We start from the raw sequence: 165,066 nt of genomic DNA on the forward strand, positions 1-165,066 counted from the left end.
GCATGGCCAGAACGCTGTCCAGCCTCCAGCCTCCAGCCTCCAGCCTCCAGCCTCCAGCCTCCAGCCTCCAGCCTCCAGCCTCCGCTATCTAGAACAAATCGATCGGCGCCACATCGTCGGCCGGCAGCGGGCCGCCGGGGATATGGCTGCCCGGGTCCAGTTCGCTCATCGGCGGCGGCGAGTCTTCGCTTTTGAACAGCTCGAAATAGGCGTTGGGCGTTCCCGGCGGCGCGGCGCGGCCGCTCAGCGGGTCGACGCGCAGGGTGAGCAGGCCTTCCGGTTCGGCCGGCAGGTGCGGCGGTTTGTCCTTGAGGACGGTGCCCATGTACTCCATCCAGATCGGCAGGGCCACGGTGCCGCCGAACTCGTGCCGGCCCAGGCTTTCCGGCTGGTCGAAGCCGACCCAGACCGTGGTGATGTAGTCGGCGTTGTAGCCGGTGAACCAACTGTCCTTGGACTCGTTGGTGGTGCCGGTCTTGCCGGCGAGGTCGCTGCGCCCCAGGGCCAGGGCGCGGCGGCCGGTGCCACGCTTGATCACGTCCTGCAGCATGCTGGTCATGATGTAGGAGGTGCGGGCATCGAGGATGCGTTCGGCTTCCACCGGTTGCGGTTGTTCGGGATTGGTGCTGACCAAGGTCTTGAGCGTCTCGGCCACTGGCTCCGATTCGGGCTCCTGCGCTGCCTGGCTGTTCGCGGCGCCCGCATCGGGAACGGTGGGCGGGTTGGCGACGTAGAGCGGCTGGCCGAAGCGGCTGTCGATGCGTTCGATCAGGTAGGGCTGGATCTTGTAGCCGCCGTTGGCGAAGGCGCTCCAGCCGCTGGCGATCTCCAGCGGGGTCAGGTTGGCGGTGCCCAGGGCCAGCGACAGGTTGCGCGGCAGGTCCTGGCGGTTGAGGCCGAACTTGGTGATGTAGTTGAGGGTGTAGTCGATGCCGATGGCTTGCAGCAGGCGGATCGATACCAGGTTGCGCGACTTGTACAGCGCTTCGCGCAGGCGGATCGGGCCGAGGAAGGTGTTGTTGTCGTTCTTCGGGCGCCAGGCTTCTTCCATGCCGGCCTCGTGGAACACGATGGGCGCGTCGTTGACCAGGGTGGCGGCGGTGTAGCCGCGATCCAGCGCCGCGGCATAGATGAAGGGCTTGAAGCTGGAGCCGGGCTGGCGCTTGGCCTGGGTGGCGCGGTTGTAGTTGCTCTGCTCAAAGGAGAAGCCGCCGACCAGGGAAAGGATCGCGCCATTGCGTGGATCGAGCGAGACCAGGGCGCTCTGCGCCGCGGGCACCTGGCTGAATGCCAGGCTGCCGTCGTCCTGGCGCCGGACGCGGACCAGGTCGCCGATCTGCACGACGTCGGCCGGCTGCTGGGGACGCGGGCCCAGGCTGTTGGTGTTGAGGAAGGGGCGTGCCCATTTCATGCTTTCCCAGGCCACCGCTTCTTCCTTGCCGCTGCGGGTCAGCACGAGGATGCCGCTCTTCTCCACCTGGGTGACGATGACCGGCTCCAGCCCGCCGATGCTCTTCTGCTTGGCCAGCTCCTTGCGCCAGGTCTCGTGGGTCATGCCCGGCAGGCGGGTTTCCGGTCCCCGGTAGCCGTGGCGCTGGTCGTAGTTGATCAGCCCCTGCTGCACGGAGCGATTGGCCGCTTCCTGCAACTGGCTGGGCACGGTGGTGGTGACGTGGAAGCCTTCCGTATAGGCATCGCTGCCGTAGCGGCCGACCATTTCCGCGCGCGCCATCTCGGCGACGTAGGGGGCGCTGATCTCGGGGCTGGGGACGTGGTAGCTGGCGTCGATCGGCTCGTTCAGCGCGGCCTGGTAGCGCGCCTCGTCGATCTTGCCCAGCCTGTACATGCGGCCGAGGATCCAGTCACGGCGCTCCTTGCTGCGTTCCGGGTTGACCAGCGGGTTGAAGCGCGAGGGCGCCTTGGGCAGGCCGGCGATCATCGCCATCTGCCCCAGGCTCAAGTCTCGGATGGATTTGCCGTAATAGACTTGAGCGGCGGCTTCGATGCCGTAGGCCCGGTTGCCCAGGTAGATCTTGTTGACGTAGAGCTCGAGGATTTCGTCCTTGCTCAGTTCGCGCTCGATCTGCAGTGCCAGGAGGATTTCGTTGATCTTGCGCGAGAAGCTGCGCTCGCTGGTGAGGAAGTAGTTCTTCGCCACCTGCATGGTGATGGTGCTGCCGCCGGTCTGAATCTGTCCGCTCTTCAATATTTGAGTGGCGGCGCGCATTAGGCTGCTAAGATCGACGCCATAATGATGGGCAAAATTGTCGTCTTCAGCCGACAGTAGCGCGTTGATGAAATCTGGGGGAATATCCGCGAAGCGGATGGGGGAACGCCGCATCTCGCCGAACTCTGCGATCAGCTTGGCATCGTTGCTGTAGACCCGGAGGGGGATCTGCAACTGGATGCTGCGGAGCGAATCGACCGAGGGGAGGTTGGGGGCGAGGTAGAGGTAGGCACCGCTGAAACTGAGTAACAGTCCACAAAAAACGGTGACGCAAAACCACCAGACAAACTTCAGCAGGCGCATCGAGACTCGCGGATTTCCAGATAAAAGAACGGGTTAAACGAAAGGTAAGGCTGAAAGAGAAAAACCGTTCACATTATAAGCGCTTTTTCCCCTGGGGAGCCATTTGCGCTTATGTCAAGACTGTTATTTAATGTGGAAAAACATAAATAGTCCGTAAGTCGCGGATGTCAATAGGAAAAAACGGTCGTGCTAGGGCTCTTCAATAAGAAAGCGAATACGCTTCTGGGGATAGACATCAGTTCGACCTCAGTCAAGCTTCTGGAACTGAGTCGCTCGGGTAGCCGCTACAAGGTAGAGGCATACGCCGTCGAGCCACTTCCCCCAAATGCAGTGGTCGAGAAGAACATCGCCGAACTGGAGGGTGTCGGCCAGGCTTTGTCTCGAGTCCTCACCAAGGCCAAGAGCGGCGTCCGCACGGCGGCCGTCGCGGTGGCCGGGTCGGCGGTGATCACCAAGACCATCGAAATGGAGGCGGGTCTCTCCGACGATGATCTGGAGACCCAACTGAAGATCGAGGCCGACCAGTACATTCCCTATCCGCTCGAAGAAGTGGCGATCGACTTCGAGGTCCAGGGTCCGTCGGCGCGCAACTCCGAGCGGGTCGACGTGCTGCTCGCCGCCTGCCGAAAGGAAAACGTCGAGGTGCGCGAAGCCGCCCTGGCCCTGGCGGGGATCACCGCCAAGGTCGTGGACGTCGAAGCCTATGCGCTGGAGCGTGCCTATGGCCTGCTGGCCGCGCAGCTCGGCAGCGGCCATGACGAGTTGACGGTGGCGGTGGTCGATATCGGTGCGACCATGACCACGCTCAGCGTCCTGCACAACGGACGCACCATCTATACTCGAGAGCAACTCTTCGGTGGCAAGCAGCTCACCGACGAGATCCAGCGTCGCTATGGCCTCTCGGTGGAAGAAGCCGGCCTGGCCAAGAAGCAGGGCGGCTTGCCGGACGATTACGAGAGCGAGGTACTGCAGCCGTTCAAGGAGGCCGTGGTCCAGCAGGTTTCCCGTTCGCTGCAGTTCTTCTTTGCGGCCGGTCAGTTCAATGACGTCGATTACATCCTCCTGGCGGGCGGCACCGCCTCCATTCCCGATCTGGATCGCCTGATCCAGCAGAAGATCGGCACCCAGACATTGGTGGCGAACCCGTTCGCCGATATGGCGCTGAGTAGCAAGGTCAACGCCGGCGCTCTGGCGAGTGATGCGCCGGCCTTGATGATTGCGTGTGGTCTGGCGATGAGGAGTTTCGACTGATGGCACGCATAAACCTTCTGCCATGGCGTGAGCAGCTACGGGAAGAACGCAAGCAGCGGTTCCTGGCGACTCTGGTGGGTGTGCTGGTCGTCGCCGCGGGCATGGTGTTCCTGGGCGACCAGTACCTGAACGGGGCGATCGAGCAGCAGAACGCGCGCAACGATTTCATCCGCAAGGAAATCGCGGTGCTCGATGCGCGGATCAAGGAGATCAGCGAGCTCAGGACCCGCCGGCAGCAACTGCTGGAAAGGATGAAGATCATCCAGGACCTGCAGGGGAACCGCCCCATTATCGGGCGGGTATTCGACCAGTTGGTCCGCACCTTGCCGGACGGGGTGTACTTCACCTCGCTCGGTATGAAAGGGAAGAACATCGCCATCCAGGGGGCGGCCGAGTCGAACAACCGGGTCTCCAGCCTGATGCGCAACCTGGATTCCTCGGAATGGCTGGATGCGCCGAACCTCACCGCCGTCAAGGCGGTCACTGCCGGGGCCCTGGACCAGGCCAACGTATTCCAGTTGACCGTCCAGCAGACCCAGCCGTCGGTTGAAGAGGAAGGAGTCAAGAAATGAGCTTTGCCGACTCGTTGGACAGTCTCCGGAAAATCGATATCAACGACCTGGATTTCAACAATCTGGGATCGTGGCCCGCTCCGGTCAAAGTCATCGTTTGTGCGCTCCTACTCATCGTAGTGCTGGCACTTGGTTATAACTTCCATCTCAAGGATCTTGAGGCGCAACTCGACCAGAAACGCGCCGAGGAAACGACACTCAAGGAGCAGTTCTCCAGCAAGGCATTCCAGGCCGCCAACCTGGAAGCCTACAAGGAGCAGATGAAAGAGATGGAAGTTTCGTTCGGCGCACTGCTCCGGCAGTTGCCGAGCGATACGGAAGTTCCGGGCTTGCTGGAAGATATTACTCGTACGGGTCTGGGTAGCGGTCTGGAGTTCGAGGAAATCAAACTGCTGCCTGAAGTGGCCCAGCAGTTCTATATCGAACTGCCGATTCAAATCTCGGTAGTTGGTGCCTATCACGACCTGGCCACTTTCGTCAGTGGTGTTTCGAGTCTGCCGCGGATCGTTACGCTGCACGATTTCGAGATCAAGCCGGTTTCGGCAGACAGCACCAGCAAACTTCGCATGAGCATTCTGGCGAAAACCTACCGCTATAACGATAAGGGGCTGCAGAAGTGAAAAGCTCCCATGTTGCTCTATATGGCGTGATTCTCCTTGGCCTGGCCGGCTGCGGGGGCGGCGGCGACTTCTCGGACCTCCAGGCCTATATGGATGAAGTCCGGGCGCGGCCAAAAGGTTCCATCGAGCCATTGCCCAAGTTCCAACCGTACGAGGCTTTCACTTATAACGCCTCGGCCTTGCGCAGCCCATTCCAGCCGCCGGTCAAGATAGACCTGACCAGCCGGCCCAAGGGCTCCAAGGAAATCAAGCCGGATGAAACCCGGATCAAGCAATTCCTGGAAGGTTTCAACATCGAGACTTTCGAGATGGTCGGAACTCTTTCCAATACGAACGGAAAATATGCCTTGGTCAATGGTGCAGGGGGAGTGCACCGGGTCAAGGTCGGGGATTACCTGGGGCGCAATAATGGCCGCATCGTGTCGATCGACGAAGCCAGGATAGAGGTCGTCGAAATCGTTCCCGATGGCGAGGGTGGCTGGTTGGAGCGGCCGAGAAGCCTCTCTCTGAAAGAGCGCTCTTGAGGAATAGGGTGGGGAAATGAAAAACAATTACCGGTCTGCACAACGGAATTCGAGAATGAACAACTCTCTTTCGCGCCTTTGCGTTTCCTTAATTGCAGCGTTCTTGTCGCCAGCCTTGTTGGCGGCCGACCTGCAGGCGCTGGATGTGGCTGCTCTTCCGGGGGGGAAGGTGGAGCTGAAGTTGGCGTTCGATGAGCCTGTGGCCACTCCCCGTGGCTATACGATCGATCAGCCGGCGCGCATCGCGCTCGACCTGCCAGGCGTGAAGAACAAGCTCGGTACCAAGAATCGTGAGTTGGGTGTGGGCAACGCGCGCAGCGTGACCGTGGTCGAGGCCAAGGATCGCACCCGGTTGATCATCAACCTGGCGACCCTGGTTCCCTACAGCACGCGCAGCGACGGCAGGAACCTCTACGTCGTGGTTGGCGACGCCGCGGGTGCAGCGCATGCCGCCGTCCCGACCACGGCCACGGTGTCCCCGGCGCCGGTCGCGCCCAAGCCGATCTATGCCGCCCAGCGTGGCATCGGCAATATCGACTTCCAGCGCGGCGAGCAGGGTGAAGGCAACGTGGTGATCGAGCTTTCCGATCCGTCGGTGAGCCCGGATATCAAGGAGCAGGGCGGCAAGATCCGTCTGGACTTCGCCAAGACGCGACTGCCGGAAAACCTGCGGGTTCGCCTGGACGTCAAGGATTTCGCAACGCCCGTACAGTTCGTCAGCGCCACCGGCGGCGCGGACAGCGCCAGCATCGTCATCGAGCCGACGGGCCTCTACGACTACCTGGCCTTCCAGACCGACAACAAGCTGACCGTCAGCATCAAGCCGCTGAGCCAGCAGGATGCCGAGCGTCGCAAGGCGGAGAGTTTCGCCTACAGCGGCGAGAAGCTTTCGCTGAACTTCCAGGACATCGATGTACGCTCGGTACTGCAGTTGATCGCCGACTTCACCGACCTGAACCTGGTCGCCAGCGACACCGTGCAGGGCAATATCACCCTGCGCCTGCAGAACGTACCGTGGGACCAGGCCCTGGATCTGGTGCTGAAGACCAAGGGGCTGGACAAACGCAAGGTCGGCAACGTGTTGCTGGTGGCTCCGGCCGACGAGATCGCCGCTCGCGAGCGCCAGGAACTCGAGTCGCAGAAGCAGATCGCCGAGCTGGCGCCGCTGCGCCGCGAACTGATCCAGGTGAACTATGCCAAGGCCGCCGACATCGCCAAGCTGTTCCAGTCGGTGACCAGTGGCGACGCCGGCAAGGATGAGCGCGGCTCCATCACCGTGGACGACCGCACCAACAGCATCATCGCCTACCAGACCCAGGACAAGCTCGACGAACTGCGCCGCATCGTGTCGCAACTGGATATCCCGGTGCGCCAGGTGATGATCGAGGCGCGTATCGTCGAAGCCAACGTCGATTACGACAAGTCCCTCGGCGTCGAATGGCGTGGGGTCAGCGTCGGCGACAACAACTGGGTCGTCGGCGGCACCAACAGCCTGATCAAAGACACCAACCCCCTGGAAATCCAGGGCGGGACCTTCGTCGATCTGGGCGCCAACGCCGCGACTTCCGGCCTGAACCTGGGCTTCATCACCGACAACACCATCCTTGACCTGGAACTGTCGGCGATGGAGAAGACCGGCAACGGCGAGATCGTATCGCAGCCGAAGGTGGTCACCTCGGACAAGGAAACCGCCAAGATCCTGAAGGGCGCGGAGATTCCCTACCAGGAAGCGAGTTCCAGCGGTGCGACCAGCACCTCCTTCAAGGAAGCTGCCTTGTCGCTGGAGGTGACCCCGCAGATCACCCCGGACAACCGCATCATCATGGAGGTCAAGGTCACCAAGGATGCGCCGGATTTCGCCAATGCCCTGAACGGCGTACCGCCGATCAACAAGAACGAAGTCAATGCCAAGGTGCTGATCAGCGATGGCGAGACCATCGTGATCGGTGGGGTGTTCTCCAATACCCAGACCAAATCCGTCGACAAGGTGCCGTTCCTCGGGGACCTGCCGTTCCTCGGTCGCTTGTTCAAGCGCGATACCATCACTGACAGGAAGTCCGAGCTGCTGGTTTTCCTCACTCCGCGTATCATGAACAGCCAGGCGATTGCAGTGAGCCGTTGATCTTCGTGCGAAATTTGATTCTGGTTGGCCCGATGGGGGCTGGAAAGAGCACCATCGGGCGTTTGTTGGCGAAAGAGCTGAAGTTGCCGTTCAAGGATTCCGACAAGGAAATCGAGCATCGGACCGGGGCGGATATCCCCTGGATCTTCGATGTGGAGGGCGAGCAGGGATTTCGTGACCGTGAGCATGCAGTGATTGCCGAGCTCTGCGGCCTGGACGGCGTGGTGCTTGCCACGGGCGGCGGAGCGGTGTTGCGGCAGGACAACCGCCAGGCACTGCGTGCCGGTGGCCGGGTCGTGTACCTGCATACCTCGGTCGAGCAGCAGATCGATCGTACCGCGCGGGATCGTAATCGGCCGCTGCTGCGAACGGCCGATCCCGGCAAGGTGCTTCGCGACCTGATGGCGATCCGCGATCCGCTCTACCGGGAGATCGCCGATCTGGTCATCGAGACCGATACGCGTCCTCCACGCATGGTGGTTCAGGAGATTCTCGAGCGTCTCCAGACGCTGCAGCCGCGTTAATGCCTGGTGGAATTGCGCTATCCTAAGGCCCTTTTCATTGTGGGGGCCGCATGCACACTCTCCATGTAAATCTGGGCGATCGTAGTTATCCCATCTATATCGGTGCCGGCCTGCTGGATCAGCCCGAGCTGTTCGCGCGGCACATCGGCGGCCGACAGGTCGCCATCGTGACCAACGAAACGGTCGCTCCGCTCTACCTCTCCAGATTGACCGAGGCGCTGCAAGGTTTCGAGCTGGCGACCGTGGTGTTGCCTGACGGCGAGGCCTTCAAGAACTGGGAAACGCTCCAGTTGATCTTCGACGGCCTGCTGGGTGCCCGACATGAGCGTGGCACCACGGTGGTGGCGCTTGGCGGAGGCGTGGTGGGCGACATGGCCGGTTTCGCGGCGGCCTGCTACCAGCGGGGCGTGGACTTCATCCAGGTGCCGACCACGCTGCTGTCCCAGGTCGACTCGTCCGTGGGCGGCAAGACCGGCATCAACCATCCCCTGGGCAAGAACATGGTGGGCGCGTTCTACCAGCCGAAGGCGGTGGTGATCGACACCGCCAGCCTGGCGACGCTGCCGCCGCGAGAGCTGTCGGCCGGCCTGGCGGAGGTCATCAAGTACGGCCTGATCTGCGACGAACCTTTCCTCGCCTGGCTGGAAGAGCACATGGATGCCCTGCGCGGGCTCGACCAGCAGGCCCTGAGCGAGGCGATAGAGCGTTCCTGTGCGGCCAAGGCCCGGGTCGTCGGTGTCGACGAGCGGGAGTCGGGGCTGCGGGCAATCCTCAACCTGGGGCATACCTTCGGTCACGCCATCGAGGCGCACCAGGGTTATGGCGTCTGGTTGCACGGCGAAGCGGTGGCGGCGGGAACCGTGATGGCATTGGAGATGTCTAGGCGGTTAGGCTGGATCAGTGCGGAGGAGCGCGACCGTGGGGTACGCCTGCTGCGACGCGCGGGACTGCCGGTAGTGCCGCCGCAAGACATGACGGCCGAGGATTTCCTCGGACACATGGCGGTCGACAAGAAAGTCCAGGGTGGGCGCCTGCGCCTGGTCCTGCTGCGGCGGATGGGTGACGCCGTGGTGACCGCCGACTTTCCGCGCGAGATTCTGGATGCCACCCTGGCGGCGGACTACCAGGGGTTGGCCGAGCAGCTTTAAGACCTATCGAGAGCACCATGACCAGTTTGCATGCCGACGAGGCGTTTCTCAGTCACTACGAGTTCAGTCACGACCCGTTCGCGCCCCGGGTGCCCGGGTTCAAGTTCTTCCCGGCCCAGCGCAAGCCGGTGCTCGGTCAACTGCATCACCTGGCGCGTTACAGCCAATTACTGCTGTTGGTCACCGGGCCGAAGGGCAGCGGCAAGACCCTGTTGCGCCAGGCGCTGGTGGCCAGCACCAACAAGCAGACGGTGCAGAGCGTGGTGGTCTCGGCGCGCGGCGGAATGGATGCCGGCGGGCTGCTGCGCCAAGTGGCGCAGGGGCTGAATTCGCCTCAGGCGGAGCTGCGTGGCATCCAGGCGCAGATCGCGCAGTTGGCGCTGACCGACCAGGAGGTCTACCTGCTGGTCGACGATGCCGAGGAACTCGACGATTCGGCGCTCGATGCCTTGCTGGCCCTCGCGGGTGGGCAGGCCGATGCGCGGCCGCACGTCTTCCTGTTCGGTCATTCGTCGCTGCTGCCGCGTCTCGAACTGCTGGCCGAGGGCGGTGAGCGCTTCCATGCCATCGAGTTGCAGCCCTATACCGAAGACGAGACCGTGGAATACCTGGAGCAGCGCCTGGAGGGGGCTGGGCAGGGGCTGGATGTGTTCAGTGACGAGCAGCTTGCCGATATTCACCTCCAGTCCAAGGGGTGGCCGGGGCTGATCAACCAGGTGGCGCGTGAAACGCTGATCGACGCGATGCTCGCCCAGCGCGGTTCGGAGCGCTCGGGCGGTCTGGCGCTCAAGTTGCCGCAGAAACACCTGCTGGCCCTGGGGATAGTGGTGATCGCGGTACTGGCCGCCTGGTTGATGAAGGGCAGTTCGACGCCCGAGTCGGAGGCTTCGGCGGTTGCCCAGGCTCCTGCCACTAGCCAGCAGGGCGGGGCAACCCAGCCCGCGGCGCCAGGACAGGATGGTCCGGCCATCGAGTTCGCCGGTTCCAGCCAGCCATTGCCGCTGCCTCTGGTGGGCCAGGCCCAGCCGGTGATTCGCCAGCCGCTGGCGCAGGCCGCCGGTCAGGCGGATGGCGAGGAGGCGGGAGTTGGCGAGCCTGTGGCGCCGGTCGTACTGCCGGACCCCGTGCCGACCGCTCCAGCAGTGGCGCCGTCAGCTCCAGTAGCAGCTCCGGCCGCTCCTGCGCCGAGCGTGCCGCCATCCGCCCCGGTAGCGCCGACGCCTGCGCCGAGCGTCGCCAAGCCCGCGGCACCTGTCGCGGCGCCTGCGCCCAAGCCTGCCGCCCCGGCCAAGCCAGCAGCGCCGGCGTCGAGCGGCGACTGGTACGGCAGCCAGGCGGCTTCGCACTATGCACTGCAGATCCTCGGCACCCGCTCGGAGAGCAGCGCCCAGGCATTCGTGCGCCAGCAGGGCAACGGTTACCGCTACTTCAAGAAGATCCACCAGGGGCAGCCGCTGTATGTGGTGACCTACGGTAGCTTTGCCTCCCGCGAAGCGGCCCAGGCGGCGATCCGCACCCTCCCGGCCAAGGTCCAGGCCGGCAAGCCCTGGCCGAAGACCTTCGCCAGCATCCGTCAGGAAGCCCAGGCGCGCTGAGACCCTGCCGCAGTCGTCGGCAGCAGGTTGGGAAACAGCCTGCTGCCGATGCGCGGAGTACTGCTTCCCCATCCGCCTGACTCGCTCCCGGGCGCACCTTCGGCTGTCGCTCCGCTCCTCTGCGTCATGCCTTCCGTCTCTCGAGGTCGTGAGATCGGGCGCCACCTATGTGGCGCTGGAATGGGCGCGGATCGGCTAGCACGGTCGAATGACTTGCTCCTTTCATTTTGGCGACATAAGGTGTCGCTTGTGCGTCATAAAGGGGTTTGTGACCCCCTTATCTGATGTGTACAATGACCCCCCTTTTGCCTGCGCAAAGCTGGCGCTTCGTCCTGCGCGCTTGGTAAGTATTTGAATTAGAAAGTAATTGCCTTGTAAAAAGGCATCCTGGTGAGAGTCCCTATGAGAGCAGGTCTGTACCATCCTGAGGAGTTCAAGGATAACTGCGGCTTCGGTCTGATCGCCCACATGCAGGGCGAGGCGAGCCATCACCTGTTGCAGACCGCGATTGAAGCCCTGACTTGTATGACCCACCGCGGCGGTATCAACGCCGACGGGAAGACAGGTGACGGCTGCGGTCTGCTGATCCAGAAGCCCGATGTCTTCCTGCGCGCCATGGCCCGGGAACACTTCTCCGTCGAACTGCCCAAGCAGTACGCGGTGGGCATGGTGTTCTTCAACCAGGACCCGGCCAGGGCAGAGGCCGCCCGCGAGAACATGAACCGCGAAATCTTCGCTGCCGGCCTGCAACTGGTGGGTTGGCGCAAGGTGCCGGTGGACACCAGCGTGCTCGGCCGCCTGGCCCTAGAGCGCCTGCCGATCATCGAGCAGGTGTTCATCGGCGGCGAAGGTCTCTCCGACCAGGAGTTCGCCATCAAGCTGTTCAGCGCCCGGCGTCGCTCCTCGGTGGCCAATGCCGCCGACACCGACCACTACATCTGCAGCTTTTCGCACAAGACCATCATCTATAAAGGCCTGATGATGCCGGCCGACCTCGCCCAGTTCTATCCGGACCTGGGTGACGAGCGCCTGCAGACCGCGATCTGCGTGTTCCACCAGCGCTTCTCCACCAACACCCTGCCGAAGTGGCCGCTGGCGCAGCCGTTCCGCTTCCTCGCCCACAACGGCGAGATCAACACCATCACCGGCAACCGCAACTGGGCCCAGGCGCGCCGCCTGAAGTTCGCCAACGAGCTGATCCCGGATCTGGAAGAGCTGGGCCCGCTGGTCAACCGTGTCGGCTCCGACTCCTCGAGCATGGACAACATGCTGGAGCTGATGGTCACTGGCGGCATCGACCTGTTCCGCGGCGTGCGCATGATCATTCCGCCGGCCTGGCAGAACGTCGAGACCATGGACGCCGACCTGCGCGCCTTCTACGAATACAACTCCATGCACATGGAGCCGTGGGACGGCCCGGCCGGCGTGGTGCTGACCGACGGCCGCCACGCCGTCTGCCTGCTCGACCGCAACGGCCTGCGCCCGGCGCGCTGGGTCACCACCACGAACGGCTACATCACCCTGGCGTCGGAAATCGGCGTATGGGACTACCAGCCCGAGGACGTGATCGCCAAGGGCCGGGTCGGCCCGGGGCAGATCCTCGCCGTGGACACCGAGACCGGCCAGGTGCTGGACACCGATGCCATCGACAGCCGCCTGAAGTCGCGCCATCCCTACAAGCAGTGGCTGCGCAAGAACGCCCAGCGCATCCAGGCGACCCTGGAAGACCGCGACCACGGTTCGGCTTTCTACGACCCGGACCAGCTCAAGCAGTACATGAAGATGTTCCAGGTCACCTTCGAGGAGCGTGACCAGGTGCTGCGTCCGCTCGGCGAACAGGGCCAGGAGGCGGTCGGCTCGATGGGTGACGACACGCCCATGGCCGTGCTGTCGCAGCGCGTGCGCTCGCCCTACGACTATTTCCGCCAGCAGTTCGCCCAGGTCACCAACCCGCCGATCGACCCGCTGCGCGAAGCCATCGTGATGTCCCTGGAGATCTGCCTGGGCGCCGAGCGCAACATCTTCCAGGAGTCGCCCGAGCATGCCACCCGGGTGATCCTCAGCAGCCCGGTGATCTCGCCGGCCAAGTGGCGCGCGCTGATGAACCTGGACCGCCCGGGCTTCGAGCGCCAGATCATCGACATGAACTACGACGAGTCGATGGGCCTGGAAGCCGCCGTGCGCAACATGGCCGACCAGGCCGAGGAAGCGGTGCGTGCCGGCAAGGTGCTGCTGGTGCTCTCCGACCGGCATATCGCCCCCGGCAAGCTGCCGGCCCATGCCTCGCTGGTCACCGGCGCCGTGCACCACCGCCTGACCGAGAAGGGCCTGCGCTGCGACTGCAACATCCTGGTCGAGACCGCCACCGCCCGCGATCCGCACCACTACGCGGTGCTGCTCGGCTTCGGTGCCTCGGCGGTCTACCCGTTCCTGGCCTACGAAGTGCTGGGCGACCTGATTCGCACCGGCGAAGTGCTGGGTGACCTGTACGAGGTGTTCAAGCACTACCGCAAGGGCATCTCCAAGGGCCTGCTGAAGATCCTCTCGAAGATGGGCATCTCCACCGTCGCCTCCTACCGTGGCGCCCAGTTGTTCGAGGCCGTCGGCCTGTCCGATGAAGTCACCGAACTGTGCTTCCGTGGCGTCGCCAGCCGCATCAAGGGTGCGCGCTTCGTCGATATCGAGACCGAGCAGAAGCTGCTCGCCGGCGAGGCCTGGAACAACCGCCGGCCGATCCAGCAGGGCGGCCTGCTCAAGTTCGTCTATGGCGGCGAGTACCACGCCTACAACCCGGACGTGGTCAACACCCTGCAAGCCGCCGTGCAACAGGGCAGCTACGAGAAGTTCAAGGAATACACCGCGCTGGTGGACAAGCGCCCGGTGGCGATGCTGCGCGACCTGCTCAAGGTCAAGCCGGCCGAGCGGCCGCTGAGCCTCGACGAGGTCGAGCCGCTGGAAGCGATCTTCAAGCGCTTCGACGCCGCCGGTATTTCCCTCGGCGCGCTGTCGCCGGAAGCCCACGAAGCGCTGGCCGAGGCGATGAACCGCCTGGGCGCGCGCTCCAACTCCGGTGAGGGCGGCGAGGACCCGGCGCGCTACGGCACGCTGAAGAGCTCGAAGATCAAGCAGGTCGCCACCGGCCGCTTCGGCGTTACCCCGGAATACCTGGTCAACGCCGAAGTGCTGCAGATCAAGGTGGCCCAGGGCGCCAAGCCCGGCGAGGGCGGCCAGTTGCCTGGCGGCAAGGTCAACGGCCTGATCGCCCGCCTGCGCTACGCGGTACCCGGCGTGACCCTGATCTCGCCGCCGCCGCACCACGACATCTACTCGATCGAAGACCTGGCGCAGTTGATCTACGACCTCAAGCAGGTCAACCCGACCGCGCTGGTGTCGGTCAAGCTGGTGGCCGAGGCTGGCGTCGGCACCATCGCCGCCGGCGTGGCCAAGGCCTATGCCGACCTGATCACCATCTCCGGCTACGACGGCGGCACCGGCGCCTCGCCGATCACCTCGATCAAGTACGCCGGCTCGCCCTGGGAACTGGGCCTCGCCGAGACCCACCAGACCCTGCGCGGCAACGACCTGCGCGGCAAGGTCCGGGTGCAGACCGACGGCGGCCTGAAGACCGGCCTCGACGTGATCAAGGCCGCCATCCTCGGCGCCGAGAGCTTCGGCTTCGGCACCGCGCCGATGGTCGCCCTGGGCTGCAAGTACCTGCGCATCTGCCACCTGAACAACTGCGCCACCGGCGTGGCCACCCAGAACGACAAGCTGCGCAAGGACCACTTCATCGGCACCGTGGACATGGTGGTGAACTTCTTCACCTACATCGCCACCGAGACCCGCGAGTGGCTGGCCAGGCTCGGCGTGCGCAGCCTCGGCGAACTGATCGGCCGTACCGACCTGCTCGAACTGCTGCCCGGCGAAACCGCCAAGCAGGGCAACCTGGACCTGTCGCCGCTGCTTGGCAGCGCGCACATCCCGGCGGACAAGCCGCAGTTCTGCGAAGTCGACCGCAACCCGCCGTTCGACCCGGGCCTGCTCGCCGAGAAGATGGTCGAGCTGGCCAGGGATGCCATCGCCGGCAAGGCTGGTGGTGAGTTCGAACTGGAGATCTGCAACTGCGACCGTTCCATCGGCGCGCGGATTTCCGGCGAGATCGCCCGTACCCACGGCAACCAGGGCATGGTCGATGCGCCGATCACCTTCCGCTTCAAGGGCACCGCGGGGCAGAGCTTCGGCGTGTGGAACGCCGGTGGCCTCAACCTGTACCTGGAAGGCGACGCCAACGACTACGTCGGCAAGGGCATGACCGGCGGCAAGATCGTCATCACCCCGCCTGCCGGCAGCCCGTTCAAGACCCAGGAATCGGCCATCATCGGCAACACCTGCCTGTACGGCGCCACCGGTGGCAAGCTGTTCGCCGCCGGTACCGCCGGCGAGCGCTTCGGCGTGCGCAACTCCGGCGCCCATGCCGTGGTGGAAGGCACCGGCGACCACTGCTGCGAGTACATGACCGGCGGTTTCGTCTGCGTGCTCGGCAAGACCGGCTACAACTTCGGCTCGGGTATGACCGGCGGCTTCGCCTACGTGCTCGACCTGGACAACAGCTTCGTCGACCGTATCAACCACGAGCTGGTGGAGATCCAGCGGATCAATAACGAAGCGATGGAGGCGTATCGCAGCCATCTGCAGAGCGTGCTGGACGAGTACGTGCGGGAAACCGGGAGCGAGTGGGGGCGTACCCTCTCCGAGAACCTGGACGACTACCTGCGCAAGTTCTGGCTGGTCAAGCCGAAGGCCGCCAACCTGGCCTCGCTGCTTTCCAGCACTCGTGCCAACCCGCAATGAAACAGCGGCAAGCGGCAAGCCCCAAGCTGCAAGTCAGAAGCAGCACGGGCTTGCCGGCCCTACGTGATTGTCTTGCGGCTTGCAGCTTGAAGCTTGCCGCCGCTGTTAAGAGGTTTTGAAATGACTGAACGTCTGAACAACGACTTCCAGTTCATCGAGGTCGGGCGCAAGGATCCGAAGAAGAAGCTGCTGCGCCAGCGCAAGAAAGAGTTCGTGGAAATCTACGAGCCGTTCAAACCGCAGCAGGCCGGCGAGCAAGCGCATCGCTGCCTTGGCTGCGGCAACCCGTACTGCGAATGGAAGTGCCCGGTGCACAACTTCATTCCGAACTGGCTGAAGCTGGTCTCGGAAGGGAACATCCTGGCCGCCGCCGAGCTGTCGCACCAGACCAACACCCTGCCGGAAGTCTGCGGCCGCGTGTGCCCGCAGGACCGCCTCTGCGAGGGTGCCTGCACCCTCAACGACGGCTTCGGCGCGGTGACCATCGGTTCGGTGGAGAAGTACATCACCGACACCGCCTTCGCCATGGGCTGGCGCCCGGACATGTCCAAGGTCAAGCCGACCGGCAAGCGTGTCGCGGTGATCGGTGCCGGCCCTGCCGGCCTCGGTTGCGCCGACGTGCTGGTGCGCAACGGCGTGACTCCGGTGGTGTTCGACAAGAACCCGGAGATCGGTGGCCTGCTGACCTTCGGCATCCCCGAGTTCAAGCTGGAGAAGAGCGTCCTCTCGCGCCGCCGCGAAGTGTTCACCGGCATGGGCATCGAGTTCCGCCTGAACACCGAAGTGGGCAAGGACGTGACCGTCGAACAACTGCTCGCCGAGTACGACGCGGTGTTCATGGGCATGGGCACCTACACCTACATGAAGGGTGGCTTCCCCGGCGAAGACCTGCCTGGCGTGCACGACGCGCTGGACTTCCTGATCGCCAACGTCAACCGCAACCTCGGTTTCGAGAAGTCGCCGGACGACTTCATCGACATGAAGGGCAAGAAGGTCGTGGTGCTCGGTGGTGGCGACACCGCCATGGACTGCAACCGCACCTCGATCCGCCAGGGCGCCAAGAGCGTGACCTGCGCCTACCGCCGCGACGCCGAGAACATGCCCGGTTCGCGCCGCGAGGTGAAGAACGCCAAGGAAGAGGGCGTGAAGTTCCTCTTCAACCGCCAGCCCATCGCCATCGTCGGCGAGGACAAGGTGGAAGGCGTCAAGGTGGTCGAGACCCGTCTCGGCGAGCCGGACGCCCGTGGCCGTCGCAGTCCCGAGCCGATCCCCGGTTCCGAGGAGATCCTGCCGGCCGATGCGGTGGTCATCGCCTTCGGCTTCCGTCCCAGCCCGGCTCCGTGGTTCGAGCAGTTCGAGATCCAGACCGACAGCCAGGGCCGCGTGGTCGCCCCGGCCGAGGCCACCTTCAAGCACCAGACCAGCAACCCGAAGATCTTCGCCGGTGGCGACATGGTGCGCGGTTCCGACCTAGTGGTGACGGCGATCTACGAAGGACGCAACGCCGCCGAGGGCATCCTCGACTACCTGGGCGTCTAAGCGCCGCAGGATGGGTGCAACCCATCATGACGCGTACGTCTTCAGGCTGCGGCAGATCGTCGCTCTGGACAAAAGGCACGGCACTCGCCGTGCCTTTTGCTTTGCGCTTTGCGAAAATGCCCGCACTTTTTTGCCGCTTACTCTGCTGAAGAAGCCTGCCATGACCGTCCTGAAGAACGACCGTTTCCTCCGTGCCCTGCTCAAGCAGCCCGTCGACGTCACACCCGTCTGGATGATGCGCCAGGCCGGTCGTTACCTGCCGGAGTACCGGGCCACCCGCGCCAAGGCCGGCGACTTCATGAGCCTGTGCATGAACCCCGAGATGGCCTGCGAGGTCACCCTGCAGCCGCTGGACCGCTACCCGCAACTGGACGCGGCGATCCTGTTCTCCGACATCCTCACCATCCCCGACGCCATGGGCCAGGGCCTGTACTTCGAGACCGGCGAGGGGCCGCGCTTCAAGAAGGTGGTCAGCAGCCAGGCCGATATCGATGCCCTGCCGATCCCCGACCCGGAAGCCGACCTCGGCTACGTGATGGACGCAGTGCGCACCATCCGCCGCGAACTGAACGGCCGCGTGCCGCTGATCGGCTTCTCCGGCAGCCCCTGGACCCTGGCCACCTATATGGTCGAAGGCGGCTCGTCGCGCGACTTCCGCAAGTCCAAGGCGATGCTCTACGACAACCCGCAGGCCATGCACGCGCTGCTCGACAAGCTGGCCCAATCCGTCACCGCCTACCTGAACGGCCAGATCAAGGCCGGCGCCCAGGCGGTGCAGATCTTCGACTCATGGGGCGGCGCGCTGTCGGCGGCGGCCTACCAGGAATTCTCCCTGGCCTACATGCGCAAGATCGTCGACGGGCTGATCCGCGAGCACGACGGCCGTCGCGTGCCGGTGATCCTGTTCACCAAGGGTGGCGGCCTGTGGCTCGAATCCATGGCCGATAGCGGCGCCGAGGCCCTGGGCCTGGACTGGACCTGCGACATCGGCAGCGCCCGTGCCCGCGTCGGCGGCAAGGTCGCCCTGCAGGGCAACATGGACCCGAGCGTGCTGTACGCCAGGCCGGAAGCCATCCGCGCCGAAGTGGCGCGCATCCTCGCCGCCTATGGCGAAGGCACCGGCCACGTGTTCAACCTCGGCCACGGCATCACCCCGGAAGTCGACCCGGCCCACGCCGGCGCGTTCTTCGAGGCGGTGCACGAGTTGTCCGCGCAGTACCACCGCTGATACGACAAGGGCGCCAGTCGGCGCCCTTCGCGTGACGCTTCGTAGGATGGGTGCAACCCATCGAAACGTCGTGATGGGGTCTGCGTGATCAATGCGCCGGCTGCGCCCCGAACCGGCTCGGCAGCGCCGGCACCCGCGCCAGGTGCAGCGCGGTCAGCAGGGCCAGCACCAGCAGGCCGCCGATGAACGCGCCGACCCCGTGCCAGCCGTAGTGGTGCCAGAACACCCCGCCGAGGGTGCCGGCCACGCTGGAGCCGAGGTAGTAGCTGAACAGGTAAAGCGCCGAGGCCTGGCCCTTGTTCCTTTGCGCGCGGCGGCCGATCCAGCTACTGGCCACCGAGTGGGCGCCGAAGAATCCGAAGGTGAACAGCAACAGGCCGGCCAGCACCAGTGCCAGCGGGGTGAACAGGGTCAGCGCCAGCCCGGCGATCATCAGCAGGATCACCGCCTTGAGCACCTTGCGCCGGCCCAGGCGATCGGCCAGCGAGCCGATCCAGGCCGAGCTGTAGATGCCCGACAGGTAGACCACCGACAGCAGGCCGACCAGCGTCTGGCTGAGGTGGTAATCGTCGAGCAGGCGATAGCCGATGTAGTTGAACAGGGTGACGAAGGCGCCCATCAGCAGGAAGCCTTCGAGGAACAGCCAGGGCAGGCCGCGATCGCCCAGGTGGGCGCGGAAGCCGGCGACCAGCGCGCGCAGGTTCAGTGGCGCGGGCCGGAAGTTGCGCGACTCCGGCAGGATGCGCCAGAACAGCAGCGCGGCGGCCAGCGACAGGCCGCCGAGCACGGCCAGCGCGGTCTGCCAGGACACGAAATCGATCAGCACGCCGGTGATCAGCCGCCCGCTCATCCCGCCAATGGCGTTGCCGCCGATGTACAGGCCCATCGACAGGCCCAGGTGCAGCGGGTGGATCTCCTCGCTCAGGTAAGTCATCGCCACCGCCGCCAGGCCGCTCAGCGCCAGGCCGAGCAGCGCGCGCATCAACAGCATGCCGTGCCAGCTCGGCATCACCGCGCTGCCGAGGGTGAACAGCGCGGCGCACACCAGCGAGGCGACCATCACCTTCTTGCGGCCGATGGCGTCGGAAATCGGCCCGAGGATCAACAGGCCGATCGCCAGCATGATGGTCGAGATCGACAGCACCAGGCTGCTCTGCGCGGCGGTCAGGTCGTAGGCGCGCGACAGCACCGGCATCATCGGCTGCACGCAGTAGAGCAGGGCGAAGGTGGCGAAGCCGCCGGAGAACAGCGCCAGAGAAGTGTGCAGGAAGGCCGGTGTGTCTTTCTCGATGTAGCTTTCGAGGGTTTCTGCCGCGATCACGACGTCCCGGTTGGCGTCATGGGCGGCCTGCAGCAAGGAAGGTTCGCCGGATGGGGCGGAGCGACTCACAACTCACCTCGTAAATCGGGCCGGGAGGGCGAACGAAGTCAGTCCGCAAATGCTCGCCGGCAGTAGCTGGGAAAGGTGTTGTTGGGGTTATGTGACAAGGATATGGAGCGCGCTTTGGTATTTCCAATATATTGTTTGACACGTTTGATATGTTTTAGAGATCAATCGAGGCAAGCATGGAACTCCGTCACCTGCGCTACTTCGTCGCGGTCGCCGAGGAGCTGCACTTCGGCCGCGCCGCCGAGCGGCTGGGCATTTCCCAACCGCCGCTGAGCCAGCAGATCCAGGCGCTGGAGGAAGAACTCGGCGCCCGTCTGCTGGAGCGCACCAACCGAAGGGTGGCACTGACCGAAGTGGGGCGGCTGTTCCTCGACGAGGCGCGCCAGGTGCTGGCGCAATCCGACAAGGCGGTGCAACTGGCGCGCCGGGCGCAGCGCGGCGAGCTGGGCGAGTTGAAGATCGGTTTCACCTCCTCGGCCCCTTTCACCTCGACCATCCCGCGCAGCATCTTCGCCTTCCGCCAGGCCTACCCGGCGGTGCATCTCGATCTGCTGGAGATGAGCAGCCGGCAGGTGGCCGAGGCGCTGCTGGAGGAACGCGTGCAGGTGGGCGTGATCCGCCCGCTGGCGCTGCCCGACGGGCTGGAGAAGATCGAACTGTTCCGCGAACCGCTGGTGGTGGTGCTGCGGGCCGACCACCCGCTGGCCACGGGCAGCGAGGCGGGAATCCTCGTCGCCGCGTTGGCCGAAGAACCGTTCGTGTTCTTTCCGCGCAGTTTCGGGACCGGCCTGTACGATCAGTTGCTCGACCTGGCCCGCCAGGCCGGTTTCACCCCGCGCATCGCCCAGGAAGCCGGCGAGGCGATGACCATCATCGGACTGGTGGCGGCCGGGCTGGGCGTATCGGTGCTGCCGGCCTCGTTCCGCCGCATGCGGGTCGACGGCGTGGTCTACCGCGAACTGCTGGACCCCGAGGCCACCACCGCGGTCTGGCTGGTGCGCCGCCGCCGGGAGCATTCGCCCCAGGCGCAGGCGTTCATCGAACTGGTGACGCGGGAGGCGATTTCGTAGCGCCCCGGAGGGGAGTGTCCGGCCCCTCTCGTGGCGGGAGAGGGGGCGGGTCGCAGGGCTTACTTGACGTTGGCGATCTTGCCCTTGAGGGCGACGCCGGCAATGACGGCGCCAGCGTGGCACTCGTACTTCTGCGGGTCCTTGAACTCGTTGCGCTTGTAGTAGCTGACGATGTCCACCACGGCATTGGCGCCGGCCCGTTTGGCGGCGTCCTGCAGGGTGATCAGCGCCGATTGCAGCACCCAGGAGCAGGCTTCCTCGTCGCTCTTGTTGAAGGCGTTGGTCTTCTTGTTGGTGACCGCTTCGTTCAGCGTGCTGACCTTGCCGGGAACCTTCTCGCCAGCCAGGTAGAACTTCACGCTGCCGTCCAGGCGGCCGGCCTGGGTGGCTTCGGCGACGACGCTGTCGAAGTCCAGGAACAGGGTCGTGTCGCGCGCCTGGCTGACGGCGGGAATGGCGGCGAGGACGAGCGCGGCGAGGGTCCAGTTTTTCAGTTGCATTGGTCTTCTCCTTGACGGGTGGGGTTACTGCGCGTTGGTGGCGGTGGTGAGGTTCTGGCGGATGGTGTTGCTCAGGTTGGCGACCCAGCGATTGTAGTTGCGGTGGATCTTGCCATCTTTGTAGTCCAGGCCGCTGCTGTTCACGTACTGGATCTGGTAGTCGAGCGGGCTGTAGTTGATGGCGATCTGCGCGCGGTGGCGGTTGCGCACGGTGATCGCGGCGCGGATGTCGGTCGGCGTGACCTGCTGCACGGTCCAGCCCCGGCTGGTCAGGGCGTCGACGATGGCCTTCTGCATGGTGGCCTGGTCGGCGTGCACGTTGGCCGGCACCTGTTCGCTCGGGTTGAGGACCGGTTTGCTGGTGCAGCCGACCAGCAGTGTGGCGCAGAACAGAAGGGCGAAGAGCTGTTTCATTCGAGCGTTTCCTTTCTCTCGGTGGGATCAGCGCCAGCGGCGGAAGATCAGCGAGGTGTTTACCCCGCCGAAGGCGAAATTGTTGTTCATCACGTACTCGTGGCTCATCTGCCGCACCTCGCCACTCAGGTAGTCGAGCTCGCCGCAGCGCGGATCGACGGCATCGAGGTTGAGGGTGTGGATGTAGCGGTCGCTGTTCAGCATCTCGATGCTGAACCAGGATTCCAGCGCGCCGCAGGCGCCGAGCGTGTGGCCGAGGAAGCTCTTCTGCGAGCTGATCGGCATGCGGCTGCCGAACAGCTCGGCGGTGGCCAGGGTCTCGGCGATGTCGCCCTGCTCGGTGGCGGTGCCGTGGCCGTTGACGTAGCCGATGGCGTCCGGGCTCAGGCCGGCGTCGTCCAGGGCCAGTTGCATGGCGCCGCGCATGGTCAGTTGTTCGGGCTTGGTGATGTGCGCGCCGTCGGCGTTGCTGCCGAAGCCGACGATCTCGGCATGGATGGTCGCCCCGCGCGCCAGAGCGTGCTCCAGCTCCTCGAGCACCAGCATGCCGGCGCCTTCGCCGATCACCAGGCCGTCGCGGCCGCTGTCGTAGGGGCGTGGCGTGGTCTGCGGAGCCTCGTTCTTCAGGCTGGTGGCGTACAGCGCGTCGAACACCATCGCCTCGGTCGGGCACAGTTCCTCGGCGCCGCCGGCGAGCATCAACGGCAGGCGGCCGAACTTGATCGCTTCATAGGCGTAGCCGATGCCCTGGCTGCCACTGGTGCAGGCGCTGGAGGTAGGGATCAGGCGGCCGGTGAGGCCGAAGAAGATGCTGATATTGGCCGCCGTGGTGTGCGGCATCATGCGGACGTAGGAGTTGGCGTTGAGGCCATCGGCGACGGAGTTGAGCAGCATGTTGCCGAACGCCTTGATCTCGTCGGTGCTGCCGGTGGACGAGCCACAGGCCACGCCCATGCGGCCGTCCCGGATGCTGTCCTCGCCGAGCAGGCCGGCATTCTCCAGCGCGCGCTCCGAGGCCGCCACCGCCAGGCGCGACACGCGGCCCATGCTGCGGAGCTGCTTGCGCGTCCAGTGCCGGGGAGCGGCGAAGTCGTCGATCGGCCCGGCCAGGCGGGTGTTCAGTTCGCTGAAGCGGTCCCATTCGTCCATGCGGCGGATGCCGCTGCGGTTGCTGCGGAACGCCGCCTCGATGCTCGCCCAGTCGTTGCCGAGCGAGGTGATGCCGGCCATGCCGGTGACGACCACGCGCTTCATCAGCAGAGTCCTCCATTGACTGCGATGACCTGTCGGGTGATGTAGGCGGCTTCCTCGGACATCAGGAAATTCACCACGCCGGCCACTTCTTCCGGTGTGCCCAGGCGCTGTGCCGGGATCATCTTGAGGATTTCCTCGACTGGCACCTGCTCGTCGAGAATCTCGGTATCGATCAGCCCTGGCGCCACACAGTTGACCGTGATCCTGCGCTTGCCCAGCTCGATGGCCAGCGACTTGGCGGCGCCGATCACCCCGGCCTTGGAGGCGCTGTAGTTGGCCTGGCCACGGTTGCCGATCAGCCCCGACACCGAGGTGATGCAGACGATGCGTCCCGGCTTGCGGCGGCGGATCATCGGCATGGTCAGCGGTTGCAGCACGTTGTAGAAGCCGTCGAGGTTGGTGCGCAGGACCAGGTCCCAGTCTTCGTCGGTGAGCGCCGGGAAGGCGCCGTCGCGGGTCAGGCCGGCGTTGCACACCACACCGTAGTAGGCGCCGTGCGCTTCGACGTCGGCTTCCAGGATGGCGCGGCAGGCAGCGCGGTCGGCGACGTCGAACTGCAGGATGCGGGCGTTCTGGCCGAGCGCTTCGATTTCGGCCTGGACCTTTTCCGCCTCGTCGCGGCGGCTGCGGCAGTGAAGGACGATATCGAAGCCGGCGCGCGCCAGGCGCAGGGCGATGGCGCGGCCGATGCCGCGGCTGGAGCCGGTGATCAGGATCGGGTCGGTCATGCGGGGGAGTCCTGGGCGGGTTCTTGCAGGTAGCCGTCCGGGTTCGGCGGACGGAATACGTTCAGGCGCGCCTCGGCGTGGATGCCGGGGCCGTCGAGGTGGCATTCGAAGACGCCCATGCCGTTGTCGTCCTGCAGCGAGCGCAGGCCGCGGATGCGCAGTTCGCTACCGGCGGGGAAGCGCTCGACGTTGCAGTCGAACTTGCGGGTGCCGAGCAGGAAGCCAAGCTCCACCGGCTGCCCGGCCTGGCGTGCGTGGTAGCCGGCGTAGGCGGCGACGCTCTGCGCCATCAGTTCCAGGGCGACCCAGGCCGGCAGGCTGCCGTCGACGTCGTTGAACGGGCCGCCGGGGCGCACGACGAGGCGGGTTTCCACGTTGTCTTCGTCGCAGGCGAGCAGTTCGTCGACGAGGATCATGTCGCCGGCATGGGGCAGCAGTTCGGCGATGGGCCAGGTCATGGGAGGTCTCCGAGGATCAGCGACAGGTTGCTGCCGCCGAAGGCGAAGGAATTGCTCATCAGCCGGCGGCCGCGTGGCTTGTCCAGGCGGCGGCCCGGTTCGACCAGGTCCAGGCGCGGCAGCGTGGGGTCGGCGACGCCGTCCCACAACTGCGGCGGCAGCCGGCGCCCGGTATTGTAAGAGCTCAGTGTCAGCCAGCAGAAGGCCGCCTCCAGCGCGCCGGCGGCGCCCAGGGTGTGGCCGCTGAGCGGTTTGGTCGACGAGCAGGGCACGCCGTCGGGGAACAGCGCGGCGACCGCCAGGCTTTCCATGGCGTCGTTGTGCGCGGTGGCGGTGCCGTGCAGGTTGAGGTAGTCGATGTCGCCCGCCGCCACGCCAGCGCTGGCCAGTGCCTGGCGCATCGCCGCCTGGGCGCCGAGGCCCCCGGGTTGCGGCGCGGATATGTGGTGGGCATCGGAGCTGGCGCCGCCGCCGAGCAGGGCGATGGCGTGTTCGTCGCCGGGCTCCCGGGTCATCAGGAACAGGGCCGCCGCCTCGCCGATATTGATGCCACGGCGATTGGCGGAGAACGGGTTGCAGCGCTCGGCGGCCACCGCCTCCAGCGCGGAGAAGCCGTTCAGCGTCAGGCCGCACAGGCTGTCGACACCGCCGACCAGCACGGCGTCGCAGAAACCCTGTTGCAGCAGCCGGTGGGCGCTGAGCAGGGCGCGGGCGCTGGAGGTACAGGCGGTGGACAGGCAATAGCTCGGCCCGGCCAGTCGCAGCCAGTCGCCGAGGAAGGCCGCGGGCGCCACCATTTCCTGCTGGGCGTAGCGGTAGGCGGCCGGCAGTTCGCCGTCGACCTGCCAGGCGGCGATGTGCTGGCCGGCCTCGTGGATGCCCGAGGTGCTGGTGCCGAGCACCACGCCGACACGAGAGGCGCCATGCCGCTCGATGGCGGCGCGGATCGGCGCTTCGATCTGCCGCGAGGCGGCCAGCAGCAACTGGTTGTTGCGGCTGTGTGCCGTTTCCAGGCCGGCCGGCATGGCCGGCAGCGCGGAATGGACGGCGCCGACCGTCAATGCCTGTCCGGCGACCCAGCCGGGCTGCGCTCGCATGCCCTGGGCATCGCCGGCGAACAGGGCGTCGGCGACCGCCTGCTTGCCCTCGCCGAGGGCGCAGATCACACCGAGCGCGTTGAGGTAACTGGGCATCAGGAGTCGGAGTCCGGGATGAGTGCGGTGACCCGGTAGCGCGGGCCCTCGACGCGGTTCAAGGTGAAGTTCAGCGGCGCACGGTAGCCGATCCGCCAGTCCGGGTTAAGCCGGCGCTGACCGTCGGCCGCCGTCCACTCGCCCGGCGGGTAGGTGTGCGCCAGTTGCTGGGCCGGGACAAGGGCGAACAGCAGGGCGGCGAACAGTTGGCGTGCCTCGGCGTTCGGCGGCAGCAGGCCGTCGTTGTGCCATTCGCCATCGATCAGTTGCTGGCGCGCCAGCGGCACGCCCAGCGGATCGAACAGCGACCAGCGCAGCGTATCGGCCTCCTCCTGGACCACCAGCAGCCAGTCCTGGCTGGTCGCGCCGTCGTCGCGTTGGACATGCAGAGACAGCGGCAGGTCCAGCTCCGGCACGCTGCTCGGTAGCGGCGTCGTGGTGGCGCAGGCGGTCAGCAGCAGGCTGAGGCCGAGCAGTAGCGCGCGAATCATGATGCGGCGGTCTCCAGCGGCTTGCGCGCGGCGACGTTGACCAGGGTCTCGTCGCGCTGGCCGAACGGCTTCGGCCGCACCAGGCCCCAGCGTTCGAGCAGGCCGAAGTCCTTGGCGCGGCTCCACCAGAGGTAGGGGTAGGAGACGTTGCGCTCGGCGAACTGGAAGCCCTGGCCACGCAGCATGGCGAGGTATTCCTCGGCGCTCTTCTGTACTTCCATCGGGTGGCGGAACAGCCAGCGGATCACCCAGGTGTCGATGTAGAACTTGGTCGATTCGGCGAACAGAAGCAGGCCGCCGGGCTTGAGCACGCGCCAGAACTCGGCCAGCGCCTTTTCCTGTTCGACCAGGTGGTGGAAGGTCTGGTGGCAGAACAGGATGTCGACGCAGGCGTCCGGCAGGCGGATCTCCGCGCAGTCGCTGGCGATCAGCTCGACGTCGAGACCCAGGTGCCCGGCCTCGGCACGCGAGCGGTCGAGGCTGTGCGGGTCGGCGTCCAGGCCGATCAGCCGCGCCGGGGCGAAGGCTTCATGGAGCAGGCGGAACGAGCGCCCCTGGCCGCAACCGGCGTCGAGCAGCACCGGCGCGGCCGGTGGCGGTGAATCGATCAGCCCGCACAGGTCGTTGATCGCCACGCGCAGCACGTGATGCTGCCAGATGTGGCTTTGCAGGAACCAGAAACCGAATCCGGTTTCTTCGACGTAGGTGGCGGCGGCACGGGTCATGGGACGTCCTTTTCCATCTCAGGCGGGCTGGGCGCAGAGTTCGGCCAGCACGCGCAGGCGCCGTTTCGGTTCGGCGACGTAGGGGTTGCGCTCGTCCCAGGCATAGCCGGCGAGGATCGAGCAGATCATCCGGCGGATCTCCGGCGCGGCGTTCTCGTGGTAGATCACGTCCTGGAAGGAGCCATCGTACCAACCCTCGACGTAGGCGCGGAATGCGTCGACGCCACGTTTCAGCGGCACGGCGAACTCCGTTTCCCAGTCCACCGTCTCGCCGCCGAGCTGGCGGTGCAGCAGGCCGGCGGCCATGCTCGCCGAGCGCATGGCGATGGTCACTCCGGAGGAGAACACCGGGTCGAGGAACTCGGCGGCGTTGCCGAGCAGGGCGAAGCCCGGTCCGTGCAGGCGCTTGACGTTGGCCGAGTAGCCGTGGATTTCGCGAACCGGCGTGTCCCACCGCGCATGCTCCAGCACCCGGGACAGGCTCGGCGTGTCGGCGACGAACCGCTTGAGGCAGGCATCCAGGTCGGCATCGTGGCCCGCATAGCGCGTGGCGTCGGCGACCACGCCGAGGGAGCTGCGGCCGTTGCTGAACGGGATGGTCCAGAACCACACGTCGCGCAGTTCGGGGTGGGTGGTGATGAGGATCTTCTCGCGGTCGAAGCCCGAGGTCGGCGCGATGCGGTCCTCGACATGGGTGAACAGCGCACGGCGTACCGGGAAGTTCGACGGCTGTTCGAGGTCGAGCAGGCGCGGCAGCACCCGGCCGTAGCCGCTACCATCGAGGACGAAGGCGCACTCGACCCGGTACACCTGGCCGTCGGCCAGGCGGCGCACGGTGAGGCACGGGCAGGCGCCGGAAAAGTCGGTTGCGACGATCTCTTCCTCGTAGCGGATTTCCACACCCTGCAGCTCGGCCTGGTCGGCCAGCAGCTTGTCGAAGTCGGCGCGCACCACCTGGTAGGTCGAGCCCTTGCCGGCGGTGAACTTGTCGCGGAAGTCGAACTCGCTGGTGCGCTCGCCCCAGGCGAAGGCCGCTCCGTGCTTGGTCTGGAAGCCGGCGGCCTGGACCGCTTCGAGCATCCCGGCTTCCTCGACGAAGTCCAGGCAGTGCGACAGCAGGCTCTCGCCGATGGAGAAGCGCGGGAAGCGCTGGCGTTCCAGCACCAGCACGTCGTGGCCGTTGCGCTTGAGCAGGGCGGCAGCGATGGCGCCGGACGGGCCGGCGCCGATTACCACGATCCGGCGTTGTTCGACTTCAGGGGATTTCATAGCGGCTCCTTGCCTCGATATCGGTCTGAGCGGAGTGGCGCGTGCCGAGCAGGGCCGGCAGCAAGGTTGAGAACAGGCTCATCAGCAGCAGACCGAAATACACCAGCGAATCGATCAACTGCAATTGCAGGAGCAGGTTGAGGAAGACCACTTCGGTCAACCCGCGAATGTTCAGCAGCAGGCTTTCCCGCCACTTGACCTGTGCAGGCGCGCCCGGAGCGGCCCAATGCAGGCCCAGCCAACTGCCGGCGACCTTGCTCAGAACCGGCAGCACCAGCAGCGCGCCGAGGTAGAGCCAGGAATAGTGTTCGGCGACCCCGTGGAAATCCACGCGCAGCACGCCGCAGGTGAGGATCAGCGGCACCGCCAGGCCGTTGAGCAGGCCTTTCCAGTGGCGTTCGGGCAGCGGCAGTTGGAATGGCTGCCGCACCCAGGCCAGACACAGCATGTAGCCGATGCCGAAGACCAGTGCGTTGAGCTTGAGCGTCTGGAACAGCAGCATCAGGGCGAAGAACGGCAGGCTGTAGCAGAGCCCGTGACGCAGGCGCAGGCCGTACAGCAGCAGCGGCAGGCCGGCGGCCAGCAGCGGCCAGAGCAGGCTGGCCGGATGCGCGCTGCCCTGGGCCAGGCCGAACAGGCTCCAGCACAGGAAGTCCATGAGGATCGCCGCGTGCAGCAGGCGCCTGGTCGCCGCCGGCGGGTAGTCGATGCTCTGCAGGAACAGGTAGAGCACCGGGATCGCGGTGATCGAGAACAGCAGGCCGATGCCCAGCGCACCCAGCCAGCCGTACTCGCCGGGCAGCAGCCAGGCGGTGCAGGCCAGGCCGGCCAGCAGCGGGACGAGGAAGCTCGGCAGGGCGATCTTCAGGCTCGCCGCGCTGATCTCCAGGTCGATCACGTCGCTGAGGATGTAGCCCAGCAGCAGGGCGAAGCACAGGCCGTAGAGCAGGTCCAGCCAGAGCGGCGCCAGCAGGGTCTGGGCGTCGAGTTGCCAGTGCGGTTCGGCCCAGCCGAGCAGCAGCGCGGGAATCGCCAGGCTGGCGACCAGCAACTGGCCGACGATGGGAAGCAGCCGGCGCCTGCCGAGTATCGCGACCAGGGCGTAGAGCGCCAGGGCCAGCAGCCAGAAGCCGAGCACGTTCATGCCGGTTCTCCTGCGGCGAGTCCCGGCACGGCCTGTCGCGGTGTGCCGGCCCAGGGCGATAGCAGGAAGGCGAACAGCAGGCCGAGGCTGATCGCCAGGCCGAAGTTGGCGATGGCCGGGGTCTGGCTGACCAGCAGCAGGCCGAACGACAGCCAACTGGTCAGCGCCGAGAGCAGGGTGCCGAGCAGGCTGACCGCCGGGCCGCCGATGTTCTCGCGCATGAGGATCGCGTAGTCGACGCCGATGGCGGTGATCAGCAGCAGGCCGAACAGGCTGAACAGGGTCAGCGGCTGTCCCAGCCAGCCGAGGCAGGCCAATGCGGCCAGCGCGGCCAGCAGCGGCAGGCTGACCACGCGCAGCGCGCCGCCGAGCCCGAACGGCAGGCACAGCAGCAGGAGGATGGCCAGGCTGGAGAGCAGCTTGAGCTCGGCGGCGCTGAGCTGGGTGGCGGCGAAGAGCTGGTTCAATTCGCCGAGACGGTCGACCAGTTGCACGCCGTCGAGACCTTCGGCGATGGCGCGCAGGCGAGCGGCATCTGCCTGTCCCTGCAAGCTGACCAGGCCGGCCACGCCGTTGGCGTCGGCGCCGAGCCAGAGCGGCCGCCAGGGCTCGCCGAGCGGGCCGGCCAGGATCTGGTTGAGGCGCGGCTGGGGGCTGTTCAGCAGCGCATCGAGCTCCTGGCGCAGCGCCGTTTCCGGCAGGCCGGCGGTGAGCAGCGGCTGCCAGTGCTCCGGCAATTGGCGCAGCGCGGCACGTAGCGGCTCCAGGGCCGAGGTCGGCGCGGCCAGTTGGCTGAGCGCGCGATAGCCGTGCAGGCTGCCATCGGTCAGCAGCGGGGCCAGGCGCCGGGTCAGTTCGGCCTGGCGTTCCAGCAATTGCGCTTCGTCGGTGGCGCGCACCAGGAAGAACTGGCTGGTCGGCTGCTGACCGGTCAGCTCGGCGATACGTTGCGCCTCGGCCTGCAAGCGCGGCTCCTGGCCGAGCCACTGGCGCAGGTCGTTCTGCGTGTTCAGTTGCCACAGGCCGCCGGCGCAGAACGCCAGCAACAGGGCGAACAGCGGCCAACTGCCGGTGCGGCCCAGCAGGTGCGCCCGCAGCGCCAGCAGACGCTCGCAGAAGCGCAGCACGGCGGGTGGCGGCGACAGGCGCAGGGGGCTGAGCCAGGCCGGCAGCAGGCACACCGAGCAGAGGTAGGCGCCGATCAGCCCGGCGGCGGAAAACAGGGCGATCTGGGTCAGCGCCGGGAACGGTGTGAAGGCCAGCGCCAGGTAGCCGATCAGGTTGGCGCCGAGGCTCAGGCTCAGTCCCGGCAGGGTCGCGCGCAGGGCGCTCCAACTGCGCCAGTCGGTCCCGGCCCAGCTCTTGCTCAGGTAGTGCTGCGGGTAGTCGGCGGCCACGCCGATCAGGCTGGCGCCAAGCACTAGGGTCAGCGCGTTGATCTGGCCGAACACCAGCACGCAGGCGGTGATGCCGGCGAGCAGCGCGACGCCGATCGGCAGCAGGCTGAGCAGGACCCGCGCACGGCGGAAGGCGAACAGCAGCAGGCACAACGTACCGAGCGTGGCGCCGCCACCGATCACGGTGATTTCGCGGGTGGCCTTGGCCTGGCCGGCCGCGGCGTAGAGCACACCGCTGGCGGCGAGCAACTGGCCGCCAGCGGCTTCGATCTCTTCGCGCGCGCGTTCGACCTCGGCGGCGATGTCCGGCGGCGCCTGCATGTCGAAAGCGTCGCCGTGGGTGCGTGCGCGCAGCAGCGCCCAGGTGATGCCCCGGTCCTCGAGCAGCAGCGCGCCGCTGGCCAGGTCGGCCTGGACCCGGCTGTGGGGATTAAGCGCCTGCTGGGCGCGGGCCCCGAGGCCGAGCCAGTCCTGGTCGGTGGGCAGCAGGGCGACGTGGGCGAAGGTGTCGAACAACTGTGCGGCGCGCTGCCGGATGAAGTCGTCGGGGTGGTCGATGAGCGACTGGCGGTCGGCGGGCGGCAACAGCGCCAGGCGGCTGGCCCGCAGTTGTTCGCGCACGGCGTGCAGGTCGGCGTCGAGGTTCCATTGCACGCGTTCGAATAGGCGCTCCGCCTGCCAGCGCTGACCGATTCGCTGCACCAGGGCGATCGCCCGTTCGCGCTGCGCATGGCCGACCAGCACCAGCAGTTCGCGATTGAGCGGTTCCCGCATGCGCTGCTCGGCCTGTTGGACACGCGCGTCGCCAGCACCGTGGGGTAGCAGGCCGAGCATGCCGGCCTCGACCGGTGCGCCGGCCCGCCATTGCCAGGCGGCCAGCGCCAGCAGCCCGGCGAGCAGGATCAGGAACAGGCGCGGCAGGAGGCGTTCAATCGGCAGCAAAGTCGGACCGCTCCGTGTCGCTCAGTTCAGCGCCAGGCTGGCTCTGCGGCAGGCGCAGCACGCTGCGGTCGCCCTGGGTTTCGATCAGCTCGATACGCTCGACCAGATCGCCGCCATCGATCTCGATGGCGGTGAATATCTGCTTGAGTAGCAGCGAACGCGGGATCAGGTGCAATTGCCAGGCACCTGCATCGCCGCTCAGTTGCAGTTCGAAGTCGCGTTCGAGGCCTGAGCGGTCGCCCTTGAGCACGGCGAGGAACAGCCGGCTCTGCTGGGCGGCGACGTCCTGGCCGGGCTGGGTCTGCCAGCCGTCGTCGGTACGCTTGGCGATGCCCTGGGCGTCGATGCGGTAGTCCTGCTGCAACGGCGTCTGCAACTGCCAGAGCAGGCCATGTTCGCGCGACAGCACGAACCGGCCCTTGCTGGTCAGTGGCTGCGGCAGGGCGCGCAGGTGCTTTTCCTGCACGAACGGGCCGCGCACCACCGCCGGCTTGGCCAGTTGCGCGCTGAGCTGGGCGAGGTCGAAGGCCTGGGCCAGCGGCGCGCAGAGCAGCAGGGCAACGGCGAGCGCGTGCTTCATGCCAGCGCCTTTTCCACGGCGGCGACGAACACTCCGGGGGAGGCCAGCAGCATCTCGCGGGTAGCGATTTCCACCGCCACCTGCACCGTGCTGGCGCGGGTCATGCGCTCGCCGGTTTCGGCGTCGAGGATCAGGTAGTTGATCTTCAGGCGGTTCTCCCACTCGACCAGGTCGGCGCGCACCGTCAGGCGCTGGCCGAAGGTGGCGCCCCGGATGTAGCGCAGTTGCAGGTCGATGATCGGCCAGGCGTAGCCGGCATCGCGCATCTGCGTGTAGTTGTGGCCGAGCTTGTCCAGCAGGGCGCAGCGGGCGACTTCCAGATACTTGACGTAGTGCCCGTGCCAGACGACCTCCATCGAGTCGACGTCGAAGAACGGCACGAGGATTTCGACCTCTGCCTGGAGAACGCCTTGGCTACGCATGGTGGATCGCTCCTGAGCCATGGGCCCGGCTCCGTTCCCTCACCCCGGCCCTCTCTCGGCGGGAGAGGGAGTAGCCTGTGCGGGTCGGAGCGAAGTTCCCCCCAGGGGCCGCAACGCCGCTACGGTTCAGCTCAACCATAGAGCCTCCAGTGCTGCGCGCGGATGCGTTCCAGGCACAGGCGCAGCTCGCCCTCCAGCGCGCGGTCTTCGATCACCGGCGGGAAGTCGGCGGCCAGTTGCTCGTGCATCGCCGCCAACGGCTCCGGCAGGCTGCGCGCTTCCTCGCGCTGGCGCAGCCAGACGCCCTGGTTGGCGGCGAGCAGGGTGGCGGCGGCGACCTGTTCGGCCAGTTCCAGGCTGCGCAGGGCGTCGCGCGCGGCGATGGTACCCATGCTGACCTTGTCCTGGTTGTGGCACTCGGTGGAGCGCGAGAATACGCTGGCCGGCAGGGTGTTCTTCAGCGCTTCCGCGGTCCAGGCGCTGGCGCCGATCTGTACCGCCTTGAAGCCATGGTTGATCATCGCCGTTTCGGCCGGCGCACCGGACAGGTTGCTCGGCAGGCCGTGGTTGTAGCGCACGTCGACCAGCAGGGCGAACTGACGGTCGAGCAGATCGGCGAGGTTGCCGATCAGGTTCTTCAGGCTGTCCATGGCGAAGGCGACATGCCCGCCGTAGAAGTGCCCGCCATGCAGCACGCGGCCGGCGTCCGGGTCGATCAGTGGGTTGTCGTTGGCGCTGTTCAGCTCGGTCTCGATGAACTGGCGCAGCAGGCCCAGGCTGTCCGCCAGCACGCCGAGCACGTGGGGGGCGCAGCGCAGGGAGTAGCGGTCCTGCAGGCGGTGCAGTGGCGGCGTCGGGCCGTCGATGGCGAGGTCCTGGCGCAGCCAGGCGGCGACCTGCATCTGCCCCGGGTGCGGTTTGGCGGCGAACAGGCGTTCGTCGAAGTGTTCCGGGTTGCCTGCCAGCGCCACCACGTTGAGCGCGGTGATCCGCGTGGCCAGTCGCAGCAGGTAGTCGGCGCGGCCGTAGGCCTGGCAGGCCAGCGCGGTCATTACCGCGGTGCCGTTCATCAGCGCCAGGGCTTCCTTGGGCCGCAGGGTCAGCGGCGTCCAGCCGAGTTCGGCGTGAACCTCGGCGGCGCTGCGGCGTTGTCCCCGGTACAGCACTTCACGCTCGCCACTGAGGGTGGCGGCGACGTAGGAGAGCGGCGTCAGGTCGCCGCTGGCGCCGACCGAGCCTTCTTCCGGAATCAGTGGCAGCACGTCGTGGTCGAGGAATGCCTGCAAGCGTTCCAGCAGCTCCATGCGCACCCCGGAGACGCCCTGGCACAGCGACTGCAATCGGGCCGCCAGCACCGCGCGGGTGCTCGCTTCGTCGAGCAGCCTGCCCAGGCCGCAGCCGTGGAAGGTGTACAGATGGCGCGGCAGCGCCTCGACCTGGTGCGGCGGCACGCTGACCACGCAGGAGTCGCCGTAGCCGGTGGTCACCCCGTAGATGCTGCCCTCGCGGTCGAGCAGGCTGTCGAGGAACTGCGCGCCGCGGGCGATGCGCGCGCGGTAGGCGTCGTCGTTCTGCAGGCAGGCGCGTGCACGGCGCTGGCTCAGGGCGACGACGGACTCAATCGTCAGTGGCCGTTCGCCAAAGATCACGGGTTCAGGTTGCGGTGTCGTCATGTTCATTCCAGAACGGGTAGAAGTTGAACCATTGCTGTGGCGCCAGCAGGCACAGTTGGCCGAGGCGTTCGGCATAGCGTTGCACCCAGGCGCGAATCACTGCGTCGCGCTCGCCGCGCTTCCACTGCACGTGTTCGGCGAACGGCTCCAGGTACACGCGGTAGCGGCCATCCTGCTTCACGCAGGTCATCAGGTTGAGCGGGCAGCGCAGGAGTCCCGCCAGCAGCCAGGGCCCCTGCGGGAACGCCGCCGGGTGGCCGAGGAAGTCGACGATGACGTTGCGTCCGCCATGCAACGGCACGCGGTCGCCGGCGATCGCCAGCCATTCGCCGCGCTCCAGGCGCTCGGACAGTTGCAGCATGATCGCCGGGTCCAGCTCGCTGACCTGGATCAGCCGCAGGTGACTGGCGCCGGCCTCGCCGAGCAGGCGGTTGAACTGCTCGGCGTGCCTGGTGTGCACCAGCACGTTCATCTGTACTTTCTCGCCGAGCTCGGCCAGCGCGCGGCAGACCTCGAGGTTGCCCAGGTGCGCGCCGACCAGCAGTTGGCCGCGTTCGCCGTGCAACTGGCCGCGCAGGTCGTGGGGGTCGATCAGTTCGATGTGTGCCACATCGAGGCGGCCACTCCAGATGTCCAGCTTGTCGAGCAGGGCGTCGGCGAAGGCCATGAACTGGGCGAACACCGAGCCACGGCGCGGGCGCAGTCCGTCGCGGCCGCTCCAGGCGGCCAGGTGTTGCTGGTAGACGCGGATGCTGCGCCGCGCCCTGGCGCCGAACAGGAAGAAGTAGCCGACGACCAGGTACAGCAGCGGCGCCAGGGCACGGCGGCCGAGATGGCGGGCGAGGCTGGAGGTGAGCTTCATCAGCAGATAGCTGCCACGCTCGCGCTGGGTGGCCCAGTGCTGCGCGCTCATGATTGCCACCTGCGCCAGAGGATCAGCGGCAGGCGTATGAGCATGGCGAAGAACAGCTTGGCGTGCATCTTCGAGATCAGTGCGTTGTCGTGCCACAGGCGGAAATGCGAGAGGCCGTCGAGCGGGTAGTGCACGCGGGTCGGCAGCCAGCGCATCGGCTGGTTGCGCCAGGCCAGGCGGACGAGGATTTCCGGGTCGAAGTCCATGCGCCGGCCGAGCCGCGCCGAGTCGAGCAGGGCCACGCTGGAGGCCAGCGGGTAGACGCGGAAGCCGCACATGCCGTCGCGGATGGACAGCGACAGGCTGTTGATCCAGACCCAGACGTGGGTCAGGTAGCGCGCGTAGAGGCGGCTTTTCGGCACGCTGGAGTCGTACTGCGGGTAGCCGCAGACCAGCGTCTGCGGCTCGGCCTGGGAGGCTTCGAGGAAGCGGGCGACGTCGGTGAGGTCGTGCTGGCCGTCGGCGTCGACCTGGAGGGCGTGGCTGAAACCCAGGCGCTGGGCTTCGCGCAGGCCGGCCATCACCGCGCCGCCCTTGCCCTGGTTGACCGCCAGGCGGACGAGGAAGGTGCCCGCCTGCTCGGCCAGGCGATCCATGACCGCCGCACAGGCCGGATTGGACGCGTCGTCGACCAGCACGCACGGCAGCCCGGACTCACGCAGTGCGGCGACCACACGCGGCAAGGCGTGCTCATGGTTGTACACCGGGATGACCGCGCAGGGCTTATGCATGGCCGTCCCCCATTCTCCCCTCGGGAGAGGGTTGGGGCGATCCACCGGATATCGCTGCGCCCAGCGCCAACCCACCCGGACCGTCGGCAACGCCAAGGCCCGTGCAGGATGGGGCGAGCACCTCGATACCCATCAGCGGGCGGCCCCGAGCAGAATCCGCCCCGACGAGCAGGCCGCCTCGCCATTGCGGAAGGCGAAGTACAGCTTGCCGCGCGCCGCGTCGAAGCGCAGCGACAGTTGCAGGCGGTCGCCGGGGCGTACCAGTTGCTGGAACTTCAGCACTTCCATGCCAGCGAAGCGCGGCGGCAGGTCGGCGATCAGTTGGCGGGCCAAGCGCTGCGCCCAGTCGATCTGCACCACGCCGGGCAGCACTGGCGTTCGCGGGAAATGCCCGGCGAAGTGCGCCAGGTCCAGCGGCACCTCCAGCTCCAGTCGCCATTCGCCATCCTGCTCGACGGCGCTCAGTGGCTCGACCTGGGTCGGCCGCGATGCGGCGAGCAGCGCCTCGACCTGCGCCTGGGCCAGCTTGCCCTGGCTGCTGTAGGGCAATTGCGCGAGCAGACGCCAGCGGCGCGGCAGGGCGATGGCCTCGCAATGGCCGGCAAGGTGCCGGCGCAGGCTGTCGGTGAACGCGCGGCGGCCCTGGTTGCGCAGCGCATGGATGCCGGCCGGGCTCGGCGCGACCAGCGCGCCGAGAAAGGCGCGGCCTTCCTGGATCACGCCCAGGCGGGCATCGGCGACCCAGGCATGGCTCTGCAGTGCCTGTTCCAGGGCCGGCAGAGAAATGCGCTTTTCTTCCAGCTTGACGATACGGTCGAGGCGGCCGCGCAGGACGAAACGGCCATCGGCGCCGAACTCGACCGCGTCGGCGGTCTGCTCGACCTGCCCGGCTGGCAGGTAGGGCGAGGCGACCCGTAGCGCTCCCTCGTCATTCATATCCAGCTCGACCCCGGCGAACGGCGTCCACGACTCGCCGCCCTGGCGCCAGGCGATGCCGCCGGTTTCCGAACTGCCGTAGATTTCCGTCGCCGCCTGGCCGAGGCGTGCGTGCAGGGCGGTGCCGGCTTCGGTCGGCAGCGCGCCGCCGGAGGAGAACACCCGGCGCACCGCGCGCAGCGCCGGCCAGTCGAGGTTGTCGCCCATGCGTTTCAGCAGCGCCGGGCTGGCCACCCAGGCAAACCCTGGCTGTTCCAGGCTGACGCGCTGCATGTCCTCGGGAAACGGTTGGGCGTGGCGTACGAATGGCCGGCCGGCGCACAGCGGCCAGAGCACGCGGAACAGCAGGCCATAGATGTGCTGGGTGGCGACGCTGCCGACGATGGTGGCGTCGCCGAGGTCGGCACCCCACAGGCGTTCCAGGGCATCCACTTCGTTGGCCAGTTGGCGCAGGGTCTTGCCGATCGGCTTGGGGGCGCCGCTGGAGCCGGAGGTGCAGAGCACCAGGCGGCAGGCGTCGAGGTCGAGTTCGGTGGCGGGCAGCGCTGCGCTGGCGTCGACCGGGAGCGCATCCAGCCACAGGTCGGTCTCTTTGCCCAGGCGCTTGCGCGTCTGCTCCTGGGCATCGGCCGGCAGCAGCACTTCGACGCCGGCGCGCCAGGCACCGAGCAGGGCGATTGCCAGCTCGCCGGCGTCGTCGAGGTGCAGGGCCAGGCGCTGTACGCCGCGCGCCTGAAGGCTGGTGGCGAAGCGCAGCGCGCGGTCGCACAACGCGGGGTGATCGAGGCCAACGCAGACCGGGCGCCGCGGCTGGGCGAACAGCAGCCGGTCGAGGTCGATCCAGCTCACGCGAACCTCCGCACACGCTGGCGTACCAGCCACTCGCCGGCGAACAGCAGGCCCATCAGCAGGTAGGAGATCAGGCCGTTGTAGAGCAGCCACCAACTGGTCGGCGCCCACAGGGTCAGCGCCGCGGCGACCAGCCCGTTGGCCAGGAAGAACAGCGCCCAGACGCCGGTGACCTGGCGCGTGTAGCGCACCGCCACGGCCGGCAACTCGGGTTCGCGCAGGCGCGCCAGGCGTTCGACCAGCGGCATGCCGATGCGCAGGCTGAGGCCGAACAGGACGAGCAGCAAGGCGCTGATCAGCACCGGATACCAGTGCAGCAGCGCAGGTTGGTCGAGCACGCCGAGCAACGCGCAGAAACCCAGCGCCGCCAGCGCCATCCAGCGGCTGCCGGGGCGCGCGTCGCGGCTCAGCAGGCGCGCCAGCCAGAGACCGCCGAGCAGCAGGGCGAAGAAGCGTGGCGACAGGTGATCGAGGCCGTAGTAGACGGCGAACGGATAGGCCAGGCCGGCCAGGAGCAGCACCAGGCCGAGCAGGCGGCTCATAGGGCTTCCGCGGACACCAGGCGGTGGACGGCTTCGACCACGTCGCCGACGGTGCGCACCGACTTGAAGTCCTCGGCGGCGATCTTCTTGCCGGTCTGGCGCTTGATGTGGTCGATCAGGTCGACGGCGTCGATGCTGTCGATCTCCAGGTCCTGGTAGAGGTTGGCTTCCAGGGTGATCTGCGCCGGGTCCAGCTCGAACAGCTCGACCAGCGTGTCGCGCAGGGTGGCGAAAATCTCATCACGGTTCTGCATGGTGCTGTCCTTCACGCGGCTTTCTGGGCGCTGACGAAGGCCGCCAGGCTGGCCACGTTGGCGAAGTGCTTGCGGGTGTCCTTGGCTTCGGCGTCGATCTTGATGCCGAAGCGCTTCTGGATGGCCAGGCCGAGTTCCAGGGCGTCCACCGAGTCGAGGCCGAGTCCGTCGCCGAACAGGGTCAGGTCGGCTGCCAGGTCGTCGGCGGTGAGGTCTTCGAGGCCGAGGGACTCGATGATCAGGTTTTTGATCTCAAGCTGCAGATCGCTCATCTTCGGCGAGCTCCTTCATGAAGTGCTGGTGCAAATGCTCGTTCAGCTTGCGCGAGGCCACTGGGGCCGGGCCAAGGGCACTGAAATGGAGAGGGTCGATATCTTGACCGACACGCAGGCGGAAGTGGAAACGCCGCGACGGAATGCTGTACCAGGGTTCGGCCTTGGTCAGGGTGGTGGGGGTGACGCTGATCACCACCGGGGTGACCACCCGCGCGCCGCGCAGGGCGATGGCGGCGGCGCCGCGATGGAACTGCGGCGGCTGGCCCGGCGTGGTGCGCGTGCCTTCGGGAAAGATGATCAGGGTCTCGCCGGACTGCAGCGCGGCGGCGGCCTCGTCGAGCATGTCCATGCTGCCGCTGTTGCTGATGTAGCCGGCGGCGCGGATCGGCCCGCGCATGCAGGGGTTGTCCCACAGGCTCTGCTTGACCACGCAGTTGGCGTCGCGGATGAAGGCGACCAGCACCACCACGTCGATCAGCGAGGGATGGTTGGCGATCACCACCTGTCCGGGCCGGCCGAGGCGTTCGGCGCCTTCCACCTCGTAGGTGAGCACGCCGCTGCGGAACATGAATTCGACGAACCAGCGGAAGCTCAGGCTGACCACCGTACGGGCCCGGGTACGGTGGGCCAGGGCGTCGCCCGGCAGCAGGGCCAGCAGCGGGAACACCAGCACCCGCAGCAGCACGCCGCCGATGCCGAAGATCGTGAAGCTCAGCGCGGTGGCTACCAGACGCCACCACCAGGGCGCGCTGTAGCGGCTCATGCCCTGTTGCGTGACCAGTTCCATTGGCGGTGTTTCCAGTGATGTTGAAGGGAGTGCTGCTCCAGGCACAGCGCACGCACCAGTTCCAGGGCGTGCGGCCAGCGGCTGCGCGGGCCTTCGGCCCGGGCCAGTTCGAGGCGCCAGTCGGTGCCGGGACGGAGCAGCAGGGCCACGGCATAGGAGAACGGCACATCGTCTATATAGGGCTGGTAGAGCGCCGGCGGGTTTTCCTCGGCGACCACCAGCAGCACCGCCGGGGCTCCATCGCCGATCAGGGTGGCGGCTTCCAGCATGGCCTGTTCGAGGCCGTCGCCTTCGGCGGCCAGGGCGCTCATCTCGCTGGTGTCGCTGCGCAGGATCGACCACAGGCCGATGATCGCGTTGTGCACCGAGAGGCTGAACTGGGTCGGTGACAGCGGTTCGCCGCGGCCGAGCTCTTCGAGCACCGCCAGGGTGCGCGGTGTCTCGCCGTGGCGCGAAACGAACACCAGCGGCAGCGGGTCCTGGCCTTCGGCCAATGGCCAGGCGACATGGAACATCATCCGCGCCAGGCGGCTGAGGCGACGGCGTTGCATGGCCGGGAGGAAGCCGACGTCCGGTTGCCGGCCGTCGTCAGCCACGGCCTCGGGAGCCTGGCTCCAGGCGTACCAGTCGGCCGCGCTATCCAGGGCGGGGGCCCAGGCACGCCATTGTTCGATCCTGAAATTCATAACTTGAGAGCTCTTTGCGGCCCTTCTCGGGCATCCCTTCCGCAGGCTTTCCTACCCGTCTGGCCTGTCGAGGGAGCCGTGGCAGACTGCCGGCATTATCCAGAGCGAGCCGGGGTCAGGCAAATCCGGTTACATTGTCGGGCGAATCGCCATCTACCCTCTCGCCCTTGTCACGGGCTTTGCATAGACTCCAGTGCTATCCAAGAAGGCGGGGGAGGTGTGTGATGCGGCGCGTGGTATTCAACCAGAAGGGTGGGGTGGGCAAGTCCAGCATTGCCTGCAACCTGGCGGCGGTCAGTGCGACGGAGGGCTACCGCACCTTGCTGGTGGACCTCGACTCCCAGGCCAACTCCACTCATTACCTGACCGGGCTGAGCGGCGACGAGATTCCCATGGGGATCGCCGATTTCTTCAAGCAGACCCTGTCTTCCGGGCCGTTCTCCAAGAAGGGCAAGGTGGACATCTACGAGACGCCCTTCGAGAACCTGCACGTGATCACTGCCACCGCCGAGCTGGCCGAGTTGCAGCCCAAGCTCGAGCAGAAGCACAAGATCAACAAGCTGCGCAAATTGCTGGAAGAACTGGACGAGGACTATGACCGGATCTACCTGGATACTCCTCCGGCCCTTAACTTCTATGCAATTTCGGCACTGATCGCCGCTGATCGCTGCCTGATTCCCTTCGACTGCGACAGTTTCTCCCGCCAGGCGCTGTACGGGCTGATGCGCGAGATCGAGGAGCTGAAGGACGACCACAACAAGGATCTGGAGATCGAGGGCATCGTGGTCAACCAGTTCCAGCCGCGCGCCAGCCTTCCGCAGCAGCTTCTCGACGAACTGATCGCCGAGGAATTGCCGGTATTGCCGGTGTACCTGATGAGTTCGGTGAAGATGCGCGAGTCGCACCAGGCCTGCATGCCGCTGATCCACCTGGACCCGCGCCACAAGCTCAGCCAGCAGTTCGTCGAGCTGCACCGGTTGCTCGACGCCTGACCGGCCGTCCCCCGGATGTGCTCCGGGGCGGCCGTCGCTTCGCTTTCCCGGATTGCATCCGGGCTACGGAGTGGCCTTTTACGCGCCGCGACTGATCAGCACGTCGCAGGGCGGTTGGCGCATCAGGCTCTGGGCCAGGCCGCCGAGCAGCGCCTCGCTGAGCACGCTGCGGTTGTGCTGGCCGAGGGCGACCAGTTGCGGACGCAGCTCGTCGATGGCGGCCTGGAGGCAGCTCATCCGTTCGCCCATGCGCAGGCCATGGCGCAGTTTCGCGCCGGCGGGCAGCCTGGCGCTTTCGTCGGCTATCAACTTTTCGAACAGCGAACGCTGGCAGGCCAGGTCCTGCTGGGCGGCTTCGGCGTGGATCGGCGCCACCTCGCAGATGTGCAGCGCGAACATGTCGGCTTCTTCCGGGAGCAGGCGCCGGCTGATCTGCATGGCGTTGCAGGCGCTGAGCGAGAAGTCCACGGCGACCAGCGCCTGGGTATAGGGCGCCACCGGTTCGTGGACGGCCAGCAGCACCGGCACCTGGCTCTGCCGGGCGACGCGTTCCAGGGTGGTGCCGGCGAACAGCTCGGGGCGGCCCTTGTGGTGGGCGCCGAGCACCAGCAGGTCGGCCTGCTGTTCCTTGAGATGCAGGGAGATCACTTCGTGCGGGGTGCCTTTGGCCAGCAGCAAGCGGCTGTCGATTCCGGCGAAGGTGGCCAGCCGGCGCGCCAGGTGCTGTTCGGTGGCGTCGAGTAGGTCGGGGTGGTCGAGAACGTGCAGCAGGGTCAGGCGGGCGCCATGCTGTCTGGCCAGTTGGGCGGCGCGCTGCAGCGCCACTTCGGCTTCTCGGCTGAGGTCGTGGGCGATCAGAATGTGCTGGAACATGGCGCGTCTCCTCCGGCGGGATGCAAGCAGTCTGGCGCGCCTTGGCGGTTCCGGTGTTGCGCTGGATCAACGGTGCGACGGGAGGTACTGCCGATCCGTTCCCCTGGCGTGCCGCTCAGTGGCGGCGCAACTGGTAGAGCGCCTGGCTTTCGGCCACCACTTCGTCGCTGGCGTCGCGCAATTGCAGTTCGAGCGTGTAGTCGACCTTGCCGTGCAACTCGGCCTCGCGCTGGATGCGCTCGATCTCCTCGGCGGACAGCCGCGCCTCGACGTGGATGTCGCCGGTCGCCGGGCGGCGGAAGCGCAGGTTGAGTTCCTTGACGATGGGGTAGAAGCGCTCGTGGTCGAAACTGGTGGCGAACAGCGCGCCGCCGGGCACTTCGGCGAGGGTGAACAGGGCGCCGGCGTACATGGTGCCGATGTGGTTCTCGTTGCCGGCCAGCGGGGCGCGCAGGCACACGTAGCCGGGCTCGAGCACTTCGGCCTTGAGGTTCATGCGCTTGACGAAGGCGATCTTCTCTTCGGTGAGGAGACGGGCAAGTTCGGCGGGCAGGGCCATGGCGGGGTTCCCTTTCGTTGTCATTGTCGTCGTCCAGCCTAAACGTCCGGGTTGGCAAGGCAATGGCCGGAGCGCCTGCGGTGATTGACCGAAGCGCTCAGGCGCCCCTCATTCGTCCATCTCCGCTTCCAGCTTGCGGGCGCGGCGGCCGTCCTCGCCGGTGAGCTGGAGGAAAATCGCCGCCGCCAGCATGGTCAGCACGCCAACGCACAGGAAGGTGGCCTGGAAGGCGCCGAGCACGCTGCCGGTCCCGGCGTCGATGGGCGCGCTGAAACCGCCGAGCAGCGCCGCCGCGCAGGCCACGCCGAGGCTCAGCGAGAGCTGGGCGACCACCGACAGCAGGCTGTTGCCGCTGCTGGCCGAGCGGTCGTCGAGGTCGATCAGGGTGACGGTGTTCATCGCGGTGAATTGCAGCGAGTTGATACCGCCGAGGATGGCCAACTGGATCAGCAGCAGCCAGTAGGGATAGTGCGGCCCGGCCAGGGACAGGCTGGCCAGCCCGATGCCGAGCGCCAGGGTGTTGCCGGTCAGCACCGTGCGGTAGCCGAACCGTTCGATCATCCGCCGCGCCAGGGACTTGGCGAGCATCGCCGCCAACGCCAGGGGGATCATGCTCATCCCCGCCTGGGCCGGCGAGTAGCCCAGCGCCACCTGCAGCAGCAGCGGCACCAGGAACGGCAGGGCGCCGCTGCCGAGGCGGGCGAACAGGTTGCCGATGATGCCGACCGCGAAGGTGCGGGTGCGGAACAGGCCGGGGGCGAACAGCGGTGTCTCGATGCGCACCGCGCGCAGCCAGTAGGCGGCGAGGCAGGCCATGCCGGCGAACAGCAGGATCATTACGCGCAGGTGCGGCAGGTGCAGTTCGCCGAGTCCTTCCAGGGCGATGGTGATCAGCACCATGGCCGCGCCGAACAGCAGGAAACCGAGGCTGTCGAAACGGCTGCGCTCCGGGCCGCGCAGGTCGGGCATCAGGGTCAGTGCGGCGATGCAGCCGAGCAGGCCGACCGGCAGGTTGATCAGGAAGATCCAGTGCCAGCTTGCGTATTCCACCAGCCAGCCGCCGAGGGTCGGGCCGATCAGCGGGCCGAGCAGGCCGGGGATGGTGATGAAGCTCATGATCCGCACCAGCTCGCTGCGCGGGTAGGCGCGCAGCACGGTCAGGCGGCCGACCGGCATCATCAGCGCGCCGCCGAGCCCCTGCACCACGCGGGCGGCCACCAGTTGGGTGAGGCTCGAGGACAGCGCGCAGAGCAGCGAGCCGATGCTGAACAGCAGGATTGCGCTGAAGAAGATCCGCCGTGTGCCGAAGCGGTCGGCGATCCAGCCCGAGGAGGGGATCAGCAGAGCCACGGTGAGCATGTAGGAGATCACCACCGACTGCATGCGCAGCGGGTCTTCGGCGAGGTCGCGGGCCATCGCCGGCAGCGCGGTGTTGAGGATCGTGCCGTCGAGGGTCTGCATGAAGAAGGCGATCGCCACGATCCAGGGCAGCAGGCGGGCGGTGCGGGCGTCGAGCAGGAGCGGGCTGGGCATGACTATCCTTGGTACGGCTTCCTGGGGGCGTTGGGGCCGGGCTGCTCAGCCCGGCGCCGGGATCGGCAGGTGTCAGGCCATGCGAAACAGCTTCCGCGCCCGCTCCGCCAGGCGCTTGACCGGACCCTTGCGGCCGGTCGGCGGCAGGTTCTGCTGGGCCACCCAGTCCTTCCAGCGAATGCGTTCGTCGCGTACCAGCCAGCCGTCCTGCGGGGCGAAGCTTTCCGCCAGCCACAGGCCGCGGGTCGAGGCGGTCTTCAGCTTGCCGTTCTTCAGGGTGAACAGTTCGGCGGTGGGGCGGCCCTGTTCCAGTGGGATCAGGTAGAGGTCGGGGTGGCGGCGGTCGAGGCGGGCGACCAGTTGGTCCTCCTCCAGGCGCTCGTCGACGTGCAGCAGGCTGAGGTGGCGGACTTCCTTGGGCAGTTCCAGGCGCAGGTCGTAGACCAGTTGCAGCGAGGCGGTCGGCAGGTGCACGTAGGCGCGCGGCCGCTCGAGCAGCGCCAGGTTGCCGCAGCGCACCTGGCGCGCCGAGCCGGACAGGGGGCTGAGGCGGAAGTGCACGCTTTCCCGGTAGCGCTGTACGCTCTGGTAGGGCGCCGGCAGCCAGGTGTCGCCGAAGCGGCCGCTGAGCCAGCCCTCCGGGGTTTCCAGCAGGCATTCCTCGGCGACCTCGTGGATCGCGGTGAGCAGCGGCAGGTTCAGCTCGTGGGCCGGCACGTAGCCGGAGATCAGCTTGAGCACCACGTCGCCGCGATCTTCGCGGCGCTGGCGGACCAGTACCCAGTAGTCGCGGCCTTGCCAGCCCAGGGTCACGCGCACCGAAACGCCGAGATTGGCCAGTTCGGCGGCGAAATGCTCGGCATCGGCCACCTCGATAGGGCGGCGACGTTCGAGCATCTGGGTGAAATTCAACGGCCGGCCGAGGCTCTGGTAGCTCAGGCTTTCGGCGTTGGCCTCGACGAACAGCGGCAGTGTATGGAAGGTGCTGGGGGCCTTGCGGGCCAGGACTCTCGACATCTCTGCTCCTTGGCTGGCCGTCGTGCGGCCCTTAGGGTCTGGTTCTGATCACGTTTGCGGCGGTCGCGACATTATGGGCCAGATGCAACGGGTTGATGGTTCCGACTATCGCGGCGCCGACAGCGGGGTGGCCGAACACCAGTTCGAAGCTGGCGCGCACCGGATCGACGCCGGGCGCCAGGCAGGCGTGCCCGCTGGCCAGCGCCTTCTTGATCAGGATGCCCTTGCCGTGGGCGGCGGCGTAGTCCAGCACCGGGCGTTCGGCCTGTTCGTTGAGGTTGTAGGTGACCATCGCGCAGTCCCCGTCGCGCAGGGCCAGCAGGCCGCCGTCGACGGTCTTGCCGGAGAAGCCGAAGGCGCGGATCTTGCCCTCGGCCTTCAGCGCGGCGAGGGTCGGGTAGACCTCGGTGTTCTCCAGCACGGCCAGGTCGTTGCCGTCCGAATGTACCAGCAGCAGGTCGAGATGATCGGTCTCCAGGCGTTGCAGGCTGCGCTCCACCGAGCGGCGGGTATGCGCGGCGGAGAAGTCGAAGTGCGAAAGGCCGTTCTCGAACTCCTCGCCGACCTTGCTGACGATCACCCAGTACTGGCGCTGGCCGCGCAGCAGCGGGCCGAGGCGTTCCTCGCTGCGCCCGTAGGCCGGCGCGGTGTCGAGCAGGTTGATGCCGAGTTCGCGGGCCAGGTCGAGCAGCGCGCGGGCGGCCTGGTCGTCGGGGATGGTGAAGCCGTTGGGGTACTTCACGCCTTGGTCGCGGCCGAGCTTGACGGTGCCCAGGCCGAGCGGGGAGATCGTCAGGCCGGTATCGCCCAGCGGGCGGTGCAGGTCGTGCAGGGTCTCGTTCATGGCAGCAGTTCCTCCCAGACCGGGCGGGCCAGCGGCGGGCGCGGCAGCTCCGGCAGCGGTGGCCGTTCGCCGGGCTGGATGCCGGCGCGCTCCAGGCTGGCCAGCACGCGGTCGGCGAAGTCCGGGGCCAGGGCCAGCTTGGTCGGCCAGCCCACCAGCAGGCGGCCCTGCTCGGCGAGGAAGGCGTTGTCCGGGCGGACCAGGCCGGATTGCGCCGGCTCGGCGCGGTCCACGCGCAGGGTGGCGAAGCGTGCGTCGGAGAGGTCGATCCACGGCAGCAGGGCCGCCAGCTCCTTGCGCGCGGCGGCGATCTGCGCGGCTTCGTCGCGGGCCACCCCGTCCGCTTCGGCGATGTCACCGCCCAGGTACCAGACCCATTGGCCGTCGGCGGCCGGGTGGCTGGTCACGGTGATCCGTGGCTTCGGTCCGCCGCCCAGGCAATGGGCGTACAGCGGCTTCAGCCCGGCGCCCTTGACCAGCACCATGTGCAGCGGGCGGCGCTGCTGGGCCGGCTGGCGCAGGTCGAGCCCGGCCAGCAGCGCCTCGTTGCCGGCGCCGGCGCTGAGTACGATGCGCCGGGCGTGGATGTCGCGGCCATCGACGCGCAGGCCGACCAGTTCGTCGCCGTCACGCAGCGCTTCGATGTGCGAGCCGGCCAGCAGGCTGTCGCCGGCCAGCCCGGCGAGGCGGGCGATCAGGCTGGGCACGTCGAGCACCAGTTCGTTGAGGCGGTAGACCTTGCCCTTGAAGGCCGGGTCCTGCAGCGCCGGCGGCAGTCGTTCGCCCTTGACCTGGTCGACGCGGGTACGCATCGCCTTGCTGGCGAAGAAGCTGGTCAGGTTGCCGGCCAGGGTGCCCGGCGACCACAGGTAATGGGCGTCGGAGAGCAGGCGCACGCCGGACAGGTCCAGGTCGCCGCCGCCGGCCAGCGCCTCGCGCCAGCGCCGCGGCATATCGCCGATCGCCTCGGCCGAGCCGGTCAGCGCGCCATGCAGGGCGTACTTGGCGCCGCCATGGATGATGCCCTGGGACTTGACGCTCTGCCCGCCGCCGAGGCTGGCGCTTTCCACCAGCAAGGTGGCGAAGCCCAGGCGACGCAGGCGCGCGTTCAGCCACAGGCCGGCGACGCCGCCGCCGATGATCAGCACGTCAGTGGAAAGGGCTTGGGGCATGGTGGACCGTCCGGCTGGATATACAGGCCGGCAAGTATATCTTGGTACCGTTCCGCGTACCTTGCGGGAGCGTTTTCTGGGTCCCCGCGTTCGCGGGGATGACGGTTGGGCGCCGGGGGGGCGGGCGTCCGAGCCGGGAATTCAGTCCGTAGGGTGCGCCGTGCGCGCCGGGAAGATCGGTGCCTCAATCCTTTCGGTGCGCGCGCACCCTACATGAACCTAGTGCCCGGTGCTGCTGGAGAACATATTGATCACCACCACTCCGCTGATGATCAGGCCGATGCCCAGCATGGCCGGCAGGTCCAGGCGCTGGCCGTAGAGGAACAGCGCGGCGATGCTGACCAGGACGATGCCGAGCCCGGACCAGATGGCGTAGACGATGCCCACCGGCAGGCTGCGCATGACCAGGATCAGCATCCAGAAGGCGATCGCGTAGCCGACGATCACCAGCAGCAGCGGCAGCGGTGTGGAGAGGCCCTTGACCGCTTTCAGCGAGCTGGTGGCGACCACTTCGGCGGCGACGGCGATGGCGAGGTAGGCGTATGGGGTCATGGCTGGGCTCCAGAAACTCTGCCGCGGATTCTAGGCATCCTGGCGATGAGGTAAAGTGACTACCTATCTGTCTGGAAGATAGGTTGAACGCCATGCAATGGAACCTCGAACAACTGCGCCTGTTCGTCAGCGTCGCCGAGCTCCGCTCGTTCTCGGCGGTGGCGCGTGAGTCGCGGCGCGCGCAGTCGGCGGTGAGCCAGGCCATCGCCCTGCTCGAAGCCGACCTCGGTGTGCTGCTGTTCGAGCGCAGCAGCGGTCGCCAGCCACAGCTCACCGAGGCCGGCGCGGCGTTGCTGGAGGAGGCGAGGGCCGTGCTGCAGCAATGCGAGCGCCTGGAAGGACGGGCACTGGGGCTGGCGCGTGGCGAGGAAGCGCGCCTGCGCCTGGCCCAGGACGAGGCGATGCCCTACCAGCCGGTGCTCGTCAGCCTGGAGGCGCTGGCACGGGCCTTTCCGCTGCTCGAAGTGCAACTGGCCAGCGGTGCCCAGGGCGACGTGGCGCGCAAGCTGCTGGAACGGCGTGCCGACCTCGGCCTGCTGTTCCACCACGAGCACATGCCCGCCGAGCTGGAGCGCCAGCGGCTGGGCTCCATCGAGATGGTCACGGTATGCGGCGCCGGTCATCCGCTGGCCACGCAGGCTTATGTCGAACGGCAGCGGCTGGCCCGGCACCGCCAGTTGCTGATGGCGCCCCAGGGCAACCGCTATCCCGGCGGCGAGCAGATCAGCCCGCTGGTGTGGCGTGCCGACAGCTTCTACGCCATGGCCGAGCTGGTGATGCGCGACCTCGGCTGGGCCTGGCTGCCGCGCCACGTGGCGCGCTACCCGGCCTACCAGGGGCAACTGGTGGAGTTGCGCAGCGACTGGACGCCGCCGCCGCTGGTGGTGGAACTGGTGTGCCGCCGCGACGAGAACCTCGGGCCGGCGGCCAACTGGCTGGCTGATTGTCTGGCGCGAGAGTTGTTGGCACAGACCTGAGCCGCCGTTCGTCGCAGGCTCGACTCGCCCAGGGGCGCCCCCTAAACTGCCGGCCCATGAATCGACACCTCTATACCCTGCTGTTCCACCTCGGCCTGCCGCTGGTCGGCCTGCGCCTGTTCCTCCGCTCGCGCAAGGCGCCGGCTTATGCCAGGCGCATCGGCGAGCGCTTCGCCAGCGGGCTGCCGGTGCTCGAGCCCGGTGGCATCTGGGTGCATGCCGTCTCGGTGGGCGAGAGCATCGCCGCCGCGCCGATGGTGCGCGCGCTGCTCGAACGCCATCCGGAGCTGCCGATCACCATCACCTGCATGACCCCGACCGGTTCCGAGCGCATCCAGGCGCTGTTCGGCGATCGCGTGCAGCATTGCTACCTGCCCTACGACCTGCCCTGGGCGGCCGGGCGTTTCCTCGACCGCATCCGGCCGAAGCTGGCGGTGATCATGGAAACCGAACTGTGGCCCAACCATATCCACCAGTGCGCGAAGCGGGGCATCCCGGTGGCCCTGGCCAATGCGCGGTTGTCCGAGCGTTCGGCGCGCGGCTATGCGCGCTTCGCCGGGCTGACCCGGCCGATGCTCGGCGAGCTGAGCTGGCTGGCGGTGCAGACCGAGGTCGAGGCCGAGCGCTTCCGCCAACTGGGGGCGCGGCCCGAGCGGGTGACGGTGACCGGCTCGATCAAGTTCGACCTGCATATCGATCCGACCCTGACCGAGCGCGCCACCGCCCTGCGCGCGGAGTGGGGGATAGATGGCCGGCCGGTGTGGATCGCCGCCAGCACCCATGCCGGCGAGGACGAGATCGTCCTCGATGCCCACCGCCAGTTGCTCGACCGGCATCCCGACGCGTTGCTGATCCTGGTGCCACGCCATCCGGAGCGCTTCGCCGGCGTCCATGAGCTGTGCCGCCAGCGCAACTTCGCCACCCGGCGCCGTTCCACCGGCGAGACGGTGGACGGGCAGACCCAGGTGCTGCTCGGCGACACCATGGGCGAGTTGCTGTTCCTCTATGCCTTGGCCGACCTGGCTTTCGTCGGCGGCAGCCTGGTGGCCAACGGCGGCCACAACCTGCTGGAGCCGGCGGCCCTCGGCAAGCCGGTGCTGAGCGGACCGCACCTGTTCAACTTCCTGGAGATCGCCGCGCAATTGCGCGAGGCCGGCGCGCTGCTGGAGGTCGAGGAGGCCCCGGCACTGGCCGAGGCTCTGCTGCGCCTGTGGGCCGAACCGGCCAGCGCGCAGTCGATGAGCGACGCCGGCCTGTCGGTGCTGCGCGCCAACCAGGGGGCGCTGGAACGGCTGCTGGGCGGCCTGGACCGCCTGCTTGTGTAGTAGCTTCGTAGGATGGGTCGAGGGGCGTAGCGACGATACCCATCGAGCCTGTGCCGATGGATGAGCCCGACGTGCGCACCCTACCCGCCGCACCATGAAAAAGCCCGACTGGACGTCGGGCTTTTTCGTTCACTCCGGGCGAACGCTGCGGATCTGCGCCTCGGCGGCCGAGGAGAGGTCCGGCGGCAGGAAGTCCTTGTCCGGGTTGTAGTCCGGCTTGAGGTACTGGGCCAGGGCTTCCAGGTCGCCCGGATTGAGGGTGCCGGCGGCCTGCTTGAGGCGCAGGTTGTCGAGGATGTAGTCGTAGCGTGCGTCGTTGTAGTTGCGCACCGAGCTGTAGAGCTGGCGCTGGGCATCCAGCACGTCGACGATGTTGCGGGTACCGACCTGGTAGCCGACTTCGGTGGCTTCCAGGGCGCTCTGGTTGGAGATGATCGACTGCTTGCGTGCCTGCACGGTTTCCACGTCGGTGTTGACGGCGCGGTGCAGGTCGCGGGTGTTCTGCACGATCTGCCGGCGCAGGCTCTCGCGCAGTTGCTCGGTCTGGTTGAGACGCTGGTGGGCTTCGCGCACCTGCGAACTGGTCAGCCCGCCGCTGTAGATCGGGATGTTCAGTTGCAGGCCGATGCTGCGCTGCTCGACGTCGCCGCTGTAGGTGACGCCGCTGCCCGCCGTGTTGGTGAAGCCGAGGGCGTCGTTGTCGCCCTTCTGGTACTGGGCGATGGCGTCGAGGGTCGGTGCGTGGCCGGACTTGCGCTGGCGCACGGTTTCCTCGGCGGCGTCGACCGCGTAGTTGCTGGCCAGCAGGTTGAGGTTCTGGCGCGCGGCGGTGTCGACCCAGGCCTTGGCGTCGTTCGGCGACGGCGCCAGCACCGGCAGGCTGTGGCGGATGCCTTCCACGGAGCTGTATTCGCGGTTGGTCAGGGTGGTCAGGGCCTGGAAGGCGTCGTCCACCTGGCGCTCGGCGATGATCCGGTTGGCTCGCGCGGTGTCGTAGCCGGCCTGGGCTTCCAGCACGTCGGTCTTGTCCGAGAGGCCGACGTCGAAGCGCTCGTTGGCCTGGTCGAGTTGGCGCTTGAACGCCGCTTCCTCGGCCTTGGTCGAGGCCAGGTTGTCCTGGGCGCGCAGCACGGCGAAGTAGGTTTCGGCGCTCTGCAGGATCAGGTTCTGCTCGGTGGCCGAGAGTTGCAGCGCGGCCTGTTCGTCGGTGGCCTTGGCGGCCTGCAACTGGAACCAGCGATCGGCGCGGAACAGCGGCTGGCTCAGGGTCGCCTGGTAGACGGTGCCGCTGCGGTCGGCCCTCACCGAGGGCGAGTCCACCTCGGTGCGCGTATCGGTCAGGTTGGCGCCGGCGTTGATCTGCGGCAGCAGGCCGGAGCGGGCCTGCGGGACCACTTCCTTGCGTGCCGCGTAGTCGGCGCGGGCGGCGGCAAGATCGGCGTTGTTGTTGACGGCTTCCTGATAGACGCTGACCAGGTCGGTCTTGGTGCTCAGGGGGGCGGTTTCTGCCCAGGCCAGTCCATTGGATGCGGCGGCCACGGCGAGTGCCAGGGAGAGTCTGCGCAGCATGTTGGGGCAGTCCTGCTGATGAGGGAGATAGGCAAGGCTAAGGGGCGCCGGTAAGGGGGTCAAGCGTCGCCACGCGCGCCGTGCGGCCTGCAGCGTTTCCTGTCTGGAACAATTCGTTTCCGTGACCCGTCGGTCGGCTTTATCTGACTGGCGGGTTGGTTTTCTCCGTTCGCCTTGTTTAGACTGGCCGCGTTCTTGTCGGGGTGCCTCGAATCGGAGGCTGAGATCGGACAGTTCCGGATCCCGTTGAACCTGATCAGGTTAAGGCCTGCGTAGGGAACAAGATGTCCTCGCCAAATCCCTCGGCGAGTCCCTCTCCACACCGTTCGCGGTGTGCCTTTCGCCTTCAGGTTCGCTCCGACATCCACCCCGGAGACAGCCGATGAGCGTGCAAAACCATAAGAAACTGAGCGAAAGCGCCCAGGTCGACCAGCAGTCCGTCCAGCCCTTCCCGCGTTCCCAGAAAGTCTACGTGCAGGGCTCGCGCCCCGATATCCGCGTGCCGATGCGCGAGATCAGCCTGGACGTCACTCCCACCGCGTTCGGCGGCGAGATCAACCCGCCGGTCACCGTCTACGACACCTCCGGCCCCTACACCGACCCCAGCGTGAAGATCGACGTGCGCGAGGGCCTGGCCGACATCCGTTCGGCGTGGATCGACGAGCGCGGCGACACCGAGCGCCTGCCGGGGCTGAGTTCCGAGTTCGGCCAGCGCCGCCTGGCCGATGCCGAGCTGGCCACCATGCGTTTCGCCCACGTGCGCAACCCGCGCCGCGCCAAGGCCGGGCAGAACGTCAGCCAGATGCACTACGCGAAGAAAGGCATCATTACCCCGGAGATGGAGTTCGTCGCCATCCGCGAGAACATGAAGCTGGCGGAAGCCCGCGAAGCGGGGCTGCTGAACGAGCAGCACGCCGGGCACAGCTTCGGCGCCAACATTCCCAAGGAGATCACCCCCGAGTTCGTCCGCCAGGAAGTGGCGCGCGGCCGGGCGATCATCCCCGCCAACATCAACCACGTGGAGCTGGAGCCGATGATCATCGGCCGCAACTTCCTGGTGAAGATCAACGGCAACATCGGCAACTCGGCGCTCGGCTCGTCCATCGAGGAAGAAGTGGCCAAGCTGACCTGGGGCATCCGCTGGGGCGCCGACACCATCATGGACCTGTCCACCGGCAAGCACATCCACGAGACCCGCGAGTGGATCATCCGCAACTCGCCGGTGCCGGTCGGCACGGTGCCGATCTACCAGGCGCTGGAGAAGGTCGGCGGTATCGCCGAGGACCTCAACTGGGAGCTGTTCCGCGACACCCTGATCGAGCAGGCCGAGCAAGGCGTGGACTACTTCACCATCCACGCCGGCGTGCTGCTGCGCTACGTGCCGCTGACCGCCAAGCGGGTCACCGGCATCGTCTCGCGCGGCGGTTCGATCATGGCCAAGTGGTGCCTGGCGCACCACAAGGAGAATTTCCTCTACACCCACTTCGAGGAAATCTGCGAAATCATGAAGGCCTACGACGTCAGCTTCTCGCTGGGCGACGGCCTGCGTCCGGGCTCCATCGCCGACGCCAACGACGCCGCGCAGTTCGGCGAGCTGGAAACCCTTGGCGAACTGACCAAGATCGCCTGGAAGCACGACGTGCAGACCATGATCGAAGGCCCCGGCCACGTGCCGATGCAGTTGATCAAGGAGAACATGGACAAGCAGCTCGAATGCTGCGACGAGGCGCCGTTCTACACCCTCGGCCCGCTGACCACCGACATCGCCCCCGGCTACGACCACATCACCTCGGGCATCGGCGCGGCGATGATCGGCTGGTTCGGCTGCGCCATGCTCTGCTACGTGACGCCCAAGGAGCACCTCGGCCTGCCCAACAAGGACGACGTGAAGACCGGCATCATCACCTACAAGATCGCCGCCCACGCCGCCGACCTGGCCAAGGGGCATCCCGGCGCGCAGATCCGCGACAACGCGCTGTCCAAGGCGCGCTTCGAGTTCCGTTGGGAAGACCAGTTCAACCTCGGCCTCGACCCGGACACCGCGCGCAGCTTCCACGACGAGACCCTGCCGAAGGACTCGGCCAAGGTGGCGCACTTCTGCTCCATGTGCGGGCCGAAGTTCTGCTCGATGAAGATCACCCAGGAAGTCCGTGACTACGCCAAGGACAACGGCCTGACCGACGAACAGAAGGCCATCGAGGCAGGCTTCAAGGAGCAGGCCGGGCGCTTCAGGGACGAGGGTTCGGTGATCTACAAGCAGGTGTGACACGAGGGCTTCCCTCCGTCGTTCCCGCGTTCGCGGGGACGACGGGGCGGGCCAAGTCTGGAACGTCTCCAATCAAGCTGGACCTCCGCGTGCGCGGGGATGACGGCTTTGCGGACCATCCCCGATCCAACGAACCTTTTCGCGAGATGCCCACATCGTGACCACTCCCAGCCCCTACGTTCCCGATCTCGCCGTACCCGCCGATCGCCGACAGTTCGGCGCGCGCGACCTGTTCTCCCTGTGGTTCTCCCTCGGCATCGGCCTGATGGTGCTGCAACTCGGCGCGCTGCTGGCGCCGGGACTGGGCATGGCCGGGGCGCTGACGGCGATCCTCGCCGGCACCCTGGTCGGCGTGCTGCTGCTCGGCGCGGTGGCGGTGATCGGCACCGACACTGGCCTGGCCTCGATGGCCGCGCTCAGGCTCAGCCTCGGTTCGCGCGGCGCGACGCTGCCGGCGGTGCTCAACCTGCTGCAACTGGTCGGTTGGGGCGCCTTCGAGATCATCGTCATGCGCGATGCCGCCAGCCTGCTGGCCGGCAGGGCCTTCGGCGCGGACAGCGCGCTGACCAACCCGCTGCTGTGGACGCTGTTCTTCGGCGCCCTGGCGACCTTCCTGGCGGTGGCCGGTCCGCTGACCTTCGTGCGCCGCGTGCTGCGCAAGTGGGGCATCTGGCTGCTGCTCGGCGCCTGCGCCTGGCTGACCTGGAACCTGTTCGCCCGCGCCGACCTCGCCGCGCTGTGGGCCAGTCGTGGCGACGGCTCGCTGCCGTTCGCCCTGGGTTTCGACATCGCCATCGCCATGCCGCTGTCCTGGCTGCCGCTGATCGCCGACTACTCGCGCTTCGGCAAGCGTCCCGGCGGAGTGTTCGCCGGCACCGCCATCGGTTTCTTCCTCGGCAACGTCTGGCTGATGAGCCTGGGCGTGGCCTATACCCTGGCGTTCGCCACGAGCAGCGCCGAAGCCAACGCCTTGCTGCTGGCGCTGGCCGGCGCCGGGCTGGGCATTCCGCTGCTGCTGATCCTGCTCGACGAGTCGGAGAACGCCTTCGCCGACATCCACTCGGCGGCGGTCTCGGTGGCCATCCTCGCGCCGCTCAGGGTCGAGCACCTAGCCCTGGCCATCGGCCTGCTGTGCACGGTGATCGCCGGGCTGGCGCCGCTGGCCGAGTACCAGAACTTCCTGCTGTTGATCGGCTCGGTGTTCGCCCCGTTGTTCGGCGTGGTGCTGGTCGATCATTTCGTCCTGCGCCGTCGCCGCGTGGACCTCGCTCCGCGCCAGGCGCTGCGCTGGGACACTCTGCTGGCCTGGGGATGCGGCGTGCTGCTGTACCACCTGCTGGCGCACTTCGCCCCGCAGATCGGCGCCAGCCTGCCGGCGTTGCTGCTGGCCGGCGGCCTGCAGTTCGTACTCGGGCGTTCCGCGGCGGCTGTTGCGGCTCGCGTGGTGGATTAACCGTAGCCCGGATGCAATCCGGGCTACGTGGGGGTTCAGCCGCGCCTGGGGATGTACTGCGGCTTGAACACGCCGTCGAGCTGCGCATAGGGAATCGTCAGCTCGGGATGGCCGCTGGAGTAGGGCGCCAGGGTGTAGACGTCGTACTTGAGCAGCAGCGCGCCACGGGTCAGGGCGATGTTCTCGGTCTTCTGGAACGGCCAGGTCTGAAGGTAGTCGGCATCCCCGTCGAGCTGCCCGGCGGCCAGCCAGCGGCGGTGCGCCTGTTCGGCCAGCTTCCAGAACGCCTCTTCCTGGCCGGGTAGCAGCATGTCGCGCAGGCTCAGCGGCTTCTCCAGTTCACGGTCGTAGTTGATGAAGCGCCGCCCCGGCATGCCGTGGGCACCGCCGGTCGCCAGGTAGCTGGACAGTTCGAGGACCAGCAATCCGTCATGCTGGTCGCGTATCTTGGCCTGCAGGTAGCTGACCCAGCCGGGGCGTGCCTCGGCGAGGAAGTTGCGTTCGTAGGCTTGCAGCGATGCCGGCAGCGGCGCGCCGGGGGCGTCGGCGGTCATCTCCAGCAACTGGCGCTCGATCAGCGCGTTGAGCTGCGGTTGCCCGGCGAATTCCAGGGTATCGATGTTGACCAGCGGGCACCGCTCGCCCTGGCAGCCGTCCGGGGTGTGTTCCCAGGCGATGCGTCGGGCTTCCAGCAGAGGGGGTTGCATCAGGGATTGGCAGCCGCCCAGCAGGAGCAGGGCGCAGAGCAGGGAGTAGTGGAGCGGGCGCATGGACATCCTTGGCGGAAAGATGGGACAGGGCTTCGACTGCCGGCGGCGCGGGGAGTTCGGCGCGGGCGGCACAGCCATCTATCCTGGCAGCCTGAGAGGGCGCTGGAAAGGGGCTGCACCCGGACCGGGGGCGCGCTAGGATGGCGGGAAGTCGAGGCCCGGAGCGATCGGGCCGACAGTGGGGGAAACGATGAGCGAAACCTTCAAACCAGATGCCGAGGCGGTGGAAGTCCTCAAGCGGGAAGCGTGCTTCCAGGGCTTCTACCGGCTCGACCGGGTGGAGCTGCGGCACCGCCAGTTCGCCGGCGGCATGGGGCCGACCATCAGCCGCGAACTGTTCGTGCGCCACGATGCGGTCTGCGTGCTGCCTTACGATCCGCAGCGCGATTGCGTGGTGCTGATCGAGCAGTTCCGCGTCGGCGCCATGAACAAGGCGTCGAATCCCTGGCTGCTGGAACTGGTCGCCGGGCTGATCGATACCGACGAACAGCCCGAGGAGGTCGCCCGTCGCGAAGCGCAGGAAGAGGCCGGGCTGGAGCTCGGCGCGCTGTGGCCGATCACCCAGTACTTCCCGTCGCCGGGCGGCAGCGACGAACTGGTCCACCTGTTCGTCGGCCGCTGCGACAGCGAGGGCGCCGGCGGCGTGCACGGCCTGGCCGAGGAGGGCGAGGATATCCGGGTCCATGTCTGGCCACTGGAAGATGCCCTCCAGGCGGTCAAGGACGGATTGATCAACAATGCGGCGAGCATCATCGCCCTGCAATGGCTGGCGCTCAATCGCGCCGAGGTCCGGGGATTATGGGTGTAGTCCTGCTGCGCGAGCGCTATCGGGTCGACCTGGCTGGCCTGCAAGCCGCCTGCGAGGCCAACTATGCGCGGTTGATGCGCCTGCTGCCGGCCATGCGCGTCGAGCGCAGCTCGCGGCGCGTGGCGCTCAGCCAGGGCGAGCGGCTGCTCGGCGTACTGGCCCTGGACGTGATCGAGGCCTGTCCCTACACCACCACCCTGCAGGTCACCCAGGAGCACAGCCTGCCCTGGCTACCCGTGCCGCGCCTGGAGGTGCGGGTCTACCACGATGCACGCATGGCCGAGGTGATCTGCGCCGAGAACGCGCGGCGCTTCCGCAGCATCTATCCCTATCCCAATGCGGCCATGCACCAGCCGGACGAGAAGACCCAGCTCAACCTGTTTCTCGGCGAGTGGCTGAGTCATTGCCTGGCCTGCGGGCATGAACTGGAGCCCTTGCTCTGACCGCGCAGAAAGCTGCCACTCTGTGATCTGGGTCTAGAACTTGGCTTTCACTGTGTCCGGGCAGCCACCATAATCGTCTGAGATCGTCCGAATTCTCCGGCATCCAAAGGGAGTCGTTGCCTTGCCGAGCCCGCCGCATTCCTCCGCCGATTCCTCGGTGCTGCTGGTGCAGCTTACCGACAGCCATTTGTTCGCCGAGGCGGATGGCAAGCTGCTTGGCCTGGCGACCGAAGACAGCCTGCGACTGGTGATCGACAAGGTGCGCGAGGAACAGCCGCACATCGACCTGATCCTCGCCACCGGCGACCTGTCCCAGGACGGCACGCCAGCTTCCTACCAGCGCTTCGAGGAGTTGATCTCGACCCTCGACGCGCCGGCGCGCTGGACGCCCGGCAACCACGACGAAATCGAGATCATGCGCGAGGTCTGTAACGGCAACGACCGCCTCGATCCGGTGGTCGACATCGGTGCCTGGCGTATCGTCCTGCTCGACTCGGCGGTACCCGGCGCGGTGCTCGGCCACTTCGACGACAGCCAGTTGCAACTGCTCGAACGGGCCCTCGGCGAGGCGCCCGACCGTCACCACCTGATCTGCTTCCACCATCATCCGGTCTCCATCGGCTGCGCCTGGATGGACCCGATCGGCCTGCGCAACGCCGATGCGCTGTTCGCCGTGACCGATCGCTTCCCGCAGGTCCGCGCGCTGCTCTGGGGGCACGTGCACCAGGATTTCGATCGCCAGCGCAACGGCGTGCGCCTGCTCGCCTCGCCATCCACCTGCGTGCAGTTCGCTCCCGGCAGCGAGGAGTTCAAGGTCGGCAGCGAGGCCCCCGGCTATCGCTGGCTGCGCCTGCATGCCGACGGGCGCATCGACACCGGTGTGTCGCGGGTCATCGGCATCGATTTCGAGATCAACTACAGCGTCAAGGGCTATTGAGCGGTAGCGAAGGCCTGTTTGCCGGTGTGGTGGGCTGAGGCAGACAGCGGCGCTCGAACTTCCTCTCCCTCCGGGAGAGGGCCGGGGTGAGGGAGCGGATCCCAAGGTGACGACCGGGCCGAGGAAACCCCGCCAGCCTGCGCCAGGTCACAGGGACGACGTCCCCGCAGCCGGGCTGGCTTGCAGCCTGTAGCCTGTAGCCTGTAGCCTGCCGCCCCATGATTCCCAGCATCCTCTATATCCACGGACTGAACAGTTCGCCGACCTCGCGCAAGGCCAGCCAGCTCGCTGCGCTGATGCAGCGCCTGGGGCGGAGTGACGGACTGCGCGTCCCGGCCCTGCACCACCAGCCCCGCCAGGCCATCGCCCAGTTGGAAGCGGCGATCGGCGAGCTCGGCCGGCCGGTGCTGGTCGGCAGTTCCCTGGGCGGTTACTACGCCACCCACCTGGCCGAGAAGCATGGTCTCAAGGCCCTGCTGATCAACCCGGCGGTCAACCCGCATAGGCTGTTCGACGGCCACCTCGGCCCGCAGACCAACTACTACACCGGGGAGACCTGGGAACTGACCGAAGACCACGTCGCCGCCCTCGCCGAGCTCGAGGTGCTGCCACCACGGGACCCGACACGCTACCAGGTGTGGCTGCAGACCGCCGACGAGACCCTCGACTATCGCCATGCCCAGGACTTCTACCGGGCCTGCGCGCTGCGCATCGAGGCCGGTGGCGACCACGGTTTCCAGAACTTCGCCGCCCACCTGCCGGCGCTGCTGGCGTTCGTCGGCGTGCCGGCCGTGGAGTGGCGTGACATCGACTTTTCCACCTTCGACTGAACGGAGCGCTATGGCCACTTACAACGCGGATGCCATTGAAGTCCTCTCCGGCCTCGACCCGGTGCGCAAGCGCCCGGGCATGTACACCGACACCACCCGGCCGAACCACCTGGCCCAGGAAGTCATCGACAACAGCGTCGACGAGGCGTTGGCCGGCCACGCCAGGTCGGTGCAGGTGATCCTTCACGCGGACAACTCGCTGGAAGTGCTCGACGACGGCCGCGGCATGCCGGTGGACATCCACCCGGAAGAAGGCATTCCCGGCGTCGAACTGATCCTCACCAAGCTGCACGCCGGCGGCAAGTTCTCCAACAAGAACTACCAGTTCTCCGGCGGCCTGCACGGCGTCGGCATCTCGGTGGTCAACGCCCTGTCCACCCAGGTGGAAGTGCGCGTCAAGCGCGACGGCAGCGAGTACCGCATGACCTTCGCCGACGGCTACAAGTCCACCGACCTGGAAGTGGTCGGTACGGTCGGCCGGCGCAATACCGGCACCAGCGTGCGCTTCTGGCCGGACGGCAAGTACTTCGACTCGCCGAAGTTCTCGGTCAGCCGCCTCAAGCACGTGCTCAAGGCCAAGGCGGTGCTCTGCCCGGGCCTGGCGGTGAGCTTCGAGGACAAGGGCAGTGGCGAGCGCATCGAGTGGTTCTACGAGGATGGCCTGCGCTCCTACCTGGTCGACGCCGTGCGCGAATTCGCCCGCCTGCCCGACGAGCCGTTCACCGGCAGCCTGGCCGGCAACACCGAGGCGGTCGACTGGGCGCTGCTGTGGCTGCCGGAAGGCGGCGAATCCCTGCAGGAAAGCTACGTCAACCTGATTCCCACTGCCCAGGGCGGCACCCACGTCAACGGCCTGCGCCAGGGCCTGCTCGACGCCATGCGCGAGTTCTGCGAGTTCCGCAACCTGTTGCCGCGCGGCGTCAAGCTGGCGCCGGAGGACGTCTGGGAACGCATCGCCTTCGTGCTCTCGATGAAGCTGCAGGAGCCGCAGTTCTCCGGGCAGACCAAGGAGCGCCTGTCGTCCCGCGAGGCGGCGGCATTCGTGTCCGGCGTCGTCAAGGACGCCTTCAGCCTGTGGCTCAACCAGCATCCGGACATGGGCCTGCAACTGGCCGAGCTGGCCATCAGCAACGCCGGTCGTCGCCTCAAGGCCGGCAAGAAAGTCGAGCGCAAGAAGATCACCCAGGGCCCGGCACTGCCCGGCAAGCTGGCCGACTGCGCCGGGCAGGACCCGGCGCGCGCCGAGCTGTTCCTGGTCGAGGGCGACTCCGCCGGCGGTTCGGCCAAGCAGGCGCGCGACAAGGAGTTCCAGGCGATCATGCCGTTGCGCGGCAAGATCCTGAACACCTGGGAAGTGGACGGCAGCGAAGTGCTGGCCAGCCAGGAAGTGCACGACATCGCCGTGGCCATCGGCATCGACCCCGGCTCGAGCGACCTGTCGCAACTGCGCTACGGCAAGATCTGCATCCTCGCCGATGCCGACTCCGACGGCCTGCACATCGCCACGCTGCTCTGCGCCCTGTTCGTCCGCCACTTCCGCCCGCTGGTGGAGGCCGGCCACGTCTACGTCGCCATGCCGCCGCTGTTCCGCATCGACCTCGGCAAGGACGTGTTCTATGCCCTCGACGAGGCCGAGCGCGACGGTATCCTCGAACGCCTCGTCGCCGAGAAGCGCCGTGGCAAGCCGCAGGTCACCCGCTTCAAGGGCCTCGGCGAGATGAACCCGCCGCAGTTGCGCGAAACCACCATGGACCCGAATACCCGTCGCCTGGTGCAGCTCACTCTCGAGGATTTCGAACTGACCCGGGAAATCATGGACATGCTGCTGGCCAAGAAGCGCGCCAGCGACCGCAAGTCCTGGCTGGAGACCAAGGGCGACCTGGCCGAGGTGCTCGCTTGACCCGTGCCTGGCTCGCCGCGCTGCTGCTGGCCGGCCTGCCGGCCTTCGCCCAGGAGCAGCCCGCGCAACCCGAGGAACTCAAGTTGCAGGCCGAGTACCCTGTCGAGGGCATGGCCGTCGGCAACCTGTCCGGCCTGGCCTGGTGCAGCGACGCGCTGTGGGCGGTGTCCGACCGCGAGGATGACCGTTTGTACCGGCTGACTCCGGCCGACAACCTGCTGCTGGCCGAGGCCGAGACCTTCGAGGCGCCGCCTGTGACTGACAGCGGCCTGCCCTGGGGACTGCGCACGCGGAGCTGGCTGGCCAGCCAGGTGCGCGGCGGCGAGCTGGATTTCGAGGGGCTCGCCTGCGACGCCGAAGGTAACCGCTACCTGGTCAGCGAGGCGCATGTCTCGGTGCTCAGGCTGCCGCCGGCGGCGACCGGCGGCGAATGGCTGGCGCTACCGTCGGGGATGGTCCGCCAGGCCCGTGCCAGCGGCATGCTGCTGCGTTTCAATGCGCTGCTCGAAGGTATCTCCGTCAACCCGGAAGGCAGCCGCCTGTGGCTGGCCGCCGAGCGCGAGCGCCGTGGTCTGCTGGTGCTGCACCGGGAACAGACCAAATGGACCTGCGCCGGCGGCTGCGTGCTGTTCAGCGAAGGCGGCAGCCAGGTGGCGCCTCCCCAGTTGGATGTGCCGGCGCAGCCACGCGATTTCTCCGACCTGACGTTCTTCGCCGGCCACCTGTTCACCCTGGAGCGCCAGGCTTACCGCGTCTGCCGCCGCAATCCGGGCAACGGCGAGGTCGAGCGCTGCTGGTCGTTCGCCGGGGAGGCGCTGCAGGAGCCGCGCCGCTATGGCATGCAGACGTTCGGCCTGGCCGAGGGCCTGGTGATCGACGAGAAGGGCGCCTGGATCGGCCTGGACAACGGCAGCGTCGCGCGCAACGACGGCGAGCAGCGGCCGATCGTCTGGCGTTTCGCCGCACCGAGCGGCGGCTGGAGCGCCAAGTGAGCGAGCAGACCGCCGGGCGGCGTGCCGGACGGGTCATGCTGGTGCTCGCCTGGGGTGCCGGCCTGCTGTTGGCCACGCATTACTTCGGCGTCTGGGAAGAGCGCCGCGAGCATCCCAATCGCCAGCCGCAGTCGCTGCATGGCGACGGCTACATAGAAGTACGCCTGGCCAGCAGCCGTGGCGGGCACTACCTGCTCGATGGCCAGATTAATGGCCAGGTGGTGACCTTCCTGCTCGACACCGGCGCTACCGCCGTGGCCGTGCCCGCCGGCCTGGCCGAGCGGCTGGGCCTGCAGCCCGGCGCACCGGTGCAGGTGCGCACCGCCAACGGCACGGTGACCGCCCACCGCACCCGCCTGGGCACGCTGAACCTCGGCGACATCGAACTGCGCGACGTCGCCGCGCTGATCACCCCGGGCATGGAAGGCGACGAAGTGCTGCTCGGCATGAGCGCATTGCGCCAACTCGAATTCACCCAGCGCGACGGCACCCTGGTGCTGCGCCAATCCACCGTACGATGAGGCCCGCATGAGCGAATCCCTCGACCTGAGCCTGGAAGGCGTGGAGCGTCGCTCCCTCGCCGATTTCACCGAGCAGGCTTATCTCAACTACTCCATGTACGTGATCATGGACCGCGCCCTGCCGCATATCGGCGACGGTCTCAAGCCCGTGCAGCGGCGTATCGTCTACGCCATGAGCGAACTGGGCCTGGATGCCGACGCCAAGCACAAGAAGTCGGCGCGTACCGTCGGCGACGTGCTCGGCAAGTTCCACCCGCACGGCGACTCGGCCTGCTACGAGGCCATGGTGCTGATGGCCCAGCCGTTCAGCTACCGCTACACCCTGGTCGACGGCCAGGGCAACTGGGGTGCGCCGGACGATCCCAAGTCGTTCGCCGCCATGCGCTACACCGAGGCGCGGCTGTCGCGCTATTCCGAGGTGCTGCTGTCCGAACTGGGCCAGGGCACCGTGGACTGGGTGCCGAACTTCGACGGCACCCTCGACGAGCCGGCGACCCTGCCGGCGCGGCTGCCCAACCTGCTGCTCAACGGCACCACCGGCATCGCCGTGGGCATGGCCACCGACGTGCCGCCGCACAACCTGCGCGAGGTCGCCACCGCCTGCGTGCGTCTGCTCGACGAGCCGGGCGCCACGGTCGAGCAACTGTGCGAGCACATTCCTGGCCCGGACTTCCCCACCGAGGCGGAAATCGTCACGCCGCGCGCCGACCTGCAGAGGATCTACGAGACCGGCCGTGGCTCGGTGCGCATGCGCGCCGTGTATCGCGTCGAGGATGGCGACATCGTGGTCACCGCGCTGCCGCACCAGGTTTCCGGCGCCAAGGTGCTGGAACAGATCGCCGCGCAGATGCAGGCCAAGAAGCTGCCGATGGTCGCCGACCTGCGCGACGAGTCGGACCACGAGAACCCCTGCCGCATCGTCATCATCCCGCGCTCCAACCGCGTGGACGCCGACGAACTGATGCAGCACCTGTTCGCCACCACCGAGCTGGAATCCAGCTACCGGGTCAACCTCAACGTCATCGGCCTGGACGGCAAGCCGCAGGTCAAGGACCTGCGCACCCTGCTCACGGAGTGGCTGACCTACCGCGTGCGCACCGTGCGCCGCCGCCTGCAATTCCGCCTGGACAAGGTGGAGAAGCGCCTGCACCTGTTGGAAGGCCTGTTGATCGCCTTCCTCAACCTCGACGAGGTGATCCGAATCATCCGTACCGAGGATCATCCCAAGCCGGTGCTGATGGAGCGTTTCGGCCTGACCGACATCCAGGCCGACTACATCCTCGACACCCGCCTGCGCCAACTGGCCCGCCTGGAAGAAATGAAGATCCGTGGCGAGCAGGACGAACTGGCCAAGGAGCGCGAGAAACTGCTCGCCCTGCTCGGCAGCGAAGCCAAGCTGAAGAAGCTGGTGCGCAAGGAAATCCTCGAGGACGCCGAGAAGTACGGCGACGACCGCCGCTCGCCGATCGTCGCCCGCGCCGAGGCGCGCGCCCTGTCGGAAACCGAGCTGATGCCCACCGAGCCGGTCACCGTGGTGCTCTCCGAGAAAGGCTGGGTGCGGTGCGCCAAGGGCCACGACATCGATGCCGAAGGCCTTTCCTACAAGGCCGGCGACAGCTTCAAGGCCGCCGCGCCGGGGCGTTCCAACCAGTACGCGGTCTTCATCGACTCGACCGGGCGCAGCTACTCCCTGGCGGCCCACTCGCTGCCGTCGGCGCGTGGCCAGGGCGAGCCGCTCACCGGCCGCCTGACCCCGCCGCCGGGCGCCAGCTTCGAATGCGTGCTGCTGCCCGACGACACGGCGCTCTACGTGATCGCCTCGGACGCCGGCTACGGCTTCGTGGTCAAGGGCGACGACCTGCAGGCCAAGAACAAGGCCGGCAAGGCCCTGCTCAGCCTGCCGGCCGGCGCCCGGGTGGTAGCGCCCAAGCCGCTCGCCAGCCTGGAAGAGGACTGGCTGGCGGCGGTCACCACCGAAGGCCGGCTGCTGCTGTTCCCGGTGCGCGACCTGCCGCAACTGGCCAAGGGCAAGGGCAACAAGATCATCGGCATCCCCGGCGATCGGGTCGCCAGCCGCGAGGAATACCTGACCGATCTGGCAGTATTGCCGAACGGCGCGACCCTGGTCCTGCAGTCCGGCAAGCGTACCTTGTCGCTCAAGCCCGAGGATCTGGAACACTACAAGGGCGAACGCGGACGGCGTGGCAACAAGCTGCCACGGGGCTTCCAGCGGGTCGAAGGCTTGCGGGTGGAGTGAAACCAGGGCGCGGCTCCGGAGCTTTTGGGCTGGAGTCGCGCCGCAGTTTCACGGATGATACACACCTGCCTGAGCGTCCCCGGCGCCGTTTGCCCCCGGCCGGTCATGCTGGCCGTTTGAGATGAGAGACATGAGTGCATTGCGTATCCCCCTGCTCCTGCTGCTGACCGGCGTGCTCGGTCTGTCGGGCTGTGTCAGCTTCCAGCCCGTGCCGCTGTACAAGCTGGACAGCGGCAACCCAGGCGTTCCCGCGCAGAAGAACGGGCCGGCGGTCCTTCTCGGCCCGGTGACGGTGGCCGACTACCTGCAACGCGAAACCCTCCTGCAACGCCAACCGGATGGCAGCCTGCTGCCGTCCAGCACCGGGCGCTGGGCCGGTAGCCTGAGCGCGGACATCGACCAGGTGCTGGTACGCCAGCTCGCCTGGCGCCTGGACACCCAGCGCCTGGTGCTGGCGCCGGCCGCTTCGGGTTTTACCCCGGACGTGCAGGTATTGCTGAACATCAGCCGCCTGGATTCCGGCCCACAGCAGCCGGCGGTGCTGGAAGCCGAATGGCGCCTGCTGGACAAGCAGGGGCAACTGCGTGACAGCCACCTGATCCGCTTGCAGGAAGAACACCTCGGCACCTCGGCCGACCAGGTGCGTGCCCAGAGCCTGGTGCTGCAACGCCTGGCCGAGCAGATGGCCACCACCGTGCAGCCGTTGCTCAAGGAGCCGCCGGTCGCCGAGACCCCGCGCAAACCGGCCGCCAGCAAGCCCCAGAAGGCTCGCGAGCCGGCGGAAGAGCCAAAGATCCCGATGGCCGCGCCGGTGCGCACCGATGTGGAAGTGTTCCGCTTCTGACCGCATAGCCGCCTCGATAGCAAAAAGCCCGCACTGGTTGCGGGCTTTTTTGTGGCCGTTCCGAAAGTCGATAAGAGCGCTGGAGGCTGGAAGGCTGGACGAAAAGGCGGTCCGGCTTTTGTAGGGTGCGCGCACCGTTGACCCTGGCGCCAGCAGCGTGTTTCACCGGAAACGTAGGTGTTGGCCCCGGATCGGTGCGCACGGCGCACCCTACGTGGAAGCCTCTTCTCCGGTCGTCATCCCCCTACGCGGCAGCGAATCGCGCGCATGGCGCGCTCCTACGGGTCGGCATCGAGGTAGGATCGGCGGGGACGCCCAGTCCCATGGCCGCGATCAGTGCGCCCGGCTTTCGTGCATGCGCGTGAGCTGGCGCTCCAGCAGGGAAGGGTAGGGTTCCAGCAGGCGCTCGACGCAGCAGGCGCCTTCCGGGCTGGCGATGCCGCGGATACGTGCGCGCTGGCGCAGCAGCTCGTCGTCGCCGACGCTGCGCTCGACCAGCAGCAGGTTGCGGCTGTGCTGCGAGAGGGCCAGGGCGTCCTGGGTGATGTCGTCGAGCAGCAGGTCGCCCTGGCTGAGGCCCTTGAGGTCGTCGCCCTGGGTCAGGCCGAGTTGCAGTTGCAGGGTGATGCCGCTGTCGGCGACCTCCACCTGCAGGGCGTGGCCGAGGGCGCGCATCAGCTCGCCGCAGCACACCGCGTGGGTCAGGTAGTCTTCGCCGCTTGTCTGGCTATGGAACAGCATCAGGCTGCTGCCGTCGTTGAGGGTGTGCAGGTCGGCCTTGTACAGGGTCGCGGCCTGGTCCAGGCAGTCCCGATAGCGCTGCAACAGGTCCATCAGGCGCGTGCGCGGCAGGCGGCGCAGTTGTTCCTGGGCGCCGAGCTGGATGGCCAGCACCGCGCTGTACTGCGGCTCGCTCGTTGCGGCAGGCGCCGGGGCGGCCTGCGGCTCGTCGTCGAGCAGCGGTTCGCTCAGGTCGGCGAACGGGTCGTCCTCATCGATGCTGGTGCGCCGGCTCGGTGGCGCGTAGTCGTCCGCGTCGGTCTCCTCGCTGTCGAAGGAGGGATCGGCGAGATCGCGGACCTCGAAGGTCTCTTCGGGAGCCTCGTGTTCCTCGGCGAGAAAATCCGGGTCGTCGTCCTCGATGAGGTCTTCGTCGTCCGGCAGCGGCTCGGGCTCCACGGGAACGGGCTTCTCCGGCACCAGGCGTGCCTGGAGCTGGCGGGCCAGGTCGCCGATCTCGTCCTGGCGGCCGGCGGCGGGGGCCGGATCGTCCGGGTCGCGCAGCCACAGGCGCAATTGCAGCAGCGGAGTGGACAGGTGGCGGCCGAGGCGCAGGCTGAGCGACAGGGTCAGGGCCAGCAGGATCAGGCTGAGCAGGCCCATGCTCTGCAGGCTGATGGTCATCGGCTGCTGGAACTGCTGCATGTCCAGGCTGATGCGCAGGTGGCCGGCGATTACCTCCTGGAAGGTGATCGGTGTCGAGAACAGGCCATCGGACTCGCCGAGCATGTTCTGCTTCGGCCGCGAGCCGGCCTCGGCGAGGATGCGGTTGTCCACGCTGTAGATCGCCGCGTGGGCCACCAGCGGGTTCTTCGCCAGGTTGTTGAGCAGCACGTTGAGGCTGAGGATGTCGTTGGACACCAGTAGCTCGGTGGCCGAGGCCGCGGTCTGGGCGGTGAGCGCCTGGCCCAGGGCGTCGGCCTGCTGCTGCATGGCCTGCTTGAACTGCAAGCCCATGACCAGGGCGTAGATCAGCAATGCCAACGCCACCAGCAGCAAGCTGTGGCTGGCGATGCGCAGTGCGATCGGCACGCGCCGCTGGCGCAGGGCATGGAAGATCAGCAGGAAGAAATTGTCGGGCTTGACGGGCGCTGGCCGGTTCACAGAGCGCGGTTCTTCTGGAATGGAGTTGCCGCGCAGTATAACGAGCGACCTGTGGCCGGCAAAGCGGCGGGCGTGCCCGTGCGGCGGGGAAAGCGGGTAGAATGTGCGCCTTTTACACAGCGAGGGTTGCGCCTTGCGCGAAATCGTTCTGATCAATATCACCGGCGAGGACCGCCCGGGGCTGACTGCCGCCATCACCGGCGTCCTTGCGCAGGGCGGGGTGAATATCCTCGACATCGGCCAGGCGGTGATCCACGACACCCTGTCGTTCGGCATCCTGGTGGAGATTCCCGATACCGAGCAGGCGTCCTCGGTGCTCAAGGACGTGCTGTTCACCGCCTATAAGCTCGACCAGCAGGTGCGTTTCACCCCGGTTTCCGAGTCCGACTACCAGCAATGGGTGGGTGGCCAGGGCAAGCCCCGGCACATCGTCACCCTGCTGACCCGCAAGGTGACCGCCGAGCAGTTGCAGCGGGTCAGTTCGATCACCGCCAAGTACGGCCTGAACATCGACCATATCGACCGCCTGTCCGGACGCATGCCGCTGGACACCCCGGCCGAGCTGAGCAAGGGCTGCATCGAGTTCTCCGTGCGCGGCGAGCCGGCCGATCCGGTGGCGCTGCGTGCCGAGTTCCTCAGCGTGGCGCAGGAGCTCAACGTCGACATCGCCTTCCAGCAGGATACGGTGTTCCGCCGCAATCGCCGGCTGGCGGTGTTCGACATGGACTCGACGCTGATCGAGGCCGAGGTGATCGACGAGCTGGCCAAGGCCGCCGGCGTCGGCGAGCAGGTCGCTGAGATCACCGAGCGGGCGATGCGCGGCGAACTGGACTTCCGGGCCAGCTTCAAGGAGCGCCTGGCGCTGCTCAAGGGGCTGTCCGAGGATGTGCTCGAGGATATCGGCGCCTCGCTGCGCCTGACCGAAGGCGCCGAAACATTGTTCGCCGAACTCAATCGCCTCGGCTACAAGACCGCCATCCTGTCCGGCGGCTTCACCTATTTCGCCAGGCAGTTGCAGGCCCGGCTGGGCATCGACTACGTGTTCGCCAACGAGTTGCAGATCGTCGATGGCAAGGTCACCGGCGTGGCCGTCGAGCCGATCGTCGACGCCCAGCGCAAGGCCGACCTGCTGCGCGAACTGGCGGCGAAGGAGGGCCTGCAACTGGAGCAGACCATCGCCGTCGGCGACGGCGCCAACGACCTGCCGATGCTCGGCCTGGCCGGCCTCGGCGTGGCCTTCCGCGCCAAGCCGCTGGTCAAGCAGTCGGCCAAGCAGGCGATCTCCACCCTGGGGTTGGATGGCATTCTCTATCTGCTCGGCTATCGGGATCGCGACGGGCAGGCCTGAACACGGCCAAGAACGAAAAAGCCGCCTACGGGCGGCTTTTTCGTGTCTGTTTCCTGGCTCGGTGCCTGGGTTGGTGATGGGTTGTCACCCATCCTACGGAAAGGCCGATAAGAGCGCTGGAGGCTGGAAGGCCGGACGAAAAAGCTTTTGTAGGGTGCGCCGTGCGCACCGTTTACCCTGGGGCGGGCAGGGTGGTTCGCCGGAAATGTAGGTGTTGATCCTGGATCGGTGCGCACGGCGCACCCTACGTGGAAGCCTCGTTCTCCACCGTCATCCCCGCGAACGTGGGGACCCAATAAACAAGCCACGTAACCCGGATTTCATCCGGGCTACTCGTCCGCTGTTGTAGGAGCCAGCTTGCTGGCGATGCTTTGGCGTTGCCGGTGATCGCGCGCATGGCGCGCTCCTACAGGTCGGCATCTAGGCTGCGTTTGTAGGATCGGAGGGGACGCCCAGTTCCATGGCCGCGAAAAAAGGCTTGACGTAGAAGGTGCATGGCCAGAGCCCTGTCCAGCCTCCAGCCTCCAGCCTCCAGCCTCCAGCCTCCAGCCTCCAGCCTCCAGCCTCCAGCCTTATTCGTCGCCGGCCGAGAAGTCGTAGTCCATCGACTGGCTCGGGCCCTGCAGGTAGTAGCCCTGGATGTAGTTGACCCCGGCCTGCCACAGGGTGGCCAGCACGCTGGCGCTCTCCACGAAGGGCACGATGGTCAGCTTGGCCTGGGCGTGCAGGCTGGCCAGCAGGGTCTTGAGGGCTTCCTGGCTCTCCGCCGAGGCCAGGTCCTGGGAGAACGAGCCGTCGACCTTCACGAAGTCGACGCTCAGGTGCTTCAGCGTGTTGAACGGGTTGAGGGCGCAGCCGAACTGGCTCAGGGCGACCTTGCAGTGCAGCTCGGTCAGCCCCTGGGTGAGCGCCTTGGCCTGCTTGAGGTAGGCGATGGCATCCGGCTCGTTGATCTGGAACGCCAGGGCGTCGGACGGCAGTCGCGCGGCCTTGAGCGCCACGCTGAGCCAGGGCAGCAGGGTCTGGTCCTGCAGGCTGGCGCTCGACAGGTGGATGAACAGGCAGGTGTTGTGGCCCTTGGCGCGATGGTCGGCGAGCAGCTTGATGGAATTGAGGATCACCCAGCGATCGATCTTTTCCCCCAGGCCAGCGTCCCGCGCGGCGCCGAGGAATTCAGCCGGCGGCACCTCTTCGCCTTGGGCGTTGAGCAGGCGCAGCAGCACTTCGTAGTACTCGTTGCTGTCGCCACGCAGGCTGATGATCGGCTGGAACAGCAGGCGGAAGGCGTTGGTCTCCAGGGCATGCTGGAGCATGGCGAGCATGTTGCCTCGGCTGGCGGCGGCGGCGAGCTCGTCGGCCGGGCTGTACAGCTTCACGGCGTTGCCGTCCTTCAGCTCGTCGGCGCAGCGGTGGGCGCGGTCGATCACTTCCTGCGCCTTGACGGTGGTTTCGTTGATGCCCGCCACACCGATGGTCAGGGTGGTCTGCACGGTGCGTCCGGCGACGTCGAACAGGTAGCTTTCGACCTTCTTCAGCAGGACCTGCAGGCTGTCCGCGCTCTGTTCGGGGGTGATCCCCGGTTGCAGCACGCTGAACACGTCGTCGCCGAAGCGCGCCAGTTGCGCGTCGCTGGGGAAGTGGGCGCGCAGCAGGTTGGCCAGGTCGGCGAGCAGCAGGTCGATGCCGGCCAGGCCGACGTCGGCGAGCAGCGTCGGATAGTGGTCGATGCGCACGTAGGCCAGGCTGGAAGGTTGGCCGGCGTTGACGGCTCGCTCGGCGGCGTCGTCGAGCAGTTCCAGGAAGTGGTTGCGGTTGAACAGGCCGGTGACCAGGTCCTGGCTGCTGATCTCGCGCAGCTTCTCTTCCAGTTCGGCGTTGTCGGTCTCGGCGCGGATCACCACCTGGATGCACGGTTCACCGTCGTAGGTGGCCGGCGAGAAGCTCATCCGCGCCTCGAAGCTCTGGCCGTTGGCCTTGACTCCGGCGCAGGTCAGTTCGACACCGCCTTCGCTGCCCTGGTAGCTCTTCAGGAAATCCTTGAACTTGCCCTGGTCGGTGTTGCCGATCAGGTCGATCATCGGCATGCCTTCCAGCTCGTCGGCGTCTTCGTAGCCGAACATCTGCAGGTAGGCGCGGTTGGCGTAGATGTGCATGCCGTCGTGGACGTAGGTGATGGCGTCCACCGAGCTGTCGAGCAGCAGTTGGCAGCGTTTTTCCGCTTCGCGCAGGGCGACTTCGGCGGCGCGGCGGGCACGGCGTTCGTCGAGGTTGGCCAGTTCGCGGTTGGCGACCAGGACCAGGCGCTCGTCCTCGCCTTGCGGCAGCGCGTCCTGGGCGCCGAGGGCCAGGGCTTCGGTGATGGAGTCGGAATCGTTGTCGGCGACCAACTGGATCACCGGGATGTCCTTGGCCTGGCGGCGGATCGCGGAGATTGCCTCGCCGGGGTCGAGGTTTTCGCTGCTCGGCGCGGCGATCAGCAGGTCCCAGCTCTGTTGCAGGGCTTCGGCGAGATCATCGCTGGAGGTGACGCGGTGGACCCGGGTGGCGCGACCGGCGTTGCGGAACAGGCTGACGAGGCGTTCGGCCTCGTTTTGAGAGTCTTCGAGAATCAGCAGGCGGATGGTCTTTTTTTCGATGGCCATGGAATGTGCTTAACAACCTGTTCTGATCCGTTGTGTGGCGTTGAAAGAACGCTCCCGGATCGCGCCAGACGGGCGCTAAATCCCGACAAATGGTAGTGGTTTTGGAGCCTACAGCGACTTCCAGAGCGAGTCAAAATCTTCCTCGCCGCCGAATTTCTGGCTTGTCGACGATGTGACGGGCTTCCCTGGATCGCTCGGCCCCTGCTCGATCGGCCGGTATTCGAACTGGTTGAAACTGCCGCTGCCGGTCTGCTTGCGGCTGAGCACCGCACGACGTTCCTCTCCGTTGAGGTTGATCAGTACCTTGTTGCCTTCCTGGAAAGGCAGGCGCGGGGTGATCAGGGTCGCCGGGCGGGATATCGCGCTGATTTCCGGGAGCAGCAGGGCGCGCAGGAACTGGCTGTTCTGCTCGTCCTTGCGCAGCAGTTGCAGGCCACAGGGCTGTGCATGCGGAGCGATCAGCTCGATGCCCATCTGCGTGCCGCCGCCACGGACCTGGCGGATCCAGCGCACCAGGGCGATGCTCCAGCTCTGCTCCGGGGTGTCCTGGATGCCGAGCAGTTCGCCGGCCTGCAACTGGCTGGGCACTTCCTTCGGCCAGCTCAGGCAGTAGCCGCCCGGACTGTGGTTGATGATCGCCAACTCGTAGCTGAGGTAGCTCTCGCCTCCGCTGTCGCCCTGTTCGGCGGGGCTCTGCTCGGGGCGGCTGTACTGGATTTCCTCGAACGGCAGGCCCTTCTCCCAGTCCTGGGTCGGTTGCGCGTCGAAGGCATTGCGCCAGACATCGCTGACTTGGGTGGCGAGCGGCTTGAACACCGCGCTCTTGTGTTCGTCGGGGCGCTTCAGCACTTCGCTGAACGGTTTGCGCCCGGCCAGGAAGTAGTGCAGTGCGCTCATGCCGATGCACAGGATCAGGTTGCCCTGGCCGGCGGTGCGCTGGAAGGTGCGTTCGGCGATGTCGCCCCAGGCCGAGGCGAGGTGCTGGAGCAGGTCGATGCTGAAGTTGTCCGGGACCGGCAGGCGCGCCTTGCTTCGATCGCCTTCCGGCAGGAGCAGGTATTCCTTGATGGCGTCGACCAGCGGCTGTGGGTCGATGCCCAGCAGGTTGTGCGGTTCGCCTGACTGGAACAGCGACTTGTAGCGCGGCGGGCCGTCCACCTGCGGGGCCACGATGAACAGCGTGCCCGGCGCATCCGCAGCCTGTAGGCGGACCATGGGGCTCCAGGATTCGAGCACTTCGGCCAGGCGGGCGATGCTGTTCTGGCGCATCTGGTTGCAGCGCGAGCAGCCCAGCAGCAGGGCGACCAGGTAGGTCTGCTCGACGCTCAGCCCCTGGGTGTGGCGGGCCAGTTTGTCGCGCACCACGATGCCGTGCAGGCGGCGCGCATGGGCGATCTGGTAGATCTGGTGGAGCTCCAGCCAGAGACCTTCGGGGATCGGGCAATACAACTGGTTGGCGCGGATCAGCGGGCCGCACAGGCTGTGGGTGGCGCGCTGCAGGGCGACCACCAGCAGTTCGTCCTGCTCGCGGCGGCGTTCCCGGCTGCGTGGCAGTTCCTGGGTGATGATCAACTTGTAACCGGCGGCCAGGTGGTTCTGCAGGGCCTGGCAGAGGTTGGCGATCTTGCGCGGGCGTTCGTCGAGGACGATCGCCTGGTTGAGAAAGTGGCGTTCGAGATGCTGGCAGACGAAGTACACCTCGATGCGCAGCAGTTCGAGCAATTGCAGGCGGTTGTCCACCGGCGTGATCAGGTGGTTGACCTCGATCAGGCACTGGTAGAGCTGGCGCGCGGTTTCTCCCAGGTTGGCCTTCGGCAGTCCTGCGATCCAGCGCTTGAGGTCACGGGGGGTGGGCTCGCAACAGGACAGGCTCTGCTTGTCGGGAGTGGGCACGCGTAGCAGCAGATGGAGACTCTGTTTATCCATGTATCTCGTTATCCGCGGGGCTGGAAACGCCAACGGCGATAAGGGGAGATTCTCGCGAAAGCTTTGCGACACTCTAGCAGCATCTGCCTGCGCTGGCAGCCTATCCAAAAGGCCTGCGCTGCTGGTGGCAGAGGGCCGGCGAGGGTGGTGCGCACCCTCGCGACAGTGTTCAGGCCCTGGCGCTGGCCAGGCGTTGCCCCATGCGTACGGGGCTGTTGGCGGTGAGCTCTTCGGCCCACTGCACCTGCTCCGGGCCGAACAGCACGATGGCGGTGGAGCCCAGCTTGAAGCGTCCCAGTTCGGCGCCTTTTTCCAGGTGGATCGGCGCACGCGCGGCTTCGTCGTAGCGCACGCTCTTCAGCTCGCGCTTGGGCGGGGTGACCAGGCCGGCCCAGACGGTCTCGACCGAGGCGACGATCATCGCGCCGACCAGCACCACGGCCATCGGCCCGCGCTCGGTGTCGAACAGGCAGACCACCCGCTCGTTGCGGGCGAACAGTTCGGAGACGTTCTCGGCGGTGAGCTGGTTGACCGAGAACAGTCGGCCCGGCACATAGACCATCTCGCGCAGGGTGCCGGCCAGCGGCATGTGCACGCGGTGGTAGTCCTTCGGCGACAGATAGACGGTGGCGAAGCTGCCGCCCATGAACGGCGCGGCGCGCTCGGCATCGCCGCCGAGCAGCTCGACGGCGCTGAAGCCGTGACCCTTGGCCTGGAAGATGCGCCCGTGCTCGATGCGGCCGAGTTGGCTGATGGCGCCGTCGGCTGGGCAGAGCACCGCGTCGGGGGCTTCATCCAGTGGCCGCGCGCCATCCTTCAGGGCGCGAGTGAAGAAAGCGTTGAAGTGCTCGTAGGCGTGCAGGTCCTCGACCCGCGCCTCGCTCATGTCGACCTGGTAGCGGCGCGCGAACCAGTCGATCAGGCGGTTCTTGAACCAGGCCGCGCGGCATTCGGCGGCCAGGCCGATCAGGCGCGACAGCAGGTGGTGCGGCAGCAGGTACTGGGCGAGCAGGAACAGGCGGTCTTTGAACGGCATTCGTCAAACCTCTACGGGGGTGTCTGGATGGTTGCCCCACTCGGACCATGAGCCGGCGTAGCCCTTGACGCGCGGGTAGCCGAGCGCCTTGGCCACCAGGTAGGTGAAGCCGGAGCGGTGATGGGTCTGGCAATGGGTGATCACTTCCTTGTCCGGGGTGATGCCCAGGTCGGCGAGGATGCTCGCCATGTCTTCGCGGATGCGCAGCGCGCGCGCCGGGTCCATGCCGGCGGTCCACTCGAAGTTGACCGCGCCGGGCACGTGTCCGCCCTTGGCCGCGAGGACTTTTTCGCCCCGGTATTCGCTGGGGTTGCGGGCGTCCCACACGGCCAGGTCGGCGGCGCCCAGGCGGCTTTGCAGGTACTCGCGGGTGGCGGTGGGTTCGTCGTGCAGGGTCAGCGGCAGCGGGCCGCCGGCCGGCGCGGGGACGTCTCTGTCCAGGGCGCGGCCATCGGCCAGCCAGGCATGCAGGCCGCCGTTCAGGTAGTGGTAGCGGCCGTGGCCGATCACGTCGAGCAGCCAGATGAAGCGCCCGGCCCAGCCGCCGCCTTCGTCGTCGTAGACCACGTAGACCGCTTCAGGACGATGGCCGAGTTCGCCGAACAGTGCTTCGAGCTGCGCCTGCTCCGGCAACAGGCCCGGGGCTGGCGGCTGGCCGAGCTGGGTGCGCTTGGGATCGACGAAGCGGGCACCGGCAATGTGGCCTTCGACGTAGCGCGCGGCATTGGTGAGATCGACCAGGATCAGTTCAGGCGCATCGAGGCGGCTGGCCAGGTCGGCCGGTTCGATCACCAGCGGCAGGGTGGAGAAGGCGGACATGGGAAAGCCTCCGGAAACGGAAAAGGGCGGATTGTAGCGGAACTGGCCGTATGCGCGGATGGAGAGCTGTAAGTGCGGGTTACCGGCCGCGTTGGCTGAACTGCTCCAGGGCCCGCTCGATGCATTGCGACGTCTTGGCGAAGGCTTGCGCGTGGATATCGTCCAGCACCAGCCCTTCGCGGTCGGCGACCAGCAGCATGACCACCCGGCCGTTGTGGGCCAGCGAGCGCAGCAGCAGGTGCTCGCTGGGGAACAGCGCCTTCAGCGGGCCGGGCAGCAGCGCGGAGTATTGCGCCATGTTGGCCGGACTCAGGCGCAACTGCGCGGGTCGTTCGAGCAAGCGGCGCAGCAGCGGGCTGGGCGCCGGGTCCAGCTCGAAGCCGGCGATCGTCCCGTCCAGGCCGCTGGCCTGTTGCGCGCGCAGCCGGCTGTGTTGGCGATCGGCGAGCAGCAGCAGGATGCGCGGCAGGCCGCAGGCGTTCAGGGCTTCTCGGGCGCGGCTGGTGAGCTGTACCACGTTGAGGAACGGGCTGGGCGCGCGCAGCAGTTCGGCGCAGTGCGCTCGCCAGTCCTGCAACGTGGTCGGGGGTGGCGCGGCGGGTTGTTCGGGCGGGCGCAGGTGGTTGGCCGACCAGGGCCAGAGCAGGGCGATGGCCGGATGCCAAAGGTCATGGGGCGCCAGTTCGCGGGCGCTCAGCGCGGCCTGCTGGTGGACCAGTTGCTGCACTTCGCCCAGCGGCAGTTGCAGGTGCAGGCCGGTCAGCCGTTGCCAGCGCAGGCTGTGCTCGCAGCCCCAGCCGACATGCGCGGACAGCGCCAGGCTATTGGCCAGCAGCACGCTGTTGGCCGGCTGGGTCAGCCAGCGGCGCAAGACGGGCTCGGCGTCGAGTTGTTGCTGCTGGTGCAGCGGGTGCTCGTTGTCGCGGGCGATGCGCAGGGCCTTGACCAGCAGGCGGCGGTCGTTCAGGAGCAGGTGGTAGCTGTGCGCGATCCAGTCGGGCAGGCGCCAGTGCTCGGCCAGGCGCGAAGCCAGGTGCAGCAGCGGCACGCCGAACAGCTCTTCCTCGACCGCGAGCGCAGGCTCGCCATGGGCCAGCACGCGTTGCTCCCAGGTCTCCAGCAGCCCTGGGTATGCGGCCGCCAGTGGCCATAGCGGGGCGAGCAGCAACAGGCTGCCGCAGTGGATTTCCTGCCAGAGCCGCGCCAGGCGCGCACCGAACAGGCCGCTGGCCTGCTGCGAGGCGTGCTGGCTGATCAACAGCAGTTGGCCCAGGGCCCTGGGGATCGTCGCCGCATCGCCGGCCGGCAGGCGGCCGAGCAGTTCCGCGCTGCGTTGCAGGCCGAGCCGGGTGAGGGCGACCTCCAGGCTTTCCGCCGGCTGGCTCAGCCCACCGCCGTGACGGTTGGCTTCGCGAAGCAGGGTCAGTGCCGCAACGGGGCTCCGTTGCAACTGGTCGGCGATGTCGCGCAGCGAGCGGCGGTTGTCGTGCAGCACATGGCCGAGCTGGCTGTGCAGGTCTGCGGAAATCGGCAAGGGGACCCTGTCCAGTTCCTGGACCCAGGCTTCCAAACTACGGGGAGAGGGCGTCTGCATGGGCGTGCCGGCTGTGCTGAATGGATTTTCGACCTGCCAACCTATAGTCTGGCGCACATCTTCCGATAAAGAGAAGGGCGGCCTCATTCAGCCCTTCACCAGCGACTCGTAATCTCATGGCAAAAATTCTCGGCATCATCGTCGTATTCGCCAGCGTGCTCGGCGGATACGTTCTTTCCCATGGCAAGATCGCCGCGCTGATCCAGCCCTTCGAAGTGCTGATCATCGGCGGCGCGGCGTTCGGCGCCTTCCTGCAGGCCAACCCCGGCAGCACCACCATGCACGTCTTCAAGAAGTCGTTGAAGATGTTCGGGTCGCGTTTCACCCACGCTTTCTACCTGGAGGTGCTGCGGCTGCTCTACGAAATCCTCAACAAGAGCCGCCGCGAAGGCATGATGGCGGTCGAGGCGGATATCGAGGAGCCGGCGTCCAGCCCGATCTTCAGCAAGTACCCCGGCGTACTCAAGGATGAGCGGATGACCGCGTTCATCTGCGATTACCTGCGCATCATGTCGTCCGGAAACATGGCGCCGCACGAGCTGGAAGGGCTGTTCGACATGGAGCTGTCCAGCCTCAAGGAGGAACTCGAACATCCCGCCCACGCGGTCACCCGCGTCGCCGACGGCCTGCCCGGCTTCGGCATCGTCGCCGCGGTGCTCGGCATCGTGGTGACCATGGCCATGCTCGGCGAGGCCGAGCAGGCCGCGCTTGGCCAGCATGTCGGCGCCGCGCTGGTGGGGACCTTCCTGGGGATTCTCGCCGCCTACGGCTTCGTCGGTCCGCTGTCCAACGCCCTGGAGCACGATGCCAAGGAAGAGCTGAACCTGTTCGAGGCGATCAAGGCCTGCCTGGTCGCTTCCGCCTCCGGCATGCCGCCGACCCTGGCTGTGGAGTTCGGCCGCAAGGTGCTGCTGCCGGCCCATCGGCCGAGCTTCAGCGAACTCGACCAAGCCATGCGCGGTAGCTGACGGATAGGCGATGGACAATAACCAGCCGATCATCGTCAAGCGCGTCAAGCGCTATGCCGCCGGCCATCACGGAGGTTCCTGGAAGATCGCCTTCGCCGACTTCGCCACGGCGATGATGGCGTTCTTCCTGGTGCTGTGGCTGATGTCCTCGGCCACGCCGGAACAGAAGAAGGCGATTTCCGGCTATTTCCAGGACCCGGTCGGCTTCACCGAGAGCGCCAGCCCCTACGTGATCGACCTCGGCGGCACGCCAACGCCGGCGCCGGACAAGACCCTCAACCCGGAAATCCAGAACCTGCCGGACGACCAGGACCGCAGCAAGATGGACCCGACGCAGGCCGAGGACATCGCCGACCGCCTGGAGCGCGAGCGTCTTGAACTGCTGCTCCAGGAATTGCAGAACAAGATCGACGAGAACCCGCAACTGCAGCGTTTCAAGGACCAGATTCTCCTCGAGATCACCCAGGACGGCCTGCGCATCCAGATCATGGATGCCGAGAACCGGCCGATGTTCGACCTCGGCAGCGCGCGCCTGCAACCGTACTTCGAGGACATCCTGCTGGCCATGGCCGACACCATCAAGGAAGTGCCGAACAAGATCAGTGTCAGCGGCCACACCGACGCCAAGCCGTTCTCCGGCGCTGGCGACTTCGGCAACTGGGAGCTTTCCGCCAGCCGCGCCAATGCGGCCCGGCGCGCGCTGGTCGCCGGCGGCTACCCCGAGGAGCAGGTGGCGCGGGTGGTCGGCTACGCGTCGTCGGCGCTGTTCGACCGCGTCGATCCGTTCAACCCGGTGAACCGGCGCATCGACATCATCGTCCTGACCAAGAAGGCCCAGCGCGCCATCGAAGGCGAGCAGGGCGACGGTGCGGAGGCGCCGTCGGCAGAGCAGTCGCTCCCGGTCGTGCCGGCGGAAGAGTTGCCCAGGCAGCTCAACATCTTCGACGACGGGCCGCTCAGGCTCGATCGGTAGGACTGGTCTAGTGGATCCCCGCGCACGCGGGGATCCAGAAACCCCGTACCTCAGTACTCCTCTTCCGGCAGGCTGGCGAGGATATGCCGGTAGCTGGCCAGCCGCTGCGGCTGGATGCGCCCGTCTTCGAGGGCGGCGAGCAGCGCGCAGCCCGGCTCGCGGTCGTGCTTGCAGTCACGGAAGCGGCAGTGGCCGAGCAGGTCGCGGAACTCGATGAAGCCGTCCTCGATGTCCGCGCGGCTGACGTGCCCCAGGCCGAACTCGCGGATGCCCGGCGAATCGATCAGGTCGCCGCCGCCGGGGAAATGGAACAGCCGCGCGGTGGTGGTGGTGTGGGTGCCCTTGCCGGTCAGCTCGGAAAGGGCGCCGACGCGGGTGTCGACGTCCGGCAGCAGGCTGTTGACCAGCGACGACTTGCCGACCCCGGACTGGCCGACGAACACGCTGACGTGGCCGTCGAGCAGGCGCTGCAATTCCTCCATGCCGCCACCCTGGTGCGCCGACACCTCCAGCAGCGGATAGTCGAGCTGGCGATAGACCGCCAGCAGGCGGTCCAGCGCGGTGGCGTTGGTGTCGTCGATCAGGTCGGCCTTGTTGAGCAGCAGCAGCGGGCGGATGCCGGCGTGCTCGGCGGCTACCAGGTAGCGGTCGATCAGGTTGGCGTGCGGTTCCGGCAGCGGAGCGAAGACGATCACGATCAGGTCGACGTTGGCCGCCACAGGCTTCAGCAGGCCACGGTTGTCCGGGCGGCACAGCTCGCTGCGGCGTGGGAGCTGGGCGACGATCACCCCGTTGTTCCGGTTGCCGGCGCGCCACACCACGCGGTCGCCGGTGACCAGCGGCGGCAGGTTGGCGCGCAGGTGGCAGCGATAGAGCAGGCCGTCGTCCTCGGCTTCCACTTCGACCGTCACCCCGAAATGTGCGATCACCAGGCCGTATTGCTCGGGGCCCAGGTCGCCGCCTTCCAGCGCTTCCAGGGCCTGGGACTCGCGTTTCGCCGCACGGGCGGCGCGTTCGGTCTGGATTTTTTCGATGCGCCAGCTCTGGCGGCGGTTGAGTTGGCGTTTGGCCATGCTGGGTTCCGGGCGATGCGGTCGGGGGCGGCGGCGAGTTTAGCACGGCCATCCGGCGCGCCTGCGGCTCCGGCTGGGCTAAACTGCGCAGCCTAGCCGAGGAGCTTCATCATGCCGAATCCGCAGAACCTGATCTGGATCGACCTGGAAATGACCGGTCTCGACCCCGAGCGCGATGTCATCATCGAGATCGCCACCATCGTCACCGACAGCGACCTCAACGTGCTGGCCGAAGGGCCGGTGATCGCCGTGCACCAGAGCGAGGACGTGCTCGCCGGGATGGACGAGTGGAACACCCGCACCCACGGCCAGAGCGGCCTGACCCAGCGGGTGCGCGAAAGCCGCATCGACACCGCCGAGGCCGAGGCACGGACCCTGGCCTTCCTCGAGCAGTGGGTACCGGCCGGCAAGTCGCCGATCTGCGGCAACAGCATCGGCCAGGACCGCCGCTTCCTCTACCGCTACATGCCGAAGCTGGAAGCCTACTTCCACTACCGCTACCTCGACGTCTCGACCCTGAAGATCCTCGCCGAGCGCTGGGCGCCGCAGGTCAAGGAAAGCTTCCAGAAGAAGGGTAGCCACCTGGCGCTGGACGATATCCGTGAATCGATCGCCGAGCTGCGCCACTACCGCGAGCACTTCCTCAAGGTTTGACAGGCAGCCACAAGCTGCAAGAAGAGGCTTGGCGTGCCGGTTGGAGCGACCTCCATCCTGATCGAGCTTGCAGCTTGCAGCTTGCAGCTTGCAGCTTGCAGCTTGCAGCTATCTTCCATGCCGTCGAAGCGCCCATTCCACATGCTCGCGCACCAGCGCCGAGGGATGCCCGCGGCGCGCCTCCAGTGCTTCGAGCACCGGGATGCTGGTCGGCGCATTGCCCAGTCCCACCGCCAGGTTTCGCAGCCAGCGCTCGTAGCCGGCGCGGCGTAGCGGCGAGCCCTCGGTGCGGCTGAGGAATTCCTCCTCGCTCCAGCGGAACAGGGTGGCCAGTTCGGCGTTGTCCAGGCCGTGGCGCGGCTGGAAGTCGCCCTGGCCGCTGGGGCGGGCGAAGCGGTTCCACGGGCAGACGATCTGGCAGTCGTCGCAGCCGAACACCCGGTTGCCGATCAGCGGGCGCAGCTCCTCCGGAATCGAGCCCTTCAGCTCGATGGTCAGGTAGGAAATGCAGCGCCGCGCATCCAGCAGGTACGGGGCGACGAAGGCGGCGGTCGGGCAGATGTCCAGGCAGGCCGTGCAGCGCCCGCAGTGTTCGCTGGCGTGCGGGGCGTCCACCGGCAGCGGCAGGTCGACGAACAACTCGCCGAGGAAGAAGAAGCTGCCGGCCTTGCGGTTCAGCACCAGGGTGTTCTTGCCGATCCAGCCCAGCCCGGCCTGCTCGGCGATGGCCTTTTCCAGCACCGGCGCGCTGTCGACGAAGGCGCGGTAGCCGAACGGGCCGATTTCCTGCTGGATGCGTTCGGCAAGCTGTTGCAGGCGCTTGCGCACCAGCTTGTGGTAGTCGCGGCCGAGCGCGTAGCGCGACACGTAGGCCTTCTCCGGCTCGGCCAGCCGCTTCGACATCTCGGTGTCGCCGGGCAGGTAGTCCATGCGCAGCGACACCACCCGCAAGGTGCCCGGCACCAGCTCCTGCGGCCGCGAGCGTTTCGTGCCGTGCGCGGCCATGTAGTCCATCTCGCCCTGGTAGCCAGCCTCCAGCCAGCGTTGCAGGTGAGCCTCGTGCTCGGCGAGATCGAGCCCGGCGATACCGACCTGCTGGAAACCCAGCTCGCGGCCCCAGTCTCTGATCGACTGAGCGAGGGCGGCGAGATCGAGATTGCCGGAAGCGAGGGCGGGGCTGGACATATCGAGGCGGAAACCGGAGGCGGGTGGGTATAATTCTGCCAGACATTGGAGCCGACGCATGCCGCCCTCAGCCGACGACCTTCCCCTGCCTCTTTATACAGCCGCCCAGGTGCGTGACCTGGACGCCCGCCTGATTGCCGCCGGAACGCCGGGTTTCGAGCTGATGCAGCGCGCCGCCCATGCCGCCTGGCGTGCCCTGCGCCAGCGCTGGCCGGATGCCGGTGCGCTGAGCGTGCTGGCCGGGCACGGCAACAATGCCGGCGACGGCTACCTGGTCGCCGCCCTGGCCCAGCGTGCCGGCTGGCAGGTCGAGGTGCTGGCCGTCGGCGACCCGGCGAAGCTGGCCGGCGATGCCGCCCAGGCCCATGCCGAGGCGCTGCGTGCCGGCGTGCCGGTACGGGCCTGGAGCGAATGTGCGGCGCTCGACGGCGTGCTGGTCGACGCCCTGCTCGGTACCGGCCTCGGTGGCGCGGTGCGCGAACCCTTCGCCCAGGCGATCCGCCTGATGAACGCCAGCGGCCGCCCGATCCTGGCGATCGACATCCCTTCCGGCCTGTGCGCCGACACTGGCCGCGAACTCGGCGTGGCGGTGCGGGCGGACCTCACGGTGACCTTCATCGGTCTCAAGCTCGGGCTGTTCAGCGGCGTCGGCCCGGATCGCGTGGGCGAATTGCGCTTCGACGATCTGCAGGCCGATCCGGGGATCGTCTCCGGGCAGCCTGCGCGCGCGCAGCGGCTGACCGGTGCCGTGCTGCCCCACCTGGCGGCCCGTCCGCGCTGCGCTCACAAGGGCCAGTTCGGACACCTGCTGGTGATCGGCGGCGACCGGGGATTCGGCGGCGCGGCGCTGCTCAGCGCACAGAGCGCCCTGCGCGCCGGCGCCGGACTGGTGTCCCTGGCGACCCGCGAGGAGCATGTGGCGGCGTCGCTGGCACGGCTGCCCGAGGTGATGGTCCAGGCCGTCGCCTCCACCTATCAGTTGCCGGACCTGGCCGCGCGCGCCGACGTACTGGTGGTCGGTCCCGGCCTCGGCCAGGCGGCGTGGGGTCGCAGCCTGCTGTCGGTGGCGGCGGCCAGCGCCGGGGCGCAGGTCTGGGATGCCGACGCGCTCAACCTGCTGGCTGCCGGCGAAGTGGCCGCGCCGGACGACCTGATTCTCACCCCGCATCCCGGCGAAGCCGCACGCCTGCTCGGCTGCTCGACCGCCGAGGTGCAGGCCGACCGCGCCGCCGCCGCACAGGCTCTGGCGCAGAAATATGCCGCGGTGGCGGTGCTCAAGGGCGCCGGCACCCTGGTGGCCGCGCCCGATGGTCGGCTGGTGTTGTGCGATCGCGGCCACCCGGCGATGGCCGGCGCCGGGCTGGGCGACGTGCTCGCCGGGCTGGTCGGTGCCTTGCGCGCCCAGGGGATGGTGGCGTTCGAGGCGGCCTGCCTGGGCGTCTGGCTGCACGCCCGTGCCGGCGAGGCGCTTGGCGCACAAGGACGCGGCCTGGCCGCCAGCGACCTGATTCCTCGTATCCGCGAACTGCTGGAGGCGCATAGCCCATGTCTGGCCTGACCCTGTTCGCCGCCGACGAAGCGGCCATGCTCGAGCTCGGTGCGCGTATCGCCAGGGCGACCGCCGGTCGGGGCGTGATCTACCTGCACGGCGACCTGGGCATGGGCAAGACCACCCTGTCGCGCGGCATCATTCGCGGTTTCGGTCATGTCGGTGCGGTGAAGAGCCCGACCTTCACCCTGGTCGAGCCCTACGAAATCGGCGAGTGGCGCATCTTCCACTTCGACCTGTACCGGCTGGCCGACCCGGAGGAACTGGAGTTCCTCGGTATCCGCGATTACTTCGAAGGCGACGCGCTGTGCCTGATCGAGTGGCCGCAGCGCGGCGCCGGCGTTTTGCCAAAGGCCGACCTGACCATTACCATTAGCGTCCATGGAGGCGGCCGTTCGCTGCATTTGGCGCCACATGGCCCACGGGGTGAAGCCTGGTGCGCCGCCCTGGCGGCTGAACGGCAACATCAATAAGAGAGTGGGGATTTCTATGCGCATGCGCGCGCGGGCGTTTGGGGTGGGTGTGCTGCTGATGGCCTTGGCCGCGGACGTGTTCGCCGCCGCCCAGGTCAAGGGTGTGCGCCTGTGGCGCGCGCCGGACAACACACGGCTGGTGTTCGACCTGTCCGGCCCCGTCAAGCACAGCGTGTTCACCCTGGCTGCGCCCGATCGCATCGTCATCGACGTCACCGGCGCGCAACTGGCCACCAAGCTCGATCAGTTATCGCTGACCAATACCCCGATCACCGGCGTGCGCTCGGCGCAGCGCAGCCCCAACGAGCTGCGCGTGGTCATCGATCTCTCCGCGCCAGTCACGCCGAAGAGCTTCAGCCTGGCACCCAACCAGCAGTATGGCGACCGCCTGGTGATCGACCTGTTCGACCAGGGGGCCGACAGCTCGCCCAGCCTGCCGCCGAGCAACGTCGCCGGGAAACCGGTAGTGCCGGTCACCCCGACCCAGCCGGTTCCCAAGCCGGTCCCGCTGCCGGGCGGCAAGCGCGACATCGTCATTGCCATCGATGCCGGCCATGGCGGCGAAGACCCGGGCGCCATCGGGCCCAAGGGGCAGCACGAGAAGAACGTCACCCTGGCGATCTCCAAGGAGCTGCAACGGCAGATCAACCGGGAAAAAGGCTTCCGCGCCGAACTGGTGCGTACCGGCGACTACTTCATCCCGCTGCGCAAGCGCACCGAGATCGCCCGCAAGAAGGGCGCCGACCTGTTCGTCTCCATCCATGCCGACGCCGCGCCCAACCGCAGCGCGTTCGGCGCTTCGGTATTCGCCCTCTCCGAGCGCGGCGCGACCTCGGAGACCGCGCGCTGGCTGGCCGACAACGAAAACCGTTCCGACCTGATCGGTGGGGTCGGCAGCGTCAGCCTCGACGACAAGGACCGCGTGCTCGCCGGCGTGCTGCTCGACCTGTCGATGACCGCCTCGCTGTCTTCCAGCCTCAACGTCGGCCAGAAGGTGCTCAGCAACGTCGGGCGCGTTACCTCGCTGCACAAGCGGCGCGTCGAACAGGCCGGCTTCATGGTGCTGAAATCCCCGGATATCCCGTCGATCCTCGTGGAAACCGGGTTCATCTCCAATCATAACGAGTCGCAGAAGCTGGCCAGCGCCAGCCACCAGCAGGCATTGGCGCGGGCGATCACCAGCGGGGTCACGCAGTTCTTCCAGCAGAGCCCGCCGCCGGGCACCTACATCGCCTGGCTGCGTGACCAGGGCAAGCTTTCCGTCGCCCCGCGCGAGCATGTGGTGAGTTCGGGCGAGAGTCTGGCGCTGATCGCCCAGCGCTACGACGTGTCGCTGGCCGCCTTGCGCAGCGCCAACAGCCTGAAGAGCGACACCATCAAGGTTGGCCAGGTACTGAGCATTCCAGCCACCACCTTGGCGGCCCAGCCATGAGCGAAGCGGCACGTATCCAACTGCTCAGCCCAAGGCTGGCCAACCAGATCGCCGCTGGCGAGGTGGTCGAACGCCCGGCCTCGGTGGCCAAGGAACTGCTGGAGAACAGCCTGGACTCCGGCGCGCGGCGCATCGAGGTGGATGTCGAGCAGGGCGGCGTCAAGCTCCTGAAGGTGCGCGACGACGGTTCCGGCATCGCTGCCGAGGACCTGCCGCTGGCCCTGGAGCGTCACGCCACCAGCAAGATCCGCGACCTGGAAGACCTCGAGCGGGTGATGAGCATGGGCTTCCGTGGCGAGGCTCTGGCTTCGATCAGCTCGGTGTCGCGGCTGACCCTCACTTCGCGCACCGCCGACGCCGAGCAGGCCTGGCAGGTGGAGACCGAGGGCCGCGACATGCAGCCGCGCGTGCAGCCTGCGGCGCATCCGGTGGGTACTTCGGTGGAAGTGCGCGATCTGTTCTTCAACACGCCGGCGAGACGCAAGTTCCTGCGCGCCGAGAAGACCGAATTCGACCATCTGCAGGAAGTCATCAGGCGTCTGGCCCTGGCGCGTTTCGACGTGGCCTTCCACCTGCGCCACAACGGCAAGAGCGTGCTCGCCCTGCACGAAGCCAGCGACGCCGCCAGCCAGGCGCGACGGGTGGCCTCGGTGTGCGGCCCGGCCTTCCTGGAGCAGGCCCTGCCGATCGAGATCGAGCGCAACGGCCTGCATCTGTGGGGCTGGGTCGGCCTGCCGACCTTCTCGCGCAGCCAGGCCGACCTGCAGTATTTCTACGTCAACGGCCGCATGGTGCGCGACAAGCTGGTCGCCCACGCGGTTCGCCAGGCCTACCGCGACGTGCTGTTCAACGGCCGCCATCCGACCTTCGTGCTGTTCCTCGAACTCGATCCCGCGCTGGTCGACGTCAACGTGCACCCGACCAAGCACGAGGTGCGCTTCCGCGACAGCCGCATGGTCCACGACTTCCTCTACGGCACGCTGCACCGCGCGCTCGGCGAAGTGCGCCCGGAGGACCAGTTGGCGGCGCCGGCGGCGGTCGCCGAGATCGTCCGGCCTACCGGCCCGGCGGCCGGCGAGTTCGGCCCGCAGGGCGAGATCGGCCTGGCCGCAACCGTGCTGGAAACGCCGTCGGCCGCCCCGGCGTGGCGCGGAACGGGTTCCGGCTACCAGGCGCCCAGGCCGGCTTCGTCGGGTGTTCCGGCCGGCGAGTCCGCGGGTGTCTACCGCGAGTACTTCTCGCCGCTGGCCAACACTACGCCGACGCCGCTGCCGGACGACCAGGGCGACATCCCGCCGCTCGGCTATGCCCTGGCGCAGCTCAAGGGTGTCTACGTGCTGGCCGAGAACCGCCACGGCCTGGTATTGGTGGACATGCACGCGGCCCATGAACGGATCACCTACGAGCGTCTCAAGGTGGCGATGGCCAGCGAGGGGCTGAGCGGCCAGCCGCTGCTGGTGCCGGAATCCCTGGCGGTCAGCGAGCGCGAGGCCGACTGCGCCGAGGAACACGCCGAATGGTTCCGCCGCCTGGGCTTCGAGTTGCAGCGCCTGGGCCCGGAAACCCTGGCGGTCCGCCAGATTCCGGCCCTGCTCAAGCAGGCCGAGGCCAACCGCCTGGTGCAGGACGTCCTGGCCGACCTGATGGAGTACGGCACCAGCGATCGCATCCAGGCCCATCTCAACGAGTTGCTGGCGACCATGGCCTGCCACGGCGCCGTGCGCGCCAACCGCCGCCTGACCGTGCCGGAAATGAACGCCCTGCTGCGCGACATGGAGCACACCGAGCGCAGCGGCCAGTGCAACCATGGCCGTCCCACCTGGACCCAGTTGGGCATGGATGACCTCGACAAGCTGTTCCTCAGGGGGCGGTGAAGCCGACAAAAGCGCTGGGGGCTCGACGGCTGGACGAAAAAGCCGCCTTTCGTTCAGCCTTCAGCCTTCAGCCTATCTTTCCGAGTCCGCCGATGTCCCTCTTCCCCCCCGCCATCTTCCTGATGGGCCCGACCGCTTCCGGCAAGACCGACCTGGCCATCGAACTCGCCCGCGTGCTGCCCTGCGACCTGGTCAGCGTCGATTCGGCGCTGGTCTACCGGGGCATGGACATCGGTACCGCCAAGCCCTCGGCCGAGGTGCTCGCCGAGTTCCCGCACCGCCTGATCGACATCCGCGACCCGTTGGAAAGCTATTCCGCGGCGGAATTTCGCGCCGACGCCCTGGCCGCCATGGCGGAGATCAGCGCCTGCGGCCGCATCCCGCTGCTGGTCGGCGGCACCATGTTGTATTACAAGGCGTTGCTGGAAGGGCTCGCCGACATGCCCAGCGCCTCCCCCGAGGTGCGTGTCGAACTGGAGGCCTGGGCCGCCGCTGAAGGATTGGAGGCGCTGCACCGGGAACTGGCGCGGGTAGACCCGCAGTCGGCGGCGCGCATCCATCCCAACGATCCGCAGCGGCTGGTGCGGGCGCTGGAGGTTTTCCGGGTCAGCGGCCGTTCGATGACCGAACACCGCGAGCTCCAGGCCAGGGAAAGCGCAACGGCAGGGGCTTCGGCGGTGGGGCAATTACCCTATACTGTCGCCCAACTGGCCATCGCTCCTGCTCAGCGCCACATTCTTCATGGGCGTATCGCGGAAAGATTTCAGTACATGTTGGAACAGGGCTTCGTCGAAGAGGTCGAAGCCCTGCGCCGTCGTGGCGACCTGTACGCAGGCCTGCCGTCGATGCGAGCAGTGGGTTACCGCCAGGTGTGGGATTACCTGGACGGCAAGCTGTCGCGGGCGGAAATGGTCGAGCGTGGTGTCATCGCCACCCGGCAACTGGCCAAACGACAGTTCACCTGGTTGCGAGGCTGGGCTGGATTACACTGGTTGGACAGCCTGGCTAGCGACAATCTGCCGCGTGCCTTGAAATACCTGAACTCGGTCTCCATATTGAGCTGAGACCTCGGCTGTGGCCGTCTATCCTTGGGGGTGAGGCGGTCCTAATGTCATTTGATTCTTAAAAACTATCCTCAAAGGAGTGCGGCACATGTCAAAAGGGCATTCGCTACAAGACCCTTACCTCAATACACTGCGTAAGGAACGCGTCCCGGTTTCCATCTATCTGGTCAACGGCATCAAGCTGCAAGGTCAGATCGAGTCCTTCGATCAATTCGTCATCCTGCTGAAGAACACTGTCAGCCAGATGGTCTACAAACACGCCATTTCCACCGTGGTGCCCAGTCGCCCGGTGCGTCTGCCCAGCGCGTCCGACAGTGAGTCGTCCGACGTAGAGCCGGGTAACGCCTGATAGGAGTTCGTCTTGTTCTTTGAGCGTCACCAAGGGGGGGAACGGGCCATCCTCGTCCATTTGGAAGGTCAGGATCCCGAGGTGCGCGAAGACCCGCAGGAATTCCAGGAACTGGTGGCGTCGGCAGGCGCGGAAACGATGGCTCTGGTCAACGTTCCGCGTCATCGCCCGAGCGCAAAGTTCCTGATCGGCAGTGGCAAGGTCGACGAACTGTGCGACCTAGTCAAGGCCGAGCAGGCCGAACTGGTGATCTTCAATCACGTCCTGACACCCAGCCAGGAGCGCAACCTCGAGCGCGCCTTCGAATGCCGGGTGATCGACCGTACCGGGCTGATCCTCGATATCTTCGCCCAGCGCGCGCGCACCCATGAAGGCAAGCTGCAGGTCGAACTGGCCCAGTTGGAGCACATGAGCACGCGCCTGGTGCGTGGCTGGACCCACCTGGAGCGGCAGAAGGGCGGTATCGGCCTGCGTGGTCCCGGTGAGACCCAGTTGGAAACCGACCGGCGCCTGCTGCGTGTGCGTATCCGCCAGATCAGGCAACGCCTGGAGAAGGTGCGCAGCCAGCGCGAGCAGGCGCGGCGTGGCCGCAAGCGCGCCGATATCCCCTCGGTTTCCCTGGTCGGCTACACCAACGCCGGCAAATCCACCCTGTTCAACGCATTGACCGCTTCCGAGGTCTATGCCGCCGACCAGTTGTTCGCCACCCTGGACCCGACCCTGCGCCGGCTCGAGCTGGACGACCTCGGGCCGGTGGTGCTGGCCGATACCGTGGGGTTCATCCGCCACCTGCCGCACAAGCTGGTCGAGGCGTTCCGCGCCACCCTGGAGGAATCCAGCAATGCCGACCTGCTGCTGCACGTGATCGATGCCCACGAGCCTGAGCGCGACCAGCAGATCGAACAGGTGCTGGCCGTGCTCGACGAGATCGGCGCCGGCGAACAGCCGCAGCTCGAGGTGTACAACAAGCTGGACCTGCTCGAAGGCGTCGAGCCGCAGATCCAGCGCGATGCCGAGGGCCGGCCTCAGCGCGTCTGGCTGTCGGCCCGCGATGGTGTCGGCCTGGATCTGTTGCGGCAGGCGATCGCCGAACTGCTTGGCGATGACATCTTCATCGGTACTCTATGCTTGCCGCAGCGCCTCGGGCGTTTGCGGGCGCAGTTCTTCGCCCTGGGCGTGGTTCAGAGCGAAGGGCACGACGAGGATGGTGATAGCCTGCTCTCCGTGCGCCTGCCGCGCGTCGAGCTGAATCGACTGGTCAGCCGGGAAGGCTGGCAGCCGGCCGAGTTCCTGGAGCAACACACTTTGCAATAAAGCCTGCCACCGTGTTTTTGCGGCTGATGGCGGGCATTCGGTAGCATTGGCGGGCGCGTCTTCCGACGCGTCTTTGCTTGATCAGTATGGAGAGCGCTATGGCTTGGAATGAGCCGGGGGGCAACTCGAACAATCAGGACCCCTGGGGAGGGCGCCGCGGTGGTGGCGACCGTAAGGGGCCGCCGGATCTGGACGAGGCCTTCCGCAAGTTGCAGGAGAGCCTGAACGGGCTGTTCGGCAACAAGAAACGGGGCGGCGGCGATGAGCAGCGCCCTGGTGGCGGCTACAGCCTGCTGGCCATCGGCCTGGCGGTACTGGCCGCGATCTGGCTGTACAGCGCCATCTATGTCGTCGACGAGCAGGAACAGGCCGTGGTGCTGCGCTTCGGCGAATACCACGAGACCGTTGGTCCGGGCCTGAACTTCTACTTCCCGCCGATCGACAAGAAATTCCAGGAGAACGTCACCCGCGAGCGTGCCTACAGCAAGCAGGGGCAGATGCTCACCGAGGACGAGAACATCATCGAGGTCCCGCTGACCGTGCAGTACAAGATCAGCAACCTCAAGGACTTCGTGCTCAACGTCGACCAGCCCGAGCTGAGCTTGCAGCAGTCCACCGACAGCGCCGTGCGCCACGTGGTCGGCTCGACGGCGATGGACCAGGTGCTGACCCAGGGCCGTGAACTGATGGCCAGCGAGGTCAAGGAGCGCCTGCAGAGCTTCATGGACACCTACCGCACCGGTATCACCGTGACCCAGGTGAACCTGCAGAGTGCGGCGGCGCCGCGTGAAGTGCAGGAAGCCTTCGACGACGTGATCCGTGCCCGCGAGGACGAGCAGCGCGAGAAGAACCAGGCGGAAAGCTACGCCAACGGCGTGGTCCCGGAAGCACGCGGCCAGGCTCAGCGCCTGCTCGAGGATGCCAGCGGTTACCGCGACGAGGTGATCGCCCGCGCCACCGGTGAGGCCGACCGCTTCGGCAAGCTGCTGACGGAATACCGCAAGGCGCCGGATGTGACCCGCGAGCGCCTGTACCTGGAGACCATGCAGGACCTGATGAGCAGCACCAGCAAGGTGCTGGTATCCGGCGACAAGGGGCAGAACAATCTGCTCTACCTGCCGCTGGACAAGATGATCGACAGCCGCCCTGGCGGCTCCAGCGCGTCGGGCGTGCCCGCCGCCGCGGGCAGCGATCTGGGCGCGCGGATCAACTCGGATCTGCAGCAACGTGATCCGCGGACGAGGGAGAGTCGTTGATGGGCAATAAATCATTGATCGCCCTGATCGTCGGCGTGGTTGTCGCGCTGGTCGCCTGGAACAGCTTCTATATCGTGCTGCAAACCGAGCGCGCCGTGCTGCTGCGCTTCGGTCGCGTGGTCGAGCCGGATGTGAAGCCGGGCCTGCACGTCAAGGTGCCGTACATCAACCAGGTGCGTAAGTTCGACGGGCGCCTGATGACCCTGGACGCTTCCACTTCGCGTTTCCTCACCCTGGAGAAGAAAGCGCTGATGGTGGATGCCTTCGCCAAGTGGCGGGTGCTGGATGCCGAGCGCTTCTACACCGCGACTTCGGGCATCAAACAGATCGCCGACGAGCGTCTGTCCCGGCGTCTCGAGGCTTCCCTGCGCGACCAGTTCGGTAAGCGCACCCTGCACGAATCGGTTTCCGGCGAGCGCGACGCGCTGATGGGCCAGGTCACCGCCTCGCTGAACCGCGCGGCGCAGCGTGAGCTGGGCATCGAGGTGATCGACGTGCGGGTCAAGGCCATCGACCTGCCGAAGGAAGTCAACCGCAGCGTGTTCGACCGGATGAGTTCCGAGCGTGAGCGGGAAGCTCGCGAACACCGCGCCAAGGGTAAGGAGCTGGCCGAGGGGATTCGCGCCGATGCCGACCGGCAGAAGCGGGTGATCCTCGCCGAAGCCTATCGCGAGGCGGAGGAGACCCGTGGTGATGGCGATGCCAAGGCGGCGGAGATCTACGCCAGGGCCTACTCCCAGGACCCGGAGTTCTACGCCTTCTACCGCAGCCTGCAGGCTTATCGGCAGAGCTTCTCCGACAAGCGTGACGTGCTGGTGCTGGACCCGAAGAGCGACTTCTTCCGCTATCTGGAGAAGTCCAGACAATGATCAGCACCCCGGCGGACGCCAGTCGTCCGCCGGGGTGACCGATCCGGGAAACGTGTTATGATGGGCCAGCCGGGAAAATCCCGGCTTTTTTGCGTCTGTGGGAATCATGTGGCAGGAACTCGGCATAGCGGTGTGTCTGATGCTGGTGCTGGAAGGCATCCTGCCCTTTCTCTATCCGCGACGCTGGCGCGAGACGATCGTCCAGGTGGCACGGCTGCCTGATCGTCACCTGCGCCTCATCGGGCTGGCCAGCATGCTGCTGGGTACCGCCCTCCTGTATCTGCTTCACTGAAGGCTTGCCGCCCGTACCGAGAGGGGAATGGCGAAATGGCAACGGTAGACCGCTGGCTGCTGCCAGATGGCATCGAGGAAGTACTGCCGCCGGAGGCGGCGCGCATCGAAGCGGCGCGTCGTGAGGTGCTGGACCTGTTCCAGCGCTGGGGCTATGAGTTCGTCGTAACGCCGCACATCGAATACCTGGAATCCCTGCTCACCGGTGCCGGTCAGGACCTGGAACTGCGTACCTTCAAGGTCACCGATCCGCTGTCCGGCCGGCTGATGGGCTTCCGTGCCGACATCACTCCACAGGTGGCGCGTATCGACGCCCACACCCTGCGTCGCGAGGGGCCGAGCCGCCTGTGCTACGCCGGCAGTGTGCTGCACGCCAAGCCGCGCGCGCTGTCCACTTCGCGCAGCCCGATCCAGCTCGGTGCCGAGCTGTATGGCGACGCCAGCCCGGCCAGCGACATCGAAGTGATCAGCCTGATGCTCGACATGCTCGCGCTGGCCCGCGTGCCGGACGTGCACATGGACCTCGGCCACGTCGGCATCTACCGTGGTTTGGCGCGCGCCGCCGGGTTGTCCGGGGAGGTCGAGCAGCAGTTGTTCGACGCCCTGCAGCGCAAGGCGGTCGACGAGGTCGCCGCGCTCACCGAAGCGGTGCCGGCTGATCTGGGCAAGATGCTGCGTGCGCTGGCCGAGTTGTGCGGTGGCCGCGAAGTGCTCGACCTGGCCCAGGCCGCGTTGGTCGAGGCCCCGGCCGAGGTGCACGCGGCGCTGGACGAGCTGATCGCCATCGCCGACGGCCTGGGTCGCCGCTATCCCGAGCTGCCGCTGTATTTCGACCTTGGCGAACTGCGCGGCTACCACTATCACACCGGCGTGGTGTTCGCCGCGTTCGTTCCGGGCGTCGGCCAGTCGATCGCCCAGGGCGGTCGCTACGACGACATCGGCGCCGACTTCGGCCGCGCCCGTCCGGCCACCGGCTTCTCCACCGACCTGAAGACCCTGGTCAGCCTTGGCCAGATCCAGGTCGATGAGGTGCCGCCGGGCATCTGGGCGCCGGACAACCACGACCTGCTGCTCTGGCAACAGGTACAGCGCCTGCGCCGCGACAGGCAGCGCGTGGTTCAGGCATTGCCCGGGCAGGACGTGCAGGCTGCGCGCGCCGCTGGCTGCGACCGCCAGTTGGTCCTGGTCGATGGCGGCTGGCAAGTGGTGCCGCTGGCTTCTTGAGTTTTCCCGCCGGCCCGCGCCGGCATCGAGCTTCCGCAAGAGGGTAAGAATCATGGGTAAGAATGTCGTCGTCCTGGGCACCCAGTGGGGTGATGAGGGCAAGGGCAAGATCGTCGACCTGCTGACCGAGCAGGCCGCGGCGGTGGTGCGTTACCAGGGCGGCCACAATGCCGGCCACACGCTGGTGATCGACGGCGAGAAGACCGTCCTGCACCTGATCCCGTCGGGCATCCTGCGCGAGAACGTGCAGTGCCTGATCGGCAACGGCGTGGTGGTAGCCCCCGACGCCCTGTTGCGCGAGATCACCAAGCTGGAAGAGAAGGGCGTGCCGGTGCGCGAGCGCCTGCGCATCAGCCCGGCCTGCCCGCTGATCCTTTCCTACCACGTGGCCCTCGACCAGGCTCGCGAGAAGGCTCGTGGCGACGCCAAGATCGGCACCACCGGTCGCGGCATCGGCCCGGCCTACGAAGACAAGGTGGCGCGTCGCGGCCTGCGCGTCGGCGACTTGTTCCATCGTGAACGCTTCGCCGCCAAGCTCGGCGAACTGCTCGACTACCACAACTTCGTGCTGGTGAATTACTACAAGGAACCGGCGATCGACTTCCAGTCGACCCTCGACGAATGCATGGCCTACGCCGAGCAACTGGCGCCGATGATGGCCGACGTTACCGCGCTGCTGCATGACATGCGCCACGAGGGCAAGGACATCATGTTCGAGGGCGCCCAGGGCTCCCTGCTGGACATCGACCACGGCACCTATCCCTACGTGACCAGCTCGAACACCACCGCGGGCGGCATCGCCACCGGTTCTGGCTTCGGCCCGATGTACCTGGACTACATCCTCGGTATCACCAAGGCCTACACCACCCGTGTCGGCTCCGGTCCGTTCCCCACCGAGCTGTTCGACGACACCGGCGCGTACCTGGCCAAGCGTGGCCACGAGTTTGGCTCGACCACCGGCCGCGCCCGCCGTTGCGGCTGGTTCGACGCGGTGATCCTGCGCCGCGCCATCGAGATCAACAGCATCTCCGGCCTGTGCCTGACCAAGCTGGACGTGCTTGACGGGCTGGACACCGTGCGCCTGTGCGTGGCCTACGAAGACCAGGATGGCAACCGGATCGAGGCGCCGACCGATGCCGACAGCTACATCGGCCTGAAGCCGGTGTACGAGGAAATGCCGGGCTGGAGCGAGTCGACCGTCGGGGTGAAGAGCCTGGATGAACTGCCGGCCAATGCCCGTGCCTACATCAAGCGCGTGGAAGAGCTGGTCGGCGCGCCGATCGACATCATCTCCACCGGCCCGGACCGCAACGAGACCATCGTGCTGCGCCATCCGTTCGCCTGAGCTGGGTGATGGAAGAGAGAAGGGCCGCCATGTGCGGCCCTTTTTCTTGGGCGTCTTTATTGGTTCCTCGCGTCCGCGGGGATGGCGAGTGTGTGCCCTGAACCCCAGTCATTCCCGCGAACGCGGGAATCCAATAGAGAACCAGCAAATCGCAGGCATAAAAAAACCGAGCCATTCGGCTCGGTTCTTTGAAATTGGTGCCCAGGAGAAGACTCGAACTTCCACGGTGTTGCCACCACTGATACCTGAAACCAGCGCGTCTACCAATTCCGCCACCTGGGCACAGCACGACGATCGCTCATCGCTTGAACCAGTGTTTCGCCGTTGCCGGCACGGAGCACTGTCTCCGTTAAACGATAAACCGAGCCATCAGCTCGGTTCATTTGAAATTGGTGCCCAGGAGAAGACTCGAACTTCCACGGTGTTGCCACCACTGATACCTGAAACCAGCGCGTCTACCAATTCCGCCACCTGGGCACTGAAACGAATGATTGCTCATGTCGTTCCGTGTTACAACGTCTCCTCGACGCTGTGGGCGCGAACTATACGGGCGCCTATTTGGCTTGTAAACCCCTGATGGCGAAAAAATTATTGTCGCCTGAAAAGCTGCGTCGACAGGCAATTTCGCGCTTCAATAGACGAATGACGCATCTATTTGTGCAAAAACAAAGGTAACCCCACTTAAATGGCCGATTGGCAATCCCTCGATCCCGAGGCCGCGCGTGAAGCGGAAAAATACGAAAACCCCATTCCCAGTCGCGAGCTGATCCTTCATCACCTCGCCGAGCGCGGCTCGCCGGCGAGCCGTGAGCAGCTCCTCGAAGAATTCGGCCTGACCGAAGAGGAGCAGGTCGAAGCACTGCGCCGCCGTCTGCGCGCCATGGAGCGCGATGGGCAACTGATCTATACCCGTCGTGGCACCTACGCGCCGGTGGACAAGCTGGACCTGATCCGCGGCCGCGTCAGCGGGCACCGCGACGGCTTCGGCTTCATGGTCCCGGACGACGGCAGCGACGACCTGTTCCTCAGTCCGGGGCAGATGCGCCTGGTGTTCGACGGCGACATCGTGCTCGCCCGGGTCTCCGGCTTCGACCGGCGTGGCCGCCGCGAAGGCGCCATCGTCGAGATCCTCGAACGTGCCCACGAAACCGTGGTCGGCCGTTATTTCGAGGAAGGCGGCATCGGCTTCGTCACCCCGGACAATCCCAAGGTCCAGCAGGAGGTGCTGGTCACCCCTGGACGCACCGCCGGCGCCAAGGTCGGCCAGTTCGTCGAGATCAGGATCACCCACTGGCCGACCGCGCGCTTCCAGCCGCAGGGCGACATCGTCGAGGTGATCGGCAACTACATGGCGCCGGGCATGGAGATCGACGTCGCCCTGCGCAGCTATGACATCCCCCATGTCTGGCCGCAGGCGGTGATCCGCGAGGCGCGCAAGCTCAAGCCGGAAGTCGAGGAGAAGGACAAGGAGAAGCGCATCGACCTGCGCCACCTGCCGTTCGTCACCATCGACGGTGAGGACGCGCGCGACTTCGACGACGCCGTGTACTGCGAGAAGAACAGCAGCCGCTGGAAGCTGTTTTCCGGCGGCTGGAAGCTCTACGTGGCGATCGCCGACGTGTCGCACTACGTCAAGGTCGGTTCGGCGCTGGACGAAGAGGCGCAGGTGCGCGGCAACTCGGTGTACTTCCCCGAGCGCGTGGTGCCGATGCTGCCCGAGGAGCTTTCCAACGGCCTGTGCTCGCTGAATCCGCACGTCGACCGCCTGGCGATGGTCTGCGAGATGAGCCTTTCCAAGACCGGCAAGCTGGTCGACTACCAGTTCTACGAGGCGGTGATCCACTCCCATGCGCGGCTGACCTACAACAAGGTCAGCGCCATGCTCGAACAGCCGAAGAGTGCCGAGGCCAAGAAGCTGCGTGGCGAGTACGCCGAGGTGGTGCCGCATCTCAAGGAACTCTACGCGCTGTACAAGGTGCTGCTGGCGGCGCGCCACGAGCGTGGCGCCATCGACTTCGAGACCCAGGAGACGCGCATCATCTTCGGCTCCGGGCGCAAGATCGCCGAGATCAGGCCAACCCAGCGCAACGATGCGCACAAGCTCATCGAGGAATGCATGCTGGCCGCCAACGTGGCGACCGCGCGTTTCATGCAGGATCACGACATTCCGTCCCTGTACCGCGTGCACGACGGTCCGCCGCCGGAGCGCCTGGAGAAGCTGCGCGCCTTCCTCGGCGAGCTGGGCCTGTCGCTGCAGCGTGGCAAGAAACCCAAGGAAGGGCCGTCGCCGAAGGATTACCAGGCCCTGCTGGAAACCATCCAGGACCGCCCGGACTTCCACCTGATCCAGACCGTGATGCTGCGCTCGCTGAGCCAGGCGGTGTACAGCGCCGACAACAACGGCCACTTCGGTCTCAACTACGAGGCCTACACCCACTTCACCTCGCCGATCCGCCGCTATCCGGACCTGCTGGTGCATCGCGCGATCCGCAGCGTGATCCGCTCCAGGCGCGAGACCCCGCACGTCAAGCGGGCCGGCGCGCCGAGCATGCCCAAGGCGCGCATCTATCCGTATGACGAGGCGGGCCTGGAGAAGCTTGGCGAGCAGTGCTCGATGACCGAGCGGCGCGCGGACGAGGCCACCCGCGACGTGGTCAACTGGCTCAAGTGCGAGTTCATGCAGGACCGCGTCGGCGAGGTTTTCGACGGCGTGATTACCGCGGCGACCGGTTTCGGCATCTTCGTCGAGCTGACCGACATCTTCGTCGAGGGTCTGGTGCACGTCACCGCGTTGCCGGCCGACTACTACCACTTCGACCCGGTGCACCATCGCCTGTCCGGCGAGCGCAGCGGCCGCAGCTTCCGCCTCGGCGACAGCGTGCAGGTCAAGGTCATGCGCGTCGATCTGGACGAGCGCAAGATCGACTTCGAACTGGCCGAAGGCGTGCAGGGCAAGGCCTCGCCGAAGCGCAGCCGCGGTGCCGAGACCCCGGCGAAGCGTGGGGGCAAGACCGGTGGCGCGGAACTCGGTAATACCGACGTGCAGAAGAGTCGCGCGGTGAAGCAGGCGCTGCTCGCCGAAGCCAAGTCGGGCGGACGCGACAAGGGCCGGCCGGCGGCGAATGCGAAGCAGCCGGCAAAGCCGAGCAAGCACCGCAAGGGCGGTAAGCCCAAGTCGGCTGCGCCGGCGCCTGCCGCGAGCAAACCCCGTAAACGCAAGGCCAAGTCATGAGTCAGTGGGAAAAGATCTACGGCGTGCATGCCGTGGAAGCGTTGCTGCGTCACCATCCCAAGCGCGTCAAGCGCATCTGGCTGGCCGAAGGGCGGCGCGACCCGCGCGTGCAGACCTTGCTGGACCTGGCCGGACGGGCGCGGGTCGAGGTCGGCCAGGTCGACCGCCGTGAGCTGGACGAATGGATCGAGGGCGTGCACCAGGGCGTGGTGGCGGAGGTCAGCCCCAGCCAGGTGTGGGGCGAGGCGATGCTCGAGGAACTGCTCGACCGCACCGAGAGCGTGCCGCTGCTGCTGGTGCTGGACGGCGTCACCGACCCGCACAACCTCGGCGCCTGCCTGCGTACCGCCGATGCCGCCGGGGCGCTGGCGGTGATCGTGCCCAAGGACAAGTCGGCGACTCTCAACGCCACCGTGCGCAAGGTCGCCTGCGGCGCCGCCGAGGTGATTCCACTGGTCGCCGTCACCAACCTGGCGCGCAGCCTGGAAAAGCTCCAGCAACGCGGCCTGTGGGTGGTCGGCACCGCCGGCGAGGCCGAGCAGGAGCTCTACCAGCAGGACCTCACCGGGCCGCTGGTGCTGGTGATGGGCGCGGAAGGCAAGGGCATGCGCCGGCTGACCCGCGAGCACTGCGACTATCTCGTCAAGCTGCCGATGGCTGGCAGCGTCAGCAGCCTCAACGTCTCGGTGGCCACCGGGGTGTGCCTGTTCGAGGCGGTCAGGCAGCGGCAGGTTGTGGGCAAGAGCCGATAAAAGCGCTGGAGGCTGGAGGGCTGGACGAAAAGGCGGCCCGGCTTTTGTAGGGTGCGCCGCGCGCACCGTTTACCCTGGCGCCAGCAGGGTGTTTCGCCGGAAACGTAGGTGTTGGAACCGGATCGGTGCGCATGGCGCACCCTACGTGAAAGCCTCTCCCTCGACCGTCATCCCCGCGAACGCGGGGACCCAGTAAACAGCCTCCCGGATTTCATCCGGGCTACTCGTTCGCTGTTGTAGGAGCCAGCTTGCTGGCGATGCTTTGGCGTTTCTGGGGATCGCGCGCATGGCGCGCTCCTATAGGTCGGCATCGATGTTGACCTGTAGGATCGGCGGGGACGCCCAGTTCCATGGCCGCGAAAAAAGGTTTGACGCAGAAGGTGAATGGCCAGCCTCCAGCCTGCTCAAATAATCGCCAGTCCGCCTTGCGCCGGCCGGGCTGCTTCCCTAGAATGTCGCCCCTTGCCGCGCTGGCAGGCCTTTGCGCGCCTCCGGCCCGGCAAACCAAGAAGAGTCATTCACTCCTTGCCTGACCGCTCCGGTGGCAGGCTACAACCCGTAAGGAGCATTTATGCGTCATTACGAAATCGTCTTTCTGGTTCACCCGGACCAGAGCGAGCAAGTCGGCGGCATGGTCGAGCGTTACACCAAGCTGATCGAAGAAGATGGCGGCAAGATCCACCGCCTGGAAGACTGGGGCCGTCGTCAACTGGCCTACGCCATCAACAACGTCCACAAAGCCCACTACGTGCTGATGAACGTTGAGTGCACCGGCAAGGCGCTGGCCGAGCTGGAAGACAACTTCCGCTACAACGATGCCGTGATCCGTAACCTAGTCATCCGTCGCGACGAAGCCGTCACCGGTCAGTCCGAGATGCTCAAGGCCGAGGAAAACCGCAGTGAGCGTCGTGAGCGTCGCGAGCGCGTCGAGAGTGCTGAAACCGCCGAGGGCGAGGACAGCAGCGACAGCGAAAACGCTGACGAGTAATCCACGGATCTATTGAGGAGCCACTGTCATGGCACGTTTCTTCCGTCGTCGTAAGTTCTGCCGTTTCACCGCTGAAGACGTGAAAGAGATCGACTACAAGGATCTCAACACCCTGAAGGCCTACATCTCGGAAACCGGCAAGATCGTTCCTAGCCGTATCACCGGTACCAAGGCTCGCTATCAGCGTCAGTTGGGCACCGCTATCAAGCGCGCCCGTTTCCTGGCCCTGCTGCCCTACACCGACAGCCACGGCCGCTGAGAGCGGACGGTCGACAAGCAGTAAGGATTGAATCGCATGCGTGCCCTGGCTGAGTTCATCATGCGCGGACGTATGCAAGCCACCCTCGTGGTGGTGGGGTCTGCGGCATTGCCGCTGTTGTTCTGGTTGAGCGCCGCCGCCGGCAGCCTGGTATTGCTGCGGCGCGGTCTGAACGATGCGTTGGGCATCGTGCTCTGGGCCATACTGCCGGCCGTGGGCTGGTGGTATTTCGGCGAGCCGCGCACCGTGCTGGTGCTGGTGGGTACGCTGGTCCTGGCGTTGTTGTTGCGCGCCAGCGAGTCCTGGGTACGGGTATTGCTGGCCAGCGTGGCGCTCGGCGTGGTGTATGGCGTGGTATTGGGCTCGGCGTTTCGCGAACCCATCGAGGCGATCGCGGCGGAGTTGCAGAAACTCATGCCGCAGATGCTCGGTGGACTCCACCAGCAGATGGGGGAGGAAGAGCAGGCGCGGCTGAATGCCTTGCTGGCACCGGTGCTGACCGGATTGATGGCGGGTCTGCTGCAAGCGGCCAGTCTGCTGAGCCTGATGCTCGGGCGTTACTGGCAGGCCGCGTTGTACAACCCCGGTGGTTTCGGCCGCGAGTTCCGCGCGCTGCGACTGCCGCTGGCGCTGGCGCTATTGCTCCTGGCCGGCATGCTGCTCGGCCCCAACCTCGGGGTCCAGGCCGCGATGCTGACGCCGCTGTGCAGCGTGCCGCTGGCGTTCGCCGGGCTGGCCCTGATCCATGGGCTGGTGGAGCAAGGCAAGCTGGGCAAGTTCTGGCTGGTCGGGCTGTACGTGACCCTGTTGCTGTTCATGCAACTGATTTATCCGTTACTGGTGGTGTTTGCCATTGTCGACAGTCTGATTGATTTTCGCGGTCGCCTGGCGCGCAAGAACGGCGCCGGACCCGCGAACGGTGAAGGTTAAAAGTTAAGAGGTAAGACCCAAATGGAAGTCATCCTGCTGGAAAAAATCGCCAATCTGGGCAACCTGGGCGACAAGGTGAGCGTCAAGTCCGGTTACGGCCGTAACTACCTGCTGCCGCAAGGCAAGGCCACCGCCGCTACCCCGGCCAACATCGCCGCGTTCGAAGCCCGTCGCGCCGAGCTGGAAAAAGCCGCTGCCGACAAGAAGGCCGCAGCCGAAACCCGCGCCGCGCAACTGGCCGAGCTGGAAGTCACCATCACCGCCACCGCTGGCGATGAAGGCAAGCTGTTCGGCTCCATCGGCACCCACGACATCGCCGACGCGCTGACCGCCGCTGGCGTCGAAGTGGCCAAGAGCGAAGTTCGCCTGCCCAACGGCACCATCCGCAACGTTGGCGAGTTCGACATCGCGCTGCACCTGCACACCGACGTCGAAGCTTCCGTCCGCGTCATCGTGGTGGCTGCCTAAGCAATACCGATCGCCTTTGCACCTTCGGGTGCGGGCGGTAACATCGGGCACGGTCCTGCGTGAGCGGGCCGTGCCCTTTGTTTTTGGGTTATATCCCCGCCTCCCGAGAGAAGAATGGGGAATGCCCGCCAGGGCACCGTTTGTGTCTGTCCAATCCGAATTATGTCCGCCGAGCCCATGAACGATATCAGCGTCCCCGAGCAATACGATCTGCAGACCGCCGCCCTCAAGGTGCCGCCGCATTCGATCGAGGCCGAACAGGCCGTGCTGGGCGGCTTGATGCTCGACAACAACGCCTGGGAGCGGGTGCTCGACGCGGTGTCCGATGGCGACTTCTACCGCCACGACCACCGTCTCATCTTCCGGGCCATCTTCAAGCTGGCCGAGCGCAACCACCCGTTCGACGTGGTGACCCTGTCCGAACAGCTCGACAAGGAAGGCCAACTGTCCCAGGTCGGCGGCCTGGCCTATCTCGGCGAGCTGGCCAAGAACACCCCGTCGGTGGCCAACATCAAGGCCTACGCGAGCATCATCCGCGAGCGCGCCACCTTGCGGAAGCTGATCGGCATCAGCAACGAGATCGCCGACAGCGCCTACGAGCCCCAGGGCCGCAGCGGCGAGGAAATCCTCGACGAGGCCGAACGCAAGATCTTCGAGATCGCCGAGGCGCGGCCGAAGACCGGCGGGCCGGTGGGGATCAACGACATACTGGTCAAGGCCATCGACCGCATCGACAGCCTGTTCAACGCTGGCGACGCGATCACCGGCCTGTCCACCGGCTTCAACGACCTGGACAACCTGACCAGCGGCCTGCAGCCGGCCGACATGATCATCGTCGCCGGCCGTCCGTCGATGGGTAAGACCACCTTCGCCATGAACCTGGTGGAGAACGCGCTGATGCGCAGCGACAAGTCGATCCTCGTCTACTCGCTGGAAATGCCCTCGGAATCCATCGTCATCCGTATGCTCGCCTCGCTCGGGCGCATCGACCAGACCAAGGTGCGTTCCGGTCGCCTCGACGACGACGACTGGCCGCGGCTGACCTCGGCGGTCAACCTGCTCAACGACCGCAAGCTGTTCATCGACGACACCGCCGGCATCAGCCCCTCGGAGATGCGCGCGCGCACCCGCCGGCTGGCCCGCGAGCACGGCGAGATCGGCCTGATCATGGTCGACTACCTGCAGTTGATGCAGATTCCCGGCTCCAGCGGCGACAACCGGGTCAACGAGATCTCCGAGATCTCGCGCTCGCTGAAGGCGCTGGCCAAGGAATTCAACTGCCCGGTGATCGCCCTGTCGCAGCTCAACCGCGGCCTCGAACAGCGGCCGAACAAGCGCCCGATCAACTCCGACCTGCGTGAGTCCGGGGCCATTGAGCAGGACGCCGACATCATCCTGTTCGTCTACCGCGACGAGGTGTATCACCCAGAGACCGAGTTCAAGGGCGTCGCCGAGATCATCATCGGCAAGCAGCGTAACGGCCCGCTGGGCACCGCGCGGCTGGCCTTCCTCGGCAAGTACTCGCGCTTCGAGAACCTGGCGCCGGGTAGTTACCAGTTCGATGACGAATAAGGGCCGATAAGGGCGCTGGAGGCTGGAAGGCTGGACGAAAAGGCGACGTGGGGGGCGTCCCCCTCGCTCCTACATGTTTATTGGGTCCCCGCGTTCGCGGGGACGACGGGGACGAAACCCCAGCGCCAGACCGTCATTCCCCTACGCGGGCCGCCGCTAACGCGGGAATCCAATAAACAGCCACGTAGCCACTCGTCCGCTGTTGTAGGAGCCAGCTTGCTGGCGATGCCTTGGACGTTGCCGGTGATCGCGCGCATGGCGCGCTCCTACAGGTCAGCATCAATGCCGTGTTCGTAGGATCGGCGGGGACGCCCAGTTCCATGGCCGCGATAAAAGGTTTGACGCAGAAGGTGCATGGCCAGCCTCCAGCCTCCAGCCTGTTAGAATGTCCCCTGTTTCCGTGGAGTCTTTCCATGCGTCCGCTCGTCGCCACCATCGACCTGGCTGCCATTCGCCGCAATTACGCCCTGGCCAAGCTTTGCGCTCCGGGTCGGAAGGCCTTCGCCGTGGTCAAGGCCAATGCCTATGGGCATGGCGTCCGCGAGGTGGTCGCGGCGCTTGCCAGGGAGGCCGACGGTTTTGCCGTGGCCAGCCTGGAGGAGGCGGTCGAGGTGCGCGCGGTGCAGGCCGGGGCGCGTCTGTTGTTGCTGGAGGGCTGCTTCGATGCCGGCGAGTTGCCGCTGGTTTCGCGGCTCGGCCTGGACGTGGTGGTGCAGGACGACCGCCAGGCCGAGGCGCTGTTGACCGCGTCGATCGATCGGCCGGTCAACGTCTGGCTCAAGCTGGACAGCGGCATGCACCGCCTGGGGCTGACCCCGGCCGGGGTGCGCCACTGGTTCACCCGCTTGCGCGCGGCGCACCAGGTCGCCGAGGTGAACCTGATCAGCCACTTCGCCTGTGCCGATGAACGCGGCCACAGCCTCACCGATCTGCAACTGGAGCGTTTCCTCGATCTGCTCGACCTGGACTTCGACCTGCGTTCGTTGTCCAACTCGGCGGCGGTGCTGACCATCCCGGCGGCGCACATGGACTGGCTGCGTCCCGGCATCATGCTCTACGGCGCGACGCCGTTCGCCGAGCTGTCCGCCGTCGAGCTGGGCTTGCAGCCGGCGATGAGCCTGACCGCGCAAGTGATTTCCGTGCGCGAGGTACCGGCCGGGGATAGCGTGGGCTATGGCGCGGCCTGGATCGCAGCGGGGCGGGCGCGGATCGGCACGGTCAGTTGCGGCTACGCCGATGGCTATCCCCGGCATGCGCCGTCCGGCACCCCGATGGTGGTGCGCGGCCGCCGGTTGCCGCTGGTCGGGCGGGTGTCGATGGATATGCTCACCGTCGATCTCACCTCGCTGCCCGAGGCGCAGGCCGGCGACAGCGTGGAGCTGTGGGGCGCGCAGTTGCCGGTCGACGAGGTTGCCCATGCCTGCGGCACCATCGGCTACGAGTTGCTGACCAAGGTCACCGCGCGGGTGCCCAGGATCTACCTCTGCGCCGATTGAGCGCTGCCTTCAAGCCCGAGCTCCATGGTCGGACTTGTTTACTTTTTGTGCTATATTCCGCGCCCCCGTGATGTCCGACTGATCAAAAAACATGCAAGCCGCCAAGCCGCTGTTCGACTATCCCAAGTACTGGGCCGAGTGTTTCGGGCCAGCACCCTTCCTGCCGATGAGCCGGGAGGAGATGGATCAACTCGGCTGGGATTCCTGCGACATCATCATCGTCACCGGCGACGCCTACGTGGATCACCCGTCCTTCGGCATGGCGATCATCGGCCGGCTGCTGGAGGCCCAGGGCTTCCGCGTCGGCGTCATCGCCCAGCCGGACTGGCGTTCGAAGGACAACTTCATGAAGCTCGGCGAGCCGAACCTGTTCTTCGGCGTCGCGGCGGGCAACATGGACTCGATGATCAACCGCTACACCGCGGACAAGAAGATCCGCAGCGATGACGCCTACACGCCGGGCGGCCTGGCCGGCAAGCGCCCGGACCGCGCCAGCCTGGTCTACAGCCAGCGCTGCAAGGAGGCCTGGAGCCACGTGCCGGTGGTGCTCGGCGGCATCGAGGCGTCGCTGCGCCGCATCGCCCATTACGATTACTGGCAGGACAAGGTGCGCCGCTCGATCCTGATGGACGCCACCGCCGACATCCTGCTCTATGGCAACGCCGAGCGCGCCGTGGTGGAGATCGCCCAGCGCCTGGCCTTCGGCGAGAGCATCGACAGCATCACCGACGTGCGCGGCACCGCGTTCGTCCGCCGCGACACCCCGCAAGGCTGGTTCGAGATCGACTCTACGCGCATCGATCGTCCGGGAAAGATCGACAAGATCATCAATCCCTACGTCAATACCCAGGACACCGCCGCCTGCGCCATCGAGCAGGAGAAGGACCCGGTCGAGGACCCGCAGGAAGCCAAGGTGGTGCAGTTGCTGCCCAGTCCGAGGCTGACCCGCGACAAGACGGTGATCCGCCTGCCGTCCTTCGAGAAGGTGCGCAACGACCCGGTGCTCTACGCCCACGCCAACCGCGTGCTGCACCTGGAGACCAACCCGGGCAATGCCCGCGCCCTGGTGCAGAAGCACGGTGACCTGGACATCTGGCTGAACCCGCCGCCGATCCCGATGAGCACCGAGGAAATGGACTACGTGTTCGGCATGCCCTATGCGCGTGTGCCGCACCCGGTCTACGGCAAGGAGAAGATCCCGGCCTACGAGATGATCCGCTTCTCGGTGAACATCATGCGCGGCTGCTTCGGCGGCTGTACCTTCTGCTCGATCACCGAGCACGAGGGCCGGATCATCCAGAACCGTTCCCACGACTCGATCCTCCGCGAGATCGAGGAGATGCGCGACAAGGTGCCGGGCTTCACCGGGGTGGTCTCCGACCTCGGCGGGCCGACCGCGAACATGTACCGCATCGCCTGCAAGAGCCCGGAGATCGAGAAGCACTGCCGCAAGCCGTCGTGCGTGTGGCCGGGCATCTGCGAGAACCTCAACACCGACCACAGCTCGCTGATCGAGCTGTACCGCAAGGCCCGCGCGCTGCCGGGGGTGAAGAAGATCCTGATCGCCTCGGGCCTGCGCTACGACCTCGCGGTGGAGTCGCCGGAGTACGTCAAGGAACTGGTCACCCACCACGTCGGCGGCTACCTGAAGATCGCCCCGGAGCATACCGAGGACGGCCCGCTGTCGAAGATGATGAAGCCGGGCATCGGCAGCTACGACCGCTTCAAGCAGATGTTCGAGAAGTACTCGAAGGAGGCGGGCAAGGAGCAGTACCTGATCCCGTACTTCATCGCCGCGCATCCGGGGACCACGGACGAGGACATGATGAACCTCGCCCTGTGGCTCAAGCGCAACGGCTTCCGCGCCGACCAGGTGCAGGCGTTCTATCCCTCGCCGATGGCCACCGCGACGGCCATGTACCACTCGGGCAAGAACCCGCTGCGCAAGGTCACCTACAAGAGCGACGGCGTGAAGATCGTCAAGAGCGACCAGCAGCGCCGCCTGCACAAGGCCTTCCTGCGCTACCACGATCCGAAGAACTGGCCGCTGCTGCGCGAGGCGCTGGAGCGCATGGGCCGCGCCGACCTGATCGGCAGTGGCAAGCATCAGTTGATCCCGGCCTACCAGCCGCAGGTCGACGGCTACCAGAGCGCGCGCCGCAAGAACTCCACCCCGGCCGGCAGCAAGAAGGTGGGCAAGATCCTCACCCAGCACAACGGCCTGCCACCGCGCGCCAGTGACGGCGGCAAGCCCTGGGACAAGCGCGAGCAGGCCAAGGCCGCCGCTTTCGCCAAGCTCCAGGAGCAGAAGAAGGCCGGCAAGGGCGGTGGCAAGAAGAAGCCCCGACCGGTCGCGCCGCGCTGATGAAAACGCCAGCCCCGGGGCTGGCGTTTTTCGTTGGGTGGCCCGGATGCTCTGACCTCCCACGCCCTCCGGGAGAGGGCCGGGGTGAGGGGCGATGTTTTCGGCCACCCCAGAACTTCCCTTTGTTCCCCTGCATCCAGGGAGAGTAACCAACCACATCAGGCAGACGCCTTGTAGGGTGCGCGGTGCGCACCGTTTACCCTGGCGCAGGTAAGGTGTTTCGCTGGAAACGTAGGTGTTGGCACCGGATCGATGCGCACGGCGCACCCTACGGGATGAAATCGAGTGCTTGGCTCGACGTTATTTTGGCACTAAAGTACCAAAATAACGATAATGCTGGAGCCCGCCATGCGTACCGCCGCCCTGACCCTGGTCGCCCTCTCTGCCCTGCTCGCCGGTTGCGGCGAAGAACCGCAGGCGCCGCCGCCGACCACTCATGTCGATTTCCAGAAGGACCTGCAGACCCGCCTGATCAAGGCCAAGCCCGGCGAGGTGATCGAGATTCCCGCCGGCACCTATCACCTGGATCGCAGCCTCAGCCTGAAGGTCAGCGGGGTGACCCTCCAGGGGGCCGGAATGGACAAGACCATCCTCAACTTCAAGGGCCAGAAGAGCGGCGCCGAGGGCCTGCTGGTGGATGCCTCGGACTTCACCATCCAGGACATCGCCCTGGAAGACACCAAGGGCGACGCCCTCAAGGTGGTCGGCGGCAAGAACATCGTGATCCGCCGGGTGCGCACCGAATGGACCAACGGCCCGGCCACCGAGAACGGCGCCTATGGCATCTATCCGGTGCAGACCGAGAACACCCTGATCGACGAGGTGGTGGCCATCGGCGCCTCCGACGCCGGCATCTACGTCGGCCAGTCGCGCAACGTGGTGGTGCGCAACAGCCGCGCCGAGCGCAACGTCGCCGGTATCGAGATCGAGAACACCATCGGCGCCGACGTCTACGACAACGTCTCCACCGGCAACACCGGCGGCATCCTGGTGTTCAACATGCCCAACCTGCCGCAGCCGGGCTATGGCACGCGGGTCTACCGCAACAAGGTCGAGGACAACAACCACGCCAACTTCGGCCACAAGGGCACCCCGGTGGCGAGCATCCCGGCCGGCTCCGGGGTGGTGATCAACTCCAACGACCAGGTGGAAGTCTTCGACAACGACATCGGTGGGCACCGCACCGCCAACGTCATCGTCAGCAGCTACTTCAGCACCGGCTACAGCGACCAGTCCACCGAGGAGGACTTCGACCCCTACCCGGAAAGCATCTACATCTATGCCAACCGCTTCGGTCCCGGTGGCGACAGCCCGGACAACCTCGAACTGAAGGCCCTGCGCCTGGCCAAGTTCGGCATTGGCGGCCGTCTGCCGGACATCCTCTGGGACGGCTACGTGAATCCCGCGAAGCTGGTCGACGGCAAGCTGCCGCCGGAGCTGGCGATCTGCATCGACAACGGCGCGGCCGGCATCGTCAACGTCGACGGCCCGAACGGCTACAGGAACGTCAGCACCGACCTTGCCCCGCACCGCTGCAATCTGCCGAAACTACCCGCCGTGCAACTGGCCCTGGCCGAGGAAGGGCAGGGCGCATGATCCGCCTGTTGTGGCTGGGCCTGGCGCTGCTGCTGGCCGCTTGCGGCAAGCCGGCGGCGCCGCTGTACCTGCCGGAGGGCGAGGACTATCCCGAAAAGCTCGGCGACTGGCGCCTGTTGCAGCGCGAAAGCGGCTGGCTGCGTCCGGCCGACGGGGTGCTGCCCTACGACCTCAACACCCCGCTGTTCAGCGACTACGCGCACAAGCTGCGCACCCTGTGGATGCCGGAGGGGCAGGCGGCGCGCTACGCCGAGGAGCATTTCGAGTTCCCGGTCGGCACCCTGCTGAGCAAGACCTTCTACTACCTCAAGGACGACCAGGGCCGCCTGCTGCTGAGTGATGCCGATGGCCGCGATCCGCAGCGCGGCCTCGACCTGGACCGCGTGCAACTGATCGAGACGCGAATCCTGCTCAGGCAGAAGGACGGCTGGGTGACGCTGCCCTACGTGTGGGACGCCGAACAGCGCGAGGCGACCCTGGAGTGGGCCGGCGCCAGACAGGACCTGACGCTGCGCGACGAGAGCGGACGCGAACTGGCGGTCGCCTATCAGGTGCCCGACGCCAACCAGTGCGCCGGCTGCCACGAGGAGCGCCATGGCCAGGGCAGCCATCCGCTGGGCCCCAAGGCGCGGCATCTGAACAAGGACTTCGCCTACCCCGACGGCACTGCCAACCAGTTGCGGCGCTGGGCCGAGCGCGGTTTGCTGGACGGCTTGCCGGAAGACCTGGCCGGCGTGTCGCGCAACACTCTGTGGGGCCATCCGCGCGCCGGTGAGGGGCTGGAGCAGCAGGCGCGCAGCTACCTGGACGCCAACTGCTCCCACTGCCACAACCCGCAGGGACCGGGGCGCACCTCCGGGCTGTACCTCGACCCGGCCACCCCGCTGGGCATCGGCTACGGCCTGTGCAAGCAGCCGGTGGCCGCCGGCAAGGGCTCCGGCAACCGCCTGGTGGATATCCACCCCGGCGCGCCGGAAAAGTCCGTGCTGAGCTTCCGCATGCACAGCACCGACCCCAGCATCATGATGCCCGAGCTGGGACGCTCCACCGTGCACCGCGAGGGCCTGGAGCTGATCGATCGCTGGATCGCCAGCCTGGATGGGGAATGCTGAGGGGCTTTTTCCAAGGGCCGTAGGGTGAGCTTCAGGCCACCGAGCGGAGTCGAGCCTTGTCTGGTGGGCTGAAGCCCGCCCTACATCTTGCTGACACACGGCGAACCATTCTGGTGCGCTACAGTCGCACCTGTGCGGGCGAAGCCCAGTTCCGGTGCCTGGGCCCTCTGGAAGCCCCCGGAAAGCCCGTCCGGCGCGCTGGCATAAGTCTTGCGCGCTCCCCTGCATCGTTCCGGTTCGCGGGAGGCCCGCTGTGTCCATCCATGTCGCGCTGCACCATGTCAGCCACTACCGCTACGACCGCGAGGTCAGCCTCGGTCCGCAGATCATCCGCCTGCGCCCAGCGCCGCACAGCCGCACGCGGATCATTTCCTATGCGCTGAAGGTCGAGCCCGGCGAGCACTTCATCAACTGGCAGCAGGACCCGCAGGGCAACTACCTGGCGCGTCTGGTGTTCCCGGAGAAGACCCGCGAGCTGAAGGTGGAGGTCGACCTGGTCGCCGAGATGGCGGTGTTCAACCCCTTCGACTTCTTCCTCGAACCCTACGCGGAGAAGTTCCCCTTCGCCTACACCGACGCCGAGCAGCGCGAGCTGGCGCCCTACCTGATCAAGCAAAGCGCCGAGCCGCGCTTCGCCGAGTACCTGGCGAGCATCGAGCGCACGCCGACGCCGAGCGTCGATTTCCTGGTCGCCCTCAACCAGCGCCTGAGCGAGGACATCCGCTACCTGATCCGCCTCGAGCCGGGCGTGCAGAGCCCCGAGGAGACCCTGGTCAAGGCGTCCGGCTCGTGCCGCGACTCCGGCTGGCTGCTGGTCCAGTTGCTGCGTCACCTGGGTCTCGCCGCGCGCTTCGTGTCCGGCTACCTGATCCAGCTCACCGCCGACCAGAAGTCCCTCGACGGCCCTTCCGGCACCGAAGTGGACTTCACCGACCTGCACGCCTGGTGCGAGGTGTACCTGCCCGGCGCCGGCTGGATCGGCCTCGACCCGACCAGCGGGTTGTTCGCCGGCGAAGGCCATATTCCCCTGGCCTGTAGCCCCGAGCCGTCCTCGGCGGCGCCGATCAGCGGCATGGTGGAAGAGTGCGAGTGCGCGTTCAGCCACGAGATGCGCGTGGACCGCGAATGGGAGGCGCCGCGCGTCACCAGGCCGTACAGCGAGGAGCAGTGGCAGGCGATCCGCGCCCTCGGCGAGCTCATCGACGCCGACCTGGCCAGGGGCGACGTGCGCCTGACCATGGGCGGCGAACCGACCTTCGTGGCCATCGACCACCTCGACGACCCGGAGTGGAACACCGACGCGCTGGGCCCCAACAAGCGCCGTCTGGCCGCCGGGCTGTTCCATCGCCTGCGCGAGCACTATGCGCCCCATGGCCTGATGCATTTCGGGCAGGGCAAGTGGTACCCCGGCGAGCAGTTGCCGCGCTGGTCGCTGAACTGTTTCTGGCGCAAGGACGGCGAGCCGATCTGGCAGGATCCGGCGCTGTACGCCGACGAGACGCGCTTCTACGGTGCCGACGCGCGCCTGGCCGGGCGTTTCCTGGCCGCCGTGGCCGAGCGCCTGGGGGTTGCCGCCGAGAACGCCTTCCCGGCCTACGAGGACTGGTTCTACTACCTGTGGCGCGAGCGGCGGCTGCCGGCCAACGTCAGCCCCGAGGACGCCCGCCTGGCCGACCCGCTGGAGCGCGAGCGGCTGCGCAAGGTGTTCTGTCGCGGGCTGGGCGAGGTGGTCGGGCATATCCTGCCGGTCTCGCGCAGCGCCGACGGCAACGAATGGCTGAGCGGCCAGTGGTTCCTGCGCGACGAGCACTGCCGGCTGATCCCCGGCGATTCGCCGCTCGGCTACCGTCTGCCGCTGGACTCGCAACCCTGGGCCAGCGAGGCCGATTACCCCTACGTGCAGGCGCCCGACCCCAACCAGCCGTTCCCGCCGCTGCCGGCGCGCCAGCACATCCAGCGCCAGTTGCGCGTTCCGCTGTTTCCGCAGCAGGGCGTGCAGGAGCAGGTGCCGCCGTCACCGTTCGAGTCGGCCGCCGGCATCGTGCGCACCGCGCTGTGCGCCGAGCCGCGCGATGGCCGGCTGTACATCTTCATGCCGCCGATGGCCGAGCTGGAGCACTACCTGGAGCTGGTCGCCGCCATCGAATCGACGGCCGCCGAGCTGCGTTGCCCGGTGCTGCTGGAAGGCTACGAGCCGCCGGGCGATCCGCGCCTGGGCAACTTCCGCGTGACCCCGGACCCGGGCGTCATCGAGGTCAATATCCACCCATCGAGCAGTTGGGAGGAGCTGGTCGAGCGCACCGGGTTCCTCTACGAGGCGGCCCGGCAGAGCCGCCTTTCCAGCGAGAAGTTCATGGTCGATGGCCGCCATTCCGGAACCGGCGGCGGCAACCACTTCGTGCTGGGCGGCGCCACCCCGGCGGACTCGCCGTTCCTGCGCCGCCCGGACCTGCTGCGCAGCCTGATCAGCTACTGGCACAACCATCCGTCGCTGTCCTACCTGTTCTCCGGGCTGTTCGTCGGCCCGACCTCGCAGGCGCCGCGCGTGGACGAGGCGCGCAATGATGCGCTCTACGAACTGGAGATCGCCTTCGCGCAGATGCCCGAGCCGGGCGCCGACTGCCCGCCCTGGCTGGTCGACCGTCTGCTGCGCAACCTGCTGGTGGACGTCACCGGCAACACCCACCGTGCCGAGTTCTGCATCGACAAGCTGTATTCGCCGGACTCCGCTTCCGGGCGCCTCGGCCTGCTCGAACTGCGCGCCTTCGAGATGCCGCCCCACGCGCAGATGAGCCTGGCCCAGCAACTGCTGCTGCGCGGCCTGGTGGCGCGCTTCTGGGATGAGCCCTACCGGCCGCCGAAGTTGGCGCGCTGGGGCACCGAACTGCACGACCGCTTCCTGCTGCCGCATTTCGTCGCCCAGGACTTCGCCGATGTGCTGGAGGAAATGCGCCGCGCCGGCTACGCGTTGCAGGACGACTGGTTCGCCCCGCACTTCGAGTTCCGCTTCCCCAAACTGGGCGACTTCGAGGTCAAGGGCATCGACCTCGAGCTGCGCCAGGCCCTGGAGCCCTGGCACGTGCTCGGCGAGGAGGGCTCCGCCGGTGGCACCGTGCGCTATGTGGACTCTTCGCTGGAGCGGGTGCAGGTCAAGCTGGCCGGCCTGGCCCCGGATCGCTACGTGCTGACCTGCAATGGCCAGCCGGTGCCGATGCGGCCCACCGGCACGGTCGGTGAATTCGTCGGCGGCGTGCGTTACCGCGCCTGGCAGCCACCGAGCTGTTTGCAGCCGACCATCGGCGTGCACGCGCCGCTGGTGTTCGACCTGGTCGATACCTGGATGGGGCGCTCGCTGGGCGGTTGCCAGTATCATGTCGCCCATCCCGGCGGTCGCAACTACGAAACCCGCCCGGTCAATGCCTATGAGGCGGAAAGCCGGCGCCTGGCGCGCTTCTTCCGGCATGGGCACACCCCTGGCAGACTGGCGGTGGCGGCGCCGATCGACAATGCTGAACTGCCGATGATCCTGGATTTGCGGCGCGGTTAGCCGCTCTCTCCCGCGCAGGGGAGGCGGGGGCGAGGCTCCCGCCGGTTCCTCTCCCATCAACGGGAGAGGAAACTTGCCGATAATTAGAAGTACCGCCGCCTGCCTGCCGAGTGCCCGATGTCCGATCTGCTAGCCCACTACCCGCCGACCACGGCGGCCTATGACGAACTGCTCGATGCCACAGGCGGGGTGCGTCCGCACTGGCGGCGCCTGTTCCAGCAGCTCCAGCGCAGCGGGACGGGGCAGTTGCGCCAGCGCCAGGCGCTGGTGGCGCGGCAGATCCAGGAAAACGGCGTCACCTACAACGTCTATGCCGATCCCAAGGGCACTGACCGCCCCTGGGAACTGGACTTGCTGCCCAACCTGCTGTCCGCCGACGAGTGGCAGCCGATCGCCGCCGGCGTGGCGCAGCGCGCGCGCCTGCTCAACGCGGTGCTGGCCGACCTCTATGGCGAGCAACGCCTGCTGGCCGAAGGGCTGCTGCCCAGCGAGCTGGTGTTCGGCCACCCGAACTTCCTCTGGCCGTGCCGGGGCGTGCAGCCGGTCGGCGGGGTGTTCCTGCACAGCTACGCGGTGGACCTGGCGCGCGACGCCGATGGCCGCTGGCAGGTCCTGGCCGACCGCACCCAGGCGCCATCCGGGGCCGGCTATGCCCTGGAGAACCGGCAGATCGTCTCGCGCGCCTTCCCCGAGCTGTACCGCGACCTGCGCGTGCAGTACCTGGCCGGCTACTTCCGCACCCTGCAGCAGACCCTCAGCCGCCAGGCGCCCAGCGATGGCGAGACGCCGCTGGTGGTGCTGCTGACGCCCGGGCGCTTCAACGAAACCTATTTCGAGCATCTGTATCTCGCCCGCCAGCTCGGCCTGCCGCTGGTGGAAGGGCATGACCTCACGGTGCGCGACGACACCCTCTACCTGAAGACCCTCGACGGCCTCAAGCGTGTCCACACGGTGCTGCGCCGCCTCGACGACGACTTCTGCGATCCCCTGGAACTGCGCACCGATTCCGCCCTCGGCGTGCCCGGCATGCTCGCCGCGGTGCGGCGCGGCCGGGTGCTGGTGGCCAACGCGCTGGGCAGCGGGGTGCTGGAGTCGCCCGGCCTGCTCGGCTTCCTGCCGAGGGTCAGCCAGCGGCTGTTCGGCGAGGACCTGCTGCTGCCTTCGGTGGCCACCGGCTGGTGCGGCGAGCCGGCGGTGCTGGCCAACACCCTGGCGGAGCTGACGCAGCGGGTGATCAAGCCGGCCTTTCCGTCGCAGAGCTTCGAGCCGCTGTTCGGCCACACCCTCGATGCCGCCGGCCTCGCCGCCCTGGGCGAGCGCCTGAGCGCGCGGCCGCACGCCTATGTGGCGCAGGTCCAGGCGCAGCTCTCCCAGGCGCCGGTGTGGCAGGCCAGCGGTCACGGCGGAGAATTGCAGTCGCGGGCCATCGGCATGCGCGTGTTCGCCGTGGCCAGCGCCGACGGCCAGTACTGGGTGATGCCCGGCGGCCTGACCCGGGTGGCCGCGCGGGCCGGTGCCGAAGTGGTGTCGATGCAGCGCGGCGGGGCGAGCAAGGACACCTGGGTGCTCACCGACCAGCCGGTGCACGGCGAGCCGCTGCACCCGCGCAACCTCGGCGTGCGCGACCTGATCCGCCAGGACCCCTACCTGCCGTCGCGGGTGGTGGAGAACCTGTTCTGGTTCGGTCGCTACAGCGAACGCTGCGACGACGGCGCGCGGCTGCTGCGCGTGGTGCTGTCGCGCTATGTCGATGCCGATGGCGACGACCTGGCCCTGCAGGCCGCCCTCGACCTCGGCGAACGCCTCGGCCTGCTGCCGACGGACAGCGAGATGGGCCTGGAACGCCGCCTGCTCGAAGCGCTGTGCGGCGACGAGTGGACGTTCAGCCTGCGCGCCAACCTGCGCCGCCTGCACTGGGCCGCTGCCCAGGTGCGCGGGCGGTTGTCCCAGGAGAACTGGAACGCGGTGCTGGAGTTGCAGCACGAGGCGCACAGCCTCGATCCGGATCGCGCCGACCTCGGCGAAGGGCTGGACTGCCTGAGCCGCCTGGTGATGTCGCTGGCCGCGCTGTCCGGTTTCGCCCTCGACGACATGACCCGCGACGACGGCTGGCGCTTCCTGATGATCGGCCGGCGCATCGAGCGCGTGCAGTTCTTCGCCGACAGCCTGGCGGCCTTTCTGCGCGGCCGCGCGGTGTGGGACGCGGGCAGCCTGGAGTGGCTGCTGGAACTGGGCAACAGCACCATCACCTACCGTTCGCGCTACCTGGCCTCGCCGCAGTTGATCCCGGTGCTCGACCTGCTCCTGCTGCACGACCAGAACCCCCACGCCCTGTGCTTCCAGTTGCAGGCCCTGCAACGCTCGCTGGAGCGCCTGCACGAGACGTTCGGCACGCCCCGGGAGACCCAGTTGAGCGGCCTGATCGCACGCCTGCTGGCCTTCGACCTGGCGACGTTGGAAAATCCGTTGTTCGGCGCCGCCAGCCTGGGCGAAGTGCTCGTTGGCCTGGCCGACCTGCTGGAGCAGATCGGCCAGGCCGTCGGCCAGCTCTCCGAGCGCCTGGAGCTGCGCTACTTCGCGCATGTCGACGATGTCAGCCAGCAAACGGTGTCCGCATGACGATCGCCCGCTACGAGGTGTTCCACGACACCCATTACCGCTACGCCGCGCCGGTCTCGCTGGCCCAGCAGCTCGCCCACCTGTGGCCGCGCGATTGCCCCTGGCAGCGCTGCCTGGGCCAGAGCCTGGAGATCAGCCCGCTGCCGACCCGGCGCAGCGACGGTTTCGACGTGTTCGGCAACCCGCTGACCCGCCTGGCCTTCGAACGCCCGCACGACGATCTGCAGGTCAACGCGCGGCTGCGTATCGACGTGCTGGCGCGGCCCCTGCTGATGCTCGACGACTCGCCGGCCTGGGAGCAGGTGGTCGCCGCCCTGGCCTTCTCCGGGCGGGCGCTGGATACCGTGGAGCTGGAGGCCTGTAGCTACCGGGTCGAATCGCCCTACGTGCGCATCAAGCGCCAGTTCGCCGCGTTCGCCGCCGATTGCTTCCCGGCCGGCCGGCCGCTGCTGGCCGGCGCGGCGGCGCTGATGGCGAAGATCCACGCCGAATTCGCTTTCGATGCCGAGGCGACCCATGTCGCCACGCCGCTGGTCGAGGTGCTGCAGAGCCGGCGCGGGGTGTGCCAGGACTTCGCCCACCTGATGCTTGCCTGCCTGCGCTCGCTGGGCCTGCCGGCGCGCTACGTCAGCGGCTACCTGCTGACCCAGCCGCCACCCGGCCAGCCACGGCTGATCGGCGCCGACGCCTCGCACGCCTGGGTCTCGGTGTATTGCCCGCGCCACGGCTGGGTCGACTTCGACCCCACCAACGACGTGCAGCCCAACCTGGAGCACATCACCCTGGCCTGGGGCCGCGACTTCTCCGACGTGTCGCCGCTACGCGGCGTGATCCTCGGCGGCGGCAGCCACGACCTGGACGTGCGGGTCACCGTCCAGCCGCTGGTGGAGTTCGCCTGCTGAGCCCCAGGGGCGCATGACTTTCCTCGCGGAAGCGGGCGTCCGGAACATGTGCGCGCCAGCCCGGTCCAATTCCCGCGCCTGTCGCGCTACAAGGAGTATCGTCATGAACACATTTTCCTCCCGCATTCTCGTCGCGTCCCTCGTGCTCGCCGCCGCCCCGGCCTTCGCCTTCAATCTTGGCGACGCCGCCAAGGCGGTCACCGGCGCGAGCCAGGGAGTCGATGTCAGCCAGGTGGCGACCACCCCGCAGACCAGCGGGCTGCTCAACGCGCTGACCGGCCAGTTGGGCGTTTCTCCGGAGCAGGCGGTGGGCGGCACCGGCGCGCTGCTCGGCATGGCCAAGAACAATCTGTCCAGCACCGACTATTCGCAACTGCTGAGTGCCGTACCGGGGCTGGACAAGCTGTCCGGCGGCAACGCCCTGGCCAACATCGGCGGACTGGGCAGCGTGCTCGGCGGCCAGGGCGCGGCCGGCGGCTCTCCGCTCGGCAACCTCTCCAACCTCGGCGACGTCAACCAGGCCTTCGGCGCTCTGGGCATGGATGGCGGGATGACCAGCCAGTTCGCCCAGGTGCTGCTCGACTACTTCGGCAAGCAGGGCCTCAACAGCGACGTGCTCGGCAACCTGGGCAACCTGTGGGGTGTGGCGGCGGGTTGACGCCGCGCGAGCGGCCCATCGCGGCCATGGGCCGCTCCTACAGACCCGATCCGGTGCGCACGGCGCACCCTGCAAATGGGGTGTCGCCGAACTCTTCCCGCAGCGCCGCCAGGCGCGCGTCCTTCTCGGCCCACAGGTTACTGACCCAGTCCTGCACGAACTGGCGGAACTGTGGGTCGTCCTCGTAGTTGCCGGCCCACAGCGCCGGGTCGAGGGTGTGGGTCCGGATGTCCACCACCACCGTTTCCACCTGCCCGCTGGCCAGCTCCCAGAAGCCCGGCACCCGGCCGCCCGGGTAGTAGACGGTGACGTCGAGCAGGGCGTCCAGTTGCTCGCCGAGGGCGGCCAGCACGAAGGCCACGCCGCCGGCCTTGGGCTTGAGCAGGTAGCGGTAGGGCGACTGTTGCCGATCATGCTTGGCGGGGGTGAAGCGGGTGCCTTCCAGGTAATTGACCACGGTGACCGGCGAGCGCTTGAACTTCTCGCAGGCCTGGCGGGTGATCAGCAGGTCCTGGCCCTTCTTTTCCGGGTACTTGGCCAGGTAGGTCTTGGAATAGCGCTTCATGAAGGGGTATTCGAGCGCCCACCAGGCCAGGCCGAGGAAGGGCACCCAGACCAGCTCCTTCTTGAGGAAGAACTTGAAGAACGGCGCGCGGCGGTTGAACACCTGGATCAGCGCGGGGATGTCGACCCAGCTCTGGTGGTTGCTGACGATCAGGTAGGAGGTGTCGCGGCGCAGGTTGGCGGCGCCGCGGATGTCCCAGCGGGTCGGGGTGAAGGTGGTGAAGATCCACTTGTCGATCTCCGCCCAGGTCTCGGCGATCCACATCACGCCGAACGAGCAGGCATCCGTCAGCCGCCGTCCCGGCAGGATCAGCTTGAACACGGCGATCAGCATCATCGGGCCGATCAGCGCCAGGGTATTGACGAGCAGCAGCAGGCTGACGGTCAGGCCGGTGATCAGGCGGCGCATAGGCATTCCCCGTAACAAAAGGCCGGCCATGATAGCAGGCGAGCGGCGTGCCACGTTCCGGCCGGCTATAACGAACGAAGCAGCGCGGCGCTGGTCCATGCCGTGACGATTCCGCCTGAAAGGAGTGCCGTGTGAAAGCCCTTGTCGTCCTGCTGACCCTGATCGCTCTACCGGTGCTGGCCGCCGAACCGACCCTCTACGGCCGCTACGAATACATCCGCCTGCCGGAGCTGAAACAGACCTTCAAGTCCAAGCTGGACACCGGCGCGCTGACCTCCTCGCTGTCGGCCAGGGACATCGAGCGCTTCGAGCGTGACGGCGAGGAGTGGGTGCGTTTCAAGCTGGCCACCAAGGGAGCCGACGGCACCGTCTACGAGCACCGGATCTCGCGCATCAGCAAGATCAAGAGCCGCGCCGAGGAAGAGGACGAGGAGATAACGCCGGAGGCCGCCCGGCGTCCGGTGATCGACATGCAGATGTGCCTGGATGGCGTGACCCGCGTCATCGAGGTCAACCTCGCCGATCGCAGCCGCTTCAACTACCCGTTGCTGATCGGCGCCAGCGCCCTGGTCGAGTTCGGCGCCGCGGTGAACCCGGCGCGGCGTTTCACCGCCGGCAAACCCAAGTGCGATTGACGCCCGGGCGGGCATGCGGCAAGTTCCGGGGATTACTTCCAGGAGCGCAGGGATGGCCGCGCACATTCTCATAGTCGAAGACGAAGCGGCGATCGCCGACACCCTGGTCTACGCCCTCCAGGCCGAGGGCTTCGCCACCACCTGGCTGAGCCTCGCCGGCGCGGCGCTGGAGTTCCAGCGGCAGACCCCGGCGGACCTGCTGATCCTCGACGTCGGCCTTCCCGATATCAGCGGCTTCGAGGCCTGCAAGCGGCTGCGGCGCTTCTCCGAGGTGCCGGTGATCTTCCTCACCGCGCGGAATGCCGAGATCGACCGTGTGGTTGGCCTGGAGATCGGCGCCGACGACTACGTGGTCAAGCCGTTCAGCCCGCGCGAGGTGGCGGCGCGGGTCAAGGCCATCCTCAAGCGCGTGGCGCCGGCGGCCACCGCTGCGGCGCCGGCGCAAGGCGGGCCGTTCGAGGTCGACACCCTGCGCATGCGCATCGACTATCGCGGCCAGCCGCTGGCCCTGACCCGCCACGAGTTCCGCCTGCTCGAACAGCTACTGGCCCAGCCGGAGCGGGTGTTCAGCCGCGAACAACTGCTCGACGGCCTCGGCGTGGCGGTGGATGTCGGCTACGAGCGCACCATCGACAGCCACATCAAGAGCCTGCGCGCCAAGCTGCGCCAGGTCGCCGCCGATGCCGAGCCGATCCAGACCCATCGCGGCCTCGGCTACAGCTACGCGCCGGAGCAGGCCTGATGCCGCTCGGCGTCCGCATCTTCCTGGTCTACTTCGTGTTCGTCGGCCTGACTGGCTGGTTCGTGCTGAGCACGGTGATGGACGAGATCCGCCCGGGCATGCGCCAGTCCACCGAGGAAACCCTGGTCGACACCGCCAACCTGCTCGCCGAGCTGCTGCGCGACGACGTCCAGGCCGGCACCCTGGCGCAGAGCCGCCTGCCCGAGTTGTTGACCGCCTATGGCCAGCGCCAACCGCAGGCGCGCATCTGGGGCGTGGAGAAGAGTGCGGTCAGCCACCGCATCTACGTCACCGACGCCAGGGGCATCGTCCTGATCGATTCCAGCGGGATCGGCGTCGGCCAGGACTACTCGCGCTGGAACGACGTCTACTTGACCCTGCGCGGCCAGTACGGCGCGCGCTCCAGCCGCGAGGACCCGGACGACCCTGAGTCCTCGGTGATGTACGTGGCGGCGCCGATCGTCGCCGATGGCGAGATCCTCGGCGTGGTCTCGGTGGCCAAGCCGAACCGCACGCTGCAACCCTACATCGAGCGCTCGCAGCGGCGCCTGGCCTGGTTCGGCGCCGGGCTGATCGGCCTCGGGCTGCTGGTCGGCGGGCTGCTGTCCTGGTGGCTGAGCCGCGCCCTCGGCCGCCTGACCCGCTACGCCCAGGCGGTCAGCGCCGGCGAGCGTGCCGAGCTGCCGCACTACCGGGGTGGCGAGCTGGCGCAACTGGCCGGCGCGGTCGAACACATGCGCACCGAGCTGGAAGGCAAGGCCTACGTCGAGCACTACGTGCACAGCCTGACCCATGAGCTGAAGAGCCCGCTGGCGGCGATCCGTGGTGCCTCCGAGCTGCTGCGCGGCGAGATGCCGGCCGAGCAGCGCGCACGCTTCGTCGACAACATCGACAGCGAGAGCGAGCGCTTGCAGCAACTGGTCGAACGCTTGCTGGCGCTGGCCCAGGTCGAGCAACGCCAGGGTCTCGAGGAGCGCGTGGCGGTGCCGCTGCATGGGTTGATCGAGGAGCTTTGCCAGGCCCAGGCGGCACGCCTGCAACGCGCGGGCGTGCTGGTCGACGACCGCGTCGATGCGCAACTGGCGGTCAGCGGCGAGCGCTTCCTGCTCAAGCAGGCGCTGGCCAACCTGCTCGACAACGCCCTGGACTTCACCCTGCCCGGCGGCACCTTGCGGTTCTCCGCCAGGCGACAGGGGGAGCGGGTCACGCTGTGCCTGTTCAATCCCGGCCCGGCGATCCCCGACTATGCGCTGGGCCGGCTGACCGAGCGCTTCTACTCGCTGCCGCGCCCACAGACCGGGCGAAAGAGCACCGGGCTGGGGCTCAACTTCGTGCAGGAGGTGGCCGAACTGCATGGCGGCCTGTTGCAGGTGGTCAACGCCGACGGCGGCGTCGAGGCCAGGCTAGAGCTGCCGGTGCATCCCGACTGAGGAGCGGTTGGCGAGACGGCACGCAGCGTGCTTGGCTTCGATGAAGGGCTTTGACCCTTCTACAAGAAAGCCTGTTTCGAGGATCGGACTCATGAAGACTGTCGGCGACATCCTGCGCGGTAAACCCAGCTCCCACCTCTATGCCGTCGGCCCGGAGACCAGTGTGCTGGAGGCCGCCGAACTGATGGCGGAAAAAGGCATCGGCGCGGTGCTGGTGCTGGAGGACGGCCAACTGGCCGGCATCGTCACCGAGCGTGACTACGTGCGCCGGGTGGTGGTGCTGGAACGTTCGGCCTACGCCACCACGGTCGCCGAGATCATGACCCGCAACCTGTTCGTGGTCGGCCTGCGTGACAGCAACCAGTACTGCATGCAACTGATGACCGAGAAGAACCTGCGCCACCTGCCCGTGCTGGAACAGGGCGAACTGGTCGGCCTGCTGTCGATCCGCGACCTGGTGCGCGACGTCACCAGCGAGCAGGAAAACCTGATCGAGCAGTTGCAGCACTACATTCGCGGCGATTGAACGCTCGACCGTAGGGTGCGCCTGTCTGTAGGAGCCAGCTTGCTGGCGATCAGGAGGCTTCGGGAAAATACGGATAGCCAGCAAGCTGGCTCCTACAGAAGCGGAGTTTCATCCTGCGTTGCTGCGGTTGGACGCCGCTTTGCTCCCTCTTCCCTCGAGAGAGGGAGTGGATGCGAGGTAGACGACTGGCTCCGGGGCATGACTGTCACACCGATCAGCCCCCTCTCCCTCCGGGAGAGGGCCGGGGAGAGGGGCGGACTTCCCCGGCGCCACGCTCAACACAATTCCCACGCAATCTCCACACGGCGTCCACGGCCACTCCACACGGGCAGCCCAGACTCGCCCCATTCATCCCGAATGGAGAGTCGCCATGAGCCGTACCCTGGGTTTCAAGCTGGGCGCCATCGCCCTGCTGGTCGTCCTGTTGATGATTCCGCTGTCGATGATCGATGGCCTGGTCAGTGAGCGTCAGCACCTGCACGATGCCGTGCTCGACGACATCGCCCGCAGTTCCAGCTACAGCCAGCAGATCACCGGCCCGCTGCTGGTGGTGCCGTACCGGCGCACCGTGCGCGAGTGGAAGACCCACGAGAAGTCCGGCGAGCGCTTCCTGGAGGAGCGCGAGGTCCGCAGCCGGCTGTACTTCCTCCCCGAGCGCTTCGTCCTCGACGGCGAGGTGAAGACCGAGCTGCGCTACCGGGGCATCTACGAGGCGCGGCTGTTCCACAGCGCCAGCCGGATCAGCGGCCGTTTCGAGCTGCCGGCGCAGTTCGGCATCCGCGAGCACTTCGCCGATTACCGTTTCGAGCCGGCCTTCCTCGCCGTCGGCATCAGCGATATCCGGGGGATCAAGAACGATCTCAAGCTGCGCCTGGACGACCGCACCCTGAGTTTCGCCCCCGGCAGTGGCGACACCTACCTGGGCAACGGCGTGCATGTGCCGCTGGCGGTTCTCGACGGCAAGGGCGCGCAGGCTTTCGACTTCGCCTTCGACCTGCAACTGCAGGGCACCGGCCAGCTCGACGTGATCCCGGTCGGCCGGGACAGCCGGGTCACGCTGCAATCCGACTGGCCGCATCCGAGGTTCTTCGGCAACTACCTGCCGAGCGAACGTGAGATTCGCCCCGACGGTTTCAGCGCGAACTGGCAGACCAGTTTCTTCGCCACCAACATGGAAGAGGTGCTGCGCAACTGCGTGCGCAGTCCGCATTGCGAAAGCTTCGGCGGGCCGAGCATCAGCGTCAGTTTCGTCGACCCGGTGGACCAGTACCTGAAGAGCGATCGGGCGATCAAGTACGCGCTGCTGTTCATCGCCCTGACCTTCGCCGCGTTCTTCCTGTTCGAGGTGCTCAAGCGCCTGGCCGTGCACCCGGTGCAGTACGGCCTGGTCGGCCTGGCCCTGGCGCTCTTCTACCTGCTGTTGCTGTCGCTCGCCGAACACCTCGATTTCGCCCTGGCCTACGGAATTTCCGCCAGCGCCTGCGTGCTGCTGATCGGCGTGTACGTCAGCAGCGTGCTGCGCAGTTGGCGGCGCGGCGGCGGTTTCACCGCGTTGCTGGCGGCGCTCTACGCGATGCTCTATGCGGTGCTCAGCGCCGAGGACTACGCGCTGCTGATGGGCTCGCTGCTGGTGTTCGGCCTGCTCGCCACGGTCATGATGCTGACCCGCAAGCTCGACTGGTACGGCGTCGGGCGCGGCGACACCCTGCGCCGGGTGGGGGCGGGCCCGGATGCTGCGTGAGGACCGCGCCCTCGGGGCCTGGCTGGCGCGGCGGATCGCCGCGCTGTTCCCGAGCCGGCGGTCGGGACCGGGCCTGTACGGCGAGAGCGGCCGTCACGCTGACCTGGCGCTGCTGAAGCAAGGTCACTCGCTTCGGCAGGATGGGCGTTTCAGGCTGCCGGCGGTTCGGTGGCCTTGAGCGATGGCCGCTGGCTGACTTCCGCGTACCAGGCGGCCAGGCGTGGATGGCGCTGGCGCCAGCCCAGTTCGGGCTGGCGGAAATCCAGGTAGCCGAGCGCGCAGGCGGCGCCGATGGAGGCCACGTCGAAGTGGCAGGTCAGTTCGGTCACGGCGTCCCGTTCCAGGGCGGCGAGGCCGCGCTCGATCTTCTCCTGCTGGCCGTCCAGCCACTCCGCCCACTGTTTCCCGGCCGGACGCAGGAAGGTTTCGTAGCGGATCAGCACAGCCGCGTCGAGGATCGCATCGGCCAGCGCCGCCAGGGTGAGGCGTCGCCAGCGCGCGCTGCCTTCGCGGGGGATCAGCGGTTCGCCGACGTGCTGCTGGTCGAGGTAGTCGAAGATGACCCGGCTGTCGAACAGCACCTGCCCGTCGGCCAGGCGCAGGGCGGGAATCTTGCCGGCCGGGTTGCTGGCGTTGACCGCTTCGCTGGGGCTGGTCGGCGCCAGTTGCACCGTCTCCAGGGCGACCCGGCCCAACTGGCCGGTCTCGTGCAGCAGCACCATGATCTTGCGCACGAAAGGGGAGCTGGGCGAGTGGAGCAGGGTCATGCTGGGGCTGGACATCGGCGAGTCTCCGCGGGAACGGTCGGTTTGCCGCAGTCTACCGCCTGTCGCGCGCTTTGCGTGGCAGCAACGGCCAGAAACCGAGCAGCGCTGGCAGCCCCAGGCCGATCCAGGCCAGGGCGTCCCAACCGCCATCGCCGAGCAGCGCGGCGAACAGCCCGACGGCGCTGAGCAGGGCGAGGACGGTGGGGATGGCGAAGGTCGAATCGCGCCAGCGCTTCATGCCGTCGCCTCCTGGCCGGACTTGACCGGGGCGGAGGCGCGCCGGCGCACCCACCAGAGGTACAGGCCGCTGCCCAGGACGATGATGGTCAGCACGTCGAGCAGCGCCCAGAGGATCTGCATCGGCCGGCCGCCGTAGTCGCCGAAGTGCAGCGGCTGCGACATGGCCAGGGCGTCCATGTACCAGGGGCGCTCGCCGACGGCGGTGACTTCGAGGCTCTTCGCGTCGATCAACACCGGCGTCCACAGATGCGAGGTGAGGTGCGTGCCGCCCTTCATGAACACCGTGTAGTGGTGCTCGCTGGAGAAGCGGGTGCCGGGGAAGGCGATGAAGTCCGGCTTCATCCCCGGTGCGGCGGCGCCGGCGATGCGCAGCACGTCGCTGGCCGGTGCGCGCTCGGTGAGCGGCGGGGCGTCGCGGTACGGCTCGACCAGCGCGGCGAGCGTGTCGTTGCGCCAGGCGGCGATCAGCAGGTCGGCGCAGGCGCTGATCACCCCGGTGACGCCGACCACCAGCGCCCAGGTCAGGGTGACGATGCCGATCAGGTTGTGCAGGTCCAGCCAGCGCGTGCGGGTCGACTTGTGCTGGCGCACCTCGGCGAATTTCAACCGGCGCATGAAGGGCGAGTAGAGCACCACGCCGGAAACGATGGCCACCACGAACAGCAGGCCCATGAAGGCCAGCAGCAGCTTGCCCGGCAGGCCGGCGAACATGTCCACGTGCAGGCGCAGCATGAGCATCATGAAGCCGCCGTTGGCCGCCGGCATCGCCACCGCCTCGCCGCTGCGCGCGTCGAGCATGAAGGTGTGCGACGAGTTGGGCTCGGTGCCGGCCGTGGCGGCGGTGATGGCGACCACCCCGTTGGGCTCGTCCTCGTCGTAGCCGATGTACTGCACCACTTCGCCGGGGCGATGGCGCTCGGCGGCCTCGACCAGGCGCTGCAGGTCGAGGTGCGGAGTGCCGGCCGACAGTTCGCGCAACTCGGGCGCCTCGCCCAGCAGGTGCTCTATCTCGTGGTGGAAGATCAGCGGCAACCCGGTCAGCGCCAGGAGCAGCAGGAAGGCGGTGCAGATCAGGCTGGTCCAGGTGTGGACGACGGACCAGCGGCGGATGGTGGCGGATTTCATGAGTACCTCGTAAAAGCAGAGGACCGCCCGGGGGCGGTCCTCTCAGGCGTCAACGATTCACCACTTGTAGGTGACGCTGGCGACCACGTTGCGCTGGTCGCCGTAGTAGCACCAGTAGCCGTCGCAGGTGGACAGGTATTCCTTGTCGAACAGGTTCTTCGCGTCCACCGCCAGCGAGGCGCCTCTCAGCGCGCTGCTCAGGCGGCCGAGGTCGTAGTGCATCGAGGCGTCGTAGACGGTGTAGGAACCGGTGTGGCCGAGCCAGGTGTTGGCGGTGTTGCCGTAGCTGTCGCCGACGTAGCGCGCGCCGAAGCCGACGCCGAAACCGTCGAGCAGGCCAGCGCGCCAGGTGTAGTCGGCCCACAGGGTGGCCTGGTTGCGCGGCATCTGCTGCATGCGGTTGCCCTTGTCCTGACCTTTCCTGATTTCCGAGTCGTTGTAAGCGTAGGAGGCGACCAGCTTGAGGTTTTCGTTGACGTCGGCGCTGGCTTCCAGCTCCAGGCCGCGTACCTTCAGCTCGCCGATCTGGCGGGTGATGCTGCCTTCGGTGACGCTGACGTTCTGCTGGGTCAGGTCGAACACCGCGGCGCTCAGCAGCGCATCGGTGCCCGGCGGCTGGTACTTGACGCCGATCTCGTACTGCTTGCCTTCGGTCGGCTCGAACGAGGTGGTGCTGCTGACGTTGGCGCCGATCGCCGGCTGGAACGATTCGGCGTAGGACACGTAGGGCGTCACGCCGTTGTCGAACAGGTAGCTGAGGCCGACGTTGCCGCTGAAGGCCACGTCGCGCTGGGTGTTGGTGACGTCGCCCTGGTTGTGGAAGGTGGTGCCGGTGTGCACCCAGTCCTCGCGGCCGCCGAGGGTCAGGCGCCAGTTGTCGAGGGCGATCTGATCCTGGATGTAGAGGCCGGTCTGGTGGGTCTTCTGCTGGTAGTCCTGCATCGCGAAGTAGGTGACGCCGGAGAGATCGGCGCCGTACACCGGGCGGACGACGCTGATCGGCGGAACGCCCATGCCGTACAGCCACTGGTAGTTGGTGTTGGCGCGCTGGTGGTCGAGGCCGATCAGCAGGGTGTGGCGCAGCGCGCCGGTCTGGAAGTCGGCCTGGAAGTTGTTGTCGACGGCGAACTGGCTGATGTCTTCGTTGACGATGCCCGATTCGCGGCTGACGTTGCCGCCCGCGTCGATGCTGTTGAAGGTGCTGACCTGGACCGCCTGGAATTCCAGGTCGCTCTTGGTGTAGCGCAGGTTCTGGCGGAACTGCCAGACGTCGTTGAAGCGGTGGTCGAAGGCGTAGCCGAGCGCGTAGTAGGTACGGTCGTAGAAGTCCCAGTCCGGTTCGCCGAGGTTCTTGTGGTGCGAGATCTTGCCCACCGGCGAGGGCAGCTTGGTGCCTTGCAGCGGCAGGAACTGGCCGGTGATGCCGGTATCGTCGCGGGTGTATTGCGACAGGAAGGTCAGGTGGGTGTCGTCGCCGATATTCCAGGTCAGGCTCGGGGCGATGTTGTAGCGCTTGTCCTGGATGTGGTCGATCGGTGTATCGCTGTCGCGCACGGTGCCGCTGACGCGATAGAGGACGCGGGCGTCATCGTCGATGGCGCCGGTGCTGTCGAAATTGATCTGCCGATGGTTGTTGCTGCCGGCCTGGACCTGGACGGCCTGGCTGCTCTCGGCTTGCGGACGGCGGCTGACCATGTCCAGCAGGCCGCCGGGCGGGGTCTGGCCATAGACCGACGACGCCGGGCCGCGCAGGACGGCGATGCGTTCCAGGTTCCAGGGCTCGATCTTCGGGTTGGCGAAGGAGCCGACCGGCAGCGGCAGGCCGTCGAGGAACTGGGTCGGGACGAAGCCGCGCACCTTCAGCCAGTCGGCACGCGAGTCCGAGCCATAGCCGCTGCTCATCACGCCCGCGGTGTAGCGCAGGGCGTCGTTGAGATTGAGGGTCTGGCGGTCGTCGAGCTGGTCGCGGGTGATCACCGAGATCGAGCGCGGGATCTCGGCGATCGAGGTATCGGTCTTGGTGCCGGCGGCGCTGCGCGTGGCGACGTAGCCTTCGACCGGTCCCCAGGCGCTTTCGTAGCTGCGGTTGGCGTCGATGTTGGTGGTCGGCAGGGTCAGCGCGTCCTGGGGCAGCGGCTCCAGGCTGTAGGTGCCGGCGTCGCTGCGCACCAGTTGCAGGCCGCTGCCGCGCAGCGCGGCGTTCAGCGCGCCAAGGGCATCGTAGTCGCCCTGTACCGGCTGGGCGGTCTTGCCGGTGGTCAGCGCCGGGTCGATGCTCAGCACGATGCCGGCCTCGCTGGCGATGCGGTTGAGGGTGCTGGCCAGCGGCCCGGCGGGCAACTGGTATTGCTCGGCGCTGGCTGCCAGCGGCAGGCCGGCGATGGCGATGGCGGCCACCAGCAGGCGGGGGCGGAACAGGGGCGTGGTGCGAGGCATTGCAAACGTCTCCTAAGCGAGAATCTGTCTCAATGCCCTATTGCCGAACCAGAATCGAAAAGTGACAGGGGCGGGAGAAAATTTTTTCGCACCGCTGTCCGCGCAGGGCGATTGCCTTGTTTCCTGGTTCCCCGCGTTCGCGGGGATGACGTTCGAGACCACGAGGAACCCAAACCCGCAGGGTGGGCTTCAGCCCGCCAGCCAATGCCGCGCGGTGGGCCGAAGCGAGTCGCCGCCCGGCCCACCCTGCAAACTGCGACCTACGGCGCGTCGTTCGGCACCACGCGCACCCACCAGTCGGTGTAGCGCTCGATGCGCACCGGCAGGCTGGGGGGCAGGGCGGCCAGGGCCAGGTCGCTGTCGTTCAGCGGGAAGCTGCCGCTGATGCGCAGGTCGGCGATGCGCGGGTCGGTGCCCAGGTAGCCACGGCGGTATTCGCCGAGGGTTTCCAGCAGATCGCCCAGGCGCTGGTTCTCGACCACCAGCATGCCGCGGGCCCAGGCGTCGGCGGCGACCGGCGCGGCGGCCTCGTCATCGAGCCGGCCGGCATGCATGAGGACTTGCTGGCCGGCGGGGATCACCTGCTCGGCGGCGCTGGCCAGCGGATTGGCGGCGACCGCCGACTGCAGGACGATCAGCCGCGTGGCGTCGCCTTCGCGGCGCACCAGGAAGCGCGTGCCGAGGGCGCGCAGGCGGCCCTGCTCGGTATCCACCACGAAGGGGCGCGGATCGCCGTGGGCGGTCTGCACGAGGATTTCGCCGCTGCGCAGGTACAGGCGCCGCTCGTCGGCGGTGAAGTCGATGTCCAGGGCGCTGCGGCTGTTCAGGCGCACCAGGCTGCGATCCTCCAGGCGCAGTTCGCGCTGCTCGCCGCTGGCGGTCCTCTGGTCGGCCAGGTAGTCGCCGAGTGGGCGCTGCTGGGCGATCAGGCCGAGCGCCAGGCCGACGCCGAGCAACAGGCCGAGCGCCGTACCGCCCAGGCGGCCGCGCCGGCGCCGGCTCTCGGCACTCTGCAGCAGGGCGCGGCGGGCCGGGGCGCTGGAAACGGCGGCGAGCTGCTGGTCGAGGCCACCCAGTTGCTGCCAGACCCGCGCATGGTCGGGGTGCGCGGCCAGCCAGCCGGCGAAGGCCTGGCGGTCCCGCGCGCTGGCTTCGCCGGAGCCGAGGCACAGTTGCCAGGCGATGGCCTCGTCGAGGACCCGCGCGGGAACGGCGCTCACAGGGGATCACCGTAGACGGCGATGTAGCACTGGCGCAGGCCCTGGGAGAGGTACTGGCGCACCCGCGAGACCGAGACGCCAAGGCGCTCGGCGATCTCCGCGTGGCCCATGCCGTCCAGGCGGCTGTACAGGAAGGCGGCGCGTGCCTTGGCCGACAACTGGCCGAGCAGGTGGTCGACCTGGCGCAGGGCTTCGAGGGCCTGGGCCTGGTCTTCCGGGCTGGGGTGCAGGTCTTCCGGCAGGCGCGCCAGTTCTTCCAGGTAGGTGCGTTCCAGGGCGCTGCGGCGGAAGTGGTCGATCAACAGGCCACGGGCGATGGTGGCCAGCAGAGCGCGCGGTTCACGCGGAGCGTGCAGGTCGGGACGGCCGAGCAGGCGGACGAAGGTGTCCTGGCTGAGGTCTTCGGCGCGCTGCGGACAATGCAGGCTCTTGCGCAGCCAGGCGAGCAGCCAGGCGCGATGATCGCGATAGAGCAGACCGACCAGCTCGTGGTTCGTGGAGTCCCCAACCGACACAATGACCTCCACCCATGTTTCTACGGGTGAGATAGAAATCGAGAATTATTCGCATATGTTCGCAAATACCGGCTACTGGCCGCAATCCTGTCGGCATGAGCGCTGACGAGAGGTCGATGGGACGGTTCGTGGGGGGGAAGCGTCTGGAGCCCACTCCGTACAGCCCCCTCCCCTTGGGGGAGGGCTGGGGTGAGGGGCGGAGTTTGGCGCGGGCACGAACCTCGGGGAATTTCCGGGCTTTTGCCTGGTGGGCTGAAGCCCACCCTACAGGGCGAGGCTCAGAGCGACGGCGCGTGCTGGCGGTGGCGCCAGGTGTTCAGGCGGCGATCGAGGGCGGCGAGGCTGTCGAGGCCCTGGCGGCGGGCGCGGCTGAACAGGATCAGGGCGATCTCGGCGGTGGCCAGGGCGTCGGCGCTGGCGTGATGGCGCTGTTCGACCTGCAGGCCGAAGTAGTGCGTCCAGTTGTCCAGCCCGGCATGCGGCAGGTGCGCCTGCGGGCAGAGCAGCGGGGCCAGTTCGGCGACGTCGAGGAACACGTGCTGTAGCCGGTAGCCAAGGTGCTGGCGCAGCGCGCGGGCGAGCATGGCGCGGTCGAAGCCGGCGTGGAAGGCCAGCAGCGGGCTGTCGCCGAGGAATTCCATGAAGTCGAGCAGCGCTTCGGCCGGCTCTTCGCCGGCGGCGATGGCGCTTGGCGACAGGCCATGGATCAGGGTGCTGGCGCCGGGCTGGTGCTCCGCGCAGCGCAGGGTGCATTCGAACTGCTGGGTGAGGTCGATGGAGTTGCCTTCGATCACCACCGCGCCGATCGACAGCACTTGGTCGCGGCGCAGGTCGAAGCCGCTGGTCTCCAGGTCGATCACCACCAGCCGCTCGCCGACCAGCGGCCCTTCGCTGAGCGGCGAGGCGTCCGGCAGGCGGCCGAGGCGCTCCAATTGTCGTTCGTCGAGTTGCGGGCCGCGGCGTTGCAGCCAGTTCGTGAATGCGTTCATAGCTGGTACCTCAGCGCCAGGCTGCTTTGCAGCCGCTGCGCCTGGCGGAAGGATTCACGCAGGATGCGTCGGTCGAGATGATTGAGGTCATCCGGATCGAGGCGGTTGGAGTACGGTTGCTGGCGACGCGCCTGCAACTGGTGCTGCTGCATGCGGGTCTGCTGGATGAAGTGGTAGGCCTCCTCGTAGGCGGCGCCGTCCTGTTCGTCGATCACCTGGAGGCGGACCAGTTCGGCCAGCCGTTCGAGGGTCGCTGTGGCGCCTACCCCGTGGGCCAGGGCGAGCAGCCGGGCGCCGTCGACGAAGGGCGTCAGGCCCTGCACCTTGAGGTCGAGGGTGGCGGTCGATTCGCCGTTCTGGCGGGTCACCACGAAATCGCGGAAGCGCCCGACCGGCGGCCGCTGGCGCAGCGCGTTGGCGGCCATCTGGCGCTGGAAGATCTGGTTGCCGGCGACCTCGTCGAGCAGGCGCTCGCGCAGTCGCTCACAGGCTTCCTCCGGCCCCCACACCGCGCGCAGGTCGAAGTAGATGGTCGAGCCGAGCAGGTTTTCCGGGGTCGCCTCGCGGACGAAGCCGGAAAAGCGCCGCGCCCATTCATCCGCGGACAGGCACATCTCGGGGTTGCCGGCCATGATCCCACCCGGACACAGGCTGAAGCCGCATTGCGCCAGGGCCTGGTTGATCCGTTCGGCGAGCGGCAGCAGGCGCCCGCGCAGCAACGCCGCTTCGGCCGGGCTGGCGGCGCCGAAGAGGATGCCGTTGTCCTGGTCGGTGTGCAGGGTCTGTTCGCGGCGCCCCTCGCTGCCGAAGCACAGCCAGGTGAAGGGCACGCCGGGGTCGCCCAGTTCCTCGATGCACAGCTCGATCACCCGGCACACGGTGTGGTCGTTGAGCTGGGTGATCAGCCGGGTGATCTGCGTCGAGCTGGCGCCGTGGGCGAGCATGCTGTCGACCAGGCGGAAGATGTCGCTGCGCAGCGCGGCGAGGGTCTCGACCCGCCCCGCGTGGCGGATGGTGCGGGCCAGGTGGACCAGGTCGACGCGCTGCAGGGAGAACAGGTCGCGCTCGGAAACCACGCCGGTCAGCCGGCCGTGCTCGACCAGGCAGACGTGGGCGATGTGCCGCTCGGTCATCGCCATCGCCGCGTCGAAGGCGCTGGCTTGCGGCGCCAGGTAGAAGGGGCGCTGGGTCATCACCTCGGCGATCGGCTGTTCCAGCCCGACGCTGGCCTCGCCGATCACCCGGCGCAGGTCGCGCAGGGTGAAGATGCCCAGAGGCTGCTGGTGCGCGTCGACGATGACGATGCTGCCGACGTGCGCCTCGTGCATGCGCTTGACCGCCGCGCGCAGCGGGGTGTCCGGCGGACAGGTGACCGGCTGCTGCATGGCGATCTCGCGCAGCGGGGTGTCCAGCGAATACTGCGCGCCGAGGTCGGCCACCGCGTTGAGCTGCACCTGCTGGTTGACCTGGTCGAGCAGGCTGCTCACCCCGCGCAGGGCGAAGTCGCGGAACGGGGTGGACTGGGCGAACAGGCGGACGAAGGCGTCCTTGCCGAGCAGCAGGCAGAAGGTGTCTTCGCCGGCCCGGTGCTCGGTGCGGGTGGCGCGCTCGCCGAGCAGGGCGGCCAGCGGGAAGCATTCGCCGGTGGTGATCTCGAAGGTGGTCTCGGTGCCGCGCCGGGCCGTGTGCGGCCGCTCGCCGACCACCCGGCCCTGCTTGACGATGTAGAAGTGCTGCACCGGGCCGTCGGCCGGCTTGATGATGCTTTCGCCCTCGGAATAGAAGCGTAGTTGGCAGTGCTCCACCAGGAAGGCCAGGTGGGCGTTCTCCATCTGGTTGAACGGCGGGAACTTGCGCAGGAACTCCATCAGGCCGTGGATGTTCTGCAGTACCGCCGTCTTGCCCGCTTCGGCGAGGGCGTCGCGCTTGCTCATGCTTCGGTGCCGTGGAATGACCGGATACTGGCATGGTCCGCCCGGTGGTGGGGTTTGCCCATTGGACGTAAGTAGGGGGCGTAAGACCTGTAGGAGCCAGCTTGCTGGCGATGCTTGGAGGGTGCCGATGCCCGGATCGCCAGCAAGCTGGCTCCTACAAGGGCGGGGCCGCCGGCTGCGCGGGGCAGGCGGCGGCTCGTTCCGATCGGCTGGCGATCAGGTGGTGCGGATCAGGTGGTCGAAGGCGCTCAGCGAGGCCTTGGCGCCTTCACCGACGGCGATGACGATCTGCTTGTACGGCACGGTGGTCACGTCGCCGGCGGCGAACACGCCAGGCACCGAGGTTTCGCCACGGGCGTCGGCGATGATCTCGCCACGCGGGCTCAGCTCGATGGTGCCCTTCAGCCATTCGCTGTTGGGCAGCAGTCCGATCTGCACGAAGATGCCTTCCAGTTCGACGGTCTTCAGCTCATCGGTGACGCGGTCCTTGTAGGACAGGCCAGTGACCTTCTGGCCGTCGCCCAGCACCTCGGTGGTCAGCGCGCTCTTGATCACGGTGACGTTCGGCAGGCTGTTGAGCTTCTTCTGCAGCACCGCATCGGCACGCAACTTGTCGTCGAACTCCAGCAGGGTGACGTGGGCGACGATGCCGGCCAGGTCGATGGCCGCCTCGACGCCGGAGTTGCCGCCGCCGATCACCGCCACGCGCTTGCCCTTGAACAGCGGGCCGTCGCAGTGCGGGCAGAAGCACACGCCCTTGGCCTTGTACTCCTTCTCGCCGGGCACGTTCATTTCGCGCCAGCGGGCGCCGGTGGCGAGGATCACGGTCTTGGCCTTGAGGCTCGCGCCGCTTTCGAAGCGCACCTCGTGCAGGCCGCCTTCGCCTTCGGCGGGAATCAGCGCGCTGGCGCGCTGCAGGTTCATGATGTCGACCTCGTACTGGCGGACGTGCTCTTCGAGGGCGCGGGCCAGTTTCGGGCCTTCGGTCTCCGGCACGGAGATGAAGTTCTCGATCGCCATGGTGTCCAGCACCTGGCCGCCGAAGCGCTCGGCGGCGACGCCGGTGCGGATGCCCTTGCGCGCGGCGTAGATGGCGGCTGCGGCGCCGGCCGGGCCACCGCCGACCACCAGCACGTCGAAGGCTTCCTTGGCGTTGAGCTTCTCGGCGTCGCGGGCGGCGGCGCCGGTGTCGATCTTGGCGAGGAACTCTTCCACGCCCATGCGGCCCTGGCCGAAGTGTTCGCCGTTCAGGTAGATGCTCGGCACGGCCATGATCTGGCGGCGCTCGACTTCTTCCTGGAACAGCGCGCCGTCGATGGCCACGTGGCGGATGTTGGGGTTGAGCACCGCCATCAGGTTCAGCGCCTGGACCACGTCCGGGCAGTTCTGGCAGGACAGCGAGAAGTAGGTTTCGAACTCGAACTTGCCCTCGATGCCACGGATGCGCTCGATGGTCTCGGCGTCCAGCTTGGAGGGGTGTCCGCCGACCTGCAGCAGGGCCAGCACCAGCGAGGTGAATTCGTGGCCCATGGGGATGCCGGCGAAACGCAGGCCGATATCCGCGCCCGGGCGGTTGAGCGAGAACGACGGACGACGGGCGTCGTTGCCATCGGTCTTCAGGGTGATCTTGTCGGTCAGGCCGACGATGTCGTTCAGCAGGGCCAGCAGTTCCTGGGACTTCGCGCCGTCATCGAGGGACGCGACGATCTCGAACGGCTGGGTGACCTTTTCGAGGTAGGCCTTCAACTGGGTTTTCAGATTGGCATCCAACATGGCGGAAATCCTTTAGCGAATTGCGGACGAACGAACGCCCGGACGGATCGCGCCCGGGCGTTCGGGCACCTTGGGAAATCCTGTGGGACTTCTTGAGGCGAAAAATGGGATGGAGAGCGTCGCGAGCGACGGCAGTGCAAGGCGAAATCAGGCGAGGGCGCGGAGTTTACGAGCTGTAAATGAGCAGCCCGAGCCTGATTTCAACGCAGCAATGCCTGGCGCAGCAGCTCTACGCCCATTTTTAGATCTTGCCGACCAGGTCCAGGGACGGAGCCAGGGTCGCTTCGCCTTCTTTCCACTTGGCCGGGCAGACTTCACCCGGGTGAGCGGCGGTGTACTGGGCAGCTTTCAGCTTGCGCAGGGTTTCCGACACGTCACGGGCGATCTCGTTGGAGTGGATTTCGACGGTCTTGATCACGCCTTCCGGGTTGATCACGAAGGTGCCACGCAGAGCCAGGCCTTCTTCCTCGATGTGCACGCCGAAAGCGCGGGTCAGTTGGTGAGTCGGGTCACCGATCAGCGGGAACTGGGCCTTGCCGACGGCCGGGGAGGTTTCGTGCCAGACCTTGTGCGAGAAGTGGGTGTCGGTGGTGACGATGTACACCTCGGCACCGGCCTTCTGGAACGCTTCGTAGTTGTTGGCGGCGTCTTCGATCTCGGTCGGGCAGTTGAAGGTGAAGGCGGCCGGCATGAAGATCAGCACGGACCACTTGCCCTTCAGGCTCTCGTCGGTGACTTCGACGAACTCGCCAGCGTGGAAAGCGTTGGCCTTGAACGGTTGAACCGGGGTATTGATCAGAGACATCTCAGAACTCCTTCTGGGGGTTTGGAAATTTGACGAGGCCATACTAGTCCATCTGGGTCTAAAGGATAAATTGATTGAAGGCATCAGATGGATTACCTCTCTCTATGCAAGAGAGGTGAGGCAGTCGCCTAGGTGGGGACGACCCCCGACCAAATCAACCGGCCTGTCAGGTAATCCCACCATACGCCCGCTTGTATGACGGTTCGTTGAGATAGGTCATGACGGGGCGGGGCGTTGATTGGTTCCCCGCGTTCGCGGGGACGACGGCCCATCCTACGGAGAGCGTTCTGCAGAGCCGCAAACGAAAAAGCCGCCCTCCGGGGCGGCTTTTTCAGTCCAGCGCGCGGCTTACAGACCGTTCCTGGCCTTGAACTCGCGACGGCGGCGGTGCAGCACCGGCTCGGTGTAGCCGTTGGGCTGCTTGGTACCCTCGACCACCAGCTCCAGCGCGGCCTGGAACGCCACGTTGTCGGCGAAGTTCGGTGCCATCGGACGGTAGGCCGGATCGTTGGCGTTCTGGCGGTCCACCACCAGGGCCATGCGCTCCAGGCTCTCGACGATCTGCTCCTTGGTGACGATGCCGTGGCGCAGCCAGTTGGCCAGCAACTGGCTGGAGATGCGCAGGGTGGCGCGGTCTTCCATCAGGCCGACGTCGTTGATGTCCGGCACCTTGGAGCAGCCGACGCCCTGGTCGATCCAGCGGACCACGTAGCCGAGGATGCCCTGGGCGTTGTTGTCCAGCTCGTTGCGGATCTCTTCGGCCGACCAGTTGGTGTCCTGGGCCAGCGGGATGGTCAGGATGTCGTCCACCGAGGCCGGGGTGCGCTTGGCCAGTTCGGCCTGACGGGCGAACACGTCGACCTTGTGGTAGTGCAGCGCGTGCAGGGTAGCGGCGGTCGGCGACGGCACCCAGGCGGTGTTGGCGCCGGCCAGCGGGTGGCCGATCTTCTGCTCGACCATCGCCGCCATCAGGTCCGGCATCGCCCACATGCCCTTGCCGATCTGCGCCTTGCCTTGCAGGCCGGTGGCCAGGCCGACGTCGACGTTGTTGTTCTCGTAGGCGCCGATCCACTTCTCGGTCTTCATGGCGCCCTTGCGCACCATGGCGCCGGCTTCCATGGAGGTGTGGATCTCGTCACCGGTGCGGTCGAGGAAGCCGGTGTTGATGAACACCACGCGCTCGCGGGCTTCCTTGATGCAGGCCTTGAGGTTGACGGTGGTGCGCCGCTCCTCGTCCATGATGCCGACCTTCAGGGTATTGCGCGGCAGGCCGAGGACGTCTTCGACGCGGCCGAAGATCTCCACGGCGAAGGCGACTTCCTCCGGGCCGTGCATCTTCGGCTTGACGATGTAGACCGAGCCGGTGCGGCTGTTCTTGCGGCTGGTGTTGCCACTCAGGTTGTGGATGGCGATCAGGCCGGTGAACAGTGCGTCCTGGATGCCTTCCGGAATCTCGTTGCCCTGGGCGTCGAGGATCGCCGGGTTGGTCATCAGGTGGCCGACGTTGCGCACGAACAGCAGGCTGCGGCCGTGCAGGGTCAGGTCGCTGCCGTCGGGCCTGGTGTACACGCGGTCCGGGTTCATGGTGCGGGTGAAGGTGCTGCCGCCCTTGACCACTTCCTCGGCGAGGTCGCCTTTCATCAGGCCCAGCCAGTTCTTGTAGACGACGACCTTGTCGTCGGCGTCGACGGCGGCCACGGAGTCTTCGCAGTCCATGATGGTGGTCAGCGCGGCTTCCATCAGCACGTCCTTCACGCCGGCGGCATCGGTCTGGCCGATCGGGCTGGACGGATCGATCTGGATTTCGAAGTGCAGGCCGTTGTTCTTCAGCAACACGGCTTGCGGGGCGTGCGCGTCGCCCTGGAAGGCGATGAACTGGTCGGCGTTCTTCAGGCCGACGATGCTGCCGTTCCTGAGGGTCACGGCCAGCGCGCCGTTGTCGATCGCGTAGGCGGTGGCGTCGACGTGGGAGGCGCCTTCCAGCGGCGCGGCCTCGTCGAGGAAGGCGCGGGCGTAGGCGATCACCTTGTCGCCGCGTACCTTGTTGTAGCCCTTGCCCTTCTCGGCGCCGTTCTCTTCGCTGATCACGTCGGTGCCGTACAGGGCGTCGTACAGCGAGCCCCAGCGGGCGTTGGCGGCGTTCAGGGCGAAGCGCGCGTTCATCACCGGCACGACCAACTGCGGGCCGGCCATGCGGGCGATCTCGTCGTCGACGTTGGTGGTGGCGGCCTGGAAGTCCTCGACCTCCGGCAGCAGGTAGCCGATCTCCTGCAGGAACGCCTTGTAGGCCGCGGCGTCATGGGCCTGGCCGGCGCGCGCCTGGTGCCAGGCGTCGATCTTGGCTTGCAGCTCGTCGCGCTTGGCAAGCAGCGCCTTGTTCTTCGGCGCGAGGTCGTTGATGACCGCCTCGGCACCGCTCCAGAACTGCTCGGCGGTCACGCCGGTACCGGGGATTGCTTCGTTGTTCACGAAGTCGAACAGCACTTTGGCGACCTGAAGGCCACCGACTTGAACGCGCTCAGTCATTGCTTGCCTCACTCTGCTCTAGATCCGCGCGGACACGGGGTTTTCCGTTTTGTAGTCCGAGGCGCGGCATACTACATGAAGCCGCCGTAAAGATCAGCAGGCAGGCGTCGCGATGCGACCGGGATGTGCCTGGCAGTCACGGCGGAAGCAGAATGTTCTCAAGAAATCACAATATTGTTCCAGAAAAATCTTTAAAACGTACACGATTCATTTTTCAGAGACGCTGCGACCGGCCGTCGCAGGCCCTTTCGCCGATGGCGCCGCCAGGCTTTCCTATACTGCCTGCATGACCCCAGGGGAACCCTTCATGCCTGTCCATGCCGCCACGGCCGGGGATCTCGACGACCTGGTCGAGCTGTTCGCCGGCTACCTGTCCTTCTACCAGGTGTCGAAGCCGGATGACGCCATCCGCGAATTCCTCGCCGCCCGCCTGGACCGTGGCGACTCGGCGCTGTTCGTGGCCCGCGACGAAGCGGGCAGGGCGCAGGGCTTCGTCCAGCTCTACCCGCTGTTCGCCTCGCTGGAGTTGCGTCCGTCCTGGCTGGTCAGCGACCTGTACGTGAGTCCGCCGGCGCGCCGCCGTGGCGTCGGCGAGACGCTGATGAACGCCGCCCGCGCCCATGCCGGGGCCAGTGGAGCCTGCGGCCTGCAACTGGAAACGGCGAAGACCAACGAGGCCGGGCAGGCGCTGTACGAGCGGCTAGGCTATGTACGGGACGAGGTCTTCCTTACTTACTGGCTTAGCCTGGCGATACAGTGACGCCGGCGCAGCAGGAGTCGCGCATGAATCATCTCGTAATCACGGTCATCGCCCAGGACCAACCCGGCCTGGTGGAGCGCATCGCCCGTTGCATCGCCGAACACGGCGGCAACTGGCTGGAAAGCCGCATGTCGCGCATGGCCGGGCAGTTCGCCGGGATTCTCAAGATCAGCGTGCCGGCCGAGTCCTACGACGAACTGGTCGATGGTCTGCAGGCGCTGAACGAACAGGGCATCCGCGTGCTGCTGGCGGAGAGCGGCATCGAGCCGTCCTGCACCTGGAAGCCGATCCACCTCGACCTGGTGGGCAACGACCGGCCGGGCATCGTCCGTGACATCACCCGCCTGCTCAGCGAGCACGGCATCAACCTGGAAAGCCTGACCACCGAAGTGGTGCCGGCGCCGATGAGCAGCGAGCCGCTGTTCCATGCCGAAGCGCTGCTGGCGGTGCCGCTGACGCTGTCCCTCGACCTGCTGCAAGGCCGCCTGGAAGCCCTGGCCGACGACCTGATGGTGGAGCTGAACCTGCGCACCGAGCCGTAGCAGGCGTAGCCCGGATGCTCCGCTATTACCGGTTGCTCTTTTCTGGATTCCCGCGTTCGCGGGAATGACGTCGGTCGTCATCCCCGCGAAGGTGAACCCCGTAGGAGCGGTCCATGGCCGCGATCAGGGAGAGTTTCGCGGAGCTCCTGCGGTTACCCCCGAAAACCGTGGACATTCCTGTGGATAAACTGGGGAACCCCGTCGCGCGGCCCGGCATGGCGAGGCTTTGCGCGGGTTGGTGGAAAAACCGCCAGCGCTCCCGGCGTTGTGCACAAAGTCCGGGGATGACTGTGTGGATAAGCTTGGGAGCGCTGGCTGGAGGCCGCGTGCCGCCTGTCCTGTAGCGGACTGGTGGATTTTTGCCCGGCTCGCCGCGCGGTCGCTGGGGATGACCGGCCGGTGCTGATCGGTTTGGCGTCACCTCGCGGGAATGCCCCGCGAACTGTCCACGAAAACCGTGGACAGAATTGTGGATAAGCTCTGGAGTCCCGGCTGCGGACAAGCCGCAGCGCGGGCTGGCGGCGATCGCTCGAAAAGTGTCCGGGGCGGGTGCGCTTGTTCACAAATCGCGGGGACAGTGCTGTGGACAAGCTTGGGATGGTTGCCGCCAGCGCACGCTGGGTGTGGTCTGGCGACGGGCGGTGGTTTTTCGTTCAGTTGCGGCGCAGGGTCAGCCAGGCGTCGACGCTGTAGATGGCCAGGCCTATCCAGATGAACACGAACGCCAGCAGCGTGCTGCTCTGCAGCGGTTCGCCGAACAGCAGGGTCGCCTGCAACAGCACTAGGGTCGGCGCCAGGTACTGCAGGAAGCCCAGTGTGGTGTAGGGCAGGTGTCGCGCGGCCGCGTTGAAGCACACCAGCGGCACCAGGGTGATCGGCCCGGCGGCGATCAGCCACCAGGCTTCGGAAGTGGTCCAGAAGCTCGGCTGGCTGCTCATTGCCGCCGGATGCAGGAGCAACCAGCCGAGTGCCAGCGGCAGCAGCAGCCAGGTCTCCACCACCAGCCCGGGCAACGCGGCGACCGGCGCCTGTTTGCGGATCAGCCCGTAGAAGCCGAAGGTCAGCGCCAGGGTCAGCGATACCCAGGGCAGGCTGCCGACCAGCCAGACCTGCTGCGCCACGCCGAGCGCGGCACAGCCGACCGCCAGCCATTGCAGGCGGCGCAGGCGTTCGCCGAGCAACAGCATGCCGAGCAGCACGTTGACCAGCGGGTTGATGTAGTAGCCGAGGCTGGCTTCGAGCATGCGCCCGTTGTTCACCGCCCAGACGTAGACCAGCCAGTTGCTGGCGATCAGCGCGCCGCTGGCGCCGAGGATCAGGAAGCGCCGTGGGTTGTCGCGCAGTTCGCGCCACCAGCCGGGGTGTTTCCAGACGAGCAGCAGCAGGGCGCCGAACAACGCTGACCAGAGCGCGCGGTGGACGATGATCTCCAGCGCGGGGACTTCCTGGATGGCTTTGAAATAGAGGGGGAACAGACCCCAGATGGTGTAGGCGGCGAGGCCCAGCAGATACCCGCGGCGCAGGTTGGCGGTGGCCATGAGCAATCCTTGGCACGAACGATGGATGGGGCGCGTCAGTGTAGCCGCGCCGCCAAGGAGTTGTCCGTCCGCTCAGGTTCTTCGCGGGCGGTTACCGGCAATTTCCCGTAAAGGCTGCGTTACAGCGTGTCTAGTAACCGCCTTCGCGAACGGGATGGAGCCGCTGGTAGTCGGCCCGCTCGAAGGCTTCACAGTTGATGAAGCCCCTGGCGGCGACCCGGCCGTCGGCATCGAATGCGACGTGGTAGGGCTGCACGCCGGACAGGCGGTAATCGTCGCAACTACCCGGCGACACGTTGCGCGGGCTGGTGCGCAGCGGCTCCCCGCCGATCTGCCGGACCTGTTCGATGCTCATGCCCTTGTGGACCTGGGCCACCAGAGGTTCGTCACGGTAGGTGCTGGAGAGGTTGGTACAGGCGGCGACGCAACCCAGTACGCCGGCGCCGAGGAAGGACAGCCTGGACATGACCGTCACCTCGTTGGAACGGGGGGACTTACAAGTCTAGCCGGGGCCGTTTCGGAACGATCGCAGTAGGCGATGTCGATGATGGTGGGCTGAAGCCCACCCTACTGCGAGAGTCAGCCGAACACCTTCAGCGGTTCTTCGTCCAGCGCCGCCAGTTGCTCGCGCAGGGCCAGCACCTGGTCGCCCCAGTAGCGTTCGCCGGCGAACCAGGGGAAGGCCCGGGGAAAGGCCGGGTCGTCCCAGCGGCGCGCCAGCCAGGCGCTGTGATGGAGCAGGCGCAAGGCGCGCAGGCCTTCGATCAGCGCCAGCTCGCGTGGCGCGAAGTCATGGAATTCCTGATAGCCGTCGAGCAGCTCGGCCAGTTGCGATTGCCGCTCGTGGCGCTCGCCGGCGAGCATCATCCACAGGTCCTGCACCGCCGGGCCCATGCGGCAGTCGTCGAGGTCGACGATATGGAACAGTTCGTCGCGGTACATCAGGTTGCCGGGATGGCAGTCGCCGTGCAGGCGGATCGAGTCGTAGGCAGTGTCGGCGAACAGCGCGTCGACCCGGCCGAGCAGGTCGCGCGCCACCGACTGGTAGGCCGGCAGCAGGCTCGGCGGGACGAAGCCGCCCTCCAGCAGGGTGGCCAGCGAGGCGTGGCCGAAGCTCTGCACGTCCAGCGTCTCGCGATGGACGAACGGCCGGGTGGCGCCGATCGCGTGCAGGCGTCCGAGCAATTGGCCGAAGCGGTAGAGCTGGTCGAGGTTGCCGGGCTCCGGCGCGCGGCCGCCACGGCGGGGAAACAGGGCGAAGCGGAAGCCGGCGTGTTCGAACAGGGTTTCGCCGTCCCGCACCAGCGGTGCCACCACCGGCACCTCGTGTTCGGCCAGTTCCAGGCTGAAGGCGTGCTCCTCGCGGATCGCCTCATCGCTCCAGCGCCCCGGCCGGTAGAACTTGGCGATCAGCGGCTCGCTCTCGTCGATGCCGACCTGGTAGACGCGGTTCTCGTAGCTGTTCAGCGCCAGCACGCGGGCGTCGCTGATGAAGCCGAGGCTTTCCACGGCATCGAGAACCAGGTCGGGGGAGAGGGCGGCGTAGGGATGGGTCATGGTGCGGTCCGGGCGGCAGGGAGCACCAGTGTACGCGTCATTGGGTCCCCGCGAACGCGGGGACCCAGCAAACCGCCTATAGCTGGGTGCCGAGCAACACCTGCTGCGGCGAAAACACCGCGCACACCGGGTCGCCGACGCGCAGGGTGCGATCCGCCAGTTGGGTCGGGTCGACCAGCGCGCAGAGGGTCTGGCCGCCGGGCAGGCTGATGCGCACCTCGCTGGGGCCGTCGGCCTCGTCGAGTATCTCCTCGATCCAGCCCTGCAACTGGTTGAGCTCCGGGGCGGAAGCCTCGGTCGGCGCCTGCAGTTCGACCCATCCGGCCTTGATCAGCGCCACCGCCGGGCTGCCGACCTGCAGCTCCAGCTTTTCGGTGCTGGGACGGGTGATCTGCGCGCGCAGCCTGGCTCCGCCGGCCAGTTCCAGGTCGACCAGGTCGTTGCGCCCCTGCGCGCGGATCGCCCGCACCGTACCGCTGAGCTGGTTGCGAGCGCTGGTCTTGAGCATCAGGCGGCCGAGCAGGAGCAGGTCGGCATCGTCCTCGGCGGCCTGCAGCACTTGGGCCTGCAGGGCTTCCAGGCGCTTGTACAGGGCGACCAGGCGCAGGCCCTCGTCGGACAGTTGCGCACCGCCGCCGCCGCGTCCGCCGACGGTGCGCACCACCAGCGGTTTTCCGGCCAGGTTGTTGAGCTCGTCGATGGCATCCCAGGCCGCCTTGTAGCTCAGCCCGGCAGCCTTGGCGGCACGGGTGATCGAGCCTTGCTCGGCGATCTGCGCGAGCAGGGCGATGCGTTGCGGGCGGCGGGTGACGTGTTGGGCGAGAGCGGTCAGGGCGGACATGGGAAAGCGCCATGGTGTTGGCTATATAGCGCTAGGGTTGCCGGAAACACCGATTGCGTCAATCACCGGGTTTAGGTGTGCGTGCCAGGCAGTAGACGTCGACCCGTGCGGCGCCGGCCCGGAGCAGCAGGCGAGCGAGGGCTTCGGCGGTGGCGCCGGTGGTCAGCACGTCGTCGAGCAATGCCAGGTGGCGTCCGCGCACCTCGGCGGATGGCGCCAGGACGAAGGCATGGCGCAGGTTGCGCCGGCGTGCGGCGGCGTCCAGCCCTTGCTGGGCCGGGGTGTCCTGGGTGCGCAGCAGCGTGCGTTCGTCGACCGGCAGGCGCAGTTCCTTGCCCACCCAGCGGGCCAGCAGCGCCGCCTGGTTGAAGCCGCGCTGGCGCAGGCGGACGTTGGCCAGCGGTACCGGCAGCAGGGCGTGCGGGCGTGGCAGCCCGTGGGCGAAGGCCTGGCGCAGGTGCTCGGCCAGGCGCTCGGCGAGCAGGCGTCCCAGCGGCCATTTGCCCTGGTGCTTGAAGCGCGTGACCAGGCTGTCCAGCGGGAAGTCATAACGCCAGGGTGCGATCACCCGTGCGTAGGTGGGCGGTCGTTTCAGGCAGGCGCCGCAGACCTGTCCGGCCACCGGCAGCGGCAGGGCGCAGACCCGGCACTGCGCGTCGAGCCAGGGCAGCTCCAGCTCGCAGGGATGGCACAGCGGCTGCGCGCCATCGGCCGGCTCATCGCATAACAGGCAGAATTGGTTGTTTTTTGTCCAGATGTAAACCTGGTTGTCGCCATCCGGTTGACAGCGCATGGGCCTTCCCTAAATATGCCGAACATCCGTGTCGTGCCGGTCGACTCTAGCAGCCGGACGCGAGCCATCAATAAGGAAAATCCGACTCCATGAACGCATCCGTCGCCGCTCCGGCCACCCGCCACGATTGGACCCTCGCTGAAGTCAAGGCGCTGTTCGAACAGCCGTTCAACGACCTGCTGTTCCAGGCCCAGAGCGTGCACCGCGCGCACTTCGATCCGAACCGCGTGCAGGTCTCGACCCTGCTGTCGATCAAGACCGGCGCCTGCCCGGAAGACTGCAAGTACTGCCCGCAGTCCGGCCACTACAACACCGGCCTGGACAAGCAGAAGCTGATGGAAGTGCAGAAGGTGCTGGAGGCGGCCGCCGAGGCCAAGGCCATCGGCTCGACCCGCTTCTGCATGGGCGCGGCGTGGAAGCATCCGTCGGCCAAGGACATGCCCTACGTGCTGGAGATGGTCAAGGGCGTGAAGAAGCTCGGCCTGGAAACCTGCATGACCCTCGGCAAGCTGACCCAGGAGCAGACCCAGGCGCTGGCCGACGCCGGCCTCGACTACTACAACCACAACCTCGATACCTCGCCGGAGTTCTACGGCAACATCATCACCACCCGCACCTACAGCGAGCGCCTGCAGACCCTGGCCTACGTGCGCGAGGCAGGGATGAAGATCTGCTCCGGCGGCATCCTCGGCATGGGCGAGTCGGTCGACGACCGCGCCGGCCTGCTGATCCAGTTGGCCAACCTGCCCGAGCACCCGGAGTCGGTGCCGATCAACATGCTGGTCAAGGTCAAGGGCACGCCGTTGGCCGAGGAAGAGGACGTCGATCCGTTCGACTTCATCCGCACCCTGGCCGTCGCCCGGATCATGATGCCCAAGTCCCACGTGCGCCTGTCCGCCGGCCGCGAGCAGATGAACGAGCAGATGCAGGCCCTGGCCTTCATGGCCGGCGCCAACTCGATCTTCTACGGCGAGAAGCTGCTGACCACCAAGAACCCGCAGGCGGAGAAGGACATGCAACTGTTCAAGCGCCTCGGCATCAAGCCGGAAGAGCGCGAGGAACACGCCGACGAAGTGCACCAGGCCGCCATCGAACAGGCCCTGGTCGAGCAGCGCGATTCGCAACTGTTCTATTCGGCCGTCTGACGACGGCAGCCACAAGCTTCAAGCTCCAAGCTGCAAGTAATGTACGGGTGGCTTGAAGCTTGAGGCTTGCCGCTTGGAGCTTTGTGGTGCCATTCGATCTCTCCGCTCGCCTCGCCGAACGCCGTTCCGCCCAGCTTTTCCGCCAGCGCCCGTTGCTGGAAAGCCCGCAGGGGCCCGAGGTGGTGGTCGACGGCCAGCCGCTGCTGGCGTTCTGTTCCAACGACTACCTGGGCCTGGCCAACCATCCCGACGTGATCCGTGCGCTGCGCGATGGCGCGGAGAAATGGGGCGTTGGCGGCGGCGCCTCGCATCTGGTGATCGGCCACAGCACGCCGCACCACGAACTGGAGGAAGCGCTCGCCGAGTTCACCGGGCGGCCGCGCGCGCTGCTGTTCTCCACCGGCTACATGGCCAATCTCGCCGCCGTTACCGCGCTGGTCGGGCAGGGCGATACGGTGCTGGAAGACCGCCTCAACCACGCCTCGCTGCTGGATGCCGGGCTGCTCTCCGGGGCACGTTTCTCGCGCTACCTGCACAACGATGCGGACAGCCTCGCCAAGCGCCTGGAGAAAGCCGAAGGCAATACCCTGGTGGTGACCGACGGGGTGTTCAGCATGGACGGCGACCTGGCCGACCTGCCGGCGCTCTGCGCCGCCGCCAGGCGGAAGCAGGCCTGGGTGATGGTCGATGACGCCCACGGTTTCGGCCCGCTGGGCGCCCATGGCGGCGGCATCGTCGAGCATTTCGGCCTCGGCCTGGACGACGTGCCGGTGCTGGTCGGCACCCTGGGCAAGGCGTTCGGCACCGCCGGCGCCTTCGTCGCAGGCAGCGAGGAGTTGATCGAAACGCTGATCCAGTTCGCCCGCCCCTACATCTATACCACCAGCCAGCCGCCGGCCGTGGCCTGCGCCACGCTGAAGAGCCTCGAGTTGCTGCGTTCGGAAGGCTGGCGCCGCGAGCATCTGGACAAGTTGATCGCGCGCTTCCGCCAGGGCGCCGAAGAGATCGGCCTCGAGCTCATGGACAGCCCGACACCGATCCAGCCGATCCTGATCGGCGACAGCGGACGCGCCCTGCGCCTGTCGGCCATGCTGCGCGAGCGGGGCCTGCTGGTCGGCGCGATCCGCCCGCCCACCGTGCCGGCGGGCACCGCGCGGCTGCGCGTGACGTTGTCCGCCGCGCACAGCGAAAAGCAGCTTGAATCCTTGTTGGGTGCCCTCGCCGAGAGCTGGGCGCTGTTGATCAAGGAGGAAGCCGCCGATGTCTGATCATCTGACCCTGGTGCCCGGCTGGGCGACCGCGCCGGCCGCCCTGGAGCCGCTGCGCGATGCGTTGCGCGAGCGCGCGCCGTATCTCGACGTGAGCATCGAACCCTTGCCGACGCTGGCGCAGTCCGGCGCCTGGCTCGACGAGCTGGATGCGCGCCTGCCGCAAGGCGGCTGGCTGGCCGGCTGGTCGCTCGGCGGCATGCTGGCGGCGCAACTGGCGGCGCGTCGGGGTGGTGGTTGTCGCGGGCTGATCGGCCTGTGCGGCAATGTCTGCTTCCGGGCCCGCGACGATTGGCCGAACGCCATGCCGGCGGAGGTCTTCGCCGCTTTCCATGAAGCCTGCCGGCTCGATCCGGCGCTGACCCTCAAGCGCTTCACCCTGCTGGTCGCCCAGGGCGCCCGCGACCCGCGCACCCTGGCGCGTCAACTGCAAGTCACCCAACCGGCGCTCGATCCCGCCGTGCTGGATGCCGGGCTGCGCCTGCTGGCCGTGCTGGATACCCGCGCCGCCTTGCAGGGCTATGCCGGGCCGCAACTGCACCTGTTCGCCGGCCGCGACGCACTGGTTCCGGCCGCCGCCGCCCAGGCGCTGCTCGACTGGCTGCCGGACGTCGAGGTGAACAGCTTCGCCGAGGCCAGCCACGGCCTGCCGCTGGAGCGGCCGGAAGAGGTCGCCGCGGCCATGCTGGCGTTCATGCGCGAGGGCGAGAATGGCTGAGCCTCTAGCGATCGAGACGAGCGGAGAAGACCTGCTGCCGGACAAGCGCCAGGTCGCCGCCTCCTTTTCCCGCGCGGCGGAGAGCTACGACAGCGTCGCCGCGTTGCAGCGCGTGGTCGGCACCGAACTGCTGGCGCGCCTGCCGGGCGATCTGAAGCCGGCACGCTGGCTGGACCTGGGCAGCGGCACCGGCTATTTCAGCCGTGCCCTGGCTGCGCGCTTTCCGCAGGCCGAGGGCGTGGCCCTGGACATCGCCGAGGGCATGCTGCGCCATGCCCGGCCGCTGGGTGGCGCCGCACATTTCGTCGCTGGCGATGCCGAGTGCCTGCCGCTGCAAGCCGACTGCGTCGACCTGCTGTTCTCCAGCCTGGCGGTGCAATGGTGCGCCGACTTCGCCGCGGTGCTTGGCGAAGCGCGCCGTGTGCTGCGACCGGACGGGGTGTTCGCCTTCACCAGCCTGTGCGTCGGCACCTTGCAGGAGCTGCGCGATAGCTGGCAGGCGGTGGACGGCTTGGTCCACGTCAACCGCTTCCGCCGTTTCGAGGATTACCAGCGCTTGTGCTCCACCAGCGGATTGCAGTTGCTCGGCCTGGAGCGCCAGCCGCAGGTGCTGCACTTCCCGGACCTGCGCAGCCTGACCCACGAACTCAAGGCGCTCGGTGCGCACAACCTGAACCCCGGCCGGCCCGGCGGGCTGACCGGACGGGCGCGTATCCTCGCCCTGATCGACGCCTACGAACGCTTCCGCCAGCCCCAGGGGCTGCCGGCTACCTACCAGGTGGTCCATGGCGTTTTACATAAGAGCCGATAAAGACGCTGAAGGCTGGACGCAAAAGCCATGGGCCAATCGTCCAGCCTCCAGCGCTTTTATCGAATGACCGGAGGAGCCTTGCGATGACCCGGGCGTATTTCGTCACCGGCACCGACACCGAGATCGGCAAGACCACCATCGCCGCCGGCCTGCTGCACGCCGCGCGGCGTGCCGGGTTGTCCACCGCCGCCGCCAAGCCGGTGGCCTCGGGCTGCGAGATGACGCCCGACGGGTTGCGCAACGGCGATGCCCTGGCGTTGCTTGGCGAATGTTCGCTGCCGCTGCGCTACGAAGAGGTCAACCCGATCGCCTTCGAGCTGCCGATCGCTCCGCACCTGGCGGCGCGCGAGGCGGGCGTCGAGCTGAGTGTCGCGGCGCTGGAAGCGCCGGTGCGCGCCGTACTGGCCAGGAGCGCCGACTTCAGCCTGGTGGAGGGCGCCGGCGGCTGGCGGGTTCCGCTGGCCGGCGCGGAGAGCCTGTCCGACCTGGCCATCGCGCTCGACCTGCCGGTGATCCTGGTGATCGGCGTGCGCCTCGGCTGCATCAACCACGCCGTACTCAGCGCCGAGGCCATCGCCCGCGACGGCCTGCGCCTGGCCGGTTGGGTGGCGAATATCGTCGACCCGGCCACCTCGCGGCTGGACGAGAACCTGGCCACCCTGGCCGAACGACTCGCCGCGCCCTGCCTGGGACGTGTGCCGCGCCTGGCCCAGGCGACGCCGGCCGCGGTGGCGGAACATCTGGATCTCGCCCTGCTATAAAAAGAAACACGGTGTTGCGTGATGGCACTCTGATTCTGGCCATCACCCGGCAAATCGGTTTCAATGCCCTCACGGCCTTCGAGATCATCGCCATGCAAATCAGCGCCTTCACTTCCGGTCTGGCATCCCTGCACAGCGGGCAGCAGCGCGTCGACCGCGCCGCCAGCGAGATCGCCGCCAACAGCCTGTCGCGCGCCGAGGTCGCTGCCGTGGCCCCCAATGAGGCCGACCTGGCCAGCCAGTTGATCGAACTGGAGCGCAGCAAGCTTGAGGCCCAGGCAGGGGCTAAACTGGTCAAGACCGCGGACGAAGTGCTCGGCACGTTGATCGATACCCACGCCTGATTCCCTTTCGTTTCTCATGTCCCGGCCCGCTTCGCGGTGGTGGCCGTGTGACTGCGCGCGCCTTTTCGGTCGAAGCTTGACAAGGTCGAGGGGCAAACGTATGTTTCAAACACCTGTTTTACTGCTGGGCGTTCGCTGTCGCCCGGTGGACGGGAACCGGTCAATAAATCCAGGAACCCCACTTAGAGGTTTACCGTTATGCCTGAGTACAAGGCCCCCCTGCGTGATATCCGCTTCGTTCGCGATGAACTGCTCGGCTACGAAGCGCACTATCAGAGCCTGCCTGGCTGCCAGGACGCCACCCCGGACATGGTCAATGCCATCCTCGAGGAAGGCGCCAAGTTCTGCGAGCAAGTGATTGCCCCGCTGAACCGCGTGGGTGACCTGGAAGGCTGCACCTGGAGTCCCGAAGGCGTGAAGACTCCGACCGGTTTCAAGGAAGCCTACAAGCAGTTCGTCGAAGGCGGCTGGCCGAGCCTGGCCCATGACGTCGAGCACGGCGGCCAGGGCCTGCCTGAATCCCTGGGCATGGCGATCAGCGAAATGGTCGGCCAGGCCAACTGGTCCTGGGGCATGTACCCCGGCCTGTCCCACGGCGCCATGAACACCCTGCACGCCCACGGCACCCCCGAGCAGCAGCACACCTACCTGACCAAGCTGGTCTCCGGCGAGTGGACCGGCACCATGTGCCTGACCGAGCCGCACTGTGGCACCGACCTGGGCATGCTGCGCACCAAGGCCGAGCCGCAGGCAGACGGCAGCTACAAGATCACCGGCACCAAGATCTTCATCTCCGCTGGCGAGCACGACATGGCCGACAACATCGTGCACATCGTGCTGGCCCGCCTGCCCGACGCCCCGCAAGGCACCAAGGGCATCTCCCTGTTCATCGTTCCGAAGTTCCTGCCCAACGCCGAAGGCGGCGTCGGCGAGCGCAACGCCGTGTCCTGTGGTTCCCTCGAACACAAGATGGGCATCCACGGCAACGCCACCTGCGTGATGAACTTCGACGCGGCCACCGGCTTCCTGATCGGCCCGCCGAACAAGGGCCTGAACTGCATGTTCACCTTCATGAACACCGCTCGCCTGGGTACCGCGCTGCAAGGCCTGGCCCATGCCGAAATCGGCTTCCAGGGCGGCATCACCTATGCCCGCGAGCGCCTGCAGATGCGCGCCCTGACCGGTCCGAAGGCTCCCGAGAAGCCGGCCGACCCGATCATCGTCCACCCGGACGTGCGTCGCATGCTGCTGACCATGAAGGCTTTCGCCGAAGGCAACCGCGCCATGCTGTACTTCGCCGCCAAGCAGGTCGACATCGTCCAGCGCAGCCAGGATGAGGAGCAGAAGAAAGCCGCCGACGCGATGCTGGCCTTCCTGACCCCGATCGCCAAGGCGTTCATGACCGAAGTCGGTTTCGAAGCCGCCAACCACGGCGTGCAGATCTTCGGTGGCCACGGCTTCATCGCCGAGCACGGCATGGAGCAGAACGTCCGCGACAGCCGCATCTCCTGCCTGTACGAAGGCACCACCGGCGTGCAGGCCCTCGACCTGCTGGGCCGCAAGGTGCTGATGACCCAGGGCGAGGCGCTGAAGGGCTTCACCAAGATCGTCCACAAGTTCTGCCAGGCCAACGAAGGCAACGAAGCTGTCCAGCCGTACGTTGCCCAACTGTCCAAGCTGAACAAGGAATGGGGCGAGCTGACCATGAAGATCGGCATGGCGGCGATGAAGGACCGCGAGGAAGTCGGTGCCGCTTCGGTGGACTACCTGATGTACTCCGGCTACATCTGCCTGGCCTACTTCTGGGCCGACATGGCTCGCCTGGCCGCCGAGAAACTGGCTGCCGGTACCAGCGAGGAAGCCTTCTACAAGGCCAAGCTGCAGACCGCGCGCTTCTACTTCGCGCGCATCCTGCCGCGCACCCGCACCCACGTGGAAGCCATTGCCTCCGGCGCCAGCAACCTGATGGAGCTGGCCGAGGAAGATTTCGCCCTGGGCTACTGAGTCTCCGGCGAGTCGTCGAGAACGCCGCGCACCGCAAGGTGCGCGGCGTTTTCGTTCATGGGCGTCCGGTAGAAGGCGCGGATTCGGGGGGGCTCGCTGGGCGAGTCTTGATAATCCCTCATTCAGGGTCTTTAACCTGATTGTGGTATCGACTCCTCCAGCCGTAGCCTGCCTTTTTCAATCCGCGCCCTGCGCCCCTGCCTGTCGGAGATTCGCCATGCCTGACTACAAAGCTCCCCTGCGCGACATGCGCTTTCTGTCCGACGAAGTCTTCGATTTCGCCGCCACCTACCAGGCCATCGGCGCTACCGACGCGACTCCGGACATGGTCGGCGCCATCCTCGAAGAAGGCGCGAAGTTCTGCGAGCAGGTGCTGGCGCCGCTGAACCGCAATGGTGACGAGGAAGGCTGCCAGTGGCAGGACGGCGTGGTCACCACGCCCAAGGGCTTCAAGGAAGCCTTCGCCCAGTACGTAGAGGGCGGCTGGAACGGCCTGGCCGCCGACCCGGCCTATGGCGGCCAGGGACTGCCCAGCTCGCTGGGGCTGATGATGGGCGAGATGGTCGCCGCCAGTAATGCCTCCTGGGCCATGTACCCGGGGCTGACCCACGGCGCCATGTCGGCGATCCATGCCCACGGCAGCGAAGAGCAGAAGCAGACCTACCTGACTCGCCTGACCGAGGGCCGCTGGACCGGCACCATGTGCCTGACCGAGCCGCATGCCGGCACCGACCTCGGCATCATCAAGACCCGCGCCGTGCCCCAGGCCGACGGCAGCTATGCGATCACCGGCACCAAGATCTTCATCTCCGCCGGCGAGCACGACATGAGTGAGAACATCGTCCACCTGGTGCTGGCCAAGCTGCCGGACGCGCCGGCGGGCACCAAGGGCATCTCGCTGTTCATCGTGCCCAAGTTCCTGCCCAACGCCGAAGGCGAGGCAGGCGAGCGCAACGCGGTGGTCTGCGGCTCCATCGAACACAAGATGGGCATCAAGGCCTCGGCCACCTGCGTGATGAACTTCGACGGCGCCAAGGGCTTCCTGATCGGCGAGCTCAACAAGGGCCTGAACTGCATGTTCACCATGATGAACCATGCCCGCCTGGGCACCGGCATGCAGGGCCTGAGCCTCGGCGAGACCAGCTACCAGGGCGCCGTGCGCTACGCCATCGAGCGTCTGCAGATGCGTTCGCTGAGCGGCCCGAAGGCGCCCGAGAAGCCGGCCGACCCGATCATCGTGCACCCCGACGTGCGCCGCATGCTGCTGACCATGAAGGCGTTCAACGAGGGCAACCGCGCGCTGGCCTATTTCACCGCGCAACTGCTCGACCTTTCCCACGGCCAGGATGCCGAGCAGGCCGCCGAGGCGGAGGACCTGCTGGCCTTCCTCACCCCGATCTGCAAGGCGTTCATGACCGACACCGGCCTGGAAGTGACCAACCTCGGCATGCAGATATTCGGCGGCCACGGCTTCATCCGCGAGTGGGGCATGGAGCAACTGGTGCGTGATTGCCGCATCGCGCCGATCTACGAAGGCACCAACGGCATCCAGGCCCTCGACCTGCTCGGCCGCAAGGTGCTCGGCAGCCAGGGCAAGCTGCTGCGCGGCTTCACCAGGATCGTCCACAAGTTCTGCCAGGCGCAGGCCGAGCATCCGCAGCTCAAGGGGCACGTCGCCGAACTGGTGCGCCTCAACCAGCAGTGGGGCGAGCTGACCCAGCAGATCGGCATGGCGGCGATGAAGAACCCCGACGAAGTCGGCGCGGCCTCGGTGGACTACCTGATGTACTCCGGCTACGTGGCCCAGGCCTACTTGTGGCTGCGCATGGCGGTGGTCGCCCAGGCCAGGCTGGATGCCGGCAGCGACGAGGCGGCGTTCTACCAGGCCAAGCTGGCCACCTGCGACTTCTACTTCCAGCGGCTGCTGCCGCGCACCGTCGCCCACCTGACTGCGGCGAAGGCTGGCTCGGAAGGGCTGATGAAGCTGAGCGCCGAACAGTTCGCCCTCTGACGAGCGGTCGAAACAAGGAAGAAGCCCGCCTTTCGGCGGGTTTCTTTCGTGCGCGCCATTCGTGACCGCTAAATGAATTAATGGTCACAACATGACTCTATGTCTCAGAAAAGTTGTTCGGTTAAACTCCGCGGCACCTGCGTAATACTGGCTGGCAGGCCCCGTTGGATCGCTCGAGGAATGCACCATGGCTGACTACAAAGCTCCCCTGCGCGACATGCGCTTCGTTCTCAATGAAGTTTTCGAGGTAGCCAAGCTGTGGGCCGAGCTGCCGGCGTTGGCGGAAGTCGTCGATGCCGAGACCGCCTCCGCGGTGCTCGAAGAAGCCGGCAAGATCATTGGCGGCACCATCGCCCCGCTGAACCGCAGCGGCGACGAAGAGGGCTGCACTTGGAGCGCCGAGGGCGTGAAGACCCCGGCCGGTTTCCCGGAAGCCTACCGGGCCTACGCCGAGGGCGGCTGGGTCGGCGTGGGCGGCGACCCGAACTACGGCGGCATGGGCATGCCCAAGGCGATTTCCGCGCAGGTCGAGGAAATGGTCAACGCCGCCAACCTGTCGTTCGGCCTCTACCCGATGCTGACCGCCGGCGCCTGCCTGTCGTTGAACGCCCACGCCAGTGAAGAGCTGAAGCAGAAGTACCTGCCGAACATGTACGCCGGCGTCTGGACCGGCTCGATGTGCCTGACCGAGCCACACGCCGGCACCGACCTCGGCATCATCCGCACCAAGGCCGAGCCGCAGGCCGACGGCAGCTTCAAGATCACCGGCACCAAGATCTTCATCACCGGCGGCGAGCACGACCTGGCCGAGAACATCATCCACCTGGTGCTGGCCAAGCTGCCCGACGCGCCGGCCGGCTCCAAGGGCATCTCGCTGTTCCTGGTACCGAAGGTGCTGGTCAACGAGGACGGCTCGCTGGGCGAGCGCAATGCCGTGTCCTGCGGCTCCATCGAGCACAAGATGGGCATCAAGGCCTCGGCCACCTGCGTGATGAACTTCGACGGCGCCACCGGCTGGATCGTCGACGCGCCGAACAAGGGCCTCGCCGCGATGTTCACCATGATGAACTACGAGCGCCTGGGTGTCGGCATCCAGGGCCTGGCGTCCGGCGAGCGCTCCTACCAGAGCGCCGTGGAATACGCCCGCGAGCGCATCCAGAGCCGCGCGCCGACCGGTCCGGTGGCGAAGGACAAGGCCGCCGACCCGATCATCGTGCATCCCGACGTGCGCCGCATGCTGCTGACCATGAAGGCGCTCAACGAAGGCGGCCGCGCCTTCTCCACCTACGTCGCCATGCAGCTCGACACTGCCAAGTTCAGCGAAGCCCCCGAGGTCCGCAAGCGCGCCGAGGAACTGGTCGCCCTGCTGACCCCGGTGGCCAAGGCCTTCCTCACCGACCTGGGCCTGGAGGCCACCGTGCACGGCCAGCAGGTGTTCGGCGGCCATGGCTTCATCCGCGAATGGGGCCAGGAGCAACTGGTGCGCGACGTGCGCATCACCCAGATCTACGAAGGCACCAACGGCATCCAGGCGCTGGACCTGGCCGGGCGCAAGATCGTCGGCAGCGGTGGCGCGTTCTACAAGCACTTCTCCGACGAGATCAAGGCGTTCGCCGGCAGCGCGTCCGCCGAGCTGGCCGAGTTCGTCGAACCGCTGAAAGCCGCTGTCGCCAACCTTGACGATCTGACTGCCTGGCTGCTGGATAGCGCCAAGAGCAACCCCAACGAAATCGGCGCCGCCTCGGTCGAGTACCTGCAAGTGTTCGGCTACACCGCCTATGCCTACATGTGGGCGCTAATGGCGCGCGCCGCACTGGGCAAGGAAGGCGAGGACGACTTCTACGCCAGCAAGCTGGGCACCGCGCGCTTCTACTTCGCCCGCCTGCTGCCGCGCATCCACTCGCTGACCGCGTCGGTGAAGGCCGGCAGCGAAAGCCTGTACCTGCTGGATGCCGAGCAGTTCTGAGCATTGCCGTAACGCAAGAAGCCCCGCAATCGCGGGGCTTTTTGTTGGCTCGTGGCTCGTAGGGTGGGCTTCAGCCCACCGATCCGGCTTCCGGTTTGCTGCCTCCTCAATCCTGCCGCAACTGCTTGGCCAGCGACGGGTCGTCGATATAGGGGTTGCGGTTGCCCTGCAGCATCTCGATGCGGTCGTTGCGGGCCTTTTCCTCGTCGTCCGGCGGGTCCAGTTCGTTCCAGCGCTGGTACATCTGCAACTGGCCGACGATGGGCAGCCCGTAGGCGTCATGCATGTAGAAGATCGCCCGGGCCACGTTGCCCTTGGCCTCATCGCGCGGCTCGATGAGCTGGAAGGTGGCCTTGAGGTCGCAGCCGATGTCGTCGAACTTGCTCGGCACCTCGGGGCCCACGGCGCCGAACTGGGCATTGCGGCGGGCCAGTTCGACGCGGGTCAGTTCGGGATAGAGGTTGTGCAGGTCGGCCAGCATGTAGTCGTACTTCGGGTTGACCACCTTGCACTGGTTTTCCGTCATGCAGCGTAGCGCCGACTTGATCTGCCGGCCGGTGTACACCGCACTGGCGGCGAACTCGCTGCTGGTGCCGCTGAAAGGCTTGTCGCAATACAGCGTCTTGCCGCCATTGCCATAGAGCTTCGGCCAGAACACCTGTTCGACGGCTGTCTTGGCGTCGGAGAGTTGGTCCTGGCCGCTGCTGGCCAGGGCGGGTAGTGCAGGAACTGCCAGAAATGCCAGGGCAATCACCATTCCGCGCATTGGACCACCTTGTCGCGTTTATTGTTGGATTGTTTGACAGCCTGGAGTCTAGCAAGAGGCCTGCGGGCAATGGAACCTGACCTGTGGTCGAGAATCCCGTGTAATCCAAAGCTTACACGGGCTGGTGGAGATCGCTGCTGTTGCGAACCGCGCCGCGCGGATAATCTGCTGCCCATGGATCCCGCGCAGGAAGCGCCCAGTACCAACAAGGACCTTTGGGAAACCGCCAGGATGGCGGGTGGATCAAGGACGTCGGATACGGATATCAGGATTCAGTCTGCAAAGCCCCGCCTTGGCGGGGTTTTCTTTTTTCCGCCGCCGGAAGCCGCTCGGGCTTCCGGCGGTTTCGCTCTCAGCCTTCCAGTGCCTGCGCGGGGCCGAAGAACTCGTAGTGGCACTGCTCCTGCGGCACGCCGAGTTCGCGCAGGTGGCGCTTGACCTGGGCCATGAACGGCTTGGGACCGAGGAAGTAGGCGTCCAGGTCGCGTTCCTCCGGCAGCCAGCGGTCGAGCAGTTCGGCGCTGATGAAGCCTTCGGCGTGGGCCTGGTCGCCAGGGCGCGGTTCGCTGTAGCAGAAGTAGTGGCGTACCTGCGGGTTGCCCGTGCTCTGCTCCTCGACCCAGTCGCGGAAGGCGTGCACGCCGGCATGCCGCGCGCAGTGGATGAAGTGGATCGGCCGTCCGCTGTCGCGTGCCTGTTCGAGCATGGCCAGCGCCGGGGTGATGCCGACGCCGGCGGTGATCAGCGCCAGCGGTCTTTCGCTGTCGCGCAGGACGAAATCGCCGGCCGGCGGGAACAGTTCGACGACATCGCCGACCTGTACCTGATCGTGCAGATAGTTGGATACCCGCCCGCCGGCCTCGCGCTTGACGCTGATCCGGTAGTGGCTGCCGTCGCCGCGCGCCGACAGCGAATAGTTGCGGCGCTCCTCGCCGTCCGGGAAGTTCACCCGCAGGCCGATGTACTGGCCGGGCTGGAACGCCACCAGCTCGCCGCCGTCCTTCGGCTCCAGGTACAGGGAGACGATCTCCTCGCTCTCGACCTCCTTGCGCGTCACCCTGAAGTCACGGGCACCGCGCCAGCCGCCGGGCGCGGAGGCATTGGCGGCGTACACGGACTCCTCGGCGCCGATCAGGATATCGGCCAGTTGGCCATAGGCCGCGGCCCAGGCGTCGATCACCGCGTCGGTGGCCAGTTCCTCGCCGAGTACCTCGCGGATCGCCCGCAGCAGGCAGGTGCCGACGATGGGGTAGTGCTCGGGCAGGATCTGCAGCGACACGTGCTTGTGGACGATCTGCCCGACCAGCGGACCCAGCGCTTCGAGGCGCTCGATGTGGCGGGCATACATCAGCACCGCGTTGGCCAGCGCGCGCTGCTGGTTGCCGCTGCCCTGGTGGGCCTGGTTGAACAGCGCACGCACCTCGGGATATTCGCTGAACATCAACTGGTAGAAGTGGCGGGTCAGGGCCTCGCCGCCGCTTTCCAGCAGCGGCACGGTGGCTTTGATCAGGCTGAGATGTTCGGCGGACAGCATAGGGACTCCATGGCGACGGGTTCGGAAAAGGGCCGCGACGTGCTAGCGTTGCAGCGTGGCTGGATATATCAGTATTCGTGCCAGGTAAATTCCCGTTATTAATCAGACGGTTATTTGTTTTGTTGTCTTTATGACAGCGGGCTATCGATGGTCCGTAGGACTACTTGTGGTCGATATGACAGCGAACTTGCAGCTTTCCACCTTCATTCCCCTGGTCGCCGACCTGGCCCGTGATCTGCCCGAGCAGGAGCGCTACCGCCGCCTGCTGCTGGCCTTGCAGCAATTGCTGCCGTGCGAGGCGGTGGCGCTGCTGCGCCTGGACGACGACTACCTGGTGCCGCTGTCGGTGATCGGCCTCAGCGCCGATACCCTCGGGCGGCGCTTCAAGGTCAGCGAGCACCCGCGCCTGCAAGCCTTGCTGGCGAGCCGCGAGCCGACCCGCTTCCCGGCCGACAGCGGCCTGCCGGACCCATACGACGGCCTGGTCGAAGGCCACCAGGGCCATCTCGAAGTACACGACTGCCTCGGCTGCCCGCTCTATCTGCAGGATCAACTGTGGGGCCTGCTGACCCTCGACGCCCTGGAGCCGGACCGCTTCGGCAGCATCGACCTGGATACCCTGGGGGCCTTCGCCAGCCTAGCCGCCGCCACGGTGATGGCCGGCGAGCGGATCAACCTGCTGACCCGCCGGGTCGAGGATGAGCGCCACCTGGCCGAGGTCTACAAGCAGGCTGCCGGCCAGCAGCGTCCGCGCGAACTGATCGGCCAGAGCGCGGCGCACCGGACCCTGATCGAGGAAGTCGCCCTGGTCGGCGACAGCGAACTGACCGTGCTGATCAGCGGCGAGACCGGCGTCGGCAAGGAGCTGGTGGCCGAGGCCATCCACGCCGCCTCGCCGCGTGCCCGGCGGCCGCTGATCAGCCTCAACTGCGCGGCCCTGCCGGACTCCCTGGTGGAAAGCGAGCTGTTCGGCCATGTGCGCGGTGCGTTTTCCGGTGCGGTGAGCGAGCGCAGCGGCAAGTTCGAACTGGCTGACGGTGGCACCCTGTTCCTCGATGAGGTCGGCGAACTGCCGCTGGCGGTGCAGGCCAAGCTGCTGCGCGTGTTGCAGAGCGGCCAGTTGCAGCGGGTCGGCTCCGACCGCGATCACCGCGTCGACGTGCGCGTGCTGGCGGCGACCAACCGCGACCTGGCCGCCGAAGTGCGCGCCGGGCGCTTCCGTGCCGATCTCTACCACCGGCTCAGCGTCTATCCGCTACGCGTGCCGCCCTTGCGCGAGCGAGGCCGCGACGTGCTCCTGCTGGCCGGCTACTTCCTCGAACAGAACCGCGCCCGCATGGGCCTGCGCAGCCTGCGGCTCAGCGCCGCCGCGCAGAAGGCCCTGCTCGCCTACGACTGGCCCGGCAACGTGCGCGAACTGGAACACCTGATCGGCCGCGCGGCCCTCAAGGCCTTGTCGCAACACCCCGAGCGCCCGCGCATCCTGACCATCGAGCCGGACGTGCTCGACCTGCCTGGCGCCGAAGTGCCGGCCACCGACAGCCAGGTCCCCGTCGCGTCCGGCGACGCCATGGGTTTGACCCTGCGCGAGGCGGTGGATCGCTACCAGCGCCAACTGATCGCCGAGACCCTGATCCGCCACCAGCACAAATGGTCCGCCGCCGCCCAGGAACTGGGCCTCGATCGCGCCAACCTGAGTCGCCTGGCCCGGCGCCTGGGACTGAAATAGCACCGGAAAGCCGAGGGCTCTTCACGGCCATCGATCCGGCGGCGGGGCGAAGCGTCTTGCGTGGAGCCTCAATTGCCGCTGGCTTCCGGCAGCTTGGCGATCACCTTGATCTCGAACTCGAAGCCGTAGAGCCAGGTCACGCCGACGGCAGTCACTGTCGGATACGGCGCATTGCCCCAATGCTCGGGCACCACCCCATTCCAGATCCTTTCGAACTTCTCTTCCGGGTCGACGATGAAGACGGTGACATCGACCACATCGTCGAAGGTGCAGCCCGCTGGGGCCAGGATCGCATTCAGGTTGTCGAACGCGCGGTGAACCTGCTTCTCCAGGTCGGGCTCGGGCGAGCCATCCTCGCGGCTGCCGACCTGCCCCGAAACGAACAGGAAGCCATTGGAGCGGATCGCCGGAGAATAGCGATTGCGCTCGTAGAGCTCCTGGCGGCCGGCTGGGAAAACGACATCACGTGTTGTCATCGGTTATCTCCATCGAGGGGCGGGGCCCCGTTGTTGACGATGGAGGAACGTTAAGGCGGCCCGCTTCGTCGATAAACGAGCAATCCTGGTCAGCACTGTTTGTAGAATCCAAACAATACCCAGGCGATCTGGAGCCATGATGGACCGTTTCGATGCGATGCAGGCGTTTGCCCGTGTGGTGGAAACCGGCAGCTTCACCAAGGCGGCCGAGACGCTGCACATGAGCAAGACCAGCGTCACGCAACTGGTGCAGCAGTTGGAGGCGCGCTTGCGCGTCAGGCTGCTCAACAGGACTACCCGCAAGGTCAACGTGACAGCCGACGGTGCCGCCTACTACGAGCGTGTGATACGGCTGCTGGCCGACATGGACGACGCCGAAACCAGCCTGTCCGGTGCTTCGGCATTGCCCAGGGGCCGGCTCCGCGTGGACGTGCCCAGCCCGCTGGCGCGAATGATCCTGGTGCCGGCCCTGGCAACGTTTCACGCCCGATACCCCGACATCCAGATTGACATGGGGGTGAGCGACCGCATCGTCGACCTGATCGATGAACACGTGGATTGCGTGGTGCGCGGCGGTGAAATCACCGATCAGTCGTTGATTGCCCGGCATGTCGGCGACCTGCGACTTGGAGTCTACGCGGCGCCGGGCTATCTCGAGCGCGCCGGCTCGCCTGCGCACCCGCGCGAGCTGGAAGACACGCATCACCGCATCGTGGGCTTCCTCTGGGCGCGCACCGGAAGGGCGCTTCCATACGCGATGCGCCGGGGTGGCGATATCGTCAAGGTCCATGGCCGCTACACGCTGGCGGTCGACGACGGCAATGCCTACCTGGCGGCCGGCCTGGCTGGGCTGGGCGTGCTGTGGCTGCCCGACTACATGTCCCGGGCATACCTGGAAAGCGGTGAACTGGTGCCCCTGTTCGAGGACTGGCAGCTCGATTCCATGCCGCTTTATCTGGCCTACCCGCCAAACCGGCATGTCAGCGCCAAGTTGCGCGTTTTCATCGATTGGGTGGTGGAGTTGATGGCGCGGCACGCGCCCATCGCCACTCCCTCACGCTGATGCGTGACCAGGCGAGGGGGCGACGACACGATCCATTGCCGCAGGAATCGGTATCGGTCAGGAGGCGTCCGCTTTCGACCCGGGCTGTGTGAAAACAGCCGCTCCGGACATTCTCAAGCTCCGGATAACCAGGGTGTTGTCTGGGGCCTGAGACGGTTGAGCGCCTGCAAACGCAGGACGTAGCCGATCTTGATCGAGGTTGGGCCCAGAATGCTCATGAGGTGGGCTCCCAAGAGGACTGGCATCGACAGATCGGTTTCAAGGCCGTAGGCCAGCAGGACTCCGATCACGAACATTGCCAGCCCGACAGTCAGAAGAAGGGTGGACAGTTTCAATACCCGGTATGGGTTCTCGAAAAAAGCGAACATTCCATTTTCCCCGCGTTGCCGTGTCGTTCGGACGGATGCTGGCCAGGTCCTCATGGCGGTTTCGGTCCCGGCCTCCCGGGTCTCACGCCACCGGAATCATCGGGTCGGCCGCGGCCAGGGCAGAGGCACGATCGGCGGCCGGGGGGTAGATCCAGATCGTATTGATCTGGGTCTTGAGCTCCTTGGCTTCCTGCTTGACCAGCTTGAGCTGGCGATCCCAGCCTTCGGTGAACACCGCGCCCCAGGCGCCAAGGTCGAGGCAGGTCACGTACTTGGGCTGGCTGTAGGGCATCGGGGCGACGCCCAGCAGGTCCGCGGCGACATTGTTCCCGGCATGACGGCCCAGGGCGATGGCATGCTGGCAGGACATCGCCGAGAAGTTGCCGAGATCGTCGGTGGCGGCATAGGCCACGTCACCGGCGGCAAAGATGTTTTCCTGGCCGAACACCTTCAGGTTCTGGTCGACATGCAGCCGCCCCTGGGCGTCACGCACACTGGTCAGTTGCTCGGTCAGCGGGCTGGCGCGGAAGCCGACGGTCCAGATCACGGTCTTGGCCTCGATGCGTGTTCCGTCAGCGAGGGTCACGCCGTCGGCATCGACCGAGGTCACGGTCGCGTTCAGCACCCATTCGATGCCCAGGTGCCCGGAGGCCTCGACGACAGGGGGACGGATGCCGTCGCCCAGGGATGCCGCGATCTGCGGCGCCCGATCCACCACGATCACGCGGATATCGCTGTCGTTGCCCAGTACGGACCGCAGGCGCGCCGGCATTTCGGTCGCGGTTTCGATGCCGGTGAAGCCGCCGCCGGCGACCACGACGGTGTTGCGGGCGACGCTATAGGGCTGGTCCTTGAGGGACTTGAGGTGGTTCTCCAGGCGGACCGCCGATTCGATCTGGTCCACATCGAAGGCGTACTGGCTCATGCCTTCCACCTTCGGGCGAATGACCTGGCTGCCCGCCGCCAGTACCAGGCGATCGTAGCCCAGCGTTTCCTGCTTGCCGGACGCGTCGCTGTAGCCAACGGTCTTTGCCCGCTCGTCGATGCTGGTGGCCGTACCCTCGATGAAGCGCACACCCACGGCGTCGAACAGCTCACCCAGCGGCGCGAACATCTTGTGGACGTCGGCCTCGTAGAAGCGCGGGCGAATCCGTAGTTCCGCCTGGGGAGCGAGTACGCTGATCCCCACATCGTTACGATCATGCTTGTCCAACAGTCGAGCGGCGCTCAACGCGCTCCATACTCCACCGAATCCCGCACCAACGATCAGAATATGTTGTTTCATGGAGTGCTCCTGGAAATAAGGGTGAATAACCTGGAAGTTTCAACTTCAAGCCGGGTTCGACAATATCCAGAGTTCCGCGGGTTCTTTGCGGAGACGTCCAGGGCATTGGTTTGCCCGCCGTGAGTTCATGTTATTCGCAGGTATTTCCGGAGACATTCCTGCAAAGGTTTCGGCTGGATATATATAGGTTCGAAGGATATATACGAAGGTATTGCGAGAGGCTTGGAAACAGCGTTCGAAGTGAGTCGCATGCCTGGGAAAGTGACGTGTCAGATGTGTCGATCGAGAGCGATTTCGATGCAGTTCATCAGTTCGTCGGCTTGAAAGGGCTTGGGGAGGAGTGCGATCAGCTCATGGGTGCCGGCGTTGATTCGCGGTAGCGCGCCTGGATAGCCGGTGATGAATATGATGGGAATGTGAAACCCCATTGCCATGAGTTCTTCATGCATTTGCACGCCACACATGCCCGGCATCTGTATATCGGAGACCAGGCAGTGCGTTTCACCTGGCCCGCTGGAGTGGAGGAACGCCAGGGCATCGGCATATGTGCGGACCAGGTATCCGTTCGACCTCAACAGGCTTTCCAGCGCTATGCGAACGGATTCATCGTCGTCGACAACTGAAATAACAGATGTAGTGCGTCTGTAAGTATCTTGCATCATGTGTGGGGTCGCTCGTACGGCGCCTATCGTCTTTGCAAGATACGCTGTCTTATAACGTGGAGAAGTATACCTGCGTATAGTTTCACTGGGCCGGGCGATTGATGCCAAGTGCTTCCGCCATTCGCACCAGATCGGCGAAAGAGCGTGCGTTCATCTTGCGCATGGCGTGACCGCGGTGGATCTTCACGGTGATCTCGCTCAGTCCGATTTCTCCAGCGATCTGTTTGTTCATCAGGCCTGAAACGGCCAATGCCATCACCGTCTGTTCCCGGGCGGTCAGGTTCGCATAACGGCTGCGCAATTCTTCGAGGCCGCGCTCGGACTCACGCCGCAGCTTGTCGCGGGAAAGCGCGAGGGAGACGGCATCGATCAGGTCCTGTTCCCTGAAGGGCTTGGTGAGGAAGTCGACGGCGCCGGCCTTCATGGCGCGCACCGTCATGGCGATGTCGCCGTGGCCGGTCATGAACACGATCGGCAGGCTGATATTGGCCGTGGCCAGATAGGTCTGGAAGTCCAGTCCGCTGGTGCCCTGCAGCCGCACGTCGAGGACCATGCAGCTCGGTACGTCAGGACGGTTGAAGGCCATGAAGTCGGCGGCGGAGCCGAACAGCCCGACCTTGAGGCCGATGGAGCGCAAGAGGCTGCCCAGGGATTCCCGCAGCATGGTGTCGTCGTCCACGACGTATACGAAGGGATCGACGTTGCCGTTTCTGTTCGAAGTGAATTGTTCGTTCATGGGGAAGTTCTCTGGACGATGGCGTTCGCGAGCAGTGGGCCGGTCTCCGCTAGGCCGGCTCACTGCTGGTCACCGGGAGGGCGATCAGGAGCGATGCGCCTTGGCCTGGAGTGCTCTCGGCCCAGATCCTGCCGCCATGGAAATCAATGATGGAGCGGCAGATGGACAGTCCCATGCCAAGGCCATTCTCCTTGGTGGTGAAGAACGGATTGAACAACGAGGGCAATACGTCGGCGGGAATCCCCGGTCCCTGATCGGCGACTTCCAGAACCGCCTCGCCGTTCTGTACCCAGGTGCGGATGCGCAGGGTTCGGCCGGGTGCCTCGATCGCGCTCATCGCCTGGCAGGCATTGATGATCAGGTTGATGATGACCTGCTGCAGTTGCACGCGGTCGGCATTGATCTGGCCGCTGAAGGCCGTCAGTTCGATCTTCTGCGTGATCTTGTGGCGCACCAGTTCGTGCTGAACCAGGTTGAGCGTCTCATTGACGATGTCATCCAGGGACTCGGTCTGGCGCAGCGGGTCGCATTTGCGCGCAAGCGCCCGTACCCGCGCGATGATCTCACTGGCGCGACCTGCGCTGGCGATGATCCTGTCCAGGGACTTGCGCGCCTCATCGAGATCGGGGACGGGGCGGTCGAGCCATTTCCGGCAGGCTTCGCCGCTGCTGGTGACCGCCGTCAGAGGCTGGTTGACTTCATGGGCGATGGAGGCGGCCAGCTCGCCCAGGGACGTGACGCGCGTGACATGGGCCAGTTGCGTCTGGGTGCGAAAGAGCGCCTCCTCGGCCTGCTTGCCGGCGGTGACGTCCATCAGCGCACCCAGGTATTCGAAGCGCCCCGGTTGGGTGGACAGTGGGCTGGCGATCATGTGGACGTGCTTGATACGTCCATCCGGCATCAGCAGGCGGTGCTTGATTTCGATCAGGCTTTCATGGCGCGCCGCCTTGTCGAATACCGTCTGCAGCAGGGGGCGGTCGTCAGGATGGGTTCGCTCCAGGATCATCGCGACGGTCGGCCGTACCGATAGCGGGTACTCGAAGATCCGCGCCGACTCGTCCGACCAGGATATCTCCTCGCGTCCGGCGCGAAATCCGATACTGCCCGTCTGGCTCAGGCGTTGCGCGCCGATCAGGTACACCTCGTTGTGGCGCAGGCTGTCGGCGTCATATTTGCTGCGCATGGCGAGGAAGGTGATGGCGGACAAGGCGGTCAGGCAGCGAAAGAACCCCGTGGCCGATTCCCAACTGTGGTAGCCGCCGTTGAGGAGAAAGGTCGCCGTGAGCAGCAGCATGCACATCAGCGCGACCAGGATCACCACGTTGATCGAGAACAGGTTGGCCGCCATCAGCAACAGGGTGATGTACAGGATCGTCGGCGCCAGATCGTTGTGGGTCTCGGAGTTGATGATGATGATCCCGCACGCGACGATCAGGCCCACTATCCAGCCGAGGGCATTCTCCAGCGGTTTCGGACTGATGCCGATCAGCGGGCGGGAGAACGCCTGGCCAGGAAGGGGCCGCAGCCTGCTGGAGACACCCTTGAAGAAGGGATGCCGTATTGGCGCACTGGCAGTCCTGCTGCTTTTCATGTCGGTCCTGCGTTCCTTGTAGGTAAATGTTGGTGGAACATCAGTGGACTTCATCCTAAGAGCTGAGGACGCCAACCAGATAGGTCATAAAACCCTGACTTTCTGCCATCGCTCCACCGGCGGGGTATACCTGGGTATGGCGGGGCGGTCGTCCAGCGAGAAGTGGCTGCGATAGTTCCGGGGGAAATGGAAGGGTTGCGCTGGAGGGGGCTATCCAGGGG

General features: G+C 66.8%; 141 protein-coding genes, 2 tRNA genes and 1 riboswitch. Of the genes, 75 read left to right on the forward strand and 68 right to left on the reverse strand.

The genetic code is table 11. The features are described 5' to 3' along the window. Window positions 1–88: 88 nt before the first annotated feature. On the reverse strand, window positions 89–2,530 hold the full coding sequence (locus PSEWESI4_RS03735; protein ID WP_187669837.1) for a penicillin-binding protein 1A: 2,442 nt from the start codon (window positions 2,528–2,530) through the stop codon (window positions 89–91). Between the two features lie 186 nt (window positions 2,531–2,716). Here PSEWESI4_RS03735 and PSEWESI4_RS03740 point away from each other — a divergent pair, with 186 nt between their 5' ends. The 11 genes from PSEWESI4_RS03740 to hemE all read left to right on the forward strand — a co-directional run bounded on the left by PSEWESI4_RS03740 (window position 2,717) and on the right by hemE (window position 18,504). Then, window positions 2,717–3,781: a pilus assembly protein PilM gene (locus tag PSEWESI4_RS03740; RefSeq protein WP_187669838.1), complete on the forward strand. Its 1,065-nt coding sequence runs from the start codon at window positions 2,717–2,719 to the stop codon at window positions 3,779–3,781. Then, window positions 3,781–4,353, forward strand: coding sequence for a type 4a pilus biogenesis protein PilN (gene pilN / locus PSEWESI4_RS03745; RefSeq protein WP_187669839.1), 573 nt, complete (start codon window positions 3,781–3,783; stop codon window positions 4,351–4,353). Before PSEWESI4_RS03740 ends, pilN begins: the two co-directional genes overlap by 1 nt. Continuing rightward, entirely contained in the window at window positions 4,350–4,973 is a 624-nt protein-coding gene (pilO, locus tag PSEWESI4_RS03750) for a type 4a pilus biogenesis protein PilO (RefSeq protein WP_187669840.1), read from the forward strand. Before pilN ends, pilO begins: the two co-directional genes overlap by 4 nt. 26 nt (window positions 4,974–4,999) lie before the next feature. Further along, entirely contained in the window at window positions 5,000–5,497 is a 498-nt protein-coding gene (gene pilP, locus PSEWESI4_RS03755) for a type 4a pilus biogenesis lipoprotein PilP (protein ID WP_408004272.1), read from the forward strand. A gap of 55 nt (window positions 5,498–5,552) precedes the next feature. Beyond that, window positions 5,553–7,619, forward strand: a complete 2,067-nt coding sequence (pilQ, locus tag PSEWESI4_RS03760) for a type IV pilus secretin PilQ (protein WP_187669842.1) — start codon at window positions 5,553–5,555, stop codon at window positions 7,617–7,619. Window positions 7,620–7,624: 5 nt separating this feature from the next. After that, entirely contained in the window at window positions 7,625–8,143 is a 519-nt protein-coding gene (gene aroK / locus PSEWESI4_RS03765; protein ID WP_187669972.1) for a shikimate kinase AroK, read from the forward strand. Between the two features lie 50 nt (window positions 8,144–8,193). Next, window positions 8,194–9,291, forward strand: coding sequence for a 3-dehydroquinate synthase (aroB, locus tag PSEWESI4_RS03770; protein WP_187669843.1), 1,098 nt, complete (start codon window positions 8,194–8,196; stop codon window positions 9,289–9,291). A gap of 17 nt (window positions 9,292–9,308) precedes the next feature. Continuing rightward, window positions 9,309–10,886 (forward strand): AAA family ATPase, encoded by a 1,578-nt coding sequence (locus PSEWESI4_RS03775; protein ID WP_187669844.1) that lies wholly within the window; start codon window positions 9,309–9,311, stop codon window positions 10,884–10,886. Between the two features lie 402 nt (window positions 10,887–11,288). Beyond that, window positions 11,289–15,737, forward strand: a complete 4,449-nt coding sequence (gene gltB / locus PSEWESI4_RS03780) for a glutamate synthase large subunit (protein WP_187669845.1) — start codon at window positions 11,289–11,291, stop codon at window positions 15,735–15,737. A 120-nt stretch (window positions 15,738–15,857) separates the two neighbouring features. Next, the gene (locus PSEWESI4_RS03785; RefSeq protein ID WP_187669846.1) at window positions 15,858–17,276 is read left to right on the forward strand and encodes an FAD-dependent oxidoreductase; all 1,419 of its coding nucleotides are present in this window, start codon (window positions 15,858–15,860) and stop codon (window positions 17,274–17,276) included. Window positions 17,277–17,436: 160 nt separating this feature from the next. After that, on the forward strand, window positions 17,437–18,504 hold the full coding sequence (hemE, locus tag PSEWESI4_RS03790; RefSeq protein WP_187669847.1) for a uroporphyrinogen decarboxylase: 1,068 nt from the start codon (window positions 17,437–17,439) through the stop codon (window positions 18,502–18,504). Window positions 18,505–18,592: 88 nt separating this feature from the next. On the opposite strand, the gene PSEWESI4_RS03795 is transcribed toward hemE, so the two are convergent. Beyond that, window positions 18,593–19,894, reverse strand: coding sequence for an MFS transporter (locus PSEWESI4_RS03795; RefSeq protein ID WP_187669848.1), 1,302 nt, complete (start codon window positions 19,892–19,894; stop codon window positions 18,593–18,595). Between the two features lie 176 nt (window positions 19,895–20,070). On the opposite strand from PSEWESI4_RS03795, the gene PSEWESI4_RS03800 reads away from it, so the two are divergent. Then, entirely contained in the window at window positions 20,071–20,964 is an 894-nt protein-coding gene (locus tag PSEWESI4_RS03800) for a LysR family transcriptional regulator (RefSeq protein ID WP_187669849.1), read from the forward strand. A gap of 59 nt (window positions 20,965–21,023) precedes the next feature. On the opposite strand, the gene PSEWESI4_RS03805 is transcribed toward PSEWESI4_RS03800, so the two are convergent. The 22 genes from PSEWESI4_RS03805 to PSEWESI4_RS03910 all read right to left on the reverse strand — a co-directional run bounded on the left by PSEWESI4_RS03805 (window position 21,024) and on the right by PSEWESI4_RS03910 (window position 40,127). After that, window positions 21,024–21,464, reverse strand: coding sequence for an excinuclease (locus PSEWESI4_RS03805; RefSeq protein ID WP_187669850.1), 441 nt, complete (start codon window positions 21,462–21,464; stop codon window positions 21,024–21,026). 24 nt (window positions 21,465–21,488) lie between these two features. Beyond that, window positions 21,489–21,878 (reverse strand): putative periplasmic lipoprotein, encoded by a 390-nt coding sequence (locus PSEWESI4_RS03810; protein WP_187669851.1) that lies wholly within the window; start codon window positions 21,876–21,878, stop codon window positions 21,489–21,491. Window positions 21,879–21,905: 27 nt separating this feature from the next. Beyond that, complete coding sequence (locus tag PSEWESI4_RS03815) at window positions 21,906–23,132, reverse strand: beta-ketoacyl-ACP synthase (RefSeq protein ID WP_187669852.1); 1,227 nt, start codon at window positions 23,130–23,132, stop codon at window positions 21,906–21,908. Then, window positions 23,132–23,860: a 3-oxoacyl-ACP reductase FabG gene (fabG, locus tag PSEWESI4_RS03820; RefSeq protein ID WP_187669853.1), complete on the reverse strand. Its 729-nt coding sequence runs from the start codon at window positions 23,858–23,860 to the stop codon at window positions 23,132–23,134. Before fabG ends, PSEWESI4_RS03815 begins: the two co-directional genes overlap by 1 nt. Next, window positions 23,857–24,318 carry an ApeP family dehydratase gene (locus PSEWESI4_RS03825; protein ID WP_187669854.1) on the reverse strand — a complete coding sequence of 154 codons (462 nt, stop codon included), beginning with the start codon at window positions 24,316–24,318 and terminating at the stop codon, window positions 23,857–23,859. Before PSEWESI4_RS03825 ends, fabG begins: the two co-directional genes overlap by 4 nt. Beyond that, the gene (locus tag PSEWESI4_RS03830) at window positions 24,315–25,511 is read right to left on the reverse strand and encodes a beta-ketoacyl-[acyl-carrier-protein] synthase family protein (protein ID WP_187669855.1); all 1,197 of its coding nucleotides are present in this window, start codon (window positions 25,509–25,511) and stop codon (window positions 24,315–24,317) included. Before PSEWESI4_RS03830 ends, PSEWESI4_RS03825 begins: the two co-directional genes overlap by 4 nt. Next, window positions 25,511–26,002, reverse strand: a complete 492-nt coding sequence (locus PSEWESI4_RS03835; RefSeq protein WP_187669856.1) for a DUF3261 domain-containing protein — start codon at window positions 26,000–26,002, stop codon at window positions 25,511–25,513. The genes PSEWESI4_RS03830 and PSEWESI4_RS03835 overlap by 1 nt, the downstream gene beginning before the upstream one ends. Further along, complete coding sequence (locus PSEWESI4_RS03840; RefSeq protein WP_187669857.1) at window positions 25,999–26,727, reverse strand: class I SAM-dependent methyltransferase; 729 nt, start codon at window positions 26,725–26,727, stop codon at window positions 25,999–26,001. Before PSEWESI4_RS03840 ends, PSEWESI4_RS03835 begins: the two co-directional genes overlap by 4 nt. An 18-nt stretch (window positions 26,728–26,745) precedes the next feature. Continuing rightward, window positions 26,746–27,996, reverse strand: coding sequence for an NAD(P)/FAD-dependent oxidoreductase (locus PSEWESI4_RS03845; protein ID WP_187669858.1), 1,251 nt, complete (start codon window positions 27,994–27,996; stop codon window positions 26,746–26,748). Beyond that, window positions 27,983–29,140: a cation:proton antiporter gene (locus PSEWESI4_RS03850; protein WP_187669859.1), complete on the reverse strand. Its 1,158-nt coding sequence runs from the start codon at window positions 29,138–29,140 to the stop codon at window positions 27,983–27,985. The genes PSEWESI4_RS03845 and PSEWESI4_RS03850 overlap by 14 nt, the downstream gene beginning before the upstream one ends. Next, entirely contained in the window at window positions 29,137–31,476 is a 2,340-nt protein-coding gene (locus tag PSEWESI4_RS03855; RefSeq protein ID WP_187669973.1) for an MMPL family transporter, read from the reverse strand. Before PSEWESI4_RS03855 ends, PSEWESI4_RS03850 begins: the two co-directional genes overlap by 4 nt. Then, window positions 31,466–32,059 (reverse strand): outer membrane lipoprotein carrier protein LolA, encoded by a 594-nt coding sequence (locus PSEWESI4_RS03860; RefSeq protein ID WP_187669860.1) that lies wholly within the window; start codon window positions 32,057–32,059, stop codon window positions 31,466–31,468. The genes PSEWESI4_RS03855 and PSEWESI4_RS03860 overlap by 11 nt, the downstream gene beginning before the upstream one ends. Next, window positions 32,056–32,481 carry an acyl-CoA thioesterase gene (locus tag PSEWESI4_RS03865; RefSeq protein WP_187669861.1) on the reverse strand — a complete coding sequence of 142 codons (426 nt, stop codon included), beginning with the start codon at window positions 32,479–32,481 and terminating at the stop codon, window positions 32,056–32,058. The genes PSEWESI4_RS03860 and PSEWESI4_RS03865 overlap by 4 nt, the downstream gene beginning before the upstream one ends. A gap of 131 nt (window positions 32,482–32,612) precedes the next feature. Continuing rightward, entirely contained in the window at window positions 32,613–34,154 is a 1,542-nt protein-coding gene (locus tag PSEWESI4_RS03870) for an HAL/PAL/TAL family ammonia-lyase (protein WP_187669862.1), read from the reverse strand. After that, the gene (locus PSEWESI4_RS03875) at window positions 34,135–35,067 is read right to left on the reverse strand and encodes an LpxL/LpxP family acyltransferase (RefSeq protein WP_187669863.1); all 933 of its coding nucleotides are present in this window, start codon (window positions 35,065–35,067) and stop codon (window positions 34,135–34,137) included. The genes PSEWESI4_RS03870 and PSEWESI4_RS03875 overlap by 20 nt, the downstream gene beginning before the upstream one ends. Beyond that, complete coding sequence (locus tag PSEWESI4_RS03880) at window positions 35,064–35,798, reverse strand: glycosyltransferase family 2 protein (protein ID WP_187669864.1); 735 nt, start codon at window positions 35,796–35,798, stop codon at window positions 35,064–35,066. Before PSEWESI4_RS03880 ends, PSEWESI4_RS03875 begins: the two co-directional genes overlap by 4 nt. A 132-nt stretch (window positions 35,799–35,930) precedes the next feature. Further along, window positions 35,931–37,583 (reverse strand): acyl-CoA synthetase family protein, encoded by a 1,653-nt coding sequence (locus PSEWESI4_RS03885; protein WP_187669865.1) that lies wholly within the window; start codon window positions 37,581–37,583, stop codon window positions 35,931–35,933. Further along, on the reverse strand, window positions 37,580–38,125 hold the full coding sequence (locus PSEWESI4_RS03890) for a COG4648 family protein (RefSeq protein WP_187669866.1): 546 nt from the start codon (window positions 38,123–38,125) through the stop codon (window positions 37,580–37,582). The genes PSEWESI4_RS03885 and PSEWESI4_RS03890 overlap by 4 nt, the downstream gene beginning before the upstream one ends. Further along, window positions 38,122–38,379, reverse strand: coding sequence for an acyl carrier protein (locus tag PSEWESI4_RS03895; RefSeq protein WP_187669867.1), 258 nt, complete (start codon window positions 38,377–38,379; stop codon window positions 38,122–38,124). Before PSEWESI4_RS03895 ends, PSEWESI4_RS03890 begins: the two co-directional genes overlap by 4 nt. Window positions 38,380–38,390: 11 nt before the next feature. Then, complete coding sequence (locus PSEWESI4_RS03900; protein WP_187669868.1) at window positions 38,391–38,651, reverse strand: phosphopantetheine-binding protein; 261 nt, start codon at window positions 38,649–38,651, stop codon at window positions 38,391–38,393. Continuing rightward, a complete protein-coding gene (locus tag PSEWESI4_RS03905) occupies window positions 38,632–39,441 on the reverse strand; it encodes a lysophospholipid acyltransferase family protein (protein ID WP_187669869.1) in 810 nt (269 codons plus the stop codon). The genes PSEWESI4_RS03900 and PSEWESI4_RS03905 overlap by 20 nt, the downstream gene beginning before the upstream one ends. Next, window positions 39,414–40,127: a beta-ketoacyl synthase chain length factor gene (locus tag PSEWESI4_RS03910; RefSeq protein ID WP_187669870.1), complete on the reverse strand. Its 714-nt coding sequence runs from the start codon at window positions 40,125–40,127 to the stop codon at window positions 39,414–39,416. Before PSEWESI4_RS03910 ends, PSEWESI4_RS03905 begins: the two co-directional genes overlap by 28 nt. 224 nt (window positions 40,128–40,351) lie before the next feature. Here PSEWESI4_RS03910 and PSEWESI4_RS03915 point away from each other — a divergent pair, with 224 nt between their 5' ends. After that, window positions 40,352–41,119 carry a ParA family protein gene (locus PSEWESI4_RS03915; protein ID WP_187669871.1) on the forward strand — a complete coding sequence of 256 codons (768 nt, stop codon included), beginning with the start codon at window positions 40,352–40,354 and terminating at the stop codon, window positions 41,117–41,119. A gap of 78 nt (window positions 41,120–41,197) precedes the next feature. On the opposite strand, the gene PSEWESI4_RS03920 is transcribed toward PSEWESI4_RS03915, so the two are convergent. From PSEWESI4_RS03920 to PSEWESI4_RS03950, 7 genes are all read right to left on the reverse strand, one after another. Then, entirely contained in the window at window positions 41,198–41,992 is a 795-nt protein-coding gene (locus tag PSEWESI4_RS03920; RefSeq protein ID WP_187669872.1) for a universal stress protein, read from the reverse strand. Between the two features lie 115 nt (window positions 41,993–42,107). Continuing rightward, window positions 42,108–42,551 carry a YiiD C-terminal domain-containing protein gene (locus PSEWESI4_RS03925; protein WP_187669873.1) on the reverse strand — a complete coding sequence of 148 codons (444 nt, stop codon included), beginning with the start codon at window positions 42,549–42,551 and terminating at the stop codon, window positions 42,108–42,110. Window positions 42,552–42,659: 108 nt separating this feature from the next. Then, on the reverse strand, window positions 42,660–44,084 hold the full coding sequence (gene mdtD / locus PSEWESI4_RS03930; RefSeq protein ID WP_187669874.1) for a multidrug transporter subunit MdtD: 1,425 nt from the start codon (window positions 44,082–44,084) through the stop codon (window positions 42,660–42,662). A 72-nt stretch (window positions 44,085–44,156) separates the two neighbouring features. Next, entirely contained in the window at window positions 44,157–45,101 is a 945-nt protein-coding gene (locus PSEWESI4_RS03935; RefSeq protein WP_187669875.1) for a metal ABC transporter ATPase, read from the reverse strand. Between the two features lie 31 nt (window positions 45,102–45,132). Next, on the reverse strand, window positions 45,133–45,945 hold the full coding sequence (locus PSEWESI4_RS03940) for an aldo/keto reductase (protein ID WP_187669876.1): 813 nt from the start codon (window positions 45,943–45,945) through the stop codon (window positions 45,133–45,135). Further along, window positions 45,942–47,117 (reverse strand): NAD(P)/FAD-dependent oxidoreductase, encoded by a 1,176-nt coding sequence (locus tag PSEWESI4_RS03945; protein ID WP_187669877.1) that lies wholly within the window; start codon window positions 47,115–47,117, stop codon window positions 45,942–45,944. The genes PSEWESI4_RS03940 and PSEWESI4_RS03945 overlap by 4 nt, the downstream gene beginning before the upstream one ends. A 219-nt stretch (window positions 47,118–47,336) precedes the next feature. After that, complete coding sequence (locus PSEWESI4_RS03950) at window positions 47,337–47,669, reverse strand: DMT family transporter (protein WP_187669878.1); 333 nt, start codon at window positions 47,667–47,669, stop codon at window positions 47,337–47,339. A gap of 92 nt (window positions 47,670–47,761) precedes the next feature. Between PSEWESI4_RS03950 and PSEWESI4_RS03955 the strand changes: the two genes are divergently transcribed. Both PSEWESI4_RS03955 and waaA read left to right on the forward strand, forming a co-directional pair. Beyond that, complete coding sequence (locus PSEWESI4_RS03955) at window positions 47,762–48,646, forward strand: LysR family transcriptional regulator (RefSeq protein WP_187669879.1); 885 nt, start codon at window positions 47,762–47,764, stop codon at window positions 48,644–48,646. A gap of 56 nt (window positions 48,647–48,702) precedes the next feature. Beyond that, window positions 48,703–49,971, forward strand: a complete 1,269-nt coding sequence (waaA, locus tag PSEWESI4_RS03960; protein WP_187669880.1) for a lipid IV(A) 3-deoxy-D-manno-octulosonic acid transferase — start codon at window positions 48,703–48,705, stop codon at window positions 49,969–49,971. A gap of 129 nt (window positions 49,972–50,100) precedes the next feature. Here waaA and PSEWESI4_RS03965 read toward each other — a convergent pair whose 3' ends face one another. Continuing rightward, window positions 50,101–51,540, reverse strand: coding sequence for a TolC family outer membrane protein (locus tag PSEWESI4_RS03965; protein WP_187669881.1), 1,440 nt, complete (start codon window positions 51,538–51,540; stop codon window positions 50,101–50,103). 189 nt (window positions 51,541–51,729) lie between these two features. Then, window positions 51,730–51,836: riboswitch (TPP riboswitch) on the forward strand. Window positions 51,837–51,922: 86 nt separating this feature from the next. On the opposite strand from PSEWESI4_RS03965, the gene thiC reads away from it, so the two are divergent. Then, window positions 51,923–53,806: a phosphomethylpyrimidine synthase ThiC gene (gene thiC / locus PSEWESI4_RS03970; RefSeq protein ID WP_187669882.1), complete on the forward strand. Its 1,884-nt coding sequence runs from the start codon at window positions 51,923–51,925 to the stop codon at window positions 53,804–53,806. 157 nt (window positions 53,807–53,963) lie between these two features. Beyond that, window positions 53,964–55,259 carry a putative hydroxymethylpyrimidine transporter CytX gene (cytX, locus tag PSEWESI4_RS03975; RefSeq protein ID WP_187669883.1) on the forward strand — a complete coding sequence of 432 codons (1,296 nt, stop codon included), beginning with the start codon at window positions 53,964–53,966 and terminating at the stop codon, window positions 55,257–55,259. 35 nt (window positions 55,260–55,294) lie between these two features. Here the strand turns inward: cytX and PSEWESI4_RS03980 are convergent, their stop codons facing one another. Continuing rightward, window positions 55,295–56,029: an RsiV family protein gene (locus PSEWESI4_RS03980; protein WP_187669884.1), complete on the reverse strand. Its 735-nt coding sequence runs from the start codon at window positions 56,027–56,029 to the stop codon at window positions 55,295–55,297. A gap of 190 nt (window positions 56,030–56,219) precedes the next feature. Between PSEWESI4_RS03980 and PSEWESI4_RS03985 the strand changes: the two genes are divergently transcribed. The 9 genes from PSEWESI4_RS03985 (at window position 56,220) to PSEWESI4_RS04025 (ending at window position 65,561) form a co-directional block, all read left to right on the forward strand. After that, window positions 56,220–56,837, forward strand: a complete 618-nt coding sequence (locus PSEWESI4_RS03985; RefSeq protein ID WP_187669885.1) for an NUDIX domain-containing protein — start codon at window positions 56,220–56,222, stop codon at window positions 56,835–56,837. After that, entirely contained in the window at window positions 56,828–57,280 is a 453-nt protein-coding gene (locus tag PSEWESI4_RS03990; RefSeq protein WP_187669886.1) for a DUF1249 domain-containing protein, read from the forward strand. The genes PSEWESI4_RS03985 and PSEWESI4_RS03990 overlap by 10 nt, the downstream gene beginning before the upstream one ends. Window positions 57,281–57,401: 121 nt before the next feature. Beyond that, complete coding sequence (gene cpdA, locus PSEWESI4_RS03995; RefSeq protein WP_187669887.1) at window positions 57,402–58,217, forward strand: 3',5'-cyclic-AMP phosphodiesterase; 816 nt, start codon at window positions 57,402–57,404, stop codon at window positions 58,215–58,217. Between the two features lie 218 nt (window positions 58,218–58,435). Then, the gene (locus tag PSEWESI4_RS04000) at window positions 58,436–59,047 is read left to right on the forward strand and encodes a YqiA/YcfP family alpha/beta fold hydrolase (protein ID WP_187669888.1); all 612 of its coding nucleotides are present in this window, start codon (window positions 58,436–58,438) and stop codon (window positions 59,045–59,047) included. A 10-nt stretch (window positions 59,048–59,057) separates the two neighbouring features. After that, complete coding sequence (parE, locus tag PSEWESI4_RS04005; protein WP_187669889.1) at window positions 59,058–60,947, forward strand: DNA topoisomerase IV subunit B; 1,890 nt, start codon at window positions 59,058–59,060, stop codon at window positions 60,945–60,947. Further along, a complete protein-coding gene (locus PSEWESI4_RS04010; protein ID WP_187669890.1) occupies window positions 60,944–61,939 on the forward strand; it encodes an esterase-like activity of phytase family protein in 996 nt (331 codons plus the stop codon). Before parE ends, PSEWESI4_RS04010 begins: the two co-directional genes overlap by 4 nt. A gap of 35 nt (window positions 61,940–61,974) precedes the next feature. Further along, entirely contained in the window at window positions 61,975–62,460 is a 486-nt protein-coding gene (locus PSEWESI4_RS04015) for a retropepsin-like aspartic protease family protein (protein WP_408004273.1), read from the forward strand. Between the two features lie 7 nt (window positions 62,461–62,467). Continuing rightward, a complete protein-coding gene (parC, locus tag PSEWESI4_RS04020) occupies window positions 62,468–64,717 on the forward strand; it encodes a DNA topoisomerase IV subunit A (protein WP_187669892.1) in 2,250 nt (749 codons plus the stop codon). A gap of 130 nt (window positions 64,718–64,847) precedes the next feature. Then, window positions 64,848–65,561, forward strand: coding sequence for a PqiC family protein (locus PSEWESI4_RS04025; protein ID WP_187669893.1), 714 nt, complete (start codon window positions 64,848–64,850; stop codon window positions 65,559–65,561). A 333-nt stretch (window positions 65,562–65,894) separates the two neighbouring features. On the opposite strand, the gene PSEWESI4_RS04030 is transcribed toward PSEWESI4_RS04025, so the two are convergent. Further along, on the reverse strand, window positions 65,895–67,445 hold the full coding sequence (locus PSEWESI4_RS04030; protein ID WP_187669894.1) for an AhpA/YtjB family protein: 1,551 nt from the start codon (window positions 67,443–67,445) through the stop codon (window positions 65,895–65,897). A 133-nt stretch (window positions 67,446–67,578) separates the two neighbouring features. Here PSEWESI4_RS04030 and serB point away from each other — a divergent pair, with 133 nt between their 5' ends. Beyond that, entirely contained in the window at window positions 67,579–68,793 is a 1,215-nt protein-coding gene (gene serB / locus PSEWESI4_RS04035) for a phosphoserine phosphatase SerB (protein WP_187669895.1), read from the forward strand. 572 nt (window positions 68,794–69,365) lie between these two features. Here serB and PSEWESI4_RS04040 read toward each other — a convergent pair. The 5 genes from PSEWESI4_RS04040 to PSEWESI4_RS04060 form a co-directional block, all read right to left on the reverse strand. Beyond that, window positions 69,366–71,435: a GGDEF/EAL domain-containing response regulator gene (locus PSEWESI4_RS04040; protein WP_187669896.1), complete on the reverse strand. Its 2,070-nt coding sequence runs from the start codon at window positions 71,433–71,435 to the stop codon at window positions 69,366–69,368. A gap of 108 nt (window positions 71,436–71,543) precedes the next feature. Next, complete coding sequence (locus tag PSEWESI4_RS04045) at window positions 71,544–73,361, reverse strand: molecular chaperone (protein ID WP_187669897.1); 1,818 nt, start codon at window positions 73,359–73,361, stop codon at window positions 71,544–71,546. Between the two features lie 169 nt (window positions 73,362–73,530). Continuing rightward, window positions 73,531–74,397: an archaetidylserine decarboxylase gene (gene asd, locus PSEWESI4_RS04050; protein WP_187669898.1), complete on the reverse strand. Its 867-nt coding sequence runs from the start codon at window positions 74,395–74,397 to the stop codon at window positions 73,531–73,533. A 3-nt stretch (window positions 74,398–74,400) separates the two neighbouring features. After that, a complete protein-coding gene (gene rhdA / locus PSEWESI4_RS04055) occupies window positions 74,401–75,216 on the reverse strand; it encodes a thiosulfate sulfurtransferase (RefSeq protein ID WP_187669899.1) in 816 nt (271 codons plus the stop codon). 79 nt (window positions 75,217–75,295) lie between these two features. Continuing rightward, complete coding sequence (locus tag PSEWESI4_RS04060) at window positions 75,296–76,810, reverse strand: HDOD domain-containing protein (RefSeq protein ID WP_187669900.1); 1,515 nt, start codon at window positions 76,808–76,810, stop codon at window positions 75,296–75,298. A gap of 116 nt (window positions 76,811–76,926) precedes the next feature. Here PSEWESI4_RS04060 and motA point away from each other — a divergent pair, with 116 nt between their 5' ends. Together motA and motB are read left to right on the forward strand one after the other, a co-directional pair. Beyond that, window positions 76,927–77,778, forward strand: a complete 852-nt coding sequence (gene motA, locus PSEWESI4_RS04065; RefSeq protein ID WP_187669901.1) for a flagellar motor stator protein MotA — start codon at window positions 76,927–76,929, stop codon at window positions 77,776–77,778. 10 nt (window positions 77,779–77,788) lie between these two features. Continuing rightward, window positions 77,789–78,751 (forward strand): flagellar motor protein MotB, encoded by a 963-nt coding sequence (motB, locus tag PSEWESI4_RS04070; protein ID WP_187669902.1) that lies wholly within the window; start codon window positions 77,789–77,791, stop codon window positions 78,749–78,751. 50 nt (window positions 78,752–78,801) lie between these two features. Here motB and rsgA read toward each other — a convergent pair whose 3' ends face one another. Next, window positions 78,802–79,824, reverse strand: a complete 1,023-nt coding sequence (gene rsgA, locus PSEWESI4_RS04075; protein WP_187669903.1) for a small ribosomal subunit biogenesis GTPase RsgA — start codon at window positions 79,822–79,824, stop codon at window positions 78,802–78,804. 111 nt (window positions 79,825–79,935) lie between these two features. On the opposite strand from rsgA, the gene orn reads away from it, so the two are divergent. Further along, a complete protein-coding gene (gene orn / locus PSEWESI4_RS04080; RefSeq protein ID WP_187669904.1) occupies window positions 79,936–80,478 on the forward strand; it encodes an oligoribonuclease in 543 nt (180 codons plus the stop codon). A gap of 108 nt (window positions 80,479–80,586) precedes the next feature. Here the strand turns inward: orn and queG are convergent, their stop codons facing one another. Continuing rightward, on the reverse strand, window positions 80,587–81,663 hold the full coding sequence (queG, locus tag PSEWESI4_RS04085) for a tRNA epoxyqueuosine(34) reductase QueG (RefSeq protein ID WP_187669905.1): 1,077 nt from the start codon (window positions 81,661–81,663) through the stop codon (window positions 80,587–80,589). A 58-nt stretch (window positions 81,664–81,721) separates the two neighbouring features. On the opposite strand from queG, the gene PSEWESI4_RS04090 reads away from it, so the two are divergent. The 12 genes from PSEWESI4_RS04090 (at window position 81,722) to PSEWESI4_RS04145 (ending at window position 94,703) form a co-directional block, all read left to right on the forward strand. Beyond that, window positions 81,722–83,221 (forward strand): NAD(P)H-hydrate dehydratase, encoded by a 1,500-nt coding sequence (locus PSEWESI4_RS04090; RefSeq protein WP_187669906.1) that lies wholly within the window; start codon window positions 81,722–81,724, stop codon window positions 83,219–83,221. Next, entirely contained in the window at window positions 83,209–83,685 is a 477-nt protein-coding gene (gene tsaE / locus PSEWESI4_RS04095; RefSeq protein WP_187669907.1) for a tRNA (adenosine(37)-N6)-threonylcarbamoyltransferase complex ATPase subunit type 1 TsaE, read from the forward strand. Before PSEWESI4_RS04090 ends, tsaE begins: the two co-directional genes overlap by 13 nt. 16 nt (window positions 83,686–83,701) lie before the next feature. Next, window positions 83,702–85,117 (forward strand): N-acetylmuramoyl-L-alanine amidase, encoded by a 1,416-nt coding sequence (locus PSEWESI4_RS04100; protein WP_408004270.1) that lies wholly within the window; start codon window positions 83,702–83,704, stop codon window positions 85,115–85,117. Next, window positions 85,114–86,991, forward strand: coding sequence for a DNA mismatch repair endonuclease MutL (gene mutL / locus PSEWESI4_RS04105; RefSeq protein ID WP_187669909.1), 1,878 nt, complete (start codon window positions 85,114–85,116; stop codon window positions 86,989–86,991). Before PSEWESI4_RS04100 ends, mutL begins: the two co-directional genes overlap by 4 nt. Before the next feature lie 92 nt (window positions 86,992–87,083). After that, entirely contained in the window at window positions 87,084–88,055 is a 972-nt protein-coding gene (miaA, locus tag PSEWESI4_RS04110; RefSeq protein ID WP_187669910.1) for a tRNA (adenosine(37)-N6)-dimethylallyltransferase MiaA, read from the forward strand. Window positions 88,056–88,143: 88 nt separating this feature from the next. Beyond that, a complete protein-coding gene (hfq, locus tag PSEWESI4_RS04115) occupies window positions 88,144–88,404 on the forward strand; it encodes an RNA chaperone Hfq (protein ID WP_187669911.1) in 261 nt (86 codons plus the stop codon). 12 nt (window positions 88,405–88,416) lie between these two features. Then, complete coding sequence (hflX, locus tag PSEWESI4_RS04120) at window positions 88,417–89,718, forward strand: ribosome rescue GTPase HflX (protein WP_187669912.1); 1,302 nt, start codon at window positions 88,417–88,419, stop codon at window positions 89,716–89,718. Window positions 89,719–89,816: 98 nt separating this feature from the next. Further along, window positions 89,817–90,974: an FtsH protease activity modulator HflK gene (gene hflK, locus PSEWESI4_RS04125; protein ID WP_187669913.1), complete on the forward strand. Its 1,158-nt coding sequence runs from the start codon at window positions 89,817–89,819 to the stop codon at window positions 90,972–90,974. Next, window positions 90,974–91,843, forward strand: a complete 870-nt coding sequence (hflC, locus tag PSEWESI4_RS04130; RefSeq protein ID WP_187669914.1) for a protease modulator HflC — start codon at window positions 90,974–90,976, stop codon at window positions 91,841–91,843. The genes hflK and hflC overlap by 1 nt, the downstream gene beginning before the upstream one ends. Before the next feature lie 106 nt (window positions 91,844–91,949). Next, window positions 91,950–92,135 carry a DUF2065 domain-containing protein gene (locus PSEWESI4_RS04135; protein WP_187669915.1) on the forward strand — a complete coding sequence of 62 codons (186 nt, stop codon included), beginning with the start codon at window positions 91,950–91,952 and terminating at the stop codon, window positions 92,133–92,135. 35 nt (window positions 92,136–92,170) lie between these two features. Beyond that, window positions 92,171–93,358 carry an ATP phosphoribosyltransferase regulatory subunit gene (locus PSEWESI4_RS04140; RefSeq protein ID WP_187669916.1) on the forward strand — a complete coding sequence of 396 codons (1,188 nt, stop codon included), beginning with the start codon at window positions 92,171–92,173 and terminating at the stop codon, window positions 93,356–93,358. 52 nt (window positions 93,359–93,410) lie between these two features. Then, window positions 93,411–94,703, forward strand: a complete 1,293-nt coding sequence (locus PSEWESI4_RS04145; protein ID WP_187669917.1) for an adenylosuccinate synthase — start codon at window positions 93,411–93,413, stop codon at window positions 94,701–94,703. Between the two features lie 195 nt (window positions 94,704–94,898). On the opposite strand, the gene PSEWESI4_RS04150 is transcribed toward PSEWESI4_RS04145, so the two are convergent. Together PSEWESI4_RS04150 and PSEWESI4_RS04155 are read right to left on the reverse strand one after the other, a co-directional pair. Further along, window positions 94,899–94,985 (reverse strand) — tRNA-Leu (locus PSEWESI4_RS04150). A 108-nt stretch (window positions 94,986–95,093) separates the two neighbouring features. Beyond that, a tRNA-Leu gene (locus tag PSEWESI4_RS04155) sits at window positions 95,094–95,180 on the reverse strand. Between the two features lie 208 nt (window positions 95,181–95,388). On the opposite strand from PSEWESI4_RS04155, the gene rnr reads away from it, so the two are divergent. The 15 genes from rnr to PSEWESI4_RS04230 all read left to right on the forward strand — a co-directional run bounded on the left by rnr (window position 95,389) and on the right by PSEWESI4_RS04230 (window position 117,199). Further along, complete coding sequence (gene rnr, locus PSEWESI4_RS04160) at window positions 95,389–97,935, forward strand: ribonuclease R (protein ID WP_187669918.1); 2,547 nt, start codon at window positions 95,389–95,391, stop codon at window positions 97,933–97,935. Then, the gene (gene rlmB / locus PSEWESI4_RS04165) at window positions 97,932–98,687 is read left to right on the forward strand and encodes a 23S rRNA (guanosine(2251)-2'-O)-methyltransferase RlmB (RefSeq protein ID WP_187669919.1); all 756 of its coding nucleotides are present in this window, start codon (window positions 97,932–97,934) and stop codon (window positions 98,685–98,687) included. Before rnr ends, rlmB begins: the two co-directional genes overlap by 4 nt. Window positions 98,688–99,258: 571 nt before the next feature. Beyond that, the gene (rpsF, locus tag PSEWESI4_RS04170) at window positions 99,259–99,675 is read left to right on the forward strand and encodes a 30S ribosomal protein S6 (protein ID WP_187669920.1); all 417 of its coding nucleotides are present in this window, start codon (window positions 99,259–99,261) and stop codon (window positions 99,673–99,675) included. Between the two features lie 28 nt (window positions 99,676–99,703). Further along, window positions 99,704–99,934, forward strand: a complete 231-nt coding sequence (rpsR, locus tag PSEWESI4_RS04175) for a 30S ribosomal protein S18 (RefSeq protein WP_119891859.1) — start codon at window positions 99,704–99,706, stop codon at window positions 99,932–99,934. A gap of 36 nt (window positions 99,935–99,970) precedes the next feature. Further along, a complete protein-coding gene (locus PSEWESI4_RS04180; RefSeq protein WP_187669921.1) occupies window positions 99,971–100,864 on the forward strand; it encodes a YybS family protein in 894 nt (297 codons plus the stop codon). 21 nt (window positions 100,865–100,885) lie between these two features. After that, window positions 100,886–101,332 (forward strand): 50S ribosomal protein L9, encoded by a 447-nt coding sequence (gene rplI, locus PSEWESI4_RS04185; RefSeq protein WP_187669922.1) that lies wholly within the window; start codon window positions 100,886–100,888, stop codon window positions 101,330–101,332. Window positions 101,333–101,509: 177 nt separating this feature from the next. Beyond that, the gene (dnaB, locus tag PSEWESI4_RS04190; RefSeq protein ID WP_187669923.1) at window positions 101,510–102,904 is read left to right on the forward strand and encodes a replicative DNA helicase; all 1,395 of its coding nucleotides are present in this window, start codon (window positions 101,510–101,512) and stop codon (window positions 102,902–102,904) included. 413 nt (window positions 102,905–103,317) lie between these two features. After that, window positions 103,318–104,400, forward strand: coding sequence for an alanine racemase (gene alr / locus PSEWESI4_RS04195; protein ID WP_187669924.1), 1,083 nt, complete (start codon window positions 103,318–103,320; stop codon window positions 104,398–104,400). A gap of 91 nt (window positions 104,401–104,491) precedes the next feature. After that, window positions 104,492–106,765 carry a YgiQ family radical SAM protein gene (locus PSEWESI4_RS04200; protein WP_187669925.1) on the forward strand — a complete coding sequence of 758 codons (2,274 nt, stop codon included), beginning with the start codon at window positions 104,492–104,494 and terminating at the stop codon, window positions 106,763–106,765. 348 nt (window positions 106,766–107,113) lie between these two features. Continuing rightward, window positions 107,114–108,361, forward strand: coding sequence for a parallel beta-helix domain-containing protein (locus PSEWESI4_RS04205; protein ID WP_187669926.1), 1,248 nt, complete (start codon window positions 107,114–107,116; stop codon window positions 108,359–108,361). Then, the gene (locus tag PSEWESI4_RS04210; RefSeq protein ID WP_408004271.1) at window positions 108,358–109,473 is read left to right on the forward strand and encodes an SO2930 family diheme c-type cytochrome; all 1,116 of its coding nucleotides are present in this window, start codon (window positions 108,358–108,360) and stop codon (window positions 109,471–109,473) included. The genes PSEWESI4_RS04205 and PSEWESI4_RS04210 overlap by 4 nt, the downstream gene beginning before the upstream one ends. Before the next feature lie 253 nt (window positions 109,474–109,726). Then, window positions 109,727–113,020 (forward strand): transglutaminase family protein, encoded by a 3,294-nt coding sequence (locus tag PSEWESI4_RS04215; protein WP_187669927.1) that lies wholly within the window; start codon window positions 109,727–109,729, stop codon window positions 113,018–113,020. Window positions 113,021–113,137: 117 nt separating this feature from the next. Continuing rightward, entirely contained in the window at window positions 113,138–115,639 is a 2,502-nt protein-coding gene (locus PSEWESI4_RS04220; RefSeq protein ID WP_187669928.1) for a circularly permuted type 2 ATP-grasp protein, read from the forward strand. Continuing rightward, entirely contained in the window at window positions 115,636–116,541 is a 906-nt protein-coding gene (locus PSEWESI4_RS04225; RefSeq protein ID WP_187669929.1) for a transglutaminase family protein, read from the forward strand. Before PSEWESI4_RS04220 ends, PSEWESI4_RS04225 begins: the two co-directional genes overlap by 4 nt. Before the next feature lie 103 nt (window positions 116,542–116,644). After that, entirely contained in the window at window positions 116,645–117,199 is a 555-nt protein-coding gene (locus PSEWESI4_RS04230) for a DUF2780 domain-containing protein (protein ID WP_187669930.1), read from the forward strand. Between the two features lie 37 nt (window positions 117,200–117,236). Here PSEWESI4_RS04230 and PSEWESI4_RS04235 read toward each other — a convergent pair whose 3' ends face one another. Next, entirely contained in the window at window positions 117,237–118,172 is a 936-nt protein-coding gene (locus tag PSEWESI4_RS04235) for an acyltransferase (protein ID WP_187669931.1), read from the reverse strand. A 131-nt stretch (window positions 118,173–118,303) separates the two neighbouring features. On the opposite strand from PSEWESI4_RS04235, the gene rloA2 reads away from it, so the two are divergent. The 5 genes from rloA2 to creD all read left to right on the forward strand — a co-directional run bounded on the left by rloA2 (window position 118,304) and on the right by creD (window position 123,246). Beyond that, complete coding sequence (gene rloA2 / locus PSEWESI4_RS04240) at window positions 118,304–118,807, forward strand: retropepsin-like aspartic peptidase RloA2 (RefSeq protein ID WP_187669932.1); 504 nt, start codon at window positions 118,304–118,306, stop codon at window positions 118,805–118,807. Window positions 118,808–118,859: 52 nt separating this feature from the next. After that, window positions 118,860–119,549 (forward strand): two-component system response regulator CreB, encoded by a 690-nt coding sequence (gene creB / locus PSEWESI4_RS04245; RefSeq protein WP_187669933.1) that lies wholly within the window; start codon window positions 118,860–118,862, stop codon window positions 119,547–119,549. Continuing rightward, the gene (gene creC / locus PSEWESI4_RS04250; RefSeq protein ID WP_187669934.1) at window positions 119,549–120,979 is read left to right on the forward strand and encodes a two-component system sensor histidine kinase CreC; all 1,431 of its coding nucleotides are present in this window, start codon (window positions 119,549–119,551) and stop codon (window positions 120,977–120,979) included. The genes creB and creC overlap by 1 nt, the downstream gene beginning before the upstream one ends. A gap of 91 nt (window positions 120,980–121,070) precedes the next feature. Continuing rightward, on the forward strand, window positions 121,071–121,505 hold the full coding sequence (locus PSEWESI4_RS04255; RefSeq protein ID WP_187669935.1) for a CBS domain-containing protein: 435 nt from the start codon (window positions 121,071–121,073) through the stop codon (window positions 121,503–121,505). 370 nt (window positions 121,506–121,875) lie between these two features. Then, complete coding sequence (gene creD, locus PSEWESI4_RS04260) at window positions 121,876–123,246, forward strand: cell envelope integrity protein CreD (protein ID WP_187669936.1); 1,371 nt, start codon at window positions 121,876–121,878, stop codon at window positions 123,244–123,246. A gap of 149 nt (window positions 123,247–123,395) precedes the next feature. On the opposite strand, the gene PSEWESI4_RS04265 is transcribed toward creD, so the two are convergent. From PSEWESI4_RS04265 to PSEWESI4_RS04315, 11 genes are all read right to left on the reverse strand, one after another. Further along, window positions 123,396–124,028 (reverse strand): glutathione S-transferase, encoded by a 633-nt coding sequence (locus PSEWESI4_RS04265; protein ID WP_187669937.1) that lies wholly within the window; start codon window positions 124,026–124,028, stop codon window positions 123,396–123,398. Window positions 124,029–124,065: 37 nt separating this feature from the next. Beyond that, window positions 124,066–124,251 (reverse strand): hypothetical protein, encoded by a 186-nt coding sequence (locus tag PSEWESI4_RS04270; RefSeq protein WP_187669938.1) that lies wholly within the window; start codon window positions 124,249–124,251, stop codon window positions 124,066–124,068. Further along, the gene (locus PSEWESI4_RS04275) at window positions 124,248–125,378 is read right to left on the reverse strand and encodes a PepSY-associated TM helix domain-containing protein (RefSeq protein WP_187669939.1); all 1,131 of its coding nucleotides are present in this window, start codon (window positions 125,376–125,378) and stop codon (window positions 124,248–124,250) included. The genes PSEWESI4_RS04270 and PSEWESI4_RS04275 overlap by 4 nt, the downstream gene beginning before the upstream one ends. A 57-nt stretch (window positions 125,379–125,435) precedes the next feature. Next, window positions 125,436–127,814, reverse strand: a complete 2,379-nt coding sequence (locus PSEWESI4_RS04280; protein ID WP_187669940.1) for a TonB-dependent siderophore receptor — start codon at window positions 127,812–127,814, stop codon at window positions 125,436–125,438. A gap of 260 nt (window positions 127,815–128,074) precedes the next feature. Further along, entirely contained in the window at window positions 128,075–129,034 is a 960-nt protein-coding gene (locus PSEWESI4_RS04285; RefSeq protein ID WP_187669941.1) for a FecR domain-containing protein, read from the reverse strand. Then, the gene (locus PSEWESI4_RS04290) at window positions 129,031–129,549 is read right to left on the reverse strand and encodes an RNA polymerase sigma factor (protein WP_187669942.1); all 519 of its coding nucleotides are present in this window, start codon (window positions 129,547–129,549) and stop codon (window positions 129,031–129,033) included. Before PSEWESI4_RS04290 ends, PSEWESI4_RS04285 begins: the two co-directional genes overlap by 4 nt. A gap of 278 nt (window positions 129,550–129,827) precedes the next feature. Then, entirely contained in the window at window positions 129,828–130,538 is a 711-nt protein-coding gene (locus PSEWESI4_RS04295; RefSeq protein WP_187669943.1) for a 3'-5' exonuclease, read from the reverse strand. Beyond that, window positions 130,535–132,472: a DUF294 nucleotidyltransferase-like domain-containing protein gene (locus PSEWESI4_RS04300; protein WP_187669944.1), complete on the reverse strand. Its 1,938-nt coding sequence runs from the start codon at window positions 132,470–132,472 to the stop codon at window positions 130,535–130,537. Before PSEWESI4_RS04300 ends, PSEWESI4_RS04295 begins: the two co-directional genes overlap by 4 nt. A gap of 216 nt (window positions 132,473–132,688) precedes the next feature. After that, on the reverse strand, window positions 132,689–134,245 hold the full coding sequence (gene ahpF, locus PSEWESI4_RS04305; protein ID WP_187669945.1) for an alkyl hydroperoxide reductase subunit F: 1,557 nt from the start codon (window positions 134,243–134,245) through the stop codon (window positions 132,689–132,691). A gap of 241 nt (window positions 134,246–134,486) precedes the next feature. Next, on the reverse strand, window positions 134,487–135,050 hold the full coding sequence (ahpC, locus tag PSEWESI4_RS04310) for an alkyl hydroperoxide reductase subunit C (protein WP_187669946.1): 564 nt from the start codon (window positions 135,048–135,050) through the stop codon (window positions 134,487–134,489). A gap of 348 nt (window positions 135,051–135,398) precedes the next feature. Continuing rightward, window positions 135,399–137,576, reverse strand: coding sequence for a malate synthase G (locus PSEWESI4_RS04315; protein ID WP_187669947.1), 2,178 nt, complete (start codon window positions 137,574–137,576; stop codon window positions 135,399–135,401). A gap of 307 nt (window positions 137,577–137,883) precedes the next feature. On the opposite strand from PSEWESI4_RS04315, the gene PSEWESI4_RS04320 reads away from it, so the two are divergent. Next, window positions 137,884–138,336 (forward strand): GNAT family N-acetyltransferase, encoded by a 453-nt coding sequence (locus PSEWESI4_RS04320; protein ID WP_187669948.1) that lies wholly within the window; start codon window positions 137,884–137,886, stop codon window positions 138,334–138,336. Between the two features lie 23 nt (window positions 138,337–138,359). Next, window positions 138,360–138,878, forward strand: coding sequence for a glycine cleavage system protein R (locus PSEWESI4_RS04325; protein WP_187669949.1), 519 nt, complete (start codon window positions 138,360–138,362; stop codon window positions 138,876–138,878). 653 nt (window positions 138,879–139,531) lie between these two features. On the opposite strand, the gene rarD is transcribed toward PSEWESI4_RS04325, so the two are convergent. The 5 genes from rarD to PSEWESI4_RS04350 all read right to left on the reverse strand — a co-directional run bounded on the left by rarD (window position 139,532) and on the right by PSEWESI4_RS04350 (window position 143,607). Beyond that, window positions 139,532–140,416 carry an EamA family transporter RarD gene (gene rarD / locus PSEWESI4_RS04330; RefSeq protein WP_187669950.1) on the reverse strand — a complete coding sequence of 295 codons (885 nt, stop codon included), beginning with the start codon at window positions 140,414–140,416 and terminating at the stop codon, window positions 139,532–139,534. A gap of 130 nt (window positions 140,417–140,546) precedes the next feature. Next, complete coding sequence (osmE, locus tag PSEWESI4_RS04335; protein ID WP_187669951.1) at window positions 140,547–140,882, reverse strand: osmotically-inducible lipoprotein OsmE; 336 nt, start codon at window positions 140,880–140,882, stop codon at window positions 140,547–140,549. Between the two features lie 113 nt (window positions 140,883–140,995). Continuing rightward, on the reverse strand, window positions 140,996–141,973 hold the full coding sequence (locus tag PSEWESI4_RS04340) for a serine/threonine protein kinase (protein WP_187669952.1): 978 nt from the start codon (window positions 141,971–141,973) through the stop codon (window positions 140,996–140,998). 76 nt (window positions 141,974–142,049) lie between these two features. After that, entirely contained in the window at window positions 142,050–142,814 is a 765-nt protein-coding gene (locus PSEWESI4_RS04345; RefSeq protein ID WP_187669953.1) for a TOBE domain-containing protein, read from the reverse strand. Window positions 142,815–142,872: 58 nt separating this feature from the next. Further along, the gene (locus PSEWESI4_RS04350) at window positions 142,873–143,607 is read right to left on the reverse strand and encodes a ComF family protein (RefSeq protein WP_187669954.1); all 735 of its coding nucleotides are present in this window, start codon (window positions 143,605–143,607) and stop codon (window positions 142,873–142,875) included. Window positions 143,608–143,696: 89 nt separating this feature from the next. Between PSEWESI4_RS04350 and bioB the strand changes: the two genes are divergently transcribed. The 9 genes from bioB (at window position 143,697) to PSEWESI4_RS04395 (ending at window position 154,635) form a co-directional block, all read left to right on the forward strand. Next, window positions 143,697–144,752, forward strand: coding sequence for a biotin synthase BioB (gene bioB / locus PSEWESI4_RS04355; protein ID WP_187669955.1), 1,056 nt, complete (start codon window positions 143,697–143,699; stop codon window positions 144,750–144,752). 86 nt (window positions 144,753–144,838) lie between these two features. Further along, entirely contained in the window at window positions 144,839–146,020 is a 1,182-nt protein-coding gene (gene bioF, locus PSEWESI4_RS04360; protein WP_187669956.1) for an 8-amino-7-oxononanoate synthase, read from the forward strand. Next, complete coding sequence (locus PSEWESI4_RS04365) at window positions 146,013–146,738, forward strand: alpha/beta fold hydrolase (protein ID WP_187669957.1); 726 nt, start codon at window positions 146,013–146,015, stop codon at window positions 146,736–146,738. Before bioF ends, PSEWESI4_RS04365 begins: the two co-directional genes overlap by 8 nt. Further along, window positions 146,731–147,549, forward strand: coding sequence for a malonyl-ACP O-methyltransferase BioC (bioC, locus tag PSEWESI4_RS04370; RefSeq protein ID WP_187669958.1), 819 nt, complete (start codon window positions 146,731–146,733; stop codon window positions 147,547–147,549). Before PSEWESI4_RS04365 ends, bioC begins: the two co-directional genes overlap by 8 nt. 83 nt (window positions 147,550–147,632) lie before the next feature. Continuing rightward, entirely contained in the window at window positions 147,633–148,310 is a 678-nt protein-coding gene (gene bioD / locus PSEWESI4_RS04375; protein WP_187669959.1) for a dethiobiotin synthase, read from the forward strand. Window positions 148,311–148,324: 14 nt separating this feature from the next. Beyond that, a complete protein-coding gene (locus PSEWESI4_RS04380; protein ID WP_235978872.1) occupies window positions 148,325–148,654 on the forward strand; it encodes a hypothetical protein in 330 nt (109 codons plus the stop codon). A gap of 198 nt (window positions 148,655–148,852) precedes the next feature. After that, window positions 148,853–150,658, forward strand: coding sequence for a phenylacyl-CoA dehydrogenase (locus PSEWESI4_RS04385; RefSeq protein WP_187669960.1), 1,806 nt, complete (start codon window positions 148,853–148,855; stop codon window positions 150,656–150,658). 217 nt (window positions 150,659–150,875) lie between these two features. Further along, a complete protein-coding gene (locus PSEWESI4_RS04390; RefSeq protein ID WP_187669961.1) occupies window positions 150,876–152,669 on the forward strand; it encodes an acyl-CoA dehydrogenase C-terminal domain-containing protein in 1,794 nt (597 codons plus the stop codon). Between the two features lie 187 nt (window positions 152,670–152,856). Next, window positions 152,857–154,635 carry an acyl-CoA dehydrogenase C-terminal domain-containing protein gene (locus PSEWESI4_RS04395; RefSeq protein WP_187669962.1) on the forward strand — a complete coding sequence of 593 codons (1,779 nt, stop codon included), beginning with the start codon at window positions 152,857–152,859 and terminating at the stop codon, window positions 154,633–154,635. A gap of 106 nt (window positions 154,636–154,741) precedes the next feature. Here the strand turns inward: PSEWESI4_RS04395 and PSEWESI4_RS04400 are convergent, their stop codons facing one another. Further along, on the reverse strand, window positions 154,742–155,401 hold the full coding sequence (locus tag PSEWESI4_RS04400) for an endonuclease I family protein (RefSeq protein WP_187669963.1): 660 nt from the start codon (window positions 155,399–155,401) through the stop codon (window positions 154,742–154,744). Window positions 155,402–155,753: 352 nt separating this feature from the next. Continuing rightward, window positions 155,754–156,935, reverse strand: coding sequence for an NO-inducible flavohemoprotein (gene hmpA, locus PSEWESI4_RS04405; RefSeq protein ID WP_187669964.1), 1,182 nt, complete (start codon window positions 156,933–156,935; stop codon window positions 155,754–155,756). Window positions 156,936–157,110: 175 nt separating this feature from the next. On the opposite strand from hmpA, the gene norR reads away from it, so the two are divergent. After that, window positions 157,111–158,664: a nitric oxide reductase transcriptional regulator NorR gene (gene norR / locus PSEWESI4_RS04410; RefSeq protein ID WP_187669965.1), complete on the forward strand. Its 1,554-nt coding sequence runs from the start codon at window positions 157,111–157,113 to the stop codon at window positions 158,662–158,664. A gap of 68 nt (window positions 158,665–158,732) precedes the next feature. Here norR and PSEWESI4_RS04415 read toward each other — a convergent pair whose 3' ends face one another. Then, window positions 158,733–159,140, reverse strand: a complete 408-nt coding sequence (locus PSEWESI4_RS04415) for a RidA family protein (protein WP_187669966.1) — start codon at window positions 159,138–159,140, stop codon at window positions 158,733–158,735. 139 nt (window positions 159,141–159,279) lie between these two features. On the opposite strand from PSEWESI4_RS04415, the gene PSEWESI4_RS04420 reads away from it, so the two are divergent. After that, window positions 159,280–160,203, forward strand: coding sequence for a LysR family transcriptional regulator (locus PSEWESI4_RS04420; RefSeq protein WP_187669967.1), 924 nt, complete (start codon window positions 159,280–159,282; stop codon window positions 160,201–160,203). 113 nt (window positions 160,204–160,316) lie between these two features. On the opposite strand, the gene PSEWESI4_RS04425 is transcribed toward PSEWESI4_RS04420, so the two are convergent. From PSEWESI4_RS04425 to PSEWESI4_RS04445, 5 genes are all read right to left on the reverse strand, one after another. Then, window positions 160,317–160,571, reverse strand: coding sequence for a transmembrane sensor/regulator PpyR (locus PSEWESI4_RS04425; RefSeq protein ID WP_187669968.1), 255 nt, complete (start codon window positions 160,569–160,571; stop codon window positions 160,317–160,319). Between the two features lie 82 nt (window positions 160,572–160,653). Then, window positions 160,654–161,856, reverse strand: a complete 1,203-nt coding sequence (locus PSEWESI4_RS04430) for an NAD(P)/FAD-dependent oxidoreductase (RefSeq protein ID WP_187669969.1) — start codon at window positions 161,854–161,856, stop codon at window positions 160,654–160,656. Window positions 161,857–162,125: 269 nt separating this feature from the next. Next, entirely contained in the window at window positions 162,126–162,518 is a 393-nt protein-coding gene (locus tag PSEWESI4_RS04435; RefSeq protein WP_187669970.1) for a response regulator, read from the reverse strand. 82 nt (window positions 162,519–162,600) lie between these two features. Next, window positions 162,601–163,254: a response regulator transcription factor gene (locus PSEWESI4_RS04440; protein ID WP_187669971.1), complete on the reverse strand. Its 654-nt coding sequence runs from the start codon at window positions 163,252–163,254 to the stop codon at window positions 162,601–162,603. A gap of 49 nt (window positions 163,255–163,303) precedes the next feature. Next, window positions 163,304–164,899 carry a sensor histidine kinase gene (locus tag PSEWESI4_RS04445; protein ID WP_235978873.1) on the reverse strand — a complete coding sequence of 532 codons (1,596 nt, stop codon included), beginning with the start codon at window positions 164,897–164,899 and terminating at the stop codon, window positions 163,304–163,306. Between the last annotated feature and the right edge of the window lie 167 nt (window positions 164,900–165,066).

This window comes from Zestomonas carbonaria (genome assembly GCF_904061905.1).
Taxonomy (GTDB): Bacteria; Pseudomonadota; Gammaproteobacteria; order Pseudomonadales; family Pseudomonadaceae; genus Aquipseudomonas; species Aquipseudomonas carbonaria.

Bases quoted from the DNA above. Each gene is read 5' to 3' on its own strand.
- PSEWESI4_RS04145 (WP_187669917.1), top strand. From the start codon at position 93,411: ATGGGTAAGAATGTCGTCGTCCTGGGCACCCAGTGGGGTGATGAGGGC.
- bioD (WP_187669959.1), top strand. From the start codon at position 147,633: ATGACCCGGGCGTATTTCGTCACCGGCACCGACACCGAGATCGGCAAG.
- fabG (WP_187669853.1), bottom strand. From the start codon at position 23,860: ATGACCGACCCGATCCTGATCACCGGCTCCAGCCGCGGCATCGGCCGC.
- creD (WP_187669936.1), top strand. From the start codon at position 121,876: ATGAGCCGTACCCTGGGTTTCAAGCTGGGCGCCATCGCCCTGCTGGTC.
- PSEWESI4_RS03860 (WP_187669860.1), bottom strand. From the start codon at position 32,059: ATGAAGCACGCGCTCGCCGTTGCCCTGCTGCTCTGCGCGCCGCTGGCC.
- creC (WP_187669934.1), top strand. From the start codon at position 119,549: ATGCCGCTCGGCGTCCGCATCTTCCTGGTCTACTTCGTGTTCGTCGGC.
- PSEWESI4_RS03805 (WP_187669850.1), bottom strand. From the start codon at position 21,464: ATGCAACTGAAAAACTGGACCCTCGCCGCGCTCGTCCTCGCCGCCATT.
- PSEWESI4_RS03900 (WP_187669868.1), bottom strand. From the start codon at position 38,651: ATGAGCGATCTGCAGCTTGAGATCAAAAACCTGATCATCGAGTCCCTC.
- hfq (WP_187669911.1), top strand. From the start codon at position 88,144: ATGTCAAAAGGGCATTCGCTACAAGACCCTTACCTCAATACACTGCGT.
- rplI (WP_187669922.1), top strand. From the start codon at position 100,886: ATGGAAGTCATCCTGCTGGAAAAAATCGCCAATCTGGGCAACCTGGGC.
- PSEWESI4_RS04315 (WP_187669947.1), bottom strand. From the start codon at position 137,576: ATGACTGAGCGCGTTCAAGTCGGTGGCCTTCAGGTCGCCAAAGTGCTG.
- PSEWESI4_RS03840 (WP_187669857.1), bottom strand. From the start codon at position 26,727: ATGACCCGTGCCGCCGCCACCTACGTCGAAGAAACCGGATTCGGTTTC.
- PSEWESI4_RS03875 (WP_187669863.1), bottom strand. From the start codon at position 35,067: ATGAGCGCGCAGCACTGGGCCACCCAGCGCGAGCGTGGCAGCTATCTG.
- PSEWESI4_RS04225 (WP_187669929.1), top strand. From the start codon at position 115,636: ATGACGATCGCCCGCTACGAGGTGTTCCACGACACCCATTACCGCTAC.
- PSEWESI4_RS03985 (WP_187669885.1), top strand. From the start codon at position 56,220: ATGAGCGAAACCTTCAAACCAGATGCCGAGGCGGTGGAAGTCCTCAAG.
- ahpF (WP_187669945.1), bottom strand. From the start codon at position 134,245: ATGTTGGATGCCAATCTGAAAACCCAGTTGAAGGCCTACCTCGAAAAG.
- PSEWESI4_RS04205 (WP_187669926.1), top strand. From the start codon at position 107,114: ATGCGTACCGCCGCCCTGACCCTGGTCGCCCTCTCTGCCCTGCTCGCC.
- PSEWESI4_RS04280 (WP_187669940.1), bottom strand. From the start codon at position 127,814: ATGCCTCGCACCACGCCCCTGTTCCGCCCCCGCCTGCTGGTGGCCGCC.
- asd (WP_187669898.1), bottom strand. From the start codon at position 74,397: ATGCCGTTCAAAGACCGCCTGTTCCTGCTCGCCCAGTACCTGCTGCCG.
- PSEWESI4_RS03915 (WP_187669871.1), top strand. From the start codon at position 40,352: ATGCGGCGCGTGGTATTCAACCAGAAGGGTGGGGTGGGCAAGTCCAGC.
- creB (WP_187669933.1), top strand. From the start codon at position 118,860: ATGGCCGCGCACATTCTCATAGTCGAAGACGAAGCGGCGATCGCCGAC.
- PSEWESI4_RS04200 (WP_187669925.1), top strand. From the start codon at position 104,492: ATGCAAGCCGCCAAGCCGCTGTTCGACTATCCCAAGTACTGGGCCGAG.
- PSEWESI4_RS03950 (WP_187669878.1), bottom strand. From the start codon at position 47,669: ATGACCCCATACGCCTACCTCGCCATCGCCGTCGCCGCCGAAGTGGTC.
- PSEWESI4_RS03850 (WP_187669859.1), bottom strand. From the start codon at position 29,140: ATGAACGTGCTCGGCTTCTGGCTGCTGGCCCTGGCGCTCTACGCCCTG.
- PSEWESI4_RS03935 (WP_187669875.1), bottom strand. From the start codon at position 45,101: ATGTCGAGAGTCCTGGCCCGCAAGGCCCCCAGCACCTTCCATACACTG.
- PSEWESI4_RS04430 (WP_187669969.1), bottom strand. From the start codon at position 161,856: ATGAAACAACATATTCTGATCGTTGGTGCGGGATTCGGTGGAGTATGG.
- motA (WP_187669901.1), top strand. From the start codon at position 76,927: ATGGCAAAAATTCTCGGCATCATCGTCGTATTCGCCAGCGTGCTCGGC.
- gltB (WP_187669845.1), top strand. From the start codon at position 11,289: ATGAGAGCAGGTCTGTACCATCCTGAGGAGTTCAAGGATAACTGCGGC.
- PSEWESI4_RS03865 (WP_187669861.1), bottom strand. From the start codon at position 32,481: ATGCGTAGCCAAGGCGTTCTCCAGGCAGAGGTCGAAATCCTCGTGCCG.
- pilQ (WP_187669842.1), top strand. From the start codon at position 5,553: ATGAACAACTCTCTTTCGCGCCTTTGCGTTTCCTTAATTGCAGCGTTC.
- tsaE (WP_187669907.1), top strand. From the start codon at position 83,209: ATGTCTGGCCTGACCCTGTTCGCCGCCGACGAAGCGGCCATGCTCGAG.
- PSEWESI4_RS04060 (WP_187669900.1), bottom strand. From the start codon at position 76,810: ATGCAGACGCCCTCTCCCCGTAGTTTGGAAGCCTGGGTCCAGGAACTG.
- PSEWESI4_RS04425 (WP_187669968.1), bottom strand. From the start codon at position 160,571: ATGTTCGCTTTTTTCGAGAACCCATACCGGGTATTGAAACTGTCCACC.
- PSEWESI4_RS04230 (WP_187669930.1), top strand. From the start codon at position 116,645: ATGAACACATTTTCCTCCCGCATTCTCGTCGCGTCCCTCGTGCTCGCC.
- PSEWESI4_RS04015 (WP_408004273.1), top strand. From the start codon at position 61,975: ATGCTGGTGCTCGCCTGGGGTGCCGGCCTGCTGTTGGCCACGCATTAC.
- PSEWESI4_RS04220 (WP_187669928.1), top strand. From the start codon at position 113,138: ATGTCCGATCTGCTAGCCCACTACCCGCCGACCACGGCGGCCTATGAC.
- PSEWESI4_RS03785 (WP_187669846.1), top strand. From the start codon at position 15,858: ATGACTGAACGTCTGAACAACGACTTCCAGTTCATCGAGGTCGGGCGC.
- PSEWESI4_RS04300 (WP_187669944.1), bottom strand. From the start codon at position 132,472: ATGAGCAAGCGCGACGCCCTCGCCGAAGCGGGCAAGACGGCGGTACTG.
- PSEWESI4_RS04270 (WP_187669938.1), bottom strand. From the start codon at position 124,251: ATGAAGCGCTGGCGCGATTCGACCTTCGCCATCCCCACCGTCCTCGCC.
- PSEWESI4_RS03880 (WP_187669864.1), bottom strand. From the start codon at position 35,798: ATGCATAAGCCCTGCGCGGTCATCCCGGTGTACAACCATGAGCACGCC.
- PSEWESI4_RS04040 (WP_187669896.1), bottom strand. From the start codon at position 71,435: ATGGCCATCGAAAAAAAGACCATCCGCCTGCTGATTCTCGAAGACTCT.
- ahpC (WP_187669946.1), bottom strand. From the start codon at position 135,050: ATGTCTCTGATCAATACCCCGGTTCAACCGTTCAAGGCCAACGCTTTC.
- PSEWESI4_RS03955 (WP_187669879.1), top strand. From the start codon at position 47,762: ATGCAATGGAACCTCGAACAACTGCGCCTGTTCGTCAGCGTCGCCGAG.
- PSEWESI4_RS03990 (WP_187669886.1), top strand. From the start codon at position 56,828: ATGGGTGTAGTCCTGCTGCGCGAGCGCTATCGGGTCGACCTGGCTGGC.
- PSEWESI4_RS04340 (WP_187669952.1), bottom strand. From the start codon at position 141,973: ATGACCCATCCCTACGCCGCCCTCTCCCCCGACCTGGTTCTCGATGCC.
- norR (WP_187669965.1), top strand. From the start codon at position 157,111: ATGACAGCGAACTTGCAGCTTTCCACCTTCATTCCCCTGGTCGCCGAC.
- pilN (WP_187669839.1), top strand. From the start codon at position 3,781: ATGGCACGCATAAACCTTCTGCCATGGCGTGAGCAGCTACGGGAAGAA.
- PSEWESI4_RS04090 (WP_187669906.1), top strand. From the start codon at position 81,722: ATGCCGCCCTCAGCCGACGACCTTCCCCTGCCTCTTTATACAGCCGCC.
- rpsF (WP_187669920.1), top strand. From the start codon at position 99,259: ATGCGTCATTACGAAATCGTCTTTCTGGTTCACCCGGACCAGAGCGAG.
- PSEWESI4_RS04400 (WP_187669963.1), bottom strand. From the start codon at position 155,401: ATGCGCGGAATGGTGATTGCCCTGGCATTTCTGGCAGTTCCTGCACTA.
- miaA (WP_187669910.1), top strand. From the start codon at position 87,084: ATGTCCCTCTTCCCCCCCGCCATCTTCCTGATGGGCCCGACCGCTTCC.
- PSEWESI4_RS04025 (WP_187669893.1), top strand. From the start codon at position 64,848: ATGAGTGCATTGCGTATCCCCCTGCTCCTGCTGCTGACCGGCGTGCTC.
- PSEWESI4_RS03815 (WP_187669852.1), bottom strand. From the start codon at position 23,132: ATGAAGCGCGTGGTCGTCACCGGCATGGCCGGCATCACCTCGCTCGGC.
- PSEWESI4_RS03835 (WP_187669856.1), bottom strand. From the start codon at position 26,002: ATGATTCGCGCGCTACTGCTCGGCCTCAGCCTGCTGCTGACCGCCTGC.
- PSEWESI4_RS03800 (WP_187669849.1), top strand. From the start codon at position 20,071: ATGGAACTCCGTCACCTGCGCTACTTCGTCGCGGTCGCCGAGGAGCTG.
- mdtD (WP_187669874.1), bottom strand. From the start codon at position 44,084: ATGCCCAGCCCGCTCCTGCTCGACGCCCGCACCGCCCGCCTGCTGCCC.
- PSEWESI4_RS04345 (WP_187669953.1), bottom strand. From the start codon at position 142,814: ATGTCCGCCCTGACCGCTCTCGCCCAACACGTCACCCGCCGCCCGCAA.
- PSEWESI4_RS04180 (WP_187669921.1), top strand. From the start codon at position 99,971: ATGCGTGCCCTGGCTGAGTTCATCATGCGCGGACGTATGCAAGCCACC.
- PSEWESI4_RS03980 (WP_187669884.1), bottom strand. From the start codon at position 56,029: ATGCGCCCGCTCCACTACTCCCTGCTCTGCGCCCTGCTCCTGCTGGGC.
- bioB (WP_187669955.1), top strand. From the start codon at position 143,697: ATGAACGCATCCGTCGCCGCTCCGGCCACCCGCCACGATTGGACCCTC.
- waaA (WP_187669880.1), top strand. From the start codon at position 48,703: ATGAATCGACACCTCTATACCCTGCTGTTCCACCTCGGCCTGCCGCTG.
- PSEWESI4_RS04140 (WP_187669916.1), top strand. From the start codon at position 92,171: ATGGCAACGGTAGACCGCTGGCTGCTGCCAGATGGCATCGAGGAAGTA.
- PSEWESI4_RS04295 (WP_187669943.1), bottom strand. From the start codon at position 130,538: ATGAACGCATTCACGAACTGGCTGCAACGCCGCGGCCCGCAACTCGAC.
- PSEWESI4_RS03810 (WP_187669851.1), bottom strand. From the start codon at position 21,878: ATGAAACAGCTCTTCGCCCTTCTGTTCTGCGCCACACTGCTGGTCGGC.
- parC (WP_187669892.1), top strand. From the start codon at position 62,468: ATGAGCGAATCCCTCGACCTGAGCCTGGAAGGCGTGGAGCGTCGCTCC.
- parE (WP_187669889.1), top strand. From the start codon at position 59,058: ATGGCCACTTACAACGCGGATGCCATTGAAGTCCTCTCCGGCCTCGAC.
- PSEWESI4_RS04385 (WP_187669960.1), top strand. From the start codon at position 148,853: ATGCCTGAGTACAAGGCCCCCCTGCGTGATATCCGCTTCGTTCGCGAT.
- dnaB (WP_187669923.1), top strand. From the start codon at position 101,510: ATGAACGATATCAGCGTCCCCGAGCAATACGATCTGCAGACCGCCGCC.
- rsgA (WP_187669903.1), bottom strand. From the start codon at position 79,824: ATGGCCAAACGCCAACTCAACCGCCGCCAGAGCTGGCGCATCGAAAAA.
- rnr (WP_187669918.1), top strand. From the start codon at position 95,389: ATGGCCGATTGGCAATCCCTCGATCCCGAGGCCGCGCGTGAAGCGGAA.
- hflK (WP_187669913.1), top strand. From the start codon at position 89,817: ATGGCTTGGAATGAGCCGGGGGGCAACTCGAACAATCAGGACCCCTGG.
- PSEWESI4_RS04325 (WP_187669949.1), top strand. From the start codon at position 138,360: ATGAATCATCTCGTAATCACGGTCATCGCCCAGGACCAACCCGGCCTG.
- PSEWESI4_RS04420 (WP_187669967.1), top strand. From the start codon at position 159,280: ATGGACCGTTTCGATGCGATGCAGGCGTTTGCCCGTGTGGTGGAAACC.
- PSEWESI4_RS04000 (WP_187669888.1), top strand. From the start codon at position 58,436: ATGATTCCCAGCATCCTCTATATCCACGGACTGAACAGTTCGCCGACC.
- hmpA (WP_187669964.1), bottom strand. From the start codon at position 156,935: ATGCTGTCCGCCGAACATCTCAGCCTGATCAAAGCCACCGTGCCGCTG.
- PSEWESI4_RS04320 (WP_187669948.1), top strand. From the start codon at position 137,884: ATGCCTGTCCATGCCGCCACGGCCGGGGATCTCGACGACCTGGTCGAG.
- aroB (WP_187669843.1), top strand. From the start codon at position 8,194: ATGCACACTCTCCATGTAAATCTGGGCGATCGTAGTTATCCCATCTAT.
- hemE (WP_187669847.1), top strand. From the start codon at position 17,437: ATGACCGTCCTGAAGAACGACCGTTTCCTCCGTGCCCTGCTCAAGCAG.
- PSEWESI4_RS04235 (WP_187669931.1), bottom strand. From the start codon at position 118,172: ATGCGCCGCCTGATCACCGGCCTGACCGTCAGCCTGCTGCTGCTCGTC.
- alr (WP_187669924.1), top strand. From the start codon at position 103,318: ATGCGTCCGCTCGTCGCCACCATCGACCTGGCTGCCATTCGCCGCAAT.
- PSEWESI4_RS04045 (WP_187669897.1), bottom strand. From the start codon at position 73,361: ATGGATAAACAGAGTCTCCATCTGCTGCTACGCGTGCCCACTCCCGAC.
- PSEWESI4_RS04210 (WP_408004271.1), top strand. From the start codon at position 108,358: ATGATCCGCCTGTTGTGGCTGGGCCTGGCGCTGCTGCTGGCCGCTTGC.
- PSEWESI4_RS03775 (WP_187669844.1), top strand. From the start codon at position 9,309: ATGACCAGTTTGCATGCCGACGAGGCGTTTCTCAGTCACTACGAGTTC.
- hflC (WP_187669914.1), top strand. From the start codon at position 90,974: ATGGGCAATAAATCATTGATCGCCCTGATCGTCGGCGTGGTTGTCGCG.
- PSEWESI4_RS04265 (WP_187669937.1), bottom strand. From the start codon at position 124,028: ATGTCCAGCCCCAGCATGACCCTGCTCCACTCGCCCAGCTCCCCTTTC.
- thiC (WP_187669882.1), top strand. From the start codon at position 51,923: ATGAGCGTGCAAAACCATAAGAAACTGAGCGAAAGCGCCCAGGTCGAC.
- pilO (WP_187669840.1), top strand. From the start codon at position 4,350: ATGAGCTTTGCCGACTCGTTGGACAGTCTCCGGAAAATCGATATCAAC.
- PSEWESI4_RS04395 (WP_187669962.1), top strand. From the start codon at position 152,857: ATGGCTGACTACAAAGCTCCCCTGCGCGACATGCGCTTCGTTCTCAAT.
- PSEWESI4_RS03830 (WP_187669855.1), bottom strand. From the start codon at position 25,511: ATGCCCAGTTACCTCAACGCGCTCGGTGTGATCTGCGCCCTCGGCGAG.
- motB (WP_187669902.1), top strand. From the start codon at position 77,789: ATGGACAATAACCAGCCGATCATCGTCAAGCGCGTCAAGCGCTATGCC.
- PSEWESI4_RS03825 (WP_187669854.1), bottom strand. From the start codon at position 24,318: ATGACCTGGCCCATCGCCGAACTGCTGCCCCATGCCGGCGACATGATC.
- rhdA (WP_187669899.1), bottom strand. From the start codon at position 75,216: ATGTCCGCCTTCTCCACCCTGCCGCTGGTGATCGAACCGGCCGACCTG.
- PSEWESI4_RS03890 (WP_187669866.1), bottom strand. From the start codon at position 38,125: ATGAGCCGCCTGCTCGGCCTGGTGCTGCTCCTGGCCGGCCTGGCCTAT.
- PSEWESI4_RS04275 (WP_187669939.1), bottom strand. From the start codon at position 125,378: ATGAAATCCGCCACCATCCGCCGCTGGTCCGTCGTCCACACCTGGACC.
- PSEWESI4_RS04135 (WP_187669915.1), top strand. From the start codon at position 91,950: ATGTGGCAGGAACTCGGCATAGCGGTGTGTCTGATGCTGGTGCTGGAA.
- PSEWESI4_RS03925 (WP_187669873.1), bottom strand. From the start codon at position 42,551: ATGGCCCTGCCCGCCGAACTTGCCCGTCTCCTCACCGAAGAGAAGATC.
- PSEWESI4_RS03910 (WP_187669870.1), bottom strand. From the start codon at position 40,127: ATGAATTTCAGGATCGAACAATGGCGTGCCTGGGCCCCCGCCCTGGAT.
- rpsR (WP_119891859.1), top strand. From the start codon at position 99,704: ATGGCACGTTTCTTCCGTCGTCGTAAGTTCTGCCGTTTCACCGCTGAA.
- PSEWESI4_RS04255 (WP_187669935.1), top strand. From the start codon at position 121,071: ATGAAGACTGTCGGCGACATCCTGCGCGGTAAACCCAGCTCCCACCTC.
- rarD (WP_187669950.1), bottom strand. From the start codon at position 140,416: ATGGCCACCGCCAACCTGCGCCGCGGGTATCTGCTGGGCCTCGCCGCC.
- PSEWESI4_RS04365 (WP_187669957.1), top strand. From the start codon at position 146,013: ATGTCTGATCATCTGACCCTGGTGCCCGGCTGGGCGACCGCGCCGGCC.
- PSEWESI4_RS04350 (WP_187669954.1), bottom strand. From the start codon at position 143,607: ATGCGCTGTCAACCGGATGGCGACAACCAGGTTTACATCTGGACAAAA.
- rlmB (WP_187669919.1), top strand. From the start codon at position 97,932: ATGAGTCAGTGGGAAAAGATCTACGGCGTGCATGCCGTGGAAGCGTTG.
- PSEWESI4_RS03940 (WP_187669876.1), bottom strand. From the start codon at position 45,945: ATGAACGAGACCCTGCACGACCTGCACCGCCCGCTGGGCGATACCGGC.
- PSEWESI4_RS03965 (WP_187669881.1), bottom strand. From the start codon at position 51,540: ATGCTGCGCAGACTCTCCCTGGCACTCGCCGTGGCCGCCGCATCCAAT.
- PSEWESI4_RS04435 (WP_187669970.1), bottom strand. From the start codon at position 162,518: ATGATGCAAGATACTTACAGACGCACTACATCTGTTATTTCAGTTGTC.
- PSEWESI4_RS03945 (WP_187669877.1), bottom strand. From the start codon at position 47,117: ATGCCCCAAGCCCTTTCCACTGACGTGCTGATCATCGGCGGCGGCGTC.
- PSEWESI4_RS03735 (WP_187669837.1), bottom strand. From the start codon at position 2,530: ATGCGCCTGCTGAAGTTTGTCTGGTGGTTTTGCGTCACCGTTTTTTGT.
- orn (WP_187669904.1), top strand. From the start codon at position 79,936: ATGCCGAATCCGCAGAACCTGATCTGGATCGACCTGGAAATGACCGGT.
- PSEWESI4_RS04415 (WP_187669966.1), bottom strand. From the start codon at position 159,140: ATGACAACACGTGATGTCGTTTTCCCAGCCGGCCGCCAGGAGCTCTAC.
- bioC (WP_187669958.1), top strand. From the start codon at position 146,731: ATGGCTGAGCCTCTAGCGATCGAGACGAGCGGAGAAGACCTGCTGCCG.
- PSEWESI4_RS03920 (WP_187669872.1), bottom strand. From the start codon at position 41,992: ATGTTCCAGCACATTCTGATCGCCCACGACCTCAGCCGAGAAGCCGAA.
- osmE (WP_187669951.1), bottom strand. From the start codon at position 140,882: ATGTCCAGGCTGTCCTTCCTCGGCGCCGGCGTACTGGGTTGCGTCGCC.
- PSEWESI4_RS03895 (WP_187669867.1), bottom strand. From the start codon at position 38,379: ATGCAGAACCGTGATGAGATTTTCGCCACCCTGCGCGACACGCTGGTC.
- queG (WP_187669905.1), bottom strand. From the start codon at position 81,663: ATGTCCAGCCCCGCCCTCGCTTCCGGCAATCTCGATCTCGCCGCCCTC.
- PSEWESI4_RS04100 (WP_408004270.1), top strand. From the start codon at position 83,702: ATGCGCATGCGCGCGCGGGCGTTTGGGGTGGGTGTGCTGCTGATGGCC.
- PSEWESI4_RS03845 (WP_187669858.1), bottom strand. From the start codon at position 27,996: ATGAAATCCCCTGAAGTCGAACAACGCCGGATCGTGGTAATCGGCGCC.
- mutL (WP_187669909.1), top strand. From the start codon at position 85,114: ATGAGCGAAGCGGCACGTATCCAACTGCTCAGCCCAAGGCTGGCCAAC.
- PSEWESI4_RS03905 (WP_187669869.1), bottom strand. From the start codon at position 39,441: ATGGAACTGGTCACGCAACAGGGCATGAGCCGCTACAGCGCGCCCTGG.
- PSEWESI4_RS04440 (WP_187669971.1), bottom strand. From the start codon at position 163,254: ATGAACGAACAATTCACTTCGAACAGAAACGGCAACGTCGATCCCTTC.
- PSEWESI4_RS03870 (WP_187669862.1), bottom strand. From the start codon at position 34,154: ATGACGACACCGCAACCTGAACCCGTGATCTTTGGCGAACGGCCACTG.
- PSEWESI4_RS04390 (WP_187669961.1), top strand. From the start codon at position 150,876: ATGCCTGACTACAAAGCTCCCCTGCGCGACATGCGCTTTCTGTCCGAC.
- PSEWESI4_RS04445 (WP_235978873.1), bottom strand. From the start codon at position 164,899: ATGAAGTCCACTGATGTTCCACCAACATTTACCTACAAGGAACGCAGG.